The sequence below is a fragment of the Arthrobacter sp. ISL-28 genome (assembly GCF_018613875.1).
GTDB lineage: Bacteria > Actinomycetota > Actinomycetes > Actinomycetales > Micrococcaceae > Arthrobacter.
This window is the reverse complement of record NZ_JAGGPJ010000027.1, coordinates 55,677-286,362: the sequence shown is the minus strand read 5'-3', so window position 1 is coordinate 286,362 and position 230,686 is coordinate 55,677. Positions and strand designations below refer to the sequence as shown.

Annotated in this window: 193 protein-coding genes, 3 tRNA genes, 1 other RNA gene, 4 pseudogenes and 1 riboswitch (2 of these 202 only partly in view); of the genes and pseudogenes, 80 read left to right on the top strand and 121 right to left on the bottom strand. The window is 63.8% G+C overall.

The genetic code is table 11. The features are described from left to right. The 4 genes from J7E80_RS18185 to clpS form a co-directional block, all read right to left on the bottom strand. Positions 1-796, bottom strand: the 5' portion of a protein-coding gene (locus J7E80_RS18185) for an MBL fold metallo-hydrolase (protein ID WP_215053618.1). It extends 2 nt beyond the left edge of the window; the window shows 796 of its 798 coding nt (coding positions 1-796); it begins with the start codon at positions 794-796; its stop codon straddles the left edge of the window (only 1 of its three bases is visible, at position 1). Further along, a complete protein-coding gene (gene murI / locus J7E80_RS18180; RefSeq protein WP_215053665.1) occupies positions 793-1,857 on the bottom strand; it encodes a glutamate racemase in 1,065 nt (354 codons plus the stop codon). Before murI ends, J7E80_RS18185 begins: the two co-directional genes overlap by 4 nt. 101 nt (positions 1,858-1,958) lie before the next feature. Then, positions 1,959-2,525, bottom strand: a complete 567-nt coding sequence (locus J7E80_RS18175) for a DUF2017 domain-containing protein (protein ID WP_215053617.1) — start codon at positions 2,523-2,525, stop codon at positions 1,959-1,961. Next, a complete protein-coding gene (gene clpS / locus J7E80_RS18170) occupies positions 2,518-2,898 on the bottom strand; it encodes an ATP-dependent Clp protease adapter ClpS (protein ID WP_215053616.1) in 381 nt (126 codons plus the stop codon). The genes J7E80_RS18175 and clpS overlap by 8 nt, the downstream gene beginning before the upstream one ends. A 37-nt stretch (positions 2,899-2,935) precedes the next feature. On the opposite strand from clpS, the gene J7E80_RS18165 reads away from it, so the two are divergent. Both J7E80_RS18165 and J7E80_RS18160 read left to right on the top strand, forming a co-directional pair. Then, positions 2,936-4,264 carry a nicotinate phosphoribosyltransferase gene (locus J7E80_RS18165; RefSeq protein WP_215053615.1) on the top strand — a complete coding sequence of 443 codons (1,329 nt, stop codon included), beginning with the start codon at positions 2,936-2,938 and terminating at the stop codon, positions 4,262-4,264. Beyond that, a complete protein-coding gene (locus tag J7E80_RS18160) occupies positions 4,264-4,899 on the top strand; it encodes an isochorismatase family protein (RefSeq protein WP_215053614.1) in 636 nt (211 codons plus the stop codon). Before J7E80_RS18165 ends, J7E80_RS18160 begins: the two co-directional genes overlap by 1 nt. A 9-nt stretch (positions 4,900-4,908) precedes the next feature. On the opposite strand, the gene J7E80_RS18155 is transcribed toward J7E80_RS18160, so the two are convergent. From J7E80_RS18155 to J7E80_RS18120, 8 genes are all read right to left on the bottom strand, one after another. Next, the gene (locus J7E80_RS18155; RefSeq protein ID WP_215053613.1) at positions 4,909-6,774 is read right to left on the bottom strand and encodes a substrate-binding domain-containing protein; all 1,866 of its coding nucleotides are present in this window, start codon (positions 6,772-6,774) and stop codon (positions 4,909-4,911) included. A gap of 240 nt (positions 6,775-7,014) precedes the next feature. Next, complete coding sequence (locus J7E80_RS18150; protein ID WP_215053612.1) at positions 7,015-8,793, bottom strand: DEAD/DEAH box helicase; 1,779 nt, start codon at positions 8,791-8,793, stop codon at positions 7,015-7,017. Further along, positions 8,793-9,134, bottom strand: coding sequence for a DUF3039 domain-containing protein (locus tag J7E80_RS18145; protein ID WP_215053611.1), 342 nt, complete (start codon positions 9,132-9,134; stop codon positions 8,793-8,795). The genes J7E80_RS18150 and J7E80_RS18145 overlap by 1 nt, the downstream gene beginning before the upstream one ends. 77 nt (positions 9,135-9,211) lie before the next feature. Then, positions 9,212-9,991, bottom strand: a complete 780-nt coding sequence (gene nagB / locus J7E80_RS18140) for a glucosamine-6-phosphate deaminase (RefSeq protein WP_215053610.1) — start codon at positions 9,989-9,991, stop codon at positions 9,212-9,214. 67 nt (positions 9,992-10,058) lie between these two features. Continuing rightward, positions 10,059-11,630 carry a transporter gene (locus J7E80_RS18135; protein ID WP_215053609.1) on the bottom strand — a complete coding sequence of 524 codons (1,572 nt, stop codon included), beginning with the start codon at positions 11,628-11,630 and terminating at the stop codon, positions 10,059-10,061. Then, positions 11,612-12,376 (bottom strand): ABC transporter ATP-binding protein, encoded by a 765-nt coding sequence (locus tag J7E80_RS18130; protein ID WP_215053608.1) that lies wholly within the window; start codon positions 12,374-12,376, stop codon positions 11,612-11,614. The genes J7E80_RS18135 and J7E80_RS18130 overlap by 19 nt, the downstream gene beginning before the upstream one ends. 123 nt (positions 12,377-12,499) lie before the next feature. Further along, positions 12,500-13,501, bottom strand: a complete 1,002-nt coding sequence (locus J7E80_RS18125; RefSeq protein WP_215053607.1) for a tetratricopeptide repeat protein — start codon at positions 13,499-13,501, stop codon at positions 12,500-12,502. Between the two features lie 90 nt (positions 13,502-13,591). Continuing rightward, positions 13,592-15,355, bottom strand: a complete 1,764-nt coding sequence (locus J7E80_RS18120) for a hypothetical protein (RefSeq protein WP_215053606.1) — start codon at positions 15,353-15,355, stop codon at positions 13,592-13,594. Positions 15,356-15,546: 191 nt separating this feature from the next. On the opposite strand from J7E80_RS18120, the gene J7E80_RS18115 reads away from it, so the two are divergent. After that, positions 15,547-16,863 carry an AI-2E family transporter gene (locus J7E80_RS18115; RefSeq protein WP_215053605.1) on the top strand — a complete coding sequence of 439 codons (1,317 nt, stop codon included), beginning with the start codon at positions 15,547-15,549 and terminating at the stop codon, positions 16,861-16,863. A gap of 49 nt (positions 16,864-16,912) precedes the next feature. Here J7E80_RS18115 and J7E80_RS18110 read toward each other — a convergent pair whose 3' ends face one another. Both J7E80_RS18110 and J7E80_RS18105 read right to left on the bottom strand, forming a co-directional pair. Beyond that, entirely contained in the window at positions 16,913-17,713 is an 801-nt protein-coding gene (locus tag J7E80_RS18110; protein WP_215053604.1) for an alpha/beta hydrolase, read from the bottom strand. Between the two features lie 94 nt (positions 17,714-17,807). Continuing rightward, complete coding sequence (locus tag J7E80_RS18105; protein WP_215053603.1) at positions 17,808-18,164, bottom strand: ATP/GTP-binding protein; 357 nt, start codon at positions 18,162-18,164, stop codon at positions 17,808-17,810. An 87-nt stretch (positions 18,165-18,251) separates the two neighbouring features. Here J7E80_RS18105 and nucS point away from each other — a divergent pair, with 87 nt between their 5' ends. After that, on the top strand, positions 18,252-18,947 hold the full coding sequence (nucS, locus tag J7E80_RS18100) for an endonuclease NucS (protein ID WP_215053602.1): 696 nt from the start codon (positions 18,252-18,254) through the stop codon (positions 18,945-18,947). A 289-nt stretch (positions 18,948-19,236) separates the two neighbouring features. Then, positions 19,237-19,440, top strand: coding sequence for a cold-shock protein (locus tag J7E80_RS18095; RefSeq protein WP_011692441.1), 204 nt, complete (start codon positions 19,237-19,239; stop codon positions 19,438-19,440). 162 nt (positions 19,441-19,602) lie between these two features. Here J7E80_RS18095 and J7E80_RS18090 read toward each other — a convergent pair whose 3' ends face one another. From J7E80_RS18090 to J7E80_RS18025, 14 genes are all read right to left on the bottom strand, one after another. After that, positions 19,603-22,143 carry a bifunctional lysylphosphatidylglycerol flippase/synthetase MprF gene (locus J7E80_RS18090; RefSeq protein ID WP_396020804.1) on the bottom strand — a complete coding sequence of 847 codons (2,541 nt, stop codon included), beginning with the start codon at positions 22,141-22,143 and terminating at the stop codon, positions 19,603-19,605. Continuing rightward, a complete protein-coding gene (locus J7E80_RS18085) occupies positions 22,140-23,438 on the bottom strand; it encodes an alpha/beta hydrolase family protein (protein ID WP_215053601.1) in 1,299 nt (432 codons plus the stop codon). Before J7E80_RS18085 ends, J7E80_RS18090 begins: the two co-directional genes overlap by 4 nt. Before the next feature lie 5 nt (positions 23,439-23,443). Further along, entirely contained in the window at positions 23,444-23,875 is a 432-nt protein-coding gene (locus J7E80_RS18080; protein ID WP_215053600.1) for a DUF2550 domain-containing protein, read from the bottom strand. 10 nt (positions 23,876-23,885) lie between these two features. After that, a complete protein-coding gene (locus J7E80_RS18075) occupies positions 23,886-24,170 on the bottom strand; it encodes a F0F1 ATP synthase subunit epsilon (RefSeq protein ID WP_215053599.1) in 285 nt (94 codons plus the stop codon). Between the two features lies 1 nt (position 24,171). Further along, a complete protein-coding gene (atpD, locus tag J7E80_RS18070; protein WP_215053598.1) occupies positions 24,172-25,626 on the bottom strand; it encodes a F0F1 ATP synthase subunit beta in 1,455 nt (484 codons plus the stop codon). Positions 25,627-25,707: 81 nt separating this feature from the next. Beyond that, positions 25,708-26,601 carry a F0F1 ATP synthase subunit gamma gene (locus J7E80_RS18065; RefSeq protein ID WP_215053597.1) on the bottom strand — a complete coding sequence of 298 codons (894 nt, stop codon included), beginning with the start codon at positions 26,599-26,601 and terminating at the stop codon, positions 25,708-25,710. 76 nt (positions 26,602-26,677) lie between these two features. Beyond that, positions 26,678-28,315, bottom strand: coding sequence for a F0F1 ATP synthase subunit alpha (gene atpA / locus J7E80_RS18060; protein ID WP_215053663.1), 1,638 nt, complete (start codon positions 28,313-28,315; stop codon positions 26,678-26,680). Between the two features lie 83 nt (positions 28,316-28,398). Beyond that, entirely contained in the window at positions 28,399-29,226 is an 828-nt protein-coding gene (locus J7E80_RS18055) for a F0F1 ATP synthase subunit delta (RefSeq protein WP_215053596.1), read from the bottom strand. Further along, a complete protein-coding gene (locus J7E80_RS18050) occupies positions 29,226-29,783 on the bottom strand; it encodes a F0F1 ATP synthase subunit B (protein WP_215053595.1) in 558 nt (185 codons plus the stop codon). Before J7E80_RS18050 ends, J7E80_RS18055 begins: the two co-directional genes overlap by 1 nt. A gap of 47 nt (positions 29,784-29,830) precedes the next feature. Continuing rightward, positions 29,831-30,034, bottom strand: coding sequence for an ATP synthase F0 subunit C (gene atpE, locus J7E80_RS18045; protein WP_009356484.1), 204 nt, complete (start codon positions 30,032-30,034; stop codon positions 29,831-29,833). A gap of 80 nt (positions 30,035-30,114) precedes the next feature. After that, the gene (gene atpB, locus J7E80_RS18040; RefSeq protein WP_215053594.1) at positions 30,115-30,915 is read right to left on the bottom strand and encodes a F0F1 ATP synthase subunit A; all 801 of its coding nucleotides are present in this window, start codon (positions 30,913-30,915) and stop codon (positions 30,115-30,117) included. An 81-nt stretch (positions 30,916-30,996) separates the two neighbouring features. Further along, positions 30,997-31,335, bottom strand: a complete 339-nt coding sequence (locus tag J7E80_RS18035) for a hypothetical protein (RefSeq protein ID WP_215053593.1) — start codon at positions 31,333-31,335, stop codon at positions 30,997-30,999. After that, on the bottom strand, positions 31,328-31,810 hold the full coding sequence (locus tag J7E80_RS18030) for a hypothetical protein (protein ID WP_215053592.1): 483 nt from the start codon (positions 31,808-31,810) through the stop codon (positions 31,328-31,330). The genes J7E80_RS18035 and J7E80_RS18030 overlap by 8 nt, the downstream gene beginning before the upstream one ends. 97 nt (positions 31,811-31,907) lie before the next feature. Continuing rightward, positions 31,908-33,020, bottom strand: a complete 1,113-nt coding sequence (locus tag J7E80_RS18025; protein ID WP_215053591.1) for an MraY family glycosyltransferase — start codon at positions 33,018-33,020, stop codon at positions 31,908-31,910. A 417-nt stretch (positions 33,021-33,437) separates the two neighbouring features. On the opposite strand from J7E80_RS18025, the gene J7E80_RS18020 reads away from it, so the two are divergent. Then, complete coding sequence (locus J7E80_RS18020; RefSeq protein WP_215053590.1) at positions 33,438-34,334, top strand: glycosyltransferase; 897 nt, start codon at positions 33,438-33,440, stop codon at positions 34,332-34,334. Positions 34,335-34,347: 13 nt separating this feature from the next. Here the strand turns inward: J7E80_RS18020 and J7E80_RS18015 are convergent, their stop codons facing one another. From J7E80_RS18015 to argS, 10 genes are all read right to left on the bottom strand, one after another. Continuing rightward, the gene (locus J7E80_RS18015; RefSeq protein ID WP_215053589.1) at positions 34,348-35,133 is read right to left on the bottom strand and encodes a WecB/TagA/CpsF family glycosyltransferase; all 786 of its coding nucleotides are present in this window, start codon (positions 35,131-35,133) and stop codon (positions 34,348-34,350) included. Continuing rightward, positions 35,130-35,930 carry an L-threonylcarbamoyladenylate synthase gene (locus J7E80_RS18010; protein ID WP_215053588.1) on the bottom strand — a complete coding sequence of 267 codons (801 nt, stop codon included), beginning with the start codon at positions 35,928-35,930 and terminating at the stop codon, positions 35,130-35,132. The genes J7E80_RS18015 and J7E80_RS18010 overlap by 4 nt, the downstream gene beginning before the upstream one ends. A 12-nt stretch (positions 35,931-35,942) precedes the next feature. Continuing rightward, complete coding sequence (gene prmC / locus J7E80_RS18005; RefSeq protein WP_215053587.1) at positions 35,943-36,863, bottom strand: peptide chain release factor N(5)-glutamine methyltransferase; 921 nt, start codon at positions 36,861-36,863, stop codon at positions 35,943-35,945. Positions 36,864-36,877: 14 nt separating this feature from the next. Further along, positions 36,878-37,951, bottom strand: a complete 1,074-nt coding sequence (gene prfA / locus J7E80_RS18000; protein ID WP_215053586.1) for a peptide chain release factor 1 — start codon at positions 37,949-37,951, stop codon at positions 36,878-36,880. 259 nt (positions 37,952-38,210) lie between these two features. Further along, on the bottom strand, positions 38,211-40,382 hold the full coding sequence (gene rho, locus J7E80_RS17995) for a transcription termination factor Rho (RefSeq protein WP_215053585.1): 2,172 nt from the start codon (positions 40,380-40,382) through the stop codon (positions 38,211-38,213). A 401-nt stretch (positions 40,383-40,783) separates the two neighbouring features. Then, a complete protein-coding gene (gene thrB / locus J7E80_RS17990; protein WP_215053584.1) occupies positions 40,784-41,749 on the bottom strand; it encodes a homoserine kinase in 966 nt (321 codons plus the stop codon). A gap of 11 nt (positions 41,750-41,760) precedes the next feature. Next, positions 41,761-42,867: a threonine synthase gene (gene thrC / locus J7E80_RS17985; protein WP_215053583.1), complete on the bottom strand. Its 1,107-nt coding sequence runs from the start codon at positions 42,865-42,867 to the stop codon at positions 41,761-41,763. Continuing rightward, entirely contained in the window at positions 42,868-44,184 is a 1,317-nt protein-coding gene (locus J7E80_RS17980) for a homoserine dehydrogenase (protein WP_215053582.1), read from the bottom strand. After that, on the bottom strand, positions 44,185-45,687 hold the full coding sequence (gene lysA / locus J7E80_RS17975; protein WP_215053581.1) for a diaminopimelate decarboxylase: 1,503 nt from the start codon (positions 45,685-45,687) through the stop codon (positions 44,185-44,187). It lies immediately after the preceding gene. A 5-nt stretch (positions 45,688-45,692) separates the two neighbouring features. Next, the gene (gene argS, locus J7E80_RS17970; protein ID WP_215053580.1) at positions 45,693-47,342 is read right to left on the bottom strand and encodes an arginine--tRNA ligase; all 1,650 of its coding nucleotides are present in this window, start codon (positions 47,340-47,342) and stop codon (positions 45,693-45,695) included. Between the two features lie 164 nt (positions 47,343-47,506). Between argS and J7E80_RS17965 the strand changes: the two genes are divergently transcribed. From J7E80_RS17965 to J7E80_RS17940, 6 genes are all read left to right on the top strand, one after another. Next, complete coding sequence (locus J7E80_RS17965; protein WP_215053579.1) at positions 47,507-47,971, top strand: hypothetical protein; 465 nt, start codon at positions 47,507-47,509, stop codon at positions 47,969-47,971. 48 nt (positions 47,972-48,019) lie between these two features. Beyond that, on the top strand, positions 48,020-48,892 hold the full coding sequence (locus tag J7E80_RS17960) for an FAD:protein FMN transferase (RefSeq protein WP_215053578.1): 873 nt from the start codon (positions 48,020-48,022) through the stop codon (positions 48,890-48,892). Beyond that, complete coding sequence (locus J7E80_RS17955) at positions 48,889-50,448, top strand: FAD-dependent oxidoreductase (protein WP_215053577.1); 1,560 nt, start codon at positions 48,889-48,891, stop codon at positions 50,446-50,448. The genes J7E80_RS17960 and J7E80_RS17955 overlap by 4 nt, the downstream gene beginning before the upstream one ends. A 137-nt stretch (positions 50,449-50,585) precedes the next feature. Further along, positions 50,586-50,658, top strand: a tRNA-Arg gene (locus J7E80_RS17950). A 95-nt stretch (positions 50,659-50,753) separates the two neighbouring features. Next, positions 50,754-51,797, top strand: coding sequence for a M4 family metallopeptidase (locus tag J7E80_RS17945; protein ID WP_215053576.1), 1,044 nt, complete (start codon positions 50,754-50,756; stop codon positions 51,795-51,797). A gap of 62 nt (positions 51,798-51,859) precedes the next feature. Further along, the gene (locus tag J7E80_RS17940) at positions 51,860-52,177 is read left to right on the top strand and encodes a protealysin inhibitor emfourin (RefSeq protein ID WP_215053575.1); all 318 of its coding nucleotides are present in this window, start codon (positions 51,860-51,862) and stop codon (positions 52,175-52,177) included. A gap of 177 nt (positions 52,178-52,354) precedes the next feature. Here the strand turns inward: J7E80_RS17940 and J7E80_RS17935 are convergent, their stop codons facing one another. Continuing rightward, positions 52,355-53,323, bottom strand: coding sequence for a helix-turn-helix domain-containing protein (locus J7E80_RS17935; protein WP_215053574.1), 969 nt, complete (start codon positions 53,321-53,323; stop codon positions 52,355-52,357). 81 nt (positions 53,324-53,404) lie between these two features. Here J7E80_RS17935 and J7E80_RS17930 point away from each other — a divergent pair, with 81 nt between their 5' ends. Next, positions 53,405-53,572, top strand: coding sequence for a hypothetical protein (locus J7E80_RS17930; RefSeq protein ID WP_215053573.1), 168 nt, complete (start codon positions 53,405-53,407; stop codon positions 53,570-53,572). A gap of 82 nt (positions 53,573-53,654) precedes the next feature. Here J7E80_RS17930 and catC read toward each other — a convergent pair whose 3' ends face one another. The 4 genes from catC to J7E80_RS17910 all read right to left on the bottom strand — a co-directional run bounded on the left by catC (position 53,655) and on the right by J7E80_RS17910 (position 56,944). Beyond that, positions 53,655-53,939: a muconolactone Delta-isomerase gene (gene catC, locus J7E80_RS17925; protein ID WP_215053572.1), complete on the bottom strand. Its 285-nt coding sequence runs from the start codon at positions 53,937-53,939 to the stop codon at positions 53,655-53,657. Between the two features lie 59 nt (positions 53,940-53,998). Then, positions 53,999-54,862 carry a catechol 1,2-dioxygenase gene (catA, locus tag J7E80_RS17920; protein WP_215053571.1) on the bottom strand — a complete coding sequence of 288 codons (864 nt, stop codon included), beginning with the start codon at positions 54,860-54,862 and terminating at the stop codon, positions 53,999-54,001. Between the two features lie 61 nt (positions 54,863-54,923). Beyond that, positions 54,924-56,033: an enolase C-terminal domain-like protein gene (locus J7E80_RS17915; protein ID WP_215053570.1), complete on the bottom strand. Its 1,110-nt coding sequence runs from the start codon at positions 56,031-56,033 to the stop codon at positions 54,924-54,926. After that, positions 56,030-56,944 carry a LysR family transcriptional regulator gene (locus tag J7E80_RS17910; RefSeq protein ID WP_215053569.1) on the bottom strand — a complete coding sequence of 305 codons (915 nt, stop codon included), beginning with the start codon at positions 56,942-56,944 and terminating at the stop codon, positions 56,030-56,032. The genes J7E80_RS17915 and J7E80_RS17910 overlap by 4 nt, the downstream gene beginning before the upstream one ends. A 278-nt stretch (positions 56,945-57,222) precedes the next feature. Between J7E80_RS17910 and benA the strand changes: the two genes are divergently transcribed. The 7 genes from benA to hrpA all read left to right on the top strand — a co-directional run bounded on the left by benA (position 57,223) and on the right by hrpA (position 69,605). Beyond that, entirely contained in the window at positions 57,223-58,605 is a 1,383-nt protein-coding gene (benA, locus tag J7E80_RS17905) for a benzoate 1,2-dioxygenase large subunit (protein WP_215053568.1), read from the top strand. Between the two features lie 27 nt (positions 58,606-58,632). Beyond that, positions 58,633-59,184 carry a benzoate 1,2-dioxygenase small subunit gene (gene benB, locus J7E80_RS17900; RefSeq protein ID WP_215053567.1) on the top strand — a complete coding sequence of 184 codons (552 nt, stop codon included), beginning with the start codon at positions 58,633-58,635 and terminating at the stop codon, positions 59,182-59,184. Positions 59,185-59,211: 27 nt separating this feature from the next. Continuing rightward, positions 59,212-60,264, top strand: coding sequence for a benzoate 1,2-dioxygenase electron transfer component BenC (gene benC / locus J7E80_RS17895; protein ID WP_215053566.1), 1,053 nt, complete (start codon positions 59,212-59,214; stop codon positions 60,262-60,264). Then, on the top strand, positions 60,261-61,139 hold the full coding sequence (locus tag J7E80_RS17890; RefSeq protein WP_285291872.1) for a 1,6-dihydroxycyclohexa-2,4-diene-1-carboxylate dehydrogenase: 879 nt from the start codon (positions 60,261-60,263) through the stop codon (positions 61,137-61,139). Before benC ends, J7E80_RS17890 begins: the two co-directional genes overlap by 4 nt. A 93-nt stretch (positions 61,140-61,232) precedes the next feature. After that, positions 61,233-62,627, top strand: coding sequence for an aromatic acid/H+ symport family MFS transporter (locus J7E80_RS17885; protein ID WP_215053565.1), 1,395 nt, complete (start codon positions 61,233-61,235; stop codon positions 62,625-62,627). Positions 62,628-62,665: 38 nt separating this feature from the next. Continuing rightward, positions 62,666-65,563, top strand: coding sequence for a LuxR C-terminal-related transcriptional regulator (locus J7E80_RS17880; protein ID WP_215053564.1), 2,898 nt, complete (start codon positions 62,666-62,668; stop codon positions 65,561-65,563). A 13-nt stretch (positions 65,564-65,576) separates the two neighbouring features. Continuing rightward, positions 65,577-69,605 (top strand): ATP-dependent RNA helicase HrpA, encoded by a 4,029-nt coding sequence (hrpA, locus tag J7E80_RS17875; protein WP_215053563.1) that lies wholly within the window; start codon positions 65,577-65,579, stop codon positions 69,603-69,605. Here hrpA and J7E80_RS17870 read toward each other — a convergent pair. From J7E80_RS17870 to J7E80_RS17860, 3 genes are all read right to left on the bottom strand, one after another. Then, the gene (locus tag J7E80_RS17870; RefSeq protein WP_215053562.1) at positions 69,602-70,030 is read right to left on the bottom strand and encodes an HIT family protein; all 429 of its coding nucleotides are present in this window, start codon (positions 70,028-70,030) and stop codon (positions 69,602-69,604) included. The genes hrpA and J7E80_RS17870 overlap by 4 nt on opposite strands. Then, positions 70,027-71,220 carry an NAD(P)-dependent alcohol dehydrogenase gene (locus J7E80_RS17865; RefSeq protein ID WP_215053561.1) on the bottom strand — a complete coding sequence of 398 codons (1,194 nt, stop codon included), beginning with the start codon at positions 71,218-71,220 and terminating at the stop codon, positions 70,027-70,029. Before J7E80_RS17865 ends, J7E80_RS17870 begins: the two co-directional genes overlap by 4 nt. A gap of 63 nt (positions 71,221-71,283) precedes the next feature. Then, a complete protein-coding gene (locus tag J7E80_RS17860) occupies positions 71,284-72,138 on the bottom strand; it encodes a sulfurtransferase (RefSeq protein ID WP_215053560.1) in 855 nt (284 codons plus the stop codon). Positions 72,139-72,232: 94 nt separating this feature from the next. Here J7E80_RS17860 and J7E80_RS17855 point away from each other — a divergent pair, with 94 nt between their 5' ends. Then, a complete protein-coding gene (locus J7E80_RS17855; protein WP_215053559.1) occupies positions 72,233-73,315 on the top strand; it encodes a PLP-dependent cysteine synthase family protein in 1,083 nt (360 codons plus the stop codon). Positions 73,316-73,338: 23 nt separating this feature from the next. Here the strand turns inward: J7E80_RS17855 and J7E80_RS17850 are convergent, their stop codons facing one another. Continuing rightward, positions 73,339-73,995 carry an MBL fold metallo-hydrolase gene (locus J7E80_RS17850; protein WP_215053558.1) on the bottom strand — a complete coding sequence of 219 codons (657 nt, stop codon included), beginning with the start codon at positions 73,993-73,995 and terminating at the stop codon, positions 73,339-73,341. A gap of 95 nt (positions 73,996-74,090) precedes the next feature. Here J7E80_RS17850 and J7E80_RS17845 point away from each other — a divergent pair, with 95 nt between their 5' ends. Then, positions 74,091-74,564 carry a Fur family transcriptional regulator gene (locus J7E80_RS17845; protein WP_285291871.1) on the top strand — a complete coding sequence of 158 codons (474 nt, stop codon included), beginning with the start codon at positions 74,091-74,093 and terminating at the stop codon, positions 74,562-74,564. A gap of 113 nt (positions 74,565-74,677) precedes the next feature. On the opposite strand, the gene J7E80_RS17840 is transcribed toward J7E80_RS17845, so the two are convergent. Both J7E80_RS17840 and J7E80_RS17835 read right to left on the bottom strand, forming a co-directional pair. Beyond that, a complete protein-coding gene (locus J7E80_RS17840; RefSeq protein WP_215053557.1) occupies positions 74,678-75,748 on the bottom strand; it encodes a hemolysin family protein in 1,071 nt (356 codons plus the stop codon). Further along, positions 75,745-77,214 carry a hemolysin family protein gene (locus J7E80_RS17835; RefSeq protein ID WP_251037020.1) on the bottom strand — a complete coding sequence of 490 codons (1,470 nt, stop codon included), beginning with the start codon at positions 77,212-77,214 and terminating at the stop codon, positions 75,745-75,747. The genes J7E80_RS17840 and J7E80_RS17835 overlap by 4 nt, the downstream gene beginning before the upstream one ends. A gap of 518 nt (positions 77,215-77,732) precedes the next feature. On the opposite strand from J7E80_RS17835, the gene J7E80_RS17830 reads away from it, so the two are divergent. The 5 genes from J7E80_RS17830 to J7E80_RS24700 all read left to right on the top strand — a co-directional run bounded on the left by J7E80_RS17830 (position 77,733) and on the right by J7E80_RS24700 (position 84,035). Beyond that, complete coding sequence (locus J7E80_RS17830) at positions 77,733-81,548, top strand: multifunctional oxoglutarate decarboxylase/oxoglutarate dehydrogenase thiamine pyrophosphate-binding subunit/dihydrolipoyllysine-residue succinyltransferase subunit (RefSeq protein ID WP_215053556.1); 3,816 nt, start codon at positions 77,733-77,735, stop codon at positions 81,546-81,548. Positions 81,549-81,721: 173 nt separating this feature from the next. Continuing rightward, positions 81,722-82,321, top strand: coding sequence for a GDSL-type esterase/lipase family protein (locus J7E80_RS17825; protein ID WP_215053555.1), 600 nt, complete (start codon positions 81,722-81,724; stop codon positions 82,319-82,321). 90 nt (positions 82,322-82,411) lie between these two features. Continuing rightward, positions 82,412-83,239, top strand: coding sequence for a DUF4097 family beta strand repeat-containing protein (locus tag J7E80_RS17820; protein WP_215053554.1), 828 nt, complete (start codon positions 82,412-82,414; stop codon positions 83,237-83,239). Beyond that, entirely contained in the window at positions 83,239-83,853 is a 615-nt protein-coding gene (locus J7E80_RS17815) for a PadR family transcriptional regulator (RefSeq protein WP_215053553.1), read from the top strand. Before J7E80_RS17820 ends, J7E80_RS17815 begins: the two co-directional genes overlap by 1 nt. 107 nt (positions 83,854-83,960) lie before the next feature. Then, a complete protein-coding gene (locus J7E80_RS24700) occupies positions 83,961-84,035 on the top strand; it encodes a 50S ribosomal protein bL37 (protein WP_369299106.1) in 75 nt (24 codons plus the stop codon). Between the two features lie 85 nt (positions 84,036-84,120). Here J7E80_RS24700 and rsrA read toward each other — a convergent pair whose 3' ends face one another. After that, on the bottom strand, positions 84,121-84,381 hold the full coding sequence (gene rsrA / locus J7E80_RS17810) for a mycothiol system anti-sigma-R factor (RefSeq protein WP_215053552.1): 261 nt from the start codon (positions 84,379-84,381) through the stop codon (positions 84,121-84,123). Then, positions 84,378-85,121 carry a sigma-70 family RNA polymerase sigma factor gene (locus tag J7E80_RS17805; RefSeq protein ID WP_215053660.1) on the bottom strand — a complete coding sequence of 248 codons (744 nt, stop codon included), beginning with the start codon at positions 85,119-85,121 and terminating at the stop codon, positions 84,378-84,380. The genes rsrA and J7E80_RS17805 overlap by 4 nt, the downstream gene beginning before the upstream one ends. Before the next feature lie 484 nt (positions 85,122-85,605). Between J7E80_RS17805 and J7E80_RS17800 the strand changes: the two genes are divergently transcribed. The 11 genes from J7E80_RS17800 to J7E80_RS17750 all read left to right on the top strand — a co-directional run bounded on the left by J7E80_RS17800 (position 85,606) and on the right by J7E80_RS17750 (position 94,370). Further along, positions 85,606-86,154 (top strand): DoxX family protein, encoded by a 549-nt coding sequence (locus J7E80_RS17800; protein ID WP_215053551.1) that lies wholly within the window; start codon positions 85,606-85,608, stop codon positions 86,152-86,154. A gap of 6 nt (positions 86,155-86,160) precedes the next feature. Beyond that, positions 86,161-87,537, top strand: a complete 1,377-nt coding sequence (gene aroA / locus J7E80_RS17795) for a 3-phosphoshikimate 1-carboxyvinyltransferase (RefSeq protein WP_215053550.1) — start codon at positions 86,161-86,163, stop codon at positions 87,535-87,537. Next, entirely contained in the window at positions 87,521-88,636 is a 1,116-nt protein-coding gene (locus J7E80_RS17790; protein WP_215053549.1) for a ribosome small subunit-dependent GTPase A, read from the top strand. Before aroA ends, J7E80_RS17790 begins: the two co-directional genes overlap by 17 nt. Before the next feature lie 66 nt (positions 88,637-88,702). Further along, the gene (gene hisN / locus J7E80_RS17785) at positions 88,703-89,515 is read left to right on the top strand and encodes a histidinol-phosphatase (protein ID WP_215053548.1); all 813 of its coding nucleotides are present in this window, start codon (positions 88,703-88,705) and stop codon (positions 89,513-89,515) included. 170 nt (positions 89,516-89,685) lie between these two features. Further along, a riboswitch (SAM riboswitch) is annotated at positions 89,686-89,799 on the top strand. Between the two features lie 34 nt (positions 89,800-89,833). Then, positions 89,834-91,243, top strand: a complete 1,410-nt coding sequence (locus J7E80_RS17780) for an aminotransferase class V-fold PLP-dependent enzyme (RefSeq protein WP_215053547.1) — start codon at positions 89,834-89,836, stop codon at positions 91,241-91,243. Between the two features lie 76 nt (positions 91,244-91,319). Beyond that, positions 91,320-92,078: a class I SAM-dependent methyltransferase gene (locus J7E80_RS17775; protein WP_215053546.1), complete on the top strand. Its 759-nt coding sequence runs from the start codon at positions 91,320-91,322 to the stop codon at positions 92,076-92,078. Between the two features lie 31 nt (positions 92,079-92,109). Then, positions 92,110-92,826, top strand: coding sequence for a metal-dependent transcriptional regulator (locus J7E80_RS17770; RefSeq protein ID WP_215053545.1), 717 nt, complete (start codon positions 92,110-92,112; stop codon positions 92,824-92,826). Between the two features lie 41 nt (positions 92,827-92,867). Further along, on the top strand, positions 92,868-93,320 hold the full coding sequence (locus J7E80_RS17765; protein WP_215053544.1) for a CrcB family protein: 453 nt from the start codon (positions 92,868-92,870) through the stop codon (positions 93,318-93,320). Next, complete coding sequence (locus J7E80_RS17760) at positions 93,317-93,712, top strand: CrcB family protein (protein WP_311380874.1); 396 nt, start codon at positions 93,317-93,319, stop codon at positions 93,710-93,712. The genes J7E80_RS17765 and J7E80_RS17760 overlap by 4 nt, the downstream gene beginning before the upstream one ends. Positions 93,713-93,771: 59 nt before the next feature. Further along, positions 93,772-94,134, top strand: a complete 363-nt coding sequence (locus J7E80_RS17755) for a hypothetical protein (protein ID WP_215053543.1) — start codon at positions 93,772-93,774, stop codon at positions 94,132-94,134. Between the two features lie 98 nt (positions 94,135-94,232). Then, positions 94,233-94,370 carry a hypothetical protein gene (locus J7E80_RS17750; protein WP_215053542.1) on the top strand — a complete coding sequence of 46 codons (138 nt, stop codon included), beginning with the start codon at positions 94,233-94,235 and terminating at the stop codon, positions 94,368-94,370. Between the two features lie 91 nt (positions 94,371-94,461). On the opposite strand, the gene J7E80_RS17745 is transcribed toward J7E80_RS17750, so the two are convergent. After that, complete coding sequence (locus J7E80_RS17745) at positions 94,462-95,445, bottom strand: S1C family serine protease (protein ID WP_215053541.1); 984 nt, start codon at positions 95,443-95,445, stop codon at positions 94,462-94,464. Between the two features lie 310 nt (positions 95,446-95,755). On the opposite strand from J7E80_RS17745, the pseudogene J7E80_RS24455 reads away from it, so the two are divergent. The 3 genes and pseudogenes from J7E80_RS24455 to J7E80_RS23950 form a co-directional block, all read left to right on the top strand. Beyond that, positions 95,756-95,881: pseudogene (locus J7E80_RS24455) on the top strand (helix-turn-helix domain-containing protein); the annotation flags it as partial. Positions 95,882-96,078: 197 nt separating this feature from the next. Beyond that, entirely contained in the window at positions 96,079-96,165 is an 87-nt protein-coding gene (locus J7E80_RS23955) for an integrase core domain-containing protein (RefSeq protein WP_251037060.1), read from the top strand. After that, entirely contained in the window at positions 96,162-96,581 is a 420-nt protein-coding gene (locus J7E80_RS23950; RefSeq protein WP_251037019.1) for a hypothetical protein, read from the top strand. The genes J7E80_RS23955 and J7E80_RS23950 overlap by 4 nt, the downstream gene beginning before the upstream one ends. Before the next feature lie 326 nt (positions 96,582-96,907). Here J7E80_RS23950 and J7E80_RS17735 read toward each other — a convergent pair whose 3' ends face one another. Next, positions 96,908-99,031, bottom strand: coding sequence for an ankyrin repeat domain-containing protein (locus J7E80_RS17735; protein ID WP_215053540.1), 2,124 nt, complete (start codon positions 99,029-99,031; stop codon positions 96,908-96,910). Positions 99,032-99,167: 136 nt separating this feature from the next. Here J7E80_RS17735 and J7E80_RS17730 point away from each other — a divergent pair. The 5 genes and pseudogenes from J7E80_RS17730 to J7E80_RS17715 all read left to right on the top strand — a co-directional run. Beyond that, a pseudogene (locus J7E80_RS17730) lies at positions 99,168-99,347 on the top strand (ISL3 family transposase); the annotation flags it as partial. Then, positions 99,259-100,227: an integrase core domain-containing protein gene (locus J7E80_RS17725; RefSeq protein WP_311380875.1), complete on the top strand. Its 969-nt coding sequence runs from the start codon at positions 99,259-99,261 to the stop codon at positions 100,225-100,227. The pseudogene J7E80_RS17730 and the gene J7E80_RS17725, both read left to right, overlap by 89 nt. Before the next feature lie 362 nt (positions 100,228-100,589). After that, a pseudogene (locus J7E80_RS24695) lies at positions 100,590-100,667 on the top strand (SEC-C metal-binding domain-containing protein); the annotation flags it as partial. Between the two features lie 255 nt (positions 100,668-100,922). Further along, entirely contained in the window at positions 100,923-102,149 is a 1,227-nt protein-coding gene (locus J7E80_RS17720; RefSeq protein WP_251037018.1) for a hypothetical protein, read from the top strand. A 148-nt stretch (positions 102,150-102,297) separates the two neighbouring features. Continuing rightward, on the top strand, positions 102,298-102,858 hold the full coding sequence (locus tag J7E80_RS17715; protein WP_215053538.1) for a hypothetical protein: 561 nt from the start codon (positions 102,298-102,300) through the stop codon (positions 102,856-102,858). A 190-nt stretch (positions 102,859-103,048) separates the two neighbouring features. Here the strand turns inward: J7E80_RS17715 and J7E80_RS17710 are convergent, their stop codons facing one another. The 12 genes from J7E80_RS17710 to J7E80_RS17655 all read right to left on the bottom strand — a co-directional run bounded on the left by J7E80_RS17710 (position 103,049) and on the right by J7E80_RS17655 (position 115,547). Next, positions 103,049-105,004 (bottom strand): hypothetical protein, encoded by a 1,956-nt coding sequence (locus J7E80_RS17710; protein ID WP_215053537.1) that lies wholly within the window; start codon positions 105,002-105,004, stop codon positions 103,049-103,051. Further along, positions 104,991-106,697, bottom strand: a complete 1,707-nt coding sequence (locus J7E80_RS17705) for a hypothetical protein (RefSeq protein WP_215053536.1) — start codon at positions 106,695-106,697, stop codon at positions 104,991-104,993. The genes J7E80_RS17710 and J7E80_RS17705 overlap by 14 nt, the downstream gene beginning before the upstream one ends. Then, positions 106,694-108,187 carry a hypothetical protein gene (locus J7E80_RS17700; RefSeq protein ID WP_215053535.1) on the bottom strand — a complete coding sequence of 498 codons (1,494 nt, stop codon included), beginning with the start codon at positions 108,185-108,187 and terminating at the stop codon, positions 106,694-106,696. The genes J7E80_RS17705 and J7E80_RS17700 overlap by 4 nt, the downstream gene beginning before the upstream one ends. Positions 108,188-108,300: 113 nt before the next feature. Next, positions 108,301-108,669, bottom strand: a transfer-messenger RNA (tmRNA) gene (ssrA, locus tag J7E80_RS17695). Positions 108,670-108,762: 93 nt separating this feature from the next. Further along, positions 108,763-109,233 (bottom strand): SsrA-binding protein SmpB, encoded by a 471-nt coding sequence (gene smpB, locus J7E80_RS17690; protein WP_104136293.1) that lies wholly within the window; start codon positions 109,231-109,233, stop codon positions 108,763-108,765. Between the two features lie 107 nt (positions 109,234-109,340). Beyond that, positions 109,341-110,762, bottom strand: a complete 1,422-nt coding sequence (locus J7E80_RS17685) for a M23 family metallopeptidase (protein ID WP_215053534.1) — start codon at positions 110,760-110,762, stop codon at positions 109,341-109,343. A gap of 27 nt (positions 110,763-110,789) precedes the next feature. Beyond that, complete coding sequence (ftsX, locus tag J7E80_RS17680; protein WP_215053533.1) at positions 110,790-111,704, bottom strand: permease-like cell division protein FtsX; 915 nt, start codon at positions 111,702-111,704, stop codon at positions 110,790-110,792. Beyond that, on the bottom strand, positions 111,701-112,540 hold the full coding sequence (gene ftsE, locus J7E80_RS17675; protein ID WP_251037016.1) for a cell division ATP-binding protein FtsE: 840 nt from the start codon (positions 112,538-112,540) through the stop codon (positions 111,701-111,703). The genes ftsX and ftsE overlap by 4 nt, the downstream gene beginning before the upstream one ends. Positions 112,541-112,742: 202 nt before the next feature. Further along, positions 112,743-113,858 carry a peptide chain release factor 2 gene (gene prfB, locus J7E80_RS17670; RefSeq protein WP_215053532.1) on the bottom strand — a complete coding sequence of 372 codons (1,116 nt, stop codon included), beginning with the start codon at positions 113,856-113,858 and terminating at the stop codon, positions 112,743-112,745. A gap of 131 nt (positions 113,859-113,989) precedes the next feature. Next, positions 113,990-114,424 carry a pilus assembly protein TadG-related protein gene (locus tag J7E80_RS17665; protein ID WP_251037015.1) on the bottom strand — a complete coding sequence of 145 codons (435 nt, stop codon included), beginning with the start codon at positions 114,422-114,424 and terminating at the stop codon, positions 113,990-113,992. A gap of 53 nt (positions 114,425-114,477) precedes the next feature. Then, positions 114,478-114,774, bottom strand: coding sequence for a hypothetical protein (locus tag J7E80_RS17660; protein ID WP_311380873.1), 297 nt, complete (start codon positions 114,772-114,774; stop codon positions 114,478-114,480). 377 nt (positions 114,775-115,151) lie between these two features. Further along, the gene (locus tag J7E80_RS17655) at positions 115,152-115,547 is read right to left on the bottom strand and encodes a pilus assembly protein (protein WP_311380872.1); all 396 of its coding nucleotides are present in this window, start codon (positions 115,545-115,547) and stop codon (positions 115,152-115,154) included. Between the two features lie 143 nt (positions 115,548-115,690). Between J7E80_RS17655 and J7E80_RS17650 the strand changes: the two genes are divergently transcribed. The 4 genes from J7E80_RS17650 (at position 115,691) to J7E80_RS17635 (ending at position 121,068) form a co-directional block, all read left to right on the top strand. Further along, complete coding sequence (locus J7E80_RS17650; RefSeq protein WP_215053531.1) at positions 115,691-117,193, top strand: recombinase family protein; 1,503 nt, start codon at positions 115,691-115,693, stop codon at positions 117,191-117,193. Positions 117,194-117,990: 797 nt separating this feature from the next. Next, complete coding sequence (locus J7E80_RS17645) at positions 117,991-119,499, top strand: AAA family ATPase (RefSeq protein WP_215053530.1); 1,509 nt, start codon at positions 117,991-117,993, stop codon at positions 119,497-119,499. 301 nt (positions 119,500-119,800) lie between these two features. Then, positions 119,801-120,280: a hypothetical protein gene (locus J7E80_RS17640; protein ID WP_215053529.1), complete on the top strand. Its 480-nt coding sequence runs from the start codon at positions 119,801-119,803 to the stop codon at positions 120,278-120,280. 602 nt (positions 120,281-120,882) lie between these two features. Beyond that, positions 120,883-121,068 carry a hypothetical protein gene (locus J7E80_RS17635; protein ID WP_215053528.1) on the top strand — a complete coding sequence of 62 codons (186 nt, stop codon included), beginning with the start codon at positions 120,883-120,885 and terminating at the stop codon, positions 121,066-121,068. A 161-nt stretch (positions 121,069-121,229) separates the two neighbouring features. Here J7E80_RS17635 and J7E80_RS17630 read toward each other — a convergent pair whose 3' ends face one another. Then, positions 121,230-121,781, bottom strand: coding sequence for a recombinase family protein (locus J7E80_RS17630; RefSeq protein WP_215053527.1), 552 nt, complete (start codon positions 121,779-121,781; stop codon positions 121,230-121,232). 1,448 nt (positions 121,782-123,229) lie between these two features. On the opposite strand from J7E80_RS17630, the gene J7E80_RS17625 reads away from it, so the two are divergent. The 6 genes from J7E80_RS17625 to J7E80_RS17600 all read left to right on the top strand — a co-directional run bounded on the left by J7E80_RS17625 (position 123,230) and on the right by J7E80_RS17600 (position 130,528). Next, complete coding sequence (locus J7E80_RS17625) at positions 123,230-125,647, top strand: N-6 DNA methylase (protein ID WP_215053526.1); 2,418 nt, start codon at positions 123,230-123,232, stop codon at positions 125,645-125,647. 101 nt (positions 125,648-125,748) lie between these two features. Next, positions 125,749-127,041 (top strand): hypothetical protein, encoded by a 1,293-nt coding sequence (locus J7E80_RS17620; RefSeq protein WP_215053525.1) that lies wholly within the window; start codon positions 125,749-125,751, stop codon positions 127,039-127,041. A gap of 142 nt (positions 127,042-127,183) precedes the next feature. Further along, positions 127,184-127,780 (top strand): hypothetical protein, encoded by a 597-nt coding sequence (locus J7E80_RS17615; RefSeq protein WP_215053524.1) that lies wholly within the window; start codon positions 127,184-127,186, stop codon positions 127,778-127,780. 130 nt (positions 127,781-127,910) lie between these two features. Then, positions 127,911-128,948: a protein NO VEIN domain-containing protein gene (locus tag J7E80_RS17610; protein ID WP_215053523.1), complete on the top strand. Its 1,038-nt coding sequence runs from the start codon at positions 127,911-127,913 to the stop codon at positions 128,946-128,948. Positions 128,949-129,265: 317 nt separating this feature from the next. Then, positions 129,266-129,910 (top strand): hypothetical protein, encoded by a 645-nt coding sequence (locus J7E80_RS17605; RefSeq protein ID WP_215053522.1) that lies wholly within the window; start codon positions 129,266-129,268, stop codon positions 129,908-129,910. A gap of 162 nt (positions 129,911-130,072) precedes the next feature. Then, positions 130,073-130,528: a hypothetical protein gene (locus tag J7E80_RS17600; protein ID WP_215053521.1), complete on the top strand. Its 456-nt coding sequence runs from the start codon at positions 130,073-130,075 to the stop codon at positions 130,526-130,528. 209 nt (positions 130,529-130,737) lie between these two features. Here the strand turns inward: J7E80_RS17600 and J7E80_RS24450 are convergent, their stop codons facing one another. The 8 genes from J7E80_RS24450 to galE form a co-directional block, all read right to left on the bottom strand. Further along, positions 130,738-131,904, bottom strand: coding sequence for an SIR2 family protein (locus J7E80_RS24450; protein ID WP_215053520.1), 1,167 nt, complete (start codon positions 131,902-131,904; stop codon positions 130,738-130,740). Between the two features lie 171 nt (positions 131,905-132,075). Then, complete coding sequence (locus tag J7E80_RS17590) at positions 132,076-133,296, bottom strand: HNH endonuclease (protein WP_215053519.1); 1,221 nt, start codon at positions 133,294-133,296, stop codon at positions 132,076-132,078. A gap of 126 nt (positions 133,297-133,422) precedes the next feature. Next, positions 133,423-133,566 carry a hypothetical protein gene (locus J7E80_RS17585; protein ID WP_215053518.1) on the bottom strand — a complete coding sequence of 48 codons (144 nt, stop codon included), beginning with the start codon at positions 133,564-133,566 and terminating at the stop codon, positions 133,423-133,425. A gap of 69 nt (positions 133,567-133,635) precedes the next feature. Next, positions 133,636-134,577, bottom strand: coding sequence for a type II secretion system F family protein (locus J7E80_RS17580; protein WP_215053517.1), 942 nt, complete (start codon positions 134,575-134,577; stop codon positions 133,636-133,638). Then, entirely contained in the window at positions 134,574-135,428 is an 855-nt protein-coding gene (locus J7E80_RS17575; protein ID WP_215053516.1) for a type II secretion system F family protein, read from the bottom strand. The genes J7E80_RS17580 and J7E80_RS17575 overlap by 4 nt, the downstream gene beginning before the upstream one ends. After that, positions 135,428-136,651 (bottom strand): CpaF family protein, encoded by a 1,224-nt coding sequence (locus J7E80_RS17570; protein ID WP_215053515.1) that lies wholly within the window; start codon positions 136,649-136,651, stop codon positions 135,428-135,430. The genes J7E80_RS17575 and J7E80_RS17570 overlap by 1 nt, the downstream gene beginning before the upstream one ends. 162 nt (positions 136,652-136,813) lie before the next feature. Beyond that, entirely contained in the window at positions 136,814-137,851 is a 1,038-nt protein-coding gene (locus tag J7E80_RS17565) for an acyltransferase family protein (RefSeq protein WP_215053514.1), read from the bottom strand. A gap of 264 nt (positions 137,852-138,115) precedes the next feature. Further along, positions 138,116-139,141 (bottom strand): UDP-glucose 4-epimerase GalE, encoded by a 1,026-nt coding sequence (galE, locus tag J7E80_RS17560; RefSeq protein ID WP_215053513.1) that lies wholly within the window; start codon positions 139,139-139,141, stop codon positions 138,116-138,118. Between the two features lie 111 nt (positions 139,142-139,252). Here galE and J7E80_RS17555 point away from each other — a divergent pair, with 111 nt between their 5' ends. Both J7E80_RS17555 and J7E80_RS17550 read left to right on the top strand, forming a co-directional pair. After that, on the top strand, positions 139,253-141,370 hold the full coding sequence (locus J7E80_RS17555) for an acyltransferase family protein (protein ID WP_311380871.1): 2,118 nt from the start codon (positions 139,253-139,255) through the stop codon (positions 141,368-141,370). Positions 141,371-141,645: 275 nt separating this feature from the next. Further along, a complete protein-coding gene (locus tag J7E80_RS17550) occupies positions 141,646-144,981 on the top strand; it encodes a GH25 family lysozyme (RefSeq protein ID WP_215053511.1) in 3,336 nt (1,111 codons plus the stop codon). A gap of 70 nt (positions 144,982-145,051) precedes the next feature. Here the strand turns inward: J7E80_RS17550 and J7E80_RS17545 are convergent, their stop codons facing one another. Further along, complete coding sequence (locus J7E80_RS17545; RefSeq protein WP_215053510.1) at positions 145,052-146,044, bottom strand: glycosyltransferase; 993 nt, start codon at positions 146,042-146,044, stop codon at positions 145,052-145,054. 120 nt (positions 146,045-146,164) lie between these two features. Here J7E80_RS17545 and J7E80_RS17540 point away from each other — a divergent pair, with 120 nt between their 5' ends. After that, a complete protein-coding gene (locus J7E80_RS17540; RefSeq protein WP_215053509.1) occupies positions 146,165-147,946 on the top strand; it encodes an ABC transporter ATP-binding protein in 1,782 nt (593 codons plus the stop codon). A 6-nt stretch (positions 147,947-147,952) separates the two neighbouring features. Here J7E80_RS17540 and J7E80_RS17535 read toward each other — a convergent pair whose 3' ends face one another. Continuing rightward, positions 147,953-148,957 (bottom strand): hypothetical protein, encoded by a 1,005-nt coding sequence (locus J7E80_RS17535; RefSeq protein ID WP_215053508.1) that lies wholly within the window; start codon positions 148,955-148,957, stop codon positions 147,953-147,955. A 114-nt stretch (positions 148,958-149,071) separates the two neighbouring features. On the opposite strand from J7E80_RS17535, the gene J7E80_RS17530 reads away from it, so the two are divergent. After that, a complete protein-coding gene (locus J7E80_RS17530) occupies positions 149,072-150,412 on the top strand; it encodes a glycosyltransferase (protein WP_215053507.1) in 1,341 nt (446 codons plus the stop codon). Further along, on the top strand, positions 150,405-150,929 hold the full coding sequence (locus J7E80_RS17525; RefSeq protein WP_215053506.1) for a hypothetical protein: 525 nt from the start codon (positions 150,405-150,407) through the stop codon (positions 150,927-150,929). Before J7E80_RS17530 ends, J7E80_RS17525 begins: the two co-directional genes overlap by 8 nt. A 25-nt stretch (positions 150,930-150,954) precedes the next feature. On the opposite strand, the gene J7E80_RS17520 is transcribed toward J7E80_RS17525, so the two are convergent. Genes J7E80_RS17520 through J7E80_RS17510 form a run of 3 tightly spaced genes read right to left on the bottom strand, consistent with a single transcriptional unit; the run spans position 150,955 to position 153,094 of the window. Then, entirely contained in the window at positions 150,955-151,959 is a 1,005-nt protein-coding gene (locus J7E80_RS17520) for a hypothetical protein (protein ID WP_215053505.1), read from the bottom strand. Further along, a complete protein-coding gene (locus tag J7E80_RS17515; protein WP_215053504.1) occupies positions 151,956-152,423 on the bottom strand; it encodes a DUF2304 domain-containing protein in 468 nt (155 codons plus the stop codon). The genes J7E80_RS17520 and J7E80_RS17515 overlap by 4 nt, the downstream gene beginning before the upstream one ends. A gap of 5 nt (positions 152,424-152,428) precedes the next feature. Continuing rightward, entirely contained in the window at positions 152,429-153,094 is a 666-nt protein-coding gene (locus J7E80_RS17510; protein WP_215053503.1) for a glycosyltransferase family 2 protein, read from the bottom strand. A gap of 111 nt (positions 153,095-153,205) precedes the next feature. Between J7E80_RS17510 and J7E80_RS17505 the strand changes: the two genes are divergently transcribed. Further along, positions 153,206-154,348 (top strand): hypothetical protein, encoded by a 1,143-nt coding sequence (locus tag J7E80_RS17505; RefSeq protein ID WP_215053502.1) that lies wholly within the window; start codon positions 153,206-153,208, stop codon positions 154,346-154,348. Between the two features lie 54 nt (positions 154,349-154,402). Beyond that, entirely contained in the window at positions 154,403-155,470 is a 1,068-nt protein-coding gene (wecB, locus tag J7E80_RS17500; RefSeq protein WP_215053501.1) for a non-hydrolyzing UDP-N-acetylglucosamine 2-epimerase, read from the top strand. 77 nt (positions 155,471-155,547) lie between these two features. On the opposite strand, the gene J7E80_RS17495 is transcribed toward wecB, so the two are convergent. The 10 genes from J7E80_RS17495 to J7E80_RS17450 all read right to left on the bottom strand — a co-directional run bounded on the left by J7E80_RS17495 (position 155,548) and on the right by J7E80_RS17450 (position 167,863). Continuing rightward, positions 155,548-157,545 carry a DUF6541 family protein gene (locus J7E80_RS17495; RefSeq protein ID WP_215053500.1) on the bottom strand — a complete coding sequence of 666 codons (1,998 nt, stop codon included), beginning with the start codon at positions 157,543-157,545 and terminating at the stop codon, positions 155,548-155,550. Positions 157,546-157,663: 118 nt separating this feature from the next. Then, the gene (locus J7E80_RS17490; protein WP_215053499.1) at positions 157,664-158,392 is read right to left on the bottom strand and encodes an ABC transporter ATP-binding protein; all 729 of its coding nucleotides are present in this window, start codon (positions 158,390-158,392) and stop codon (positions 157,664-157,666) included. Between the two features lie 3 nt (positions 158,393-158,395). Next, positions 158,396-159,301, bottom strand: coding sequence for an ABC transporter permease (locus tag J7E80_RS17485; RefSeq protein WP_215053498.1), 906 nt, complete (start codon positions 159,299-159,301; stop codon positions 158,396-158,398). After that, positions 159,298-161,331, bottom strand: coding sequence for a glycosyltransferase (locus tag J7E80_RS17480; RefSeq protein ID WP_215053497.1), 2,034 nt, complete (start codon positions 161,329-161,331; stop codon positions 159,298-159,300). The genes J7E80_RS17485 and J7E80_RS17480 overlap by 4 nt, the downstream gene beginning before the upstream one ends. Then, positions 161,328-162,512, bottom strand: coding sequence for a UDP-galactopyranose mutase (gene glf / locus J7E80_RS17475; protein WP_215053496.1), 1,185 nt, complete (start codon positions 162,510-162,512; stop codon positions 161,328-161,330). The genes J7E80_RS17480 and glf overlap by 4 nt, the downstream gene beginning before the upstream one ends. 131 nt (positions 162,513-162,643) lie before the next feature. Further along, positions 162,644-163,834, bottom strand: coding sequence for a glycosyltransferase family 4 protein (locus tag J7E80_RS17470; RefSeq protein ID WP_215053495.1), 1,191 nt, complete (start codon positions 163,832-163,834; stop codon positions 162,644-162,646). Further along, positions 163,831-164,826: a Gfo/Idh/MocA family protein gene (locus tag J7E80_RS17465; RefSeq protein WP_215053494.1), complete on the bottom strand. Its 996-nt coding sequence runs from the start codon at positions 164,824-164,826 to the stop codon at positions 163,831-163,833. The genes J7E80_RS17470 and J7E80_RS17465 overlap by 4 nt, the downstream gene beginning before the upstream one ends. Then, the gene (locus J7E80_RS17460) at positions 164,826-165,917 is read right to left on the bottom strand and encodes a DegT/DnrJ/EryC1/StrS aminotransferase family protein (RefSeq protein ID WP_215053493.1); all 1,092 of its coding nucleotides are present in this window, start codon (positions 165,915-165,917) and stop codon (positions 164,826-164,828) included. Before J7E80_RS17460 ends, J7E80_RS17465 begins: the two co-directional genes overlap by 1 nt. Then, positions 165,914-166,513, bottom strand: a complete 600-nt coding sequence (locus J7E80_RS17455; RefSeq protein ID WP_215053492.1) for an acyltransferase — start codon at positions 166,511-166,513, stop codon at positions 165,914-165,916. The genes J7E80_RS17460 and J7E80_RS17455 overlap by 4 nt, the downstream gene beginning before the upstream one ends. 60 nt (positions 166,514-166,573) lie before the next feature. Further along, positions 166,574-167,863, bottom strand: coding sequence for a nucleotide sugar dehydrogenase (locus tag J7E80_RS17450; RefSeq protein ID WP_215053491.1), 1,290 nt, complete (start codon positions 167,861-167,863; stop codon positions 166,574-166,576). A gap of 242 nt (positions 167,864-168,105) precedes the next feature. Here J7E80_RS17450 and J7E80_RS17445 point away from each other — a divergent pair, with 242 nt between their 5' ends. After that, the gene (locus tag J7E80_RS17445) at positions 168,106-172,251 is read left to right on the top strand and encodes an FtsK/SpoIIIE domain-containing protein (protein ID WP_215053490.1); all 4,146 of its coding nucleotides are present in this window, start codon (positions 168,106-168,108) and stop codon (positions 172,249-172,251) included. On the opposite strand, the gene J7E80_RS17440 is transcribed toward J7E80_RS17445, so the two are convergent. Next, positions 172,205-172,702, bottom strand: a complete 498-nt coding sequence (locus J7E80_RS17440) for a hypothetical protein (protein ID WP_396020801.1) — start codon at positions 172,700-172,702, stop codon at positions 172,205-172,207. The two genes, J7E80_RS17445 and J7E80_RS17440, sit on opposite strands and share 47 nt — an antisense overlap. Before the next feature lie 236 nt (positions 172,703-172,938). On the opposite strand from J7E80_RS17440, the gene J7E80_RS17435 reads away from it, so the two are divergent. Continuing rightward, on the top strand, positions 172,939-173,187 hold the full coding sequence (locus tag J7E80_RS17435) for a WhiB family transcriptional regulator (protein ID WP_003804966.1): 249 nt from the start codon (positions 172,939-172,941) through the stop codon (positions 173,185-173,187). A gap of 92 nt (positions 173,188-173,279) precedes the next feature. Here J7E80_RS17435 and J7E80_RS17430 read toward each other — a convergent pair whose 3' ends face one another. Genes J7E80_RS17430 through J7E80_RS17415 form a run of 4 tightly spaced genes read right to left on the bottom strand, consistent with a single transcriptional unit; the run spans position 173,280 to position 181,649 of the window. Beyond that, positions 173,280-174,749, bottom strand: coding sequence for a sensor histidine kinase (locus J7E80_RS17430; RefSeq protein ID WP_215053489.1), 1,470 nt, complete (start codon positions 174,747-174,749; stop codon positions 173,280-173,282). 32 nt (positions 174,750-174,781) lie between these two features. Continuing rightward, a complete protein-coding gene (locus J7E80_RS17425; RefSeq protein WP_215053488.1) occupies positions 174,782-179,635 on the bottom strand; it encodes an NAD-glutamate dehydrogenase in 4,854 nt (1,617 codons plus the stop codon). 59 nt (positions 179,636-179,694) lie between these two features. Beyond that, on the bottom strand, positions 179,695-181,008 hold the full coding sequence (locus J7E80_RS17420) for a chromosome partitioning protein (RefSeq protein WP_215053487.1): 1,314 nt from the start codon (positions 181,006-181,008) through the stop codon (positions 179,695-179,697). Next, positions 181,005-181,649, bottom strand: coding sequence for a hypothetical protein (locus tag J7E80_RS17415; protein ID WP_215053486.1), 645 nt, complete (start codon positions 181,647-181,649; stop codon positions 181,005-181,007). The genes J7E80_RS17420 and J7E80_RS17415 overlap by 4 nt, the downstream gene beginning before the upstream one ends. 155 nt (positions 181,650-181,804) lie before the next feature. Between J7E80_RS17415 and J7E80_RS17410 the strand changes: the two genes are divergently transcribed. After that, positions 181,805-182,020, top strand: coding sequence for a helix-turn-helix domain-containing protein (locus J7E80_RS17410; protein WP_215053485.1), 216 nt, complete (start codon positions 181,805-181,807; stop codon positions 182,018-182,020). A 22-nt stretch (positions 182,021-182,042) separates the two neighbouring features. Here J7E80_RS17410 and J7E80_RS17405 read toward each other — a convergent pair whose 3' ends face one another. Further along, positions 182,043-182,615 (bottom strand): hypothetical protein, encoded by a 573-nt coding sequence (locus J7E80_RS17405; protein ID WP_215053484.1) that lies wholly within the window; start codon positions 182,613-182,615, stop codon positions 182,043-182,045. 154 nt (positions 182,616-182,769) lie between these two features. On the opposite strand from J7E80_RS17405, the gene J7E80_RS17400 reads away from it, so the two are divergent. Together J7E80_RS17400 and J7E80_RS17395 are read left to right on the top strand one after the other, a co-directional pair. Continuing rightward, positions 182,770-183,633, top strand: coding sequence for a LysM peptidoglycan-binding domain-containing protein (locus J7E80_RS17400; RefSeq protein WP_215053483.1), 864 nt, complete (start codon positions 182,770-182,772; stop codon positions 183,631-183,633). A gap of 71 nt (positions 183,634-183,704) precedes the next feature. Next, positions 183,705-184,133: an Rv3235 family protein gene (locus J7E80_RS17395; RefSeq protein ID WP_251037012.1), complete on the top strand. Its 429-nt coding sequence runs from the start codon at positions 183,705-183,707 to the stop codon at positions 184,131-184,133. Between the two features lie 73 nt (positions 184,134-184,206). On the opposite strand, the gene secA is transcribed toward J7E80_RS17395, so the two are convergent. The 7 genes from secA to mtrA all read right to left on the bottom strand — a co-directional run bounded on the left by secA (position 184,207) and on the right by mtrA (position 194,652). Beyond that, positions 184,207-186,936, bottom strand: a complete 2,730-nt coding sequence (secA, locus tag J7E80_RS17390; RefSeq protein WP_215053482.1) for a preprotein translocase subunit SecA — start codon at positions 186,934-186,936, stop codon at positions 184,207-184,209. Between the two features lie 83 nt (positions 186,937-187,019). Next, a complete protein-coding gene (locus J7E80_RS17385; RefSeq protein WP_215053481.1) occupies positions 187,020-188,246 on the bottom strand; it encodes a winged helix-turn-helix domain-containing protein in 1,227 nt (408 codons plus the stop codon). A 29-nt stretch (positions 188,247-188,275) separates the two neighbouring features. Further along, entirely contained in the window at positions 188,276-189,001 is a 726-nt protein-coding gene (gene hpf / locus J7E80_RS17380; protein ID WP_215053480.1) for a ribosome hibernation-promoting factor, HPF/YfiA family, read from the bottom strand. 144 nt (positions 189,002-189,145) lie between these two features. Beyond that, on the bottom strand, positions 189,146-190,090 hold the full coding sequence (locus J7E80_RS17375) for a phosphoribosyltransferase family protein (RefSeq protein WP_311380870.1): 945 nt from the start codon (positions 190,088-190,090) through the stop codon (positions 189,146-189,148). An 80-nt stretch (positions 190,091-190,170) separates the two neighbouring features. Next, positions 190,171-191,889 (bottom strand): LpqB family beta-propeller domain-containing protein, encoded by a 1,719-nt coding sequence (locus tag J7E80_RS17370; RefSeq protein ID WP_215053479.1) that lies wholly within the window; start codon positions 191,887-191,889, stop codon positions 190,171-190,173. Continuing rightward, positions 191,886-194,003 carry an MtrAB system histidine kinase MtrB gene (mtrB, locus tag J7E80_RS17365; RefSeq protein ID WP_396020807.1) on the bottom strand — a complete coding sequence of 706 codons (2,118 nt, stop codon included), beginning with the start codon at positions 194,001-194,003 and terminating at the stop codon, positions 191,886-191,888. Before mtrB ends, J7E80_RS17370 begins: the two co-directional genes overlap by 4 nt. After that, the gene (gene mtrA, locus J7E80_RS17360) at positions 193,978-194,652 is read right to left on the bottom strand and encodes an MtrAB system response regulator MtrA (RefSeq protein WP_215053478.1); all 675 of its coding nucleotides are present in this window, start codon (positions 194,650-194,652) and stop codon (positions 193,978-193,980) included. The genes mtrB and mtrA overlap by 26 nt, the downstream gene beginning before the upstream one ends. A gap of 145 nt (positions 194,653-194,797) precedes the next feature. On the opposite strand from mtrA, the gene J7E80_RS17355 reads away from it, so the two are divergent. Further along, positions 194,798-195,526 carry a DUF4166 domain-containing protein gene (locus J7E80_RS17355; protein ID WP_215053477.1) on the top strand — a complete coding sequence of 243 codons (729 nt, stop codon included), beginning with the start codon at positions 194,798-194,800 and terminating at the stop codon, positions 195,524-195,526. A gap of 33 nt (positions 195,527-195,559) precedes the next feature. Here the strand turns inward: J7E80_RS17355 and J7E80_RS17350 are convergent, their stop codons facing one another. Together J7E80_RS17350 and J7E80_RS17345 are read right to left on the bottom strand one after the other, a co-directional pair. Then, positions 195,560-196,603, bottom strand: coding sequence for a hypothetical protein (locus tag J7E80_RS17350; protein ID WP_215053476.1), 1,044 nt, complete (start codon positions 196,601-196,603; stop codon positions 195,560-195,562). A gap of 132 nt (positions 196,604-196,735) precedes the next feature. After that, positions 196,736-197,119 (bottom strand): annotated as a pseudogene (locus tag J7E80_RS17345) (chorismate mutase); the annotation flags it as partial. Positions 197,120-197,232: 113 nt separating this feature from the next. Between J7E80_RS17345 and J7E80_RS17340 the strand changes: the two are divergent. After that, positions 197,233-197,889, top strand: coding sequence for an NADPH-dependent F420 reductase (locus J7E80_RS17340; protein ID WP_215053475.1), 657 nt, complete (start codon positions 197,233-197,235; stop codon positions 197,887-197,889). Between the two features lie 88 nt (positions 197,890-197,977). Here the strand turns inward: J7E80_RS17340 and mnmA are convergent, their stop codons facing one another. After that, positions 197,978-199,120 carry a tRNA 2-thiouridine(34) synthase MnmA gene (gene mnmA / locus J7E80_RS17335; protein ID WP_215053474.1) on the bottom strand — a complete coding sequence of 381 codons (1,143 nt, stop codon included), beginning with the start codon at positions 199,118-199,120 and terminating at the stop codon, positions 197,978-197,980. A 218-nt stretch (positions 199,121-199,338) separates the two neighbouring features. Here mnmA and J7E80_RS17330 point away from each other — a divergent pair, with 218 nt between their 5' ends. Further along, positions 199,339-200,592 (top strand): NAD(P)/FAD-dependent oxidoreductase, encoded by a 1,254-nt coding sequence (locus tag J7E80_RS17330; RefSeq protein WP_215053473.1) that lies wholly within the window; start codon positions 199,339-199,341, stop codon positions 200,590-200,592. Here J7E80_RS17330 and J7E80_RS17325 read toward each other — a convergent pair. Both J7E80_RS17325 and J7E80_RS17320 read right to left on the bottom strand, forming a co-directional pair. After that, entirely contained in the window at positions 200,571-201,800 is a 1,230-nt protein-coding gene (locus J7E80_RS17325) for a cysteine desulfurase family protein (protein ID WP_215053472.1), read from the bottom strand. The two genes, J7E80_RS17330 and J7E80_RS17325, sit on opposite strands and share 22 nt — an antisense overlap. A gap of 22 nt (positions 201,801-201,822) precedes the next feature. Next, positions 201,823-202,497, bottom strand: a complete 675-nt coding sequence (locus J7E80_RS17320; protein ID WP_215053471.1) for a metalloregulator ArsR/SmtB family transcription factor — start codon at positions 202,495-202,497, stop codon at positions 201,823-201,825. Between the two features lie 106 nt (positions 202,498-202,603). On the opposite strand from J7E80_RS17320, the gene J7E80_RS17315 reads away from it, so the two are divergent. After that, positions 202,604-203,017, top strand: coding sequence for a hypothetical protein (locus J7E80_RS17315; RefSeq protein ID WP_215053652.1), 414 nt, complete (start codon positions 202,604-202,606; stop codon positions 203,015-203,017). A gap of 28 nt (positions 203,018-203,045) precedes the next feature. Here the strand turns inward: J7E80_RS17315 and J7E80_RS17310 are convergent, their stop codons facing one another. Further along, entirely contained in the window at positions 203,046-203,741 is a 696-nt protein-coding gene (locus J7E80_RS17310; RefSeq protein ID WP_251037041.1) for a hypothetical protein, read from the bottom strand. 224 nt (positions 203,742-203,965) lie between these two features. Between J7E80_RS17310 and J7E80_RS17305 the strand changes: the two genes are divergently transcribed. The 4 genes from J7E80_RS17305 to J7E80_RS17290 all read left to right on the top strand — a co-directional run bounded on the left by J7E80_RS17305 (position 203,966) and on the right by J7E80_RS17290 (position 207,060). After that, positions 203,966-204,913, top strand: a complete 948-nt coding sequence (locus J7E80_RS17305) for a J domain-containing protein (protein WP_215053470.1) — start codon at positions 203,966-203,968, stop codon at positions 204,911-204,913. Positions 204,914-204,961: 48 nt separating this feature from the next. Further along, positions 204,962-205,429 carry a tRNA (cytidine(34)-2'-O)-methyltransferase gene (locus J7E80_RS17300; RefSeq protein WP_215053469.1) on the top strand — a complete coding sequence of 156 codons (468 nt, stop codon included), beginning with the start codon at positions 204,962-204,964 and terminating at the stop codon, positions 205,427-205,429. A 193-nt stretch (positions 205,430-205,622) separates the two neighbouring features. Continuing rightward, on the top strand, positions 205,623-206,228 hold the full coding sequence (locus J7E80_RS17295; protein WP_215053468.1) for a sigma-70 family RNA polymerase sigma factor: 606 nt from the start codon (positions 205,623-205,625) through the stop codon (positions 206,226-206,228). A gap of 1 nt (position 206,229) precedes the next feature. After that, the gene (locus tag J7E80_RS17290) at positions 206,230-207,060 is read left to right on the top strand and encodes an anti-sigma factor domain-containing protein (protein WP_215053467.1); all 831 of its coding nucleotides are present in this window, start codon (positions 206,230-206,232) and stop codon (positions 207,058-207,060) included. A 37-nt stretch (positions 207,061-207,097) separates the two neighbouring features. Here J7E80_RS17290 and J7E80_RS17285 read toward each other — a convergent pair whose 3' ends face one another. From J7E80_RS17285 to J7E80_RS17270, 4 genes are all read right to left on the bottom strand, one after another. Beyond that, positions 207,098-207,877, bottom strand: a complete 780-nt coding sequence (locus J7E80_RS17285) for a PIG-L deacetylase family protein (RefSeq protein WP_215053466.1) — start codon at positions 207,875-207,877, stop codon at positions 207,098-207,100. Between the two features lie 4 nt (positions 207,878-207,881). Next, entirely contained in the window at positions 207,882-208,835 is a 954-nt protein-coding gene (locus J7E80_RS17280) for an electron transfer flavoprotein subunit alpha/FixB family protein (RefSeq protein WP_215053465.1), read from the bottom strand. Positions 208,836-208,848: 13 nt separating this feature from the next. Further along, positions 208,849-209,649, bottom strand: a complete 801-nt coding sequence (locus J7E80_RS17275; protein ID WP_215053651.1) for an electron transfer flavoprotein subunit beta/FixA family protein — start codon at positions 209,647-209,649, stop codon at positions 208,849-208,851. Positions 209,650-209,954: 305 nt separating this feature from the next. Next, entirely contained in the window at positions 209,955-211,670 is a 1,716-nt protein-coding gene (locus J7E80_RS17270) for a S1C family serine protease (RefSeq protein WP_215053464.1), read from the bottom strand. Positions 211,671-211,990: 320 nt separating this feature from the next. Here J7E80_RS17270 and J7E80_RS17265 point away from each other — a divergent pair, with 320 nt between their 5' ends. Beyond that, positions 211,991-214,042 carry a TPM domain-containing protein gene (locus J7E80_RS17265; RefSeq protein ID WP_215053463.1) on the top strand — a complete coding sequence of 684 codons (2,052 nt, stop codon included), beginning with the start codon at positions 211,991-211,993 and terminating at the stop codon, positions 214,040-214,042. Between the two features lie 110 nt (positions 214,043-214,152). Further along, on the top strand, positions 214,153-214,944 hold the full coding sequence (locus J7E80_RS17260) for a PspA/IM30 family protein (RefSeq protein WP_215053462.1): 792 nt from the start codon (positions 214,153-214,155) through the stop codon (positions 214,942-214,944). Between the two features lie 66 nt (positions 214,945-215,010). On the opposite strand, the gene J7E80_RS17255 is transcribed toward J7E80_RS17260, so the two are convergent. The 5 genes from J7E80_RS17255 to J7E80_RS17235 all read right to left on the bottom strand — a co-directional run bounded on the left by J7E80_RS17255 (position 215,011) and on the right by J7E80_RS17235 (position 220,847). Further along, on the bottom strand, positions 215,011-215,946 hold the full coding sequence (locus tag J7E80_RS17255) for a cytochrome b/b6 domain-containing protein (RefSeq protein WP_215053461.1): 936 nt from the start codon (positions 215,944-215,946) through the stop codon (positions 215,011-215,013). 161 nt (positions 215,947-216,107) lie between these two features. After that, positions 216,108-216,184, bottom strand: a tRNA-Met gene (locus tag J7E80_RS17250). Between the two features lie 125 nt (positions 216,185-216,309). After that, positions 216,310-216,383, bottom strand: a tRNA-Met gene (locus J7E80_RS17245). A gap of 151 nt (positions 216,384-216,534) precedes the next feature. Next, positions 216,535-219,519: a UPF0182 family protein gene (locus tag J7E80_RS17240; protein WP_251037011.1), complete on the bottom strand. Its 2,985-nt coding sequence runs from the start codon at positions 219,517-219,519 to the stop codon at positions 216,535-216,537. A gap of 179 nt (positions 219,520-219,698) precedes the next feature. Continuing rightward, complete coding sequence (locus J7E80_RS17235) at positions 219,699-220,847, bottom strand: S16 family serine protease (RefSeq protein ID WP_311380868.1); 1,149 nt, start codon at positions 220,845-220,847, stop codon at positions 219,699-219,701. A gap of 221 nt (positions 220,848-221,068) precedes the next feature. Here J7E80_RS17235 and J7E80_RS17230 point away from each other — a divergent pair, with 221 nt between their 5' ends. Further along, positions 221,069-222,493 (top strand): zinc-dependent metalloprotease, encoded by a 1,425-nt coding sequence (locus tag J7E80_RS17230; protein WP_215053460.1) that lies wholly within the window; start codon positions 221,069-221,071, stop codon positions 222,491-222,493. On the opposite strand, the gene J7E80_RS17225 is transcribed toward J7E80_RS17230, so the two are convergent. The 3 genes from J7E80_RS17225 to nudC form a co-directional block, all read right to left on the bottom strand. Next, the gene (locus J7E80_RS17225; RefSeq protein ID WP_215053459.1) at positions 222,490-223,122 is read right to left on the bottom strand and encodes a M48 family metallopeptidase; all 633 of its coding nucleotides are present in this window, start codon (positions 223,120-223,122) and stop codon (positions 222,490-222,492) included. The two genes, J7E80_RS17230 and J7E80_RS17225, sit on opposite strands and share 4 nt — an antisense overlap. Further along, positions 223,122-225,254, bottom strand: coding sequence for an ATP-dependent DNA helicase UvrD2 (locus tag J7E80_RS17220; RefSeq protein WP_215053458.1), 2,133 nt, complete (start codon positions 225,252-225,254; stop codon positions 223,122-223,124). Before J7E80_RS17220 ends, J7E80_RS17225 begins: the two co-directional genes overlap by 1 nt. A 97-nt stretch (positions 225,255-225,351) precedes the next feature. Continuing rightward, the gene (gene nudC / locus J7E80_RS17215; RefSeq protein ID WP_215053457.1) at positions 225,352-226,404 is read right to left on the bottom strand and encodes an NAD(+) diphosphatase; all 1,053 of its coding nucleotides are present in this window, start codon (positions 226,402-226,404) and stop codon (positions 225,352-225,354) included. 152 nt (positions 226,405-226,556) lie between these two features. On the opposite strand from nudC, the gene J7E80_RS17210 reads away from it, so the two are divergent. Then, a complete protein-coding gene (locus J7E80_RS17210) occupies positions 226,557-227,957 on the top strand; it encodes a phosphotransferase (RefSeq protein ID WP_215053456.1) in 1,401 nt (466 codons plus the stop codon). 27 nt (positions 227,958-227,984) lie between these two features. Here J7E80_RS17210 and J7E80_RS17205 read toward each other — a convergent pair whose 3' ends face one another. Then, a protein-coding gene (locus J7E80_RS17205; RefSeq protein WP_215053455.1) for an ATP-dependent DNA helicase crosses the window boundary here: on the bottom strand, positions 227,985-230,686 show its 3' portion. It continues 799 nt past the right edge of the window; only the last 2,702 of its 3,501 coding nucleotides appear in the window; its start codon lies off the right edge, out of view; its stop codon occupies positions 227,985-227,987.

Here is a 230,686-nt window from a genome sequence, read left to right as displayed (position 1 = left end):
AGACGGTGTAATGCACGCCGGCGACCGCCACGGCGACATCGCCGCCAAAAACCGGCCGCGCCTCGGCCATGACCTTCGTCTGGGACGTCCAGACCGGGATGTGGGTCAGCAGGAGGCGGCGGGCGCCCGCCACGGCAGCGGCCTCACCGGCCCGCTTCCCTGTCAGGTGGACATCCTTGATGCCGTCGTCACGGCCTTCCTCGAAGGCCGCCTCGCACAGGAACAGGTCGGCGTCCTTCGCCGCCTCTTCCAGGCCGCGGCAGGAATCGGTGTCACCGGAGTAGGTCAGGACGCGCGTCACGGCCGCCCCGGTCTTGTCCGGCTCGGTCACTTCAACCCTGAGGGCGTAGGCTTCCTCTACGGGGTGGTTGACTGCGAACGGCGTCACGGTAAAGGGTCCCACCGTGACGGACTGGCGCTCGACCCAGTTGGTGAAATCGAACTCCTCGTGCATGCCCGGATCCAGCTCAAGGCCGTACGCCGTGGCCATCCGGTCGGCCGTCGCGGCAGGGCCCCACACCGGAATCCTTCCGCGGTCCCAGCCCCCCGGCTTCCAGCGCACCGCCACATGCAGGCCGCACAGGTCCATGCAGTGGTCCGGATGCAGATGGGTCAGAAAGATGGCGTCGATGTCCTCAAGGTCCGTATAGCGCTGGATGGCCCCCAGGGCTCCGCTGCCGAGGTCCATGACGACCTTCCACGTGCGTTCGCCGTCATGTGCTGTCAGCAGGTAGCAGGAGGCGGGCGAACCCGGACCCGGGAAGGATCCCGTGCAGCCGACGATAGTGAGCTTCACAGGGCGGAACCCCCGGCCGACGGGCTGGCCCCGGCTCCCTGGCCGACAAAGTTTGAGATGCGCGGCCGTGACACCGCGCTCTGGGCGGCAGCGATCATCTCGGGCGTGATGCGGGCGAGGCTTCCGGTCGGGTACTGCGCCGCGACGTGGTCGACATGCCGGACGCTGAGCACCTCGGGCCCGAGGAACCTGCGCGCGAGGGCCTCGAACTGGCCGGCATCGCCCGTGGCGATGAAGTTGTGTTCCGGAGGAGCGGCGGCTGTCCGTTCAAGACCCCGGGACGCCAGCGCGCGGTACACATCCTTGGCAGTTTCCTCGGCACTGGAAACGAGGGTGACGTCCTCGCCCATGACATAGGAAATCACACCGGTCAGCAGCGGATAGTGGGTGCAGCCAAGCACTACCGTATCCACCCCGGCAGCCTTCAGCGGCGCCAGGTACTCCCCCGCCACGGCCAGCAGCTCAGGGCCGGTGGTGATGCCCGCCTCCACATAGCTGACGAATTCGGGGCAGGCCACCGAGGTGATGGCGAGGTCCGGCGCCGCGGCAAAGGTGTCCTCGTAGGCCCTCGAGCCTATTGTCGCGGAGGTGCCGATCACTCCGACCCGGCCCGTGCGGGTGGCCGCCACTGCTCGCCTGACGGCCGGCTGGATCACTTCGATCACCGGGATCCCGTAGCGGGCCGTGTAGCGCTCCCGGGCGTCCCGGAGGACGGCGGCCGACGCCGAGTTGCAGGCGATGGTCAGGAGTTTGACGCCGGAATCCACCAGTTCGTCCATGACACCCAGTGCGTTTGCGCGCACCTCGGCGATGGGGAGCGGGCCATAAGGCCCGTGGGCGGTATCTCCCACGTAGAGGATCGATTCGTTGGGCAACTGGTCGATGATGGACCGTGCCACTGTGAGTCCGCCGACGCCCGAATCAAACACCCCGATCGGCAGCGATCCCAGATCGCCGCGGATGGTCGTTGCGGCATCCGCCGCAGCCCGTGCTGCCGGATCCGTGCTCGATGGTGAAGTCATGATTATTCGAGGATAGGTGTTCCCGATGGGTGCGGCCATTACTTGTGGCGTTCGCCTCATGTCGAATTTGTCACATCCGCTTGCACCGGCCGCACCCAGACCGCCCTAACCTCGGCCGGGCGCCGCCGGCCGCGCGGGGCCTAGGGCCGGGCTTCCATGGACTGCAGCATGGCCTGGACGAGCGACTCCTGCAGCCAGGTGGTGAAGTTGTAGACAAGGGCGAGGTAGCTTTCGACGTCCTCGGCCTGCGACCAGTCCTGCATCTGGTGGACGTGGTCGGCGTCGGCCTCGTCGCGGATGTCCAGCCGTTCGGCTAGCACCAGCCGGACGTCGTTCAGTGCCGTGGACCAGTGCCTCGCGTCCGCGGGGGTCAGCACCAGCTCGTCCTTGTCCAGGTCCAGCGCGGCGGCGCGAAGAGCACCGATCTTGCTTTCCCGCAGGGAGCGTTCGGTGAGCTGCCGGAACTCAAGCGAGGCTGCGGCATCGTCCTTTATGACGTTCGGCAGGAGCCGCCGCAGCGCGCGGTCCGAAGGTTCCCGGACGTCCATGTCCAGTCCGATCAAGGCAGCGAGCGGGTCCTGTTTTCCGCGGTCTGACGGCTCGAGCATCGAGATGACGTCGTCGAAGAGGCTGCGCAGCAGCTCCCGCTCGGCAGGTTCGAGGAATCCGGTAATGCCCTTGAGTCCGTATTTGAAAGCCTTAGCCACGTTTCCCCTTGCCCTTGCCCGGGCCGCCGCTCTTGCCGCCCCCGCTGTTTCCCCCGGTGGCTTTCTCCACGGTTGCCCACAGGCCGTAGCCGTGCATGGCGACGGCATGCTGTTCCACCTGTTCCTTGCTGCCGTGCGCAACAATGGACCGGCCCTTCTTGTGGACCTCCATCATGAGCTTGTTGGCTTTGGTTTCCGAGTACCCGAAATAGCTCTGGAAAACATAGCTGACATAGCTCATGAGGTTCACCGGATCATTCCAGATCACGAGGTTCCAAGGGATGTCCGGGGCTGTCAGGGAGTCGGTGGACGCCTCTGTTCCAGTCTGGGTGCTCTCCTGCGTGTCAGGGCCGAGCGCAACGCTTGAGGTCATCTGTCCATTCTATGGGGATGCGCACTAGAGTGATTTTGTGAGTACCTCCGCCGGCTGGCACCAGCCACGCACGTCCCTGTTCACTGATCACTACGAGTTGACCATGCTTCAGGCCTCGCTGCTTTCCGGCGCAGCGCACCGCAAATCAGTCTTTGAGGCCTTCGCGCGGAGGCTCCCCGACGGCCGGCGCTACGGAATCGTCGCCGGAACCGGCCGGCTGCTCGAGGGCATCGCGGCGTTCCGCTTCGGCGATGCCGAACTGGACTTTCTCAGCTCCACTGGCGTGGTCAACCAGGAGGCTCTGGACTATCTCGCCGATTTCCGGTTCACCGGCGACATCTGGGGTTACGCGGAAGGCGAAGCCTACTTCCCGAACTCCCCTATCCTGATCGTCGAATCGACGTTCGCCGAGGCCTGCATCCTCGAAACCTACATCCTGTCCGTCCTGAACCACGACAGCGCCATCGCCTCCGCGGCATCCCGGATGATCACCGCTGCCGGCAGCCGGCCCTGCATCGAGATGGGCTCCCGGCGGACCCACGAGGAATCGGCCTCCGCGGCCGCCCGTGCCGCGGTCATCGCCGGGTTCGCCAGCACCTCGAACCTCGAAGCCGGTCTGCGCTACGGCCTCAAGACGGTGGGCACCGCGGCCCATTCCTTCACCCTGCTCCACGACACTGAGCGCGCGGCATTTGAGGCGCAGGTCGCCTCCCTGGGGCCCGGTACCTCGCTGCTCGTGGACACGTACGACGTCGAAACGGCTGTCCGTATGGCCGTCGACATCGCCGGGCCAACGTTGGGCGCTGTGAGGCTGGACTCGGGCGACCTGGTGGAACAGGCGCAGTGGGTGCGCCAACTGCTGGACGAGCTGGGCAACGAGAACACCCGCATCGTGGTCACTTCCGACCTCGACGAGTTCGCGATCGCCGCGCTCCAATCCGCGCCCGTCGACGCCTACGGCGTGGGCACATCGCTCGTCACCGGTTCCGGGGCGCCCACCGCGAGCATGGTCTACAAGCTCGTCAGCCGTGCGGACAACACGGGCGAGTTCGTGTCCGTCGCCAAGACCGCCAAGGACAAAATCAGCAAGGGCGGGCGCAAGTACGCCCTCCGCAGGCTCGATGACCACGGTATGGCCAGCCAGGAGATCATCGGCGTGGGCCACCGTCCGGTTGACGATGGCAATGACCGCCCCCTTCTGCAGCAGTTCATCAAAAACGGCGAACTGCTGCCGGGCTGGACCGGCCATGAAGGAGTGCTTCGTGCCCGACAGCGCCATGCCGATTCAATGGCCGAACTGCCGGCGGTCGTCCACCGCCTGCACCGCGGCGAACCTGCCATCCCCACGATCTACGAGGAGAACTGATGTCACGTGCACTGATCATTGTCGACGTCCAGAACGACTTCTGCGAGGGCGGCGCTTTGCCCGTTGAGGGCGGTGCCGCGGTGGCGGGGGCGATCAGCGAGTACGTCGAGGCACATCACGGGCAGTTCGACCACATCGTGGCCACCCAGGACTGGCACATTGATCCGGGCGCCCATTTCTCCGAGGCGCCGGACTTCAAGGACAGCTGGCCGCCGCACTGCGTCGCGGGAACACAGGGCGCCGAGCTTCACCCAGACCTCGACTCGGAACACATCCAGGCCTACTTTCACAAGGGCTTGTACACGGCGGCCTACTCCGGCTTTGAAGGGCTGCTCGCTCCGGAGGATGCCGTGCCCACCGGGGACAGGAAGCCCGGCTCCCTGCCCTCGCCCGGGGATGCGGACTATGCTCCGGAAGAGGATTCAATCGGCCTGGACGACTGGCTACAGAGCCACGACGTGGAGGACGTCGTGGTGGTGGGGCTCGCAACCGACCACTGCGTCATGGCCACGTCGCTCGACGCGGTCCAGGCTGGCTATTCAGTCACCGTGATCAAGCGGCTGACGGCGGGAATCGCCGACAACCTGGACGACACGTACGCCGAAATGGAACTGGGCGGCGTGGACCTCGAATAGAAACCGGGCCTAGAAGCTGGTCACGAGATCACCCAGTACGGCTTCCAAACGGTTCGGGTCGGTGGCGTCATAGAAGTGTGCGCCGCTGGCCTTGGCGATGGCCCTCAGGGACTCGGTGTCTGCGTCGGCGCCATAGGCGAGCGTGAACACGAGCACCGGGGTGTTGTGGTGCTGGTGACTCAACTGCTCCGTCAGCGACTTGAGGTCACCGGGGTGAGTTGTGTCGTTCTTGCCATCGCTTAAGAGCACGATCGTGTTGATCTCGGATTCGTTGTATTCGCTTGCCTGTTCGGCGGCGAAGTGGCCGACAGCTTCGAACAGCGGTGTGGCGGCCACAGGCTGCAGGTCGTTGAGTTTCGCCAGCAGGTCGCCCTTGTTCGTCTTGAAGGGGGACACGGGGCTGACCAAACCAGGAACCAGCGGGCCATCCCCCACGTGGGAGAACGCTGCGAGACCCAGTTGGTCGTCGTCGGTGAAGTGGTCCAAGGCACGGGTGACGGCGTTCTTGGCCCCCTGCAAGCGGGTTACGCCCGGGGCAACCTCCTGTCCCATGGATCCGGAGACGTCCAGTAGGAACAGCGCCCGGGCTCTTTTGCGGACCTTCGGAAAGCTCTTCTGGACATTGACCAGGACGTCGGCGCTGGGAAGCGGGATCGCCTGGAGGGACCGCGCGTAGTGGCCTGTGCTGGCGACAGTAGCGTCCACCTGGTCCTGGATGGTGCGGTATCCGGTGGTTTTGACCACTTCCTGGCCCTGCTCCGTCCGGGCATAGGCCACGAAGTCATCGGCAGCGCCGCGCTGCTGGCTGCTGACCCAGTCACCGGCGAGGGTCACGGCGGGATTGTCAGCAACCAGGACGCCGTCGCTGGGGTAAATGGCCAGCAGCGGCTCCCTTGGCGGCGTGCCCGCCTGCTTTGTGACACCGTCGTTGCTCGAAATTCCTCGGTTATAGTCCCAGACTGACTTTTCATCGACGATGACCGCCGAGAGGAATTCTGAAACGTCGCCGGCGTCGTCCGCCTGCCGTGCATGCCAGAGGAAGTGCTCCGGTGTGGCCATGTAATGGCTTGTGCTCAGCTCGCCATCTTTGACCTTGCCTATCACGGACGGCTGGGTCAGCTGAGCGTTTTGGACGTCCTTGAGGTTCCCTCCGGCCACGCCGTAGGACGCGAGGAGGCCCATGAGCCCGGACGTGGAAACCGTGGGACTGGCTTTGCCGAACTTGAATTTGCCCCAGTCCGCATGGCCAAGGCGTTCCCAGGTGCCTGGGTCCTTGGACACCGCGAAGACTTCGGCCCAGCTGGGCGCCTTGGTGTCCCAACCGATTGCCTTGGCCATTGAGGCGGGCATCGCCACAACGATCCCGCTCCTGGCCACGGTGGCGCCATCCTGCCGCAGGGCGCTCCCGGCGTTGTCCTCGGCCACGCGCAGCCACGCCGTGGAATCCGGCAGCCACACGGCGGGGCGTTCGGCGGCTGGAATGGAGGCAAACCCGGCCGCCTTCTTGACGGCCGCTACTCCGGATTTCTCCTGGCTCACGTTCACCGAGACGCACTTGCCGTCCACGCTGCGCGGTTTGGCAGTGTACGCAGCCGCCAGCGACCGCACCATCTCGGCGTTTTCGAGTGATGCCAGGATATTAAGGGGAATGCAAGGTGCCGCGCCTGTGCTGACAGCCGGGCGGTCCTCCGGAAGGCCGGCTTCTGCCTGTGCCTTGGGGACGGTGGACTGTGACGAGTCGATACTCCCCGGATGGAGGAGGGCCGGCAGGACCAGGGACGCGGCGATAAGGCCCACAACTACGGCTGCAGCCACCACTGAGGTCCGGATCCAACCGGGGTAGCTTGGCCTGGTGGGGGCACGACGACGGCCCATATTCGTATCCTTGACATCCAGGGGTATGTCTCAGGTGCAACATACCGGCAGAAACTGGCTCGCGGCGGCGCCGCCAAATGCGCCTAGCCCCCGCCCGGATGTGAATCGCATCCGGATACGCACCTTCGAGGATATACAATGCTGACCCCGGAAGGTGAATCGAGCCACATTCCGGACATCGTCCTGGATGCGGAATCCTGGAAACGGGCGCAGGTCCCGCCCTGTTGGTTACGCCTCCGGCTACTTGCGGCCGACGAACCAGTCCTGCAGCTTCTTCAGCCGGGACTGAAGCTGCTCTTCATTTGCCTGCGCCACAGGCGGCCCGCCGCAGACCGTCCTCAGCTTTGTGTGGACCACGCCGTGCGGCGTTCCCGTCCGTGCAGACCAGGCCGCAACATTCTTGGCGAGCTCGTTCCGCAGGTCCATCAGCATCCGGTGGTCGGGGACCGCCGGTGCCGCGGGTGCGGCGGCGGGGCCTTGCCGCTTTTTCCTGCTCTGCTGCTCGTGCTGGCGCTGGCGCAACAGGGTGCCTACCTGTTCGGCATCCAGCAGTCCGGGGATGCCGAGGAAATCCAGTTCGTCCTCGGAACCGATGTCACCGCCGGTGCCGAACTCGCCGCCGTCGAACAGTACGCGGTCAAAGGACGCCTGTGAATCCAGAGCTTCGAACTTGCCCTTGGTCAGGCTGTCCGAGGCTTTGTCTTCGCGGTTCGCCTCGTCCATCAGCGAGTCTTCCGGATTGAAGAGGCCGTCCCCGTCCTCGTTCTCCGGCCGGTCCAGGGCGTGGTCGCGTTCGGCCTCCATGCTGTTGGCCAGCGCCATCAGCTGCGGTACCGAAGGCAGGAAGACCGAGGCGGTCTCGCCGCGCTTCCGGGCACGCACGAAGCGGCCCACTGCCTGGGCAAAGAACAGCGGCGTGGAGGTCGACGTGGCGTAGACGCCCACGGACAGGCGCGGAACGTCCACGCCTTCGGACACCATGCGGACGGCAACCATCCAGCGCTTGTCGCTCTCCGTGAATTCTTCGATCTTGCTGGATGCCTTCGCATCATCCGAAAGGATCACCGTGGGCGATTCGCCGGTGATCTTCTTGAGCTGGCCCGCGTAAGCTCTTGCGTCCTCGTGGTCGGTCGCGATCACCAGGCCTCCCGCGTCCGGAACGGACCGGCGGACCTCGCTCAGGCGTTTGTCGGCTCCGGCCAGCACGGCGGGAATCCACTCACCGGCCGGGTTCAGGGCGGTACGCCACGCCTGGGACGTGACGTCCTTGGTGACAGCCGCCTCACCCAGGGAAGCGGCCATTTCCTCGCCGCCGCTGGTGCGCCAGCGCATCTGGCCTGAATAGGCCATGAACATGACGGGGCGCACCACGTGGTCACGCAGCGCATTGCCGTACCCGTACGTATAGTCCGCCTTGGACCGCCTGATGCCGTCCCGGTCCTCCGCGTACTCCACGAAAGGGATGGGCGACGTGTCCGAACGGAAGGGGGTTCCGGTCAGCGAAAGACGCCGGACGGCGGGATCGAAGGCCTCGCGGAGGCCGTCGCCCCAGGACAGCGCCTCGCCGCCGTGGTGGATCTCGTCCAGGATCACGAGCGTGCGGGCGGCTTCAGTCTTGGCCCGGTGCAGCAGGGGCTTGCTGGCCACCTGGGCGTAGGTGACGGCGACCCCGATGAAGCCCCGGCCGTGCTGGCCGTCGGCATTCTTGAAGTTCGGATCGATGGCAATTCCCACGCGTGCCGCGGCGTCTGCCCACTGGCGCTTCAGGTGGTCGGTGGGGGCAACGATGGTCACCCGGTTGACGGCTCCGGACTCAATGAGCATTGACGCCACGCGGAGGGCGAAGGTGGTCTTGCCGGCGCCGGGCGTCGCTACAGCGAGGAAGTCACGCGGACCAGTGCTGAAATAGCGGTCCAGGGCTTCCTGCTGCCAGGCACGGAGCTTCGGGGCGGTTCCCCAGGCTGCACGTTCCGGATAAGCCGGAGGCAGGGTGGGTCCGCCGAAGAGTGTCTCCGTCACTACTTGTTGGTGCCTGAGTCCCCGCCGGACCCCTTGCCGCCATCGTTTTCGGGCCGCAGGCCGTCATAGACTTCTTTGCACATCGGGCACACAGGGAACTTCTGGGGGTCACGCCCCGGTGTCCAGACCTTGCCGCACAGGGCGATGACAGGCTCGCCAGTCAGCGCGGATTCCATGATCTTTTCTTTGCGCACGTAGTGCGCAAAGCGCTCACGGTCGCCGGGCTCCACTTCCTGGCGAAGTTCCTCGCGCTCGATGGTGGCCGTGGACGATCCGGCTCCGGAAAGCTCACGCATGGGGTCGTTTTCGAGAGGATCCGTCATGCTAGTCATGCCATCCATCTTAGCGGCTCCGGACAGCCGGCGAAGGACAGCGCCACGGGCAGAAAGGAACCGGCGGCCGTCCGTCTGTCCGTCTCCTACAGAGCCTGCCAGGCCGGTTTGTGCTCGTAGGAATGGCGGTAGTAGTCGGCAAGTTTCAGCGATGACGCCGCCGCCTCATCCACCAGGATGGAGGCGTGGGGGTGCAACTGCAGGACCGAAGCGGGGCAGATCGCCGCCACCGGCCCCTCGACCAGATCATGGACCGCCTGCGCTTTTTGCGCCCCCGTGGCGACGAGCACCGCGTGGCGGGAGTCCAGGATGGTGCCCAGCCCCTGGGTCACTACGTGATGGGGCACCTCGGCCAGGCTGCCGAAGAAGCGGGCATTATCCCGGCGTGTCTGCTCAATGAGAGTTTTGATGCGCGTTCTGGAGGCCAGTGATGAGCCCGGTTCGTTGAAGCCGATGTGGCCGTCGGTTCCGATGCCCAGCAGTTGCAGGTCCACTCCGCCGCGGTCCTGGATGGCATCCTCATACGCCCGGCAGGCTGCCGGAAGGTCCGCTGCGGCGCCGTCCGGGCCGTGGATATTTTCCGGGGCGATATTGACCCGGACGGCGAATTCCCGGCGGATGACCTCGCGGTAGGACTCCGGATGCCCCGACTCAAGCCCAACGTACTCGTCCAGGAGAAAGCCGTGCGCCCGGCTGAAATCCAGCCCGCGCTCATGCCGCAATGCGAGTTCGTCGTAGACGGGAAGGGGCGACGATCCCGTCGCCAGCCCCAGGACCGCATCGGGCTTCTCCCGTAGAAGCGCCTCGATGGTGTCCGCCACCAGGGAGGCGATCTGTCTGCTGCCCGGAAGGATCACGACCTCCACGCCGCACCACCTTTCTCCGTGCTGTTTTGCCTAGTCAACCACGGCAGGCGCCGCCTCGGCAGGCCCGTTACCGGTTGACCGTCAGCTGCGCCAGCAAGTCCGGCCCGCGGGCGTCGAGCCAGCGGCCGCCGAGGCGCACGCCGGCCACAAAAAGCGCTGTTCCGAGCAGCGGTCCCAGGGCGAGGTTGGCCCAGCCAAAGGCCGGGTCACCGGTGACCGCCTGGACGATGATCAGGGCCGCTTCGGGAAGGGTCAGCACCAGCAGGACGCCCATGCCGCCGAATTGGACAGCAAGTGTCTGGGCGACGTTGCCCGGCGGCTTCTTGAACGGGCTGTCACCAGGAAGCGGCACGGCAACTGTGTAGCGGGCGGAAACCACGGAGGCGAGGCCAAGCCCGGTGAGCAGGATTCCGAGCGACAGGCCCAGAATGGCGGGCAGCCATTCCCAGTCCCCCGTCAGGAAGAACGGCCCCGCCGTGAGGACCAGAACGGTGGGCAGGGAGAAGGCGAGGCAGGCCAGTGCGCGCCCCAGCCGGTCATGCACGCCGCGCACTCCCGCTGCGAGATGCAGTGCGAATGCCGTGTTGTCGTAGGACACATCAGAGGAGATGGACCACGCCAACAGGAATGCCGTGAGCGGGCCCGCGACCATGATCACGCCGAAGTTGCCCGTCTGGCTCCCTTGGAACGCGAGCACCACCGGCAGGAGCGGAATGGCCACCAAGGATCCGGAATACCGGGGATCCCGGAACCAGTACGTCAGCGATCGGGCCGCAATGGCGCCCGTGGGCGTGGCAGGAAACAGCGCGAAGAGCCCCATCCGGCCGCCCGTCCTCCGGCTGCTGCCGGCGTAGGGCGGAGTCACGAGGGCGCGCTCCAGCAGGAGCTTCCAGCACCAGGCCAGGGCCGCCAGGGTGGCTGCCGCGATCAGGAACTTCAGCGCAGCATCACCCGCCCGGCCTGTCTCAAGGTCGCCGCCCAGCGACCAGGCTGCGCCCAGAGGCGTCCAGGACAGCGTCCGGGCGAGTCCGGTCAGGAAGGCCCCGGAGCCTGCCGCGCCCTGCGTCAGGCCTGCCGCGATGGGCCCCATCAGGATGAGCGGAACCATGAACGCCAGAGCGCTGGCATCCTTGAACCGGCGCGTTGCGGCCAGGCTTGCTGTGGCAGTGGTGACCACTTTGGAGAGCACAACGCAGCTCAGCAAGCCCAAGGCAGCACCGACGAGGGCTCCGGCAGCCGGGAGGACGCCCCGCGACCATGTGCCCACAGTGGCAAGGGCCACCACTGTTGTGGCGAGTCCGGGAATGCCAATGAGGCCGCCCAGGGCAAGGCCTGCCAGCAACTGGGGCATGGGGATTGCCGACGTCGTGAACCGCGCCGGGTCCAGCGTCAGGTCTGCCGCTGCGGCAACCACAGGCACTATCCCCCAGCCGATCAGTGCCGCCGACCCGCCGAGCACCACGACAGTCTGGGCAATGAGCGGGTCCTGCAGACGCAGGAAAAGCAGCACCGCGACACACATGATCACGATTCCCAGGGCGTACAGACCGCCGATCACCAGGCCGACAATCTGCCAGGGGCTGCGCCGCAGGCCGTTCCGCAGCAGGGCCAGTTTCAGCCTTAGAAGGTGCGCAACCACTCGAGCCCCTCAGTCTGGACCCGTCCGCCCACGAGCTGGACGAAGCGCTCTTCCAGGCTCACCCCGCCCCGGACCTCCTCCACGGTCCCCGCGGCCAAGAGACGCCCGTTGGCAACCACCGCGACGTGGTCGCACATCCGCTGCACAAGATCCATGACATGGCTGGACACAATCACTGTGCCGCCGGTGGCGACGTAACGGTCCAGGATGTCCCGGATATTTGCCGCTGACACCGGATCCACGGATTCGAACGGCTCATCGAGGACGAGAACTTTGGGTGCGTGGATCAGGGCGGAGGCCAGTGCGATCTTCTTGGTCATGCCGGCCGAATAGTCCACCACCAGGGTGCCGGCGTCCCCGCTGAGGTCCAGCGCAGCCAGCAGCTCCCCCACACGGGCAGCGACAACATCCTTGTCCATACCGCGGAGCAGCCCGGCGTAGCTGACGAGCTGTTCACCGCTGAGCCGGTCGAAGAGCCTGACGCCGTCCGGCAGGATGCCCATCAGCTTCTTGGCTTCCAGCGGCTGCGCCCACACATCCACGCCATGGACCACTGCCGTGCCGAAATCGGGGCGGAGGAGGCCGGTGGCCATGGAAAGGGTGGTGGTCTTGCCGGCGCCGTTGGGGCCGACGATGCCGAAGAATGAGCCGGCGGGAACGTCAAGGCTGATGCCGTCAACGGCGATCTTGCTGCCGAAGCGCTTGGCCAGTCCCCTGATCGATAAGGCTGCTGCGGGAACACTCATGAGCCAACCCTATCCGGGGGCCGTCCGCCGCGGGATCCCCCTCAAGGAGGAATGCGCCGTCCGCAATGAACGCCTCGGGAGCTGACCCGTTGAACGCGGAGATGATCCGCAAGGGGCTGAGCGCTAAAAAAGGACGCGGGCAAGCGCCTGGCGCGCTTTTGCCACTCGTTCGTCGGTTGTTCCGACGACGTCGAACAGTTCCAGGAGGCGCACGCGGGCGGTTTCTCGTTCCGGACCGAAGTTCCGGCCAATGAAGCCCACCACGCGGTTCAGGGCATCCTCGACGTGGCCGCCGGCAATGTCCAGGTCGGCGACACCGAGCTGGGCGGCGAGGTTGTCCGGCTCGTCTGCCGCACGCTGCCGGAGGGCTTCGCCGTCCGGGCCGGAAAGTTGCTGGAGTCTGTCCATGAGCTCGACCTGTGCAAGGCCTGCTTTGGCTTCGGCATCGGCGGGCATCTCCGCGAGGGCCTGCCGGTACGCCGCTGCGGCGGCGGCATAGTCCCCTGCCTCGATGGCATCAAAGGCCTTCTGGTGCAGCGGCGGTAACTGAGCGGGCGCCGGCTCCCCCGGGGCTGCACCGCCCACATTGCCGGAAACGCCGTTGGCGGCGGCAACCTTGAGCAGTTCATCCACCAGCGCGCGGATCTGCTGCTCGTCGGCGCTGCCCTGGAACAGCGGGACTGGCTGGCCTTTGAGCACTGCAACTGCGGTGGGTACGGCCTGGACCTGGAAGGCCTGCGCGAGCTGGGGGAAGGCATCGATGTCGGCGGCGGCAAGCACCAGCCGGCCGGCGTAGCTCGCCACGATCCGTTCCAGGGAATTGAGCACACCCTCCGACTCGGGCGAATATGCTGCCCACAGTGCAAACACCACAGGCACCTGCGCCGACAGCTCAACGAGGTCCTGGAAGTTTCCTTCCGTGACGTTGACGCGCAGCGCAGGCGCCTCGGAACCCGCGGCGCCCGTCGCCGGTGCTGCACCTGCCGGTCCGTTCCCGGCGGGGCCGCCTGCCGGAGCGGCTGGCGGTGCCTGGCGCTGCTTGAGGGCGGAAAGGTCGACGGCGCCGCGGAGGTTGAGCTGGCTGGCGGCGGCTGGAGGGACAGGACGGGAAGCTGGCGAACTCATAGCTTCCACTTTAGCCACTCCCGCCGCCGCAGGAAGCACTGTTGCCGCCGACCGCGGCACACTGCCTGCCGCCGCCGGTGACGAAAGTGCTTACTTGAAGCTGGCTCCGACGAGGCCGCGCGTTCCAGCCACAAGCTTCATCGGGTCGTTGGAGCCGGCCGGCGGCACATAGACGGCCACCGACTCGGCGAAGTTCAGCACCATGCCGGTGGTGGTCTCCTTGCCGCCGGCGAGGACTGCCGCGTCATTTCCGATAGACAGCTTGTCACCCTCGGATTTAGGGGTGCCGTCAAAGTTGAACGTGAGGCGGCCGAGAACCAGGGCGCCGCCATCCGAGGTGCGGAACACCACCGTGCCGTCCGGAACAACCTTGTGGGTGAAGGCGAACTCGCCGTTCACGCCGGACTTCACCACGTCAGCCTGGTACGACAGCGTGTCCGCTATGTACGGCGAGGACTGCCCTTCAACGAGCTTGTTCTTGAAGGTGGAGTTTTCCTTGGTGAGGCGGTCAGCCAGGCCGGAAAGTGCTTCCTGCCCGCTGTACAGCAGTCCCGACTTGTCACCGGGAGCGAGAGTCTCGGTGCCGTTCCGGGCAATAGCGGGGAACGTCGTGCCGGGCTGGAGCGGGCTGGTGCCCACAAGCTTGTAGTTTTCGCGCGGGGACTTCTGAACCAGGGTCAGCAGCTGCGGCACCACGTTGCCCTCGCCCTGCGTTACGGCCAGGACCGAGCGCGGCCAGGTGCGCTTGCTGGTGACGACCGTGGTCAGGAGCTTCGTTGCACGCACCGGCATCCGCGCGTCGTAGGACGCCACCCGGGAGCGGATTTTGTAGTTCTGCGTCCGGACTTCGAGTTCGGTTCCGGCAACGCGGGTAGCAAGTTTTTTGGCATCCCTGGCGGCATCGCCGGCGGCGGTGGCACTCGACACCTGCTCCAGGATACGGCGGAACTGGGCGTCCAGGAGAACCGGGCCGTCCCCCGAGGCGCTTCCGGACGCAGAGGCACTGGACGACGCGTCCGGGGTATCGGAGGGCTCAGGCGTGGTGGCCTGGGCAACCGCACCGGTAGAGGCGAGGAGCGCGGCAGTAAAGGCCGCCACCGCCACACTGAGCCGCGCGGAGGAACCGCTTCCGGCCTTGGCGCCGGTCTTGGCCTTGATGCCGGCCTTGGCCTTGGCGCCGGCCGCGGCAAGCTGGCTGAGGAGATTGCCCCCACCGGCCGCGGAGCCGCCCTGGCCAGGGGTCCTGCCCTTGGGCTTGAGGAGCAGCAGCGCACCACCGGCGAGCATGAGAAGCCCGCCGATGACCATGAGCGGAATGGCCCACGGCGTGGACGTGTCGTTGGGGAACGTCATCGAAATCGAGGACGGGGCAGGCTTGGTGCCATCGCTGGCCAGCAGCAGCGACCACTCGCCGTCGGCAGGCGCCGACCACGTGTAGTCCAGCTCACCGTTGGCTTTTTCGGTCGAAACCCACAGGTCAGATCCGGCCGGTGAAGGCGCGGCTGCGTCACCGTCAGTGCGTTCCACCTTCAGCGATTTCTTGTCTTCCGACAGCCCGTTGACCGTGTTGTGCGCTGTCTTACCGACCCAGGCCGTGACGTCGTCGGGCCGTCCTGCGGCGAGGAGGAAGCTGCCCTCGCCCTTGACCTTGATGGTCACCGCGCCCCCGTCGAGGGTGCGGAGCTTCTGGTCTATAACGGTCAGCGGTGCGGCTTCCGCGTCGGTGGCAGCGGTGGCTGTCACAGTCTCGGCGGGGGCCCACACCGTCTTCTGCCCGATGCCGGCCAGCAGTGTCAGGAGGCCGAGCAGCACGAGTGCAACTGCAGTCTTGAAACGCAAAGGAGTACCTATCATCAGCGGGGGTTTGCCTTCAATAGTAACCGTTTTGTTACCAATGGGTGAGTTAGGGCTTCCAAAGCCGCCCCCTGCACCCCTCGCATAACAGCGCTTGACCCGGTGTTCGCAAGCCTGCTGATAGTGTTTGCGATGATCATCACATCCGGCCCGCAGCCGCGGAGCCACGGACGGAAAAGGCATCAAAAGCAGTGACTGAACCCACGGATCCGTCCAGCCACGGCCCGGAAAACCTGCCCGCCGCCGATTTCCCCCGGAACGCCCCCGCCTCACCGGCAGAGCGCCAAAAGCCGCCCCGGGCCAAGGGCCGCCCTGCCGCTCTCGGCTCGGTGCTGAAACGGCTTCGCCAGCCGATTCCCGGCGCGCAGCCGCGGCTCCGCTTCGAAATGCCTCCCGAGCAGCTGGACCACCTTGAGGCGGAAGCGCCCACTGGCCCGGACAGGGCCCGCTTCGGCGCTCCCGGCCCTCGGATCTCAGCACAGCATCCCCTGTACCTTGGCTTCATGGGCACCGTCGGCGTCGGCCTTGCCCTGCTGGTTTACTGGATCGGCTCCAACACCACCCAACTCCTCCTCTGGATTGTCGCGGCCCTGTTCATTGCGCTCGGACTCGATCCGGTGGTGCGCTGGCTGGAGGGCCGCAAGATCCCGAGGCCCGCCGGCATTCTCCTGGCCGTGTCCGTGCTGGTCCTTGCGGTGGTGGGTTTTTTTGCCACCCTCATCCCCACGATCGTCGAGCAGGTCACCGAACTCGTCAAGCAGGCACCGGTCTGGGTCCGGGACTTCGTCGATTCCGAGTTCTTCCGGACGCTCGATACCCAGTTCGGAGTGCGCGACCGCATCAATGAGGAGCTGGACAAATTCGTCAAGAACCCGGAGGCCATGGGCGGCATCTTCGGCGGTGTGGTGGGCTTCGGCTCCACCGTGGCGAACAGCCTCTTCGGGACCCTGATCGTCCTGGTCCTGAGCCTGTATTTCCTCGCCGCGCTGCCAGCCATGAAAAAGTGGGGTTACCGGCTGGCGCCGCGGTCCCGGCGGGCACGGGTGGAAGCACTGTCCGAGGAAATCACCCGTTCCGTGGGCAACTACGTGATCGGACAGGCCGTGGTTGCGCTCCTCAACGCCACGTTCGCCTTCATCGTGATGTCCATCATCGGCGTGCCCTTCGCCGTGCTGCTGACGTTCGTCGTGGCGCTTCTGGCCTTCATCCCGCTGGTGGGCGGACTGATTGCCGGCGTGGTGGTCATCCTGATCACGCTCACTCTGGGCTGGCAGTCCGCGCTGGCCTACGCCATCTGCTACTTCGCCTATCTCCAGTTTGAGGCATACTTCATCTCGCCCCGCATCATGCAGAGGGCCGTCGCCGTGCCGGGCGCGGTCGCCGTGATCTCAGTCATCGCCGGGGGCAGTCTTTTGGGCGTCCTCGGGGCGCTGATCGCCATTCCCACGGCAGCGGCCATCCTGCTCCTCATCAAGGAGATTTACATCGTCCGCCAGGACAAGCATTAGCCTGACCGGGCACCAGCCTGGCCGGGCACCAGCCTGGCCAGACAAACACCTAGGCGGTGGCCGTCGCCACCGGTCCCCTCCACTCCTGGGCGAGACCGCTGGCACCTGAACCGTTCCGCGTGACGTCGTCCACGATTTCGTTAAGCGCCCGCGCGGCGTGCTTCTCCCCCACCCAAAGGTGCTTGGCGCCGTCGACTCCCACCAGCCGTGCCTGCGGCACGAGGCTGAACCGTTCCGCGGCAGCCGCGGGCCGGAGGTAGTCGTCGTGTTCGGGCACCAGCACGGTGAGAGGCTTTCCCGAAGCCGCCCACTGGCGCAGGTGTGAATCAGTGGCTCGGTGCAGCGGCGGCGACAGCAGCACGGCACCTTCCACCTGCGATGCAACGGGCTCCACAGCGCCATACATGAGGGCCAGTTCGGTTCCGAAGGACCAGCCCACGAGCCAGCGGTTGGGCAGGCCCCTGTCGACGGCGAACTGCACTGCCGCCTCGACATCGTAGCGCTCACCGATGCCCTCTTCGAAGGAGCCTTCGCTGGTTCCCCGCGGCGATGAAGTGCCCCGCGTGTTGAAACGCAGCACGGCGATGCCCGCCAGCGCCGGCAGCCGGTAGGAGGCCTTCCGGTAGACGTGGGAATCCATGAAACCGCCATGCGTCGGCAGAGGATGCAGCGTTATCAGGGTGGCGCTGATCTCCCCCGACTCCGGCAGGGCAAGCTCACCCACGAGGGTCCGGCCGTCCTCGGTATGGATCTCGATGTTCTCGCGGCGTGCGGGCAGCACGGTGGACGCGCGGATCGCCGTCGCTTCCGACGGCTGGCTGAAAACGTACGACGACGGGTCAAAAGTCATGCGTATCAGCTTAGCTTCCACCGACGCCCCGCCACGGCTCTTGCCCGGCCACGGCTCCTGCCCACGGCGCCCTCCTCCTGCCGCCGCAGGCCGGTTACCGGTAACGGAAGTTGCGCGACGTCCAGCAGTTCGTGTGCCAGTGACGGCGCTCGGCCAGTCCCGCCTCTTCACCAAACAGGTGGTCATCTGCCCACACCACGAGGTGCGCTATCCCCGGCGGCACGGCTGTGGAACAGCCAGGGCAGATGTAGGCTTTCTCCGCGTTGCGTGCGGTCATCGTACGCACCACCCAGTCGCCGTCAGGGGCGCTTTCCCTCCGGGCAATGCCGGCGCGCGCCCGCTCGAGGTCAAGCTCAGGTACCGGCCCCGCTCCGCGCTTGCCGCCTGCTGCGGGCTTTCCGGACGAGGACCGCCCTGCTGAGGAACGGCGGGGACGGTTCGAACGCGGCATGCTTCCATTCTGCCCCAGCTGCCGCCGCTCCCTTGCCCTCAGCCGTGCCGCGCCGAGTGCAACCTGCAAGACGGTAGTGTGTACGGCGTGCGTCTTGTCATAGCCCGTTGTTCTGTTGATTACGTTGGCCGGCTCAAAGCCCATCTGCCCCTCGCCACGAGGCTCCTCTTGGTGAAGGCCGACGGCTCTGTGCTGGTTCACTCTGACGGCGGCTCCTACAAGCCGCTGAACTGGATGAGCCCTCCCGCCACGCTGCGCGTCTCCTCTCCCGAGGAAACAGACGTCGAGGTGGGAGTCATCGAACAGTGGACTGTTCAGTCCGCCAAGACGGACGACAGGCTGATCATCAACATCCATGAACAGCTTCATGACACGTCACATGAGCTCGGCCAGGATCCGGGCCTGATCAAGGACGGAGTCGAGGCCGATCTGCAGCGCCTGCTGGCCGAGCAGATCGAAACGCTCGGTGAGGGGTTCTCACTCATCCGCCGGGAATACTTCACGGCAATCGGTCCGGTGGACATCCTGGCGCGGGACGCCGACGGCTCCACCGTGGCCATCGAGCTCAAGCGCCGCGGCGACATCGACGGCGTGGAACAGCTGACAAGGTACCTTGAGCTGCTCAACCGCGACCCTCTGCTCGCACCAGTCCGCGGAATTTTCGCCGCACAGCAGATCAAACCGCAGGCCCGCGTACTCGCCAACGACCGCGGGATCCACTGCATCACGCTGGACTACGACGCCATGCGTGGAGTGGACGACATCGAGTCCCGCCTCTTCTGACCGCCCTGGAACAAGGCCGGGCTCCGGTGATCAGGTGTTTACTGCTGATTTACCCAAAATTTAGCGGATTCTGCGCTTTGACCGTTGACCAGACCGAACTGTCATGAAATTCTTAGAGCAGTCTTTGTGTAGGTGTTTTTCATGCTCGCAAGACATGTTGCGAGCGCGAAGCTCCTGCAACGCATTTCCGGCCTGGCCGGGGCTGCAAGCCAGGATTCTTCTCGCGGAGTGACCAAGACCAGTACGAAGTGTGCTGGCCTTAAATTAGTTCCATTATGAGGAGAAATAAATGGCACAGGGAACCGTCAAGTGGTTCAACGCTGAAAAGGGCTTCGGCTTCATCACCCCGGACGACTCCGATGGCGATGTCTTCGTTCACTACTCTGAGATCCAGACGGGCGGCTTCAAGACCCTCGACGAGAACCAGCGCGTTCAGTTCGAGATCGGTCAGGGCGCCAAGGGCCCCCAGGCTACCGGCGTAACACTGGTCTAATAGTGATTGTGCAGACCGCTCCCAGGAGCAGCATCTGCTAATAATGATCCCCGGTATTCAATACCGGGGATCATTTTTATTTCGCTACTCTGCAATTGCAGACCCCCGCCATGCCATGGTCACAAATGGCGGCATACGCATGAGGGATCAGCATTGCATTTTCTAGCGCACGAGCGTCCTCAGTAGGCGCGCGCTTTGCCGAATGGAAAGTCCCGGCAGATAAGCGCGGCTCAGGGCGCGGCCAATGGCGGGCAACTGCAGCGGGTCTTGGTAGTACAAATAGAGGGTTCTGTACTGGGGCTTGAAACGTGACTTGAACGTCGCCAGAGACCTGAACCCATAGATCGGTTCGAGTGCCCGCCCCACAACGTCAAGGATGCCGGACAGCACCTCAGTCTCATGCTCCCGTCCGCCGCCCCCGGGAACAGCGGGGTCCTGGGCCAGCGGCGAACCGGAAAGCGAGATGACCTCGACAGTTTTCCGTAATTCCAGGACGGCGGATGCAATCAGGAACTCCATCACTCCGGGGAAGCCTTCGCCACGCCGCCGCATGAAGTCCAAAGTCCAGCTCACCACGTGCCCGCCCTCATACGCCGGCAGCCAGCTCGTCACTCCGTGCACAAGTCCCTGCTCGTCGACGGCCAGGCAGCACAACACGTCGTCGTCCATCAGCTCGTCCACGCCGCCCAGGGTGAAGCCCATCTCCGGAACGGTCTTCTGTGCTGCCCACTCCTCGGAAACTTCACTTAACTGTGTCCGCAGGGACTGCGGCAGGCTGCTGTACTTGCCCCATCGCGCGTCGACCCCGAGTTTCTTGGCACGATTGAGCGCAGTGCGGACGTTTTGCCATTCCTTGCCCTTGAACTCCAGTTCGCGCACGGACAGCCTCGTCTCTTGGGCGACCGAAACCCGGGAGAAGCCACGGTCGCTCAGCATCGGCCACAATGCGTCAGTGCAGGAATAGAAGCACGGAATCAAGGCACGTTCGGCGCAGAAGCGCAGAAAGCCTTCAGCCGCCTCCTCACGTTGGAGGGGATCACCGAAGGGTCCGGCAAGGGTCAAGGCGACGCTGCCGTGCTGTTGGTACGCGATCCCGGCACCTCCGCCCGCCAGAAACCAGTACTTGTTGGGTTCCCACAGGGCCATCCACGAGAGGGAATCACCACTTCGCCTCACCAGTTCCCGTGCCGACTCCCGGTCGTTCGCCCCCGCGTCGGAATGATCATGGTGCCCCAGCAGGACCATCCAGACGCCTGCCAGTGCAACAATCCAGAAGATGACTCCCGAATAGGCAAACAGGACGGTTTCCAGGGCACTGTGGCTTTCGAAAACCCGCCGGTAGAGCCCGGGCAAGGGTACCGGAAGATATTGCCGCGCCAGTTCGCCGGCCAGGACCAGCAGCCCTCCGTTCCTCCGCGGGCCACCGGCGGCGTACCACGATGCGGTATATAGCGAGGCCAGTGCCAGCCAGGTCCCCCCCACTGTCAACGCGAGGGTGCGCAAGGCCCGGGATGAGGCTTGAATGCGGAAGTGACGGCGGTACGCCAGCAGCAGCACAACCAGCAGTACCGGCACAGCAACCAGCGGCAGAACGTGCACGAACTTTGATTCCAGCGCCGAGATGTCCTGGAGGGATGCCGAACCGGCCACCTGGGCGAAGAGCGCAAGGTATACAGCGGAGAGGGCGGCCACGCTCAGCTGGACGACAATGGCAATCCAGAGCGCCAGTTTCCGGCCGCGGCGCATCCCGTCGGCGCAGATCAGCAGCAGGATCACCGGTACAACGGCAAGAGCCAGGCCCAGCGGCCCCCCGAGGCCCTGCCTGTCCAGTTCCAAGCACCCTGCATCCAGTGTGCCGCCGCAGTTCTCCTGAAGCTGGTTCAGGCTGGGCAGCGGGTTGAGGACAACGTTGCGCAGAAGTGCGAGCGGACCGGCGGGACTCTGCGCCGCGGCGGTGAGCATTGGCCCGATGGCGAAAATGGTGACCGTCAAGGCCAGGAGGTTGCGGGTTTCGCGGCCCGTGGAACGGTGCCGGTGCAGAACTCCCTGGTCGCTCTGGATCCACCATCCTGCGGCCAGCCCCAGCAGTGACCCGAGCAGCCCCACCACGGCTTCGGCGTGTCCCACGTAGAGCACCAGCAGCAGCGCGGTTGACAGCACTACAGCGCGCAGCCGCCGCTGCCACAGCGCCGGGAAAAGTCCGCTGGCTGCGAGGGACGCTGCGAGGACTGGCGCGTATGGCCCCATCAGCAGGGTATTCGCCATGGGACCGAGCCACGGGTCACCGGCCTGCTGGGCCAGCTGGGTAATCAGGAGGAAGAGTGTCACAGAGGCAAATTGACCACCGAAATAGAACCCGGCCGTGCGCACCGGGCCGAGCTTCCGCTCGGCAAACCCAAGCAACAGCAGGATCATAAGCGCGGCGGCAAAGTAGGCCGCGGGGTTGCTGGCGAAGAACATCGACGTGAACAGGGACCACCAGCGCCCGGCTTTGACACCCTCCATGTTTACAGCGGCGAAATCAAGCATTGATTCGGGCGGCCCCGCCAGAAAGCTGCCGGTGACGGCACCGGCCGCGACGAAAGCCGTCAGTACGGCAAGTGTCAGCGGAATGGTCCTAAAGTGTTGCAGGCACGCCTTCGCAGTTTGCCGGAGCGCCTTGGTGAGAGTATCCCCCGCGCCGGCTTGGGACACTGCCGTCAAGGCGCGATGCCCCAGCGCGAGGCGAGGAAATCGAGCGCGTCCTGCATGCCGTTGGACACGGTGTCCCAGGAGTGGCCGGAGTTGGCGATGCGGCGGACTTGAACCTCGAACCCCGCTTCTCGGGCGGCAGCCGAGAGCACGTCCATGTAGCCCATAAACTCGGGGTCGGCGGCTCCGGCGGCGAAATGGACCGCGCTGCCTTCGAAGCTGCGCTGGTTCATCAGATACAGAGGGGTCTGCGCTTCGAAGGCTTTCGTGTCTCCGCCGAAAGAAGCCTCCACGGTCTTCTCCCGTTCCTTGGCCAGCGCTGGCTCCTGTTCACTGGCAAAAGCGAGGATGGAGCTGTAGAGCTCCGGATGCCTGGTGCCCAGTTGCATGGCGCACGTGCCACCGAACGAGAACCCTCCGACGCCCCAATTTCTCCGCTCCGCATCGACGTCGAGCGTCTCACTGATCCAGCGGGGCACATCGACGGACAAGTAGGTGTCCGCCTTCGCGATACGGCTGTCCATGCAGAGCGAGTTCCCGGAAGAAGAACCGTTGGGATCCACCACCACCACTACCGGGGCGACTCCATTGTGCCGGGCGGAGAACCTGTCCATGTGACTCCGCAGGGCACCCCCGGTCAGCCAGTCGGCCGGCCCGCCGGGCTGGCCTGAAAACAGCACCAGCACCGGAAGAGCGGGGCGTTGCGGGCTCAGGTACGCGGGCGGCAGGTAAATATAGGCGTCGCGGGCGTCGAAACCCGAGCTCGTACCCGGAATGTGGGCTTTCCGGAGCACCCCTTCGGAGGGCAGGCCTTCGGGCCTCACCCATTCTGCGGGCTGTACCGGCACCCCCCTTCCGGCTTGGCGGGTCAGCCCGGCCTCGAGCGGTGGGATGCGGGCAACGGCTGTCCCCAGAAGGTCGCCCACTGTGCGGTTCAGCCCGAAGTAGGCATTTGTTTGCACCGAGGACAGCAGGACGAGCCCCAACATGGCTGCCGTGGCGGCCCCCCGGCCTTTCCAGCCGGCAGAACCGAGCCTTGTGGTCCAGAGCAGCACGCCGACTACTGCCGGGACGGACCACCCGAGCACCTCGCGCGGGAGCTCTTCAGGGAACGTGGAGAAGACGTAAATCAGCAGCCAATGAACGGCTGCCACGATGAGTGCTGCCGACACCACGGCAAGAACAGGCACCAAGGGCCAGTGTCTGCCGCGCCGCCAGAGTAGGTGGAGTGCACCGGCGGCTCCCCCAGCCCAAGCGGCCCAAAGAATGGGCCCGTCCACGAGCCGGATATCGGCAAGGGCATCCATGCCGGCTAGCGCCAGGTGCCGATGCCAATGACGGGGCCGGCTTCAAGCCACGAAGAAAGGCCGGTATAGGCGTCAAACTTCATGGCAAACAAGACGTCCTGGCCCTCGTACTTGAGTTCAACGATCACGACGTCCGGCTGTACCTTGACCAGTTCCGCTTCGGTGGGCTGGCGCCGTCCCAGCAGCTCCAGGGAACTGCGCGTAAAGCGGTGCCGGGGCCGGACGCTGAGGGACAGCAGCTTGAACCACTCCAGCTCATTGTCCTGATAACGACAAACCCCCATCTGCCAGCTTTTTCCAGCTGTGCAAATGGAGGCGTCCACCGTGCCCAGGGCGCGCCGCAGGTTGAAGCGGCGCACCCCGAAAAGGCACAGCGTGAAGATCAGCAACGCAAAGGCGGTTGCTATGGCGATGAACGGAAAACCAGTAACGTCCATCAAGGTCGTGCTAGCGGATCCCCGCAGTGGCCGCGTCGCCCATCTGGGCGTTGTCAGCAACAATAACCACCCGGTTGTTGTCGACGGAGAAGAATCCGCCGTCAACAACTACAGCGATGCGGTCCCCGGTAACCGGCTCGATTGCCATTTCACCTTCGGCCAGAATCGCCAGCAGGGGCGAGTGGCCGGGCAGGATTCCGATTTCACCATCGCTGGTGCGGGCCTTGACCATCTTGGCCGCTCCGGACCACACGAAGTGGTCCGCTGCGACAATCTCAACCTCAAGCTCAGCCATATTACTTGGTCTGTTCCTGGATCTTGGCCCACTGGCGCTCAACGTCATCCAGGCCGCCGACGTTGAAGAACGCCTGCTCTGCGATGTGGTCGAGCTCGCCGTCGCAGATGGCGGTGAAGCCTTCGACGGTGTCCTTGATGGACACGGTGGAACCTTCGACGCCGGTGAACTGCTTGGCGGTGTAGGTGTTCTGCGACAGGAACTGCTGGATGCGGCGTGCACGCGACACGACGATCTTGTCCTCTTCAGAAAGTTCGTCAACACCGAGAATGGCGATGATGTCCTGGAGTTCCTTGTTCTTCTGCAGGATCTGCTTCACACGGACAGCCGTGGTGTAGTGATCCTTGCCGATGTACTGGGGATCCAGGATTCGGGAGGTCGACGTCAGCGGGTCCACAGCCGGGTACAGACCACGAGAGGCGATTTCACGGGAAAGCTCCGTGGTCGCGTCGAGGTGTGCGAAGGTGGTGGCCGGTGCCGGGTCGGTGTAGTCATCCGCGGGAACGTAGATGGCCTGCATCGAGGTGATGGAGTGACCCTTGGTGGACGTAATGCGCTCCTGGAGGAGGCCCATTTCGTCGGCCAGGTTCGGCTGGTAACCCACGGCGGAAGGCATACGGCCGAGAAGGGTGGAAACCTCGGAACCTGCCTGCGTGAAGCGGAAGATGTTGTCGATGAAGAGCAGCACGTCCTGCTTCTGAACATCGCGGAAGTACTCCGCCATGGTCAGGGCGGACAGGGCCACGCGAAGACGCGTTCCCGGCGGCTCGTCCATCTGGCCGAAGACAAGGGCGGTGTCCTTCAGAACCCCGGCCTCTTCCATTTCAACCCAGAGGTCGTTACCTTCACGGGTGCGCTCGCCAACACCGGCGAATACCGAGGTACCGCCGAAGTTGCGGGCCACACGGGTGATCATTTCCTGGATCAGAACGGTCTTGCCAACACCGGCACCGCCGAACAGGCCGATCTTTCCACCCTTGATGTACGGGGTAAGGAGGTCGATGACCTTGATGCCCGTTTCGAGCATTTCCGTCTGGCCTTCAAGCGACGCGAAGGACGGCGCCTTGCGGTGAATCGGCCAGCGTTCGCTGATGTCCAGCTCAGATTCCGCAACGTCAAGGGGCTTGCCCAGAACGTTGAAGATGTGTCCCTTGACACCGTCGCCGACGGGAACGGAGATCGGGGCACCGGTGTCCACCACGGTGGTGCCGCGGACGAGTCCATCGGTGGCCTGCAGTGCGATGGCGCGTACGAGGTTGTCACCCAGGTGCTGGGAGGTCTCGAACGTGACAGTCTTGGTCTCACCGTTGAGGGTAATTTCGGTGGTGAGGGCGTTGTAAATCGAGGGGATTGCGTCAGCCGGGAATTCGACGTCGACAACCGGGCCAATAACACGTGCAATACGGCCGGTGGCACCGGACGTTGCGGCTACGTGTTCGGTAGCAGTGGCAGTCATCTCTCTCACTTCACTCAGTAGATGGCGTGGGGTTAAGTTTATCTTTTAATGCAGGTGTAGCTGGTACCGGAACCGGGCTGGCTAGGACGCGCTCAGGGCGTCCGCGCCGGCCACAATTTCGGAAAGCTCCTGCGTAATTTCAGCCTGGCGGGCGGTGTTGCGCAGACGCGTGTACTTCTTAATGAGGTCCGTGGCGTTGTCGCCCGCAGACTTCATGGCCCGCTGACGCGCGGCGAGCTCGGAAGCCGCCGCCTGCAACATGGCTGCGAAGATCCGTGATTCGATGTACCTGGGCAGCAGAGCATCGAGAACCTGCTCTGACTCCGGTTCGAACTCATACAAGGGCAGCAGCTCCGCTTCGGAGACCGGGTGCTCGTCGACGACCTCGAGCGGAAGAAGACGGATGACCGTCGACTCCTGGGTCACCATCGACTTGAAGCGGGTGTACACAACGTGGATCTCGTCCACGCCGCCCTCTTCGAAGTCGGTTGCGAAGTCCTCCAGCAGTGCCGTGCCTATTTCCCGGGCGGTCTCAAACTCCGGCGCATCAGTGCCACCGGTCCAGACCCGCCCATAGGGGCGGCTCCGGAAGTCGAAGTAGGCCTGTGCCTTGCGGCCGACCAGGTAGAACTTGACTTCCTTGCCTTCGGCGCGGAGCAGCTCGTTCAGGCCTTCGGCCTGCTTGAGCACACTTGCCGAATACGAACCTGCCAGTCCGCGGTCAGCGGTGATGACCAGGACTGCGGCCCGGCGGATGTGCGCCGGCTCGGTGGTCAGAGGGTGATCGATTTCGCTCTGGCTTGCAACGGCAGAAACGGCGCGGGTGATCGCGTTCGCGTAAGGCAGTGAAGCTGCTACGCGTGCGCGGGCCTTGCCGATGCGCGAGGTAGCGATCAGTTCCATCGCCTTGAAGATCTTGCGCATCGACGTCGTCGAGGCAATCTTCTGGCGGTAGACCCGAATCTGGGCTCCCATACTTATCCTTTCCTAAGATCCCGATGGCCGGGACTGCCGGACCCCTGAGGGGTGCCGGCAGTCCCTGCCAGCGAAACTAGCGCTTCTGCCTGACGATTTTTTCCTGGTCGACCTGGCCCTCGGAGATGGCTTCGTGCTCCTCGTGCCCGGCGCCTACCAGGTGGTTGTCGCCCTCGCCGAAGAAGCCCTTCTTGAACTCAACAATCGCGTTCTTCAGCGCTACTGCGGTGTCATCATCGAGAACGTTGGTCTGAGCCAGCGTGGTGAGGATGGAGGACTTGTGCTTCAGGTGCTCCAGGAACTCGGACTCGAAGCGGTTGATGTCCTCAACCGGAACGTCGTCCAGATGGCCCTGGGTTCCAGCCCAGATGGACACAACCTGGTTCTCAACCGGGAACGGCGAGTACTGGCCCTGCTTGAGCAGTTCCATCAGGCGGGCGCCACGGGTCAGCTGCTGGCGGGATGCGGCGTCAAGGTCGGACGCAAACATCGCGAAGGCCTGCATGTCGCGGTACTGGGCAAGGTCCAGCTTCAAGGTACCGGAGACCTTCTTCATGGACTTGACCTGCGCAGCACCACCAACGCGGGACACGGAGACACCAACGTCAACAGCAGGACGCTGGTTGGCGTTGAAGAGGTCCGACTGCAGGAAGATCTGGCCATCGGTAATGGAGATCACGTTCGTCGGGATGTAGGCGGAGACGTCGTTTGCCTTGGTCTCGATGAGCGGCAGGCCGGTCATCGAGCCAGCGCCGAGCTCGTCGGAGAGCTTGGCACAACGCTCCAGAAGGCGGGAGTGCAAGTAGAACACGTCGCCGGGGTAAGCTTCGCGTCCCGGCGGACGGCGGAGCAGCAGGGAAACTGCACGGTAGGCCTCAGCCTGCTTGGAGAGGTCATCGAACACGATGAGGACGTGCTTGCCGCCGTACATCCAGTGCTGGCCGATGGCCGAGCCGGCATACGGAGCCAGGTACTTGAAGCCGGCCGGGTCGGATGCCGGGGAGGCGACGATCGTGGTGTATTCCAGTGCGCCGTTATCCTCGAGCGTCTGGCGGATTGCCGCGATGGTGGACGCCTTCTGGCCGATCGCCACGTACACGCAGCGAACCTGCTTGCTCACGTCGCCGGAAGCCCAGTTGGCCTTCTGGTTGATGATGGTGTCGATGGCGATGGCGGACTTGCCGGTCTGGCGGTCGCCAATGATCAGCTGGCGCTGGCCGCGGCCGATCGGAATCATAGCGTCAATGGCCTTCAGGCCGGTCTGCATCGGCTCGTGCACAGACTTACGCTGAGTCACACCCGGTGCCTGGAGTTCCAGGGCGCGAGTCGTCTCGGCCTTGATCTCACCGAGGTCATCGATCGGCACGCCCAGCGGGTCAACAACGCGGCCGAGGAAGGCGTCTCCAACCGGCACAGACAGAACCTGTCCGGTACGGTGGACTTCCTGGCCTTCTTCGATCCCGGTGAAGTCACCGAGGATGATGACACCGATCTCGCGGACGTCGAGGTTCTGGGCGAGGCCCAGGGTGCCGTCTTCGAAGCGAAGCAGCTCGTTCGCCATGACCGAGGGAAGGCCCTCAACACGGGCGATGCCGTCACTTGCGGTGGTCACACGGCCGACCTCTACGCGCTCTGCGTTTCCGGGTTCGTAGGACGCCGCGAACTCGTTCAGCGCATTACGGACGTCGTCGGCGTTGATGGTCAATTCGGCCATCTGCAGTCCCTGCTCTCCTGTTTTCGTGATCATCGTTGCTCACGATGACCGGGGTTTGTATCAGTTAAGTTGTGCTTGTCCGGCTAGCCGGCCAGTTGGCGTTGCAGTTCGCCCAGACGGGTGACCACTGAAGCGTCGAGCACTTCGTCGCCTACCTGGACGCGGATCCCGCCAATCAGCAATGGATCAACCTTGACATTGATCTTGAGCTCACGCCCGTAAAGGGAGTTGAGTCCCGCCTGCAGACGGTTAATCTGCGTCTCCAACAGGGGACGCGTGACAGTGACCGTTGCAATCCAACGCTGCTGGCGTTTGGCTGCAAGCTCGGCGAAACGGGCGACGAGCCTGGTTGCCTTGATGCCGCGCGGTTGCGACACTGCCTGACCGATGAGGACTTTTGCTTCCTCGCTTGCGCCAGGAACAATCCTCTCGGCCAGGGCGATCTTTGCTGCGCCGCTGGCCTGCGGTTCAGACAGAGCACGCTGCACTTCGTGGCTGGAAGCCACAGCCTGGTTGAATGAGAACAGGTCATTCTCAAGTTCTTCCAGGCCGGTAATGCCGGAGGCAGAAACGGCCGACTTGTTTTCTGCAACGGCGATGACCACCGTTGCGGCAAGCGTCTCGAGTGCATCGCCGATGTCTCGCGCCGATGCCCAGCGTGAGCTGGCCAGTCCCGCCGCGATCTCCACAGCCTCCGTGGAGACTTTTCCGCTGAACAGCTGCCTGATCAGCGCCGACTTTTCGTCGCCGCTGCGGGATGGGTCGGTCAGTGCGCGGCGCAAGGCAGCGGAGCTGTCCACCGTTCCCAGGATTCCGAAGAGTTCCCTTGCCAACTGCAGCGATGCAAAGGGAAGCTTGGCCTCCAGTTCGCTCAGCGCCTTGGTCAGCGATTCGCTCGATACACCTGCCATTACTTTGCTACACCTGCGTTCTGGTTCTCCAGCTCAGCCAGGAAGCGGTCAACAACACGTGCCGCGCGCTCGTCGTCGCTAAGGGACTCACCGACGATGCGGCCAGCCAGCGTGGTGGCAAGAGTGCCCACCTCTGAACGCAGGGACACTACTGCCGCCTGACGCTCGGATTCGATCTGTACGTGTGCCTGCGCAGTGATGCGCGCAGACTCGGCTGCAGCCTTCTCCTTCAGCTCCGCAAGGATCTGGGCGCCTTCGGCACGGGCTTCCTCGCGGATGCGGTTGGCCTCTGCACGTGCGTCGGTGAGCTGCTGCTTGTACTCCTCGAGCGCTGCGGAAGCCTCGGCCTGGGCCTTCTCAGCCTTGGCGATGCCGCCTTCGATGGCCTCGGCACGCTCTGCAAACGTCTTCTCGAACATCGGGACAACAAACTTGACCACGATGAAAAAGAGGACAGCAAAGCCGGCGAGGACGACGCCCATTTCCCAGGCGTTGGGAACGAGCGGGTTAGCCGCCGCGGCGCCTTCGGTGGCGGCTGAGATGATCAGCTGATTCATATTTCACCCGTCCTTATCTACTCGGTTCTGAATATCGCTAGGAAGGCCTAGAGAACGAAGGCGAAGACCAGACCCAGGATGGCGAGGGCTTCAGTCAGCGCAAGGCCGAGGAACGCGATCGGCTGCAGCACACGCTGTGCTTCCGGCTGACGTGCGACACCGTTGATGTAAGCGGCGAACACGAGACCAACACCGATACCACCGCCGATTGCGGACAGACCGTAACCTACGAGGTTGAGATTGCCTTCCATTTTATTCCTTTCAAGATGCCATCTTTGTGGCAGGTTGTTTGGTTTGCTTCATCCCCCCAAGGGGAAGTTTTTGTGGGAGCCTAGTGGCTGTCCGCGTGCAGGGCGCCTTCGATGTAGATCGCTGTCAGCAGCGTGAACACGTAGGCCTGAAGCGCCATGATCAGGGCTTCGAGCATGTACATGGCAATCGCGCCGGCAAGGACCAGAACAGAGGTGCCCTTGAGCAGGATGTTTTCCTGCATGATGAGGTATTCGATTCCTGAACCGGCGATCATTACGATCAGGTGGCCCGCCAGCATGGTGGCGAACAGACGGAGGCTGTGCGTGACCGGACGGACCAGGAAGTTGGAGATGATCTCGATCGGGATAACGATCGGAAGGATGTAGAACGGAACTCCGGACGGCACGGTGGCCAGCTTGAAGTACCTCAGTCCGTTCTTCTTGATGCCGATGCCGATCCAGGTGATGTACACGATGGCGGCCAGGACGTATGCTCCGCCGACGTGCGAGAAGCTGGGCAGCTGGAGGACGGGGATGGCGCCGTAGATGTTGTTCACCAGGATGAAGAAGAACAGGCTGAACAGCAGCGGGACGTACTTCATGAAGTCTTTGCCGCCGATGATATCCTTGGCGATGCTGTTGCGGACGAAGCCATAGGCCATCTCGCCGGCGAACTGCAGCTTGCCAGGAACCATCTGCTGCTTCCGTGCAGCTAGCAAAAAGAATGAAGCGATAATGACGACGGACAGGATCACCAGCAGCATCTGCTTGGAGAATCCGTCTGCCGCACCCCACGGCAGGATTGCCGGCAGGTGCATTTCTTCAATTCCGGGAGGCGTGAAGACTCCTGAATTTTGGGCCGGGAGCGCAAGCGCGATCAACGCGTTTCCTCTCTGCAGTGTCCATCGTTGGGCGTTGGTCGGGGTCCGGCGCGCATCATGCTCGCCCTCCCCCTCATAAAGTTATTTGGCATTACTGTTCCCATCCTCAGACGGGCCGCTGGCTGCACTGTTCCCGCCAGTTGTATTTCTCGAACTGGTGAGGCCGTGCATATGGGACAGATAGAACCCTCCCGCAGCTCCAAGCAGAGCGCCTGCGAGCACAATCCAGCGGGTTCCCCACAGATAATCCAGACCCCACCCTATCAAACTCCAGACGATGATTCCGCCAATAATGTAGCTAAAGACGGCGATTCCAGCGTTGTAACCGCCGTCACCATTTTCAGCGGATACACCAGGAGCGCCGGAGCTTTTACGGACGTCGCGGGCAGGGTCATTTTCGGGGTGGTTTCGCTTAGACATCCGTGGTGCCCTCCGAGTGGGGGTCGTTGTAAATCTGCAGCCGGGCCTTGCTGAAACCATAGATTTCAGCGGCCTGCCACGTCACCACGGCGACAACCGCCCCGATAAGGAACCACCGTCCGGAAAGCCACTCTGGCGCGCCAATGGCAAAAAGGACCACGGCAAACCCGACGACCTTTACGAAATACGTCGCCACGAACAGGCCAATGGCACCGGATGGGTTGTTTTTGCCCCCGAAGTGTCCGATCAGGAGGCTGATGGCAAAGAAAGCCATCACCAGCAGACCCCCGAAGGTACTCGAAAGCAATCCGGCCCAGCCATTGAAGATCAGGCTCACAACGCCGGTAAGGACCAGGGCCGCCCCGGCCACTGACGAGCTGATGCCCAGGAGGCGAAGCCACAGGGACCGGGTGGGACCGGAAACGCCAACGAATCCGTTGCCGGACGGAGGTCCGGAGTCGGCGTCGGAGGTCATGCGGGTCCCAATCGTCGGGGCGAGGTTGTGGAGTCAGAGCAGGACAGACCTGCCCCTGAATTCTACACGAGATAGAAATAATCCGGAAAGCGGTCTGCTACGGCTGGGCGTCCGCGTTTCGCCGGTTCAAATACGGCCACGCGGTGACCAGCCCCATGACCAGCGTCGCAAACAGGTCCACAGCGAGAACGATCTGCCACTGGTAGACGGCAAAGGCGAGGCCACCGAACGACAGCACTGCGGTCCACATGTACAACAGCATCACCGCCGTGCGGTGGGAATAGCCGATGTCCATGAGTTTGTGGTGCAGGTGCCCGCGGTCGGCCGACCAGGGCGAGCGGCCGACGGCCGTGCGGCGCACCACGGCAAGGCCAAGGTCCAGCAGCGGGAGGAAGAGCACCGCGAAGGGCAGCAGGATCGGGATGATCGTGGGGATACCGTTCACGCGGTCGTAAAGGCCCGAGGTGATCTGGCCTGTGGACACGACACCCGCCGAGGCCATGAGCAGGCCGATGAGCATGGCGCCGGAATCGCCCATGAAGATTTTCGAGGGAAACCAGTTGTGCGGCAGGAAGCCCAGGCAGCTGCCGACGAGGACCGCCGTCAGGAGCGTGGCGAGATCCGAACGGTCCAGAATGGGCGCGTTCCGGTGCACCCAGTAAGCCGTAAGGAAGAAGGCTGCCCCGCCGATGATGGCCACACCGGCGGCCAGCCCGTCAAGACCGTCAATGAAGTTGAACGCATTCATCGTGGTCACGATCAGGAGTGCGGTGACGATGACGTTAACGGGGTCCGAGTCAAAGGTGATGGGCTCGGGAATGAAGGGAATGATGGTCATGCGCACGCCCCACACCGCAACCACCAGTGCGGCGACGCCCTGCCCGATCAGCTTGATCCACCAGCGCAAATCGATCAGGTCGTCCGCCACGCCGACGAGCACAATAACCGCCGCGCCCGCCAGCACACCCCAGGGGGCATGATTGCCCCGGAAGATGTCCTTGACGAAGAAGGACTGGCTTGCGAGGACGAGGGCGACGAGTACGCCGGCAAAGATCCCCAGCCCTCCGAGCCGCGAAACAGGACTCGAATGCATGTCACGGCTGCGGATCGGTGCGAACAGTTCAAGCCGGTTGCCAATAAGGCGCGCGCCCCAGGTGGCGGCGTACGCGACGACGGCCGCAATCAGCATCATGCTCAGGTACATGATCACGGCGTCTTCCCCGTTTCAGCGAGGCGGCGTGGACTGACGCGGTTTCCCCCGGCGCGATGTTCCCTGGTGCAGGGTTCCGGGGGAAGGTCGTCCCGCCGAAGGTGGTCCCGGCAACAGTGTTCCGGACGACAGTGTTCCCTGCGAGGGCGCGCAGAGGCACGCCGCTGCACTTCATGACGGCGCAGTTCGGCGAATCTGTTCGGGGGACCATGGGGGCTCAAAAGCTGTGGATCTGACGTGCAATAAATGAAACTTCTCCGTCGCCATGCGCACAGACAGGCAGTGCATAGTGCCTGACAGGGCTGTATTACAGTGGACTCTAGTCAAGATACTAACGCCAACGGGTACACGGCTTCGCGTCACACGGCCTATCGCCGGCGGGGAACTTGCCGACGGCAGTGCTGAAAGGAACCCGCAATGTCAGTGTCGGTCGCAGTTGCTGCCGTGACGTTTGACCGCCCCCGCGAGCTCGCCGTCCTCCTGGACGCCATCAACGGCCAGACGGCGTCAGTCGCGTCAATTTGCCTGGTGGACAGCGGCACCGTGCCGGCACGGGACGTCGCGGAACAGCACGGCAACGTGGACTACATCCGCTCGGAAGCCAACCTTGGCGGTGCCGGCGGTTTCTCCCTGGCGGTCCTCAAGGCAGTGGCCAGCGGTGCGGACTGGATCTGGATGATGGACGACGACGCCGAGCCGGCGGACGCGGAATGCCTCGCCACGCTGATCCGGGAGGCGGAGTCCCGGAATCTTGAGGCGGTGGTTCCCCTGGTCGTGGCACCCGGGCACCCTGACCGGCTCTCTTTCTTCTTTCGGCTGGACGGCAAGGTGACCCACGAGCGTGCTGCCTTGGAGAAGGTGGGTTTCCTTCCGCAGAACGGGCATTTCTTCAATGGTGCCCTGATCCGCTCAGACGTTTTCTTCAAGGTGGGCCTGCCTGACATGCGCCTCTTCATCCGGGGCGACGAAGTGGACTTCACCATCCGGCTGCGCAAAGCGGGCATCCGCTTTGGCACGGTCACGACGGCTGCCATTACGCACCCGCACGCGTTCTCCGAAACCCAGCACGTGTTTGGTGCCCGGTGGCACGTGATCGTTCCGGAGTCGGCGTTCAAGCGCTACTACTATTACCGCAACCGTGGTTATCTGATCCGCCGTTACTTCCGCGTCAAGTCCTTGACTGCCGACGTCGGCGGCTACCTGGGCTATTTCCTGCGCCGCGGCGACTTCCGTGGCCTCGCGGACTGGTTCCGGGCATTTTCCATGGGCCTGCGCGGCAAGGGGTTCGGCCCCCTCGAAGACCAGAAGTTCTAGAAGACCAGGGGTTCTAGTTGTCGCGGGACTGCAGCTGCCGGGGACCCCTGTGCTGCAGGCGGCGCCGGATGAGCAGCCCCAGCAGCACCCACGGCTCGCCGAAAACGCGGTAGGCCACCCTTCGGGGGTGAAGCAGCAGCCGCCACGCCCACTCCAGGCCGAGCCGGCCGAGCCAGCGCGGTGCCAGCTTCTGGATCCCCGCAATCTGCTCGATGGCGCCGCCCACGGCACAGTAAACAGCTGGGGGCAGCGATTCGAGGCGGCGCCGCAGCACTTTTTCCTGCAGTGGCATTCCCAGGCCCACGAGTACCAGCTGTGGCCGCTGCTTCGCGAGCCAGGCGGCCGCAGCTTCCTCGATTTCCTCGTTCCAGCCCTCACCGGGCATGCCGGTGACGGTTGCCCCTGGAACGATGCTTTGCAGCTTTTCCACCGCTGCGGCATTGGCCGCCGGCCCTGCCCCAATGACTGCGATCCGGTTGAGCCCGCTCACCTGTCCAAGCGCCGGAATCCAGTCTGTCGATCCCAGCCGGTAGTCCATGACGGGACCGGAGTGCTTCTTGCCCCTCCCCCACAGCCAGAGGACGGGCGCGCCGTCGATGAGGACGACGTCGCTGTTTTCGTAAAAGGACCGGAACTCGGGTTCCGCATGGAACAGCGTCACGCTGTGGAGGTTATGTCCGACGACGGTCCGCGTGGTTCCGTCCGCCACGAACCTGTTGAGCACTCCAGTGAGCCCGGCTACGTCCAGAGGGGTGGCGTCAACACCCAGAACGGGGACGGGCTGCCGCTGCAGCGTCATTCGGCGCCGGGGGCTTTTTCGCCCGCGTCCGGCTTTGCAACGGCCTCAGGCTCTGCGGCGGGCTCAGATTCCGCAGAGGCCTCAGGTTCCGCAGACGCCTCAGCTTCCGCAGCGGCATCCGGCTCCGGGGCGGCGTTGCCATCAATGTCAAGCACCCCGGGAACCACCTCACGAAGCCGTGCAAGGCTTACGGCGCCTTCACGGACCACCTTCAGCGGCAGCGAGGTTGCGTCCACGATGGTGGAGGGCAGGGCCTCGGTTCCTTCAATGGGCCGGAAACCGCCTTCAAGGTAGACCTCCACCGATTCAGCGAGCTGGGAGCGCGCTTCAAAGGCGGTCTGCGCCGGGGCCTGTCCCGTTCTGTTGGCGGACGAAACCGCCAGCGGACCGGTCACGGTCAGCAGCTCCCGGGCTACCTCATCGGCCGGGATGCGGAGGGCGACAGTTCCCTTGGTGTCCCCAAGGTCCCAGTCGAGGGAGGGCTGGGCATGCAGTATGAGCGTCAGTCCCCCGGGCCAGAAGGCCTCCGCCAACTGGCGCGCCTCGGGAAACACGTCCGTGGCCAGGCCATCCAGGGCATTGAGCCGCGGAATCAGGACCGGAGGCGGCATGTTCCTGCCGCGTCCCTTGGAAACCAACAGCATGGTGACGGCCTGCGGTGAAAAGGCGTCCGCAGCAATCCCGTAGACGGTGTCCGTGGGGAATACCACGCACTTCTTCTCGAGGATGGCACGCCGTGCGTGCTCCAGTCCTGCGGAGCGTTCATCGTCGGCCATGCAGTTATAGGTAGTGGTCACTTCCTCATTCTTTCATTGCTGTGCGCGTGCCAAGGCAAGGACGGCACTGGTTGCCCGTTCCTTGCCGTTGAGGTCCAGATGGGTGGTGATGTCAGTCCAGTGCCCGGATCGGGTCAGCATGGCGGAAATCCAGACCGCCTGGACTTCGGCGTGTTCCATCACAAAGTAGCCGCCCGGAACCAGCAGCCGTGCAGCGGAGGCTGCTGCCGCCGTCGGAAGTTCCATGCCGTCTGCTCCCCCGCCGTAAAGTGCTTCAGGCGGGTCATGCAGCGCGACTTCGGGTTCGTTCGGGATAGCCTCGGCGGGGATGTATGGCGGGTTGGACACGACGACGTCGAATGTCCCGTTGAGTTCCTGCAATGCATCCCGCAGGTCCCCGCGGATGAGTCGGACGCCGAGGGGCTGGAGGTTCTTTGCCGCCCAGGCATGCGCGAACTCGCTGTACTCCACCGCATGGACCTCGGCCTCGGGCACCTCGTGGGCCACGGAACCCGCAATGGCCCCCGAACCGGTACCCAAATCCACCACTTTGGGGCGGAGCACCCCAGCACGGACCAGGGCGTGGAGACGGTCGATGACGAGCTGGACCACCGATTCCGTTTCCGGGCGGGGAATGAAGACCCCAGGGCCCACAGCAAGCTGAAGGTAGCGGAAATGCGCGATGCCGGTGATGTGCTGCAGCGGAATGCGCCGGGCACGCTCGGCCACCAGTTCCGCGTAGCCCGCTGGGGCCGGCGCATCGCCGAGCATCATGGCCCGCAGCCTGCCCAGGCCGACGCCGAGCAGGTGGTCCGCCAGCAGTTCGGCGTCGACCCTGGGGCTGGGAACGCCGGCCTCCCCCAGCAGCGCGGCCGCCCAGCGGACGGCGTCGGCCAGGGACTGGACTGTTTCGGCCGAATCGTGCGCCGTGTTGTTGTTGTGCTCGGACGTCATGTGCAGCGGTTCACCTAGTCGCCGATGGCGTCCAGGCGTGCCTGCTCATCCATCTCGATGGCCGACTGGATTACCGGTTCGAGGTCGCCGTTCATGACTTGGTCCAGGTTGTACGCCTTGTAGCCGGTGCGGTGGTCCGCGATCCGGTTTTCCGGGTAGTTGTAGGTCCGGATCCGCTCGGAGCGGTCCATGGTGCGGATCTGCGACTTCCGCTGGGCCGAGTTTTCGGCGTCGATCTGTTCCTGCTGGTGGGCCAGGATACGGGCACGAAGAACGCGCATGCCGGCTTCGCGGTTCTGCAGCTGTGACTTCTCGTTCTGCATGGCCACCACGATTCCGGTCGGCAGGTGGGTAATGCGCACCGCGGAGTCGGTGGTGTTGACGGACTGGCCGCCGGGGCCCGAGGACCGGTAGACGTCGATCTTGAGGTCGTTCGGGCTGATTTCGAGCTCTTCGGGCTCATCCACCTCGGGAAGCACCAGTACGCCGGCGGCGGACGTGTGGATACGGCCCTGCGACTCGGTCACCGGAACGCGCTGCACGCGGTGCACGCCGCCCTCGAACTTCAGCCGCGCGTAGACGCCCTCGGCAGGATCGTTCGAGTTGCCCTTGACCGCCATCTGGACGTCCTTGTAGCCGCCCAGGTCCGATTCAGTGGCGGAAATGAGCTCGGTCTTCCAGCCGCGGGACTCCGCATACCGCGTGTACATGCGCAGGAGGTCGCCGGCAAACAGGGCAGCTTCGTCGCCGCCTTCGCCGCCCTTGACCTCAAGGATCACGTTGCGGGCATCATCCGGATCGCGCGGAATGAGCAGCCGCCGCAGCTTGGCCGCTGCTTCCTCAAGGGCAGCCTCCAGCTCCGGCACTTCGGCAGCAAATTCGGGATCCTCGGATGCCATTTCCTTGGCAGCAGCCAGGTCATCCTGAATCCCGTGCCACTTGTGGTAGGCCTCAACAATGCCGTTCAGCTGCGCAGACCGCCGCCCCAACTTACGCGCAAGCCGCTGGTCAGCATAAACAGCAGGATCCCCCAGCTGCGCCTGGATAGCATCATGCTCATCAAGCAGTCCCTGTACGGAATCAAACATTTTTCAAAACCTCTTTCGACTCTTACAAGTCTAGTTACTGCAACGAGGGGTCACTTAGCGCCCATTCCCGTGGCTGTGATGGGCTGTATCTGACCTCGCGTTGCTCAGGCCAGGAATTCCGGTTAAACCAGCAGCCGCTCAAGATATGCCGGCCAGGGAGTGGCTTCGGGCCTGCCGGAGCCGGGTGGCTAACGATCGCAGATCGTTAGCCACCCGGCGTAGGGGCGGGGCCGGCATATTTTGAGCGGCGTAAACCTAGCTACTTGTCGTTGTCCGACTTTGCACCAAGCGTCGTCTTCTGAACCTGCATGAGGAACTCGACGTTGCTCTGCGTCTCCCGGATCTTGTTGGTCAGCAGCTCCAGGCTCTGCTGCGTCTCAAGTCCGGACAGGACACGGCGCAGCTTCCACATGATCTTGACCTCTTCAGGCGAGAGCAGGTTCTCTTCGCGACGGGTACCGGACGCGTTGACGTCCACGGCCGGGAAGATGCGCTTGTCCGCCAGCTGGCGGGACAGGCGGAGCTCCATGTTGCCGGTGCCCTTGAACTCTTCGAAGATGACCTCGTCCATCTTGGACCCGGTCTCGACGAGTGCAGTGGCCAGGATGGTCAGCGAGCCGCCGTTCTCGATGTTGCGCGCCGCACCAAAGAAGCGCTTCGGCGGGTACAGGGCTGCGGAGTCGACACCACCGGACAAGATGCGGCCGGAAGCCGGTGCTGCCAAGTTGTAGGCGCGGCCCAGGCGGGTCATGGAGTCGAGGAGCACCACGACGTCCATGCCCATTTCCACGAGGCGCTTGGCGCGTTCGATGGACAGTTCGGCCACGGTGGTGTGGTCGTCGGCGGGGCGGTCGAAGGTGGAGGCAATGACCTCGCCCTTAACCGTGCGCTGCATGTCCGTGACTTCTTCGGGACGTTCGTCAACGAGCACCATCATGAGGTGGACCTCAGGATTGTTGGTGGTGATGGCGTTGGCGATGGACTGCAGAATGAGGGTCTTGCCGGCCTTCGGCGGCGAGACGATCAGACCGCGCTGGCCCTTGCCGATCGGAGCGACCAGGTCAATGACGCGGGGGCCGATCTTCTTGGGGTCCGTCTCGAGGCGCAGGCGCTCGGACGGGTACAGCGGAACGAGCTTGGCGAACTCGACGCGGTCCTTGAGGTCGTCCGAGGTTTTGCCGTTGACGGACGTGACGCGCACCAGGGCGTTGAACTTCTGGCGGGCGGACTGCTGGCCCCGGTCCTCCCCGTCGCGGGGGGCACGGATGGCGCCCACGACGGCGTCGCCCTTGCGCAGGTTGTACTTCTTGACCTGTGCGAGGGATACGTAGACGTCGTTCGGGCCCGGCAGGTAGCCGGAGGTACGGATGAAGGCGTAGTTCTCGAGGACATCCAGGATGCCTGCCACGGGCAGCAGGACGTCGTCATCGGTCACCTCGACGTCGTCGACGTCCGGTCCCTGGCTGCGTCCCCGACGGCGGTCGTTGCGGTCGCGGAAACGGTCGTTGCGGGCGTTGCCGTCCCGGCTGTCGCGGCTGTCCGACCGCTCGTTGCGGTCGTTGCGGTCGCGGCGGTTGCGGCGGTTGCGGCGGCTGCCGCCCTCGGCGTCGTCGCTTTCGCGGCTGTCCTCCCGGCGGTTGTCGCGGCCGCCTGCGGTTTCCGCAGAGTCGCGGCCTCCGCGGGTGCGGCCACCTTCACGGCGGTCGGTGCGCTGGCCGGCGTCGCCGGTCTCGGCGCCCTGCTCGCGAGCCTCGGCACCGCGGGTTTCAGCAGCGCGGGTTTCAGCAGCGCGGGCTTCAGCGCCACGGGTTTCGGCGGCACGAGCTTCAGCACCACGGGTTTCGGGCGCAGGGGCTTCGGCGGGAGCTTCAGCCGTTTCGGCCTGCGGAGCCGTAGCGACAGCCTCGCGGCGGCGGTTCCGGGTGCGCGGCGGGCGGCGTTCGCCGGCGCCTTCACCGGCGGACGGCTCGGCAGTCTCTGCGGCTGCCGGAGCGGCCGGGGCTTCGACCGCAGCGGTCTCGGCGGCGGGTTCCGCCACCGGAGTGGAGACCACTCCGTCGCTCACGGCACGGCGGCTGCGGCCACGGCCGCGGGCACGGGTGCCTTCCTGGGCCGGAGCTTCGGTAACTTCCGCCGGAGCGGCCGCAGCCGGGGCGTCTGCAACAGCGGCGCTGCTGTCAGCGGCCTTCCCGGCAGACCGGGCCGGAGCCTTGCTCGCCGAAGTACCCGCACGGTGCGCGGAAATAGCAGAAACCAGGTCTCCCTTGCGCATGCGGGAACCGCCCGAAATTCCCAGCTGGCTGGCAAGAGCCTGCAGCTGGGCGAGCTTAAGGCCAGCGAGGCCACTGCTCTTGGCGGGTGCTTCCGTCAACGATCCGGAAACAGAAGATGATGTGTCCACAGCTGGCGACAGCTCAGTGGTTTCGGTCACGAAGGATCCTTCCCCCTCGACGGCGTCCAGACTGGGAGCTGGACGCGATGATTTGATCTGGGCTGCAGTTCAGATCTGCAGCCGGGATTTCGGCCTTGCCGGATGGAATTCGCGGCAGGGCCGGATACTGATCACCTTCAACGCTCCGAATAAAACGGGGCGTTGGCCTGACGGTTCAGGAAACAGAAAAGTTTCTGTGGATCCTGGTCAGGCCAAGGAGGCGACACCGGAAAATACTGCGCATTACGAGAACGAAGCAGCAGCAGATCTGAGCAGGTCCGGACCAGAATCGGCAACATGGCCAATAATCAGGGTCTTTGACTGCACGGTCTCTTGGCTGCAGGGCCTCCGACTACAGAGTCGCTGTCTGACTGCATAAACTGCGGTGACTGAATGCGGGTTTACCGCCGGTGCACTCCCACTTTAGCACCTTCGACGTCCACTGCCAGCTTCATCACACGCCAGTTGATGTCGGGCGTGTTTGTTCCGGTGTACGTGTCAATGAACTGCAGCACGGCCGCAGCATCCGTCTCACTGTTTGCGAGCACCAGGACGGTGGGCCCGGCACCCGAAACCACGGCTGCGTGCCCGGCTCCCCGCAGTGCCTTGATCAAGGCGGCGCTGGGCCTCATGGCTTCTGCCCGGTAGCTCTGGTGCAGGTAGTCCTCGGTGCCGGCAAGCAGGAACTCCGGCTTGTGCGTCAGCGCGTGGATCAGGAGGGCTGCCCGGCCAGAGTTCATGGCCGCGGCGTGGTGGCCCACCGATGCCGGCAGCAACGCGCGCGCCGCCTCGGTGGAAAGCTCGTAGTCCGGCACAGCCACGATGGGAATAACGGCTTCATCCACCGTTGCGCACGTGCTCCTGTACCGGTCACTGTCCTGCCACGACAGCGCCAGACCGCCGAATATGGCTGGGGCGACGTTGTCCGGGTGGCCCTCCATCTCACTGGTCAGCTGCAGGATCCACTCGCGGTCCTGCTGGCCTCCCGCGGGAAGCAGGGCGTTTGCCGCCGTCACTGCAGCCACCACGGCTGACGCCGAGGAACCCAGGCCGCGGCCGTGCGGGGCCACATTTTCGGCCGTGATCTTCAGGCCGTTGTGCCGGTAGCCGAGGCGCTCGAAGGCGGCGTTCATGGCCCGCACCACCAGGTGGCTGGCATCACGGGGCAGGGATTCAGCGCCTTCACCGCTGAGCTCGAAGAGCAATTCACCGCTGTCCAGGCTCTCCACGGTCAGGGTGTCGTGCAGGGTCAGGGCAAGTCCGAGGCTGTCATAGCCCGGGCCGAGGTTGGCGCTCGTGGCCGGCACCCGGACGGTGACCTGCTGCCCGCCTTGGATGGCGGGCAGCTGGGCTGTTTGCGGCAGCATGGTTTCCAAGGCTATTTGACTTCCAGTCCCAGTTCCGCCGCGACGGTGACCACGTCATTGGACACCTTGACGGGCTGAACGTCACTGCCGTCCAGGGTCCGCAGGGCCCACTGCGGATCTTTGAGTCCGTGACCGGTAACGGTGATGACGATGGTCTTGCCGGTAGGAACCTCGCCGGCAGTGTGCTTCTTGAGCAGGCCCGCCACGCCGGCGGCGGAGCCGGGCTCCACGAAGACGCCCTCCTTGGAGGACAGCCAGCGGTGCGCGGCCAGGATCTCGTCGTCCGTCACGGCATCGATGAAGCCGCCGGACTCATCGCGGGCGGCGATGGCGCCGTCCCATGACGCGGGGTTGCCGATCCGGATTGCCGTGGCAATGGTGTCCGGCTCAGTGATGGGGTGGCCCGCCACGAACGGTGCCGCGCCGGCGGCCTGGAAGCCCCACATCTGGGGTGTCCTGGTGGAGACGGCGGGAAGGGTGCCGGCCGTTGCGGAGTCGAAAGGCGCCGAGTACTCCTTGTAGCCCTTCCAGTACGCCGTGATGTTGCCGGCGTTGCCGACGGGCAGGACGTGGATGTCCGGCGCATCGCCGAGGGCGTCCACGATTTCGAAGGCGCCCGTTTTCTGGCCCTGGATGCGGGCCGGGTTGACGGAGTTCACCAGGAAGACCGGGTAGGACTCGCCGAGCTTGCGGGCGATGTCGAGGCAGTTGTCGAAGTTGCCGTCCACCTGCAGCAGCGTGGCACCGTGGGCGATCGCCTGGCTGAGCTTGCCCATGGAGATCTTGCCTTCCGGCACCAGCACCGCGCACTTCAGGCCCGCGGCGGTGGCGTAGGCGGCAGCCGATGCGGATGTGTTGCCGGTGGAGGCGCACACAACGGCCTTGGCTCCGGACTCCACGGCTGCGGTCATGGCCATGGTCATGCCCCGGTCCTTGAAGGATCCCGTGGGGTTCATGCCTTCGACTTTGAGGTATACCTCGGAGCCGGTGAGCTCGGACAGCTTCTGCGCGTGGACCAGCGGCGTGCCGCCCTCACCGAGGGTGATGACCGTGGTGTTTTCTGTGACAGGCAAACGATCAGCGTATTCGCGGATGACCCCGCGCCATTGGTGAGCCACTTAAGCTCCTTCTACCCGCAGTACGGATGTAACGGAATTAATCACGTCAAGGCCCTTGACGGCTTCGACGGTCGCTGCGAGTGCAGCTTCGCTTGCGCGGTGGGTGACGATCCGCAGTTCAGCGGACTCCACATTGGAGTCGGCATCGCGATGGATGGTCTGGCGCATGATTTCGATGGATACACCGTGCTCGGCGAACAGCTGGGCGATCTTCGCCAGGACGCCGGGCTGGTCCGCGACGTCCAGGCCGATGTAGTAGCTGGTGGTCGCAGCGTCGATCGGAAGCGCGGGGACGTGGCCGGTGGTGGATTCGATGCGGCCCGGTCCGCCCAAAACGATCCGGCGGGCCGCCGAGACGAGGTCACCCAGCACAGCGGACGCCGTGGGGGTTCCACCGGCGCCCTGGCCGTAGAACATCAGTTCCCCGGCGTTCTCGGCCTCAATGAAGACGGCGTTGAAGGCGCCGCGGACAGCGGCCAGGGGGTGTTCCCGCGGAAGGAGCGTGGGGTGGACCCGCACCGAGACTCCTTCGCCGCCGTCGGCGTCGGTCAGCTTCTCGGCGATGGCCAGCAGCTTGATGACGAATCCGGCGTCCTTGGCTGCGGCGATGTCCGCGGCACTGACGCGGGTGATGCCTTCGCAGTACACGTGCGCCAGGTCGAAGCGCGTGTGGAAGGAGAGGGAAGCGAGGATCGCCGCTTTGGCTGCCGCGTCAAGGCCTTCGACATCCGCGGTGGGGTCGGCTTCGGCGTAGCCCAGGCGCTGCGCCTCGGCAAGGGCGTCGGCAAACGTGGCGCCCGTCGTATCCATCTGATCCAGGATGAAGTTGGTGGTGCCGTTGACAATGCCCAGGACCCGCGTGATGCGGTCCCCGGACAGGCTGTCGCGGATGGGGCGAAGGATGGGAATGGCTCCCGCGACGGCTGCTTCATAGGACAGCTCAACGCCGGCCTTGTCTGCCTCTTCGTAAAGGGTGGGGCCATCCGCGGCGAGCAACGCCTTATTGCCCGTCACCACGCTCGCACCGTTCTGGATGGCTGCAAGGATCAGCGAGCGGGCCGGCTCGAGGCCACCCATCAGCTCGATCACGAGGTCGGCGTCCTTGACCAGGGTTTCGGCGTCGGTGGTGAACAGCTCGCGCGGGAGCTCAACGTCGCGTTCCGTTTCCAGGTTGCGCACGGCGATGCCGGCGAGCTGCAGGTGGGCACCGGTCCGGGGAGCCAGGTTCTCAGCGTCGTCAATGAGAATCCGCGCGACCTGGGCCCCAACGTTGCCACAGCCCAGCAGGGCTACTTTCAGGGTTCGCAATTCGGTCATTCAGACTCCCATGTCGCGGTTCAGCAAATCTTCTTCGGTTTCCCCGCGGACAATCAGCCGGACAGATCCATCGCGCACAGCGACAACGCCAGGCCGGGCCAGATAGTTGTAGTTGCTTGACAGGGCCCAGCAGTAGGCGCCGGTACCCGGTACAGCGAGCAGATCACCGGCTGCCACGTCCTCGGGCAGATATACATCTCTAACAACTATGTCGCCGCTCTCGCAATGTTTGCCCACTACGCGGGACAGCTGCGGAGCCGCTTCGGAGGTCCTTGAGGCCAGAATCGCCGAATAATCCGCGTCGTACAGCACCGGACGGGCGTTGTCGCTCATGCCGCCGTCCACCGACACATAGCGGCGCGGATGCGTAACGTTTTCACCCGCTTCACCCGCGGATTCCGCACCACCGTTGGCGGGAGCGTCGACGCGGACGGTTTTCAGGGTGCCCACCTCGTACAGCGTGAAGGTGCTGCTGCCCACGATCGCCCGCCCCGGTTCGATGGAGATCCGCGGCGCGGAAATGTTCAGTTCAGCGCACTTTGACCGGACGACGGCGGCCATCGCCTGCGCGATGTCGGCAGGCGGCCGGGGCGTGTCCACCGGTGTGTAGGCAATTCCGTATCCGCCGCCAAGGTCGAGTTCGGGAAGGCTAATCGAATACTTCTGCTGCATCTCTGCCAGAAAACCCAGCAGCTTCTCAGCGGCGAGCGCGAACCCGTCGGGTTCGAAGATCTGCGAACCGATGTGGCAGTGCAGGCCCAGCAGGTCAATGCCGGCGTAGCCCGTGGCAGCGGCCACGGCTTCCTCTGCTGCCGAGAGACCGGCCTGGTCCGTCGAGTCGCCGGCCATGGACAGGCCGAACTTCTGGTCTTCATGGGCGGTGGCGATGAACTCGTGGGTGTGGGCATGCACGCCGGGGGTGAGCCGCAGCATGACTTTGGCCGTCTCGCCCCGTCCGGAGGCGATTTTGGCCACGCGCTCCAGCTCGTCCAGGCTGTCCACCACGATCCGGCCCAGCTTCATGTCCAGCGCGCGGTTGATCTCGGCGTCGGACTTGTTGTTGCCGTGCAGGCTCAGGTCGGCGCCGTTGATGCCCGCACGGGCGGCGACAGCAAGTTCGCCGCCAGAGCAGGTGTCCAGGCGCAGGCCTTCGTCAGCCGCCCAGCGTGCCACAGCAGTGCAGAGGAAGGACTTGCCTGCATAGTAGACATCCACTCCCCCGCAGATGTCGGCAAAGGCGTCCTCGAAGGCGTCCTTGAAGGAGCGGGCGCGGGCCCGGAAATCGGCCTCGCTCATGACGAACAGCGGCGTGCCGAACTGTTCCTTCAGCTTGCTGACCGGAATACCGTCAACGGCCAGTTCGCCGTCGGGGTTGCGCTCGACGCCGGCAGCCCACAGGGGCTCCTGCAGCGCGTTCAGGTCCGCCGGGACAGCAAGCCAGTCCGGGGCGAGGGGGGAACCAGCGTTCAGCGTATGTGCATTAATCGAGGCGTTTGCAGTCATTCCACTCACATCCGTTCCGGCGCGGAAACGCCCAGCAGATCCAGGCCGTTGGCGAGCACCTGGCTGGTGGCGTCATTGAGCCACAGCCGGGTGCGGTTGAGATCGGTGACGGGTTCATCGCCCAGTGGCGCAATGCGGCAGGCGTCGTACCAGCGGTGGTAGGCCCCGGCGATGACCTCAAGGTGGCGGGCCACGCGGTGGGGTTCGCGCAGTTCCGCGGCCTTGGCCACGATGGACGGGTAACTGCCGAGGTAGGACAGCAGCTCATTTTCGGTCGCGTGGTCCAGCAGGGAAGCATCGAAGGCGCTGCGGTCCACGCCCGCCGCCACTGCATTGCGCGCTGCGCCACGGGACCGGGCATGGGCATACTGCACGTAGAACACCGGATTTTCGTTGCTGTGTTTCTTGAGCAGCTCCGGGTCCAAGGTGAGCGGGGAGTCGGCCGGGAAGCGGGCCAGCGAGTAGCGCACGGCGTCCTTCCCCAGCCACGAGATCAGGTCCTTGAGCTCGATGATGTTGCCGGCGCGCTTGGACAGCTTGGCCCCGTTCACCGAGACCAGCTGGCCGATGAGCACCTCGATGTTGACCTCGGGGTCATCGCCTGCGGCGGCCGCGATCGCCTTGAGCCGGTGAATGTAGCCGTGGTGGTCGGCACCCAGCAGGTAGATCTTTTCGGTGTAGCCGCGGTCCTTCTTGGACAGGTAGTACGCGGCGTCGGCGGCGAAGTACGTGGGTTCACCGTTCGCCCGGATCATCACGCGGTCCTTGTCGTCGCCGAAGTCGGTGGTGCGCAGCCAGACGGCGCCGCCGTCGTCGAACACGTGGCCCTGCTCGCGAAGGCGGGCCACGGCATCTTCGATGGCGCCGGCGTCGTGAAGCTCCTGTTCGGAGAAGAACACGTCGAAGGAGACGCCGAACTCGGCCAGCGTGTCCTTGATGTCCTTCAGCTGCGCCTGGTACGCCGCTGCCCGGATCACGGGAAGGGCCGCCACGTCCGTCAGTTCGCGGATGTCGGGGTGCTGGGTGAGCACTTCATGGCCGAGGTCGCGGATGTACTCCCCCGGGTAGCCTCCCTCGGGAACATCCCTGCCGTGCAGGCGGGCCAGGACGGAGTTGGCAAAAACGTTCATTTGCGAGCCGGCGTCATTGATGTAGTACTCGGCCGTGACGTCCGCCCCGGACGCCCTCAGCACGCGGGCAATGGAATCCCCGAGTGCCGCCCAGCGGGTGTGACCAATGTGCAGCGGTCCGGTGGGGTTGGCCGAGACGAACTCCATGTTGACCGTGTGGCCTGCGAGCGCGGAGTTGGTGCCGTACTCCGGGCCTGCTTCCACGATCGCCTTGGCGAGTGCACCGGCGGCGGCTGCATCAACGGTGATGTTCATGAAGCCGGGCCCGGCGATCTCCACTGCCGCCACTCCGCTGATCTTCTGCAGGCGGGTGCTGAGTACGGTGGCGAAATCCCGTGGCTTGGTGCCTGCCTGCTTGGCCAGCTGCAGGGCAATGTTTGTGGCCCAGTCGCCGTGCTCCCGGTTCTTCGGGCGCTCGACGAGGACGGCGTCCGGAACCGCCGACTCGGAAAGCGCGATCTCGCCGGCGGCGACGGCGTCCTTCAGGCAGGCGGATATGGCGAGGGAGAGTTCTTCGGGAGTCACACTCCTAGACTACCGGGGGGCCCGCCTTGCAGCGGAATTCCGGGTTACGGTGTGAGAGGCGTCATCCACAGCAAATACTATGCAAATTCACAGATTCAGCATTTACCCTGTTTCCAGCATCGTCCGCCCCGGTAAGTGCCCGTACGAAACGAAACGAGACACCCGTGAATCCATCGCTCCGTCATAGTCTTTTCGCTGGCATGGCCGGCCTGTCGCTGGCCGGAACTGTAGCCGGCTGTGCGCCCTCCGCCCAGGAAACCCCGTCCGCCGCCTCGGAGACCGCAGCACCTGGTTCGTCTGCCCTTGCATCGTCCGGTGCGGAGGGTTCCGGCGCAAGCTACAAGGACGGCACCTACACTGCAGACGGAACCTACAAGTCGCCGAACGGCACGGAGACCGTGGGCGTGCAGCTGACACTGGCCAGCGGCAAAGTGTCGGCTGTTGACATCACCCAGCACCCGTCCAACCCGAACACGCGCAAGTTCCAGGGGGAGTTCGCCGGCGGGATCGCCGAGCAGGTGGTCGGCAAGAGCCTCGACGAAATCAAAGTCTCCAAGATTGCGGGCTCCTCACTGACCAGCGGGGGCTTCAACCAGGCCGTCGAAGCGATCAAGACGCAAGCACGGTAAGCGGCGGCGGCATGGACTCAGACAGGAACCGCAGCGGAAGGAGAGCCCATGCCGCATCCTGGCTGGCAGAACTTCGGGTTTGACGGCATAGGAACCAACTGGGAAATTTCCACGCCGGAACCGCTGGACCCAGGACTGCGCAGCCGTGTGCTCGCTGAGGTGGAGCGCTACGACTCCATATGGTCCCGCTTCCGCGGCAATTCGCTGGTCACCCGGATAGCCGCCCAGCCGGGGCAATTTGACCTGCCCGCGGAATCCGCTGGCCTCGCCGCCCTCTACCGCGTTCTCTACACGCTCAGCGATGGTGCCATGACACCGCTCATCGGCGAAAGCCTGGAGCAGCTGGGCTATGATCCCGGCTACTCCCTTCGCCCGAGGGGAGCCGCCGCCCCGCCGCCGGCCTGGGACGATGTCCTGGAATGGTGCGGGACATCTCTCACGGCCCACGCTCCCTTGGTGCTGGATATTGGGGCTGCCGGAAAGGGCCGGCTCGTGGACCTCCTGGCGGACATGCTGAGGGACCACGGCATCACTGACTTCTTCATCGACGCAAGCGGCGACCTCCTGAACAACGGGGAACAACCGGTAACGGTCGGCCTCGAGCATCCCTATGACGCCAGCAAGGCGATCGGTGCGGTTTCCCTCGGTCCAGGGGCGCTTTGTGCCTCGGCATCCAACCGGCGAGCGTGGGGCGACGGGCTCCATCACGTGCTGGACGGCACCACGGGCACACCGGTCAGAACAGTCGTGGCCGCGTGGGCCATGGCCGGAACCGCCATGGAGGCTGACGCCCTTGCCACCGCGCTGTTCCTTGTCCCCGCGCAGGTACTTGAGCGGCAATTCCGTTTTTCCTGGCTTAAGGTTTTTTCCAACGGCAGCGCGGAGTACTCCGCGGAATTCGAAGGGGCGCTGTTCACATGAGTTCGACAACCTCCCGGCAGCGAACCTCGCCCGTCACCGCGCTCGATGCCTTCCTGGGCCGTTTCACCATGTACCGGCTGGTGCTGCTGGTCCTTGCCGTGCTGACCGTCTACAGCCTGGTCCTCGATGTCCTTGGCTGGCTGACGTTCGGTGTTCCCCACATGCTCGCCCATCTTGCTCTGTGCCTCGGGCTGACGTACGGCTCCAACCGTATCCTCGCTGCGCTGTTCCGCGTCCGGCCGCATTCCGAATCGTCGCTGATCACGGGACTTCTGCTGTATTTCCTGTTCTGGCCCACCGAGTTCGGTCCGTCGTTTGCGCCCGCCGACGTGGCAGGCGTGGCTCTCGCCTGCGTCCTCGCCTCGGCCTCGAAATATGCCCTCGCCTGGCGCGGACGCCACATCTTCAATCCGGCGGCCGCGGGTGCCTTCATCACGGGCCTGACCGGGCTGAATATCGCCACGTGGTGGGCAGGCACGCCGGCCATGCTTTGGCTGATCGTTCCCGGGGTCCTTCTGGTGCTTTACCGGATCCGGAAGATGCCCATGGCCGCGGTATTCATCGCGGTGGCCACGACCGTTGTGGCGGCCGGGCTGCTGCAATCCGGCATGGACGCGGGCGCGGCGGTGTGGCAGCCGCTGGCACAGAGCCCGGTGCTTTTCTTCGTCGGGTTCATGCTCACCGAACCGCTGACTTTGCCTCCCCGGCGCTGGCAGCAGCTGGCGCTGGCCGCCGTCGTCGGATTCCTTTTTGCAACTCCCTTCAACTTCGGCCTCGTGGCAAATTCGCCGGAGCTGGCGCTGCTGATCGGGAACCTGCTGGCCTTCCTGGCCGGCCAGCGGGGCAGCGTGCGGCTGCTGTTCAGCCACTCCCGCACGCTCACGCCGACGACGACCGAATTCGTCTTCCGGCCACGCCGTCCCCTCCGCCATGAGCCCGGCCAGTACCTGGAGCTGGATCTTCCTCATGCCGAAGCCGACGGAAAGGGCCGCCGGCGGGTGTTCAGTCTGACCAGCCCGCCCGATGCGCCGGAAGTCAAGATCGGCGTGGGGACCGCCGAACCAGCCTCCGCCGCCAAGAGGAAGCTATTGGCGCTTGAGCCCGGTGAGGAGCTCACGGCCACCACCGTGGCCGGCGATTTTGTCCTGCCGCGCCGCTCCAACGGTCCTGTCCTGCTGATTGCGGCCGGCATCGGCATTACGCCGTACCTGGCACTGCTGTCCAGCGGCTTGACCAGCGACCGGGACACCGTCCTTCTCTACCTGGCCAGGAACGCCACCGAACTCGCCTATGCCGCGGAGTTGGAAAAGTCCGGGGCCCGCATCATAGCCCGGCTTGCCGACGGTTCGGCTCCGCCGGACTTCATCGAAGATGCCGGCACCCATCTGGCCCGGGGTGCCCGGCTGGACGGCCCGTCCCTGAAGCGGCTGGTTCCCGACATTGCCCGACGGAGGGTTTTCATCTCGGGTTCCCCGGCCAGCGTGGGCTCGCTGCGGCGCGCCGCCCGGCAGGCTGGTGCCCGGCGGATCCACGTGGACTCGTTCGCAGGGTACTGAGGGCGGGGCTCAAGTGAAATGCGGTACTCATGTGAAATGAGCGGCTCGGGCTGCTGGCAGGGTGCCGGTTTTCCATTCGGCCCCATCTTCCTGATAAGCTCTAGGACGTCCCGCCGGTAACGGCAGGAACCCTGACTGCCCTCGTAGCTCAGGGGATAGAGCGTCTGCCTCCGGAGCAGAAGGCCGTAGGTTCGAATCCTATCGAGGGCACAGAAGAACCCCGTTACTTCCTATAAGTAGCGGGGTTTTCTGCACCCCCAGTGCGCCTCCGCAAATTGTCGGTGGCCGCTCGTAGGCTCATTTGCATGATCTGTTCCATCATTCCGCCCTACATGCTCCGGCGCCTCGCCGCCCAGGATTCCCCGCGGTTCAACGCGGCGGCGAGAGCGGCTAAAGAGGCGCTGCTGCATGTGAAGACCGTGCAGGCTGCCAGGACGGCTCTCGCGCCAGCGACTCCCCCGGGCGTGAGGCAGGCTCAGCCCGCTGCGCCTAACAGGTCCGTCTTCGACGCCAATTCGAGTGAGTCACTTCCCGGGCAGCTTGTCAGGAAGGAAGGCGAGGCGGCCATCGGTGATCCGGCCGCCGATGAAGCCTATGACGGCCTGGGCCACACCCATACTCTCTACGCCGAGGTCTTCGGCCGGAATTCCATCGATGGCCTGGGAATGCCGCTCAATGCCACGGTTCATTTTGGCAAGCTCTATGACAACGCCTTCTGGGACGGCCAGCAAATGGTGTTTGGGGACGGCGACGGCGAAATCTTTGACCGGTTCACCCGTTCGCTCAGCGTGATCGGGCACGAGCTGGCCCACGGTGTCACGCAGTTGTCGGCGGGACTCGCCTATCGGAACCAGGCCGGTGCCATCAACGAATCGTTCTCCGATGTGTTTGGCGCCCTGGTGGAGCAGTACTTCCGGAAACAGTCTGCTGCGGACGCCAGCTGGCTCATCGGCGAAGGTCTCTTCACCCCGCAGGTTGAGGGATCGGCCCTTCGTTCCCTGAAGGCCCCCGGAACGGCGTATGACGACGACATCCTGGGCAAGGACCCGCAGCCGGACTCGATGGACTCATACGTCCGCACCAGTGCGGACAACGGCGGCGTCCATATTAATTCGGGCATCCCGAACCGGGCGTTCTTCCTCGTGGCGCAAACCCTGGGCGGCAACGCCTGGGAGGCGCCGGGGCAGATCTGGTACGAGACATTGACGGAAGGATCCCTGCCACCGACCGCCACGTTCAGCGTCTTCGCCAGGGCCACGGCTGCGTCGGCGAGGGAACTGTTCGGTGCGGAGTCCGCAGAGCATGACGCCGTGCGCCGGGCGTGGGAAACTGTGAAGGTAAAGCTCTAACCCAACGCCGGGTGTGCGGCGCGTCCGCGCGTCCGGCCGCCTCGGACAACCAGGACTCCGCCATGAAAATCACCGTCGAGCGCAGCGGCGGGATTGCTGCGTTGACCCGCACCTGGACAGTTCAAGCCACAACGTCCAGCGACAAGAGCCGCTGGCAGCCTATCGTCGAGGCCTGCCCGTGGGATGCAGTGCCCGACACCCGGCAAGTAGCCGAGGGACAGCCTGACCGGTTCATGTATTCCATCCGGGCTGGCGAACACCGCGCCACTCTTCCCGAAAGGGCCGTCACCGGGCCGTGGCGGGTTCTCGTGGATACGGCCAGAGCAGCGGCCGAACAGACACCTCACAACCAGACGCACCGCAAAGGCACCCGGTCCTAGGAACCAGGTTTAGGAGGCTCGCAGAGGCCAGCCCCGGGCAGTCGTTTCCATCCATGCCATCGACCGGGCACACCACGAGAAGGAACCCGCCACATAGTCCCCCCGCACGACGGCCACGAGTGCAGCCGGCCCTTGCGGTGCCCACGATGAGCTTGCGGTGCCAACGATGAGACTGTCCTAGCCGGCCGGCGTCAGCTGTCCGCGGAACGCCCTACGGTAGGACTGCGGGCTGGTGTCCAGCACCCTCGCAAAGTGGTGCCGCAGCAGCACGGGGTGGCCGAAGCCTGACAGCCGTGCCACTTCATCGATGTTCAGCTCCGTCGATTCAAGCAGTTCCTGGGCCCGCAGCACCCGCTGGGAATTCAGCCATGCCGCAGGCGTGGCACCCGTCTCCGCCCTGAACCTGCGGGCGAAGGTTCGCGGGGACATGTGCACCCTGGCCGCAAGTTCGTGGACCGGGTGTTCCTCGTCCAGGTTCTCCACCATCCATCGCAGCAGTTCCTCCATCGGCTGCGATCCGCATTCTGGCATGGGGCGGTCAATGAACTGGGCCTGGCCGCCGTCGCGGTGTGGCGGAACCACCATGTCCCGGGCTATGGCTGCCGCCACCGCGGCGCCGAGCTCCACGCGGACCAGATGCAGGCAGGCGTCTATGCCCGCTGCGGTTCCGGCACTGGAAATAATCTGGCCGTCCTGGACATAGAGAACATTTTCGTCCACTTGGACCTTGGGAAACTTTGCGGCCAACTCGCCGGAATAATGCCAGTGCGTGGTGCAGCGCCGTCCATCCAGCAGCCCCGCCCGGGCCAGCGCAAAGGCGCCGGAGCAGATGGACATGACCCAGGCACCCCGCGCATGCGCAGCCCGAAGGGTCTCCAGCACTTCCTCGGGAACGTCTTCGTCCCGCCCGTAGGGCGTCATGATCACAAGGTCCGCGTCCGCCGCGGCTTCGAGACCGAGGCTTACGTGCATGGTCAGACCAGACTTGAGGGGAATGTCCCCCGGCTCGGGCGCGCAGACCCGGAAATCGAATTTCGGGACGCCGGTGCCCCGGTCCGAACGGTCGATGCCGAACACCTCAAAGGCGGTGCTGAACTCGAAGATCGAGAAGTTGGGAACCACGATGACTGCCACTGACTTGAGCATGAAACCAGTATGGCAGAAATTTGTCTTTTATAGTCGTTTCTGCCACTTTTTTCCTCACCTCTCCGGGAGAACCATTGAGCTATGGAAATCTTCGGAATTGCCCTCGTTGTCCTGATCGTCATCTCAGTGCTTGCTTCCCTTACCGCCGTCGCGCGGGACGGGCGCGGGCACACCCCGCCGGAATACTCGATCCGGGACTGGTCCGCACTCGACCTGCCCAGCCGCAACTACACCACTCGCAACTTCTAGGTGCGCCCACTTCCCACCACCCGGCCGCCACAAAACGAAGGACCCGGCTCAGACGAGCCGGGTCCTTGGCTGTTGCAGGGTGTCAGCCGACGGCGACGTCCGACGGGTGCACTGCGAGGGGCGTGATGTCCACCTTCATGTAGGGGAAGAGCGGCAGACCCCAGAGAATCTCGTGCAGCCGGTCATTGCCGGCGACGTCGAAAATGCTGATATTGGCGTATTCGCCCACGCATCGCCAGATGCTCTGCCACTCGCCCTTGCGCTGCAGTTCCTGTGAATAGGCCTTCTCGGCGGCCAGGAGTCCAGCTTTGGCCTCCGCCTCCAGGTCCTGGGGAATGCTGACGTCCATGCGCACTGCAAAAAGCACGGGGTTTGCTCCTTCGTTTCGAGGGTCTGTCGTCGCTGAATGGGGCGGGACGTAACGGGCTAGGCGCGGGCGGCGTCCAGCACGAAGTCATAGGTGACCTCGTTGCCTACACCATCCGGACGCTTTGCGGGGTTCAGGACGAGTTCCGGCTTCACGGCCGAGGCGATGTCGTCGGACAGGTGCTGGTCTCCATCAAAGTAGAGCTGCGCGGTCAGCAACTGGTGGCCGGGGGCGGAGACTTTCAGGTGGAGGTGTGCCGGGCGCCAGGCATGCCAGCCGGCTGCGGCGATCAGCTTGCCGCAGGCTCCGTCGGTCGGGATTTGGTAGGGCGCCGGCTGGACGGTGCTAAGGGCGAAGTTGCCGCCGGCGTCCGCCACAACTGTGCCGCGCAGGTTCCACTCGGGCAGGCCCGGAGCGAATTGGGAGTAGAATCCGTTGTCGTCGGCGTGCCAGATCTCCACGTGGGCGCCGGACAGCGGGGTGCCGTCAACGGCACGGACCTGGCCCTGGAACAGCAGCGGGGTGCCGCCTTCGTCTTCCCGCATCGGCAGCGTGGCCGGTGTTTCAAGCTGCGGCGAATCCGGAATGTAGTACGGGCCTTCAATCGTGCCCTTGTTGCCTTCGCGGTCCTCCGTGGAGACTTCCTCGACGACGTGCTCCACCCAGACGTCAAGGAAGAGCGGCCATTCGCCGTCCTCGCCGACGCTGATCAGCCAGGACTTGAGTGCGTTGAACTCGTCGTAGGTCACCTTGTGCTTGCGGATCGTTTCGTAGACCGCGCCGAGAACCTCGTTGGCCAGCAGAGACACGCGCTCCTGGGGAACCGCGAGCGCGGCCGTCTTGCCGCTTTCGCGGAAACGTTCGGTGGCAGCATTGCCGGACTCCGCGGCCTTGGCGTCAAATTCGGTCAGCTGGGTTGTCATCGTTGACTCACTTTCTGCAGCCGGCGCCTGCCTCGCAGGCACCGTGGGGTGGTTGTGGAACTCAGTTATTAAGGTCGAGCCGGTACTTGGCCAGCTTGTCCGGGTCAATGTCGATCCCGATGCCCGGGACCTGTCGCGCCGCAAGCCGGCCGTCCACAATCTCCAGCGGTTCCGTGAGGAGATCGTCGCTCATGTCCAGGAAATTGGACAGCTCCCCCGCTCGCCGGGTGGTGGACTGGAAGGCGGCTCCGAAGGTGACCGAGCACAGGGTGCCAAGTTGTCCGTCGATCTGATTACCCATCACCACCTCGGCGCCCAGGCCGTCACACTGGAACAGCACGCGCTGCGAGTGCGAGAAGCCTGTACGGGCTGTCTTGATGCTGACGGCATTGGCGGCGCCGCTGAGCAGTTCGCGGGTCACTTCGCCGGGATTCGTGGCGCTCTCGTCGGCGACGAACGGAACAGGACAGTGGTTCACCAGCCATTTGCGCCCCAGGACATCGTCGGCCGGGCACAGCTCTTCGGCGAGGGTAAGGTCAAGGTCCGCCATGGCGTTAAGGGCGCGCAAGGACTCCGACGGCGTCCAACCGCGGTTGCCATCGATATACAGTTCGATGTCCCCGCCAAGATCCTCGCGCAGGGCGCGGCAGACATCGACGTCCAGGCCGAACGGCTTGCGGCCCACTTTCACCTTGAACGTAGTGACCCCGTACGTGTCGCGCATGCGCTCTGCCTCGGCCACCATCTTGGCGGGTTCAGCAAAGCCGAGCATGTGGCTGACCCGCATGCTGTCCGAGAAGCCGCCGAGCAGGGCCGTGACGGGCTGCCCCAGGGTTTTTCCGATGACGTCCCAGACCGCCATGTCCACGGCCGATTTTGCCGTGGGATTGCCGACGGTTCTGTCCATGGCAGCGTGCATCGCCTCGCGGTCCAGGATGGACATCCCCGCAAGCTGCGGTGCGAACAGCGTCTGAACCGCCGCCACGATGGATTCCTGGGTTTCACCATAGGTGAAGGGCCGCGCCGGCGCCTCGGCAACTCCGACAATACCGTCGTCGCTGTGGACGCGGACGAGCACATGCGATGCCGTGTGCACTTCGCCGCTGGCGAAGCGCAGGGGCTTCAGATAGGGGATGGCGAAGGGGATCGCCTCGATGGACGTGATTTTCACGGAAGTCCTCCGGAGTAGCTTGAGTCAAGGAAAATGCCGTTGTCCTCGAGGGTGGCGAGGAAGGAGTCAACCAGGGGCGACCCTCCGGTGCGGCACCATGCCAGCGCCAGCTCGACGTCGTCCGCCCCGGCCACCGCCCGGTACTGAACTCCGGCCAAAGCGATTCCGCGGACGGATTCCGGGAGGACCGCCACGCCGAGTCCTGCCGCGACGAGCGACAGCTGGGTGGAGGTTTTGGCGGATTCGTGGGCCACCCGGGGGTAGAAGTCCGCAGCCCGGCATGCGCGGATCACCGCATCATGGACAACTGACCGGGAGCCCCCTGGATACATGATGAAATCCTCGGCCCGGAGTTCCCCGATGATGACGGTGTCCGCTGCTGCAAGGCGGTGGCCTTCCGGCAGGGCGACCACAAACTTTTCGTGCGCTATGGGCCGCACCGCCAGCGCAGGGTCCCTCACGGGCGGCCGGAGGACACCGACGTCGAGTTCGCCCGACGCCAGGGCCTGTTCAATGGCCGGCGTGAGGAGCTCAGTGTGAATGTCCAGCACCACGTCCGGAAGCTGTTCCTTGACCAGACGCGCCAGGGCAGGAAGCTGGGTGTAGGACGCAGTCCCTGTCAGTCCGATGCGAAGTGTTCCGGCCTTTCCGTCCGCAAACCGGCGGGCCCGGCGGGCGGCTTCCTCAACACTGCTGAGGATGCGCTGCGCATCGGCGAGAAATGCCTCACCCGCCGGGGTCAGGCTCACACTTCTGGTGGTCCGGGCAAAAAGCTCCGTTCCGAGCTCGGCCTCCAGTTGCCGGATCTGCTGGGACAGCGGTGGCTGCGCCATTTTCAGGCGCTCCGCTGCCTGGCCGAAGTGGCAGGTTTCAGCCACAACGATGAAATAGCGCAAATGCCGCAGTTCCATGCTCGCCGCCCTCTTTCCGGTGCTGTGCCACGTCGATGGTTGTTGGTTCAACAGCGTAGGCCCGAATTTAGTATTCAACAAATATCCAATTGCTGGGTTTTCAGACTTTGAAAGTCTCAATATGCACCTAGGCAGGCCTAGGCAAATGCCTAGTGTGACGGACGCCACCCGCTGGCAGAGTTGGCTGCATTCGATTGACCGACCGAACGTTCGGCGGTCCGCACGGGCACCGCTGCCCGGCACCTGGGCAACGCCGCCCGATACCGATAGGAGCCAACATGACAGAGACGCTGGAAGGCATCCGAGCCCACCTGGATCAGGCCCTTGTGGAGGATCACGAGAACGGCCTTTACCGCGCAAAGCGGAGCATCTTCACGGATGAGGACCTGTTCGAACTGGAAATGAAGCACATCTTCGAGGGCAACTGGGTGTACCTGGCGCACGACAGCCAGATCCCCAACGTGGGCGATTACTTCACCACCTACATCGGCCGCCAGCCGATCATCATCTCGCGTGACAAGCAGGGCGGACTGAACGCCCTCATCAACGCCTGCAGCCACCGTGGAGCCATGCTGTGCCGGCGCAAGACGGACAACCGCACCACCTTCACCTGCCCGTTCCACGGCTGGACCTTCAACAACACAGGCAAGCTGCTCAAGGTCAAAGACCCCCGCGACGCCGGCTACCCCGAGCAGTTCAACAAGGAAGGTTCGCACGACCTCACGAAGGTGGCCAGGTTCGAAAGCTACCGCGGGTTCCTGTTCGGCAGCATCAACCCCGATGTGAAGCCGCTGGAAGAACACCTCGGCGAATCCACGAAGATCATCGACATGATCGTGGACCAGTCCCCCGACGGCCTGGAAGTCCTGCGCGGCGCCTCCAGCTACACCTATGACGGCAACTGGAAGCTCCAGGCCGAGAACGGCGCCGACGGCTACCACGTGTCCGCCACGCACTGGAACTATGCCGCCACCACCGCCCGCCGCACCACCGGCGAGTCAGCCAACGAAACCAAGAACATGGATGCCGGCGGCTGGGCCAAGCAGCAGGGCGGCTACTACTCCTTCGACCACGGCCACCTGCTGCTCTGGACGGAATGGCTGGATCCCAGCAACCGCCCGCTGTTCGACCGCCGCGATGAACTCGTGGAGAAATACGGCGAGGCCAAGGCGGACTGGATGATCAACATCTCCCGCAACCTCTGCCTCTACCCGAACGTCTACCTCATGGACCAGTTCGGTTCACAGATCCGGCACTTCCGCCCCATCGCTGTCGATAGGACCGAGGTGACCATCTACTGCATCGCGCCCAAGGGCGAGAGCGCCGAAGCCCGGGCCAACCGCATCCGTCAGTACGAGGACTTCTTCAATGCCTCCGGCATGGCGACCCCGGACGACCTCGAGGAGTTCCGCTCCTGCCAGAAGACATACCTGGCCACTGCAGCTCCGTGGAACGACCTCAGCCGCGGCGTGATGCACCAGATCCAAGGCCCGGACGGCAATGCCGACAAGATCGGACTCAAGCCCATTTCCAGCGGTGCACGGACCGAGGACGAAGGCCTGTACCCCATCCAGCACGGTTACTGGGTGGAGACCATGCGCAAGGCTGCCGCCGCCGAAGCAGCAGCCGCCGAAGAAGCAGCAGCAGCAGCCCAGAACTAGGCCCTCTCGAAGGCCAAGGAGAACCCCATGACACAAACAATTGACGCTGCAGCACAGGACACTGTGACTGCGCCTGCCGTTCCGGTCGGTCCCGCCACCCTGGAGGACATCTGTTCCTTCCTCTACCGCGAGGCGCGGTTTCTGGATGACCGCGAGTTTGACCGCTGGCTGGACTGCTACCACCCGGAAGCCGAGTTCTGGATGCCCGCCTGGGCCGACGACGACCAGCTCACCAGCGATCCCCAGCGCGAAATTTCGCTCATCTACTACCCCAACCGGGGCGGGCTGGAGGACCGGGTCTTCCGCATCAAGACTGACCGGTCCAGCGCCACGAGCCTGCCGGAACCGCGCACCGGCCACAACATCACCAACGTGGAGGTCATCGGGTGGCGGGACGATGTGGTTGACATCCGCTTCAACTGGCACACGCTCTATTACCGCTACCAAACCATCGATCCGTACTTCGGAACGTCGTTCTACACCATCGACTACTCCGGAACGCAGCCCGTCATTACCCAAAAGAAGGTCGTCCTGAAGAACGACTACATCCACCACGTTGTGGACCTCTACCACATCTAACGTCCCAAACGACTGGAATCGAACCCCATGAGCTATCAGATTGCCCTCAGCTTCGAGGACGGCGTCACCCGGTTTGTCACGGCAAACCCCAATGAAACTGTTGCAGACGCCGCCTACAAATCACGCATCAACATTCCCTTCGACTGCCGCGACGGCGCCTGCGGCACCTGCAAGGCGTTCTGCGAATCAGGAAAATACGACGGCGGCGACTACATCGATGAGGCGCTCACCGAGGACGAAGCCGAGAAGGGCTTTTGCCTCCCGTGCCAGATGGTCCCGGAAAGCGACCTCGTGCTGCAGGTCGCCGGCACGTCCGAAATGGCAAAGGTGGGTGCCACCACTTTCGATGCCACCGTCAAGGAACTGACCTGGTTCGCGGACAATACCGCCGCCGTCACCCTTGCAGTGGAGAACCGCGGCGACTTGAAGTTCCTGCCTGGCCAGTACATGAACTTTGCCGTGCCCGGAACGGACGCCGTGAGGTCCTATTCGTTCAGTAGCGGCCCATCAGCGGATGAGCTGCGCTTCCTCATCCGCACGGCCCCGGACGGTGCCATGACCACCTACCTTAAGGAGCGTGCCGCCGCGGGCGATGCGCTCCCCCTGACCGGCCCCATGGGCAGCTTCTTCCTCCGGGACATTAAGCGGCCCGTGCTCATGCTGGCCGGCGGCACCGGAATCGCACCGCTCCTGTCCATGCTGGAAAAGATCGCCACCGGCCTGGAAGAAGTCCCGGCCCATCCGGTGCATCTGGTCTACGGCGTCACCTTCGACAAGGACCTCGTGGAGCTGGACAAGCTCCAGCAGTACGCGGATGCCATCGAAGGCTTCACCTTTGACTACTGTGTGGCTGACCCCGAAAGCACCGCGGACAACAAGGGCTACGTGACCCAGTACATCACCGCCGCCCAGCTGAACGACGGCGACGTGGATGTCTACCTTTGCGGCCCGCCGGCCATGGTGGATGCAGTCCGCAAGTACTGGGACACGCAAGGCATCACCCCCGCCAACTTCTACTACGAGCGCTTCGCCGTCGGCAGCACCGCGGCAGCACCGGCGCTTGCCGGAGCCTCCGCTTGAGCCCCGTCAGCTTGAGCCCCGTCAGCCGCGGGGCCGGCAACCTGCAAACCAGCCCGGCCCGGGCGATCAGCCCGGGCCGCTTTGCCGGGAAGGTCGTGGTTATCACTGGCGCAGCCCAGGGCATCGGCCATGCTGTGGCGTCGCGGGTTGCCGCCGAGGGCGCCGACACCGTTCTGGTGGACCGCTCCGAACTCGTTCGAGAAGCTGCCGCAGACCTCTCCGCCGGCCTCTCCGCAGCCGGAACAGACACAGCCGGTGCCGCCGCCGTCGGCATCATTGCAGACCTGGAAAGCTACGCAGGCGCAAGCACCGCCATCGAGGAAGCCTTGACGCTCCGGGGCCGCATCGACGTCCTGATCAACAACGTGGGCGGCACCATCTGGGCCAAGCCGTTCGAGCACTACGAACCGGACGAGATCAGCAAGGAAATACAGCGGTCCCTCTTCCCGACGCTCTGGACCTGCAGGGCAGTCCTTCCGCATATGGTCAGCCGACAGGGAGGCGTGATCGTCAACGTGGCGTCGGTTGCTACCCGCGGCGTCAACCGGGTCCCCTACGCCGCCGCCAAGGGCGGCGTGAAGGCGATCACCGCAGCCCTGGCCTTGGAGGCCGCTCCGCACGGGATCCGCGTGGTGGCCACCGCCCCCGGCGGCACCGAGGCGCCTCCGCGCAAAGTGGCACGCGGCCCCGAGCCCGAAGGCGACAGGGAGAAGGCCTGGTACCAGCAGATCGTGGACCAGACCATCGAATCGTCCCTTCTGAAACGGTACGGAACCCTCGATGAACAGGCCGGACCGATCGCCTTCCTGGCCTCTGATGAAGCCTCGTACATCACCGGCAGCGTCCTCGCCGTCGCCGGCGGCGACCTCGGCTGATCCGGGAACCCGCGCCAGCCGGCCCTGCCGGCATCAACCACCCGCAGCACCCCATCGGCCGCAATGACGCGGCCCAGGCCAATGGAGCCCACTATGAACGCTCTGCCCCCATCAACTGATGCGGCCCGCACCAGGACAGTCCGCTGGGTGATGGCCATCGCGGCCACGGCCCTGCTCTTCGACGGCTACGACCTCGTGGTGTACGGAACCGTTGTTTCGTCGCTGCTTCGCGACCCCAGCCAGATCGGTGCCTTGGACGCTGCCCAGGCCGGCGCCCTGGGCAGCTACGCCCTCATGGGAGTCATGGTGGGTGCGCTCGCCGCCGGCGCCGTGGGTGACTTCCTGGGCCGCCGGAAGCTCATGCTCATCAATATCGTCTGGTTCTCCGTGGGCATGGCCTTGACGGCCCTGGCCACGACGGTCCCGGCGTTCGGTATCCTGCGATTCCTGACGGGTATCGGGGTCGGCGCCCTGGTGGCGACCGCCGGTGCCGTGGTGGCCGAATTCGCCCCCGCCGGCAAGCGCAACTTCTACAATGCGATCGTCTACTCGGGGGTGCCAGCCGGCGGGCTGCTCGCCTCCCTGCTGGCCATCATGCTGAACGGTATTACCGACTGGCGCGGCCTCTTCCTGATCGGCGCCATGCCCCTGGTGATCCTGTTCCCGCTGGCACTCCTGAAGCTGCCGGAGTCACCCCGCTGGCTGCTCGCCCGCGGCCGAGCCGAGGACGCCTTCCGTCTCTCCGCGACAACAGGGATTCCGCTCGAGGACAGCTCCTCCGACGGCGGTGCGGCCTCCGCTCAGTCCCGCACCTCGGTGCAGCCCCCGCCGGCAGTGCGCAAGGACGGGCGCCCCCTCGCCGGCTTCGCGGCGCTCGCCTCCGGCAACTACCGGCGGCCGACCATCCTCCTCGGATGCATGAGTTTCTGCGGCCTGCTGCTCACTTACGGCCTGAACACCTGGCTGCCGGAGATCATGGGACAGCACGGCTATGGCAAGACCTATTCGCTGACGTTCCTGCTGGCCCTCAATGCCGGCGCAGTGATCGGCGGCCTCGTGGCATCGCGTTCCGCGGACCGGTTTGGTCCCAAGGCGGTCGTGTCCAGCACCTTCGTTATCGCGGCGGTCTCCCTCGTATTGCTGACGCTGAGCTTCCCGCTGCCGGTGCTGCTGATCTCCGTGGCCTTCGCCGGCGTGGGCAGCCTCGGAACCCAGGTCCTGGTCTATGGCTTCGTGTCCAACTACTACCCCACCGCATCCCGCACCGCAGGTGTAGCCTGGTGCGCCGGCTTTGGCCGCCTGGGTGGCATCGTGGGTCCGCTGGTGGGCGGCTTCCTGATCAGCGCCCAGGCGCCCAGCAACGTCGCGTTCCTGGTTTTTGCCGGCGTGGCCCTGTCCGGTGGCCTCGTCACCATGTTTGTCCAACGCCACCGGGCTGACCCCGAGGCCGTCCCCGCACTGGAACTGTCAGGGCAGTGGGGATCCTGACGACGGCGATCTGACCCGGTCCGCTACTGTTGGAAACCATGCCCGACAATGACGCCCGACCATTCCAGGGCGCACGCACCGCACAGGCCCGGCAACTGCTGGGCCTGTTGCGGTCTGCCCGTTCCGGCGAACCGTCCCTGGCCGTGATCAGCGGCAGCCAGGGCATGGGCAAGACCGAGCTGCTGGAGAACTTCCTTTCCGACGATGCCGTGGCGGGCCCGGACACCACGGTCCTCAGGGCTGCTGGCGCGGAGTGGGAACAACACGTTGACTTCGGCCTGATAGAGCAGCTGCTCGCGAGGTGTCCAGCGGGCGGTGGAGAACGGGAGCTCCCCGGCTCAGTGGCACAGGCAGGCTCAGTCCAGCAGTACGGTGACGCCCTTCTTGCCGCCATGAACACCGTGGCAGCAACCGGCCGGACACTGATCCTGTGCCTCAGCGATATCCATCTGGCCGACACACCGTCGCTGCAGGCCCTCCTGCACGCACTCCGAAGGGTGGGGCCGATCCCGCTTCTGACGATCCTTTCCCTCGACCCGGAGCTGAACGGGCCGGATCCCGGCGTCACCGGGCTGCTCCGGTTTCCCGGTGCCGTCACTGTCGCCCTCAATCCATTGACACCGGATGAAGTCCGGGCGATTGGGCGCTGCTTGGGAGCGCCGGAGCTCAAGCTCCCCGCTGCCCGGGCGCTCGCGGAGCACACCGGCGGCCGGCCGCCCCTGATCCGGGCCCTGCTGGAACAGTTTCCTGCCTCCGTCTGGTCGGCCAGCCCCGAGTCGCTGCCGGCGCCCTCTGCGTGTCTTGCGTCCATCGCAGCCACCCTCCGCCGGATGCCCGCCGAAGGAGCGGCCCTGACACAGGCGGCGGCGGTGCTGGGCATCCGGAGCCAGCTGGCAGTCGCCGCAGAACTGGCAGGCATCACAGACACGGTGGCGGCGGTGGACGCGGCCCATGCGGCCGGTCTGTTGCACATCAGCATCACCGGGGCGGAAACCCGACTCGAATTCCCACTGCCCGTTTACCGTGCCGCCGTGTATGAGCATCTCGGGCCGGCCCGCCGTGCCGCCCTGCACACGGCCGCCGCCCGCATCATGACTGCGCCAGTCCAGCGCCTGAAGCACCGGGCCGCCGCAGCCCTGTTGCCTGATGCTGCCCTGGCGGCCGAGCTTGAGGCCTCCGCCGAGGACTTCGCTTCAGCTGGCGCATGGCGCCCCGCCGCCGAAGCCTATGCCCAGGCAGCGCGCCTGAATCCGGAGCCCGAGGACCGCGAATCGCTGCTGGTCAAGGCGGTGGACGCCATGGTGGGCGCGGGCGAGCTGCCCCGGGCCGTGGCTGCGCTCGATGCCCTCGAATCCTTCGCCCCCGGTCCCCGGAGCGACGCTGTCCGCGGCCACCTCGCCATTCTCCGCGGCCGTCCGGCGCAGGCGGACGCGCTGCTCCACAAGGCGTGGACCGCCGTCGACTCCGCAACAGATCCCGGCACAGCGGCCGGAATCTGCCAGCGCCAGGTCCTCCACGCGCTGGCCCGCTTCAACGGCCGGGATCTCGTGACCTGGGCGGAGCGCGCACAGCGAATCGCCCCGGCGGGCAGCCCGGCAGCCGTGGAGGCGCGGGCCATTGAAGGACTGGGCCTGGGCTTCATGGGCCGCTACGACGAGGCGGAGCAAAGTTACCGGGAGGCGGACCGCCTGCCCGAGCACGGGGCCCAACACCAGCGCCGTGAGATGGGCAAGGGCTGGCTGCACCTGGCCATGGACCGGGTGGAGGAGGCCAGGGCCGAACTCGCCGGGGCTGTCCCCACCGAATTCGCCCACGGATCGCAGCGCATCTCGCTCTGGGCCCAGGGCTGGCTGGCCAGGGCCGACTTCGCCCTTGGTGCCTGGGACGATGCACTACGGACCGTGCAGTCGGCGGTGGCCATGCAGGAGGAGTCCGGCATTGAGCTGCTGCGGCCGCTTCTGCACTGGAGCGGTGCCCAGATCCAGGCCCTCCGGGGAAATTGGGACGCCGCCGCCGGCCATTTGGAGCGGGGTGCCGTGGCAAGCGACGGCTACCCGGCCATGCTGTTGCCCTATTGCCTTGCCCAGGCCCAGGTGGCGGAGACAAAGGCGGATTACGACGGTGTCATCCGGGCCCTGATGCCGGTGCTGCGGATGCAGCGCAGCGGGGGCATCGATGAACCCGGGTTCTGGCCCTGGCAGGATCACTACGCCAACGCCCTGGTGATGACCGGCCGCGTGGAGGAGGCGGATGCCTTCCTTGTTCCCCACGAACAGCTGGCGGAGCGGCGGGCCCACCGAACCACCCGGGCGCGCTTGGCCTATGTCCGGGGCCGTATCCACGCCGCCAACGGCGACATCGACGCCGCCCGGACCAGCTTCCTCGGCGGTCTCGCCCAACTCGACGGGCTGCCCCTGCCGTTCGCGCGCGCCCGGGTTAAATTCGCCTACGGCCAGTCGTTCCGCCGCGCCGGCAAGCGGCGGGAAGCAGCGGCGGTACTGACGGAAGCCCGGGATCTCTTCGCCGTGCTCGGCGCCGGGGCTTATGTGGACCGCTGCTCACGTGAAATGCGCGCCGCCGGCGTCGCTTCCGACGAACATCCGGGCAGCGGAGGCGCCGGCCGGGCTGCCCAGGGCCAGGCAGCCGGACCGCCCGATCTCACGGAACAGGAGAAGGCCGTGGCGGCGCTCGTTGCGTCGGGCCTGAGCAACAAGGAAGCCGCGGCTGAGCTGTATGTGTCCGTGAAAACCGTCCAGTACCACCTGACGCGGATCTACTCCAAGCTTGGCGTCACGTCCCGTTCGGGTCTGGCGGCCGTCTACCCGGGCAGCTCGGCCGCTGCCCGGTCTGGCCCCGGCCCCGGCCCCGGCCCCGGCCTTGGTCCCTCTCCCGGCCCGGCCCCGGCCGATCCTAAAGGGCACCGCGGGCGGCAGTAGACTTGTTCCAGCCATGACTTTTCATATCTCCTACCCCGCCGAGCTGCCGGTCTCCGAGCGCCGCGAGGACCTGATGGCCGCCATCGCCGCCAATCAGGTGACCATCATCGCCGGCGAGACCGGTTCGGGAAAAACCACCCAGATCCCCAAGATATGCCTGGAATTGGGCCTCGGCGACAACGGGCTGATCGGACACACCCAGCCGCGGCGGCTGGCTGCCCGTACCGTGGCCGAGCGCATCGCCTCCGAACTGGGTGTGGAGATCGGCCAGGAAGTGGGCTTCCAGGTCCGGTTCACGGGCGAGGTCAGCAGGTCCACGAAGGTCAAGCTCATGACCGACGGCATCCTGCTGGCCGAAATCCAGCGCGACAAGCTCCTCCGCAAATACAACGCAATCATCATCGACGAGGCTCACGAACGCAGCCTCAACATCGACTTCATCCTCGGCTACCTCAAGCGGATCCTGCCGGAGCGACCGGACCTCAAGGTCATCATCACCTCGGCCACCATCGATCCGGAACGCTTCGCGAAGCACTTCGGTTCCGAGGACAGCGCCGCCCCGATCGTGGAAGTCTCCGGCCGCACGTTCCCTGTCGAGATCCGCTACCGGCCGCTGTCCCAGCCGGCTGGCCCAGCCGATGACGAAACCGCCTCCGACGACGAACTTGAGGAAGACCGGGATCCTCTGGACGCGGTGTGCGACGCCGTGGACGAACTCGCGCTGGAGGCGCCGGGCGACATCCTCATTTTCTTCTCCGGCGAGCGCGAAATCCGAGATGCCGCGGAAGCCCTGAACGCCCGGATCCAATCCAACCGGCGCCTCGCCGGTACCGAAGTCCTGCCGCTCTTTGCCCGCCTGAGCCTGCAGGAGCAGCACCGCGTGTTCAACCCCGGCAGCAAACGCCGGATCGTGCTCGCGACGAACGTCGCCGAGACCTCGCTGACCGTCCCGGGCATTAAGTACGTCGTCGACACCGGCACGGCCAGGATCTCGCGCTACTCGCACCGGACGAAGGTCCAGCGGCTGCCGATCGAACGGGTTTCGCAGGCCTCGGCCAACCAGCGGTCCGGCCGTTGCGGCCGGGTCTCGGATGGCATCGCCATCCGGCTCTATTCTGAGGAGGACTTCGAGTCCCGGCCTCTTTACACGGACCCGGAAATCCTGCGCACCAACCTTGCGGCGGTCATCCTGCAGATGACCGCCATGGGCGTTGCCCGCGGACCCAGGGACATCGAAAACTTCCCGTTCGTTGAGCCGCCGGACTCCCGCGCCATCAACGACGGCGTGACCCTGCTCCGGGAGCTTGGCGCCCTGACCACGCCCAAGACAGCCGCGACAGGCAACGGCGCTGCCGATGCCGGCAACGGTTCCGGCCGCAACGGTTCCGGCCGCAACGGTTCCGGCCGCAACGCCGGCGGGCTCACCGCCGTCGGGCAGAAACTGGCCCAGCTTCCCGTCGACCCGCGGCTCGGCCGCATGATCGTCGAAGCCGGAAAACGCGGCTGTGTCCGCGAAGTCATGATCCTGGCGGCCGCCCTCACCATCCAGGACCCGCGCGAGCGCCCAACCGACAAGCAGCAGCTGGCCGCGGAAAAGCATGCCCGCTTCCGCGACGAGAATTCTGACTTCACGGGCTTCCTGAACCTGTGGAACTACATCCAGGAAAAGCAGCAGGAGCTGTCCTCCACCCAGTTCCGCCGCCTGTGCCGCAACGAATTCATCAACTACCTGCGCGTCCGGGAGTGGCAGGATCTGTTCGCCCAGCTCCGCCAGCTCGCCCGGCCCCTGGGCATCAGTTTGGACAACAAACGGCAGGCCGATCCCGTGGCCAACAACGACGGCATCCACATCAGCCTGCTGTCCGGCCTGCTCAGCCACATCGGGCTCCTTGACGAGCGGAAGCGCGAATATGCCGGGGCACGCGGCAGCCGCTTCGCCATCTTCCCCGGCTCGGCCCTATTCAAAAAGTCCCCCACTTTCGTCATGGCCGCGGAACTCGTGGAGACCAGCAGGCTCTGGGCCCGGGTCGCCGCCAAGTTTGACCCGGCCTGGGCCGAACAGGTAGCGCCCGACCTCGTCAAGCGCAGCTACAGCGAACCGCATTGGTCGACGAAAATGGGCTCCGTCATGGCCTATGAAAAGGTCACCCTTTATGGCGTGCCCATCATCGCCCAGCGGCGAATCAACTACGGCAAGGTCGACCCCGTCCTGGCCCGCGAGCTCTTCATCCGCCACGCGCTGGTCGAAGGCGACTGGAAGACCCACCACAAGTTCTTCCACCGCAACCGCGCGCTGCTGCAGGAAGTCGAGGAACTCGAAGCGAGGATGCGCCGGCGCGACCTGCTGGTGGATGACGAAACGCTCTTTGAGTTCTACGACGCCAGGGTGGGCAAGGACGTTGTCTCGGAGCGGCATTTCGATAAATGGTGGAAGGAAGCCCGGCAGCAGGACCCGGCGCTCCTGGACTTTGACCAGTCCCTGCTCCTCAACGAGGAGGCCGAGGCGCTGGACGATGCCGCCTTCCCCAAGACGTGGCTGCACAAGGGATTCGAACTTCCCCTCAGCTACGAGTTCCACCCCGTCGCGCCCGGATCACCGCCCAACCCCTCCGACGGAGTCACCGCCGAGGTTCCAGTCCTGTTCCTGAACCAGCTCGACGACTCCGCTTTCCGCTGGCTGATCCCCGGCCAGCGGGTGGAACTGGTCACCGCGCTGATCAAATCCCTGCCCAAACAGGTCCGCAAGAACTTCGTTCCCGCTCCGGACGTGGCCCGGCAGGCAGTGGCTGCCTTGGAAGCGGAGTTCGATCCGGCCGAGGACGATCTGGAGTCTTCACTCGAACTGGTCCTGCGGCGGATCCGCGGGCACATCATTCCGCCGGGCTCCTGGAACTGGGACGCTGTTCCGCAGCACCTCCGTGTGAGCTTCAAGGTGGTGGACAGCCGGGGCGAGGTGCTGGACGAAGGCAAGGACCTCGAAGCCCTTCAGGAGCGGCTCGCGCCTGCCACCCGCCGGGCAATCGCGGAATCGCTGGGGGCTACACCGGCCACCGCCGGGCGGACCGGTGCCAAGAAGGGTTCCCCCGTTTCAGCCGTGCCGGAAGACGGGCGCCAGGCGCCCGGCGGTCCCGCTGGCCGTGCTTTCACGGACCAGGGCTTCACCAAACAGGGCGTCACCGAGCAGTCCGGCCTGACGGAGTGGACCTTCGGCACCATTCAGCGGGAGGCCAGCGTCACCGTCAAGGGCCATACCGTGACCGGCTATCCCGGGCTGATGGACGAAGGGAAGTCCGTGGCGCTGCGGGTCTTCCAGTCCGCCTCGGAGCAGCAGGAGGCCATGCGCGGCGGGGTCATCCGGCTCCTGGCGCTGCGGGTTCCCGCCCCTGACCGCTACGTCCTGGAGCACCTGAACAACACGGAGAAACTGACCTTCAGCCAGAACCCGCACGGTTCGGTCTCGGCCCTGATTGCGGATTGCGTCCTCGCGGCCATTGACAAGCTGACACCGGCGGAACTGCCTTGGGACCGGGACTCGTTCGATGCACTGTACGAACAGGTCCGCGCCGAACTGATCGACACCGTCTTCAGCGTTACCGCCGTAGTGGAGCGCATCCTGGCCAGCGCCCGGCGGATCGAAAAGCAGCTCAAAGGCACCACCAGCCTGGCGCTCATGAGCGCGCTCAACGACATCAAGAGCCAGCTGGAGCAGCTGGTGTTCCCCGGGTTCGTCGCCCGGACCGGCTACGCCCAGCTGAGCCAGCTGCCGCGCTACCTGGCTGCCATCGAAAAACGCCTCGAAAAACTGCCGGGGAATGTGCAGCGCGACGCACTGCACATGGCCGCCGTGCAGCGGCTGGAGGATGAGTACGACGACGCCGTGTCAGCGCTGCTGCCCGGCCGCCGGGCGGGTGCCGAACTCACGCAGGTGCGCTGGATGATCGAGGAACTGAGGGTGAGCCTGTTCGCCGTAGAACTTGGCACCGCCTATTCCGTCTCGGAGAAACGCATCCGGGCGGTGCTGAACAAAGCCCTCGCGGCTTAGGCGTCGGGAACGAATTCGCCATACCCGGCGTCGCGCAGCCCGCCGCGGAGCTTTTCCGCGTTGGCGTCGAGCCGGGCAGGGTCCGGGTTGTGGTCTGCGGTGGTGAAATCAAACTCGGCCATGCTGTTGGACGGCCAAACGTGGACGTGCATGTGGTTGATCTCGTAGCCAGCCACGATCAGGCCTGCCCGGGCTGCCCCGAACGTCTCAACCTGGACCGCGCCGATGCGGCGGGCCACCTCCATGACCTTGGCCAGGGTCTCCGGGGACGCATCCGTCCAGCGGTCCACTTCCTCCGTGGGGACCACGAGCGTGTGGCCGTCAGCCAGCGGGCCCATGGTCAGGAACGCCGAGACGTCCGGTTCACGCCACACAAACCGGCCGGGGATTTCCCCGTTGAGAATCTTGGTAAACAGCGTGCTCATGCGTCAGCCCTTTCCGCCGGTGCCTGCAGGGTGGTTGTATCCAGAACGAAACGGTACTTGACGCTGCCTGCGACCATCCGGTCGTAGGCGTCGTTCAGCTGGTCTGCCCCGACGATTTCGATGTCGGAAACCACGCCGTGCTCGGCGCAGAAGTCCAGCATTTCCTGGGTTTCCGCGATGCCGCCGATCAGGGAGCCGGCGTAGGCAATGCGGCGCCTGATCAGTGCGCCGGGGTTCACGGGCGGCATGGCCTCGGAGGGAAGCCCGAGCTGGAACAGCGCCCCGTCCCGGCGCAGCGTCCGGAAGAACGGGTTAAGGTCGTGCGGTGCTGCCACGGTGTCGATGATGAGGTCGATGCTGCGATTTGCAGTTGCCATGGCATCCGCGTCGCGGGAAAGGATGACGCTGTCGGCGCCGAGTTCCAGGGCCGCCGTGACCTTTGATTCTGAGGTCGTGAAGACCTTGACCTCTGCGCCCATGGCCTTGGCGAGTTTGACGGCCATGTGGCCCAGGCCGCCGAGGCCCACGACGCCCACCACGTCGCCTTCCTCGACGCCGAAGTGGCGAAGCGGCGAGAACGTGGTGATGCCTGCGCACAGCAGCGGCGCCGCCGCCGCGGGGTCGAGGTTTTCCGGGACGCGCAGGACGTAGCGGCGGTCCACCACCACAGATGATGCATAGCCGCCCTGGGTCATGGAATCGCCGTTCCGGGCATCCTTCGCACCGTAGGTGCCGGTCAGGCCCCGCTCGCAGTACTGCTCCAATCCGTCAAGGCAGCTTTCACATTCGCGGCACGAGTCCACCATGCAGCCCACGCCCACGAGGTCGCCGGGGGCAAAATCGTCGACGTCTGACCCTACACGGCTGACCCTTCCCACGATCTCGTGACCGGGCACCAGCGGATAGTTCTGCGTGCCCCATTCCCCGCGCGTGGCGTGCACGTCGGAATGGCACAGACCGCAGAACTCGATGGCGATTTCGACGTCGTCCGGCTTGGGTGCGCGGCGGGCCACCGTCAGCGGAACCAGTCCGCCGTCGCTGGACACCGCACCCCGTGCGGCGGCCAGTCTGCCCTGACGGGGATCGTCGATGCCGTCTACTGCCGGCCCCGGGCGCAGTTCGCCGGCAACATCTTCGGCAAGCGGGATGTGCAGGGCAAGCGGCGGCGGTACAGGGCGTCCAGGAGTCATAGGTCGACGCTACCCTCCGTTCACGGCCCGACGCCAGCCGGGACGATCAAACCCGGGCTCCTCCTAGCCTGCCGCTGCTCCGCCCGGTTCGGCACCGGTGGCCACGGGGCGCGAGACGTCGTTGGACCACTCCGAGAAGGATCCGGGAAACAGGGCTGCGGGGATTCCGGCGATTTCGAGTGCCGCGATCTCATGGGCGGCGGTAACGCCGGAGCCGCAGTAGACCGCCGTCGGCGTTGCCGCGTCGACCCCCAGCCGGGAGAAACGGAGGCGGAGGCGCTCCGCGGGCAGGAAGCGTCCGGCGTCGTCGAGGTTACCGGCGGTGGGAGCGCTGACAGCGCCGGGGATATGGCCGGCCCGAGGGTCCACGGGTTCTATCTCGCCGCGGTAGCGTTCGCCGGCGCGGGCATCCAGCAGCACGCCGCGGTTTGCCCAGTCCGCCGCCTGGGCAGCGTCGATGACGCCCATGCCGCCGCCGGCGAGTGTCACATTCCCCGGGACTGCCTCCACCGGTCCGGCCTGCAGCGGCAGCCCTGCCTGCCGCCAGGCGGCCAGGCCGCCGTCGAGCAGGCAAACGCTGCGAAAGCCGGCGTTGCGGAGCATCCACCAAAGGCGGGCGGCCGAGGTGTTGCCGGCATCGTCATGGGCGACCACAACGTCATCGGCACTGATCCCCCAGCGCCGCGCGGCCGCCTGGAATTTGTCCCGTGACGGCAGGGGATGGCGCCCCCGGGCGGGCTCCGCAGGCTCGGCCAGCTCCGTGGGAAGGTCCACATACACGGCGCCGGGAATATGTCCCTCAAGATAGTGCGCGCGGCCTTCGGGGTCGCCCAGCGCCCAGCGGACATCAAGCAATACAGTGCGCTGTCCGGAGGCCATCCGGGCGTGCAGCGCGGACACATCCATGAGGGTATCCATTGGGTCTCCTTCGGCTGGGGCGAACTGTGGCTGGCTGAACGGTGCAGCACCAACTCTAGCCGTGCGACACCCCTGCCACCGGTAGGCTGATCCGGTGAGCAGAGCACGAAGCAAGGACCGGGCCTGGGCCGATGAGGCCGTCCGCAAGATCAATGCGGAGAACAACCGGTCGGCGGACACCCACCTGTATTCGGTGCCGCTGCCGGAGCACTGGGGCGTGCAGCTGTACCTCAAGGATGAATCCACCCATCGCTCCGGGAGCCTGAAGCACCGGCTGGCCCGGTCGCTGTTCCTTTTTGGCCTGGTGAACGGCTGGATCAACGAGGGCACCACCATTGTGGAGGCGTCCAGCGGCAGCACTGCGGTCTCTGAGGCGTACTTTGCACAGTTGTTGGGGCTGCCGTTCGTCGCCGTCATGGCCCGAACCACCAGTCCCGAGAAGATCGCCCTCATAGAGCAGTTCGGCGGTGCGTGCCTGCTGGTGGATCACGCTTCGGAGGTGTATGCCGCTGCGGAGGAGGTGGCTGCCACCAGCAACGGCCATTACATGGACCAGTTCACCTACGCCGAGCGTGCCACGGACTGGCGCGGCAACAACAACATCGCCGAGTCCATCTTCCAGCAACTCGCCTTGGAGGAGCACTCGGTCCCCCGGTGGATCGTGGTGGGTGCGGGGACGGGCGGGACCAGTGCCACCATCGGCCGTTACCTGCGCTACCACCGGCATGAGACGGAGCTGACCGTGGTGGATCCGGAGAACTCGGCCTTTTACCCGGGCTGGCGCAGCGGTTCCGCCGATTTCAGCACGGGCCTTCCCTCCCGGATCGAGGGCATCGGCCGGCCCCGGATGGAGCCGAGTTTCATACCGGCCGTGATCGACCGCATGATCCAGGTTCCGGACGCCGCTTCAGTCGCCGCGATGCGGCACCTGCACGCCCTCGCGGGGCTGCACGCCGGGCCCTCCACGGGCACCAACCTGTGGGGCGTGTGGCAGCTCGTGTCGGAGATGGTCGTCGAGGGGCAGCGGGGCAGCATCGTTTCGCTGATGTGCGACGGCGGCGACCGCTATGCGGGCAGCTACTACAACCGTGACTGGCTGGCAGTGCAGGGACTTGATCCCGAGCCGCACGAACGCACGATCACGGAGTTCTTCGATTTCGGAGTCTGGAACCCGTAGCCTCCCTGAGATGGCCAGCAGAATCAGACGTCCACCGACTCACGGGCGGAGAGGTGTGTGTACGCTGTGCCGTATTTGGCCCCCAGCCGCCTGACGTGGCCCTCCACCAGGTTCTGGCCGGTGCCGTTGAGGAGCGCATCATGGATCGGGAAGGCCCGCGGAGCGCGGACGCCGATGACGAAGTCCACCACCTCGCTGACCTTGTTCCAGGGTGCGTGGACGGGCACCAGGAGGGTGCGGACGCTGATGCCGTCCGGGATGATGAACGAGTCGCCGGGGTGGTAGACGTTTTCATCCACGAGGTAGCCGATGTTGGCAACGATCGGGACCTGGGGGTGGATCAGGGCATGCTGGCCGCCGAAGCTCCTGATCCCGAACCCGGCAGCTTCGAAGGACGTTCCGGGATCCACGGCATGGACCCGTGCTGCAGCATCAGGTGCTTCCCTGCGAAGGCTTTCAGCCACGCCAGCCGGTGCGTAGAGCTCCAGCTTCCGGTTCTCCGCGAGGGCGGATTTCACGGCCTCCACATCGATGTGGTCCGGGTGTTCGTGCGTGACGAGGACGGCGTGGGCGCCGTCGAGCGCTTCGGTGGACTCGGAATAGGAGCCGGGATCCAGCACGAGCACACGCCCGTCTTTTTCGAGGCGGACGCAGGCATGGGTGAATTTTGTCAGCTTCATCTGGCCAGCCTAGGGAACCGCCCGATCCGTGTCCACGGACCTCCGGCTGGTAATCTTGGACATTGCCAGTATCCCTTAGTGAAGCGAGTCCCTCCATGCCACACGGCGCCAGCGCTGGCGGCAGGCCGCTAACCCCTTTGGCGGCTTCCGGCGGAAAAGAGCAGCGCGTCACCAAGCAGAGGCTGGCAGTCAGCGCCGCCCTGGACGATCTGGATGACTTCGTGAGCACCCAGGAGCTGTACCGCATTCTGCAGAACCAGGGAGTCTCCGTATCCCTGGCCACCGCCTACCGTATTCTGCAGTCACTTGCTGATGACGGACTGGTTGACGTGCTGCGCAACGGCGAAGGCGAGGCCGTGTACCGCCGCTGCGCCGTCACCGGGCACCACCACCATCTCCTCTGCCGGAGCTGCGGCAAGGCCGTGGAAATCGAAGCGCCGGCCGTCGAAACCTGGGCCTCCCGGACGGCCGAGGATCATGGCTTCACCGAAGTCGCGCACACAGTCGAGATTTACGGGCTGTGCCCCGATTGCGCAGCTCGGAAGGCCGCAGCGACGCCGTCCGCCTGACCCGGCAGCCCGCGATCAGCCGGGCCTGAGGCCGCCGCGCCCGGCTCGGGCGGACCCGGAGCGGGCGCCACACCGGCCGGGCTCGATCTGGGCTTCCGCCGCTTCGGGTCCTGCTATCCGCCGTCCGGCTGGCCTAGCCGGCGGATGCCCTTGGCCTGGGTGGCGTCGCGGATCTCGCCCACGAGCTGCTCGATCACATCTTCGAGGAACAGCACACCTTCCGTCCGCCCGTCGGGTCCGATCACCCGGGCCAGGTGCGAGCCAGTGCGCTGCATGACGGACATCGCCTTCTCGATTTCGTCGTCCCTCGAGAGGTTCGCCAGTGACCTGATGCGGCTTTCCGCAACCGGGTGCTGGTAGCCGGCTTCGGGGATGGACAGCACATCCTTGATGTGGAGGTAGCCGCTGAGCATGCCGTCGTCGTCGAGCATCGGAAACCGGGAGAACCCGGTGCGGCTGACCGCCTTTTCAAATTCAAGCGGCGTGGTGGAGGGCTTCATCATGACCAGCTTGTCCAGCGGGACCATGACATCGGCGGCCGTATGTTCCGAGAACTCGAGCGCGCCCGTGATGAGCCCCGCGTCATCATCCACGAGCCCGTGCCGGGTGGATTCCTGCACGATGGACTGGACTTCCTCCAGGGTGAACGAGGAGTTGACCTCAGCCCTCGGCTCAATCCTCATCAGCTTCAGGACGTGGTTTGCGGACCAGTTCAGCGCCAGGATGACCGGGTTAACGATCCTGGCGATGAACATAAGCGGCGGAGCCAGGAGCAGTGCCGCCTTGTCCGCTACGGACACGGAGATGTTCTTCGGCACCATCTCACCGAACGTCACGTGGAGGAACGTCACCATCATGAGCGCCACGCCGAATGCGGCGACGTCGGCGATTTCCATCGGCACGCCCAGTGCCGCCAGGGGAACAGCCAGCAGGTGGTGGATTGCCGGTTCCGCAACCAGCAGGATCAGCAGGGAGCAGACAGTGATCCCCAGCTGTGCACAGGCCAGCATCAACGAAACGTTCTCCATGGCCTTCAGGGTCGTCTGCGCGCGCAGGGAGCCGGTGTCTGCCAGCGGCTCGATCTGGCTGCGCCGTGCCGACATGACAGCAAATTCGGCCGCCACGAAGAACGCGTTGCCGAACAGCAGCACAACCAGCCACAGAATCCCGGCCCAGTCGCTCATGCCGTGCCTCCGTTTCGGAAGCCTGCTTTGCCGGAGTTCGATCTCCTTGACCCAAAGCTCTCTGACCGCGGGTTTCCGGACTTCCCATTGCCGGACTTCGAGTTTCCGGGCTTCCCGTTTCCGGACTTGGCGTGCTCTCGCTGCGTGTCCGCGGCGGAACCGGCGTGGCCCTCACTGTGGGGCTTGAAGCAGATCCGGTCGATCCGGCGGCCGTCCATACGGGTGACACTCAGCGTTCCGCCGCCGACGTCGACGGTGTCCCCCACCACGGCGATGCGTCCAAGCTCGCTCATGACGAAGCCACCCACCGTTTCATAGGCGGATTCATCCGGAACGCTGAGCCCCGGAATCTGTTCGGACAGTTCGTCCGGCCGCATGAGGCCGGGGAAGTACCAGTCACCCGAGGCGCTTTGCAACAGGCCCGGACGGACTTTGTCGTGCTCGTCGGCCACTTCCCCCACGATTTCCTCAACGAGGTCCTCGAGGGTGGCGATGCCTGCGGTTCCGCCGTACTCGTCCAGCACCACAGCAAGCTGCAGGTTTCCTTCCCGGAGTTCGGCCAGCAGGGCGTCAAGGTGAATGGTTTCCGGGACGCGGAGGACGTCCGTCATGATGGCGCCTGCTTCCAGGTTGGGCCTCCGGTCGGCAGGTACCGCAATGGCTTTCTTGACATGGACCAGTCCGCGGATGTCGTCCGCTGAATCGCCGATCACCGGGAACCGGGAATATCCGGTCCGGCGGGCCGCATCCAGGATGTCCGAGACGGGCTGGTCGGCATCGATGGTTTCCACCCGGATGCGAGGCGTCATCACATCCGCGGCTGTGCGGCCCGAGAAATTCAAGGTCCGGGCGATGAAGTTTGCAGTGCCGGCATCGAGGGTTCCCATGGCGGCTGACCTGCGCACCAGGGAGGCAAGTTCCGCGGGGGTGCGCGCCCCGGAGATCTCCTCTTTCGCTTCAAGGCCGAAGACGTTGAGTACCTTGTTGGAGAAGCCGTTGAGGACAATAATGGCGGGCTTGAAGATTGCCGTGAATACGAGCTGGGGCCGGGCCAGCGCCCGCCCGACGCGGAAGGACAGGGCGATGGCCATGTTCTTGGGGACCAGTTCGCCGAGCAGCATGGAGAGCAGGGTGGCAATCGCCATGGCGATGACAAGGGAGACGGATACAGCAGCCGCTTCGGGAACTCCGACGGCGATGAGCGGGCCTTCAATCAGTGCACCGACCGACGGTTCCATGACATAGCCGGTCAGCAACGTCGTCATCGTGATGCCGAGCTGGCAGCTGGACAGCTGCGTGGACAGCGACTTAAGGCATTTCAACAGCGGGACTGCCGCCGCATCGCCGTCGTCCACCGCGCGCTGCACGGTGGGCTGGTCAAGGGCTATCAGGGAAAATTCGACGGCGACGAAAAAACCGGTGCCCAAAATAAGCAGAAAACCTGCTGCCAGAAAAAGCCACTCCATCTAGCGGCCTGCCTGGGTGGGCAGGACCCGGCAGTTCCGGGATCCTTGGCAGCTGCGATGGCCTGCTGAACGGCCAGGCGGAGGATGGTCGGCCGTAGCCTGTGCTGCGTTCTGGGAAGTCCCGGCGACGTGGAGCGACGGACATTGGTGGAATCGTGAACGGGGTTTGCCGGCTCTGCGGGTGGACTGTGCGGCGGTGCTGATTTTGCTCCGCTGACAACCCCCAGGCCGGCACCTAGATTTACTGTCCATAAGAATTGCAGTCTACAGGAGCGGGAACGGGTCCGGCGGTGGGCGCAGCAGGTCCGGGGAGGCCGGAATCCGCCCTCTTTCAGCCGTACTTCTGCCACAATTCACCGGCTACATGATTTGGGTCACCCTTATTGGCAGTTAAGCCGGGAACGTAACTAGACTGGCAGAGGTCTGGGTTCATAGGCCACAGAAACTGGTTCGATTGTTGTGCCGTTGCACCGTGGCGACCAGAGGGAATTCAAACTCATGGAAGAGGCGTATTTCAAGTGCCAGAGCAGCCTAGCCACCGTCTACCAGAGGAATTTGGCGGAAACGAGTGGCTCGTTGACGAACTGTACGAGCGTTACCAGCAGGACAAGAATACGGTCGATGCTAAATGGTGGCCCCTGTTCGAATCCTTTGACAGCGGTAACGGCCCATCTTCCAATGGCGCCCCGGGCGCGGCGTCCGCGCCGGTCCACCCGGAAACCCGCGAAATGCCCGTTGTAACGCCTCCGGCTCCGACCAAGGCGCCCGCATCCGCAGCTCCTGCCCCGCAGGCGCCCGCTGCCCCGCCGTCATCGTCGCCGGCGCCAGCCGCACCTGCCAAGAAGGCCCCTGCAACGGTGGCCCGTGACGGAGCCAAGAAGGCCGAGGCGGGCACCGGCGCCCAGCCCATTCCGGCCCAGCTCCCCAAGAACGTGAAGGCGCCCACCGCGCCGGAGGAAGACGTTGTCTCCGTCCTTCGCGGTCCCGCCAAGGCTATTGCAACCAACATGGTCACTAGCCTCGAAGTGCCCACGGCCACGTCCGTCCGGGCGATTCCGGCCAAGCTGCTGATCGACAACCGCGTCGTCATCAACTCCAACCTGGCCCGTGCACGCGGCGGCAAGGTCTCTTTCACCCACCTGATCGGTTACGCGGTCATCCGGGCGCTCCGCCAGTTCCCCTCGATGAACGTGTACTACGACGAGGTGGATGGCAAGCCTGTAGCCGTCCAGCCGGCCCACGTGAACTTCGGCATCGCCATCGACATGCCGAAGCCTGACGGCACACGCCTGCTGATGGTCCCGAACATCAAGAAGGCTGAGACCCTCAACTTCTCGGAGTTCTGGCACACCTACGAGGACCTCATCAAGCGTGCCCGCAACGGCAAGCTGACCGCCGAGGACCACCAGGGCACCACGGTCTCGCTGACCAACCCGGGCGGCATCGGCACCGTGCACTCTGTTCCCCGCCTGTCCAAGGGCCAGGCCGCCATCATCGGCGTCGGCGCCCTTGACTACCCTGCCGAATTCCAGGGTGCCAGCGAGAAGATCATTGCGCACAACGCCATCAGCAAGGTCCTCACACTGACGTCCACCTACGACCACCGGGTCATCCAGGGCGCAGGCAGCGGCGAGTTCCTCAAGCTGGTCCACCAGCTTCTCCTGGGTGCGCAGAATTTCTACGACGAGATTTTCGAATCCCTGCGCATCCCCTACGAGCCGGTGCGCTGGAGCCCGGACCTCCAGGTGGACCCGTCGGACCAGATCAACAAGGTCGCCCGGATCCAGCAGCTGATCCACTCCTACCGTGTCCGCGGGCACCTTATGGCGGACACCGATCCGCTCGAGTACGTCCAGCGCAAGCACCCGGACCTCGATGTCCTCACCTACGGCCTCACGCTGTGGGACCTGGACCGCGAATGGCCCACGGGCGGCTTCGGCGGCAAGCCGCAGCTGACATTCCGCGACATCCTCGGAGTGCTCCGCGACGCCTACTGCCGGACCACCGGCATCGAGTACATGCACATCCAGGAGCCCGCCGAGCGCAAGTGGTTCCAGGACCAGCTGGAACATCCGTACTCCAAGCCGAGCCGTGAAGAGCAGCTGCGCATCGTCTCGAAGCTGAACGCGGCAGAGGCATTCGAGACGTTCCTGCAGACCAAGTTCGTCGGCCAGAAACGCTTCTCCCTTGAGGGCGGCGAGTCCCTGATTCCGCTGCTTGACGCCATCATCTCCGATGCGGCCGACGACGGACTGGATGAGGTTGCGATCGGCATGGCCCACCGCGGCCGGCTCAACGTGCTCACCAACATCGCCGGCAAGACCTATGCTCAGGTCTTCCGCGAGTTCGAGGGCACCCAGGATCCCCGCTCCGTGCAGGGTTCCGGCGACGTCAAGTACCACTTGGGCACCGAGGGCACCTTCACGTCGGACAGCGGCAACGAGACCAAGGTCTACCTCGCCGCCAACCCGTCGCACCTCGAGGCCGTGGACTCCGTGCTGGAAGGCATCGTCCGCGCCAAGCAGGACCGTCTGGACCAGGGCGAGGCCTTCCCCGTGCTGCCCATCATGGTCCACGGTGACGCAGCGTTCGCCGGCCAGGGTGTTGTGGCCGAGACCCTCAACCTCTCGCAGCTGCGCGGCTACCGCACGGGCGGAACCATCCACGTCGTGGTGAACAACCAGGTCGGCTTCACCACCGCGCCATCCTCGTCCCGCTCGTCCACGTACTCCACGGACGTCGCCAAGATGATCCAGGCTCCGGTGTTCCACGTGAACGGCGACGACCCCGAGGCAGTGGTCCGCATTGGCCAGCTCGCCTACGAGTTCCGGCAGAAGTTCCACAAGGACGTTGTCATCGACATGGTCTGCTACCGGCGCCGCGGCCACAACGAGGGCGATGACCCCTCGATGACCCAGCCGCTCATGTACAACCTCATCGAGGCCAAGCGTTCGGTCCGCAAGCTCTACACCGAGTCGCTGATCGGCCGTGGAGACATCACCGAGGAAGAGGCAGAGCAGCTGCTCCGCGACTACCAGGAACGCCTGGAGCGCGTCTTCGCCGAAACCCATGCGGCCCAGACCTCGCCGATCCCGATCATCACGGCGGACTCCGCGGCGGTTTCGGACATCGAGCGGCCCCAGGCCCAGCAGTCCGACTTCGGCACAAACGCGCCGGCGTCCACCGCAATCTCGGCCGACACGCTGGCCCGGATCGGCAAGGCGCACCTGGAGATCCCGGAGGGCTTCACCGTCCACGCCAAGCTCAAGCAGCTGCTTGAGAAGCGCGAGCAGATGTCCCGTGAAGGCGGCATCGACTGGGGCTTCGGCGAGATCGCGGCCTTCGGGTCGCTGATCATGGAGGGCGTACCCGTACGCCTCGCGGGCCAGGACTCCCGCCGCGGCACGTTCGTGCAGCGCCACGCTGTCTTCCACGACCGCGCCAACGGCAACGAATGGCTGCCCTTGGGCAACCTCTCGGACGACCAGGCCAAGCTGTGGATCTACGACTCCCTACTGTCCGAATACGCAGCCATGGGCTTCGAATACGGCTACTCTGTGGAGCGTCCGGATGCCCTCGTGCTCTGGGAAGCCCAGTTCGGCGACTTCGTCAACGGTGCGCAGACCATCATCGATGAGTTCATCTCCTCCGCCGAGCAGAAGTGGGGCCAGCGCTCATCGCTCGTGCTGATGCTTCCGCATGGTTATGAGGGCCAGGGGCCGGACCACTCCTCCGCCCGCATCGAGCGCTTCCTGCAGTTGTGCGCCGAGGAAAACATGATCGTGGCCAATCCGACCACGGCGGCTTCGCACTTCCACCTGCTGCGCCGCCAGGCGTACAGCCGTCCGCGCAAGCCGCTCATCATCTTCACCCCGAAGCAGCTGCTGCGCCTCAAGGCTGCCGCTTCGGCCGTGGAGGACTTCACCACGGGCGGCTTCAGGCCCGTCATCGGTGAGCATGAGCAGCTGAAGGTGGACGCCGTCGAACGCGTTCTCCTGGTCTCCGGCCGCCTGTACTACGACCTGCTGTCCACGCGGCAGAAGACGGGCGACACGACGACGGCGATAATCCGCGTCGAGCAGCTCTACCCGCTGCCGAAGGAGGAAATCGAAGCTGAACTGGCCAAATACCCGAACGCCGAAGTGGTCTGGGCCCAGGACGAACCCGCGAACCAGGGCCCGTGGCCGTTCATGGGCCTGAACCTGCCGCAGGCACTCGACCGCAAGATCCGCCTGGTCTCGCGGCCTGCCTCGGCTTCCACGGCGGCCGGTTCCATGAAGCGGCACGCCGCCGAGCAGGATTCGCTGCTCAAGCAGGCTTTCGCTCGCAAGTAGCAGGGCAGCTGCCCGGCCGGACGGTGACATACCGTTCCAGCCGGGCAGTTCTGTTTAATCGGCATGAGTTAATGGACACAGCCAGGTTCGCCGGCGCAGTCTGCGGACCAGGCCGCCGCGCAGGAATGTCCGGAACTCAGGGGCACGCCCTCAATTTAAGTGAAGAGGTAGTAGTGGAAGACAGGAAGCTGCGGATTGCAGCTGTTGGAGATGAACTGCTGGCCGGACTCGGGGATCCTCGGGCGCTGGGCTGGCTTGGCCGTGTCCTGGCCCGCACTCCACAGGACGGCATGACCGTTGAGAGCTATGCCCTTCCCTGCCCCCAGGAAGGCACCGAGGGCCTCGCCGGGCGGTGGCTTGAGGAAGCCGGCCGGAGGTTCAGCGACCAGCACGAGAACCGGCTGGTGATCGGCCTCTCGGGGCGCGACGTTGAATTCGGCCTCACGACCGCACGCAGCAGGCTCAACCTCGCCAACATTCTTGATTCGGCCACGCAGAAGAGGCTTGAGGTGTTCGTCGTCGGACCGCCGCCCGCGCTGGATCCGGTGCACAACCGCCGGCTCGGGGAGCTGAACACTGCATTCGCGGACGTCACCACGCGCCGCAAGCACCTCTACGTGGACACGTTTTCACCGTTGCTGAACCACGAGCAATGGCGCCAGGACCTCGCCGCCAACGGGGGCACTCCCGGCCAGGCAGGCTACGGGCTCATGGCGTGGCTGGTTCTCCACCGCGGTTGGTTCCAGTGGCTGGGCATGGACACTCCCGAATAGGGAAAGACGACTCGCGATATATCTTGATCGTGCTCCCGCGACGGTATATCGTGGCCCCATAGTCACGATATATCGCAAGCGGAGGAAACCATGGCAGAGAATTCGTGGGCCGTCACCGGTCCGCAAACCATTGACGTCGACGGCGTCTCATCATTGAAGCTTGGCATTGTCCGGGGCCGGTTCGACATCGTCACCCATGACGAAGACGTGGTCCGGATCGAGATCTCGGAGGTCCACGGGGACCCGTTGGCAGTTACGGTGAGTGACGGCAGGCTGGAAGTCAGGCACCAGCTGCACGGCCCGCAGGGCTGGTTCAAGAACCTGATGGGCTCCGTCAACAACAGCAGCCCCAACTTAGTGGTGGTCAGCCTTGCATTGCCGTCCGGAGTTGACGTCGAGGCCGGAACCGTCAGTGGCGACGGACTCGTGTCGGGGATCACCGGCCACATCAGGCTCAACACCGTCTCCGGCTCGGTCATATCGGACGGCACATCCGGTGACCTGCATGTCAACACCGTCAGCGGCGAGGTCATTGCCAGGAACCACCGCGGAGTGCTGACCGCAAAGAGCGTCTCAGGCGAAGTAACGGCGTCGGGCCGGTTCAGCCATATCCGGGCCAACACGGTGAGCGGCGGCATGAGCTTTGACCTGCAGGACTTCACCCAGGACTTCGGAGCCAACTCGGTGTCCGGCGACCTGACCATCAGGCTTCCTCACGACGTGGGCGTGGACATCGTCGCCAAAGCGGCCAGCGGCGCCGTGGTGATCGATGATCAGAAGTACAGTCAGCCCGGCGGCAAAGTGCAGACCATTGCCGGGCCGGACGCGAAGCTGATGCTGGTCCGCACCAATTCGGTGTCCGGCAAGACGTCCATCTTCCACAGCCCAGCCCCCGCGGACGCCGAAGCGGGCCTCTGATGCCGCCGGTGTTTGCCCATGGGGCACTGCGCCTCTACCTCCTGGCGCTCCTTGAGTCCGGCCCCAAGCACGGCTATGAACTGATCAAGGCGCTCAGCGAGCGGTTCGGCGGGACCTACTCCCCCAGCGCCGGCACCATCTACCCGCGGCTGGGCAAGCTTCAGGAAGAGGGGCTGGTAGCGACGGAATCCGAAGGGCGGCGCACCAACTACCGGATCACGGCGGCAGGCCTGGCCGAGCTTAACAGCCGCAGGGACGAGCTCGCTGGCGTCGAGAATGACATCTCGACATCCGTTCGCCGGTTGGCAGACGACCTCCGTGCGGATATCCGCAGCAACATGCGCGGGCTCAGGGCCGACTTGGCGGCCACGGCGGAAGCCGCGCGATCCGCCGCCTCATCGTCGGATCAGCGCCCGTCTACCCCGCGGTCATCCGCCGATGCCCAGCGCATGCTCAAGGAAGCGGAGATGCTGCTCCAGACCTTCAGGGACGATCTGCGGGTGGAACTTCGCACACGGGCAGGCATGCAGCCCCTCACTCCGGTGACCTTGGAGACGGTCCGGACCGTCTTGGATCAGGCGCGCATTTCGATCCGGAATTCATTGAAAAGCTGAGCCACTCACGATGTCCGGACTTCCCCGGTCGCCGGTTCGCGGCCCGTCCCCTGATGTGGGAGACTTGAGGGCAGCTCTTTTGAGTACCGATATTAAGGAGGCCAGCTATGAGCAAACGTGCACGTAAACGTCGTGACCGTAAGCGTGGCGGCGCTAACCACGGGAAGCGCCCCAACACCTAAGCCACGGCTTGAACCGAAGCTTAAACGAAGTGTCCCCGCAGCCTCTCGGTTGCGGGGACACTTCGTTTTGGAGTGACGGCCTGGGTCAGGCCTCCACCGGCCGGATGTTGTGGATTCTGTCCAGGATCGCGTGCTTCAGGTTTTCCGGAGCGGCCTCGGTGCAGGACCGCTTGACCATGTTGCGGATGACGCACTCGAGGTCGTACTGCTCCGTGCATTCCGGGCACTCATCCAGATGCTGTTTGATGTCCGCAATGTCACTGCGGGTCAGGGCACCATCCAGATACTCGTAGATACGTTGCATCCGGGCGTCGTCGCAATCGCCCAATCCCTGGCAGTCGCTCATTTCCTGTTCTCCTGTTTGTTGCTTTCCGCTGCTGCGTTGGGGTCGGCAGCAGCTTTGAATCCCCGCTCGGCGGCGTAATCCGCCAGCATGTCCCGCAGCATCTTTCTGCCGCGGTGGAGCCGCGACATCACAGTGCCGATGGGGGTGTTCATGATGTCTGAAATTTCTTTGTAGGCGAAGCCCTCGACGTCGGCGAAGTAGACTGCCAGCCTGAACTCCTCCGGAATCGCCTGCAGGGCGCGCTTGACGTCGGAATCAGGCAGGTGGTCCAGGGCCTCAGCCTCTGCCGAACGGAGACCGCTGGACGTGTGCGACTCAGCCCGGGCGAGTTGCCAGTCCTCGATGGTGTCCGAATTAGACTGCAGCGGCTCGCGCTGCCGCTTCCGGTAAAGGTTGATGTAGGTGTTGGTCAGGATCCGGTACAGCCAGGCCTTCAGATTGGTCCCGGGCTTGTATTGGTGGAAGGCTGAGAACGCCTTGGTGTAGGCCTCCTGGACAAGATCCTCCGCGTCTGAGGGGTTCCGGGCCATGCGCATGGCAGCCGAGTACAGCTGGTCCACGTACTGCATGGCATCGCGCTCAAACCGGACGCGGCGCGCTTCCGCACTTTCGGTGGCGACGTCGATTTCCTCCGCCGGCTCTGCTGGCTGCGGCATGCCGGTGCCCGGCGTGCCGATGTCGTCGGCGCCGTTCCCGGCGCCCTCTTGCGTGGCCTCTAGGGCCGGATCCACGGTGCTCATTGCCTTCAAGTCTACTGTCACGCGTGGAGCAGCCCTGGAGTCCGCCGTGGCGCCGGGCGCGGCCCCATAGGAGTCGGCAGCCGGCTCCGCCAGCGCCACGTCGAACACGCGCGCGTCAAACTCCGACATGTCAATCGGTCCCCGCAGGTCCATAGCGTCTTTCACCAAAGCCAAAGCTCCATCTCCACTCCACTTTTCCGCATGCCGGGCACCCATTGGCCTGGAACGCCATGCATCCCAGACCGGTCAAGTGCCTGTGCCTCCCCGCCCGGCCCCGTGAAAACTTCCACGAAGGCTTCGCCGCAGGGGCCAGCCAAAACACTGCCCAACCATGTTTAATCCCGGTGACGGTCCAGGACTACTGTCCCGGGATGCTCCGGACCTGAACAGCACAACGACACGGCGCGGGCAAATATTCCGCAAAAGTGCAAGACTAGAACCGACTCCGCCGCGGCACGCGGCTCGTCCATCCAGGAGGAAATTCATGTCCTTTGTCCGTTTTCTCGCCCGGCCGATGCTGGCTTCAAGTTTTGTCCTCGCCGGCGTAGAGAAGCTCAAGAATTCGGACGACACTGTGGAACAGCTGTCCCCCCTCCTGCGCCGTGCAGCGGATGCGCTGCCATTCCAGGCCAATGAGAAAGTCCTGGCCCGGGTCATCGGCGGAACCCAGGTGGGCGCCGGGGTCCTGTTCGCCACCGGCAAGTTCGCGCGGTTGTCGGCAACCCTCCTGGCTCTTATCTCAGGGCTGAACGCGTTCGTTGAGTGGCGCAGTGCCGACATCAGCAGCAAGGAAGGCCGGGACGCGCGCCGCACCCAGCTGCTCAAGAACGTCACCCTGACCGGTGGTGTGCTGCTGGCCTCCGTGGACACCGCAGGCAAGCCGAGCCTGGCCTGGCGCGCTGAACACCTTGCCGCAGATGCCCGGAAAACTGCCAGCCATCTGGCTGCGGACGCCCGCAAGACCACTGGCAAGAAGCTGCACAAGGCTGACAAAGCAGTGCGCAAGGTCGTAGACCAAGCGGTAGGGGCATAGGCAGGAATGACAGAATCCACCACGGACGCGTCCCCTGACCGCACCAGCGCTGATGTGAACTGGTCCGCGCCGTTTGCGGAGCGGCCGGTTAACGCCACCGTTCGCGTCCCCGGTTCGAAATCGCTGACCAACAGATATCTTGTGCTCGCTGCGTTGGCAGATGGGCCGTCACGGCTGCGGGCCCCGCTGCACTCGAGGGATTCCGCGCTGATGATTGGTGCGCTGCGCCAGCTCGGTGCAGATGTCCGCGAGGTGCCGGGCGACGGCGCCTTCGGCCCCGACCTCGAGATAACGCCCATCTCCTCGGCTTCCGGCGCGCTGGACACCGCCATTGACTGCGGGCTGGCCGGCACGGTCATGCGCTTCGTTCCGCCTTTGGCCGCACTGCGAAACGGGGTGTCCGTTTTCGACGGAGACCCCCACGCCCGGGAGCGGCCGATGGGCACCATCATCGAGGCACTGACGGCGCTCGGCGTCGCCGTGCGCGGCGACGACGGCGGGACACCCTCATCGCTGCCCTTCCGTGTCGAGGGAACCGGAGAGGTCCGCGGCGGCCATCTGGTCATCGACGCGAGCGCGTCATCCCAGTTTGTCTCGGCACTGCTGCTCGTCGGTGCACGCTTCACCGAAGGTCTGCACCTTGAACATGCTGGCGAGTCCGTGCCGAGCCTGGACCACATCAACATGACCGTGGCCGTGCTGCGCGGCGTCGGCGTGGAGGTGGACGACTCCCTGCCGAACAACTGGATCGTCAGCCCGGGCCCGGTCCGGGCGTTTGACGAGAGGATCGAGCAGGACCTTTCCAACGCCGGGCCCTTCCTGGCCGCGGCCCTCGCCTCCCGTGGCACTGTCCGGATTCCGGACTGGCCAGAGCACACCACCCAGGTGGGCGATATGTGGCGGAGCATCCTGCCGGAGATGGGCGCCACCGTGACGCTGGAGGACGGAACGCTGACGGTCACCGGCGGCAGCGAAATCAGGGGTGCCGACTTCGCGGAAACCAGCGAGCTCGCCCCTACCGTCGCCGCGCTCTGCGCGCTTGCCTCGGGCACGTCGCGGCTCAGCGGCATTGCGCACCTCCGTGGCCACGAGACGGACCGGCTGGCGGCGCTCGTCACGGAAATCAACAGGCTCGGCGGGGACGCCGAAGAGACGGGCGACGGACTGATCATCCGCCCCGCAAAGCTCCATGGCGGCGTGGTGCGCAGCTACGCGGACCACCGGATGGCCACTGCCGGCGCCATCCTGGGGCTGGCTGTTAAGGGCGTCGAAGTCCAGGACATCGGCACGACGGCCAAGACCATGCCGGACTTCCCGCGGCTGTGGGCGGACATGCTCGCGCAGGGGAACGGAACAGGGACCAACGGTGGCGCGCAGCACTGACTCCTGGGACGAGTCCGATGTCCGGATCCGGCCGAACAAGAAGGGGACCCGGCCCCGCACCAAGGACAGGCCCGCCTATGAGGATGCCGTCACCGGACGCATCATCACCGTTGACCGCGGCCGCTACACGGCAGTGGTGGGTGAGGGTTCCGGTGACGAGCGGGTAGTGATCGCGGCCCGCGCCCGCGAACTCCGCCGCTCGCCAGTGGTTGCCGGGGATTTCGTTTCCCTCGTGGGTGACGTATCGGGAGCTCCGCACACGCTGGCCCGCCTCGTGAAGATCCAGGACCGGAAGACGCTGCTGCGCCGCAGCGCGGATGATACAGACCCGATTGAACGTGCAGTGGTCGCCAACGCGGACCAGCTGGTGGTGGTGGTTGCGGCCGCGAATCCTGAGCCCCGCACCGGATTCATCGACCGCGCACTCGTGGCCGCTTACGACGCCGGCATCGAGCCCCTGCTGCTTGTCACCAAAGCCGATGTCAAGGACCCGTCGGAGCTGCTGGACAACTACCGTCACCTCGACTTCCCCGTCATCATCAGCCGTACGGCTGATTCGGCGGCGTCCGGCATCGATGCCCGCTCTGATGACGGCTTGTCCGCACGCCTCGACCGTGACGCCGTGTCCCAGCTGCGCGCCCATCTGGACGGCAAGGTCACCGTCATGCTGGGCCATTCCGGCGTCGGCAAATCCACCATGGTGAACGCGCTGACCGGCGCGGAGCGGGCAACCGGAGGCGTCAACGCGGTCACCGGGCGCGGCCGGCACACGTCGTCGTCGGCCCTTGCTCTCAAGCTGGCGGACGCACCCACCGGGAGCTGGATCATTGACACGCCGGGGATCCGCTCCTTCGGCCTGGCCCACGTGGATCCGGACCGGATCCTGCACTCCTTCCCCGATCTGGAGCCCGGCACTGAGGCCTGTGAACGCGGCTGCAAGCACGACGCCACCGCCGTCAACTGCGGTGTGGACGCCTGGGTTGAGGCCGGCCATGCCGGTCCCTCCGGCCCTGCACGTCTTGCCTCCCTGCGCCGTCTGCTCGGCACTGATCCCCGCCTGGAGGCCCAGGAAACGAAGGAGCTGGGAAGCGTCAGCTAGGCTTCCCAGCGCCCCCGGCGTACGGACATCCCCGCCCCGCCGGTTTTTTGACGGTAGTTTGTAACCATGACCCAACCCGCTTCGAGCTATAACGACGACCTGCGCCTGGCCCATGTACTGGCGGATTCCGTGGACGACCAGACCATGAGCCGGTTCAAGGCGCTTGATCTTCAGATCGAAACCAAGCCCGACCTGACGCCGGTGACCGATGCCGACAAAGCCGCCGAGGAATCCATCCGCGGCCAGCTGTCCCGTTCCCGCCCCCGCGATGCCGTGCTCGGCGAGGAGTTCGGCAGTTCCGGCCACGGCTCCCGGCGCTGGATCATTGACCCCATCGACGGAACCAAGAACTTCGTCCGCGGAGTCCCCGTCTGGGCCACACTGATCGCGCTGGTTGACGAAGGCGAGCCTGTCGTGGGCCTGGTCAGCGCACCGGCGCTCGGAAAGCGCTGGTGGGCAGCCAAGGGCGCCGGCGCCTACATGGGCCGTTCGCTTGCCGCAGCCACCCGGCTGAAGGTCTCGAATGTCTCAAGGCTGTCGGACGCATCACTGTCCTACTCCAGCCTTGGCGGCTGGAAGGAGCGCGGGAACCTGGACGAATTTCTCGCCCTCACCGAAGATGTGTGGCGTACGCGCGCTTTCGGCGACTTCTGGTCCTACTGCATGGTGGCCGAAGGCTGCGTGGACATCGCCTGCGAGCCGGAACTGAACCTGTATGACATGGCCGCCCTGGTGCCCATCGTCACGGAAGCGGGCGGCCGCTTCACCTCGCTTGAAGGAACCGACGGCCCGTTTGGCGGCAACGCCCTGGCCACCAATTCCATCCTTCATTCGGAGGTTCTCAAGCGACTCAACCCGCAGCTGGACGATCTGCTGTAGTTCGGCTCAAGAGCCTCCCAAAGAAATATTCGACGGCGGACGCCCCCTCACGGAGGCGTCCGCCGTCGTATGTTCACCAAACTGCCCATATGAAGCAGTGCTGTAACAAACGGCTTAACAATCACGTCCGTCTTTTTCATGGGCCGCGGTCATGTTCTACGCTCTTTACAGGTCACGAGTGCCAGCGTGAAACCCCGGTTTGCTGGCCGGCAACCCTCCATTCGCGGTGGGGTGCCCCGGGTGACGACCAGGCCGGTCCGGAACGGACACGGCAAGCGCGGATCCCCGTCACAAGGGGTCCTTTCACAGCGAGGTCCCATGACTACTGCAACCTTCTCCTCCAACACCGGCGCCGGCCTGCTCGACGATCGCTTCGCCGCCGCCGGACGGCCGCTGGCAGCAGTTACCGGCGCCGAGATCCAGGCTCCGCTGATCCAGGGCGGCCACGTGCGCTACGCCAACCTCGACTATGGCGCCTCGGCCCCTGCGCTGTCCGTCGTTTCGGCGTACCTGAACGAGATCCTGCCGTTCTACGCCAGTGTGCACCGCGGCGCGGGCTACGCCTCTCAGATCAGCACGTCGGTCTATGAAAATGCCCGGAACATCGTCCGCGAATTTGTCGGAGGCCGCCCGGACGACTCCGTGATCTTCACCCGCAACACCACTGATTCCCTCAACCTGCTGGCGGGCTGCCTTCCCGTTGAGGACCAGCGGCACACGGGCGAAGTCCTGTATCTCGACATCGAACACCACGCCAACCTGCTGCCGTGGCAGGGAGTGCCGCACCGGAGCATCGTGGCATCAGACACCCTTGAGGCAACGGTGGCCAGCCTCCGCGCGGAGCTCGAGAACGGCGACGTCAGCCTCCTCGCCGTGACCGGCGCGTCCAACGTCACCGGCGAAATCCTGCCGATCCGCCGGCTCGCCGCGCTGGCGCACGAATTCGGTGCCCGGATTGTGGTGGATGCGGCACAGCTCGCGCCGCACCGCCGGATCGACATCGCCGCGGACGACGTCGACTACCTCGCCTTTTCCGGTCACAAGCTCTACGCACCGTTCGGCTCCGGCGTCCTGGTAGGACGCCCCGATTGGCTCGACGCCGGCACCCCGCACCTCGCCGGTGGTGGCGCAGTCAGCGAAGCCCGCCTCGACGGCGTCAGCTGGACCACCGGCCCTGCCCGCCATGAAGGCGGCTCACCCAACGTCCTGGGCGCCGCCACCCTCGCCCGTGCAACCCAGGTGATCGCTGCCCTGGACCAGGCGAACTGGCACGCGCATGAGACCGCCATCCGGTCGTTCCTCGTCGAGGGGCTGCAGAGGATCGAGGGTGTCACGGTGCACCAGATCTTCTCGGACACCGACCCGGATACCGACACCATCGGTGTGGTGAACTTCTCGGTGGAAGGCTACGACGCCGGCCTGGTGGCTGCCTACCTGTCCGCTGAGCATGGTGTCGGACTGCGTGACGGCCGCTTCTGCGCCCACCCGCTCCTGAAGCGCCTGGGCCTGCCCTCGGGCTCCCTGCGCGCGAGCTTTGGCCTCGGATCCCGGCTTGAGGACGCCCAGCGCCTCCTCGCCGGCATCGAGGATTTGCGCGGCAGCGGCCTCGGCTGGGACTACGTGGTGGACTCGGGCCGCTGGGTTCCCGCCAACGACACCCGCAGCTACCCGCACTGGGCACCCAACACGCCCGGCACAGCAGGGGCAGCACCCTGCGCCCTGGACTGACGGCCGCCAAACGGCGCAGTCACAAATGCGGTAAATTCGAAGGGTAAATTTCCAGCCTGCCCTAAGGAGACGGCACGTGGCACGGGGTGGTCCCAAACTCGACCATGGGCGGCGGCAGGAACTCGGTCAAAGTTTTCAGGACGGCGGCGAGCACTACCACCGTGTCCGTCCCGGTTATCCTGCCGAATCCGCGGACTGGCTCGTTCCTGCCGGAGCACGGGCTGCCGCTGACATAGGCGCCGGCACCGGCAAGTTCACGGCCTTACTCGTCGACCGTGGCCTGACCGTCAGCGCCGTCGACCCCTCCCCCGACATGCTTGACCAGCTCCGCAGCGCCTACCCGACGGTCACGGCTTTGGAGGGCACGGCAGAGGAAACGGGGCTGCCGGACTCTGCCTTCGACGTCGTGACGGTGGCGCAGGCATGGCACTGGTGCGAGCCCCTGCGGGCCAGTACTGAGATCGCCCGGATCCTGAGGCCCGGCGGCGTGCTTGGTCTGATCTGGAACCAGCTGGACACCTCCGTGCCCTGGGTCCACAGGCTCTCACGCATCATGCATGCAGGGGACGTCCACAAACCGCATTTCCGTCCCCCGGTCGGTCCGGAGTTCACCGGCCTGGAAAGCCATCTCACCCGGTGGGAGGATCCAGTCACTACAGCGGACATCCTGGAACTCACCAAATCGCGCAGCTATTACCTCGCCGCTAACGCGGCCACGAGAGACAAGGTCGCCAACAACCTCGGCTGGTACCTCCATGACCATCTGGGGCACGCAGAGGACGAAGTGCTGCGCCTCCCCTACCTCACCCAGACATGGCGGGCCGTCAGATCATGATGCCGCCTCTACAGCAGGTAGGCTTGGAGGCGTGAAGACCAGCACGCCCTCCTCCTCGATTGAGGACTACGTCAAGGTCATCTACTCCTTCACGGAGTGGCAGGACAAGCCCATTACATCCACGCAGCTGGCGCAGCGCCTCGGCGTCGCCAATTCCTCGGTCTCAGAGATGGTGCGCAAGCTCAAGGATCAGGGCCTCGTTCTCCACAAGCCCTACAGCGCCATCACCCTGACACAGGAGGGGGTGCGCCTTGCCCTTTCCATGGTCCGCCGGCACCGGCTCATTGAGACCTACCTCGTGCAGGATCTCGGATACAGCTGGGATGAAGTGCACGACGAAGCCGAGCAGCTCGAGCATGCCGTCTCCGATACATTTATCGAGCGGATGGCCGCCAGGCTCGGGAACCCGTCAAGGGATCCTCACGGTGACCCCATCCCGTCCGCGGACGGCACAGTGCAGGTACCGCGCGCCCACCGCCTGAGCGAACTCGATGAGGGCCATACAGGCCTGATCACCCGCATCAGCGACGAGAATCCCGAGCTGCTGCGCTACCTTGCCGCCGAGGAGATTGACCTGGACGCCGACGTCGAGGTCATGGGGCGCAAGCCTTTCGGCGGAGCGCTCGTTGTGCGCATCGGATCGGCCGGGAGAAGCCGCGACTTCGATCTCGCCGACGAAGTCGCCTCGGCACTGTGGGTGCACAGCGAAGGGGTGCACCCGGGGTGCCGGATGGCCGTCTCCAGGTGAGCAGGCTCCCGTCGTGGGCTGCCGGTGAATGCTGAAGCCGCATGAAGACTGCGGCCGTTGACAAGGGACCGAAGGTGAAGGCACCCAGCGGCCACGGCTGGCGGGTCTGGGCCGCCGTCGCCGCCGGTGGACTGGTGGGCACCGAACTCCGGTACGGGCTGGGCGTATTGTTTCCCGATTCCACCGGTGCCGTGCCGTGGGCCACGCTGGCCATTAATGTGGCCGGAAGCTTCGTCCTCGGCATGCTCACCACCATCTGGATCGCGCGGCCGCACACTGCCTTCTGGCTTCGCGCCGCCATCGGACCCGGCCTGCTGGGATCCTTCACCACCTTCTCCGCGGTCGTGGGGTCAGTCGACCAGCTGGCAGGCGGTGGGCTCCACACCGTGTGGATTTTCTACCTCGTCCTGTCCGTCCTGCTGGGGCTCGGCGCCGCAGCTGCAGGCTGGAAGGCCGGCAAGGCGTTCGGCGCAGGGAAATCGGGCAGTCCGTGACGGCGGGAGTTCTGGCGCCACTGCTGGTGGGACTGTTCGGCATTGCCGGCGCCCTGATCAGGTTTGCCGTGGACACTTTGCTGGCCGGCCGCCCCACGCCCCGCCGCCACTGGCCATGGGCCACGCTGCTGGTCAATGTCGCAGGGTGCTTCATCATAGGACTCTCCATTGGCCTCAGCAGCGTGCTCGCACCCGAGTGGCACACCGCGCTCGCCACGGGTCTGGCCGGCGGCCTCACGACCTTCAGTTCCTGGACCACCGCCACCGTGAGGCTCGTCAGCGAGGGGCGGTACTTCGCCGCGGTCATCAACGTTGGCGCCAACCTGCTGGCCGGCTTCGCGGCTGCGGCGGCAGGGATTGCAGCGGCAGGGATTGCGCTGGGCGGCGGGTAACCGGCGGGAACGGTTCGCGGAGGCAGCATCGGTCATGTCTTCCCGTATCGTGGACTGTGATGATTAGCAGACGCGATGCGGCAATTGCCCTTGATGTACCACTGGAGATGGCCCAGCGCCACGGCATTCCCAGCCGGATGACCGAAGCCGAACTGGGCGAAATCCTTGACAATCCTCCCCAGTGGCTCCTCCAGTCCCGGGCGAACCGGACCGGAAAGCGCCCGGTCTGGGTCCATCTGCGCTGTGATGTCTGCGGATATGAGGAGGCCGCCAGGCCGAAGAAATGGTGGCCTGAGTTTACCTACGTCAGTTGCAGCCACCATAGTCCGGCCGAGATTCCGGCGCCCGCACCGGGGTTCGTCAGGAGCGAGTTCGACGGCGTGGGCACCCGTTTCGTGGGCATCTCGGACGTTTCGGTCTAAGCCTTCTGGCTCCCGTTCCGGGGCATTACATTCGTGGCGAAACAGGCGTAATTTACGTAGGGAGGGGCACTCCTGCTCCTCGGACGAGGGAGCACGCCATGCCGGACAAGTCACCACACACGCATCAGCAGAAAAAAGCGGGCAAGACCATCAAACAAAAACGCGCGGACAAGAAGGCCAAGGGGCCCGTTGAGGGAGCTCCGGATCCTGTTGCGCACCTGAAGAAACGGTCTTAGCCACATAAAAGCAAACAAGAACGGGGCCGGTTCCGGCTCCGTTCTTGTTTGCTTTTCCTGGGAGCCCCTAGCCAGGCTCTTCGTTCGGGGCTTAGCCAGTGTCCGCCATTTCCGCTGGTACGGCAGCAATCTCGAGCTCGTGGCCGTCACGCAGCACCACAATGCTCATGGGGACGCCGATGGCATCGGCAAAGAGCAGCTTTTGCAGGCTTTCGGCATTGCTCACCGGCCGCGACCCCGCCCGCAGCAGGACGTCGCCCACCTGCACGCCTGCCTTTTCGGCAGGGGACCCGGCGAGAACTTCCACCACGCGCAGGCCATTGCGCTGGCCGGTGCGGACTACCATGCTGGGGCCGAGCCGGATGGGGGTGCTGACTAGGCCCAGATAGGCGCGCCGGACGCGACCGTCAGCCAGGAGCGCGGAGATGATCCGTCGGGTGGTCTTGTTGATCGGCACGGCCAGTCCCAACCCGGCGCCGGCGACGGCAGTATTGATTCCGATGATGCGGCTGCGGGCATCGGCGAGGGCGCCGCCCGAACTGCCCGCATTCAACGCAGCGTCTGTCTGGATGACATCCTCGATGACCCGGCGGTTACGCCCGGCCCAGACGGGGATGGCACGGCCCAAACCGCTTACCACTCCCGCCGTCACTGAGCCGGAGAGGCCGAGAGGATTGCCCACCGCGATGACCAGCTGGCCCACGCGGAGGGATTCCGCATCACCGAATTCCGCCGGGGCTACGCGGGGCGAGCGGCCCCGGACCACTGCGAGATCTGACAGGGGGTCCGCCCCCACCAGCTCAATGTCCGTCGCCGAGCCGTCGGCAAAGACTGCGCGGCCTTTCTGCGTACCCGCCACGACGTGCGAATTAGTCAGGAGGAATCCGTCCTCGGTAAAGAGCACCGCGGAGCCGGCTCCCACCCGGAACCTTCCGTTGCGTCGGTTACCGGTCATTTCGATGGCTGCGACGTGCGGCGTGACGGTCCTGGCCACCCTGATGACCGTCTCGGAGTATGAATCCAGGGCGTCGTCGTCCCTGTCGGGACCTGATGCAGTTGCAGGTGCCGTGGACATGGCCCGCCTCCCTTGGCCGTACCTGTTGCGGATTGAGTGCTATCTGGCACAACCCCTGGAGCCGCCTGCCTAGTCCCTTGCGGGCTACGCCGTGGGTGAACAGGGCCGCATGAACGGGTGTTTAAAACCTATAGCCCGGACGGGAGTCCGGGCTATAGGTGAAACGGTGGAGATGGGGGTGTGTGATTTCAGGACATCGTTTGCACCTGTGGCGGGACATCGTTGACAGGTGATAGTTGACTGCTGTGGCGGGACATCGTTGACAGGTGATAGTTGACTGCTGTGGCGGGACATCGTTGACGGTCTCGGCATGTCGCGGACACAGACGACACTTAGCCTGATGGGCTGGGCCATGTCGAAGAACAAGGTCATCGTCCTGGCTGTACTCGAGGGCAGAATGTCCAAATCAGAGGCTGCCCGCCGGTACGGAGTCAGCCGGCAATGGGTCCACGAACTCCTCCGGCGCCATGCCCAGGCGGGTGAAGCCGGCCTGGGCATCCCGCTCCAGACGTCCGGGCACGAGCCCCGCACCACCCCGGCGCCAGTCAGGGACAGGATCCTGGCACTGCGACTCGAACTCACCCGAAAAGGATTGGACGCCGGCGCTGAGACCATCGCCTCCCACCTTCGGCCCTGGGCATCACGCAGAAGAACGGCCACCCCGGGCACCCGCAAACCCAGGGCAAAATCGAACGCTTCCATCAGAACCTGAAGAAATGACTGCACGGACACCCCGACACACGCTGGAAGATCTCAACGAACAGCTGGACAAGTTCCGGCAGATCTACAACCCACGAACGCCCCCACCGGGCTCTGAACCGGCGCACCCCTGCCGAGGGCTACACGGCAACGCCCAAAGCAGCCCCACCACCGCCCAAGGCGAACACTGGCGCGTGCGCACCGACCGCGTCGACACCGACGGCAAGGTCACGCTCCGCCACGCAGGACGGCTCTGCCATCTGGGTATCGGACGAGCCCACAAACACAAACGCATCATCCTGCTCGCCCATGGAAACGAGATAACCGCCGTCGAGCACGGCACCGGCGAAATCCTCGCCGAATTCACCATCTACCCCGCCCGAGGCTGCCAACCGAAAAAACAAAACACCCCGGTCCGAAGACCGGGGTGTCAATGATGTCCCGACACATCCGTAAAGGATGTCCCGCTACATCACACGGTGGAATCAACTGTCAGAAACGCGGTGTCTTCCAGTACTGTGTCTTCCTCATCTGCAGACCGGTGGGTAGCCCAGTGTCTTCCTTCTACCGGCCGTGTTGAGTAAGGTTCCGCCATGGTTGCCTCTCCAGTCCGGCGAAGTCCGATCGTGGTCGCTTAGCCAGCAATGTCACTGCACGGATCTGCTCTTTGGCTGCTCCGTTTTTGAGTCCGTTTGGAAGTGACCTCGACGGTACCGGATCGGAGGGGGGATACAGGTCCATAGCCCGAAGTTCGACAGAACGTTTACCCAACAAACGACTCACGAACGACTCGAATCGGAAACGTGTCGTCGTACGCCAGGTAGCTATATAGATTCTCCGGTCGGATCACCAGCATGCCACGGTCTGTGTGCCTTGCAGGAGCGATGCCACGTGAATACATGTCCGAGGGATCGGCCCCACGCCTGAGGAGCAGCAGGGCCACCTGCCAGTAGTCGCCGCCGTCGCTGCCGAACGCCACACTCATCCCCGCGGCCTGCGCGAGCGCGGAGTTGCCGCCGGGTCGATGAATATGCGGGTTTGCTCCTGCCCGTAGAAGCAGCTCGACGTTGCGCATCTGACCTTTGCTCGCGGCATAGAAGAGGGCTGAGTCCCCATCAGTGTCAACGGCGTTAACGTCTCCGCTCTGCGCAAGCATGACGGAAACTTCGTCGTCTAGGCCGGCCGCAGCGCACTGCATGAGGGGTGTACGTCCATTTCGGAAGTCGAAGAATGTCTGACGCAGCTCGCTGGAGCCGAGGCTTGCTAGCTCCAGGGTTGCCCAGCGCTGCATGCGCGACTCGGTGAAGTGTGGCAGGGGGATTCGCTGTGGCACGGGACCGTGGATGGTCTCCATGTTCCCGTAATTTTCAAGAACACCTTCACTCGGGAATCCGCCCCAGGCACACACCGTCCCGCTTGATGTAAGTGCATAGGCCTCGGCGCTGTTGGTGACGAGCGCGACGACGTCGGTGAGACCGGTCACCGGGACGGGGTGGTCACGGTCGATTGTCGTTCCGTCTCCGATCTGCCCGAAGTTGTTGCATCCCCAGCCGTAGACGCGTCCGTCGCGGTCGAGAGCATGCCAGGTGCCATCATTGCTAATCGAGTTGCTTCCGTGGACGATGGCGACAATGTCTGTCAGATCAGGGACTTGCTTCACTGCGAGGTCTTCGCCCCACCTCCAGACGTGCCCATCGCCATCGATCGCCGTTTCGCCGTCGCCCAAGGATCGGATTTTCGGGAGATCGATCAACTCAGTCGGAATGCTCCGCGCGACCTTGTCTCCGTCAAACGAGTACCCGTAACCCCAGACCAGGACAGCACCCCCCGTCGTCAGAGCAACGACCTGGTCTCGCTGCTCCGAGCACCGCACCTCTCTGACATCGCTCAAGTGCGGAACCAAAGCGGGCACACTGCGATTTGCCTCCGACCCGTCACCCAAACACCCACCGTATTTAGATCCCCAGGACCAAACCTCTCCCCGCGCGCCAATTGCGAAGTGGGTGCTACCGGTCGAAGCCAGCGAGACGATTCCGTCGAGGCCGTTGATGTGCAGCGGCGACTCTTCGTTTCGCCCATCTTCACCGATCTCATCGAAGTAGTCCTCACCCCAGGCGTAAACATCGCCATGCTCGGTGAGTGCGAGCATCCCGTCCCGCGAGCCAGCGATCTGAACGACTTTGCCTGGAATCACCAGGCAACGCGCAGGGAGGCGCACGGGTTCGTACACGTCGTTCTGCGACTCGCTGACGAGGCCAGTACGCGACTCCCAACTGATAACGCTTCCTTCGACGTCGAGTCCGTAACCCCCTTCGCTCCGAGGGACAGCCTGGGCGAACCTCTTGAGCGCCGTGGAGAATCCGATTACGCGCAGGTGCTTGAAGCCCGGGAGTTGCGGGGTCGCGGTGATCGCGGCTCTCAAGGGCAGTTCGGAATCCTTTTGAGACTGCGCCGACGCAGTCTCAACCCGGCGGACGTGGCTGTTGGCAGTCCCCGCCGGAAGGCTGGCAGGTTGGTCGGGGCGAGAGCGAGGTAAGTCCGACGGGTCGCCCGTAGGAATCGAGTGGTTCCTAGCGTTGGAGTGGACGGACAGCAGCGCCTCTCGGAGTCCGGTGCGCCCTGCCACAAGGAACTCCTCGACAGTCCCATCCGCCAGTGTCAGGGTCCAGCGCGAGCCCGTCACCGCACCTCCCGTGCCGCCAACGAAGGACCTGACTTTCGAGAGCATGAGGCGCAGCTCATATCGACGCTGGAAGATGCCGTGCGCACGGAAAACCAGTTCCGACTGAGGTCCTTCCTGAAGCCAGAGGTGTCCGCCCATCGCGATCCCGTTCTTGAAGTGGTTCGCGCGGGTCCTGTAGCTGAGCGTTTGGTTGATACCGGTCATAAGGCAACGTTATCGGGCTCTTCACAGATGAGGGTGTAGTCGGGGTGTGAGAGCGGTCGGCGCGTCGGTGGCCGGATAACGATCGAGGTCTTCCGATGATGGAAGTTCTCACACTGCCCATCCGGAAGACCTCGACGTGCCTAACGCTACCTTCGTTTGCCCTGACCTGACCACGTTCGCCCGTCTCGACGGGCTGGGCCTCGAAGTCGTTGGACAGCGCCTTGAGCCTGACCGGACAGTGCTGGCCTGCCGGGTCGTGGAGCCGGACCGGTGGTGCCGGCGGTGCGGGTGCGAGGGATCACCGCGAGACACGCTTTCGCCGGATCCTGCACAGCAACGGGCTGATCACCCCGGAACCGAAGAAGCGCCCGAAAGCCTCGCTGCACCGCTTCGAAGCGCACCAGCCCAACGAAACCTGGCAATCCGACTTCACCCACTGGGCCCTGGCCGACGGCACCGACACCGAGATCCTGAACTTCCTCGATGACCACTCCCGCTACCTGCTCGCCTGCACCGCCTACCGGCCCGTCACCGTCACCGCGGTCGTGGCCACGTTCCTGGCCTGCGCCGCCGAGTACGGGCTACCTGCCTCGACACTGACGGACAACGGCATGGTCTACACCACCCGCCTGGCCGGCGGCAGAGGCGGACGGAACGCCTTCGAACACCAGCTCCACGCCCTGGGCATCACCCAGAAGAACGGCGCCCCGAACCACCCCCAGACCCAAGGCAAAATCGAACGGTTCCACCAGACCCTCAAACGCTGGCTGATCGGACAGGCCCGCGCCCATACCATCGAGGACCTCAACGAACAGCTGGACAAGTTCCGGCAGATCTACAACCACGAACGCCCCCACCGCGCCCTGGACCGGCGCACCCCAGCCGGCGCCTACAGCTCAACACCCAAAGCCGCCCCCCGCAGGAGCCAGACAAGGAGACCACTGGCGACAGCGCATCGACCGCGTGGACCGGTTCGGCAAACTCACCCTCCGCCACGCAGGCCGGCTCCGCCACATCGGCATCGGCCGGGCCCACGCCGGCAAACACGTCCTGATGCTCATCCACGACACCGACGTCACTATCAGCGATACCGCCACCGGCGAGATCATCCGGCAACTCACCATCGACCCCACCCGGGACTACCAACCCAGACAAAGAAAAACACCCCGGTCTTAAGACCGGGGTGTTACCGATGACTCGACTCATCCGTGAAGGATGTCTCGACTCACCACAGAGGTGGAATCAACTGTCAGAACGGCCGTGTCTTCCTCGGCAGCGTCTCCCATTACGCGCAACATGCACGGGTCAAGTGTCCTCCCTAATACGGGGATTAACTATCATGCGAGCTGCCTGCCAAACAGGATCCGTCTCATGAAGCATGCATCCTTGAGGAAACACCCCGACCGGGCGGCGGTTGCATTCACGTCAAGCCATGATTTGGCGACCGGAGCAGTGAGGCCAGCCAGGGCAAGGTAGCAGGCACAGCTCTTTGCAGAGAGAATGAAACCCAAGTCGGGGACACATCTCGGGCCGTTTAAAACCTCTTGGAAGGAGCCTGGTGGATCCGCTGACACCACTAAATCGTCAAGACCCATGCTGGTGTGGATCGGGAAAGACCTACCGCCTTTGCCATCGGAGACTGCATAGTCCGCGCTCACAGCCAGGCGACCCGGTACCGGAAGATGAGGGCGATTCCGTCTGGCTGAGCCCGACCACCCGTATGGCCCGCTCCGTATTGCCACGGATGATGCCCGCCGGCGGTATGCCAATTATGGCACCAACTACGGAACCCGGCCCTAGAGCAGTCCGATACAGCGAGCTTGAACGCCTGGCCGCCCACACCCGGCAAGAAGGTTCAGCTAAGAGTCCGGAAGCTCTGGGCAAACTCCGGGTGGAAGTCCTCAAGGAGCTTGCGACCTGCCCGGATAATGAATCTTCCATCTCAGACGCCCACTTGGATAGTGTCCTCAATCTGGCCATACTAACGCTGCAAACCGCCAGTAGCCTCACCGAAAAGCATAAAGACAGAACACTTCTATGGAACGAGGAACTGGAAGCCGATGTTTTCCTCAGCCGCACACTTCTGCTGGCGGACCATGTCCTTATTCCCGACAACCTCCTCAAAGCTGTGTCAACTGGCCCCACCAACCGCTCCCTGAGAGAGGCTGCGCTAAAGCACCTCAAGCACAAGAATCTATTGGCGGCGGGCGTCGTGATTCCGATACCCGACGGCGTCAGCCGTGCGGTCCAGGGACGTAGTGTCCACGAGCGCACAGCGCAGGACCTCCAAAGGGCAGAGATCGTTGAGTTCATTCGCAGCCAACTCGTATTGGAGGGGCCCACAGCTCGGGAAGTCATCTTCGGCTCCGTGAAGGACGACCTGGAAGTGTATCCCCAGATGTGGTTTCACGCCCGTATCGACCGCCAAAGCGTGGATAAAGCGAATGGACAATTCACCTCCAGACTGCTGCAGCGTTACGAAGCCGACTATGACTACACGGCGTGGATAAACAAGGTCCAAAACGATGCCATTTCCTACTATGTGCAGCGCACCAACGAACGTCTGGTGTCCGCCGATGTCTTCGGCGCTCAGTACGTCTCCGCCTCCCCTTTCGAGGCTCGACTGTTGCAACGCCGCGCCGCACCCCTCGCACCCCACCCAGCGCAGGCGGCTATCTGGGCGGACATCCCGATGCTGAGTGATCTCTCCAGCACCGGGCTGGCGTCCCTGCTGCGGCATGAGGAGCCCATCCAGGACCTCCGGAAACGCATCCGAAGAGCGCTCATGACAGCCCAGGACACCAGCCAGGAAGTCGATGCGGTCACGCAAGTCGCACAAGAGATCGAGGACGCCTCCCAGTTGCTGACTAAGCGCATCAAAACAAACCGTCTCTTGTCCGGAATCATCCCCGCGACCGGCTCCGCGATCGGCATGGGCATAGCCAGCACTGGAGGGTTGCCAGGGATTTCCGGCGCAGCCGTGGGAGCACTCGCCACCATGGCTCCATACCTCGCTACCCGCATCGAGTCACGTCGGGAAGCCTCCTACCTCCACGTAGCAGCCAAACGGGTCCGACAGCGGGAATCCAAACGACAACAGCGCAGATCCAAACGATAGGAAGTGGGCCATCCTTAACCGGACGTTCGTAGGCCGGACTCCCAATAGTGCGGCGCATGCCTAGTGCGGGTTTGAGCAGTTTGTCGGCGCACGCTCGAAACGGGGTTCTTCGCGGGCTCCTTCATACGGCTCACGCTATCCTAAGCGAGTGCCAAATTTTGTGCCTCTCGGAGGATTCCCGTCACCGTCGCCTTCGAGCAGTCCGGACCCAATCGGTGACTTCTTCGGGAAGCTCGAGTTCACCGACGGCTTTGGAGGTCTGGGTGTTGTAGTTCCCGTGGTGCTGGCCTTCATCGCCTTTCTAGTGTGGTGTGTTCGCGCAGTCCGTAAGCGCAAAGAAGAGCCCGGACTTCTAACAAGCGACTACCGGCTCGTGGGTGGTATGAGCACTCCTTTCACCTACGAAATTTCAGTACATAACGCGACGTCACATCCACTCCGCATGGTCGAAGTCAAGTACTGGGACGGCACCGAGTGGCAATTGAGGCTCGCCCGGTCCTCGCAGACGGGTGACGTGTCTATTCGTCCCGGTGACACTGGGATCGCATCGGTGCCGGCAATGACGACGGACCTATCGGAGTTCGACAACTTCTACTTCCTCCGATACAGAGACTCGCAAAACCGAATATGGAACCGGCGCATCGGCAGCCCGGATTTCCTGTCTGGTGATGAGGTCCGCAAGCTTGAGCGATTTCACGGAACCGTTTGATCTCGAATGGCAGGTTGGCCCAACGTCCCCGTAAGCCGATCCTCCACCGGGCGCCGGGTAGTTTCGTGGAACCACGACCAGATGTCTCGTCGTTCTGGAATCCTCGGATTGCCGCATGACCTGCCCGTAAAACTTCACTAGACACTACATACCAATGAGTCTCTAATCCCCAGGACACGAGGCGAAGAGTCTAGAGACACATCGCCTGAAAGTGGGGCATGGGCTTCAGCTGTCCTGTAAGGGGATTCTTCATCGAAGACCACCTTAGGAGTGCGTTAAAGCAGTCAAGTCCGATACAGATGTGGTCATTCAGGTGCGGCCCGTCGGTTCCACAGCCGCTGGTGGCGACGTTCCATATGCAATCATTCGTGATACCGGGGTGGTAACGGTCCGCTACAGTGTCGGCGATGTGGTCGGCGCGGGATGGGTCGGCGATGACCTGGGCGCGGAAGGCGGTGATGTGCCGGGCGGCTGGCCCGGCGACAGGGGCTGTGTCCGTGATGAGTGCCGCGACCTGTGTACGGAGAATGCCCTTGCGGGTAGCGTCCAAATGCTTGACTGCCTGCTGTTGGCCGTCGCTGAAGTACCCGCTGGTCATGCGCCAGGCTGAGTGGCCCAATTGGATGCCCAGGCCGAGTTCGGCTCCGGGCTTGGTTGTGGAGTAGACCGCGAAGGAACGGCGCAGCGTGTCCGCGTTGATGCTCTCGGAACCCGTCGTGTTGATCGGACGGACACCTAGGCCCGCACCCCGTCCAGGCCGTGTCTGCGGATCGTCGTTGACGAAGGCGATGAGGCGGGGAAGGTCCCGGTCGCCGTCGTAAGAGCCCGCGTTCGTGGCACTGCGCGCGAACAGATAGGCGGGGTGGGGACTGACTTCGGTGAGCACCTCGCAGGCGCGGATCACAGGCTGCGGTGCCCACCAGGCACGTGCCTCCCCTTCCAGGCTGTCGTTGCCCTTGTGCTCGATGCTTGCCAGTGCCGGCAACCCATCCCGCCTAGTTATGGAGTCGCATTGCAGCTCTTGTATCTCACCGTCCCGCATCCCGGTGAGAGACGCGATGATGACGTAGCACGCAGCGCGAAGCACGCTGGCGAAGTACTCGGTCTCCCCGAGACCGATCTCGGCAACCCACGGGGAGCGGGTGCCGTCCTCGTGAGTGACGAGGACCGAGGGCTCGACTAGTCCCCCAAAGACTGCGCGGTGCTGGTCCATCGCGGCTGAAGCCAGCAGGTCCTCTGCCTCCTGACGGTAGTTGTGGTTGGCCCTGTTCAGGACGGAGTCGTGTATGCCCAGCACTCTGCATAACAGCGTCTTATTTATCTCGCCGCGCTGGCCGGGGCTTCGGCCGAAGCCGGTGTGAAGCGGCAGTTTTCCACTGTTCGCAGACCAAGCTGCAATAACGTTGAAGGCATTCGTGCCGGCGGGTGTGGAAACCTGCTGCGGCAGATTCCGTCGGGCACGTACGGCAGCGATGACGTCGACCGACCATTTGTCCACAATCGCCCACGATGCGGCCACCAGCGGTGCCCACAGGTCCCAGGCAAGCGGTGCGTTCTCGTTCTCAACCCTTTGACGTTCGCCAGCGCCGGAGACGTCACTGGCGCTCCGCGCGCCCCATGGCCGGAAGGACAAACCCTCAGGCAGAACAGACCGGCAGTCATAGAGCAGTTTAAGTACTACCAGGTAGTTACGGATCGTGGCAGGCGATAGGCCGTGTCCATTCTCGCGGTGCCGTCCGGCCTCGAGATCGACCAGGAAATCGTCACAATCCTGTTGTCGCCAAGCCCGGAATGACAGCAGGGACCGGGCTTTTCCCCACCGAGCGAGGGCGCGGAGGTAAAGGTAGGTGTTGTAAATGGTGCAGGTCGGAGCGGGGTTGGCACGGCGGACGATCCCGGCCTCGATGACGGCTGGGTGGTCGGGTTGGGCAAGTACCATCAAAAGGTCTGGCGCATCGGCGCGATAACCTTCCGGGATTTCGACGAAATCTATCCTGCGCTCTCCTTGGGACGTGCGCTTCACTAGGGGGCCGAAGTCCCAGATGGTCTGGCCGTAGCGGGGTCCGTCCATTTCCAGTGCCCAGACTGGTTCGCCGGGGGTGAAGACGCAGGGGTGCGCGGCAACTACGGGGTCAGGTCTCGTCATCGGTACCCCGCATGTCGTTGCGTGTGCCAAAGTCGAGTGGCACTGACGCGACGCGCTGCCGGGCTGCTTCCACGGCTTCTGGAGGGAATGCGGGCAGGATCATCTGGGTGATGATTTCGTAGATTGGCTTCCAGTGGTCGAGCCAGACCTGGGGGTCGGCGGCGCGGGCCGGGTCGGCAACCTCGGCGATGGCCAGCGCCGCCGGCAGGTGGTGCCGGGTGATGATGGCGTTGCCGCAGCCGAAGCAGGTTCCGGTCATCGATTTGGTGCAGATCTCCCCCGGCGCCTCGAAGGGGCTGTCCTTGGGGTCGCGGCATGCAGCGTGGGGGCCGTCGAGGTCGCCGTGAAGCAGGGAGGTTGCGGTGGCCGCGTCGAGGCCGGGTGCTTCCTGGCCCTCGGTAAGCAGCTGTTCGGCTTCCGGAGTCACCACAGTGGGTCCAGCCAACGCCGCCTCGAACATGGCGTTGGCGCTCTCAAGCAGCAGGCGTCCCGCTTCGGCACGGAGGACCTCACTGTTGGTGTAATGCCTGAAGAAGGTCTCGGCCCCGTGCCGACGTTTGCTGGTCAAGTAGCGGCGCGGGTTGGCCAGGGCCTCCCCTGCGACCACGGGCTTGCGGAACCGACCCCAGACCTGGGGTTCGCTGACCGCCAAGTCCGCGTCATCGATCCATCGGCGAAGCCGAAATGCATCAGAGTTCCAGACCGGCTCGGTGATCCGGCCGTCCGACCACTCCTGCTGCCAGATGGAGGGAAGGCCGCTACTCTCCCGCAGTCCTGCGGTCAGCCGGATAAGCGCCGTCAAAGTCCTATGGGCCGCGTGGTCGTGCCGGGTGTAGACGTCCTGGTAGCTCTCCCGCGCCCGGTTCTTCGTCCAAGTGACAGCATACTGGTCTACAAGATTCCGTTGGGCCAGCCACGCGAGCCTGGCCGGGGGCGTCATGTGGTCGACGGCCCGGTCGTGCTCAGCCGAGGCTGTCGCGATGACGTGGTCCACCTTGAGGGCGCGGATTACCTCCGGCGGCTCTCCGGTTGCCAGACTCAGCAGGACGTGGGCGGCGACCAGCACTCGAGGGGACGGGGCAGGTTCCGGTTCCCCGTCCGCCCAGAGGCGAAGGTGGCCGTAGACAAGTCGATGGGCCTGTGAACGTAGCTGGCGGACCTCGCGGGGCGCGAATGCGGGCAAGCCTTCGTTCCGGTGGTGGCTAAGCCGGGTAGCGCTCTCTAAGCGGCGCGTAACTTCCGCGTGCAATATGTCGGGGGCATCGAGGTGGATGCGGTCGAGCAGGGCGAAGAGGTAAACGGCATGGCGGTAGTAGGTGTCGGTCTTGGCTTCCCGATGCTCCGCAAGTAGATCCATCTCCCACGCGTCGAGGTGCCGACGGCGCAGATCGCAAAGCCCGAATGACGACGTCCCTGCGGCTAAGTAGGGTTGCTGCCCCACATGGGTGAGGAATTTGCGTACCGATGCCAGCAATTCCTTCATTACATTCCCATTCTCGTGGGCTACCTCCAACCACTTGTCAGCAAGCTGTGAAGCAAGCACGGGCAGGAGGAAGTCCGAAGGCGTGATCGACGACATGGCGATGTGCCCGTAGTCGTGCCAGACATAGGTGCGGGAGTCACCGAGGGCTAGGGCAGCTGCCGGGGCCAGGCCGGCGGTGCTTTCCGGGGTGCTGTAGGAACCTCGTGTCATACCTCCTCCTGACCTTCACTGTTCTGTACCTCATCGCTGGGGTCCCCGGCGGTGGTGTGTCCGACAAGTCCGGCGGCCAGCGAACGCAGCGCCCGTGGGACCTCCCCCTGCCAGGTCTCGGCCGCGTAGAGGTATTGGTACGTGGTGGACACGCTGGCATGACCCAGCAGCTCCTTGACTGTCAGCACCGGGTTGGCCAGTAGCAAGTAGGGATCGCCGGCCCGTTCGCGTCCCTCCCGCATCAGCGCGGCCAGCATCGTCACGGCGAAGGTATGGCGGAAGGTGTGGGGTGTGACAGTGAGATGTGCTGGAGGCCGGTTGGGGCCGCCGAGCTCGAACACCCGGTCGCGGGCGTCAGCGAACAGCTCGTTCCAGTACGCCGGCACCGGCGGCAACCCCCGAGCGATGAACAACCCGAGCGGTTCTATGCTGCCGTCATCCAGGATCCGGACGGCGCGGGCGCGGTCCTCGTCGGTCAGGCCCAGCGTGGAGCGGGCGTGGCCGCCGTTGACGACGGCAGGCTGGCCGCGGAGCCGGGTAAATCCGTCAAAGATTAAGAGCCGCCCCTCACGGCGGAAGTTGCGTAGGGATTTCTGGTGGCGCCGGACGAGGGCTGCCCGCTCGGTCTGACGGTAGAGGTCGACGGCCCGGGCGACCTCGGCAGTTACGTAGATAGAGCGGATGACACCCATCTTGCCGGTGCGTTCGAAGACGTGCACCCCGTCTGCGGGCATTCCTGATAGCGGCGGGATCTCATTATCGAGTATGAGCGCGCCCTCCTCCCGGCGGAGGCCGGTAGCCGCCAGCAGCAGCCCGTACACGTAATCCCGTTCCGGGGAGGCGGGAAGAGACTCCGCGTCGGATCCATCGCCCCGCAAACCTGCAGCCAAGAAGTGCGCGGTTTGGGCTGTAGTGAGAAAGCGGGCCTGACGGACCTTCCGTTTCCCGGACATGAGCGTATTCCGGTCCCCCCATTGCGGAAACGGATTGAACCGGACCCAGCCCATAGCAGTGGCATAGCGGAAGAAGGAGGCCAGGCAACCCAGCTCTGTGTCGAGGGTAGTGAACTCGACGGCGCTCTGGCGGCTGTCGCGGTAACCCACGAGATCCTTGCGCGTCGCGTGGATCAAGTCGATCTTCGGTTCCCCGTGTTTCTCCAGCCAGTCCTCCACTGGCTGTCCTGCCAGTTCAGCAAGCTCTTGCGCCCGCCGACGCCGAATGTAACGAAGCAACCGCGAGAGATGGTACACGTGGAAACGCCGAATGTTGCCCAAGTCAAAGGCATTCTGCTCCTGGGCATCGAGCAGGTACTGATTCAGGAAGCGGCAGCCGCTGACGCCGCCGTCGTCATCAACGACGAAGGGGAAGCCGTCCGGCAGTCTTCTGTCGTCAAAAATCTCGCGGGCCCCGGAAACGTCGAAGGCCTGTCCCTGTGGGAGGGGCAGGCCTTCGACACCGAGCACATGCCGGTCAATAACTACGGTTCGCAATGCTGGCCCCCCGCCCGATGGCCCCGGTGATTAGCCGGCGCCTCCTCTCGTGTGGAAGACAGTAGCAGACCGCATGCGATTCAAGGAGTAAGAAGATGCTCCCTAAATCTGTCTGGTGGAGATGGGGGGAATTGAACCCCCGTCCGATGTCGTGTTGTCAGGGCTTCTCCGGGCGCAGTTTGCGTCGGATTTTCTCGGCCCCAGCCGTCCTGCAAACAGGCGGCTGATCCGGGCCCAGTCATCTAAGAGTCCCGTTTGCCCCGATGACGAGGGCAAACAGCAGTGGCTATCTAAATGACGCCAGGATCCGGGGCGATAGCAACCTCGGGCTGACGGACTGTCTTACTGCTTAGGCAGCAAGAGCGAAGTCAGTGCGCTTAGATTCGGCACTTATTGGTTTGCAGACAGCGTTTACGAGATAATTCTGCATCCTCGGCCCGCTTCACCTGTCGCGACTAACATCGTCGAAACCGATCATCCCCGTATTTTGTTACCAAACCGGCAGGACATTCAACTTCCTGCCGGGCTACTCATCATAACGCATCCCCACGGTGAATAATTCCTCACGGATAGCCCTAGCGGCGGTTGCGTTCCCTCATTACCCGGAGCGCTTCACGTTTGTCCTGCTGCTCGCGCAGGGTCTGACGCTTGTCGTAATCCTTCTTACCGCGGGCAATCCCGATCTCAACTTTGGCGCGGCCGTCCAGGAAGTACAGCTGCAGCGGCACGATCGTAAACCCGGACTCCCTGATCTTATGGGAGATCTTGATGAGCTCCTCGCGGTGCAGCAGCAGCTTGCGGCGGCGACGGGCGGCGTGGTTGGTCCAGCTCCCCTGGTTGTACTCGGGGATGTGGATTCCCTCCATCCACAGCTCATCGTTATAGAAGGTGCAGAAACCGTCGACCATGGAGGCGTGGCCTTCCCGCAGGGACTTCACCTCGGTTCCCATCAGGGCAATGCCAGCCTCATAGGTGTCCAGGACATGATAGTCATGCCGGGCCTTCCGGTTGGTGGCCACTACCTTCCGGCCACTTTCTTTCGGCACGGTCAACTCCTCGGATCTTGAAAAATTGGCTGCCTCGGCTGTCCCGCAGCAAGGTCATTCCAGTCTACGGCAGTCGTCCCAAGGCTAGGATGCCGGGACCGTTGCCGTTACAGGAGACGCATGGGGTCAACCGCTTCGCCATTCAGCCATGTCTCAAAGTGCGAGTGGCAGCCGGTCGAGTTACCGGTAGTACCCGAGTATGCGATCAATTGTCCCTGACTGACCCGCTGCCCCACCGAGACCACGACGCTTGAGTTGTGGTAGTAGATGGTTGTCAGTGAGTTGCCCTGGACTACGCCGTGGGAGATCTTGACGTTGTTCCCGCCGCCGTCATCCGCCCAGCCGGCTGAGAACACCGTGCCCGCAGCCGGCGCGTAGACCGGTGTCCCGCAGGCAGCACCGAAGTCGATGCCCGTGTGCATGTACCCTCCGGAGCCGTAGAAGTCCACGGTCCCGGGCGGCGTTGCCCGCCACCCGAATCCTGACGTGATCGGGACGCCGTCGGCGAAAGGGTGGCGTAGGCCAAAGGCCGATGGCGAGCCGGGAGCGGGCGGCACGTAGGGCCGCCGGGCCCGGGCGGCGGCTTCTGCATCACCGCGGGCGCGGGCATCGGCCTCGGCCTGGGCACGGGCCGCCTCGGCGATACGCCGCTGCTCCGCGAGCCAGGCCTCACGCAGCTTCCGGTCGCGCTCTACGATTTCGGCAGCAACTGCTTCCTGTCGCGCCTTGACCGCGGCAAGCTTCCGTTGGATGCCCGGCTTGGCAGCTTCCAGTTGCTTATTCAGGCGCGCGGTGTCCGCAATGAGCTTGTCCACCTTGGCCTTCTTGGCCGCTGCCTCATCGCGGGCGGCTTTCTCTTTCGCCAGCGCCGCGTCAGCCTTGGACTTGAGGTCCTTGATTTCAGCCTCAACCGCTTCCAGGCGGGCCTGCGAATTCACATTGGTGGCGTTCTGCTGGCTCAGCTTATCCATCGCGGAGTTCTGGCTGCGCATGGCCTGGTCCGCCAGGTCGATGGTGTCGGTGAGGCTGCCGGTGTTGTTCGAGCCGAAGAATAGCGTCAGGTTGGAAGGCACGCCTCCGGACTTGTAGGCCTGGGTGGCGATCTGGCCAATCAGCTTCTTGGTGCTGGCTATCTTCTGCTTGTCCGACTCGAGCTGCTGGGTGATTTTCGCCTTGTTCTGCTGGGCAAGGTCGACGCGGGCGGCAAGTGCTTCCACTTCCTTCACCGCACTCGCCACCCGGCCCTGGGCCTCGAGCAGCGCTTGCTGGGCACCCGGGAGCTGGCCACGGAAAATCACAAGGTCCGCTGCCGCCTTCGAAATCTTGGCATCCACGAATTCCAGGGACTGCTGGACACGGGCCGCTTCAGCATTAAGCGCGGCCTGCTGGTCTTCCAGGTCGTCCGCGAAAGTGGCCGGGGCAGATGACGCGAGTCCGGCGGCCAGCACCAGCGCGAGGGCGGCACTGATGATTCTGCGTTGGCGTCCCACAGGGGCGTCCGGCAGGTGTCGGCCGGGCTTCACAATCATATGCATTCCTTCGACATTCATTGAGACCTACACCCTCAAGTATCGGCGGAGAGTGAGCAGAGATGAAGTACCAGCCAAGACTACGCCCAGGCCGATGAGTACCGGTGCCAGCAGCAGGGTCTGCGCGGGCGAAATAAATGCCGTGTCCGGGTATTGCTTGGACATGTACTCGCCCAGGAAGAAGTGCGCCACGGCCCAGAGGGTGACTGACGCCAGGGCAGCACCGATCACTGCTGCGATGACGCCTTCCAGGATGAACGGCAGCTGGATCACCGTCTTCGACGCGCCAACGAGTCTCATAATGCCGGTCTCGCGGCGGCGGCTGAATGCCGAAAGCCTGATGGTGGTGGCAATGAGCAGGATTGCGCAGACCGTCATGACGCCGGCGATGATGACTGCCACCAGCGAGGCTGCGTTCATGACGGAAAACAGCCTCTCCAGGACCTGCCGCTGATCGATCACCGTTTCCACACCCGGCTGGGAGGAGAAGGTCTCGCTGATGATCCGGTACTTTTCAGGATCTTTCATGTTGATCCGGAAAGACGCGGGAAGCTGGTCGGGAGTGACGGAGTCCACGATGGGAGAGTTCGAAAACTGCTCCTTGAAGTGCTTGTAGGCGTCTTCCTTGGACTCGAACTGGAAGTCGTTGATGTACTGGGAAACTGCCGGCGATTCAAGAAGCGTCCGCAAATTGTCCTGCTGCTCGGGCGTCGCCGACCCCGAAGCGCAACCAGGCGCCGTCGAACCCTCACCGCACAGGAAGATCGCCACCTGGACTTTGTCGTACCAGTAGCCCTTCATCTGGTTGATCTGCAGCTGGAGCATTCCGGCAGCGCCGACGAAAGTCAGTGATACGAAGGTGACGAGGATGACCGACACCACCATGGACATGTTCCGGCGGAGACCGCTGCCGATTTCCCCGAGGATGAACTGGAGCCTCACTGCCGGCCCTCCCCAGAACGGTTGGTCGTATCCGTACGGTTGGTTGCGTACGTTTCGGAGGACGCGCTTGGCAAGATATCGGGCAGCTCTCTTCCGGCCTCGTCCCGGCCGCTGGCATCCTTGAGCCTGCGGGACTGGCCGACGACGGGGATCATCGACGTGTAAAGGGCCCGGGCTTCGTCGCGGATGACCACGCCGTTCTTTAACTCCACGACGCGCTTGCGCATTTCGTTCACGATGTCGTCGTCGTGCGTGGCCATAACCACTGTAGTGCCGTTCTGGTTGATCTTGTCCAGCACGCCCATGATCCCCATGGAGGTCGTGGGGTCGAGGTTGCCGGTGGGCTCGTCTGCCAGCAGGATGCCGGGCCGGTTGACCACGGCGCGGGCGATGGCGACGCGCTGCTGTTCACCGCCCGAGAGCTCGTGCGGCATCCGCTTCTCCTTCCCTTCCAGGCCCACCGTCTTAAGGACTTCGGGGACGGTGTCCCGGATGACGCTGCGGCTCTTGCCGATGACCTGCATGGCGAACGCGACGTTCGCAAACACGTTCTTCTGCGGGAGCAGCCGGAAGTCCTGGAATACGACGCCGATGCCGCGGCGCAGCCTCGGCACGCGCCAGCTGGAGATGTTGGCGACGTTCTGCCCCGCGACGTACACGGAGCCGGACGTGGCGCGGTCTTCCTTAAGCACGAGGCGCAGGAACGTGGACTTGCCGGATCCGGATGCGCCGACGAGGAAGGCAAATTCACCACGGTCTATTTCAAGGGTGACAGAATCCAGCGCAGGCCGGGTCGTCTGGTCGTAGACCTTGGTGACATTTTCGAAACGGATCATGATCCTATGTACCCTGCAGGACAAGGCCTCGACGGCCCGGTCTGCAACCGGTGCGGGGGCTTTCTCTTGGGGGAAGGAGAGCTCCGGCTTCTCGACTATACCCAGCACGAAAGGTGCTCCCGGGTGAGTCAGAGGGGCGTGTCGCACTATTGGAGCAGGATGCCCGGCCTATGCTTCGGGACCGGACACCGGGGGCCAGGACCTACTTTTCGGCGTTCCGGTTGTCCGTGCGCCAGCGGATGCCGGCTTCGATGAAGTCGTCGATCGCGCCGTCGAACACCGCCGAGGTGTTGCCGACCTCGTGCTCAGTCCGGAGGTCTTTGACCATTTGGTAGGGGTTCAGGACGTAGGACCGCATCTGGTCGCCCCACGAGGCTTTGACATCACCGGCGAAAGCCTTCTTTTCAGCGTCCTCCTGCTCCTTCTTAAGGAGCAGGAGCCGGGACTGGAGCACGCGCATGGCGGCTGCCCGGTTCTGCAGCTGTGACTTTTCGTTCTGCATGGACACGACCGTGCCCGTGGGGATGTGGGTCAGCCGGACCGCGGAGTCCGTGGTGTTGACCGACTGGCCGCCCGGGCCGGAGGACCTGAAGACGTCCACTCGGATCTCGTTGTCCGGGATGTCGATGGAGTCGGTCTGCTCGATCAGCGGAATGACTTCCACCGCAGCGAACGACGTCTGGCGGCGTCCCTGATTGTCAAAGGGACTGATCCTGACAAGCCGGTGCGTGCCGGCCTCGACGCTTAGAGTACCGAAGGCATAAGGCGCATTGACTTCGAAGGTCGCCGACTTGAGCCCGGCTTCCTCGGCATAGGACGTATCCATGACGGTGGTGGGATAACCGTGCCGCTCGGCCCAGCGCAAATACATCCGGAGGAGCATTTCCGCGAAATCAGCGGCGTCCACGCCGCCTGCCCCGGAGCGGATGGTCACCACGGCTTCGCGCTCGTCGTATTCGCCGGAGAGCAGCGTGACGACCTCAAGCTCCTTCAGGGATTTCTGGATCGACTCGAGTTCGGCTGCGGCCTCGCCCATGGAATCGGCGTCGTCCTCATCCTGGCCCAACTCCACGAGCACCTCGAGGTCGTCGATGCGGGAGGCCAGGGTGTTCAGTCGCTCAAGTTCGGACTGCCGGTGCGAGAGGCGTGAGGTTATCACCTGCGCGGCCGCGGGATCGTCCCACAGGTTGGGTTCCCCGGCCCGCTCGCTCAGTTCTGCGATCTCTTCCTTCAGCGCCTCGACATTGGTGACGTTCTCAATGGAGGTGTAAGTGGCGCGCAATGCGCGGATCTCTGCAGAAAAATCTATTTGAGCCATGGTTATTTAAGCCTACGCTATCCGTCTCCTCCCACCGGACGGTGTAGATTGGCGCCGATGAAGACTGGCGCCGGTTCGTGAATGCGGGACGGCCAACCGGTGAATGCGGGACGGCAGCTGTCCGCCCCGGTTCAGCGCGTGAGCCTGGACCGTGCCGTTGACGCCGCCTCGATTCTTATGCCATCCGGTACGAGGAAGTTCACCACCGGAGGATGAACTACCGCAGTCAGAACAACGACGGCGGTGGAGCCGTCAGGCGAGCCCGTCGCCGCAGAGACGGCCAGTCCGTCGAAGCGCCCAAACGCGCCAGTCCGGGTGAGATAGTCGCCGGCGACGTTTCGGATGCGGTCCCCGCTCAACACAGCAGTTGGAACGCCGCCCGCGGTTTCCACCTGGCCCAGCGTGTAGCTGCCCGCGGCGGCCATCGATGCGCCGTCCGCCAGTGACAGGAGTTTCTTGTGCCCAATGTAGAGGCTGGAGGCGGCCATCACCACGGTGCTGACCAAAAGTGCCAACATGACGAAGCCGATGATGAGCATGGTCATCTGCCCGTCCTCGGTCCCCATGGCACTCCTGGTCTCGCCTGTCATGGCGGGTGGACGGCTCCGAACGGCGGACGTCAACGGAACCTGCCCACGATTTGGGTTGCTGTCGCGTGCAGCTGGCTGGCGTTCAGTCGGAACGCTTTGCTGAAAGGGACAAAGGGAAGAGGAACGCTTAGGTGGACGGTCACCGTGACCGCAGACCCCGCCGCCATGCAGTTGCCGCGATCGCAGCTCACTTCCACGCGTGCGTTTTCGACGGAGTGGCCGTAGTCGGCGAGGGCCAGGACGGCGGCCTGCTCTGCTGCGGCCCGTCCGGAAGCTTCGTCGGGCTGGGCCACGAAAACCTTCGCCGCTTGGTCGGCAGCTCCCACGACAGCAAATGAACCCCCCCTGTAGCTGGCCGACGGTGATGATGAAATACACCACCGGCACCATGAGGAGCAGCCCCAGGAAGGTGAACTCGACGACGGCGCTCCCCCGCTGCCTGGCATCATCCCGTTGTGAGCTTTGCCGGCCTGCGACGCCGCTCGATGATTTCCAGGCTTCCTGCTTCAAGCCCTTGGCTGCGCCCGCGTCCTGGCTCGGACGTCCGCGATCAACGCACAGCGCCTCGCACACGCGGTCTGCAATGATCTGTGCCGCACGGCCGGGCCATGCCTGGCTTTCGCCTGGGCAGAAGCCTTCCCTGCCCGGCTCAGTGGCCGAGTGCCGCTGAATTGGCGGTTGCCGCTGAGTCGCCGGTTGCCGGTCACCTGTTGATTGCCGCATGGCCCCTAACCTCCAGCCAGTCGCGCGGGCCAATGAGGCCAATCACTGGCATCGGCGCCCTGACCGTCACCTCGAGTGTGCGCAGCCCCTGAAATGTGACCTCACGTGTCCGGATGTCCTGCGCGAAGCCGTCGTTGAGCGCTGTTCCGATGAGTTCACCAGTGCGTTGCCGCGCATCGCCGGCATTGCGGTCTGCAAGGGTGCCATACCGCGCGCCGGAAGCGGCGGCGTCAATCAGCGTATTGCGGACATGCAGCACCAGCGCGAGCTGGATGATGGCCAGGAAGAACATCGTGAGCAACCCGCCCACCAGGACAAAATCGACGACCGCAGATCCTCGCTCGCGCCCAGGGCCGTCCGCGGCAACCGGGATCACAGCCTATTGTCCGACCGTGTCCATAGCTTGGTTGAACATTGCCTCCAGCGCCGGCCCGGCGAGGGCAAGCAGCGCGGCCACGAGCACCGCCGACATCAGGGTAATCATGACCCACGTCGAGATATTCCGATACTCTTGCCTGCATGGAGCAAACCACCGCAGCGATTTATGCCCGACTCAGCAGCGACAAGCGCAAAGGGACTTCTGAAGAGGGTAAGACCGTAGAGGAACAGGTGAGGGCCTGCACTGCCTACATTCTCTCCAAAAGGTGGCTGGTAGGTGAGATCTATAAGGACAATGACAAGAGCGCAACCGACGGAGGTATCCGGCCCGACTTTGAGCGCATGCTTAAAGACGCTCCTCCTGTTGTTGTCGCCTACCGCGCAAGCCGCCTGTCACGCGACGTGATGGACACCCTTCGCCTCAAGGCCGCTGGCATTACCGGACACATGGAGGATGGCGGAAAGTTGGATTTCTCAAGCGGAGACTCAACCATGCTTACCCTGATTCGCTCCGTCATAGACGCTGCCGAAGGTGAGAAGAAAGCGGAGTTCCAGAAGCTCAAGAACCTTGCCAACGCCAAGGACGGTAAGTGGCACTACTCCCGCCCAGTCTTCGGTAACGACCGAATCACCGGCAAGCTTGTTGCGGGCGAAGCGGAAGCTATCCGGACAGCCGCAGCGGGACTTGCCAAGGGTGAGAAGACTTTCTTCCAAGTCGCGAAGGACTGGAACGCCACTGGATTCCAGACGCCAAAGAGCAAAGGCGCAGGGGGCAAAGACTGGACTCCGGGAACCGTGCGTAACTTCTTCACCGCTCCACGACTGACAGGGAAGCGCGTTTATCAGGGCACTACCTACACCATGGATGGCTGGGAGCCTCTGCTAGATGAAGAAACTTTTAACGACATACAGAGCCTTATCGAATCTCAAAAGACCGGTAAGCGCGGCGTACAGGGAACCCGACACAATCCACACCTTCTGACTGGCATCGCCACATGCGGAACATGTGGTGGAGGCCTGAATGTCAGCTATCGCGGCGGGCCGGGAAGCCCTCGGGCCTACAGGTGTCCCACGCCGGGACACGTAAGCAGGGCCGCAGTGCCCCTTGAAAAATTTGTTGTGGAAAAGTTTCTGTACCTCTTCATGCATCAGGGCGCTGAGAAGGTCATCCACCCTGACGGAGCCGAAACAGCAGCAAAGCTCCGTCTTGAACGGATATCGACGATCAGGGATCACGACGCGTGGATGGACGAGGCGGCGGAGGCAGGACTGTCACCCGTGATGATCGCAAAGAAGGAAGCCGCACACGCCAGGAAGGTGGGCGATATCGATGCACGGCTAGTCGAGATCATTCGTGAGACCTCATTTGCGGGACTGCTTCCTGAGATGGCTTCCCAAGGCGCAGAAGCCCTCTGGGGCCGCTGGAACGATATCTCTGTGGAGAAGCAGCGCACCATAGTTCAGTCCCTGTATAAGGGCATCGTGGTGAAGCGTGGTCCGCAAGGCGCTCGCTTCCGCCCCGAATTCGTGACGCTCTTTCCGTCAGACCTAATGCTGCAGCTTGCAGACCTCAACACAGATGCAGTCGAAATTAATGAGGCCGAGCTGAGCCCTGCATTGAGGGACGCCCTAGGCTTGACGTGAGGGATGTTTCCGCAACCTCAGAGAGCCGCGTCGGCCCCGAGCCGGCGCGGTTCTTTTTTTCCTTGGCAGCGCTGACCCACCCGCAGCTTTGCGGAACTGAGTGACGACGGAGGACCCAGGCCCATTGGAAGTAAGCCTGACCGAGCCTCACGGCTCCTGGGCAACCTACGGCAGACACCGAGGAGCGCGCGACAGATAGTTGCCCGGGAAGGGGAACCGCACCTGCCCTCCGGCTCGGGCACTCCGAGGGCGGCGTGGAACGGCTGCGGTTGCGATTCGCCCAAATTTGGATCCTGAGCCGGAAGCTGATAGGCTAGAGAGTTCGGAACTCTCCGATCTGCTCCGCTTAGGCCCGCGCGGGCGCTAAAGCCAGCCTCGCCGCTCAGCAATTCCCTCCTTGGACTATGGAAAATTCACTGGCCCTACTGGTTGACATGGAAGGCTTGCTGGTATAAGATTTGCCCTCTCCCGCCTCATGTGATACAATGGATACTACAAAACCAAACAAGAGGAAGGTTCCCGAATGGGAAAAGGCAAGTACGAGCGAACACCCCTTACCCGAGCAAGGTTCAAGCTCACCAGAACTCAGCAGAAGATTCAGCGCCTACAGGCCGCTCTCGCTGAGACCGAAGAGACGAAGCGTCAGGTCCAGAGTGCCATCGCCCAACTAGAAAAGGAACAAGCTATGTAGGTCTTAAGCACCACCCTCAGCCGGCCAAAGCGCCAAGGAAAAAATAAATTCAAAACAAACGAAAGGCTCGAATGAGCAGAAAATTTGATAGAAAGCATTACTGGACATGGAAACATCCATCACAACTGAGAATCAGATTCTCGAAAATATCTTCAGCACCGAGGTTCAGAAGCAGCTCATCAGTAGCTGGAGTAGGACAAAGCTAGAAGAAACAGCCAGAAGTCTCCCGACCACCGAGCTTGGAGTAGCAGGTGAACTCGCCCCCTTCCTGACCGGGAAGGCCGTCTACGTCAAGGCCGAAGCGAGTTGGTACGTATGGGATGGGATCGAGTACCGCAAGACCGAAGGCGACTGGTTTATCCACAAAACCATCAAGCAGGTCGCGAACATCTACGGCGGCATCCTCGAAGGCGTAACCAAGCAAATCGGGCTTCTGAAACGCACTGCCACAGGTGACGATGACCAGTCGGGTCTCTTCACTCAGCACTTCTCGATGAACATGAAGCTGCACAGTGCATCGTCGCTGGATGCCCTGAGCAAGATCCTCAAGTCAGAACTTGATGAGATTCCGGTAGGCATCACAAAAGACACACCCTTCCTCACAACGGCTTATCTTGCAGAGCGAGTGGCACTGCCTCACCTTGTTCAGGATCACATCCCTTCAGTAGGCATCGGACAGCTCTACGGGCAGTCATCAGCCGGTAAGACAATTGCGGTGGTTGACCTCGCACTGAGCATCTGTGCTGGACTGGATAAGTGGCAGGGGCTCCCTCTTAACACCAAGGGACCATCCCACGTACTGTATATCGCAGCTGAAGGCGGACAACCGTTTTGGGACATGGTTGAGGCGTGGAAGGCCAAACACCCTGGTGCGGATACCTCGGGTTTCCTGGCCTGGGATGCAGGCGTAGGTCAGACGCTCACTATTGGGACCTCGCTAGACGTGGCTCCTGGCCTCTTCGGGCTGGAAGCTATGAGGTCGAAGGTCAAGGGTGCCGGTATCAACCCTTCTCTTGTGGTCTTCGATCCTCAGGCCAACATCCTGTCAGGTGTGGATGAGAACTCCAACGTAGACATGGTGGCAGCTCTCAAGCCCATTCAGGACTGGGCAACAGAGGGGCAGTTCCTTGCCCTGCTAGTGCACCACGAAGGCAAGAAGGATTCCGGCTCAGGACGTGGCGCTTCCGCCCAGAAGGCAATGATGGACCTTCTAATCAAGCTCACCAAGAACGCGACCGGTACTCGTACCCTGTCATTCGAGAAGGTCAAGGGCTCCAAAGATCCGGACAAGAAGCTCAACTACACCATTGAGACTGTCCTCTTCTCCGGTGGCTCGGGTTCAGGCGGTGTTGCTGTTCCGGATGGTGCTCAGCTAAGCACTAAGGAACGCGCTGAACGTCTGGGAGTACTGGATGTGAGCCGAGTCCGAAGAGCAATTCAGGATGGTGCCACGTCTGCTCAGGGAATCGCCCTGGCTACCGGAATCAACCGCAATACCGTTGGCGATCACCTCAAGACCCTTGAAGCTCAGGGAGTCATTCAGAATCTCGGTAGCGATACCCGTCCCAAGTGGATGATCGTCTCTCCTGACTACTCGTCTCATCAGACTGCCTAACCAATCATCTGCTGCCTGCCTGCACTGCACCCCCTACGGGGGGGTGTGCAGGCGTGCAGGTGAAGGCGCAAATAGCGTGCTGTGCAAGTTGTTGCAGCCATAGAGCAGGTCTGTGCAGGTTTAGGCAGGTCTGTGCAGCCTATTGACCTGCATGCAGACCTGGCGAACAGACCAAAGCCCTAGGAAGGAGTACACAAAGAGGCAAACAGGATGCTGAACAAACTCAGCAATCTCAACATAACGACGAAAAGACGAAGCGACGATTCCATGCAGTATCAGATCTATCCGAAGGAATCGGAACATGTCTCAAGCAACGATTTACAGTTTTATCGATAGGACCAAGCTCTATGTGAACTTTCCGGACGGCGGGAAGTGGACGAGGGAATTCCTGAAAGAAGTCCTGGGAAGTAGAGTCCACCTCGAGTGGACCGTGGACAACGCCGGGAAGGTCTGGTGGATGCTCGCCAAGCGCCACCGGGAAAATCTGGCGGCAGCCCTTCAAACCTTGTACGGCGGAGTGTGGGTTATAAGGGAGTACTCCGTCACGCAAGTGTGCACCCACTCCTGCCAGGGTGCTGTCAGGGATGACTGCACCTGCTCATGCGGAGGAGAATTCCACGGCGGAGGGGGAACTTGGGCCTATGTCATGGATGACCTGTTGATTAATCATGAAGTCCGACGAGTTTCCCGATACTACAGCCGTGAGATGGTCGGCCCTTCAGCCAGCCAGAGCGAGCAATCACCATCGGGACTACTTAGAGAAGACAAACTCACTAGTTAGGAAGTAGCAGCCCTAGTTATAGGGCTGCTACTTCCAAGGGTGTAACTTCCTAGTACTGACTCCTTTGGATTCGACCAGCGGGGAAGGTTCCATGAATAGGAGGTTCTGTGAGTCACTCCCCCAAAGGCTCAGATCCTGGGGCGAGATTCATGGCCCCACAGGTTGACAATTGGTCATATTAAGACTTCAGTCAACAACCCGGCGAAGGAGCCTGTCCTACCCGGCGAAAATGCACCCCGAAAGTTTCCAAAGCTGCCCCCCCGCAGCAGGTCTTCAATTAGGCGCTTGCGCGAGCGTACCCCCGTTCCCTTCATGGGCGTGCACTTGCGGAAATCTTGTAAATCGTAGGAACCATCGAGTACTAGATAACCGCGCCGCGCGCCGCCGGTTCGTCAAATTTTTGTAAGTAGAAGTCTGAAAGCCCTCTCGTCAGGACTAGTTGCTTCGGTCCATTACGTCACGAGCTCTTGACCGAAGTCACCGCCTCCGATCAGCGATCGGGTCATGTAGTTGCGAGCGTTCCGGAACCCGAGGATGGACCAACAGGGTCGGCCAGATATACTTCTCCCGCGAACATACGACACGATTTCGGGAGATGCACGTTGGGGAAGAACACCGGTGAAGGCTACCGGATCGGTCAGCAGAAAGACCGATACCAGCAGTACAACGATCGAACCGATCGCTACGACAAGTACGACGGCGATGCGAACTACCTGGCGTCGAAGTCGACACCGGGCCGTTGGAAGGGCGTCGAGGAGCGGGAACCGAAGAAGCCGGCTCGAAGCTAAACGACCGTTGACTCCTTCGACGCGTTGATCATTACGTCCGGAGCTAGATTGGGGCTCATCGCATTTGAGGAGCGGCCAGCCGTCCTAGGCGATGATTGGAGTTTACTGACTTTGCAAAGGCCCGCGTCCCACAAACATCACACGGGCCCTCACCATCAGCACTAGCTCGCAAGATAGCGGTAAACCGTTGCCCTCGAGACCCCCAGCATCTTCCCGATGTCGTTCGCGCTGAGACCTTTGGCTTTGAGATCTGCGGCTCTCACCGCTGCAGCGCCATCCACTTTTCGTGGACGTCCACCGTGCCTGTTGTTTTTGGCAGCCTCCTTCAGCCCTGCGCGCGTTCGCTCGATGATCGTGTCCCTTTCGAGTTGGGCGAAGGCGGCCATGATGGTGAGCATGGCGGTACCCATTGGTCCAGTAGTGTCCAGGCCCTCCGTGAGGGACCTGAAACTGACACCCCGGTTCCGCAGTTCATCGACAACCGTCAGAACGTGACGTGTATTGCGGCCAAGCCTGTCCAGTTTCCAAACGGTGAGGACATCACCTTCGTCAAGACGATCAAGAAGTTTTGTAAGTTCCGGTCGCTCGACGGCGCTCCCGCTTACACCCTTGTCAGCGTAGATCCGGATTGCGCCCGCGTCTTTCAGAGCTGCGGTTTGCAACTCCAGATTCTGCTCGGCAGTTGAAACCCTTGCGTAACCGATGACTGCCACCGATCTCCCCTATCTCGAAAAGCCGTATCAAATAGTGTTTTGAGACTACTGGTTTTGAGACGGGTTTTCAAGATTAGAAAAAGGCCGGAAACAGGCGGATGTGAGGCAGGCAAGGCGAGCTTGCACAAGTGTCTTAAGAAACGATCGTTTTTGCGACGCCCAAGACTTCGAGTCGACAACTACGGCTGACGTGTCGGTGACTCTATTCCATTGGACCGTGTCCCTAAGCTGTCACGATCCGCGAAGACGAGAACATAGCCCATGGACATGTCATTGATGAACACATGGGCGGCTATCTTTAGCGCACTCGGCACGGTAGGTGCGCTGCTGGTCGCTATGCGGCTTCTTGCACACGAGCGACGGGCGAGACAGGAGGCGGAAGAACGAGCGATACGCATTTCGGCCGACCAAGTGTCAGCGTGGTTTTGTGGCGTTCGACGCTTTGATCCAAACGAGGAAGATGAGGATTTAGGAGCGGAAACTTCTTTCGACCTTACGGTCAAGGTTAAGAATGGCGGGAGCCAACCGGTCTACGACGTCATTGTTGCTATGGCTGCCACCGAAAGAAGCGACCAAAGCCCATTTGATCTCCAGATAGTGAACCCGGGCATGACCGTTGAGGGACGAATCCTTCATCGTCGGCACCCATATGGACCGCCCAGCGAACCTGATGAGGGCTCAGATGCGCTTTTTGGCATTCCCTGCGTAAGTTTCACCGACACTATGGGGCAGCGATGGAAACGCGATGAGCGTGGCCGAGTCCACAAAATAACGGAGCACGTCCCTCCCTATTGGGAAAGAGTTAGGCAAGACAGCGCGGACCAAGACGCCTGGTTTGCTAAGTGGAGCTCAAATCCTTACTCCCGTTGAAGCGCCGAGACTAGTCTGATGCTGATTCCTGTTGGAAGACCTTCGTCTGCGCCTCATCGCCATCCCGATTACCGCATCATTGCTGGCTACGGCTGCGCTTATCTCCTGTTTCTCGAGACCGGCTGCAAGTCCATCGGCATTACAAGAATGCTGGTAACCGCAAAGCGTGGAGCAAGGACTGTCGGGCCCTACGCTTAGGCTTTCGCATGTCCACGAGCTGGAGGTGAAGATAGTGAGGACGGTGGAGCAGCGCGGTTGGCTTGTTGACGAACTGTGGGGCCACAGTCTCGACGGAGATGCCCTCCGGTTCACTGCAAGAGCTGCCTATCCCGCGTGGGCAACCAAACCCTGCCCTGTCTGGTTCGCTATTGTTGGTAGTCGGACTCATGTGCATGACGCATTACGGATAGGTTTGTCGCCGAACTGGCCGGCAACCCCAACGACTGCGCCGCCCACAACCACAAGAATGCTGGTTCCTGGGGCTATCGCTTCCCTGGCAGCCAGCGGGGGGCAGCTGCCAAGCGGCTTCAGCGGCTGGCCTGCGACACACATGAGCTGGAAATTTCACAAGGAGACAAATGCCGAAAAAGAGCGCAGCCGGTTCGACTGCCAAGCCGACGAGCCCCCCAACATCACACTTCGGCGAAGGGGCTGACGTCATCCAGATAGTCAACGGCTTTGTATGGGCGCCGCTCCGAGGTAAATGGCTCCAGGCGAAACCGGAGGAGGTTGTTCGGCAGAGGTTCATCCACAGGCTGCACTCACGCTACGGATATTCACTGAAGCAGATGGCGCAGGAAAAGCGCACCATGCACGGCCACGGGTCACCGAAGGCCGATATCGTAGTTGCCAAGGATGAAGATGCGCTTACTGCAAACCGCGACTACGTGCTCGTCGTTGAAACTAAAGCAGAGCACGTCACGATCGTCCCCGCCGATTATTCCCAGGGTGAAAGCTATGCGAGAGCCGTTGGCTGCGAATTCATGGTCGCACACAACGAGAAGGAAACCCGAGCGTTTCGCCTAGTTCCTGGTGCACCAGGCACGCGAGTCGATATAGAGGACGCGCCCCACGCCGAAGACCTCTCGGACGCCAAACGCCTAGAGGCTATCCGGGCGGCCACGAAAGCTTTTTCGCGAGACGAATTTCGGAAGCTCCTTCACGAGTGCCATGCCATCCTGCGCGATAACCATAAGTTGGATCCAGGCGCAGCGTTTGACGAGATCTCAAAGGTTCTGTTCATCAAGATGTACTTCGAACGAGGTGCAGAGGGCGATCGCTTCACGCGCGACTATATGGACAGGTACGCGAAGGTTCGACGGAGTCGTGCCGACGAAGTCATGACAGATCTCTTCGATGACACCAAGAAGGGGTTGAAGAGCGACCGACTCTTCGAGAAGGGCGATCGTCTGAACATCAGCTACGCCACGTTCCGACGCCTCGTCGAAAAGCTCGAGCGATTCAACCTTTCAGCCACCAGTGACGACATCAAAGGCATTGCCTTCGAGCAATTCCTTGGACAGACATTCCGTGGAGAACTTGGCCAGTTCTTTACCCCCCGTCCAATCGTGGACTTTATGGTCGGGTTAGTCGACCCGCGCGAAGACGAGCTCGTATGCGACCCGGCAAGCGGAACAGGTGGCTTCCTCATAAGGACCTTCGAATACGTCCGGGACCAGATAGAGCGTTCGGTCCAAGATGAGAAAGATGCAGCTATTGCAAAGTTGCAAGCCCAGGCGGCGCACGAAAGCTGGGACGACGCGCGGCTTGCCGACGCTATCGATGAGAATAAGCATGCTCTGAATGCGAGCCTGGATATGGAAGACTCGACTTCCCGTTTGGGACGTCTTTCACGGGAGTGCATTTTCGGATCGGACGCGGAAGCGCGCGCTGCGCGCACAAGCAAAATGAACATGATCATGCATGGCGACGGACACGGCGGCATCTATTTTCACGATGGACTGCTCGATACCGGAGGCCTCCTTGAGAATAGATTCGATGTCGTACTGACAAATCCCCCATTCGGGGCAACGGTTACAGCAGACCAGCTGACCGGGGATACCACCCAGACGCGCATGGTGGAGTCCGAGGACGATGCCGCAATCAATGCAGCAAGGTATGGAGAACATTGGGCAGCAAGTCGCGCTCAACTCGCAATCGCTGAACGTGAGAAGTGGCCCATCCTGCAGCTATTCGATATCGGTCGAAACCCAGTCGGAGGCGAAACTGCAACTTCCCAGGTGAGGAATTCCCGTCCCACAGAATCTCTGTTCGTCGAGCGTGCCATCCGCCTTCTCAAGCCAGGAGGTCGTGTGGCCATTGTCTTGCCGGACGGACTCCTCAATAATCCCAGCCTTGAATGGTTCCGGGATTACATAGAGGGCACTGCACGGCTGCGGGCAGTCATCTCGCTGCCCCAGGAGGTATTCGCGAGCGCCAAAGCGACCGTCAAGACCTCGATTGTCCTGCTCGAGCGATTCACGGCAGAGGATCGAGTGGCTTGGAAACAAGCTCTTATTACAGCTTCTGAAGAACTCGAACAAACAGTCTTTGAACCATTGCGCACGAAGGCAACCGAACAGCTCTGCGAAACGCTAGAGTCGCATGGCATCAACGCCGGAGACGCCCTTAACGCCCAGCAAGCCCTGGCAGACGCGTATCTCGATCGCTCTGACACAGCCCGTCTCAACGCTGCACGACGAACATGGAACAGCCTCCTCAACAAGGATGAGCGTGCGGCAGTGAAGGCAGCTACAAAGACCCGGGACACGATTATTCGGGAGTTGGAGAAAGAAAAGGCGGAGCGCATAACCGCTGCTGCCAAGCAGCTGGACGACTACCCAATCTTCATGGCGGAAGTTGAGCATGCCGGCATCACGTCCACAGGCGTCACCGGCGATTCCGTGCCCAATGAACTACCCAGTGTTCTTGAGGCCTTCCGGGAATGGAGCCGCAATTCCCTGTCCCTTACAGCCTCCTCGGGCGCGGTGGTCTGATGCGAGTTTTGTCAGTATGGCGCGCAGGCCTCGCACGCTGGGACGTCAAGTCCCATGATGTTCCGTCATGGGCGCCCACAGTAGTCCACATGCTTCGCCCCGTGAGTGAACTAGCTACGCGGCGCATAGAGCCTGCGGCCGGCAACATTCCACTGGGTAGCATCGATTTTGGGGGACAGATCTCTCTAAGAAATGCGAAGAGGACGAGCAAGGGCAGCACGTTTCGGGCACGCCCCGGCGATGTCGTCTTCAGCCGGATCGATGTCCGTAACGGCGCGATCGGTGTGCTCGGTGATGACGAGCAGGACCTAGCCTTTTCGTCTGAATACCCCATCTACGACCTTTCTAATCCTGGACTGGTGCGTCCCGCCTACATGCGCCTCCTCTGTAGAACTTCTGTCTTCCGCGCCCAAATCAATGCGCAAGTGATCGGTCACAGTGGGCGAAAGAGACTCCCAGCAGAGGAGTTTGAGAAGCTATTGCTTCCTGTGCCAGGGCTTCCTGAACAGGACGCCTTGCTCAAAGAACTTGCCGCCCGTAATCGAGAAGCCCTTGATCTGAGAAACGAAGCCCTGCCCCTCATAACGAAGGCGGGAGCTGAGATGCTGGAATTTCTCGGCATTCGTGTTCCAGACTTCGAAACCATTCGTGGGCCCTTCGACGTACAAAGAAGCAAGATCTCCCGCTGGTCCGTTCGGAAGGGGATGGCAGCCAAGCAGGGTGCGGTGCAGGAAATTACTTCCGATGGACAATTGCACCCACTCGGGCAAAAGGGGCTGTCCGAAGTGGCTTACGGTGTTACGAAGAGCCCAACCAATCGTCCTGGTGCCAATGCCAGACCATACTTGCGCGTGGCCAATGTTCAGGACGGATTCCTAGACCTAGATGTCATGAAGCAAATTGATGTGCCCCCGCAAAACGCGAAGCAGTACGAACTTGAACCAGGCGACCTCCTCCTATGCGAAGGCAATAGTCGCGAGCTCGTCGGTAGACCTGCAATCTGGAACGGCGAGATAGAAGGTTGTGTTCATCAGAACCACGTCCTGCGCGTTCGAGTAAACCGTAAGCGGTTGCTGCCAGAATTCGTTTTTGCATACATGCATGGTCCTGCCGGACGTTGGTACTTTGATGACTGTGCCAAGCAAACGACGAACCTCGCGACGATCAACAGTTCGGACGTCAAAGCCCTTCCTATCCCCGTTCCCGACCTGCCGGAGCAAGAACGTTTAGCTGCTATCGTTCAAGAGGCCAGATCCCGTGCGGACTCGCTTCGCAACCAGGCGCACCAATTGGAAGTCGCAACATCGGAATGGCTGGCAGTGCGTCTGGGCAGCAAGGCAGCCGTATCGGAGAATAGCGCAGATGAAGCTGAAGACTCGTCCGACGCGGCATAGATCCTCTCGCGGGCAAAGAGAACGTTGTTGAAAGCGACGCTTACAACCCGTTCCCGAGACGAGGCGGCTCTGAAGCACATCTATGTCCCGGCAGGACCAGCCCATTTTCCCTCGAGGTCTCTGCCCTGAGTAAGTTGTAGCCATGCCTCAAGACCTTCAGATCGCCCTGATAGCTGCTGCTGCGGCCTTGTCCGGGAGCCTTCTAGGCGCATTTTTTACACGGACTACAGAACACAAGCAGTGGCTTCGCAACGAGAAGATGAAGGCCTATGAAGATTTTCTCGAAGTCTGCCACAGTTTTAATGCCATCATCAGAGATTCCCGGGCCCCGCTGGAATCAGCGTCCGAGGAAACGGCGCGAATCGAGCGCCTTCTGGTTTTGGATCGGGTTGCGCTTCTAGCGCCGCTAACCGTTCACATGGAAGCAATCCAGATCGAAAGCCTTCAGTATCAACTCTCATTAATGCGTCGGGGATTGCAACCGGGACGTAAATGGCAGTACTTCGGCACGGAGTCCGAAGTAAGACAAGAGATATCACGCCTCACTAAACGACTTCACGAGAAAATTCGCCGAGATCTAAGCGTTTCTGACGGCCCCACCCGATTCGCTGATGTTTGGTCCGCCGTCAAACATATCCGCGCCAAGAGACGGCATCCGCCTCGTGAGTTAGGTTCGAGTCACTTACATCCCCCGGGCCCGTCCATTTCTGAGATGCGAGGGACTGAACAGCGCTACTGAACCCAACTAGATTGACGTAGCGGTGCGGCATATCACATGACCGCTTGCAGTTGTGTGGGACTTGCCGCCGGGCTTCGCCACAAGAGCACCTTCGGCCCACCGGCTAACTGCGCGTTCTATGCTGACAAGCATGGCGATAAACGAATGGTGGAAGGCTGATAGCCGCGAGCGTTATTGGATGGAGATCTCCAATCGGGACCTTATCGGTGAAAATCTGATTGCTCCCCAGGTCAACGATGCAGGGCTGGAGGAATGGTCTTACGAGACGGTGCGCTATGTCAGGCCAGGCGACATCGTTCTGCACTGGCGAAAAAATCACGGTCCAGCATTAACTGGATACTCCCACTGCAGCTCGAGCGCCGTAGCCTCGTCTCTAGAATGGCAAAGCAGAGGTAGTTACGGGCGGCAGCGGCCTGCGCATGGACAGGAGGACGCTTGGGAAGCAATGCTTCAGGGGTATCGCGAGTTGAAGGCACCGATACCCCTTTCCGCTGTGCGGGCCTTAGAACCGACTATTAGAAGTATTCGCAGCGAACTCATCGCCGTTCACGGTAAGAAACCACTGTATTTCCCCTTCGCCATCTCGGATAAGCGCGCCATACGCGCGGCACAGGCTTATCTAGTCAAGTTTCCTGCGGCCCTCGTCGATGCCATGCCGGACCTAAAGGAACTCGGACAGGTAGCCGTTGATGTACCGGCTGACGAGCCAACGCCTAGGACTCGCCCAAGTACCTCCAAAAGTGGTCGATCAGGCTACGGCCGCCAGCCGGATCCGGATCGCCGCAAGGCTGTCGAGCAGTATGCCGTGAAGCAGGTGATTGATCACTTTGAGTCTCTCGGCTTTGCCACCGCGGATGTAGGCGCGACCGAGGCGTGGGATGTAACGGTGATCCGGGGAAATGAAATCACTCACATCGAGGTCAAGGGCAGCACTACAGAGCGCCTGGCAGTAGACATAACTGAGGGCGAAGTGCGACACGCCGAAGACCAGAGAACCATGCTGATAGTGATCGACCAGATCGACTTGGATACAGGCCTCAATTGCTCAGGCGGACGTTGGCGATACTGGTCGAGCTGGGTGCCAAGCCGCTCCACACTGGTTCCGACGGCGTATAGACACCCGCTTACTGAAGGCGGACAGGCTGGACGCCCTGCTGACAGCCGATAGGCATGGCCGTCTTGTTTATCCCCGCGATCTCCTCCTGGACGCGGCGGTGCATAATGCTGAAAATAGCGGCGCTCAGTGCCGCCAAACGGTCGCATCCGGCCGTAAAAGCCCTTTTGAAGGCCTAACGTCACTCACTGGGGATATTTACCCTGTCTGCTAAATCAGGAGCTTAGGAGGGCCATTTAGGCTTTTAAGGGCGGCCCAGCCTTCACTCAGACGGCACCCCCATGGTCAGCTATCGTGATGCAATGAACGAGCCTCGTACAATACCGCCAGCCCCTTTATCGCTTCGGGAGTGGGTAGAAAGCAACTCCCGGATGAATGCGATAGAAAATCATGGGTTCAAGCTGAACCTTGGCTGGTGGAATCAGAGAATTGCGCACCTACCCGGAAGTCCGGTCGTTGGCACCAACGGAGAAACTGATGAGGGCTTGATAGACCGCGGCCGCCTCTTCTCCATGGCCGCCGATGCTCGCGACGACGAAAGTGGAAGGAGCGCCTTTCGCCTACTTTGGCACTCACTAGCTTGGGGCACAGGATCGAATCATCGGAACACAACACGCCGCATTCATTCCGTGGAGAAGAAACCGGACAAGATTGGTTGTCTGCTACAAAAAGCAGCAAAACTGTCGATCACTGACCCAGAACAGGCATTCCTGACATTCCAGCCCCGGGCGAACGCTATCGGATCCCTGGGACCGAACTTCTTCACCAAGTATCTCTATTTCGCTGGCGAGGGACATCTCAGCCATCCGTGCTTGATTGTCGACAACCGTGTCCTGGCCACACTGCATCACTACACTCCGTGGCCTGTTTTTACACCAAACTCGACCAACTACACGTTCAGCACCTACGAAGCGGCCTTGTATGTGATGGGCGCTTGGGCGAAGGAGCTCTCGATGGCCACCAGGACCGTCGGCGCAGATGAAGTGGAGCGGTGGGCGTTCCAATTTCGGAGCTGATTCACGTCGGTAGACCCTTCCCATCCTTTGCCGCTGCCCTCTCCGTAAAGGGCGCTGACGGAACGCCTTCCCGCATTGTTGGCCTCGATCCGCGCTTTTCGAGGAAAATGCGCCAGTTAAGACCTGGCAGGCCCGCACCGCTTCATTGTGTACGTTTGCTCCATGGACGACTTGATCAGGCAAGGGCAATGGTGGTGGCTGCTGGTACCGCTGGGAACGGGCCTTTTCGCACTTATCGGTAGTTGGGTGGGGTCAACGCTTGGGAAGGCAACTGAGCATTGGCAGTGGCTGCGTAACGAGAAGCAAAAAGAGTACGTTGCAGCGGTAGGCAGCCTTTCTGCTGCCGTAGATGCCCTGGCAGCACTGATCCAGGAAAAGCCGGCCAGAGATGTACCGGAGGATTCGAGCTTCATAACGCCCGTCAATGTACTTGGCCCAAACCGCGTCAAGAAGGCGATGCGAACGGTGATGAGCGACATACAAGCATGCCTCTCGATACTGAGCCAACAGCAATCCGAGAAGAGAACGGCAGACGCTCAGGCGGCTCATGACATTCTCGTCAAAAATTACGACAGCTTTGTTGAAGCCGTCCGGCGCGACCTCGGCGTTAAGGACTAACGCCCCAGCTGAGGGACTTGAACGCGTCTGTCCTCCGGTCCGCCCATTGCCGCATCGCCCCGGGCCTCTGCTGCCTCGCAGTCGCCCCGATCCGCAAAGGATTTGGATCACGCCTGAAGGACCGTTTCGGCAGGTCTGGAAGTGCCTTGCTGCTGGCCCTGAGATGAGCACGTCGCCGCCGTCAGCTTCACCGAATGAAGGTCGGACCTCTAAGAAGTGAAAACAGCCCAATCCACAGATTCTTGAAGTCCCCTGGCCCCTTCACGGTTGATGGTCAACCAGTGACTGGAACTCTCGTCTTCTGCACCCCATCCAAATGCCAGTTCCACTTCCTCTGTAGTAGGGAAATCGCCATATGTGGACACGAGCACCTGAGGTTTCACCTTCCGCCGGATGAACTCGTTGCGCAGGATATCGTTCACACACGCATCCCTAAAGGAGTAACCAATAACCATCCAGTGTTGGGACTCGTGAAGCCCCTTCTGAAATGTTTCATATGCCAATCTGAACGGGTAGCGCCCGACGTGATGGGCCTTGTCCCTCTGGTTTGCTAGAACCACGGTCGGCCGAAACTTGGGTTCACTGTCGCGCAGTCCCGCCCACATGGAGTGATTTCGAAGCAAGTCCACCGGCGCCTTGAAATGAAGATCGCTTTCGACGCTGTGCCAATACGTGAGAGATCCATGCAGATGCAGAAGCTTTACTCGGTACCTGGGACCAGCCGGAAAATTTGCCACCGTCCGCAGGCGAGTGACTATATAGGGCACGCCCTCGTCGTCCGGGTCGTCCTCATCCTTGACCTTGATCGAGAACTGAGAGTAGCCGTGGCCCATGTCGGACATCGGTGCATCCACAGCCTTTAATGCCGAAAGTAGGAGGGTGTCGTAGTTGAGGTTGCCGATATGGATGTTGCCACCGAAGCTGTCGATGATGGCTTCGACAAGTTGATGCATCTCGTCATGAAGTGTCCAGTCTCCACGTGAACGTTCCATGATGACTTCCAGCACGTAGCTAATACCCATATCTCGGACCTTCTGGCTGAAAGCCGCTACGTCCTGAATCGACTTACGCAGGTCAGTGTCCTCGCGCGCCACAAGATCCGCTAACTTGCTGAGTTCGTCGAGGGTCAAGACTTGGGAATCAAATGCGCCGACCAGTTTTTCAAAGTCCTCATCTGTAACCTCGCCTTCCGAGACCGCTCGCCGCGCGATCTCATTCATGGCATGGACGACCTTGTCCCCATCTTCGGTCGCACTCTCCATCCGCGCGATCATTTCTTTCGTGATCGCTGCAAGATTCAACTCGGGGTTGAAAGCGATACTCAGGCCATTTCCGACGAGTATGGCGGCGTTGAGCGGTGGAAGTACCTCGGTCACGATGTCCCCAATCAGTTACCGCATTTTATCAAGGGCAACCTGATCGCCATCCACATCGACGTCGACGAAGTCGACCCACCCTGAGTAGCACCAAGCTGGTAATAGTCCGTCGCGCGCGTCATGGAATTTCCTGCCGGCCGACTACAACTTGTTCATTTGGGCATCGGTGCTCTACGTCCCCGTATCGAGAAGATCGGGTTGCCCCTTTTTCCACTCCTGCCAACTGTCAGCGACCGATCCATCGTGCGGTTTACGTTTCAGGTGTGTCAGATCAGGCTTCGAAATTCCGAGCTCACCGAGGTCAGGGCCGCTGTGGCGGCTCGCTAGCTTAAGCGTCCCTGGTTCTATCGCCCAGAGGAGCCGGTCGAACGCGAGGTGGTGGTTCGCGCACAACGGTAGACCATTACGTTCATCGTCACTACCGCTTCGCTTCTTGGCCCGAAGATGGGCGGCCTGCACGAGGCCATAGACGTCGAGCCCGCAGACTGCGCAGGCGGTGCCGTAACGCTGGAAGACCTTCATCGCGAATCGACCTTGGTTGGGCCGATTCTGTCTCAGACTGTAGGTACGCTTGGAAGCCTCGTCCGTCAGGGTGAAAGGATTCTCGTCCTCACGCTCAGGCGGCGGGGGCGGCAGTTCATCCTGAGTGAAAGTAATGAGCAAGGCGCCAAGTTCGTCGTCAAAACGTTCGACATACCCTCTGTACACGATACGTTTGGTCAAAGTACTTCCCGGCCCTACCACGAACACGGGCAAGCCCGACCGGTATGCTGCTTTCGCAGCAGCCACTTCAAACTTGTCGTCGCCTGGGCGATTCGTCTTGGGATAGCGGTACAGGACACCGTCTTCAGTCAGCTCGTCCGAGAAACTTCTCCCCGTATGGAGGAAAGACAACGCTATCCCGTTCGGCGCCACAGTGGATTTAGTCCGGTCCTGATTCACGTAGATGCCTCGGGCTCCCGCGTAGATGCCTAGGTCGCGGATCAGTCCTGCGCTGACGTCACCAGGACCCCCAGCAGCGAGCAGAGCCTCCCACATCGCTTCTCGCCGCATGAATTCGTCACCGTGGTCAGGCCGGTTCCTGCGGCGTACCTCACGTGCTTGCTCCCAGCCGGCAGCCGAGAGCGTCCATTGCCCGTACTCGTCCTCTTCCAGCAATCCTGCGCGAACCATCTCTGCTCGCTCGAAACTAGCCCGGTTCTCCCACTTCGTCTCCCACGGTCGGGTTTCTCGAGGCTTGTTGTCTTCATCTGACCAAGCAAACACCGCGGCGAGCCGTTGCAATGCGTGAGCCCTCCGAAGGCTGCCCGATGGCTCTTCGGACAAGACTGAAAGAATTCTTTCTCGATGCGTTTGCCGCTGCGTTAGCCCTATAGTCTGGTGGTCCCCCATGAATGAAGCTTACCTATTCAAACTGAAAGCGGTTTGGTAGCTCGCCGCAGTCTCGGAGGCTCGGACCGCCGCCTGATTACGAACATTTTCAACGGCTCGAAGACATCGGTATCGGAATATCACCCCTCACCCGGGAACGTCTCCACGTTCGGCATGATCGCCGTGGACGCGATCACCACTTTGGGGCGGCCGGATGGGAGCGTCCGTTCCCTTGATGCGCGCCGTCAGCCCGCGGACAAGTGCGATTCCGTGCTTGGTCATGGATGTCATTTGCTTCCGTTTCTTTGAGGTGCGGATACTTGTTGAAGAGAATGCGCTTTCTTGCCGGATGTTCTTGGGTCACAGACTCAGGCTCAGCGCGGCCAGACCGGGGAACACGGCGAATACGACGGTCAGGGGAAGCACGCCAAAGACAAGCGGCACCATCATCGCGATTTCCTTCTTTCCCGCTGACTCCATCAATTCGCGTTTGGCGGTGTCCCTGACGTCCTGGGCCTGGGCCCTTAATACCTCAGCCAAGGGCGTCCCCCGCTCCACTGCGACGATGATTCCGTCAACGAACCGGATGAGTGGTCCGAGGTCCGTCCGGGCGGAGAACTCCTGCAGTGCCTCCACCAGCGGCTTGCCCGCACGTGTTTCAGCGAGCACTTTTCCGAACTCCTTGGACAGCTCGCCGCGGGCGCTTCTGCAGACCCGGTCCAGAGCACCGGTGGCGCTTTCACCGGCGCCCACGGCGAGCGCCATGAGCTCGGCCAGGCTCGGAAACTCAGCCATCATCCTTGCTTCCCGCTTCCTGACCTGCACTCCCAGCCAATAGTCGCGGAACAGAAATCCGCCGAGCGCGCTTCCCGCCGATAACACGACGGCCAGCATCGGGCTGAATCTCCCGGTCACCGCACCCAGCGCGATCAGGCCCACGGCGGCGACGAAACCGCATACGGCCCACAGCACCTGTTCGGCGCGGAAATGAATCGGGGATTTACTGATTCCGGCCTGCGCAAGCCTGCGGGCGAGCGCGGCGGATCCAAGATTGAGTTTGCCCAGCTTCGCCATCCCGTCCCTGATCAGCGGCCGCAGAATGCGCTCAAGCGGGCCGAAGGGGGTGAGGTTTTGGTCTGCGGCCCTCAGCAGCCTGGACTCCAGGTTCTGCGATTTGAGCTGCGGGGCGATGCGTTCCGCAAAGCTGATGGGCCGCATGAACGGGAGGCGCAGGAGAAGCAGCCACAGTCCGGCGCCGAGAATCAGGCCGCACACGACGGCCGCGGCCGGCACAGTCGTCATCGCAGCACTCTCTCTTCTTCGGGCAACGCGCCGATCCGCAGCATGACGGAGTAGCAGACCAGGGAAACCATAAGGCCACCGATGAGAACCACCGCTCCCATCGGCGTGTTGTAGGCCGCCACCGCTTCCGGACGGGTGGCCAGCAACAGCATGACGATCCAGGGAGCAGCGACGGCGAGGCGGGCTGCGTTGACGGTCCAGGACTGCCGGGCCTCCAGTTCGCTTCGGGTCCTGGCACTTTCACGAAGGAATTCGGCCAGGGTCCCCAGGAGTTTTCCGAGGTCCGAGCCTCCCACCTCCCTCGTGAGTCTCAATGCCTCGATGATGCGGTCGGCGACGGGATCGGCCAGCCGCTCCTTGAGCCTGTTCAGGGAACCATCGAACTGGCCGCCCGCCCGGTAGTCGGAGCCGAAGTCGCGGAACACGTGGCGGAGTTCTTCCGGCCCTTTCTCGCCCAGCTGGATCAGGGCCTCCGGCAAGGACAGGCCCGCCCTGATGGCGGACCTTAGGTGATCCACCACGTCAGGCCAGAGTCGCCGCAAAACTGCTGTTCGCCGTCGGGCCCGCCACCTCACCACCACGACTGGAAGCCAGGCTCCAAACAGCCCGAAGCAGAAGGAAATCGGCCACGAGTTACTTCCGACGAAGAACACCAGCGTCACGAACAAACCGAGCCCCAGGCAACTGCCGACAAGACCCGCGCCGGTGACTTTTTCGACTCCCGCGGCCAGCAACAGGTCCTGCAGGCGGCTGGTCCGGTGGGTACGTTGGGCGGTTTCAGGCCGGTCCCAGGCGGACCACCATATGAGGAATAGTCCCGCCCCGGCCAGCACCCCAAGAAACGGGGCCATCAACGTGCTTCCAGGAGGGCTGCAACGTCATAGCCTGCTCTCCCGAACTTCTCCGCCGCGGGCATCGAGTTGGCGCGTGGCTGGAGCTGGCCCTCGATCATGGAGAAAACCATGGACGACTCGATAATGCCGTTCTCGACCCTTTTACCAAGGGAAAGGATTTCCGTCACCTGCCGTCGGCCGTTTGCCTGCCGGCTGCAGTGGACAACAAGGTCAATGCATGAGGCCACTGTCGGGACAACAAAGGCACTCGAGATGTTGTCGCCCGCCAGCAGCGGAAGGGTGCAGATCTTGGTCACGGCATCGTGGGCCGAGTTTGCATGGACCGTGCACATTCCCGGCAACCCGGAATTCAAGGCGATGAGCATGTCAAGGCTCTCGGCTTCCCGCACCTCTCCGACCACCAGGCGGTCCGGGCGCATCCGGAGGGCCTCTTTGACCAGCCGCCGCAGCGGGATCTCGCCCTCCCCCTCCAGATTCGGCTGCCGACACTGGAGTCCCACGACGTCGCGCAGCGGAAACTGGAGCTCGAAGATTTCCTCCACCGTAATAACCCGCTCACGGCTCCCGATGCTGGCTGCGAGGCAGTTCAGCATCGTGGTCTTGCCTGCCTGGGTGGCCCCCGACACGAGGATGTTGAGTCCGCTCGCAACGGCTGCACCGAGAAACCGCGCCGACTGGGGCGTCAAAGTGCCCAGCTCAACGAGGTGCTCCAGACGGCTCGCCTTGACCACGAACTTGCGGATATTGATCGCCCAATGCCGCCTTGTCACGTCCGGAATGACCACGTGGAGCCGGGACCCGTCAGGCAAGGCGGCGTCCACAAAGGGCGATGACATGTCCAGGCGCCGTCCCGAGCTTTTCAGCATGCGCTCCACCAGGTCGCGGACCTGCTGGTCCGTGAGGCTGAGTGACGTCAGTTCGGATTCCCCGTTCCGGGCCACGTAGATCTCCGTGGGCGCGTTCAGCCAGACTTCCTCGATGGTGGGATCATCCAGCAGAGGCTGTAGGGCACCGAAGCCGGCAACGGCGTCGAAAACGAACCTGCGGGCTGGCTCCAGAGGGCCGAGGGGCGGAAGCGGACCCATGAGGGCCCGCTCGTCATAATCACTCACAGCCGCGTCTACCAGCCGCCGCACCTCGCCGGTCTGGCTCAGCGGATCAAGACCGCGCCTGCGAATCAGCTCCCGGACCTCGTCCTCGACTATCCGCACAGCTTCCATGAGGTCCCCCATACGACCGCCGCCCCCAGCGGAGGCAGTCCAATTGGGTTAAAGCTAGATGATCGGGATCAGAAGGCAAAGTCATGGCAGATCATCTGTGGAAAAGTCGACGCCTCGGAATGAATTTGCCGAATCAACTGGCCTATACCTGCCTTATCGGACTCATTTCATCTCCGAGGAAGCAGGAGCATCAACGCTTGAGTGCGGCTGCGCAGTTCGGGGACCCCTCCGTGGCGAACCAAGAAGGTAAGGCGCCAGCCGTGTCCTGAGGATGAGCAATGCAGGAATCCAGGTTCCAACCAGACAAAAGACCAGAACCAGCCACGGTGGCACGTTAAGCTTGGTCAGTTCCACTAGTACGACGGCATGGGTCAGAACCACCATGAAACCACAGCTGGCCAATGTACTGACCGCCGCGTTCACCCGAGCTCCTAGCGCTGGAATTACTGCTTCTGCAATAAGGACTAAAGCAGAACAGATGGCGATGGCAATTACGACGGTTATCGCCGGGATGCCAAAGAGAGCTTGCTTCATGTCGAGGTAGGTGGACCAGCCTGCGAGGATAACAGCGCTGCAGCCGAGAAGGAGAAGCAGTCCTGTGATGAGCGGCCGCTGAATATTGAAGCGAACTTTCTTGAATTCACGACCGGCGAGAACGAACACAATGCATGCGCACCCAACCCCGGCTGACAATGGGATCTTCGCGACGGTTTCGGAATCTATGGTCGCAGTGGTCAATGCAGCCAGGGAAAGCACCCATTGCACCCAAAGAGGTAATCGCTGCATTGCCCTGACAACAACGACTGCAACAAAAAGCGCCGTGACGAACCAAAAGGCGGCGAACGTTCCACCGATATACGAGCCGCCCAATACCAGTCTGCGAATGTCCCCGCCGTAGACGACCTGCTTCTGCGACAGCCACCACACGCCCGCTACTGCAAGCCACACGGCGTATGGAATCAGCAAGGTTCTCGCACGTTTATTTGCCTCAGCAATCAGGCCCCGGCCCTCGGTCCATAAATATCCCGAAAGGAAAAAGAATAGCGGGACATGCCATGTGTAAATCGATTCGCGAATAAGGGGCCCGGACCAAGCACCTATGTGGCCCACGACGACAGCCATGATTCCGAGAACCCGAAGAAAATCCAGTGCCCCGGACCTGCCTGGGCGCACCAGGACAAGCGAAGTTTGCGGTTTCATGAATGATCGTTCCTTGCCTCATATTGGGGTTCCCGGTCATACACGGCGGGGTAAGGGCACCACGCCTATCTGGTCATCGCCGGCAACGCGTAGGCCCCTCAAAGAGCCGGGGTCAGGATTGAAAGAGCTACGGGCAGAAAAAAGATGATGGAGTGGTTGGGGCGTCCGCTGGCCCTTCCCCCAGCCCCCACCCATCAGGCCATGGAGGGGTCAGGGGCCAAGATCGGCTACACGTTCCCGGGAACTGACAATTCCGAAGGGAGCTCAGCTGGCGGAATCCCCAGCGTAACCGAAGGGGTTGGAGCTTTGCCAACGCCAGTGGTCCTCACACATTTGCGCCAGATCCCGGCGCGCCGACCAGCCGAGCTCGGCAAGGGCTGCCGAGGCGTCAGCGTAGCTGACGGCCGCGTCACCCGGCCGCCGGGGCCCGAATTCGTAGGGAATCGGGTGCCCCGCCGCGGCGCCGAAAGCCCGGATGACTTCCAGCACCGACGAGCCCCGGCCGGTGCCGAGGTTCCAGCGGAAAGCACCCGTCTTCGTTTCCAGATAATGCAGGGCAGCGAGGTGGCCTGCGGCGAGGTCCATGACGTGGATATAGTCCCGGACCCCGGTGCCGTCGGGCGTGGGGTAGTCGTTGCCGAACACCATGACCTTCTCCCGCCGCCCCACAGCTACCTGGGCCACAAACGGCAGGAGGTTGTTGGGGATGCCGCGGGGGTCTTCGCCGATCCGCCCGGACTCGTGCGCACCGACCGGGTTGAAGTAACGGAGTAAAGCAACGCTCCAGCGCGGATCCGCCGCGCTCAGGTCAGAGAGGATGTCCTCAATCTGTTCCTTGGTCCTGCCATACGGATTGGTAGCGTCCAGCGGCGACTTCTCGATCAGGGGAACGTGCTCGGACGCGCCGTAGACGGTGGCGGAGGAGCTGAACACGAGCCGGCGCACGCCGGCCTTCTCCATGCTTTCGAGCAGGTTCAGCGTGCCCACAACGTTGTTCTTGTAGTACCAGAGAGGCTTCTCCACGGACTCCCCCACCGCCTTCAGCCCGGCAAAGTGGATGACGGCGTCGAAGCCGCCTTCAGCGAACACGGCGTCGACGGCATTCGCGTCCAGCAGGTCGCCTTCCCGGAAATCCACTTGCTTGCCCGTGAGTTCCTCAACGCGCCGCACGGCCTCGACACTGGAATTCATCAGGTTGTCCAACACCACCACATTGTGCCCGTCCTCAAGAAGACAAAGCACAGTATGCGATCCGATATAGCCGGCTCCCCCGGTGACCAAAACCTTCATGGCCCCAAGTCTAGGACGTGCCGGGACCCCGTGAACTCCAGGCCTTCACCTCCCTGGAGACAACACCCCCGGTTCGCGGTCCCCTGCAGGGGCGCGATAAACTTGCTCGTTGTGACTTCCACCCGAACCCTAGAAGCGCCCACTCGACGGTCGGAAACCGCCAGCGGGGCCATTCAAAACGGACAATTCCAACCGGAGATCCAAGGGTTGCGGGCTGTTGCCGTCCTTGTCGTCGTTCTGTACCACCTCTGGCCGCAGCGCCTCACTGGCGGCTATATCGGGGTCGACGTCTTCTTCGTGATTTCCGGATACCTGATCACCTCGCACATGTACCGCGACGTGCGCGACGGCTCCCCGATTGGACTCCTCCGGTTCTGGGCACGAAGGATCCGCCGGCTGCTCCCGGCGTCCATCTTTGTACTCTTGGTCTCGCTGCTCGGGGTGGCCTTATGGGTTCCCTCCACGCTGTGGGAGGTATCTGCCCGTCAAATCGGCGCCAGCGTTCTTTACGTGCAGAACTGGATCCTGGCCGGAGATTCAGTGGACTACTCCGCGCTGGACAACGACGCCACCGCGGCACAGCACTACTGGTCACTCTCGGTGGAGGAACAGTTCTATTTCGTGTGGCCCATCCTGATCGCCGCATTGCTCTACCTTTCGCGGCGACGCGCAGCTGCCGGCCGGACCATGTTCACATCATCGCGCAGCGCGATGATCGCCGGCATCGCAGTCATCGGCGCTGTCTCGCTCATCTATTCGGTAACCCTGACTTCGCAGAGCCCCTCCGTGGCTTACTTTGTGACTCCCACCCGCGTCTGGGAATTCGCGGCCGGCGGCCTTGTGGCCCTCATCTTCGGAAGTCGCCAATTCCAGGGGCGACGGGCGACTGCCTTCGCTTGGGCAGGACTGGCGCTGATCGCGTTTGCGTCCTTGGCCTATAGCGGCTCAACTCCCTTTCCCGGCTGGACGGCCGCAGTTCCGGTGGCCGGTACAGCTCTCGTCCTGGTCTGCAGTGGAAGCACGGCGGCACTCAGCCCACGCTGGTGGCTTTCCCGCCGGCCTATGACCTTTCTGGGCGACGTATCCTACGGCCTGTACCTTTGGCACTGGCCTCTGATCGTTTTTGCGCCCTACATTCTGAGCCACGACCTCGCCACGCTGGAGAAGGTACTGCTGCTCCTTGCTTCCGTGCTTTTGGCTTGGATTACCAAACTGACAATCGAGGATCCTCTTCGCCGGGGCCCACTGCTCCGGACTTCCCGGCGGGCCTATGCATTTACCGGTGGCGGCATGGCCGTGACCGTCGCCCTGTGTTTTGGGCTCACTGCTGCTGCCTACGTCTCGCCGGGCGGGGCGCCCGCAGCGGAGCTTGGCCCCTGCTATGGTCCAGGAGCACTTGCGTCCGGCAACGATTGCGGCCCAGTGACAGGAAATGAGCCCCCGAATCCCGGACCGGCGCTCGTAGCGAAACAGAACACCGAGCCCCTTTACAAGGGATGCCAGACCGGCCTCGCGGGCACCGACATTGTCAGCTGCGGCCTTGGTGTTGAGCCTGACAAGGCTAAGGCCACCGTGGCGGTCGTCGGCGACTCGCACGCCACTGCCTGGTTCCCCGCCCTTGACGCGCTGGCAGCAGAGCGGAACTGGCATGTCAAGACCTACACCAAGGCTTCGTGCCCTGCGACGACCGCGGTCCGAGTCCTGCCCGCTGAGAAAAACGACGTCAACCAGCGTTCCTGCGTGGCCTGGAACCAAAAAGTGAATCAGCAACTAGTGGCTGATAAGAGCATTTCCACGGTCTTCACTGCAGCCTATTCCACCGCATACACGTTCGCCTCTCCCCAGGATAAGGCCCTGCAGGATCCTGCCATTGACGGCTTCAAGGACCGCTGGCGGGGCTGGATGGCGGCCGGCAAGAAGGTCGTGGCCTTCGATGATGTGCCCCGCACCAATGGTGAGTATGTGCCCACGTGTCTCGCTAAGAATCCCGACAATGCCTTGGCCTGCGCGATGCCCCGGCCCAAAGCCTATCCGGACAACACCGTGATCGGCCGTGCCGGCGAGGCGATGGGGCGCGAAGGAGTGAAATGGGTTTCCCTTCGCGAGCAATTCTGCGACCCGAAGCTCTGCTATCCGGTGATCGGCTCGATCATTGTCTTCCGGGACCACTCACACATAAGCGCAGAATATGCGCGGGCGCTCGTTCCCTTCATTTCCAGCAGGCTCTGACCGGGTATTTCCAGCAGGCTCTGACCGCGCCGCTGAGCAGGTCTGGGCGCTAAGAAGCAGCGTCTTGCGGCGCCCGCGTCGTCGTCGTGTCCTCTCCCTCGGAAACATCGGCAACATCAGTCACATCAAGACCGTTGACCACTCCAGCACCACGAGTGGTACCGTGGGAGCATCCTTGACGGTTGCCGCTGCTAAGCAGCAGCAACCGCAAACTGAGTCACGATACGCGAACCGGGGGCCGCATATGCCGGGTCCTCTTTGGTTCAGGAGTTTCCATGGACCTTCCCCGACGACCACGCGGAGCGGCAGCCGCCGAGAAGCATCCGCCCAGGCGCTGGAGCTACCTCTGCGCCGCGGTTATCAGCCTCGCATTAGTAGCGGATCCCGCAGCCGCATCAGCTGGCTCCGTCCAGGTTGTACCCGGGGCGCAGGTCGTCCGGGAGTCCCCTGACAGCAGCGGGCCTGGCACGTCGGACGCCATGAAGGCTGCGATGCGCAAGGCTATTCCCGCCGGCGGCGCCGCCATGGGAGAAGCCTACCCCCAGAAGACCGCGGGCGAACGCTCAGCCGCACCATACCGTGCGCAGACCGAAGATGCATCGGCACGGATGACGACGGAAGCATACGATCCGGCCCACTGGCGCCCCTCTTTCGGTGTCGCCGGCCAGGATGTCAGCGCCCACCAGGGAACGGTGGACTGGCAGGGGCAGTGGAACCAAGGTTCGCGCTTCGCCTATGTTAAAGCCAGCGAGGGCAACTATTACCTGAATGAACGGTTCTCGCAGCAGTACGACGGGTCCCGGAATGTCGGCATGATCCGCGGTTCCTACCACTTCGCGATCCCGAACTGGTCCTCCGGGGCGGACCAGGCACGCTATTTCGTCGCCAACGGCGGGGCCTGGACGGCCGACGGCTCCACGCTTCCCCCTGTGCTGGATATCGAATACAACCCCTACGCCGCCCGGACCATTGACGGCTTCTATTTCGGCGACACCTGCTACAACATGGCCGGCGCCAAAATGGTGGCGTGGATCGCCGAATTTGGCAATACTGTACGGTCGCTGACCGGACGGTACCCCGTGATTTACTCCACCACAGACTGGTGGAAACGCTGTACCGGAAGTTCCGCCGGCTTCGGAAAGTATCCGCTCTGGATCGCGTCCTATCCCTCCTCTCCGACTACGTCCCCCGGCGCCTTGCCGCCAGGGTGGAGCAACTATAGTTTCTGGCAGTACAGCAGCACCGGACCCTTCGCGGGCGACTCCAATATCTGGAATGGCGATTTCGCTTCCCTCCGGCGCTTTGCCTCCGTCGCTGACGCCACGGTCCCCACACCGTCAATACCGTCCGAAGCCGACGTCGTCGCAGTTGACGGCACGGGCGTCCTCTGGAGATACCCGGCCACAGGGAACGGAACGCTGGCAAGCCGCCGCCAGATCGGTCAGGGGTGGACCGGACTCCGGTCAGTGGACGCGGTGGACTGGAACTCGGACAACGTCCTCGACGTCGTCGCCCAATGGAAATCGGGGAAGGTGAACGTCTATCTAGGGCTACCCGGAGGCGGTTTCGCCACCGGTCCGGTCCTCGCCTCGGCTGGCTGGGACGGCTACCAGCTGAGCATCGGCCATTGGATCACCGGCAGCCGCTACCCGCAGATCCTGACCCGAGATTCCGCCGGCATCCTGCGCCTCTGGTCCAACAACTCCGGAGCAGGCCTTGGCGGCAACAGTCAGATCGGCCAGGGCTGGGCGAACCTCAATCTGACCATGGTCGATTTCGACGGCGACGGACACCAGGACCTCCTCGCACAGGATGCTGGCGGAGCCCTGAAGCTGTTCCGCTCAAACGGCACCGGCGGCTTCATCAGCGAATCCCGCGAGACCGTAGGCAACGGCTGGAACGCCATGACCAGCATCAGCGTCTCCAACGGCTACACCGGATACCGTTCCGTGGGCCTGATGGCACGCTCCGCCGACGGGAGCTTGCGGCACTACCCCCTCACGGGTACGGGTTCCTGGGGGCAGGCATTCGACGTCGGAAACGGCTGGAACGGATACCTCATCGCCGGCGGCGAAGACATCAACCTCATTCCAGCCCAGCCGACTCCCCCTCCTGCTGAAGCAACCCCGTCCATCCAGTCAGCATCCGATCTCGTCACCGTCGACACAGCTGGAAACCTGAACCGTCAGGCAGCCGCGAACGGCTCGCTTGGCCCACCCACCAGGATCGGAACCGGGTTCACGGATGCGAAGTCCGTCCACGTCACTGACTGGACAGCCGACAAGGTGCACGACCTGCTCGTCCAGTGGAATGACGGTGGCCTCGACGTCTATGCCGGTTTGCCGGACGGCGGTTTCGCGCCTCCCGTCACGCTGGCAGAGTCCGGCTGGGCGGGCAGCGAGATCACGGTCGGCCGGTGGATCCGGTCGTCGGCCTACCCGGGCATCATCGCCAGGCATCCCGATGGCATACTGACCTACCAGGGCGCTCTGGCTTCAGGCGGGCTGGACGCCGCCCGGACCGTCGGTACCGGGTTTGTGCGGATGAAGCCCGTCATGGCGGACTACGACGGCGACGGCAACCAGGACATCGGCGTCATAGACTACGTCGGCCAGTTCTCGGTTTACCGCTCCACGGGGGCCGGCGCGTTCATCGTCGAGGCACGTCCCGTAATCGCGAAGGGGTGGGCCGCGTTTACCAGCGTCAGCGCGCACACCGGGTTCACCTCAGCCGAAGCCACCGGACTGATGGCACGCAACCTTGCCGGGGAGCTCATCCACTACCCCGTCAACCGGATGACATTCGGGGCGGGGCAGAAAATCTCCGCAGGCTGGAAAGGCTTACTCATCGCCGGCAGCGCCACGATCACGCGCACCGCGCCCCTCAGCGGACCAGCCGACGTCGTAACAGCAGATGCGGCGGGGCGCCTCTGGAACTATCCGGCGACCGGCGCGGTCGGTCTGGGTAACCGGTACCAGATCGGAACCGGCTGGACGGGACTCAAGAGTCTCCATGTGGCGGACTGGGACGCCGACGGGATTTCCGACGTCGTGGGGCAATGGACCTCCGGCGCGGTAAAGGTTTACCTCGGCTCCGACACCGGCGGCTTCACCCGGACCGTCACTCCTGCCGGCGCCGGCTGGGCGGGAATCACTTTCATTACAGGGCGCTGGGAACGCGGCTCCCGGCATCCGGGTTTCGTGGGCACGGACACGGCGGGGAATCTCTACTACTGGGCAAACCCCAGCGGCACGGCCTTGGCGGCTGCACGCAGGATCGGCACCGGCTGGAACGGTCTACGGATTGCCATGACCGACTTTGACTCGGACGGCAACCAGGACCTGCTTGCGGCAAACATCGCCGGGTACATGCGGCTCTTCCGCTCCGGTGGCGCCGGAACTTTCCTGTCCGAAGTCAGAAAGGTGGTCGGCTCCGGTTGGGGATCAGTGCCGCACTTCTCCGGCAAGACCGGTTACGCCGGCACCGGAAGCAAGGGAATCTTGGGAGTCCTGAGCTCAGGGCAGGTCCGCTACTATCCGATCACCGGCGGATCCTGGGGCACCGCGGTATCCGGCGGGGAAACTATCGAGGGCCACCCCATCTCGTACTAGCTGATCTACCGTGACAGGTGGATCCGGTCGGCGGGACGCAGCTGGCTGGGACGAAGCCGCGTGCGGCGGATCATTTTTCCATTACCCGCCGATATATGGCGGCCATCGCTTCAACTGCTACGTCTGGACCGTGGTACTGCTCCACCCATTCCCTTCCCTTTACCTGTGCGGAAAGGGCAAGCGGATCCTCCAATGTATGCAATACATGGGCGGCGAGATCTTCGGGGCTGCCGCCTGACAGTACAGGGGGATTTTTATAGTAATCATCGCCAACATTCATTACTACCGGTATCCCCATCGCGAGAGCCTGCAGTTCGCTCATCGCCAAGATTCCAGCAGACTGGCCTACCACGCAGTGAGCGCCTGACAGCCACCGGAGATACGCGGGCTTCGCCATCGTAGGAATCAGGTTGATTCCCAGCGACCGCGCCTCGTCTGCCCGGTTACCCCAGTCCAGGCCCTCAAGAATCACTTGCCCGTTAGTGACGTCCTTGATCGCAGCAGCAATTTTGAGTTGTTCAGCGCCGCCTTTGGCATCCTCCCAACGGGAAGCAAAGAGCACACGGGGCGGGCCCGACGGTTTCCATGCCGGCAGTTCCATCCAGTCCACCGGGTTCGGCAGATAAATGGCGTCAGGGCGAACAGGTTCTGCGTGCTGCCGCAGATCGGGAGTCGAATAGACGACGGCCGCGGCGTGGTCGGCACCCCATTGAATACCGGGGCGGCCCTCGGGCGTCTGATAGGTCGTCCTAATGTCGGTGCCGTGCCAGTGCATGACAAAAGGGATCACCGGTCGGCTATTCGCTACCCCGCCTCGAGTACCGAAGTGCACGTGCATAAGATCGGCACGCAGCGCCTCAATCGTCCGGCGGATCCGCCACGACGTTACCGCAGCAGTGCGCTGTAGGGGTCCTTTCGGGACGACACCCCCCAAGCCGGGCGATAAAGCCGGACGGTGCCACCACCGATAACCCGCCCGTTTCCCGTATGCAACTAACGTCTTCCCGACGTCCGCACAATCGAAGAAATGAACAACAGATGGTTCTTCATTTGTTTTCGCCACGGGGGCTAGCCTAACATTGCCAGCCTGCCGTCGACGCGGCCGCTGCCCCGGGCCCATCAGAGCTGCCCTCGCTTACCCGATACGTGGCGCCGTAGCATTCTCAAGTAATCTGATCCTTGTATGAAAAATCTATTTGCAGTACTGCGGCCCTTGCTATCGACCCTGCCTGCCGGGAGCAGGCGGTTCCTGCTCAGCTATGGCATAGCCAGTGCATGTTTGGCGGTCCTGGACATGGTCGCCCTGGGAATGATCGCCTTGCTGCTGCCGTCGCTCGTAGCCAACAAGCGGGTGACGCTTCCCCTCTTCGGAGATGTCTCCGAGCATGTGCTGCCCATCCTCGTCGGGGTCTGCACCCTCATCGTTCTCAAGGGCGCCCTGGCCGTCCTCCTGCTGCGCGTCGCCACCCGCCGCTTCGCCCAGCACGAAGTCGCCATCGGCAACCGGCTGTTTGCCGCTTACCTTGCCTCCCCTTGGGAAAACCGCCTCAAGAAAAACTCCAGCGAGCTCATCCGCATGGTCGACGTCGGCGTTGGCATCACGGTGTCCGGCGTCCTGATCCCGGCCATGACGCTGTTCGGCGAGTTTGGCACACTGTTGGCCGTCATCGTCGTGCTTTTCGTCGCGGAGCCACTGATCGCCATCGTGACTCTGTCCTATCTGGGTCTTATCGCTTTCCTTCTGGCGCGTGTCATTTCCCCCAAGTCCGTCAACGCCGGCCGGGAGAACCGGAAGTGGTCTGGCCGTACCGTCACGATGCTGACGGAGGCCATGAACGCGCTGAAGGAGCTGACCCTTGCGGGCCGGGCCGGCGATGTGCAGGAGCAGGTCAACGTGACGCGAACGCGCAGTTCCGCTGCCCGCGCCCAATCAATCTTCCTGGCGCAGGTGCCGCGCTACGTTCTTGAAGCTGCCTTGATCGTTGGCTTTGCACTAGTGGGCGGCGTCGGGCTGGCTAACGGCGGACCGGCCGGAGCTGTAAGCGCCATCGGGCTATTTGCCGTTGCAGGCTTCCGCCTGGTCCCGTCGCTGACCAGGCTTCAGGCCGTCCAGTCCCAGGCGAACTCGAGCGCCTCGTTTGCACACCAGGTGATGCGCGACATCAAGAGCGGCGAAGAGTTCCTCGCCACGAAAGCAGCCGAACGGCCGCAGCGTGAGCTTGGCCCCGGCAAAACGGACATCGTGCTTCACGACGTCTCCTTCAGCTACCCGAACGCGGAACAGCCTGCACTCAGCGGCGTGAATATGACGATTCCCGCCGGAACCCATGTAGCGCTGGTCGGTTCCTCCGGTGCGGGCAAATCCACTCTGGTGGACATTCTTCTGGGTCTGCTGGAACCCAGTGACGGGTATATCGAGGTCGCCGGCCAGAACATGGACTTCGTGCTTGACGACTGGCGGAAGCGGATTGGCTACGTTCCCCAGGAAGTTTCCCTCTTTGACGCGACCGTGGGCCAGAACGTGGCGCTGACGTGGAACCCTGCCAACGTCGATCCGGACAAGGTGACGGCCGCTTTGCGCCGGGCCCAGCTTCTTGACACAGTTCTGGGCCGTGAGGGCGGCATCGATGCCATGATTGCAGAACGCGGCCTTGCCCTCTCCGGCGGCCAGCGCCAGCGGCTTGGCATCGCCCGGGCCCTCTACAACGAGCCCAATGTCCTGGTGATGGATGAGGCAACCAGCGCACTGGACACGAGCACGGAAGCAGCCGTAACGAAAGCCATCCGCGAACTGCACGGTGAAGTGACGGTCATTACCGTAGCCCACCGCCTGTCCACCATCCGCGACGCAGACATCGTCTTCTTCATGCGTGACGGCCGGGTGGTCGCCCAAGGCTCATTCGACGAAGTCGTGGAGAGCGTTCCGGACTTCGCTGTCCAGGCCGCACTGGCAGGCCTCAGCTAGTCCCTGCTAGGGCCTTCCTGCTGGGAGCGAGGAATAGACTGCGGCCAACTCCTGAACGATCTTGTCCGGGTCGTGGTGCTCTGCAATCCAGGCTCGAGCCCCCAATGTTGCCGAAACCGCCCGGGCATCCTTCGCAGCGGCCACAATGGAATCAACCTGCTCCTCCAAAGAACCCCTTCCCACCACTGGTACGGCGCCGGGGTAGAGTCCCGGACGCACATTAGATGCCGTCGGGACACCAATAGCCAGCGCCTGAAGTTCGCTCATGCCCAGCAAACCGGTGGACTGCCCGACGACGGTATGGGCCTTCGCCAGCCACTGCAGGTAAGCGGTTTTACTCATCACGGGAACGAGTTCGACGCCGAGCTCCGCAGCCTTTGCGGCGTTCTCGCCCCAGTCCAGCCCCTGCAGCCGGATGCCGGTCCCCTGCACCGCCCGTGCCAGCTGCGAGGCCAGTTCAAGCTGCTCGGTTCCGCCCTTGGCTGCTCCCCAGCGGGAGGCAAAAACAATGCGGGGTTCCGGTGCCGGCTGCCAGCCGGGCAGTTCCGCAACGTCCACCGGATTGGGCAGGTAGCGGGCGTCGGAGCGGGCGGGCAGTGCGTACTCCGCCAGGTCCGGGGTGGCATAGAAAACCGCCTGGGCATTATCGGCGCCCCACTGGATTTTCGCCCGCTGCCGCGGATCCTGGTAGAACTCCCTGATATCGGTGCCGTGGAGGTGGACCACAAAGCTGCGCCGAGGCCAGCGTGTCGCGATGTCCACCCGGGTACCAAAGTGGATGTGGAGCAGGTCGGCCGGCAACGTCAGCGCCCAGCGCCGGGCAGTCCAGCCGGCAACGCCCCGCAGCCTGTTGGCCCGTCCCTGCAGATCGACGCCGTCGTATGCGGTGTCCCTGGCCGGCAAGTAGCTCCACGGCTGCCCTTGGGCCCGGGCGGCCCGGACCAGTGTGGCTCCTACATCTGCACAATCAAAAAGATGAACTACCCGCGGATTCCCGTCGTTTCTCGCCATGGTTCGAACCTAGCAGACACGTGCGGCCCCCACCGGGCCGGCTTTACAGCGTCATTGCAGGGTCACAGAGGCGGGACGGTACAGTAATACGGTCAGAACACCGGAAGGAATTTAGTGAGTTCACCGAAGCGCCCCCACCTGTTGTACGTCGCTTGGGGGTTCCCTCCCTCGAGGGGGGCCGGTGTGTACCGCGCTCTGGCCACAGCCAACGCCTTCGTTGAGGCAGGTTGGAAGGTGACGGTTCTGACTGCCACCCGGGAAGTGTTCGAGTATCAGACCGGCACGGACATTGAGCTGGAGCTCAAGGTGGATCCGCGCCTCGACATTGTTCGGGCGCCGTTCAGCTGGGTGCGTGGCGAGCCCGACCTCGCCAAATGGTCACGGATGAGGATAGCGTCAAACCTCCTTTGGTCGTTCGCCCGTGCAAAGTCAGACCGCCTCGCCTTCCCGGAGCCTGTCTACGGAGGCTGGAAGCACGCTTTGCTCAAGGAAACGGACCGAATCCACAAGAGCGATCCAGTCGACCTGGTGATCGGCACGGCAAACCCGAACGTCGATTTCGTTCCCGGCTGGCACCTGCACAAGACTGCCGGCGTGCCGTACGTCATGGACTACCGCGACACCTGGCACCTCAATGTCTATACCGATACATTCGTCGGCTCCCGGTTCAGCCGGTCAGCGAGGCTGGAGAAGAAGCTGCTCGGCTCGGCTGCCGAAGTCTGGTTCGTGAACGCCCCGATCCGTGACTGGCACGCCGAAAACTATCCGGAGGGATCGGAGCGATTCCGTGTGGTGGCGAACGCTTTTGATGCGGACTTCGCCCAAGCCTTCGCCGGCATCTCCAAACCGACCCGGTCCCCCGCTGATGGTCTCGTGTTTGGCTATCTCGGGACCATTTACGGGCCAATGCCACTGCGGGAGTCCCTTGAGGGCTGGAGGATCGCCCGCAGCCGTTCCGAGCTTGTGCGCAATTCCCGGTTCGAGATCCACGGCAGGCTCGGTCACTACGCCGAGCCCGACCCAGCCATCCTGGCTCTCCTGAAGGAATATGCCGGCGACGGTGTGAGCTATGAGGGCCCCGTCAGCAAAACGGCCGTAGCCGACAAGTACAAGAGCTTCGACGCCCTTATGCTCATTCTGGGCCGGAGCAAGTACGTGACCAGCGGAAAAGTCTTCGAATACGCAGCGAGCGGACTTCCCATCGCCTCCCTGCACCATCCGGAGACGGCCTGCACTTCCATCCTCACCGGCCACCAGGACTGGTTCCCCGTTCCGGATCTCTTGCCCGAAAGCATCTCAGAGACAATCCTCAAGGCGGCTCAGCGCGCGGCCGTCATGACCCCTGGCGACTACGCGAGGAACCAGGCGTGGGCGGACCACCTTTCCAGGGACAAGCAATTGCAGCCCCGCATCGGGCATCTGACAGAACTAGTGGCGGAGGCCAACCGTGGATGAACCCTTGAACGTCGTCATTGTCGTCGGCTCGCGTTCCGTGCCGGAGCAGCTGTTCCGTTCTGCCCTCGGTGAGGCGTCACCGCACAGCGCGCTAAGCCGGGCAAGCGGACGGGATGTCCGTGTCTCGCTGCTCTCGCTGCTTCCCGCCTCCGGAGGACCGGAGATATCGGCGGCACATGCAGTGTCACCGTCCCGCACTCCCCTGCTGGACCGCGTCCTGGCGGCCCTGCCGTTGACACGGATTGAAGCTGTGTTGAGCAAATCGCCGTTGGGCCGGCTCCTGCTGTCCCTCGGCCCCACCGATCCGTCACGGGTGTTCTGGCGGGCAGTACAGGCCGATCCCGCGGCCATGGCAATTCTTGCTTCAGCGGATGTCCTGCTGGCTGCCGACCTGCCGGCCGTTCGGACGGCCTGGCAGACGCTCCGTGCCGGGAAAGTTGCGGAAGCCTACTTCGGCCTGCAGGCAGCGGAAAAGGTCTTCGCAGCGAGATTTCGACACACCCAGCCGGCCGCCTGAAGTGGCTTCGGGCAGGTGAGTCGAACTACCGAAGCGCCTGCCCGTAGATTGCCAACAGCTTGTCCACGGTGGCCGCGGTGGAGTGGTGCTTTTCAATCCAGTCCACACCTACTGATGCCCGCTGCTCCAGATCAGAGCCGTCGAAGAGCTCGGTGGTGATGCACTCGGCCAGCCCGGCGGGGTCCGTAGGCCCGCCCCACCCTACCGGCGGATTATTCGGATAAAGGCCGGGCACCAACGGCATATACAGCGGAACACCCATGCCCAAGGCTTCCAGCTCGCTGGAGCCCAACAGCCCTGAGGACTGGCCGACCGCCAGCGAGCACCCGCCGAGGAATTCCAGGAACCCCTGATGGCTCATCTTCGGGACGAGGGTGACGCCGGATTCCGCTGCTTTGAGGGCGTACGGCCCCCAGTCCAGTCCCAGCACCTCGTACCGGCCCCGGCTGAGCCGGACGAGTTCGCGGGCGGTGTCCAGCTGCTCGGCCGCTCCCTTGGAATCATCCCAGCGGGAAACAAAAAATATCCGCGGGCTGCGGGAAGCATCCACCTGCCTGGCAGGCAGGCTGCCGGTGGTGATGGGCACTGGCAGGTAAATCGCGTCTGCGCGGAGCCCAGCGACATGCTCCCGCAGATCGGGCGTGGTGTACATCACCGCTGCTGCACCCCTGACACCCTGCTGGATGGACTTTTGCCAGCGTGGGTCGTACTGAAGGGTGCGGATGTCCGTCCCGTGCAGCGTCAGGACATATTTCTTCGGAACGAACCGGGTGTGGTGCAGCATGCTGCCCGAGTGGATGTGCAGCAGGTCCACTCGGAGCGAGCGGCTGGCGAGGCCCGCCAGCCATGCAAGGCCCTGCCGGGCATAGTCCAGTTTGCCGGCAAGACCTGCACGGCTGGAATCCGCTACGGCCCTTGGATAGAAGCCCCACGGCAAGCCCCGTTTCCGGGCGTCCTCCAGGACTCGATGGGCATAGAAGGCACAGTCATTGACATGGAGGACGCGTAGATCCTTCCTGTCCTGCCTCACAGTCCCTGTCCGGGGTGGGAGGCCACCGTCTCCTTGGACGTCTGACCTGACACTCCGGCCCCTGGGACTGCGGACCCTGGGACTGCGGGCGCGGAGACGCCGGACCCTGGGACTGCGGGCATGCTCTCCCATGGGCGTTCCGCCTCATCCAGGGCGATCCGCCGGGAGAGCTTGGTCAGCGTGGTCTCAGTCTGCCGGAAGCGCTGATGCGTTGTAGACATGTACACGAGGAAGGAGACGATGAAGGCATACAGCATGAGGTCGGTGCCTCTGCCGACGCCTACGAGGCGGGCCAACTGGCTAAGAAGCGTCGGAAAGAAAATGGACAGGACCGCTGAAATGGCGAAGAGCATCACCATGATGCGGCGCACGGCCATATGCTTCGCGTTTGATCCTCCCCGCACGAGCATGAGCGAGAAGAAAATAACGACAAGAACCAGGACTACTTGAACGATGATGATCATGGGGTCTACCTAAAAAGCAGGTCCGCCAGAATGTTGACGGAATTGAGAAGTGACTGGCCCTTCGACTTCGAATACTGGGTGTAGATGATCTCCACCGGGTGCTCAGTCCATCTCGGCTTCAGAGCAGCAAGGATCTGAATCAGCTCTGAGGCGTGGGCCATCCTGTTCTGTGTGAGGTGGATGTTCGAAACCACGTGACGGTTGAAAGCCCGGAGACCGTTGTGGGCATCCGTGAGCGGCATGCCGGTACTCCAGCGGGACTGCACCGCGGCAGTGCGCAGCACCATTCTCTTGACCGGACCGATGCGTGTGCGCGAGTCGAGGAACCGGGAGCCGAGGACGACGTCGGCTTCTCCGCTTTGGATCCTGGCCACCATGGCTGCGGCGTCGCTCACGCGGTGCTGGCCGTCGGCGTCGAAGGTCACCACGCAGGACATCTCGGGGTCCTGGAGCACGTACTCGAAACCGGTCTGGAGTGCTGCTCCCTGGCCGAGGTTCACCGGATGCTGCACCACCACAGCGCCCGCTGCGCGGGCGGCCTGGGCCGAGGTGTCAGTGCTTCCGTCATCAACGCACACGACATGTGGAAACTCCGGCAAAAGGTCTTTGATGACGGAGCCGATGACAGGGGCCTCGTTGAACAGAGGGATGACAATCCAAGTACGACTCACTACGCAAGTATCGCATAACAGGCATGCAGGATTCGAAGCCGGGCCTGCCGGACGGCGCTGCGACGGCCGCTGAGGCAAAGCCGCATGCCGGCCCACCCGTAGAATTGAACAATGCGCCCAAGAATCCTCTGCATTTCGTTTTCCGATATCAAGGCCGATGCGCGGGTGCTCCGGCAACTCGACGTCCTGGCTGAGTTCGGCGACGTAACCACCCTCGGTTACGGTGACAAACCGGATGCCGCAGCCGAACACCTCCGGATAGACTCCGCGCTCCCGTCCCTGCCCCAGACGCTGGCCGGGGTGGCGCTTCTTGCGGTGCGGTCCTACAAACACCTTGAGCTCAAAGCACCGGCCGTGCGCGCGGCTGCGGACCTTGTCGCCGGTCGTACCTTCGATCTCGTCGTCGCCAACGAAGCCCGTGCGCTTCCCCTGGCCCACCATGTGGCCGGCGGGGCACCTGTCTGGGGCGACATGCACGAGTGGGCACCCGAGGAGCGGGTCCACGTCCTGTCCTGGCGGCTGTTGATCAAGCCGTTCATGACGTATGTCTGCGCCAAGTACCTGCCCCGGACGCAGGCCGTGACCGTGGTCAACGACTCCATTGCCCGCCTTTATGAACAGGAATTCGGGTGCACCACCGCGACGGTCCGGAATGCACGGGCGTTCGAGGAACTCCGTCCCAGCGCTGAATCCCCTGACACGATCCGGCTCGTCCACAGCGGAGCCGCAGTGCCGGGAAGGAACCTGGAAGGAATGATCCAGGCCGTTGGCATGCTCGGCCCCGGATACAGCCTGGACTTCTACCTCGTTCCCGCGCGGGACGGAGGGACATACCTCCGGGTCCTCGAATCCCTCGCCTCCGGCCCGAACAAGGTCACCTTCCATCCGCCCGTCAGCCCTGCGGAACTGCCCAGCGTACTCAACGCGTACGACGTCGGGATCTTCAGCCTTCCGCCGCAAACGCGGAACCACGCGCTGATGCTGCCGAACAAGTTCTTCGACTTCGTCCAGGCCCGTCTGGCAATCGTTTTCAGTCCCTCACCCGAGACCTCCCGGCTGATTGAGCGCTATGACCTGGGCGCGGTCACCGAAGACTTCTCACCGGAATCGCTCGCCAGGACGCTCAAACAGCTCGACAGGAACAGGATCACCACCAGCAAGGCCAACGCCCACGCCTCCGCCTTGGAACTGAGCTCGAAGGTCGATGAAGATACGGAACGGGAAATCCTGCGGCGGTTGCTCCCGCAGGCGTGACCATGAATAGCCCCGATTGTCGGCCCCTCCAAGCGGAACGGTAAAGTCGTTTTCATGCGTATTCTCAGCGTCGTTGGCGCGCGCCCCCAATTCGTCAAACTCGCACCCATCGCTTCCGCGATGAAGGGCCGGGCAGAACACCTGATCGCCCACACGGGGCAGCATTATGACGAGCTCATGAGCGACGTTTTCTTCCGTGACCTCGGCATTCCTGCTCCCGACTTCAATCTCGGCGTCGGCTCCGGGAAGCACGGCGCCCAGACCGGGGCCATGCTGCACGGCCTCGAGGAGATCCTCGAGAAGTCCGCTCCTGACTGTGTCCTCGTCTACGGCGACACGAATTCCACCCTCGCCGCGGCGATTGCGGCCATCAAGATGCACATCCCTGTTGCACATCTGGAGGCAGGGCTTCGGTCGTTCAACCGGCGGATGCCGGAAGAGCACAACCGCGTCCTGACGGACCACAGTGCCGATCTTTTGCTGGCGCCGACGGAGGTGGCGGTCAAGCACTTGGCGACGGAAGGCCTCGCGGAGCGAACCGTATTGGTGGGTGACGTCATGACGGACGTTCTCTTCAAAGTCCGGGACATGCTCGACGCCGGCAACGAGCCTCTGCCCGTTGACGCAGCACCGGGCGAGTACTACGTCTGCACCATCCACCGGCCAGACAATACAGATTCGCCGGAGCGCCTGGCCGCCATCCTCCGGTCCCTGGGCAGCCTGGGGAAGCCGGTATTCCTGCTGGCCCATCCGCGGCTCGTCAACCTGGCAGCGCAGCATGGACTTGATCTTGATCAGGGTGCGCTGCGGGTAGCTTCGCCGTTGGCCTATCCGCAGCTGGTGCAGGCTGTCCGGAACAGCGCCGGCGTCATTACCGACTCCGGCGGACTGCAGAAGGAGGCCTTCCTGCTCCGCACGCCGTGCACCACCATCCGGCCGGAAACCGAATGGGTGGAGACGGTCGAACTGGGCTGGAACGTCCTCGTCAGCAGGGACCTGAGCGTCCTCGCCGATGCTGTCAGGCGTCCTATGCCGGCTGCAACGGAGGCAACCCCCTATGGCGACGGCAAGGCGGCTGAGCGCACGGTTGCGGCGCTGATCGAGGCATTCGGCACGGACTAGGCACGCAAAAAGACCTCCGGAGCGAGCCCGCATTACAGCGGACTGCTCCCGAGGTCTTTTAATGCCCGTGGGGCGGCCTAGGTGCAGGCCGTGACCTTGAAGAGCTTCGCTTCACCTTCCTGGTCAACAAGCTCAACTGCCTTTGAGGTCTCCAGGTCCTGCAGGCCTGGGTACCTCAGGCTGGACGGATGGTTCAGCAAGTACTGGTTTCCGAAGTCCAAGGCGTAGGACACCTTCAGCCTCCGCACGGCATCGCATACCTGGGGACTTCGGTCAGCTTCTGCCAGATCCTGGGCGACGATCCGCATGTCGTTGTTCATGCGCTGGGTCTGATGGAACTCAAGCACCTGGCGGTCCGCGAAGGCATATGCCAGGGATCCCCCGTTCCAGGGGTTCACAGCGATGACGGCGTCCTTCGGGACCTCCGTGGCGAGCCGGTCAAGGAGTTTGTACTCGTCGGACGACAGGATCGAATCCTTGGTGTCGCGCACGTAGAAGATCTTGCTGTCCACGATGTAGTTCCGGACGGTTCCCATCTGGGTCAGCAACACAAGGACTGTACACACCACAAGCCCCCCAGCCAGGTCCTGCAGGCGCAGCCCGCGGGAGACCTGAATGGCGGGGAGCCTGCCCTGCAGGAATGTCCTCAGCCGTCCATCCGACGCAGCAAACCACGTCCTGGCGGCGTCAACTCCGGCGCTGGCCCCAAGGGCGGCCAGGACTGTCGCAAAGATCGGAAGGTAGGCGGCCAGCCTATTCGTGTCCTGGTACCAGGTGCCGGTGAAAAACTCCCTGGCCCAGCCGGAGCCGAAGCCGGCACCCACCACGTACAGGAAGCCTGCCATGAAGTAGCAACCCACGAGCCACAGGTGCTGTGGCCGCCGTACGATGGCGACCAGTCCCATGACGGCAAGCACCGAGATCAGCACCGCCACGTTCGTTCCCATGGGTGCGTTGCCTATGACTTCGCCGACAGCACCGGCCACCGTCTGATGCGGTTTCCAGCGGCCGTAGAATCCGGGCCGCACTGCCTGCCAGATGACTGCGGCCACGGCTGCCGCAGCCAAGGTAGAGAGCACGGGGACGGCGTACTGGGCCATCGGTGCCCGGCGCTGCGCCAGCCCCCTCAGGTGGGCTGCCAGTTTCCACAGCAATATCGGTGCGGTGAACGCGATGAGCGCGTTCACCGAACTCATGTGGGACAACGCCAGGCCAGGCAAGCCGAGCAACAGCGCGAGCCATGAGCGCAGTCGCGGTTCATCAAGGGATGGGGCGCTCCGGCACACCAGGACTACCGTGGCGATGACTGCCGGAAGGACGCTGGCCGACAGCAGGTTCGGGAACAGGGGTCCCCAAACGAGCAGGAGATAAGGGAAGGCCATGAAACCTGCGGAGACCACGCCGGCCGCCAACAGCGCGATGAGTCGGGGGCCAAGGACCACCCGGGTCAGGAAGACAATGGAAATGGGCCAGATGACAGCCCCTGCCACGATGTTCACCACGTTGACCGAGACCGCAACCTCAGCCCCCGTCAGTTGCGTGACCAGGGCGCACAGGGAATGCCAGACGGCCGGATAGATTGAGGAGCGTCCGCCTCCGCCGCCTCCCATCCGGCCGAGGTCCAGCGAGGAGGCGTTTTCGGTGTCCAGGACGTAGCGGACGGCGTTGAGATGGAAGACGTTGTCATAGCGCTGCGAGATGTTGTCGGGCGCACCGACCAGCTGGGTGATGCGCCGGCCAATAATCAGGGCGCCGAGACCGGCGCCGGCGATGGCGGTGGCCGCGACTGTCCAGCGCTCCGGCAATGGCGTTTCGGCGGGCGTCCGCCAGCGCGTCAGGAACCAGGCGCCGGCGGATACGAGCAGGGTAACCACCAGTACCACTCCGGGACCCCAAGGCACCTTGAGCCACCCCGCCGCCACGGCCCCGACACCTGCAAGGGTCAGGGAAAGCAGCGGGGCCAAGCCGAAGAGGCTGGTCCGCCTAAACCCCAGGGCCCAAGCCAAGGCCGCACCCGGCAGGAGCACGACTGCCAACGCGGCAAGCAAAGCTGGCAAGGTCTCGAGCCAGGACACATTTCCTCCAATTAGTCACTTCCAGGTGTATCAGCCGCCGACTGCAGCACAGCTGAGCGTGCCCGGTTCCCGCGGAACAGGGCATAAATATTGAGCAGGCCGGCGGTCCGCCAATGCGCTAGCGGTTGCGCAGCCTGCTGATCACGTCATCCACCGGTCCGTCCATGACCACGCGTCCGTGCTCGAGCAGCACCCCGCGTTCGCACACATGGGATACCAGATCCAGGTCGTGGCTCACGACGATCAGGGTCTTTCCCGCCTCTGCCAGTTCCTTGATTTTCGCAAGGCACTTCTTTTGGAACGGCTCATCCCCGACGGCCAAGATTTCATCGACGAGAAAAACATCCGGGTCCGTGTGGACGGCAACGGAAAATGCCAGCCGCAGATACATTCCTGAAGAATAGAACTTGACCTCGGTATCTATGAACTCACCGATTTCGGCAAATTCAACGATGGAGTCGAATTTCTCCTTGATCTGCTCCTCTGTCATTCCGAGGATTGCTCCATTGAGGAAGACATTGTCCCGCCCTGAAAGGTCGGGATGGAAACCGGCTCCTACTTCAATCAGCCCTGCCACCTTGCCGCCGGTGCGGACAGTGCCGGAATCAGGACGCATGACTCCCGAGATGTGTTTCAGGAGCGTTGACTTCCCGGAGCCGTTAAGCCCCAGCAGTGCGACAGTCTCACCATGTTCGACGTCGATGGACAGGTCGCGGAGGGCATGGAACTTCTTCACCAGGTCACCCTTGCGGCCCCGCAGGAGCCACACGAGGGCTTCTTTGAGCGAGCGGGTGTGCCGCAGGACGAATTGCTTGTTGATGTTGCGAATTTCAATAGCGGTGGTCAAGGCTCACAGCTCCTGTGCGAAGCGGCCCTCAAGCCGCCGGAAAGTCCACTGGCCGAGGATGAGAATGGCAAGCGAGACGATTAGCCCCACGGGAATCCACACCGTGAGCAGGTTGGGCGGGCTTCCCTCTGCCCCGGCAGTTGTGGGGAGCCAGAACGCATGATGGAAGGCTTCCACCGCCACCGCAAGGGGGTTGAGCTGGTAGACCGAAAACCAGAACTCCCCTGCCTTGTCCTGAACCATGCGCCAGGAATAAAGCACCGGCGCTATCCAGGTTGCGATCAGCAGGATGAGGTCGACCAGGTTTTCTGAGTCACGGAAGTAAACGTTGACTGCCCCGAAGAACAGACCCAGCCCGGTGGCGAGCAGCGCGATGATGAGGAAACCGGCGACGGCGGTCACCGCCTCCAGCGGGCCGGGCCGCCAGCCGGTGAACACGCACGCCACGACAAGGACAAACAGCTGCGGAAAGAAATGCACCGCCGAGACCCACACCGAGGACACGGGAAACAGTTCCCGCGGCAGGTAGATCTTGTTGATCAAGCCGCTGTTGTTGACGATCGAGCGCGTCGCCGTGCTCAGGGACTCCGTGAAGAAGTTCACCAGGATTATTCCCGAGAACAGGTACACGGCGTAGTTGGGCAATCCGCCCCGGTTCGTCGGGCTCTGTTCAAGCCCCAGGAAAACGCCCAGTGCAATGTAGAAGGCAACGAACTGCACTCCGGGCTTCACGTAGGTCCAGAGCAGCCCGAGGACTGACCCGCGGTATCGGATCCTAAGTTCCTTGCGCACCAGGAGTTTCAGAAGGAACCGCGACCGGAAGACATCTGCGAGCCCGTTACCGGTTCCGGGAGTCACCAGGACGCGGGCAGCGTCCTGGTGAGTCGGGGAAGTACGTCCGTTCGTCACTGATTGGGCTTCTGCTGTTCAGGTTCGCGTTCCGACATGGACTCGAAGGTCTTGCGCCAAGCGTTTGGAGACGTGAATTGGCTAAGCTCGCCCTTATAGGCAGCTGAGAGCTCATCCCAGCGTGCAAGCACCCGCGCGTGGAGGGTTAGGCTGCGCAGCAACTGCTTGCGGAAGCGGACGTTGTCCCTGCGGTACCACGAAGCGCCGGTCCCATCAGAGGCAGAGACAAGTGCCGAATCCAGGTGGGACAGTCGCCACCAGCGGGCATCTGCCGCCGGCACGACAGCCTCAGGATTGCGCGTCGTCGCAGGTTCCACGGGGCGCAGCTGGCGCACAGCACCGGAGAGCGCGCTGGACAGCGTCTGCACGATGTTCTTGGGACGCGACGGGACCCTGCCGAATTTTGGCAGGTGAACTCTCTTCACCGGGGGAAATTCGGTGATGTCCTTGGTGACCTGGGCGTCAGGGAAGCCCGCCCGGATCTGGCGGATTTCGGGGAGCTTTCCGCCAATGGTCCGGTGCAGATGCGAAGGACCGTCGAGCAGGTCCTTGAGGGCGCGGTTGCGAAGTTCCACCGCTGAATACTGCAGCGAGAGCAGGTGGCGGACGTCCTGGAGGAAGCTTTCGATCGGCAGCCGGCCCCCCTTTTCATACTGTGAGTACAGCAGGGCGGCTACCCACCGGTTCCGCTGGTGATAGTAGGCCTGCCAGTCAATCGTGTCGTCCTTCTCAGTCCACGGCATGTGCCACACTGCCGCCCCGGGAAGGCTCACGGTCGTGTAACCATTGGCTTTGGCGCGGACGCCGTATTCGACGTCGTCCCACTTGATGAAGACCGGCAGGGCAAGCCCGATCTCCTTGATGATCGATGTCGGAATCAGGCACATCCACCAGCCGTTGTAGTCGACATCGATCCGCCGGTGCATCCAGGGGGTGGTGCGAAGGTTGCTGGCGGCGAAGTCGTGGGCGATCTGTCCCTCGCCGATCGGTTCGTACTGGAAGCGGTATTCGTTGATCCTCTCACCGAAGTTGTGGATTACGGACCGCTCGAAGAGGTTGAACATGTGGCCACCCACAATGGTGGCACTGCGGGTGAAGTCGGCGAAGTTGACCGCCCGAAGCACGCCCTCAGTCTCGACCACGACGTCGTCGTCAAGCAGCATGACGTACTTGCTCTGGCCGCCCTGGACGGCTTCATGCATTCCGCGCGCAAAACCGCCCGAACCGCCCAGGTTTCCCTGTTCGATGAGCTTGAATTTGTCACCGAGCACTGCGGCGGCTTCGTCGAAGCCTGCCTCGTCCCTGACCTTCTGGTTCCCCTGGTCTGTAACGATGAGCCGGTCCATCACCGCAAGCAGTTCATCGGACTCGGCAAAGGTGCGCAGGTGCTTGACGCAGTAATCCGGGCGGTTAAACGTGGTGACCGCAATGGAAAGCGAGCCAGGGGTGAAGTCCTTGGGCTCGGGAACCGACCAGTCGGCGCGGTTCAGCGTCACGTCTTTTCCGTGGGCCACGAGGTCGAACCAGTACCAGCCGCCGTCAGCAAAGCTCATCAGCGAGAGGTCACACGTTGCAGTGGTGCCTTCCCTCAGGTGGATGCTTTGGACGCGGTTCGAACTGCCGCGGGGGCTGGACTTATAGACAATGACCGTTGCCTCTGCATCCACTTCAATGCTCAGGCGGACCTGCTGCACGTCCGTGTGGGACCGCCAATAGCTGGCCGGGAAAGCGTTGAAGTAGGTGCCAAAGGAGACCCGTCGGTGTGACGGCAGGGACAGCCGGCGGCGGTCCAGGACGAAGTCCGACCGGAGCTCACTTCGCTGGGAGACCAGCTGCGAGGTTGCCGTGGCGGCGCGTTTGGCGCCCGCGTCTGTTGTGTCCACGACCCGGCGCGCGGCATCAAAGTCAACGTACAGCGGAAGGGTGTCCGTGTCGCCGTCGACCGGAAAAACCACACGGTGAACCGTCTTCCAGACGGTATCCTCAATGGCAGTTTCGGCTCCCTGCCGGAATTCTGTCGCTACGCTCATGCGTCTACTCCTCCACTTTCCAGCTTCGCACCGCCGCTGAAATGCGGCTTGATCTTGTTGTCGAACATGCTCAGGGCTGATCCGATTGCCATGTGCATGTCAAGGTATTTGTACGTCCCGAGCCGCCCGCCGAATAGCACCGAATCCTCGTCGCGGGCCAGATCGCGGTAGGCGATCAGCTTGGCACGGTCGACGGCGGTGTTCACCGGGTAGTACGGCTCGTCGCCTTTCTCAGCAAAGCGGGAGAATTCCCGCATGATTACCGTGGCATCCTTTGTGTAGTCGCGTTCCGGATGGAAGTGCCGGAATTCATGGATCCGCGTGTAAGAGACGTCCTCGTCCGGATAGTTCATCACGGCGCAGCCCTGGAAGTCCTCGATCGGCAGGACCTCTTCCTCCAGGTCGATGGTGCGCCAGGACAGGTCGCCTTCGGCATAGTTGAAGTATCGGTCGACCGGCCCCGTGTAAATGACCGGAACCTGGCCGCGCACCGACGCCCGGCCGAATTCGCCGTCGTCGAAGAAGTCTGTATTGAGGTGGACCTCGATGTTCGGGTGGTCGGCCATTCGCTCAATCCAAGCCGTATAACCGTCCAGCGGAAGGCCTTCGTGCTTGTCATTGAAGTAGCGGTTGTCGTAGTTGTAGCGGACCGGAAGCCTGGAAATGATCTCCGCAGGCAGGTCCTTGGGGTCGGTCTGCCACTGCTTTCCCGTGTAGTACTTGATGAACGCCTCATACAGCGGGCGTCCGATCAGCTGGATGCCTTTGTCGTTCAGGTTCTGGGGATCCGTTCCTGCAAGCTCCCCTGCCTGTTCCTGGATGAGCGCCCGGGCTTCAGCCGGTCCCATGGCAGACCGGAAAAACTGATTGATCGTTCCGAGGTTGATGGGCATCTGGTACACCTCGCCCCTGTGGTTGGTGTAGACCTTGTGCTGGTAGTTCGTGAAGGCGGTGAAGCGGTTCACGTACTCCCAAACGCGCTCGTTGGAGGTGTGGAAGAGGTGGGCACCGTACCGGTGGACTTCGATGCCGGTCTTGACTTCATTTTCGCTGTATGCGTTGCCGCCAATATGGTGGCGGCGGTCCAGGACTGCAACCTTAAGCCCAAGCTCGGTGGCGGCGCGTTCCGCGATTGTCAGGCCAAAAAAACCCGAACCGACTACGACGAGATCAGCGTTCACAACTCTCCTGTGTTTTTTGGTGGCAGGGTTAGACAGCCCTCTGTGCCGGGTCTAGACTACCCGAAGTTAAAAATTGTCCTGCATTCCATAGCCTGTACTGTGCCCGACCCGACGAGCAGGAAGGGCCGCATTCAGGCCGGCAATTTGTTGGTGGGCCGGACAGCTGCAAGCACTTCCTGCGCGGCGAGCTGGCCCGAGGTCGCCAGCGACGCGTTCTGCTGAACCCAGTCAGCGCGGGCCAACCGGCCGCCGTCGTCCTCGCCGGATTCCTGAGCAGCGAGGATGCGGCTCATGGCACCGGCCACACTGTCCACGTCGTAGCGTGATGCTTCGCCCAGCCTGTTATCCGCCACGAGGGCTGCACCCTCCCCTGTTCCCGCGAAGACCACGGGCGTCCCGCATCCGGCGGCCGCATAAATCTTGGTCGGTTTGGCAAAGTCGTAGCCCTGGTCAGGCTTGATGCTGACGAGCGCCGCCGAGGCTCCGCGGATCCAGTGCGCGGCGTCTGCCGGCGGAACAACGCCACCGAAGTGGACGCCACCGGGGACGATTCTTGCCGCAAGTTCCCTAAGATGGGGCTCGTCGGCGCCCTGTCCGAAAAACCGGATACTGGCGGACGGGTGCTTGGCCCGCACAATAGGCAAGGCCCGGATGAAGATATCGGCTCCCTGCCACTCCGACATGGTCCCGGTGTAGACGAAGTAGGGACCCTCTGACACGGCTGTATGGCCCGACGGGCCAAAAACCGACGTGTCGATGCCGTTCCCGACGACAGCGACCCTCTCCGCCGGAACGCCGAACTCACGCACCTTTTCTGCCACCGCTTCCGAAATGGCAATCACCTTCGCGGCCCGCCGCAGCGCAAAGCCCTCAGCGGCCCTCATCACGCGGATCACAGGGCCCGGCACGTTGGTAGCTGACAGTGCTTCGGTCCAGATATCGGCGGCGTAGTACACGAAAGGCCGGCGCCGGAGGGCTGAACTCAGGGCAACCACAACTCCGGTAGTGGGAGGCGGCTCGGATACGACGATGTCAGCCTTGGCGAACAGCAGCCGGAAGAAGGCTGGAATGTCGAAACTCATGTACTGCACATAGCCGCGGACGTTGCCGCCAGCGTCGCGCAGCACCGGCCAGCGGGAAAGCCTGTAAGGCGGATTGAAATGCGGCGATCCCTTGGGCGGCCTGGTGGTAACGATGCTCACTTCTGCACCGTTTGCCGCCAGGCCGTCCACGAGGGCCTGCAGCCGGAAGGACGCTGCGCCTACCTCAGGCGTGAAAAGGCGTGACGCCACGGTGACCCGCAAGGGCCTTTTATCACTCACGAACCGGCGATCTCCACGATCTGCCGGCTGGCTGCTGATTCCAGTACGGCTTCGGCGACCCGGAGCGTGTCGAGGCCTTCCTGCATGGTGACGACGTCGCTGCGGAGGCCGAGAACGGCGTCACGGAATGCCTCGTGTTCGGTGCGCAGCGGTTCGGGTTTGGCGATCGCGAGCCGGGTCACGTTGCCCTCTGACACGCCCCGGAAGGCGGCCATGGATTCCCATTCGGTGGCAACGGTGCCGTTTTCGAAGAACGTCAGGTCCGCGGTGATGGTGTCGGCGACGAAGGCGCCCTTTTCACCGGTCACGATCGTCAGCCGTTCCTTCATGGGAGAGAGCCAGTTGACCAGGTGGTTGGTGATGACGCCGTTTTCGAGGTGTCCGGTGGCCGCGACCATGTCCTCGTGGGGACGGCCGCTGCGCGTGGTGATGTGGGCAAAGATCGACTGGAACCGGCTCTGGGCCAGCCACGCCGTCAGGTCGATATCATGGGTGCCCAGGTCCTTGACCACGCCCACATCGGCGATCCGGGCCGGGAACGGGCCCTGGCGGCGGGTGGCGATCTGGTAAACCTCCCCGAGTTCGCCGGCCTCGATCCGCCGGCGCAGCGACTGCAGCGCCGGGTTGAACCGCTCGATGTGGCCCACGGCCCCGACCAGGCCGTTGGACGAGAACGCATCGACCAGCCGCTGGCCGGCTTCAGTGCTGGAGGCGATGGGCTTTTCCACCAGGGTGTGGACGCCGGCCGCGGCCAGCGCCAGGCCCACCTCCTCATGCAGGCCGGTCGGCACGGCCACGACCGCCATGTCGATCCCGGCCGCGATCAGCTCCTCGACCGAGGACAGCAGGCCCAGCTGGCCCGCGACCCCATGGGGATCGCCGAAGGAATCGGCAACGGCCACCAGGTCAACGCCGTCGAGCTCCCGCAGGACCCGGGCGTGGTGGCGGCCCATCATGCCCAGGCCGATGAGACCGGCGCGCAGGTTCGCCATCAGGCACCTGCCCGAACGAGCTTGTTCACGGCCGTGACGATGCGTTCCAGATCGCCCTGGCTCAGCGACGGGTGGACCGGCAGGGACAGCACTTCCCTGGCCGCGGTTTCGGTGTTCGGCAGGTCCTCGGTGCGGTTGAAGGACGGCAGCCGGTGGTTCGGGACCGGGTAGTACACGCCGGTGCCGATGTTGAACTCTTCCCGCAGCGCCCTGGCCAGCCCGTCACGGTCCTCGGAAACGCGGATCGTGTACTGGTGATAGACGTGCGAGGCGCCTTCGGCGACCGTCGGGGTGCCGACGCCCTCCAGGTTATCGGTCAGGAAAGCCGCGTTGCTCTGACGCTGTGCGGTCCAGCCGAGGACCTTCTTGAGCTGGACGCGCCCGATGGAGGCGTGCAGGTCCGTCATCCGGGCGTTGAAGCCCACAAGTTCGTTTTCGTACTGCTTCTCCATGCCCTGGTTCCGCAGCAGGCGCAGGTTCCGCTCGACCGTGGCGTCCGGGGTCGAGACCATGCCGCCCTCGCCGGAGGTCATGTTCTTCGTCGGGTACAGGCTGAACATCGCGAACTTGCCGAACGTTCCGACCTTCTGGCCGTTAAAGCTGGCCCCGTGGGCCTGGGCGGCGTCCTCGTACAGGTCAATCCCGCGCTCGGCCGCGAGCCGGGTGAAGCCCTGGACATCGAACGGGTGGCCGTACAGGTGGACCGGCATGATGCCCTTGGTCTTGTCCGTGATGAGCGAGGCGACGTGCTCCACATCGAGCGTGTAGTGCTCCAGCTCGATGTCGGCAAACACCGGGGTCGCCCCGGTCAGGGCGACCGAGTTGCCGGTGGCAGCGAAAGTAAAGGAGGGAACGATGACTTCATCGCCCGGGCCCACGCCCGATGCCAGCAGCCCCAGGTGCAGACCCGACGTGCCGGAGTTCACGGCCACGGAGGACCGGCCGTCTAGGAGCACGTCGGAGAATTCCTTCTCGAACTCCGCGACCTGCTTGCCCTGGGCGAGCATGCCGGTGGCCAGAACGGCGTCGACGGCGGCCCGCTCGTCGTCGCCGATGATCGGCTTCGCCGCGGGAATAAAGTCGTAGCTCATGCGTTCTCCTCAGATTCTTTCAGGGAATTTCCGTCTTCAATGTACTTGGCACCGGTAGCCGGGCAGACCCAGAAGTCGCCCTCCTGCCGCAGCGGCTCTCCAGCCTTGCCGACCCAGCCGAGCCGGCGGGCCGGAACGCCCGCCATCAGGGCAAACGCCGGAACATCCTTGGTCACGACGGCACCGGCAGCGACCGTTGCCCAGCGTCCCACGGTCAGCGGGGCCACGCACACTGCCCGGGCACCGATGGAGGCACCGTCCTCGATGGTCACGCCGACGGGCGTCCAGTCGTGGGCGCTCTTGAGCGAGCCGTCGGGACTGACCGAACGCGGATACGTATCGTTGGTCAGCACGACGGCCGGTCCGATGAACACGCCCTTGCCGAGCTTTGCGGGCTCATACACGAGGGCGTAATTCTGGATCTTGGTGTTCGCGCCGATCTGTACACCGGTGCCGACGTAGGCGCCGCGTCCCACGATGCAGTTTTCACCCAGGTTCGCCTGTTCGCGCACCTGGGCCAGGTGCCAGACCTTCGTACCCTCGCCAAGGATCGCCTGATCCGAAACATCGGCGCTCGGGGCAATGGTCGTCGTCATAATTTGGTTCCTCTCAAACGTGCTGAGCCGCAGCAGCCCGGCAGGGCTGAAGATGCAGGGTCAGGCCTTGCCGATAACGCGGTACGTCACGCCGTCCCACCGGTCGGCAGAACTGACGCGGCGGCCATCAATGAACACCTTGACGCCCGGAAGGTCAGCAGGTGACAATTCCCGGTATTCGGCATGGTCGGCCTGGACGATGGCGGCATCGACAGGCTCGCCCAGGTGATGGGCAGCGAAGCCGAGCTTTTCCAGTTCAGCATCGGAGTACAGGGGATCGTGGACCGACACCACGGCACCGCGCTTTTCCAGCGACGCCACGGCGTCGAAGACACCGGAGAACGCAGTTTCCTTCACCCCGCCGCGGTAAGCCGCACCCAGGACCACAACACGGGCACCTGTCAGGTCGCCGTGCGCGCCTTCAAGAAGTCCCACCGTGTAGTCGGGCATGTCGGCGTTGGCAGCCCGTGCAGCGCGGACCACCGTCGCGTCCGGGTCATTCCACAGGTACAGGCGCGGGTACACCGGGATGCAGTGGCCTCCCACGGCAATACCAGGCTGGTGGATGTGGCTGTAAGGCTGGGAATTGGACGCCTCAATGACCTGGTAGATGTCGATGCCGGCCGTCGCGGCGAAACGCGCGAACTGGTTGGCCAGACCGATGTTGACGTCCCGGTACGTGGTCTCGGCCAGCTTCGCCAGCTCGGAAGCCTCGGCTGACCCCAGGTCCCAGACACCGTTCGGGCGGCGGAGATCGGCACGCTCGTCGAAATCCAGCACAGCCTCGTAAAATTCCACAGCCTTCGCCGCGCCAGCCTCGGACAGGCCGCCCACCAGCTTGGGGTACTTGCGCAGGTCCTCGAAGACCCGGCCGGTCAGGACCCGTTCGGGTGAGAAGACGAGGTGGAAGTCCTGGCCCTCGACGAGCCCGGAGCCAGCCTCCAGGGCCGGCTTCCATCGTGAGCGTGTGGTTCCCACCGGCAAGGTGGTCTCATAGGACACCAGCGTGCCGGGAGTCAGGTGCTTGGCCAGCTCCGCCGTTGCCCCGTCCATCCAGCCGAAGTCCGGCTTGGCCTCCGCGTCAACGAACAGCGGCACCACCAGCACCACTGCATCAGCACCCGGAACAGCGTCCGCGTAATCCGTCGTAGCGCGCAGCCTGCCGGCAGGCACGAGCTCAGAAAGCTTCTCCTGCAGATGAGCCTCACCGGGGAATGGCTCCGTACCGGCGTTGATGAGGTCAACAACCTGCTGGTTAACATCGACGCCCACAACGTCATGGCCCTTGGAAGCAAACTGGACAGCCAGCGGCAGCCCGATTTTCCCCAGCGCAATTACAGCAATCTTCACGATTCTGATGCCTTTTCTCTCATGACTGGCAGGGAGGAGCCACGCGCTCACCCTCGGTTTCGCTTAACACTATCCGGTGACCTAAGGGATTGCCGACTCGGCTACGCAGCACCTCACGGAGCCGGCGGATCGTTTGCCCCGGCCGGCCGGGTTGTCCACATAGGCCAATTCTCCGGCGCGAGTTTCAAATCAACCGCATTAGCGTGTTCCTTAAGTTGCACTCAAGAACGGAGAACGGGGACGTGGATCTGCACTGCACTCTGGTTCGCAGCCCCGGGTCCGAACTGGCCGAATCGCCGGTGGAGCTGACGATTTCGGCCGTGGACGGATGTTCGGGAACAGAACTGGACCGGGAACTGTCCTACGGGTTTGGAACCCGAAGGCTGACGGTGAATGGGCTGCCGCTCCCGTCCCTCACGGTGGGGCGGGCGCCCCTTGTCAACGGTGCCGTTATTGTGGACGGCACCGTGGTGCCGCAAAGACCGGGGAAGGGGCCGGCGGCCGATGTTCCGGCTTCCTTGCTGCTGGCCGTGCACAGCGGCCCGGGTGCTGGAACGGTGCTTCCGCTGCGCCGCGGAAGCTACCGTATCGGTCGCGCGACCGTTGAGCTGACCATTCCTGACGCGGACTTGTCCAGGGAACATGCCAGGATCGACGTATCCGAGACTGCCCTGACGATTGAGGATCTCGACAGCGCCAACGGGACAGAGGTGGATGGAAAAATCGTCAGAAATGCGGTCATCTCCACCAGTTCGCTGATCCGCTGCGGGTGTTCCACCATGTCCATCCTGGTTGCCGGCCCGCCAGGCTCCCGGAAGTCCGGGCTAAGCTCCGCAGGGCAGTCCGTGGCCGAACCTTTGACAGTGCCGCGGCGGGCCGGCCAGGAAAAGCGGGCCGCCCTGTTTCTCAGCGCGGCGCTCCCGGTCGCCATCGGTGTTGGACTGGCGCTGCTGACAGGGATGTGGATGTATCTGACGTTCACTGCCGTATCGGCGGTGACTCTGCTGATCCCCGTGGCCACGGGCAGGCGGCAACGCCGCGAACTGCGAGCGGCCGTCGCTGCGGCGTCAGCACAGGACGAGGAACGACGACGGCGATCCGCACCATCGGCGGCCCTGCTGGCTCTGGACGCCGCAGGGTTAGCGAAGCAGCATGGCATCCTGCCTGAAACCTCCGGCGTCTGGCTCCGCCTCGGACTGTCCCGGCAGGAGGCGAATGTCCGTCTGGAGCCAGCCGATCCGGAGTTCCGTCCACCCCCACTGGGGCCTGTTCCCCTGCTGCTGGACCCCGTGGCCGCCGTCGTCGCCGTGCGGGGGCCGGGCGCTGAAGTGTCCGGCCTCATGCGTTCGTTTCTCATGCAGCTCACCGGCTATCCCCTCGCCCGGGGAACGCGGATTGCCGTCTATGCGCCGCTCAAGTTCCTTCCCTTGGCAGCGCGGTTTCTTCCTGCCGTCACGTTGCATGCCGCCAGCGATCATGTCGAGGTGATCCCTACCGGCACTCTCGCTGAGCGCGATGGCCCAGGAGTTCTGATGGTTGCCGGCACCACGGACGTGCAGTGCCTGGACCAGGTGATCGAGAGGGCCCGGTCGCATGGCTGGCGGGTGATCAGGTTTACGGAATCCCGCTCGGGCCGTTCTGATGCCGATATTGAACTGGGCGAACGTCAGGCTTGGTTTCGCTCCGCTGGCTCAGTCCAACCGTTCATTGCCGACCTTGTACCCCAGGACGCCTTCGACCAGTACTGCAGGCAGCTCGGGCAAGCCCATAGCGGGAGGATGGCCACGGCGCTCTCGGTGCCCACCGCTTGCCCGCTCAGTAGCATCCTGGACCTATCAGCCGAGGCAACAGCGTTGCGTTGGGCCCGCGGAAGCCTCGGTTCTGGCCTGGCCGTCCCCATCGGATGTGGCACCGATGGACCGCGCATCCTGGACATTGAGGCGGACGGTCCGCATATTCTCATCGCCGGGACTACCGGCTCCGGCAAGTCGGAGCTGCTGCGAAGCCTGACTGTGGCACTGGCGCTCAGCTACCCGCCGGACCGGGTGAATATCCTCTTTTTCGATTTCAAGGGCGGGTCCGGGCTGGGCCCGCTGACTGAACTCCCGCACTGTGTGGGCATGCTGACGGACCTTACTAGGAGCGAACTCGACCGGGCCATGGCGTCCCTGCGGGCGGAAGTCCGCCGACGCGAAGAGCTCCTTGCCGGAGCCCAGACACCGGACCTCGCAGCCTACCGTCAGGCCAGAACGCACGACCTGCCTCCCCTGCCGCAGCTGATCCTTATCATCGATGAGTTTCGGATGCTCGTGGACGACGCGCCTGATTCTTTGAACGAACTGATGAGAATCGCCACCATCGGCCGTTCGCTGGGCATCCATCTGGTGATGGCTACCCAGCGGCCCCAAGGCGCACTTAACGCGGACATCCGGGCGAACGTCACCACGAGCATCGCCCTCCGGGTCCAATCCGCCCACGAATCGGCCGACATCATTGGGAGCAATGCTGCTGCCGCGATCGCCGTTGAAACTCCAGGCCGGGCATACCTTGCGCGCGGAACGCAGGAGCCCGAAGAGTTCCACGGGGCCGCACTCTCCCTTGCATCCCCGGGCTTGGACAAAAGGGTCGTTGTACGCCGCGCAGGCGACGCGATTGAAATGTCCGGATTCCTGGCCGCAGAGGGCGGCCGCCCATCCCTCCCATCCACACCGGCAGCAGCCGTGAGGCCCCTGGTGGACTCGACGAGAGCCCTGTGGGCAGCAAGGGGAACTACCGCCGTCCACAGTCCGGTCGCCCCGCCCCTGCCGGTTGCACCCACCTACCCCCGAACGGCAGGCCAGCGCAACGCCGCGTCCCCCGCAGATACGTCTTCAGCTTCTTCCGCCGCGCAAAGTCCTCCTGCACCTGAAGATGGGGACGGCCGCCTGGAACTCGGCTGGCTGGATCTCCCCCACGAGCAAAGAGTCATCCCCCTGTCATGGCACCCCGTGAACGACGGCCATCTTGCCGTGCTCGGCGGCCCTTCCGGAGATGTAGCGCAGGCCATGGCTCTCGCTCTGGGGGAGCTGGCGACGCACCCGGCAGAATCCCATATCTATGTCCTGGACGCCGACGGCTCCTTCTCCGGCCTGGAATCCTCCAGCCGGGCCGGTGCAGTTGTTGGCCTCCATGAGGTGCGCCGTGGCGTGCGGGTTCTGGAACGGCTCTGCGGAGAGATGTCCCGCCGGCTCAGCGGTGCGGCAACAACGCGGACCACTCCCCTGGTCGTCGCCATCTCAGGGTGGGGTTCCTGGGTTGCCGCCTGGCGGTCCGGCCCGCTGATGTGGGCGGAAGACCTGGTCCACAACATTGTGCGTGATGGCCGCCGCGCCGGCATCACAGCCATCATCTCAGGAGACCGCGAGCTGGCGACGTCGCGGTTCCTGTCCGCCATCCCCAACCGCGTCTACTTTCCAAGGGGTGCCACCGACGAGAGCCGGTTCACCTGGCCTAAAATGCCTGAGCTTCCGGCTGTCCCAGGCCGCGCCATGGCCTTCGGCGCAATAGCTGGGGGTGACCGCGCTGTCTGCCAGATCCACGCCAGCGATGGCCGCTTCATGATCGAAGGAGAGGCACGGGCCACCCTGCACGCGCCGTTCAAAGTGGAGCCCTTGCCAGCGCACGTTCCACTGGGCAAGCTGCTCGCATTGCTGGACCGCACGGACAGCACCGCTGCCGACGCGACGCTCCATGGGGCGGAACCTGTGACAACGAATGGCAGCCAAACTCGGGATCTCTACATCGGTGTTGGCGGAGATGAGCTGAGTCCCGTCGCAGTGCGCCTGCCCCCTGGAGGGGTCCTCGCCATCCTGGGCGGTGCAGGCATGGGAAAGACGACATTGCTCGCCGCAATTCCCGTCCTCAATCAGTCGGTTGCGGACTGGCTGTGCCCGGGTCCGGAGCGCGACCGCGCAGACTACTGGGCCGGAATTTTCCGGGCGGCGGTTGAAGGACGTTTGGCCAAGGACGCGGTGCTGCTCGTCGACGATGCGGATTTGCTGCCCGCCCCCGTCAACCAACAACTGCTCGAGCTGAACACGCTCGGGTGGGCCGTCATCCTGACGTCAGGCTATGGCCAGGCTCTCGTTCAGCGGATCCCTTTGGCCATGAATGCACGTCATTGCGGTAGCGGGATTCTCATAGCGCCGCGAAGTCCGATGGACGGCGACCTCTTCGGGACAAGGTTCGAACTTGAACCCAATCCGCCTCCCGGACGCGCCGTCCTGCTGGCCAGCGGCAGGGCCGTGCCGGTTCAGCTCGCCGGGCCGAACGGACCCCTGGGTACCACGCCCGGACCAAGGATCAGAGCGCGGGAGGCGAACCGGCAGCCCGGGACGCGTACTGGATGACCCGCTTATTGAACAGCAGCACAATAGACACGGCTGCGGGGACCAGCATGGCCAGACCCGCCAGCGGGTAGCCGCCGGTGAGGGTCGGGAATCCGATGGTGAGCACGAACAGCTGAGCCACCAAGGCACCTGCCCGCGGCCAGCGGAAGCCTCGGAACAGGAAGACAGCCACGGCATACAGCCAGGCAGAGAATGCCAGGAGCAAGCCAAGGGTGAAGACGGCACCCCAGAAAGACAGTACGGGGGCTCCTGTCAGGAGTTGGAGTCCGTACCATGCCGCCGAGCCCAACAGTGCGGTGGCCTCGGCAGCCACGATCCCTGAAAGAACGCCTACCGGGCGTGGTCGTCTGGGGTGCGAAGAGGACGGCTCCGGCACGTCCTGGCGTCGGGATGGCCCGTTCTCCCCGGGCTCCGGAGACGGGCTGGACGGCTGGGCTGGAGGTCTTGACACACTGGCACCCTACCGGACATAGTCGACAGCACGGTGGGGGGCGTTCTTCCGATGTGATGCATCGCTCACGTTTCAGGGGGATTTCGTGGACCACTACCCCTTGTTTACACGGCGTTAACATGAAACGCTTGATCCAGATGACCAAGGGGGCCCTCAGGGCCCCTTTCCTATGTAGGCCCTAGTGAATATTTTCACAAGTGGCAAAAGACTTACCAGGAATGGAGTGACTGATCAGCATGGATTGGCGTAATCGCGCAGCGTGCCTCGACAAGGACCCGGAGCTTTTCTTCCCGGTGGGAAACACCGGCCCGGCCCTTCTTCAGATTGAGGAAGCCAAGAGTGTCTGCCGCAGGTGCCCCGTCGTTGACACATGTTTGCAGTGGGCCTTGGAGTCCGGCCAGGATGCCGGCGTGTGGGGCGGCATGAGTGAAGACGAGCGCCGCGCGCTCAAGCGCAGGGCGGCCCGCGCACGCCGCGCCTCCTAAACAGAACATTCCAACAGCACCGTCCAAAACGGCCGCGGACCCTCGGGTCCGCGGCCGTTGGTTTTGTGCACTCAGCCGTTGGTCTTGTGCACTCAGCGGTTGGCGAGGCTCAGCACGATCTGCACAGCGGTCCCGCCGCCCTCCCGCGGCTTCCACTGGATCGTGCCCCCCAGTTCGCTCGTGACCAGGGTACGGACGATCTGCAGTCCGAGGCCCTCGACGTGGGGAGTATCCGGCAAGCCCACGCCGTCGTCCGCCACCGTCACGGTGAGAAGCTCCTCGCCGTCGTCACCTTCGGAGCGGTCAGCCAGCAGCCAGACTGTCCCCGTTCTTCCCTCCAGCCCATGCTCGACGGCGTTCGTGACCAGCTCGTTGATCACCAGCGCCAAAGGCGTGGCGAAGTCGCTGGGAAGCTCCCCGAATAGCCCTGACCGCTGCGTCCGCACCTGCTGGGACGGCGAGGCCACCTCAGCCGACAGCCGGAACTGGCGTCCGATCAGCTCGTCGAAATCAACGCTCTGGGTCAGGCCCTGGGACAGCGTCTCATGCACCAGGGCAATCGTCGCCACGCGCCGCATGGCCTGCTCCAGACCCTGTTTCGCTTCGTCGCTGACCATCCGGCGGGACTGCATCCTCAGCAGCGCGGCAACGGTCTGAAGGTTGTTCTTGACCCGGTGGTGGATTTCCCTGATCGTGGCGTCCTTGGTGACAAGCTCCATTTCCCTGCGCCGCAGCTCGGACACGTCGCGGCACAAGACGAGCGCCCCGAACCGCTGCTGCTCGTCGCGGAGGGGAATCGCCCGCAGGGACAAGCTTACGCCCCTGGATTCAATCTCACTGCGCCACGGCATGCGTCCGGTAACAACCAGCGGCAGCGTTTCATCGACCATGCGGCGGTCCTTTAGCAGGCCGGCGGTGACTTCAGCAAGGGATCGCCCCTCCAGTGACTCACCGTCGCCCAACCTGCGGAACGCGGAAACGCCGTTCGGGCTCGCATATTGCACGATTCCCTCGGCATCGAGCCGGATGAGCCCGTCGCCCACGCGGGGAGCCCCTCGCCGGGACCCCGTCGGCGAGGCAAAGTCCGGCCAGAGACCCAGGGTGCCCATCCGCAGCAGGTCGTAGGCGCACTGCCGGTACGTCAGCTCCAGCCGGGATGGCATCCGCGAACTGGAGAGATCCATGTGGGACGTGACCACTGCCAGGGTCCGGCCGTTCCTGACCATCGGAACGGCTTCCACCCGCAGCGCCATGTCACTGCTCCAGTTGGTTTCACTGGAACGTTCGATCGTGCGGCTGGCCCACGCCTTGTCCACCAGGGGCTGAAGATCGGACCGGATGCCCTCCCCGACGAAGTCGGCATGGAATACCGTATGCGTCGTGGAGGGCCGCACGTGGGCCAGCGCCACATATCCGTGCTCCGGATGCGGAAACCAGAGGGCGAGGTCGGCAAACGCGAGGTCGGCCACCATCTGCCAGTCGCCCACCAGGAGGTGCAGCCACTCGGCATCCCCCGGCCCGAAATCAGCGTGTTCCCTGATGGGGTCCGTAAAGATTGCCACTGCACCTCCTGTTTTCGACGCCGGGTCAATCCCTAGCGTCGGACGATTGACCTCAAGAGCCTCAATGCTACCGACAGCGAGGCCATATCGTCGGCTTCAAGGGCATTGACCTCGTCGAACATGCTCTTCGCACGCCCCAGTTGCTCCGCGTTGAGACCCTCCCACGCCCGGAGCCGTTCCTCGGCGGGTGCCCCTGCGGCAGTCGACTCAAGCACCGCCGTCGTCATGTCTGAAACGGTGGAGTAGAGGTCGTCCCGCAGCGCGGCACGGGCCAGCGCCTGCCACCGGTCCGCCCGCGGCAGCGAACTGATCCTTTCGAGCAGGGAGTCGGCATGGAAGCGGTTAAACACCGTGTAGTAAACGTGGGCGATGTCTTCCACCGATTCCTTGCGGGAGTGGGCGATCTTCGCAATGTCCAGGAGCACGAAGCTCTCAAAGAGCTCGGCCCAGCGGTGGGCAATATCTTCAGGAAGCCCCCAAGCCCGTGCCTTTTCAAGCCACGCGGCCACCCGGTCACGGTCGTCGCCGCGCACATAGTCCAGGAGCCGGGCACGCATCGGATCCATGAGCGGCTTGAACTCGTCGACGATATCGGCGATGGGGCGGGAGGCGGTTCCCTGGCCCAGAAGCCAGCGCACGGCACGGTCCAGAAGCCTCCGGATATCGAGGTGGACCGTGCTCCAGTGCTCGGTGGGGAACGACGCCGGAAGGTCGTTGAGCTCGGAAACCATAATGTCGAGTTCATAGACCTCGCGGAGCGCCACGAAGGCCTTTGCCACTGCCACTTCAGTCGCGGACGTTTCCTCCATGGTCCGGAAGGCGAAGGTGATGCCGCCCATGTTGACCATGTCGTTGGCGATAACCGTCGCGATGATTTCGCGGCGCAGGGGATGCGTGTCCAGTTCGGCGTCGAACCGTTCCCGCAGCTGCTGCGGGAAGTACTCCCTGAGGGTCTGCCGGAACCAGGGATCGTCCGCCAGATCGCTTTCCCGCAGTGCCGTTGCCAGCTCGATCTTGGCGTAGGCGGCGAGCACGGACAGCTCAGGGGACGTCAGACCCTGCCCCTGTTCGAGCCGTTCATGAAGGACGGCTGTGGACGGCAGCGCCTCAAGGTCACGGTTAAGGTCCGCGGACTTTTCCAGCCAGTCCATCAGCCGTTCGTAACTTGGGCTCCATTCGGCCACCCGCTGACGGTCGTTGAGCAGCAGGATGTTCTGGTCGATGTTGTCTTCCAGAACAAGCCGGCCCACTTCGTCGGTCATCGATGCCAGGAATCCGGCACGCTCGCCCGGATCAAGCTTCCCGGCCGCCACCATCCGGTCAACGAAAATTTTAATGTTGACCTCGTGGTCCGAGCAGTCAACACCTGCCGAGTTGTCGATCGCGTCGGTGTTCAGGATGACGCCCTGCAGGGCAGCCTCGATACGGCCGCGCTGCGTCATCCCCAGGTTTCCGCCCTCGCCCACGACTTTCACGCGAAGGTCACGCCCGTCAACGCGGATGGCATCGTTTGCCTTGTCCCCCACCATTGCGTGCGTCTCGGTGCTCGCTTTCACATAGGTGCCGATGCCGCCGTTGTACAGCAGATCCGCCGGCGCCAGCAGGATGGCCCGCAGCAGTTCGGGCGGGCTCAGCTGCATCGTGTCCTCGGGAAGGCCGAGGGCGGACCGTACCTGCGGGGAAACCGGAACTGATTTGGCCTGGCGCGGGTAAACGCCGCCGCCCTCGCTGATGAGCCCCTTGTCGTAGTCATCCCATGAGGACCGCGGCAGCTCGAACAGCCGCTGCCGTTCAGCGTAGGAGCTGGCTTCGTCCGGGTTGGGATCGAGGAATATGTGCCGGTGGTCGAAAGCGGCCAAAAGACGGATGTGCTTGGACAACAGCATCCCGTTGCCGAACACGTCACCCGACATGTCGCCCACCCCGACCACGGTGAATGGCTCGGACTGCGTGTCGAGGTCCAGCTCGCTGAAGTGGCGCTTGACGGACTCCCAGGCGCCCCGCGCCGTGATGCCCATGGCCTTGTGGTCGTAGCCCACGGACCCGCCGGAGGCGAAGGCGTCGCCCAGCCAGAAGCCGTATTCCGCCGCGAGCCCGTTGGCGATGTCGGAGAAGGTCGCGGTGCCCTTGTCCGCCGCCACCACGAGGTACGAGTCGTCGTCGTCGTGCCTGACAACACTTCCCGGCGGAACGAGCTGTTCGCCGTCCGGGCCGGTCACGAGGTTGTCGGTGAGGTCGAGCAATCCGCGGATGAACGTCTTGTAGCTGTCGATGCCCTCGGCCATCCACGCCGCCCTGTCGGCCGCGGGATCGGGCAGCCTCTTGGCGAAGAAACCACCCTTGGCGCCGGTAGGAACGATCACCGCATTCTTGACGGTCTGGGCCTTGACCAGGCCCAGGATTTCCGTCCGGAAATCCTCCCGCCGGTCGGACCAGCGGAGACCGCCGCGCGCCACTTTGCCGAACCGCAAATGCACGCCTTCAACCCTCGGCGAATAGACCCAGATTTCGAACATGGGCCGCGGGAAGGGCAGCCCCTCGATCCCGGCAGGGTTCAACTTAAAGCTCAGGTACGGCTTGTCCTGGTAGAAGTTGGTGCGCAGCGTCGACTCGATCAGGTTAGTGAAGGTCCGGAGGACACGGTCGGCGTCGAGGGTGGCTACGCCTTCAATAGCGGCGGCCAGCTCGGCACGGACCTTGTCCTGCCGTTCGGCCCGCTCCAGTTCTGTCAAGGCCGGATCGAAGCGGGCCTCAAACAGGGCACTGAGCCCCTTGGTTACCTCGGGATTGGCCAGCAGCGTATCTGCCATGAACTCGAACGAGTTGGTGTTGCCCATCTGCCGCATGTACCTCGCGTAGGCCCGCAGCACAACGATCTGGCGCCACTGCATGCCTTCACGGAGCACCAGGCGGTCAAAGCTGTCGGATTCCGCCGCACCCGAAACCGCAGCCCCGAAAGAATCTGCCAGCAGCTGGCCTGTGGACAGCGGCTCCACGCCGGCGGGGTATTTCAGCCCGAGGTCGTACAGGAAGAAATCACGGTTGTCGGAAGTCTCGATCTCGAAGGGCCGTTCATCCAGCACTTCAAGTCCCAGATTGTGGAAGTAGGGAAGGATCTGGCTGAGGCTCTTCGGCTCCAGCATGTAGAGCTTGACGCGGGCATCCTCCTCGAGCGTTGCTCCCGCCCCGTCAGGAAGATACACGTGGACGCCGGGACGCTCCTGCTTCGCTCCGCCATGACGTTCGGCTGCGGCCCCGTACTTTTCAAACCTCTCGATGTCTTCCAGGGCGTCTTCAACCTCATAATCGACCCGGTAGCTCGCCGGGAAGGCCTCGGCCCAGATGGCGGCGAGCTCCTTGGCGCGGTCGTCAGGAAGCTTGTCCAGCAGGACCTCGCTGATGCCTTCGCCCCAGGAACGCGCGGCCCGGACAAGGCGCTTTTCCAGGTCCTCGGTGTTGACGTCGCTTACGTCGGCGCCCTTTGGCAACCGGATGCGGAAGAAGATGCGGGCCAGCGCCGACTCCGTCATCCGTGTCTCGAAGTCGATGGACTCAGCACGGAAGGTCTCGCGAAGTTCCTGCTCAATCCGAAGCCGGACGTTTGTGGTGTATCGGTCGCGCGGCAAAAACACGACGGCGGACATGAACCGTCCGTAGATGTCCGGCCGCAGGAACAGCCGGGTCCGGCGGCGTTCCTGCAGTCTTTGGATGCCGGTTGCCGTCGCGGCGAGGTCAGGGACCTCGATCTGGAAAAGTTCGTCGCGGGGGTACGTTTCCAGGATTCCAAGGAGGTCCTTGCCCGAGTGCGAATCCGGCGGGAACCCTGCGCTGCGGAGGACCGCCTCCACTTTTTCCCGCACGATCGGGATGTTCCGGACGGAACCGGTGTAGGCGCTGGTGGCAAAGAGGCCGATGAAGCGCTGTTCGCCGTTGACGTTGCCTGCGGCGTCAAAACTCTTTACGCCGATGTAGTCAAGGTAGGCCGGCCGGTGGACCGTGGAGCGCGAGTTGGCCTTCGTAATCACCAGGGCCTTTTTTTCGCGGGCTTTCCGCCTGCCCGCATCAGTAAGGTGCTGGACATGCGGGGTGTCGCCGTGGGCGCGAAGCAGCCCGAGCCCGCTGTCCTCTCGGAGTTCCAGGACATCCTCGCCAGCCTCATTGACGAGGTCGTACTCGCGGTAGCCGAGGAAGGTGAAGTTGCCTTGGTCCAGCCAACGAAGCAGGTCCTGTGCCTGGCGCAACTCTGCAATCTGGGTGGCATGGGCAACCTTGTCGAGGCTGTCGGCTATCTGCCTCGCCTTGTTGCGCATTTTCGGCCAGTCTTCGACCGCGGCCCTGACATCGCCCAGTACCCTTTCCAGCCCCTCTTTCAGCTGCGCCTTTGCCTCCGCGTCGGCCAGGCCGATCTCCACCGCAATCCATGACTCCATGTGCGTGGTGTTGTCGCCCGATGCGATCAGGTGGGACAGGCTGGGCAATGCTGCAGTGTCACCGCTGGAAATGCCGACGCTGGACGGGACCCGGGCCACTTTGACGAGTTCGTTGGTATGACGGTTGCGTGTGACCACAAACATCGGGTGGAGTACCAGATGAATGGCCGAGTTCTGGCGGACCAGTTCTGCATTGACGGAGTCCACGAGGAACGGCATGTCGTCGGTGACGATGTACACCACGCTTTGGTCCGCTTCATCGGCGATGGAGATGTTGGCAGTCCCCGGCTCCCGGATGGCGGCGACGCGGCGGTGTGTTTCCGCCCGTGAATTCAAGACCTCCCGCGGGTACGTACGGGCGTCCTCCTCCGCGAGGTGCTCGTAGTAGTCCGCAAAGAAGCTCTCTCCGGCTTCGATTGGACGGGACTGATCCTCCACGCTGGACCCAGACGACATCGACAAACGCCTCCATCAAACAAGTTTCTGGCCGCACCGTTGCGGCCCTAATCGTGAGCCTAGCCCTTTAGCTTCCGCTTTGCTGTGGAAGAGAACACAGAGGATCTGGATTTTGGCTGGGCAGGTGCACAAACCAAGGCGGCGATGGCGGACCGAAGCCGTGATTCGGGAGCCGTCTCCATCAGCAACGAGCCGGAAAGCAGTGCAGCGTCGCTGGCGACAGGATCCGCCGGAAGGAATGCCTTGATGGCGGCGGCCGGACCGAATCGGTCCCACGCCTCGCGGAGCTGGCGTTCAGGGGAACGGCCCACTGCTGTGGAACGCACCTTGTTCATCACGACCTCCGGTTTGCTGCCGGGCACTGCCATCTCCAGCTCGGCAAGCCCCCGGACAAGCCGTGGGACGCCAATGGAATCGGCAGATCCCACTGCAAAGACCGTGTCGGCCATTTCCAGGCTCCTGAGTGTCGCGGCATTTCGTCGTGGCGCCATGGTGTCGAAACTCAGTTCCTCGTCGGCCTCGAGGCAGAAGCCTGTGTCCACAACGATGACGTCGGCCACTTCCCTCGCCCGCTCCAGTACAAGCGCCAGCGCGGCGGACCGGAGTTCCGTCCAGCGGTCAGCCCGCGTCATGCCGGTGAGGACGCGGAAGGTCCCGGATTTGGTGGCAACAGGCACCGCCGCTCGAAGAAGCGCTTCCCTGTCAAGCAAGCCCTGGTCCGCCAGCCGGCATGCCTGTGCCAGGCCGGCCGCTTCGTCAAGGAGTCCGAGGACAGCGCCAATGCTCGCCGCGTAGCTGTCCGCATCAACGAGAAGGACGGATTTTCCCTCCGCTGCCAGCTCCCCCGCGATGTTGACGGCCACCAGAGTCCGCCCGGGAGAACCGGCCGGGCCCCACACTGCGATGATTTCTCCGTCGCCGGTTGCTGGCAAAGTTTCGTCCGTGTCACCGGCGTCGGGCCGCAAGGCGGCGCCCGTCTCGGCGAAACCGCGTTCACCCCGCTTCGTGCCGGTGATCCCGTGCCCCGAGAACTGGGCAACAGCTTCAGCAATGCGTTCGGCCAGAACTTCGGACTCGACGGCGGAAATAGCGGCAGACACACCGATGCCGCGCAGGCGCGCTGCTTCCTCTGCATTGTCCGTCAAAGCGATGATTGCAACGCCCACCGCGCCGAGCCTGTCGACGAGGGATGCTGTCAGTTCCTCGCTACCCTCGGCCACCACGGCCGCCCGGGCAAGCCCGCTCTGGCATGCGGCGAGCAGTTCCGCCAGCTCAGCGCACCGCCGGACCACAGTAACTGGCCCATGGAGACGTTCCAGGCCGCCAACCAGGTCTTCCCGGGATTCTCCCACTGTCACTACGGGGATACTCATTTGGCAGCACCGGCGGGATTCCAAACCACGGAGATTTTGGCTTCATTGGCCTGCGCGCCGAGAAGCGACGGCATCTGGCTGTCCTCCACCAGGACCATCAAGACAGTGGATTTGGATGATCCGAGAGCTGTCGAGCCCGACGATACGTGGGCTATCTCTGCACCGGGGAGAAGCAGCTTCGGCGGCGCAAAGCCATTCCGCGCGTCGGGCAGTGAAACCCATACGTCCACACGGGTTCCCGCAACCGCCTGCTCGGGCAGCTCTTCCCGGACAGTAACGGAGACGGGCTTCCTGTCCAAGGCGTCCACGCTGCCGAGGCTTTCCCGCGGCAGCAGCTGGTCCTTTCCTATCCGTTGGACCGCCACGGCCCCGTCGGGCATGCCGGACTCCGCCGTGATGTAGTGCGCCTCGACCTCTCCCAGCCGCACCTTGACCCTGCCGACGTTTTCGGGAGTGAGCCTCTCCCCCACGGCAATAGGCTCCCGGGCGGCAAAAACTTCAGTAGTTCGGTCTGCGCTGCCAACGAGGGCAATGACACCGGCAACTGACGCGAGGACCAGCAGCACCCCCACCAGGAGCCGGGGGTCCTTCCACGAAGGCTTCTTCAGTCGGGCTCCCGTAGCCGTGGCGCTGGCACTCATGCGTACTTGCTCCCCCTTGATGCGTCGGGCGCCCCTGATGCCCCGATCAAGATCATTGTTACGGCATACGTGAGCAAACGGAAAGTCACGGAACCAAACATCATCAAACTGTGGATAACGGCATCATTTGACAATGCCGGTGGCAGAATTGAGCTATGCCCCGTTTCCTGACCCTTGCAGATGTAGCCGAGCAGCTTCAGATCAACTCGCCCGCGGCCTACGCGCTTGTCCGCAGCGGCGAACTGAAGGCCATCCAAGTGGGCGGCCGCGGCCAGTGGCGCGTCGAAGAGAAAATGCTCGAGCAGTACATCGAAGAGCGTTATGCCGAAGCCAGCCGGATGATCGAAGAGGCCAAGTCGAAGTCACCCTGATTCCCCCGTAACCCGGAAGAAGTTAGATCTCTCCGGGCCGTGCCGACCGAAGCGCCGCCAGGGACCCGAAGGGAATTGTTGCCACGTCCATTACATTGGACGCCCGGCGTGCTTCGCCCGGCGGCGTGATCGCGAGGTCGAAAAAGTCCCGCCCCACCCTGTCAATGACGCCGGGGATCCGCACTTCCCCTGCCGCGCCGCTGGCCAGCAGGACGGTCAGGGCTGCCCTGTCCCGCGAAAGGCTCCGGAGTGCGCTGGCCAGCCCCAGCTTCCGCCGTACTGCCGATGATTCGCCCACCGCAGTGCGGCCAATCCCGATGTAATGCGACACCGCGGCGTATGGCACCAAAATCTGGTGCGCCGCCTCGTCTATCACCAGGCTTTCCGCGCCGGCGTGGCTGAGCGTCCCCCTGAAGACCGAACCGGAGACCAGATGAACTCCGACGCGGCGGCCAAGTGACCCGCGGACCCGGTCGGCCAGGCTGATGGCCGCCGTGTCCGCCCTGGACCGTTCGGACACCTCGGACTCGCGCCCCAGGACATCGGCCTCGGCCATCTGTGCCTCGAGGTCGTCGAACAGGGCATTCCATCGCATGGCGCCAGCGTAGGCGGAAGGCCGAGAGGGGTCAATTCAAAAGAACTCCGCCTTTCTCTGGACAACTGTCTTCCGAATACTACAAACTGACTCCACTGGCATTAAATGTAGTCAAACTACATCAAAATGCATCAACCAATGAAATGAGTCCGCCATGCATCCGTCCGCACCACCACCGCCGCCCGTCCGGTCCGACGCAGCCATGGCACTGACCATCCTGGGACTCGGCTGTTTTTTGGCATTGACCGGGGTCAGCCTCGTCGAACGCTGGCAGCGCTCCGCATCCCGGCAGCAGCACCTTGCCTTCGAGGATCTCCTTGGCATGCTGTCGATAGCTGCCGGTTTGCTCATTGCGGCCTGGTGGGTGCTGTCACTCATGGCTGCCTTCACGGCAGCCATGTGTGAACGGGCGGGCCTGAAACATGCCGCCGCGTTAAGCGGACGCTGCAGCCCTGCCTTCATGCGCCGGTTAGCCCTGGCTGCTGTCGGAGTGCAGCTCATCGGGGCACCCCTCGCTCATGCGGAAAACATGCCGGCGGCCGGCACGGACACGAGCGGCTGCGCCGCAGTAGCTGGAGCGTGGGCGCCCACCGAAAGCCAGTCGCCCCAAAGCACCACTGCCCAAAGCACTACCGCGCAGGTGGTCCGCCAGATGATGGCCTCCAACGAATCCGCGCCCGAAAATGCCAGCGCTGGGCAGCCGGAGCCCGGCGCTGCGGACGTTCAGCCGCAATGGCAACCGCATCCCCCGGTCATTACTCCCGGACTGGTGACTTCCGCGCCGGTCAGGGCCTCACGTGAACAGCAGGGCGCTACTGCCCGCTCGGAAGTACCCCGCACGGACGTGGTGGTCAGGTCGGGTGATTCGCTCTGGACCATCGCGGCCGAGGCGCTGGGGCCCGGGGCGTCTGACGTCGAAATCGCCTTGGAATGGCCCCGATGGTTTGAGGCAAACAGGGCTGCCATCGGCGCGAATCCCGATGTCCTGCTGCCTGGCCAGATACTCAGGAGTCCCTGAGCCCCTGCTGCTCCCTCCGCCTCCGCGTTGCAACGTGCCTGCAATTCCACTTCAAACTAAAGGACCGAATCATGACTGCAGCAATCACAGTCCGGAGCGCGGGCACCACAGCGCCACAGGCCATCCCTGTGTTGGGGACTGATGCCGCGCAAGAGGTGCGGGAAGTTTGCGCCATCACCAGATCCACCGTCCAGGCCGCCATAGAAGTCCTCGCCGGAACCAGACCGATCAACCAGCTGGCGCGGCGGCTGGACCAGCGGTGCCTTCTGGCCCTGCAGCATCGGGCCTGCCTGACACGGCGGGAAGCTGCGCGCGCACCCCGGACGCTGGCACGCCTTCACCGGAACCCCACGGTCCGGTCCGTGCGGGCGTGCGAGGTTACGCCCGATATCTACGAAGCCAGTGCTGTGGTGACCGACGAACTGAGGACACGCGCCGTCGCTGTCCGGCTGGAGCGCAGCAAGCAAATCTGGCGGGTGACCGCCCTGGAGATCGGATGAACGGACGTAAGCAGCGGGGACCTGGGCATCTGCCCAAGTCCCCCGCTGTTAGTTTTCTCAACCGATCCGGCCGTTAGCGCTTCTTCTTGGCGTCACGGCGGGTCTGCGCTGCGGCCTTGGCCGGATTTCCGGAGCGTCCGGCCGCCCTGCCCTCGACACGGGTCTGGGTTCCGCCGCCTTCCGCCGGCGCGGTGTACTGCAGCTGGGCCGGCTTTTCAGGGGCTTCCAGCCCGGCGGCATGGATCTGCGGCTCGTGGTGTTCCGTGTGTCCGCCGGCGGCATCCGCCACCACGACGTCTTCGGCGGGAGTAACCTCAACCTCAAGGTTGAAGAGGAAGCCGACGCTCTCCTCACGGATGGCTTCCATCATGGCCTGGAACATCGTGAAGCCTTCGCGCTGGTATTCCACCAGCGGATCACGCTGTGCCATGGCGCGCAGGCCGATGCCTTCCTTGAGGTAGTCCATCTCATACAGGTGCTCCTGCCATTTCCGTCCGATGACGGAAAGAACAACGCGCCGCTCAAGCTCACGCATACTTTCGGAGCCGATGGCCTCCTCGCGGGCCTGGTACACCAGTTTGGCGTCGGAGAGGATCTCTTCCTTCAGGAACTCAACAGTGATGCGCGATTTCCCGCCCGCCTCATCGATCACATCGTGCGAGGTGACGGTCACGGGATAGAGCGTCTTGAGGTTGGTCCAGAGCTGGTCGAAATCCCAGTCGTCTCCGTTGCCTTCAGAGGTGGCTTCATCGATGAGGGCGTTGATGGTGTCTTCCAGGAAGAACTGCACCTTTTCATGAAGGTCGTCACCCTCAAGAATCCGACGGCGGTCGCCATAGATGGCTTCACGCTGACGGTTGAGGACGTCGTCGTATTTCAGGACGTTCTTCCGCTGTTCGGCGTTCCTGCCCTCAACCTGGCCCTGGGCCGAGGCGATGGCGCGGGACACGAGCTTGGATTCCAGTGCCACGTCATCGGGGACGGAGCTGTTCATCAGGCGTTCGGCTGCCCCGGAGTTGAACAGACGCATGAGGTCGTCAGTCAGCGAAAGGTAGAAACGGGATTCGCCGGGGTCGCCCTGGCGGCCGGAGCGCCCGCGGAGCTGGTTGTCGATCCGGCGCGACTCGTGCCGCTCGGTCCCCAGCACGTAGAGTCCGCCGAGGTCCAGTACTTCCGCGTGCTCTTCCTTGACCGCCTGCTTGGCGGCCTCCAGGGCATGCGGCCACGCAGCCTCGTACTCCACCGAGTTCTCTTCGGGGTCCAGGCCCTGCCGGGCGAGTTCGGCGATGGCTGTAAACTCGGCGTTGCCGCCCAGCATGATGTCCGTTCCGCGGCCGGCCATGTTCGTGGCAACAGTAACGGCGCCCTTGCGCCCCGCCTGGGCAACGATGGCCGCTTCCCGGGCATGGTTCTTGGCGTTCAGTACCTCATGCCGGATGCCTTGCTTGGCCAGCAGCCTGGAAAGGTACTCGCTCTTTTCGACGCTTGTGGTGCCAACCAGCACAGGCTGGCCCGTTTCATGGCGTTCGGCAATATCCTGGACCACCGCATCGAACTTGACGGTTTCGTTCTTGTAGACCAGGTCCGACCGGTCAATCCGAATCATGTCCCGGTTTGTGGGGATGGCCACCACGCCAAGCTTGTACGTGCTCATGAATTCGGCAGCTTCGGTTTCCGCCGTGCCGGTCATGCCGGACAGTTTGTCGTACATGCGGAAGTAGTTCTGCAGCGTCACAGTGGCCAGGGTCTGGTTCTCGGCCTTGATCTCGACGCCTTCTTTGGCTTCGATTGCCTGGTGCATGCCCTCGTTGTAGCGGCGGCCGGCCAGGATACGGCCGGTGTGCTCGTCAACGATAAGCACTTCCCCGTCGAGGATGACGTAATCCTTGTCCCGCTTGAACAGTTCCTTCGCCTTGATGGCGTTGTTCAGGAAGCCGATCAGCGGGGTGTTCGCGGATTCGTAGAGGTTCTGGATGCCCAGGTAGTCCTCGACCTTTTCAATGCCGCCTTCGAGCACGCCGACGGTGCGCTTCTTTTCGTCGACCTCATAATCCTTCTCCGGCTGCAGCCGCAGGACAACCTTGGCGAACTCGCTGTACCACCGGTTGGTGTCGCCCTGTGCAGGACCGGAGATGATGAGCGGGGTGCGGGCCTCGTCAATGAGGATGGAGTCGACTTCATCGACGATGGCGAAGTGGTGTCCGCGCTGAACGAGCTCCGACTTGTCCCACGCCATGTTGTCGCGGAGGTAGTCGAAGCCGAATTCGTTGTTGGTGCCGTACGTGATGTCCGCGGCGTACTGCAGCCGCCGGACGGCCGGATCCTGGTTGGAGAGGATGCAGCCGCTGGTAAGACCAAGGAAGCGGTAGACACGGCCCATCAGCTCGGACTGGTATTCGGCGAGGTAGTCGTTGACCGTGACGACGTGGACGCCCTTGCCTGCCAGGGCGTTGAGGAAGGCCGGAGCGGTGGCCACGAGCGTCTTGCCTTCACCGGTCTTCATTTCCGCGATGTTGCCAAGGTGGAGGGCTGCACCACCCATGAGCTGGACGTCGAAGTGGCGCATGCCCAGGGTACGCGAGGATGCCTCGCGGACAGCGGCGAAAGCCTCCGGGAGGAGATCGTCGAGCTTTTCGCCGTCCTGGTGACGCTCCCGCAGCCGGTCCGTTTCTTCCCGCAGCTCCGCATCGGTGAAGGTTTTGAAGGAGTCTTCAAGGGCGTTAATGGAATCGGCATAGTTCCGCAGTTGCCTCAGGGTTTTTTTGTCACCCGTGCGGAGAAGTTTTTCGATTAGTGATGCCACGTGAAGTTGCTCCCAGTCTCATGCTGCCGAATTCTGGCGTGTTTAGTCTACGGGAGAGACGCAAAGCACGTACCCCTGTTCCCTCAGAGCGGATACTGCTGTCCTGTCCCCCGGACGGCGGCTCCCACCGCTCCGGCGATGTCCCCGGACGGGGACACCACTACGTCGTCCAGCCCCAGCCAGTCGGCCATGAGCCGCAGTTCGGCCGCAAGTTCGACGGCGGTGTCCGCAGGCGCGTCCGGCTCGCCAAAGCATGCCCTGGCCAGCAGCTTTCCGCCGGCCCGGTCGGCTTTGAGGTCCACTCTGGCCACGAGGCGGTCGCGAAGAAGGAACGGAAGGACGTAGTAACCGAACCGGCGCTTTGGTTCAGGCGTGTAGATCTCGATCCGGTAGTGGAATCCGAACAGCTCTTCGAGCCGGCGGCGCTCGAAGACCAACGAATCGAACGGGCTGAGCAACGCCCGGCCCGTCGCAGCGCGCGGCAGCCCCGCATCGACGTGACGGAACAGTTTCCGGTCCCAGCCGCGCACCGTCGCCGGCTCAAGCAGTCCGCCGTCCACGAGACGCTGGACTGATGGGGCCGCCGCCTTCAGCGGTGTCCTGAAATAGTCGGCAAAACACCTTACAGTCCCAATGCCATGCGCCCGGGCCGCTGCCTCGATGAGCCTGTCCATGGCCGCCTCGGGATCCGGTGCCGCTGCCGGCGCTGTGGCCCGCAGCACGTCGCGGGTCAGCGCATACCTGCGTTCGAACTGGTCCGTTCGCGATGCCGACGACACGGCCCCCTCCTCAAACAGGTGTTCGAGAACGCGCTTGACCGCATTCCAGTTCCAGCCCCAGTTGACGTCTTTACGGTCCTCCACGTGGCCGATGGCCGCTGTCAGTTCGGCGGCCGTCATCGGTTTTCCGTCTGCCAGTGCATCCAGCACCAGCCGGGTGACAGTGGACCGCAGGTCAGGGTCCATGGCTGAGGCTCCCACCCAGGTGCGGTTCTGCCAGGCCACGAGGTCCGGGAAATGCTCAGGCCGGATGAAACTCGCCTCGTGCGCCCAGTACTCCACCATCCGCCGCGGATGCTTGCCCGCCATCCGCTGTAGGATCGTGCGGTCGTAATTGCCAAGCCTTGAGAAAAACGGAAGAAAGTGGCTCCTCGCCAGGACGTTGACCGAGTCGATCTGAACGAGCTGAATCTGGGCAAAGGTCCGGCCCACCGCCCGTGAGGTCACGGGGCCGGCGGGCCGTCCTTTGTGCAGTCCTTGGGCTGCCAGTGCGATCCGTCGGGCCTGTGAAAGGCTCAGCGTTGCACCCATGTCAGCCCTTTCGCAGTTAGGGCACCATCCTAGGCTGTTGCAGCCGCATCGTCGGAGCGGTAAGCGTGGATCTTCTCCTCTAAGGTGTTCTCACCGGGCTCGCAGTAGTGGTCCAGGGTGATGACCCCGTACGTCCAGCCGCGGCGCCGGTAGACCACCGACGGCGCGTTCGTGGCCTTGTCCACGAAGAGATAAAAGTCGTGGCCGATAAGTTCCATGTTGTCCACGGCGTCATCCAGCGTGAGGGACGCGGCCGGGAAGATCTTGCGGCGGATCAAAACCGGAGAATCTCCGGCAGGAATGTCATTGTCGACGTCGTACGGCGACTTCTCGGCCGGCTTCGGCGCAGGCTCGGCACGGTGGCTCGCTTCGACGTAGATAGGCTCGTTGGAACTGGCAGGCTCCAGGGCTGCTGTTGCCTCGCGTACCGCCTTGGGCGTGTGCCGTCCGTGATGGACCTTTTTGCGGTCCTTGGCCCGGCGGAGCCGCTCAAGCAGCTTGTTGTAGGCGAGATCGAACGCGGCGAACTTGTCTGCGGCGCTTGCTTCGGCACGGATAACGGGGCCTCGGCCCAGGACTGTCACTTCAACCGTGAGCTGGTCGCCGGTCTGGCGTGCGTTCGTTTCCTTGGAAACCTTCGCGTCCACCCTCTGGACCTTGTCCCCGAGCGATTCGATCTTCGAGATCTTTTCGCCCGCGTATTCGCGGAAGCGGTCTGAGACCGTCAGATTTCGTCCGCTGATCATGAACTCCATGGTGCCCTCCAAATGACTTCGGTGACACGACGGCGGCGCATCGAGGGGGACGATCTGAATGACAGTCGAGCCCCTTTCCGAGCCGCTATCGAAAGGTACAACTGATCTTGGTACCCATAACCGACGTTAGTTCATAGCAACCAGTTATTCATCCTTTCGCCCTTTATTTTTTTCTATGTCTCCGGGAGCCTGCGGCCCTCCCAACATCGCAGAGATTGGCCCCGCGTCGGGCGGCCGGGTCGCTGCCAGAACCACCGCGCCGCGCACAACTCCGCCTGCCTCATGCAGCGCCCTGGCTGCCTCAGCGAGCGTGGAGCCGGTAGTCAGGACGTCGTCGACGATGATGCAAGGGCGTCCGGCGAGCCCGCCCCTGCCGGGCCCCCGGACAGCACGCATCGAACCCCGGACCCTCCGGGCCCTGTCCCCTCTTCCCAGTCCTTTTTGGCCGCCCAGTCCTTTTTGGTCGCCGGGCATGCCTGCGGCCACCGTGGGGACCTTGGTTTTCCGCAGGACGTCCTGACAGTTCAGGCCCTCGAGGCCGTTGTTGAAGCGAAGATATTTCAGCAGCAGGTGGACCTGGCTGAAGCCTCTTTTCCGGTACGCCCTGCCGCTGCTGGGGACCGGCACGAGCCAGATGTTCCCCGTGCCGCCCGCGGCAGCGAGGATCGCCCGGCCGAGCGCTTTCGCCAGAACACCTGTGAGCGGGCCCTGGCCGTGGCGTTTGAAGGCAAGGACCGACTGCGCCAGCTCCTCACGGTAAATTCCTGCTGCCACCACCGGCAGAATGACTGAGCCGTCGGTATCCACCAGCGCCGGCGCGGTGGACTCGGCCCGGAACGGATCCCGGGTCAGCAGCCGGACCTTCCGCTCGCAGCCGGAACAGATGGCTCTGTCCTCCTTGCCGCAGCAAACGCATTCAACGGGCACCGCCAGCGCCATGACCTCTGCCGCCGCACCGGACAGCAGCTCGGCAGCCCTCAGCCACCACTGCGGATGTTCGCTGCGGTGCTTGGAACGCCCCGGAAGCTGGGGAAGCAGGTCAGGGTCTCTTGGCCGCCCGCGGGCAGGGCCGACGTGTCGCGTCTCCACCCGGCAAGCCTGCCGTGGCTGGCAGCGCGGCGGAAGGAGCCCGGTGCCGGATGTGGAAAACCAAGCCCCCGTGGAAACGGTCAGCCGGGGAAAGAGGGATCCGTGGGCCCCTTCAGCTGTGGTGACCAGCCATTTCCGAGCCGTTGGAAGATGCCGTCCGCGGACTGCGCGAAGATCTCCTCGGGTCCGTTGCCGGCGCTGAGGGCCACCAGACCTGGCCACGGGGCCAGCTTCTGGGGCTGGGTGGAGGTGAGGGAGAGCAGTTCCGGGGTGACGTTCGCATTGGCCGCGCCTTTCATCACTGCAACGGTCGTGTCGTTGACCCAGACGCCCTGGTTGGGGCTGCCGCTTGCCTGCAGGGTGACCGGCGCGGTCAGTTCCTTGGGAGTCCCATCAGCGTTTCGAATGAGGCCGGTCACTTGGACCCGGGTCGAACCGTTTCGCTCGGAGATGACCAGCGCCCGCACTCCCTCCCGGGAGACGCGGAAATCCTTGACCGTGCGACCCGCAAGCCAGGACGGCGTCAGTGTCACCGACGGTACCGTGGCGCGCTGGGATACTCCGGTGGGACGGAATGCTGTGAGTTCGGTGACGCCCTGCGCGCCCGGTCCTGCCGTCCAGACCCAGTCATGCAGGCCAAAGGACGGGTGGGACAACGTGCTTCGCGTAATGAGGGCCCGCGGGGATTGACCTGGAACCATGGAATACAGCGTGCTCCGGCTATCGTCCAGGAACGCCACGGTTTGCGAGACCGGAGATTCAGCAGGCGACCGCGGCTTCAGGCCGGCGACGGACTGCATGTCGGGCAGGGGAGAAATCCTGTTGTTTTCGTAGCGCACCAGTTCGCTCTTGCTGACGGCGATCTGGCGTGCGGGTACGTTTCTGTTCTGGACCGGCGGCAGCACCGAGCCCTTGTCCTCGACGCGCACCAGGTCCTGGTTTGCCCTCAGCTCCACGTTGATGACGTCCGGCTGGGTACGGAACGTCAGGGCCAGCTGGGTCTGCATCCTGAGCCGGTCTTCGGTGGAGGCCTCGGTGAGTTCCTTGGCGGACAGATCCACCTGGGCCGCTCCCGAGACCACCGGTACCGACTCCCGCGCCAGCTTCATGCCGGACGGGAAGGCGCTGACCACCGCTCCCTTGAGATACGGCGCGGGCCCGCCAAGCAGGGCGCTCGTCATCGATTTGACGGTCTTCTTCTTGATGAACCACCGCACGTCAGGAACGGCATAGGTGAAGGTCGGATCATAGAAGTAGATCGGATAGGCGCCGTAAATGACCTTGAACGTCTCTTCGGCAATAGCGGTGCCGTCGGGAACTTTGGAAATCCGCCATTCGCCGTCCACCTGAACCAGTGTGACGGGGATGCTCTCTTTGGTTCCTGGCGGCATCTGGGTGGCGACGCCGTCGGCATCCACTGAGTACGCAACGTCCAGCTCGTAGTTGAAGACCCCCTCGACTCCGGTCTTCACTACCTGCTCCGAGCGGAAGACCAGTGTCCGCTGATCAGGCTTCCAGGCAACCGACGAAGCCTGAGTAAGGTACTGCCGGGCCACGGCGTAGTCGTCCTCATACCCGCTGCCTGCGAGATAGAAATCCTCGATGACCGCCTCCGGGCTTGATCCCGTGCGGGGCGCCACCGGGAAAAATACCGGCGCGTTCGGATTTCCCGCACTCTCGTCGGTGCTCTTTCCCACGGGCCCTGACCTGGGGATCTGGGCACAGGATGCAACGAACAGAAGTACGACGGCGAGCACCGTCGCCAAGGCGCCTCTGGCCCCCTGTCGCCTGCCACTCATGATCTCTCCCCTGTTGCAGCTCTTTCCGGCGCAGTTTCGCCGGCCGGGTCAGTCTCGCCCGCCAAGTCAGTCCCGCCGGGCGCCGCAGCGCCGCTGGGTTCGCCGGGCTCCGCCGAGTCAGCCGCACGCGCGTCCTGGGCGCTGCTGTCCAGCACAACGACGCTCCGGTCAGCTGAACGGGGCAGGCCGACATCCGCGGGCTCAAGCTGCAGTGGCGACCTCGTGATGGTGCCGCCCTGTTTAAGGGGAAGGGTCAGGCGGAAGTTTGAGCCCACGCCCTTGTTTCCCCAGGCCTGGAGCCAGCCGTTATGGAGCTTGGTGTCCTCGGTGGCGATGGACAGCCCCAGGCCGCTGCCTCCAGTGGTCCTGGCCCGGGCAGGATCGGCACGCCAGAAGCGGTCGAAGACCCTGGCCGCCTCGGCCGGGCTCATGCCAATCCCGTGGTCCCGGACGGTAACAGCGACAGCTGACTCGTTGGACGCCACCGAGATGTTGACGGGCTTCCCTTCCCCGTGTTCCAGGGCATTAAGGACAAGGTTGCGCAGGATGCGGTCAATGCGTCGGGCGTCCATCTCCACCACGATGCTTCCCTCGGGGGCATTTAGTGTCATCCCGGAACCGTATTCTTCGGCGACGGGAGCAGCCCCCTCCATAACGTGCGAAATGAGCTGAACGATGTCCGTGGCCTCTGCATCCAGCATCGCAACGCCGGCGTCGAACCGGGAGATCTCGAGCAGATCCGCCAGCAGGGACTGGAACCGTTCAACCTGGTTGTACAGCAGCTCGGCCGACCGCTTGTTTATGGGGTCAAAATCGTGCCGGGCGTCGTACAGCACCTCCGCGGCCATGCGCACGGTGGTCAGCGGCGTCCGGAGCTCATGGGAGACGTCCGAGACGAAGCGCTGCTGCATCTGTGACAGCGTGGCCAGCTGGGTGATCTGCTCCTGAAGGCTGGCCGCCATGTGGTTGAAGGACGCACCTAGACGCGCCACTTCATCCTCGCCCTTGACGACCATCCGCTCCTGCAGCTGTCCGGCCGCGAGTTTCTCGGAGACAACGGCAGCATGGCTGACCGGGCTGACCACATTCCGGGTGACGTACCAGGCGATGCCACCGATCATGAGGATCAGGGCCGCGCCGCCCGCCCACAGGACGTTCTGGATCTCGTCCAGGGTCTGTTGCGCCGTGTTGAGGTCGTAGATCAGGTACAGCTCATAGACGGTGCCATTGAACGTCACTTTATTGCCGACGGCGATGCCAGGACGGTCCTCGGTTCCCACCGGGAACTCCATGGACGCCCAGAACTGTTCCTTGCCGGAATCCTGCACCGCGGCCCGGAGCTCTTTGGGGATGACACTGACGGTCAGCTGGTCCGAGGCCCGGGACTCGACCCAGCGGTTGCGGGGCTTGGTTTGCTCGGGCATTGCCTCAAACACGTAGCGCCGCTGGATCACGGATCCCCTGCCTTCAACCGCATTCAACGTGTCGTAAACGAGGGTGATGACGCTGGACTGGTCGGTGACCTGGGCGCCGTCGAACGTATCCTGCACCTGCTTGACGTTGTAACGGGTTTCGGATTCAGCCTGGGTCAGGCGTTCCTGGAAGAGATTGTTGGCGATCTGGTTGGACAGGTAGGCGCCGACGATCGCAAATGAACTTATCGACAGCAGCAGCGTTGTCAGGACTGTCCTGAATTGCAGCGAACGCCGCCACCTCCGCTGGAGGGAACGCAGCAGGAACTGGATGCCCGGAAAAATCCGGTCCAGCCCCGTATGCACCAACCGCGCGACCCGCAGGCAAACGATCAGCGCCCGGCGTCGCCAGATCCGGAAGCGGAACGGTAACCGGGAGAGGTCGGCGGCAAACGCATCAGTGTGCTCCGGAGCCGGATGAACAGCGGACCCGCGGGTGCCGTCAGGGCCGCTTGGCGCATTGGGGCTGGCGCCAGAGCCCGCCAGCCTGGAATCAGATGCCGAGGAACCCGGCACCGTGGAATCCGGCACCGTGGACCCCGGCACCGTGGAATCCGGTGCCGGAGCACCGGTCGCCATGCCCTGCGGGTCGTCAGAGGGATTCTGGCCCGGGGGTTCAGGAACCTGCTTTATAGCCGACACCACGAACCGTCAATACTACTTCCGGCGCTTCCGGATCACGTTCAATCTTCGACCGCAGTCGCTGGACATGGACATTGACCAGCCGGGTATCCGCCGCATGGCGGTAGCCCCATACCTGTTCGAGGAGCAGCTCGCGCGTGAATACCTGCCAGGGCTTGCGGGCCAGGGCTACCAAAAGGTCGAATTCCAGCGGCGTCAGGGAAATCCGTTCATTGCCCCGTGTCACCGCATGGCCTGCGACGTCGATTGAGATATCCGCGATCCGGAGTGTCTCCGGAGCCTTCTGGTCGCCCGGGCGGAGCCGTGCCCGAACGCGGGCCACCAGTTCGGCGGGTTTGAAGGGTTTAGGCACATAGTCGTCGGCGCCGGATTCGAGGCCACGGACGACGTCCGAAGTGTCCGATTTGGCAGTCAGCATGACAATGGGGACATCCGACTCCGACCGGATCTGCCGGCACACTTCGATGCCGTCAGTGCCTGGGAGCATGAGATCCAGCAGCACGAGATCCGGCTTCGAGGAGCGGAAGACCTCCAGAGCCTGACCACCGTCCGCGCAAAAGACCGGCTCGAAACCGTCATTGCGCAAGACAATGCCGATCATTTCGGCCAAAGCCTCATCATCGTCAACTACCAGAATGCGTGCCTTCATAGTTATATATTCCCTTATTGCCCTTGCTTTGTCTTATTGACGGAATCCTCGGCATGGCGGCAACCGCACACTCTTCGAATCTCCGGCGCGGTCGTGGCCAGCCACTAGGATTCAGCAGGACAGGTCAGCCCAGCAGGAGGTTCCATTGAACACACCGATCTACGAACAGGCGATGGGCGACGGGTTCGCCCGGCTGCAGCCTGAACTGCAGGACTATTTTTCGCTGGCCCCGGGCTCAGGCCGTTACGGTGTGGGCGAGGGTGTCTTTGACGTCGTCGGCTGCCGGCAGCGCTGGCTGCGGCCGCTGCTCCGGCTGACGGCCGGCGAACAGGCGTTTTTTCCCGAGTACGGCGAGCGCGTACCCTTCCGGATCGAAAACCACGCGCATCTGGACCCCTTCGGCCGTTCCAGCCTGACGGCCCGGCGGGAAATCTTCTTTCCAGACTGCACCCGCGTCTTCCAGGACACCACCAGTGTGTCCTCTCCCGCGGCCGCCAGCTCGGGCGGACCGGCCCGGCTCGTGGACTATGTGGGCAGGTACCGCCGTCTCGTCACCGATCTGAACCTGAGCGCGACCACCGAGGGCAGGCTCCGTGGTGTCTCCGAAGCATCGCGGCTGTTCCTCGGGCCCCTGCGCCTGCCGCTGCCGGCCTCCCTGGACGCCAAGGCCTACGCTGAGCAATGGTGGGATCCGGCCGACGGGGACCACGGCCGGCACCGGATCCAGGTGAAGGTCATCCAGCCGCAGATCGGCCTGGTGCTCGTCTATGCGGGCAGCTTCGACTACCGGCTCGAGTCTTATCCGGACGGCAGTTCGACGCCGGGATTCATCCCTCCGTATGCCGCCCCGGACCGCTGGGAGCGGCGAACCTGAGGCCTGAGGAATGTGCCCCGGCCGCCTGCGCGTTCAGCCCAGCGCCAGCTGATTCAGCGCGTCGGCACCTTGGGTCAGGCGGGCCAGCACCGCCGTGGCGCCTGACGGTGTATAGGCGTCAAGCCCTGCGGTAGGAGTGAGCCGGACCGCACCCAATGACGTTCCCGGCAGTCCCAGTTGCCGCCACGGGCGCCATAGTGCATCAGCGACTTCGGCTGCCTTGGGCAATCCCGCTGCAGCGTCGTCCACGGCCACGGCCCCGGCCCAGAGCCGTGTGCCGGCTTCAACCGCCTCGGCCAGCTGTTCCCACTGGCGTGATGTCAGCGCCTTGAGTGGAACAGCGATGCTGTCGGCTCCGGCGGCCAGAATCCGCTCGAACGGCGCCTCAATTTCAGTGACGGCAATAGCGATCTCAGCGGCGCCGGCGGCACGGAGGGCATCTACCACCACACGCCACAGCTCCGTTACTTCCTGTCCGGGGACGGAACGCAGCGTCCGGTAGCCGCTGGAGGTGGGAATTGAGCCGGCCAGGATGGAGGCGATGTCAGGTTCGTCGAGCTGAACCACGAGCCTGGCACCGGGAACAGCGCCGGCCACCCGTGCGAGGTGGTCCCCCACACCGGCGGCAAGGGAGGCGGCAATATCCCGCCGGGCACCATAATCGATGAGGGCACGCTCACCGTTGTGCAGGTGGAGTCCGGCGGCCAGGCTCAAGGGGCCCCGCAGCTGAACCTTGAATTCACGAGCAGGATCTTCCTCTTCCCCGGCGACATCCGCGAGCACGTTGATGTCAGTGGAGAGCGCCGACCTTGCCCGGATGAGGTCGCGCCCGGGGCGGTCGACGATACGCCAGCCGTGGGTCTGGACATCCACAGCCATGTCAACGAGCAGGGATGCCGTGCGGCCTATGGCGTCGGCGCCAACCCCGCGGTCCGGCAGTTCGGCAAGATACGGAAGGTGCGGGCTGCCCAGTTCGCCGCGAATGATGCGGGCGGCTTCAACCGGATCCTGCCCTGGCCATGGTCCCAGGGCGGTGGCCGTGACTTGGCGCTGCTGTGATTCTTCTGCGGCAGGCACGGCTTAGGCGTTGAGTCGTGCGGACGGTCCGGTGGCTGGAGTGGCCGGTTGGCCGCCGCCTTGTTGGTCAGCGGCCTGCCCCTCAGCGGCCTGTGGCTCAACGGCTTGTCCCCCAGCGGCCTGCGGGTCAGCGGCTCGGCCGGCGGCATTATGGTGGTCCTCGGCTATGGCTTCATGGTGGCGGATCACCTCGCCGATGATGAAGTTCAGGAATTTTTCCGCGAAGGCAGGGTCCAGCTGGGCGTCTTCCGCAAGCCGCCGCAGTCGGGCGATCTGGGCGGTTTCCCGGCCGGGGTCGCCGGCGGGAAGCCGGTGTGCGGCCTTGAGGAAGCCCACCTTCTGCGTCGCCTTAAACCGCTCCGCCAGGAGGTACACGAGGGTTGCATCGATGTTGTCGATGCTGGACCGGATCGACAGCAGCTCTGCCATTACCGCAGGGTCTACATTCCCTGCGAGCGAACTCGCGGCGGGATCGTAGGACTCGGTGTCAGGCAGGTCATGGTTTAGCTCGGTCATGGTTCCAGTCTATGGGCACAGCCGGAAACTCTGCCGGTGTTAAGCGGCCGCGCCCGCCGTCCCCCGACGGACAATGTAAGTGTTCCGCACCATACCAATGACGGAGGTTGGACATGAGGATTGCAGTTCTTGGCACCGGCATTGCGGGCAGGACTCTGGCAGGAAAACTCGTGGAGGTGGGGCACAGCGTGACTATGGGCTCCCGGAGCGCCACCAATGAGGCGGCCACAAAGTGGGCCTCCGGCGCTGGCCCGCGGGCCAAGGCCGGGACATTCCATGATGCCGCTGAGGACGGTGAGCTGGTTATCAACGCTACACCGGGCACGGTATCCCTCGACGTGCTGGCTGCAGCCAGCACCAGGAACCTTGGCGGCAAGGTGTTGATTGACGTGGCCAATCCGCTCGACCACTCGGCCGGCTTCCCGCCGTCGCTCTCCATCTCCAATACCGACAGCCTGGCCGAAACCATCCAACGGGCCTTCCCCACCGCCAAGGTGGTCAAAGCCCTCAACACCATGCGTGCTGACGTCATGGTGAACCCGGAGCGGCTGGCCGGCGGTGACCACGACGCGTTCATGGCCGGTGATGACCCGGAAGCCAAGGAACTGGTGGCGGGGCTGCTCGCGGAATTCGGCTGGCGCCCGGAACATATCAGGGATCTGGGTCCCCTCGATGCTGCCCGCGGAATGGAGATGTGGCTGCCGCTGTGGCTCCGGATCTTCATGACACAGGGCAACAGCCCGTTCAACATCAAGGTTGTCTCCGGGTAACGCTGCTCCCGAAAAAAGTGCCCGCCCTCCGCTGTGGAGAGCAGGCTCCGCTGTAGAGAGCAGGCACTCTGTCCGGCGGCGGCGCGCGCTAATCCAGTTCGGCGCGCTGCAGCGAGCGGGCGGCGTCGATGGTGGCCTGGCCGAGGACCCGGCTGCCCTGGTACAGCACAACAGTCTGCCCGGGCGCTACGCCCCGCAGGGGATCCGTCAGTGTCACCACGAGGCTGTCTCGGTGGACACCGCCTTCATCAGCAACGCGTTCCACCCGGGCCTTCGCGGGGACGGGGTCGCCGTGGGCGCGCACCTGTGCATAGCAGTCAAAGTCGGCCCCCGTGGCCACTTCGGTGATGGGCAGTCCGGCCCAGGAAACCTTGATGCCTCGGATTTCATCAATGGCGAGGAGTGCCTCCGGGCCGACCACGACCTTGTTCTCCTTCGGCCGGATTTCCAGCACGAAGCGCGGCTTGCCGTCGGCTGCGGGCCGGCCAAGCTTCAGGCCGCGACGCTGGCCCACGGTGAAGGCATTGGCCCCCGGGTGCTCACCGACCTTGGCTCCAGTTTCGTCGACGATGTCGCCGGTGGCCATCTCGATCTTCTCCGCCAGCCAGCCAGCGGTATCGCCGTCGGGGATGAAGCAGATGTCGTGGCTGTCGGGCTTGTTAGCCACGGACAACCCGCGGCGCTCCGCTTCAGCCCGGACCTCTGCCTTGGATGGAGTGTCCGCGAGCGGGAACATCGAGTGCTTAAGCTGTTCGTGGGTCAGCACCCCGAGGACGTAGCTCTGGTCCTTTGCCCAGTCAGCGGCGCGGTGGAGTTCACGGTTGCCGTCCGCGTCTTCGATGACCTTGGCATAGTGGCCGGTGCATACGGCGTCGAAACCAAGGGCGATTGCCTTCTCCAGGAGGGCAGCAAACTTGATGCGTTCATTGCAGCGCATGCAGGGGTTCGGTGTCCGGCCCGCAGCATATTCATCGATGAAGTCCTGGACCACATCTTCCTTGAACCGCTCGGAGAAGTCCCACACGTAGTACGGGATGCCCAAGACGTCGCACGCGCGCCAGGCGTCGCGGGAGTCCTCGATGGTGCAGCAGCCGCGGCTTCCCGTGCGCAGGGTGCCGGGCATTCGGGACAGCGCCAGGTGGACGCCGACGACGTCGTGCCCCGCCTCGACGGCGCGGGCGGCGGCGACGGCGGAGTCTACTCCGCCGCTCATGGCTGCTAGAACTCGCATTTAAGCTTTCTGTGGGTTATTGACGGGATCCGGTCATCGTCACCGCCGGACTCGGGATGCAGCATGGCGAAACCGAAGTTCAGCTGTTGCCCATCTATTCTATCGCCCGGCGGAATCTGCTCTAAATTGCCTTGACGGCCACCCCCGGTTCTTCTAAAGTCAAAGGAACTGGTTTTAGAATGCGGGCCGCACGGCCTGCCTGAGGAATCGAGCGGACAATGTCCCCTGAAAGCATCGTCATTGCAGGGGCGGGACTGGCCGGGGCAACAGCCGCCCGCACGTTGCGTAGCGAAGGATTCCACGGCCAGATCACCATCGCCGGGGCGGAATCGCACCACCCGTACATCAGGCCGCCCCTTTCCAAGGAATACCTGCTCGGCAAAGCCGCGGAGGACGCGGTGGAGGTCGTGCCCGAGAACTGGTACGCGGAAAACGGCGTCACCCTCCGCCTCGGTGTTCCGGTGACCGCAATCGACGCTGGGGACCACACGGTCCGCTACGCCGACGGCTCGTCCCAGCGCTACGGCGCCCTGCTGCTGGCCACCGGTGCACTCCCGCGGCTGCTTGAACTGCCCGGCAACGGGCTCGACGGCGTCACCACCTTCCGAACCCTGGACGATAGCCGGTACCTGCGTGAGCGGCTCGCGGACGGGGGCCGCAAGGTGGTCCTGATCGGCTCGGGCTGGATAGGCATGGAACTGGCAGCCGCGGCCCGGACCTACGGAAACCAGGTGACGCTCCTGGGCCTGGAGGAGGTTCCGCTCAGCGCAGCGATCGGCCCTGACCTCGGCCGCTTCTTCCGGACCCTGCATGAGGGCAACGGCGTGCAATTCCGGCTGCCTGAGTCGGCGCGGGAAATCACGGGACAGGAAGGCAAGGCCACCGGGGTAGTCACCGCCTCAGGCGAGCATCTGCCGGCGGACACGGTGGTGATCGCCGTGGGCGTCGTCCCGGATACCGCTGTGGCCGGTTCAGCCGGCTTGGATCTAAGGAACGGCATCCTCACCGACGCCTCGCTGCGGACCAGCGCTCCCGACATCTTCGCCGCCGGCGATGTCGCAAACGCCCTGCATCCGTTTACGGGCGAGCACCACCGCAGCGAACACTGGGCCAACGCCCTTAACGGTGGAAAGGTGGCGGGCAAGGCCATGCTCGGCCACGATGCCGTCCTGGATGCCATCCCGTACTTTTACACCGATCAGTTCGATGTCAGCATGGAATATTCCGGTTTTCCGCCCCTCACCGCGGAGGCCGCCCCCGTCTTCCGCGGATCCCTGGAATCGAAAGAATTCGTTGCCTTCTGGCAGCGGGATGGACGCGTGGTGGCAGGGATGAGCGTCAATTGGCCGCGGTCCAGCAAGCCAAGCGCACAGAAGACCATCAAAGCCCTCATCTCAGCCCGCTCTGTGGTGGCAGCCGAAGCACTGGCTGACGCGTCCGTTCCCTTTGATCAGCTGATGCCCGAACCCTGACGGGCAGCGGTGGCCGCCGTCTGGATCGATGACTCATGGCCGGCCATTCCGGCCTGCCGGGCACGCGAGTAGGCTGCCGGCAGGGCAGCCAGGAGAGCGTCCACGTCCGCTTCTGTTGACGGATGGCCAAGGGTAAAGCGCTGTGCCCCACGGGCGGTTTCCTCATCCAGTCCCATCGCCAGCAGGACATGGGACGGGCGGGGAACACCGGCCGTGCAGGCTGAGCCCGTGGACGATTCCACCCCGGCAAGGTCAAGGAGGAAGAGCAGGGAATCGCCCTCACAGCCCGGAAAAGTGAAATGCGCGTTACCTGGCAGCCGGCCCGCCCCCGGCGCTCCTCGCAGCACCGCCGAAGGCACAGCGTCGCGAACCCCCGAGATCAGCCGGTCCCTCAGGGCAGTTATCCGCGCCGATTCCGCCGGGAGGTTCCTGGCTGCCGATTCGGCCGCCGCGGCAAAGGCTGCGATCGAGGCGGTATCCAGCGTGCCGGAGCGGACGTCCCGCTCCTGGCCGCCGCCGTGCTGCACCGGTGTGAGCTTCACGGCCCGCCCCAGTATCAGGGCACCCACCCCCACCGGGCCGCCGATCTTGTGGCCGGAAATGGACATGGCCTCGAGGCCGGAAGCCTTGAAATCCACGGGAATGGAGCCGAAGGCCTGCACGGCGTCCGAGTGGACGGGAACGCCGACGCGGTGCGAGAGCTCCACGACGCGCTGGACCGGCTGGATGGTGCCGACCTCGTTGTTGGCCCACATGACCGTGACAAGGGCGACCGATTCCGGGTCGCGCAGTAGTTCGACCTCGAACGCCTCAAGATCCAGGACACCCTCAGAATTCACCGGCAGCCAGGCGACTTCGGCACCTTCGTGGCGTTCCAGCCACTCCACCGTGTCCAGAACGGCATGGTGTTCGATGGCGGAGCAGAGTATCCGCCGGCGCCTTGGGTCTTCGCTATGCCTGGACCAGTAAAGGCCCTTGACGGCGAGATTGTCGGCTTCGGTCCCGCCCGAGGTGAAGATAACCTCCGAGGGGTGGGCCCCGGCGGAGGCCGCGATGGTTTCGCGGGCATCCTCGACGGAACGCCGCGCACGGCGCCCCGAGCCGTGGAGGGACGACGGGTTTCCGGTCCGGGCCAGCTCGCGGGTCAGCGCGGCCAAAGCCTCGGCGGCGATGGGCGTGGTGGCGGCATGATCCAGGTAAACAGGCACGGCTTAATTCTAGCCGCGGCCCTTATGGCCTGATCCGGGCACAGCAGCGTCCGGAGGCCCGGTCCTCTTCGACCTTCTCTTCCGCCACGCCGCAGCCCGAGGCAACACCGCTGAGGAAAGCACCGTTCATGGCACACACCACCTCAACATGCGCGTCAGCCAGCCGGTGGAACGGGCAGTTCATGAGGACAAATCCCCCCTGCCCGTCGGGTGCCGGCCGGTATCCGATTCCCGTCAGCAACTCCTCCAGTGACGCCTCGCCCTCAGCCGAGGCGCGGCCGCGGGAGTAGGCCGTGGCAACGAGCGCCTCATGGACAGAACCCCGGCCCGACATGGATTCCTCGATGGCGGACGCCATGAGCTCCCCGGCGAGGTCGTAGCTGCGGTCAGGGACGGACACGCCCACCTCATCAAGTGCAGGACGGTACAGCTTGGCCGGGCGGCCCGACCCGGGACCGGCTTTTCCGCCGAGCTTCCTGAATTCGACGGCAAGAAGGCCGTCCCGCACCAGACGGTCCAGGTGAAACGACGCCGTGCTTCTCGGCAGGCCGAGCGCCCCCGCGGCGTCATCGCGTCCTACCGCCGCCGCCGCTGAGGCGACGAACTCAAAAAGCCTCCGCCGGTTGTCATCCCCCAGCGACGCGAGGGCCGCAAGCCGCCGGGGCCAGGAGAGCCTGGATCTCGATTCACGGGTCATGAATCCAGCGTATCTCTAAAAACAAGATTCATTGCTTAAGAGTTTCGCCCGGGTCTAAAATCAAGATACCTACTTTTAGAAGGAGCGTGTCATGAAAACCCCCGTCATGAAAACGTCAGCCAACGGCAGCGCCACCGCCGGATCCTTGGCACCCGAGACAGCCCGGCAGGCATTCCTGCTCCTGCGGACCGTGTTTACGGTGGCGCCCATACTGTTTGGCCTGGACAAATTCCTGAATCTGCTCACCGACTGGACGCTGTACCTGGCCCCGGTCGTAACGTCGGTGGTCCCCGTCTCCGGGCAGAACATCATGTCCGCCGTGGGCGTCATTGAGATTCTTGCGGGCCTGCTCGTCGCCTACCGACCACGGATCGGTTCACTTGTGGTCGCCGGGTGGCTGCTGGGGATCATCATCAATCTGCTCATCCTCGGCAGCTTCTACGACGTCGCCCTGCGCGACTTCGGCCTCCTGGTGGGGGCACTGGCCCTCAACCGGCTCGCTACAGCCGCCGGTAAGTAAAGGCCGAAACGGGCGGCAGGGGCGTGCGCTACTCCGACGGCGGGAGCACGGTCAGCCAGCGTGCAACGTCCGTCCTTGCTGCCGCGAGTGCCGGCGCGGACGGGCATGAGACCGTCACGTAAACCGACGAACCAGCCTGGCCGAAGACCCTGGCCAGAATGGCGGCCTTGCCCTTGGGCAGGGCCGCCCGCTCCAGGGCGAGGACTTCAACGGCAGGCCCAGGCTTTCCCGGTTCACCTCCCCAGCGAAGCGAGGCCGGTTTCAGGTACTTCGGCAGGATCGCGGGATCGAGATAGGTGAAGAGCTTCTCGGTCGATTCCCTGTCACCGCCTGACACCAGCGGCCACTGTCTGGTCCGGACCTTGGCTGCGGCCACGCAACCGTCGTCTTTCCTGTAGTGGGCGACGCCACCGGTGTTGTTCCCGCTCTGTTGCCAATGCGGTGCATCGGCCAGGCCTTCAGACAGGTGCACGGGAACGCCGTGGCCGAGCGTGCCCCCTGCGGAGAACGGCATGTTGCGCGCCGCGACGGCACCGGCGTCATGGCCGGGCGTGACCGTAGGGGTGGCGGGCTGCCTGCTGGCTGGCGCGGTGTCCGGGGCATCGGGATCCGGCACGCCCACGCTGCAGCTGCCAAGCAGCGCCACTGCCGCCAGAGCTGCCGCGGCTTGCAGGACGCGGCCTTTCAGGCCATGCCGCCCTTTTGTGCTCAGCGCGTCGGCCATCTCCACCTTCCAAGTATTTGCTGCAACCAGGCGGGGTGTCCGGCACACCCCCGCCCACTGTCCTTCGAAAAAGTCTAGACGGCCCGGGTGGGCGCAACCCGCCCCGTCCGGGAACCCCGGACACAGGCATGGACGTTGTCTGACTAGTCCCGCATGGCCGGCGATATGCTGGGCAGACCGGAGCAGGCGTGTGTGCGCTGGCAACATCAACCGAAGGACCGTGCTTGACCGAGGGCAGCAGCTCCCACTACGAGGTACTCCGCGTCCCCGTGACCGCTACGGATAAGGAGATCAAGCTGGCCTACCGCAGGGCGGCAAGGGCCTCCCATCCCGACCATGGCGGTGACGCCGCCACCTTCCGGCTGGTGACGACGGCCTACGAAACCCTGATCGACCCGCGACGCCGGGCGGCCTACGACCGCTCGTATGCAGCCGGCCCCCGGTACCGGGCCAGGGAAAGCGCGGATGAAGCGCATTTTGATGCCCCGGCGGCTGGCAGCCACGCCTCAGCAACCATCCACCGGCCGAGCACTCCCCGGAACACGTCAGGGGACGCGCCCGTGTATGTGCCGCCCTTTGATACGCCAGGCACCGTCCCCCTGCTCCCCTTCGAGCTGGCCAGCCGTCAAGTCCACGGGATGCCGAGGAAACGCGGCATTTTCGGCGCCGAGGCCAGGATTCAGCGCGAGATGCGCACGGTGCAGCTCATCAGCAGGCAGGTCCTCCCCGCCATTCCGGCAGCCCGGCTCATCAACGGCCTGCAGTCTCCAGCGGACAACAGTCACATTGACCACGCATTGCTCTCGGGCTATCGGCTGGCCCTGATCGGCTCCATGCTCCTGCCCAAGGGCGCGTATGCCTGGGATGGAGCCGTGCTGAAACATGGCAGCCGGTCGATCGCTCCCCCGCAGCTGACCCAAGTGGTTTGGGCGATGCAGGACATCTTCCCGGAGCTGAACGTGACCGGCTGGACAGTGGTTCACAGCCCGGACGGGAACCTTCATGAGCCGGTCATTGATCACCACCGCCGGTCCCGGGGCTCGTCCGACATTGTTCAAGTGGTCAATGCAGCCGGGCTCGCCAGGGGCCTCAAGCAGTTCCTGGCCGCGGGCCCTGCCCCCAACACAGTCAACGTCCAGGTGCTTGCCCGGCTGCTCAGGGGCATGCACTGATCTCACTGCTGATCCCGGCCGGCGTTGTCCCGGCATTAGGATGGAACAGTGTTCCGCATCCTCTTCCACTCCCCTGAAATCCCCGGGAATACCGGCAACGCCATCCGGCTTGCAGCCATCACCGGCGCCGAACTCCACCTCGTGGAGCCCCTGGGATTCGATTTCTCCGATGCCAAACTGCGCCGGGCCGGCCTGGACTACCACGATCTTGCCGTCGTGACGGTCCATCCTGACCTCGAAGCGGCCTGGAAAGCCCTGCAGCCGGAACGCGTCTTTGCTTTTACCTCCGATGGCGAAAAATCGTACGCGGACATCGCCTATCTGCCGGGCGACGTCCTGCTGTTCGGCCAGGAATCGGTGGGACTGCCGGAGCAGGTGAAAAACGACCCCCACGTCACAGCCAGGGTGCGGCTTCCCATGCTGCCCTCACTGCGGTCATTGAACCTGGCGAACGCCGCGTCCATCGTCGTCTATGAAGCCTGGCGCCAGCAGGGTTTCGCCGGCGCCCAGCTCTGATCGGGCGTCACGCACCCATCCCCTGCAGCCCCTGCAACGAATTACTCCTGAGGACATTCCCCGGATTAAGGAGCGGCAGGTGAAAACAGCTCGTGCGGGCCGGGCCGCATTCCATTTCGCCCCGCACGCTTCTACCGTTTCCGGACCGGGTGGTGCTCAGGAATTGCCGTCCCGCGACCTATGCTTGACAGTGATGGAGACTCCCAACGCGCCGAACTTCGACGCCCCAGCGGCGCCGGGCACCGCCGTCGACCTTAACAGTCAGCTGGCGGCATTGCTGGAGCGCGTTGCCGGCGGTGACCAGGACGCCTTCGCCGAGTTCTACCGGCTGACGTCGCGCCGGGTGTACGGCATGGCCAGGCGCGTCCTCATCGATCCGGAGCTCAGCGAAGACACGACGCAGGAGGTCTATCTGCAGGTCTGGCAGAACGCTGCCAAATTCGATTCCGCGAGTGGAAGCCCCCTGGCCTGGCTCATGACCATCTCGCACCGCCGCGCCGTAGACAAGGTGCGGTCCTCGCAGTCCTCCAGCGACCGGGAGGCCAAGTATGGTGCGAGCAGCCAGGACATCGACCACGATACCGTGTCTGATGAGGTGGGCAGCCGGCTGGAAGCCGAGGCCGTAGTCCGGTGCCTTGGCACCCTGACCGAAACGCAGCAGGAATCGGTGCGGCTGGCCTACTACGGCGGGCTCACCTACCGTGAAGTCGCTGAAAAGCTCAACGCCGCCGTACCTACGATCAAGTCCCGCATCCGCGATGGACTGATCCGATTGAAGACCTGCCTGGGGGTGAGTTGAAATGAACGAAACGAATGACGCGAACGGGCGCCAGCTGCCCCGGGCATTCGCTGCCGACATTTCCACTGACCTGATGGCCGGCCGCGCCGTGGAACTTGCCGAGATCTACGCCCTGGATGCCGTGAGCGATGCAGAACGCGAAGCCATTGAGGCGTATCTCAGGACCGCTCCGGAGGCTGAACGGGAATCCTTCAACGAGCGTGTGCGGCAAGCCAGGGAGACATTGGCGGCGGCGTTGACTGCGGAGGAAGAACCTCCCGCAGACCTGTTCGGCCGCATCACCGCCCAGCTTCCGGCGAAACCTGCCCCGGAGCGTCCGGACGCAGCCGCGGCGCCGGCGGCCACTGAGCTTGCCGCTGCACGCGAACGCCGTGAAGCGCGACGCCGGGCCCCGGGCATGCGGAATTGGCTGATCGGCGTTGCGGCTGCTGCCGTCATCGCCCTCGGCGGTGTGGGTGTTGGCACCTACGTGGCCAGCCAGAACGATCCGCTGACGCAGGTCCTTCAGGCACAGGACGTCCGTCAGGCCACGGTGAATGTCAGCGGCGGCGGAACGGCGACCGTATCCATATCGCCGTCGAAGGACGCCCTGGTGGTGCGGATGAAGGACGTGCCCGCTCCGCCTCCGGGCAAGGTTTACCAGATGTGGCTGATCCCGAAGGACGGGTCCGCTCCCGTTTCCCAGGGACTGATGGACGAGCAAGCCCTGTCCAAGCCCGCCGTCGTCAAGGGCATCGGTTCGGCGGCCTCGCTGGGAATCACCGTGGAACCTGCCGGGGGCTCGAAGGTCCCGACGCTTCCCACTGTGGCCGCTGCGCCGCTCAACACCTGAGCACTTCAGAGCCTGAGCGGTTCAATACCTGAGCAGTTCAGAATCCAGCGATCGTTCCGGGACCGTTAATTGCGACGACGTGAAACGACTCGGCACTGACTCCGTCGTGGAAGCCGGCACGTTGGGCGTTCAGCCGCATTGCGTCCCGGACGACCGTCTCCATCGCCGCCGCATCCGGGTGCTGGCTGACGTGCACGTGGATCGCCGCGAGCTTGCTGTCCACGTGCTCCGTGACGTCGACAAAATGGTTTTCCCGCTCCTCGGGCCCGGCGTAGAGCCACAGCCACGGAACTTTGTAGGCCTGCAGGCCGGATTCGGCGAGCTCAGGATACGCAAAGGGATTTTCGGCTGCCGGGTAGATGGCCCGCGTCACCGCTTCCCCCACCGCGAGGTGGTCCGGGTGGCTTTTCTGGATCCGGTTCCAGTCGCGCTCCGGATGCATGGAAAGCACGACGTCGGGGCGGATTTCGCGGATCAGCCTCACCACTTCATACATCACCAGGTGGTTCGGTTCGAGGAACCCGTCCCGTTCATGGAGATAGTGGATGTCCGTAACGCCGACCAGTGCCGCCGCACGCTCCTGCTCGACGTTCCGCAGGGCGATGATTTCGGCCCGGTGGGCAGGATCAAACCCGCCGGCATCACCGTCGGTCATGATGCAGTAACTGACGGCGACGCCGGCCGCCGTCCAGGCCGCGATCGTGCCTGCGGCACCAAAATCAATGTCGTCCGGGTGGGCCGCGAAACAGAGCACCCGCTCAACCCGATGGAGCTCAGGGTTGAACGGGCTCTGTGCCGGTGGGGCTTGTGGTGACAAGGAATCAGCCTTTGCGCTTCTTGATTTCTTCGGTCGCCTGCGGCAGGACCTTGAAGAGGTCACCGACAATGCCGAAGTCCGCGATTTCAAAGACGGGCGATTCTGCGTCCTTGTTCACGGCGACAATCACCTTCGCCGTCTGCATTCCGGCCTTCTGCTGGATCGCACCGGAGATGCCCGCCGAGATGTAGAGCTGCGGGGAGACCACCTTGCCGGTCTGGCCTACCTGGGCATCGTGGCTGATCCAGCCGGCATCGGTGGCGGCACGGGAGGCCCCCACTGCTGCGCCGAGGGCGTCTGCCAGTTCCTCAACCGGGGTGAAGTCCCCATCCAGGCCGCGTCCGCCGGCCACTACGATCCGGGCATCGGTGAGGTCCGGGCGACCGCTGGCGACCTTCTGCTCGCGTGCGGTGATCCGGGCTGCCGTCGCTGCCGCATCGGCAGGAACGTCCACCGTCACGATTTCCGGTGAAGAGGGCGCTAAAGCCGGCTCGGGGGTGACGCTGTTGGCCTTGACCGTGAACACGCTGACGGGCGTGTTGACCTTCGCCGCAGTGGCGTAGGAGCCCGCGAGCACCGACTTGTGGGCGGTGCCGTCGGCATCCACCGCGACGACGTCGGTGATCACTCCTGCGCTGAGGCGGATGCCCAGCCGCGCCGCGATTTCCTTGCCCTCAGGTGAATTCTCCAGCAGCACAGAGGTGGCGCCGGACTTATCCACCGCCGCCGCCACAAAGGCTGCCTTGGCGGCCACGAGGTAATCATCCAGGTCCTGGGTGGACGGACGGTAGACTGCGGCGGCGCCATAGGCGCCCATGGTGACTGCGACGTCATCATGCAGTTCGCCGTTGAACGCCACGGCCGGTTCCCCGAGGGAACGGGCGGTCGTCAGGAGTTCGAGGCTGGTCTTTTTGAGAACCTGGCCCGGGGTGTCAATGAATACGAGTACGTTTGGCATGTCGTGATCCCTCTTAGAGCAGCTTCTGGGCGGCCAGGAAGTCAACCAGCTTGATGCCGGCGTCGCCTTCGTCGGTAATGATGGTGCCTGCGGTGCGGGGCGGGCGTTCCTCGGCAGACGTCACCGTCGTCCAGGACCCGGCGTGGCCCACTTGCGAGGGATCAATTCCGATGTCAGCCAGTGACAGCGTGGTGATGCTCTTGCGCTTGGCCGCAATAATGCCCTTGAAGTTGGGGTATCGGGGCTCGTTGATCTGGTCCGTCACCGACACGACTGCAGGCAGGGAAGCCTCCACCGTCTCCGAATGGGTGTCGGCATCACGACGTGCGGTGATGCGTCCGCCGTCGACGTCCAGGGAGGAAGCAAACGTGACCTGCGGAAGACCCAGGCGCTCGGCGAGCTGGGCCGGCACGAGGGAGGTTTCGCCGTCAGTGGACGCCATGCCTGTCAGGACCAGGTCCACCGGACCGTCTGCGCCGAGGTGCCGGATCGCGGCGGCGAGCGCCAGCGAGGTGGCAGCCGCGTCCGAACCCGCAAGCGCATCGTCCGTGAGGTGCACACCCTCGGTTGCGCCGATCTGCAGCGATTTCTTGATGGCATTCACCGCACCGGCGGGTCCCATGCTGAGGGCAATGACCTTGTTGCCGGCCTTGCTGCCGCCGCGTGCCTCGATCAGCTGCAGCGCGGCTTCCAGAGGGTATTCATCCAGCTCGGACAGAATGCTCTCATCGCGGTCCGTCGTGTGGCCCTCGCCGCTGAGGTGCCGGTCAAACTGGGCGTCCGGCACATGCTTGACCAGGACGATGATCTTCAATGTCTCTTCCACTGTATTTACAGCAGCCTTCCATGCTTGTGGATAGCCAGCCGGGTGAGGTCATGGCCGCGGAACGCCCGGGGTACGGGTAGATCCTAGCTAACCATATAGCGGCTGATTGATGCCGTCCCGTGTTAACGCCTGTGTCAGACCTTTCGCGTCGGTCAGCCCAGCCGCTCGGATCTGCCTGGTGGAGTCAGCCTAAAGGGGACGACGACGGCGGGCACACCTCCCGGTGCGGCCCGCCGTCGTCGGTTCTGCTTTTAGCTGTTAGTGCTGTCTTTTAGCTGTTAGTGCTGTGTTGCCTACTGCTCTGCGGCGGCGCCGAGCGTCACGTCGAGCTGCTGCTCACGGCCGTTCCGCTGGATTGTGATCTTGACCGAGGCTCCTGCCGGCTGCTCCCGCACGGCCGCCGTGAGCTGGTTCGGGTCCGTGATGGCCAGATCATTGAAGCGGGTGACAACGTCGCCTGCCCTGATGCCTGCCTTGGCCGCCGCGGAATCCGCTTCCACCGTCGCCACGTCTGCCCCGATGGAGAATCCGGACGTTGACTCCGAGGCCGACTTCGGCTTAACGCTGACGCCGAGCTGACCGTGAGTGGCCTTGCCGTTGTCGATGATCTCCTGGGCAACCCGCTTGGCGTGGTTGATCGGGATGCTGAAGCCCACCCCGATGTTGCCCGCGCCAGCGATCGCCGAGGTTCCACCGGCCGACGCGATGGCAACGTTGACGCCGATGATTTCACCCTTGCTGTTCACGAGTGCACCGCCGGAGTTGCCCGGGTTAATGGCCGCGTCCGTCTGGATGACGTTGATGGAGATCGATCCCTTGCTGGCGGAACTCTGACCCTGGCCCTCCCCCGGAGGAGCAAACTCGAAGCCCTGGCCGCCGCCCTGGGAATTGTCGGCCCCCTCCTTGGGCGCTGCCGAGGATGCGACGCTGATGGTGCGGTTGAGAGTGGAGACGATCCCGTCCGTCACAGTGCCGTTCAGGCCCAGCGGCGAGCCGATGGCCACCGCGGTGTCGCCGACATTCAGCTTGCTGGAATCACCCAGCACGGCAGGTGTGAGTCCGGAAGGATCGTTGACCTTGATGACGGCGAGGTCGGACAGGGGATCGGTGCCCACGATCTTCGCGGACAGTACGCGGCCGTCATGCGTGCGGATTTGAATCTCAGGGTTGGCCGTCGTGCCGTCCAGCGTCACTACATGGGTGTTGGTGAGAATATGTCCCTGATCATCGAGGATGACTCCGGAGCCTGTGCCGCCTTCGCCGCCGCTCGTTGCCTTGATGGTCACAACGCTCGGCGATGCTTTGACGGCTGCGGCCGTGATGGCGTTGACGTCATCCTGGTTATTGACGATCACCGTTCCCGGCTGGCTTCCCGAGCTCACCGTCGGCGGGGTCCCGCCATCGAAGAGGTTGCCGGAGCCCACGGTCGCCACTCCCCCGCCCACCAGCCCGGCTGCGAGGATGCTGGCAACCAGGGTGCCGACGCCGAACGTTGCCTTGCGCTTGGGTGCGCTGGTCCGGTTGTCCTGGAATGCCGAGTGCATGCCATGCTGCCCGTACGCGGCCTGATGCTGCGGACCTGGGTGGCCGGCGTGCTGTGGCGCATTCTGCGGTGCGGAGGCGAACTGCTGGGTCGCAGATTCGGACTGGTTCCCGTGGAAGGGAGCATGTGGCGGATAGATGGGGCGCGGTGCGTTGGCGTGCTCCTGTTGCCGTCCGCCCTGGCGCTCGCCCGCATCCCCCGGGCCCCTATCCCCGGGACGGTCCAACCGCAGGGTAGGGTTGTCCTCCCCGCCGCGCCAGGACTGGCCGCCGGCCAACCTTTCAGTGTCGTTGCCCGAATTGCCGGAGTTGGCTTCCTGATGGTTTCCCACCGGCTGGACTCCTTCCGGCTGGCTTTCCCCCCGCTGGATACCCTCCGGGTGCGCGGGCCGAGCCGTGGGGTCAGCGGGCCGCCCTGCAGGATCTCGGTTCTCAGGCGCTGATCCCGGTACTGGGTTCTCAGTCATTGGACTTCCTTTCATCCTCGTCTCTATTAACTATGGACGATGGAGCTGAAACGCGAGCGGATGTTTGCTGGGAGCTTGCTGAACGCGATACGCGCTGGCCTTGTCCACGGCCTCCAGCCAGGGTTCAGCCACCTCAGTCAGCGTCAGAGCCCTTTTCGCTGGCGGCATATTCCCGGTCGTGGACGCTCCCCTTGGTGCACCATAGAATCAAGAAGAATTGCCACAGCGACCTGCGGCTTTACACCCGGCGTGGGGGCGCTGCTGCATTCTGGGACGGCTGTTTCATCCTGAATCAGTCGCAGGCGTGCTGAAGGGTTGCCATGCGGTCAATGTTGAAACGTGTTCTCGCCGTGATCGGTCTGGCTGGAATGCTGGCGCTCCCCGCCACAGCAGCCTGGGCTGAGGATCCGGTAACCATCCCCCCAGGCGTGAACATCGTAGATGATGCGAAAGTCCTCCGCGGGCGCCAGGGCGAGGTCCAAGAGGCCATCCGGAAGCTGCTGAAGGACCACAAGTACAACCTGTACGTCGTCACCGTGAACTCCTTCGACAGCCCTTCCGACCCCAAATTGTGGGGGAAAGCCGTTGCCGACAAAAAGGGAATGGGCAGGGCAGATGTTCTGCTGGCCATCTCCACTGCGGGCCAATACTATTTCGCCCCGAGCTCAGCCAGCGCCATCGCATCTAAGTCATCGAATATTACCCAGAACGCCATCGCTTCGAACCTTGGAGCGGGCAAAAAGGACTTTGCCCAGGCCGCCATCGATACGGCCGCTGCCATCGGTGATGCTGCCGGCGGCGGAAGCGGCAATGTCCCCTCCGGAGACGGTGCCGGAACAGCGGTGCTCGTCGGCGTCGGAGTACTGGCCGCGGGCGGTGCCGGAACGTATCTCTACCTCCGGAACAGGCGCAAGAAGGCTGCTTTGGCATCCAGCGCCAGCTACGGCCCGCAGGGCGCCGAGCGGGATCCCCTGGCCTCGTTGAGCGTCGAGGAACTGCGCCGCAAGAGCGGCTCCCTGCTCATCGAAGCCGACGACGCCATCAAGTCGAGCGAGCAGGAACTTGGCTTCGCCGAGGCACAGTACGGCGAGGCCGCCGTCGGGAATTTCACCAAGGCCCTCCAGGAGGCCAAGGCTCACATGTCGGAGTCGTTCAAGCTGCAGCAGCAGCTGGACGACCACATCCCGGACACGGAAGAGCAGCAGCGGACCTGGCTCGGCGAGATCATCCGCCGCTCGGAGGCCGCCCTGGCATCCCTGCAGGAGCAGAAAGCAGACTTCGATGCGCTCCGCGAACTCGAAAAGAACGCACCGCAGGCCCTGGCCGCCGTTGACTCCGGCGCTACGGACGCCGAAGCGAAGATCGCCAAGGCGGACCAGACACTCGTAGACCTGCGCGGCAAGTATGCCGAAAGCGCGCTGGTCCAGGTGGCAGACAACATTACCCAGGCCAAGGAGCGGCTCGCGTTCGTGCAGAACGCCAGCACCACCGCCCGCGAGAAGCTGGCGGCCGGCGAAGGTAGCCTGGCTGCTGTTGCCGTCCGGGCTGCGGAAGAGAGCCTGCACCAGACCCATGTGCTTGTTGATGCGATTTCCAAAGTTGCCGGCAGCCTGGACGATGCCCGGCGGGGGCTGGAAGCCGCCGTCGTTGATACGTCCCAGGACCTGGCGCAGGCGAAGGCCATGATCCAGTCCGGAGCCCACGCCGAGCTCACCGGTCCTGTGGCAGGCGTGGAAGCGGCACTGGCGCGGGTAAAGGACGAGATCCACGACGGGAAGATCGACCCGATCGCCACCCTCGAACGCGTCGAAACGGCGCACCAGGCCCTTGACAAGGCCCTGAGCGGGATCCGGGACCAGCAGGAACAGGCACGGCGGGCGCAGGCGTCGCTGCAGCAGAGCATCATGTCCGCGCAGGCCCAGATCAGCGCAACATCGGATTACATCACCGCCAGGCGCGGCGGCGTCGGAACCGAGGCCCGCACCCGTCTGGCCGAGGCTCAGCGCAATCTCGACTATGCCCTGTCCATCTCGCGGAACGACCCCGTCACTGCACTGACCTACGCGCAGCAGGCCCACGCACTGGCTGCCCAGGCGGCCCAGCTGGCCCAGTCCGACGTCGACACCTTCGGCGGCTACGCCAACCAGGGCTACGGCCGGGGCGGCATGTTCGGCGGCGGCGGTGGCGGCGGCCTCGGCGGAGCCATCCTTGGCGGCATCCTGATCAACTCCATCCTGAACGGTGGCAGCGGCGGAGGCTGGGGCGGAGGCCACAGCGACGGCGGAGGCTGGGGCGGCGATTCCGGCGGAGACTTTGGTGGCGGAGACTTTGGTGGCGGAGACTTCGGAGGCGGGGACTCCGGCAGTTTCTAGCCGGCAGAGACTGAGCGCGGGCGCGGGGATCTGGCCGGCGGGTAGAAGCGGTACATAACTGTTCACTGAATTCAGTGGGACACACTGAGCAGGACGAAAGGTAACACACCATGAAGCATTCCATTTTCGGCCGCATGGCGCAGCTGGCAAAGGCGAACATCAACTCCCTGCTGGACCAGGCCGAAGACCCGCAGAAGATGCTGGACCAGATGGTCCGCGACTACACCAACAACATCGCAGAGGCGGAAGCTGCGGTTGCCCAGACCATTGGCAACCTGCGTATGCTCCAGGACGACTACAACGAGGACATCAAGAACGCCCAGGACTGGGGAAACAAAGCCCTGGCAGCATCACGGAAGGCGGACGAGTTCCGCAGCGCAGGCAACGCGTCCGATGCCCAGAAGTTCGACAACCTGGCCAGGGTTGCGCTGGAGCGCCAGATGTCCTCGGAGAACGAGGCTAAGGCGGCGGAGCCCAACATTGCCTCCCAGTCCGAGGTGGTGGATCGGCTCAAGACCGGACTGGACCAGATGAAGGGTAAGCTGAACCAGCTCACCAGCAAGCGCAACGAACTGGTGGCCCGCTCGAAGACTGCCGCCGCGCAGTCCCAGGTCCACGACGCCCTGAAGAGCATCGACTTCATGGATCCCACCAGTGAAGTGGGTCGTTTCGAAGAGAAGATCCGCCGCGAAGAAGCAAAGGTGCGCGGCCAGCAGGAGCTTGCGGCCTCCAGCCTTGACGCCCAGTTCAACCAGCTCGAGGACCTCGGAGAGCAGACCGAGATTGAGGCCCGCCTCGCAGCGCTGAAGTCCGCCAGCGCCAAGCCGGCCATCGGCGCGTCCGGCTCGGGTTCGGCCGCGAGCGAATCCATCGTGGACGAGGCAGACTTCGACAAGCTATAAGTCCTTAAGCCGAAGGAGGCCGGGGTCCAGCGGACCCCGGCCTCCTTCGTGTATGTCAGCAGCTGCTCAGCGGCTGGTGACCTTGCCCATGAGGGATGCTATGGGGCGCAGGAAGAGCGGCCGTGCCAGGAACCACGCTGCGACCATCACGGCGACCGAGGCGGCGAAGATGCCGAAGCCCACCCAGCTGACGTCGTCGCTGCCGCCGTACATGTGGTTGAGGTTCCGGAGCGCCCCGGTGGCCAGGACAAGGAACACGTGAACCACGATGAAGGCCACAAAGTAGACCATCACGGGGAAATGGATCGCGCGGGCAACCTCGATCGGGTATGTCTTGTTGAGACCAGTGGCATTCTTGGGCCAGGCAGAGGACGTCCTCAGGCCGGAGATGAAGGCCAAGGGGGCCGCAATGAAGACGGTTGCGAAGTATGCAAGGAGCTGCAGGGCGTTGTAGTTGACCCAGCCGTTCTCCGTGGGCCAGTTCAGCGAAGCGTACTGCAGCGCGGCGGACAGGGCGTTGGGGAAGACGTCCCAGCTGGTGGGCACGATCCGCATCCACTGACCGGTGGCGAACAGCAGGACAGCGAACACCAGTCCGTTGAGGATCCATAGCGCGTCGAGCGTCAGGTGGAACCAGAGCTCCAGGGAGATCTTGGTGGGGGCCGTCTTGGTGCGGATGAAACCCTTGTTGTTGCGGGTCCAGTAGCCGCCGGGACGCGTGGTGGTCCGGACCTGCCAGCCGGTCTTGATAATGAGCAGCAGCAGGAATGCGTTGAGGAAATGCTGCCATGCCAGCCAGGCCGGGAATCCGACGGGCGCTCCGGCCGGAAGCTCAGAGTGGCCCGGGTAGTCCGACATGAATGTTTGGACACCGGACAAGCCCGTGACCCACTTCGCGAGGAGGACCACCAGCACCAGCGCCACAAGGACGGCCGGCACTGTCCAGTAAAGCCTGGACCGCTTGCCTCGCGCGGTGCCGGACTTGTTCTTCGTTGTGGACATCGAACTACATTCCTCTCGAGAATGACTGAGACGGGCAACTGCCCCGGCCAAAACACTCCGGGCCCTGCGAAGAGAATACTAGGAAGTGCCAGGACGTGAACAAAAGCTACCGGCAAAGCGAGAGGCCCCGACCGGCCATTCGCCGGTCAGGGCCTCTTCTATGGTTGCGGGGACAGGATTTGAACCTGTGACCTCTGGGTTATGAGCCCAGCGAGCTACCGAACTGCTCCACCCCGCGTCGCTTGATCAACACTACCCTACTTTTGCCGCCGCAATTTCCATCCAAGTTTGCACCTGGGCACGAGCGGTCGGAGACAGCAAAAGACCCGGACCACCTTGCGGTGATCCGGGTCTTTTCTTCAGTTGCGGGGACAGGATTTGAACCTGTGACCTCTGGGTTATGAGCCCAGCGAGCTACCGAACTGCTCCACCCCGCGTCGCAAGAACAACTCTACCGTTCGGTGAACAGGAGGCCAAATCGAGGGGGCGTGATCTGTGTCTCGGGGCGGTCATCCGCTCCGGACGCAAGCAAAAGGCCGGCCCCGGCTCCTCTCGGAAGCGCGGGACCGGCCTGTTACCGTGAGCGTGCTAGCTGCTCGGCGTCGGAGTCGGCTTGGGCGACGGCGACGTCGGCGTCGACGCGGGAGTTGTCACGACAATCTTTGCCTCGGCATCGATGGCCTTCTGCAGCGCTGCGTTCAGCTTCTTCTGCTGGTCTCCATAGGCCGCGAAGTCACCCTTGGCCAGGGCCTCCTGTCCCGCCTTGATCGCGGCATTGGCTTCCGCCAGTGCAGCCTTCAAATCTGCTCGGGCATCTGTCACACCGGGCGGGGGCGTTCCTCCGCCTGTCGTTGGAGGAGTCTGGCCGTTGTTGCCGGAGTCACCGGCTGCGGCTCCGGAGTCGCCGCCAAACAGCTGGTTCAGCGCCTCATCCAGTGTGGGGGCAAAGCCGATCTTGTCACCGAAGGCAACCAGCACCCGCTGGAGTGTCGGGTACGACGTCTCACCCGTGGAACGGAGGTATACCGGCTGGACGTACAGCAGGCCTCCACCGACGGGCAGCGTCAGGAGGTTGCCGTTGAGGACGTCCGAGGCGCCTTGCCGGAGCAGGTTCAGGGCCTGTGAAACTGTGGGATCAGAGTTGAACTTGTTCTGCGCCTGTCCCGGTCCGGGGACCTGGGCCGCCGGCGGCACCTGCAGAAGCCTGAGCTTTCCGTAGGACTCGGCCTTCACGCCCTTCTTGCCGCCGGCATCCGAATCCGCTGCCAGGAAGCCGTACAGAACGTTTCGGGCGTTTCCATCAACGACCTGAGGAATGAAGGACGATGTCAGCTGGAATGCCGGCTTCTTCTGGTCGGGCATCTGCAGCGACATGTAGAACGGCGGCTGCTTGACCTCTTCTGAAACGGTGGGGTCGTTCGGCACGCTCCAGGCGTCGTCGTTCTTGTAGAAGCTGACCGGGTCCGTCACGTGGTAGCGCCCCAGCAGTTCCCGCTGGACCTTGAAGAGGTCCTCCGGGTAACGGACGTGGCTCATGACATCCGCGGACATCTCAGAGTACGGCTTGAGGGAATTCGGGAAGACCTTCTGCCATGCCTTCAGCAGAGGATCCTGATCGTCCCACGCGTACAGCGTCACAGAGCCGTCGTAAGCATCCACGGTGGCTTTCACCGAATTCCGGATGTAGTTTACGGAGCTGTTGGGCAGCGCCACGGTACGGCCTGCCGTGGTCTGCGAATCCGTCGTGACATCCGAGAGCTGCGCCTGCTGGGAATAAGGGTAGTACTGGCTGGTGGTGTAGCCGTCCACGATCCACTTGACCCGTCCGTCAACGACGGCGGGATAAGCGTTCCCGTCCACCGTCAGGTAGGGCGCCACCTTCTTCACGCGGTCGCGGGGAGAACGCTCATACAGGATCTGGGATGCCTCGTTGACGCCGTCGGACAGCAGCAGGTCAGAGGACTGGAACTTGATCGAATACAGAACCCGGTTGAGGAAACTGCCCACGTTCGGTCCGCCGTTGCCGGTGAACGTGTACTGCGTCTCGCCGCCCTCCCTGCCTGCGGGACGGTCCTGCTCGCGGTGGTCCGCCCCTTCCGGTGCGCCCACAATCGAGTATTCCGGCGAATTCTCGCCGAAGTAGATCCGGGGCTCATACGTTTCATCGGTCCCCAGCACACCAGTGGACGGAATACCCGACTGCAGGAACTCGGGCTTGCCGTCAACAGTGAACTTGTTTCCCTTGGCGGCCACCACTCCATAGCCATGGGTGTAAACAACATGCGTGTTCAACCACGACTGCTGGTCGGGGCTCAATCCCTCCGGGTTCAGTTCACGGACGGCGATGACAGTGTCCTGGACCTTGCCGTCGATTTCGTACCGGTCCACATTCAGTGCTTTGGGGAACTGGTAGTACGGCCTGTACTGCTCCAGCTGCGAAAAGGCGTCCGAAATAAGGTTCGGGTCCAGGAGCCGGATATTGGCAGTGGTCTGTGCGTCCTTCGCCAGAGCTCCCGTCGTGGCGTTGGTGGTTGCGTTGTAGCGCTCAACCTTGACGTGGTCGAGACCGTAGGCCGCGCGGGTCAAGCCGATGTTGCGCTCGATGAATTCCTTTTCCAGGGTCTGCTCCGATGGGCGCACCTGGAACTGCTGGATGACCCAGGGGTAGACGCCACCGGCAAGGATGGACGTGATGACCAGCATTGCCGTTCCGATGAGGGGAAGCCGCCACCTGCCGATGACCGCAGCAACAATGAACAGGATGGCAACGAGGATGGCGGCAACGGCCAGGATCGCCTTCGTGGGAATGACGGCATTGACATCCGTGTACAGCGCACCGGCCCAGCGGCCGCCGCTGTTTTGCACGGCGGCGTAGCGGTCGAGCCAGAAGTTGATGCCGAGCAGGATCAGGAATGATGCGCCGGTGACGGCGAGATGGATCTGGGCTGCCCGGCTGGTGAAGATGCCGCGTTCCATGATCCGGATGCTGCCGTACAGGTAGTGGGTCAGGATGCCTGCGATGCCGGCGACGACTGCCACGCTGATCAGGAAGCCCACAATGAAGCCCAGGAACGGAAGCGTCATGAGGTAAAAGCCGATGTCCAGCCCGAACTCCGGGTCATTCTGGCCAAAGGGTTCCTGGTTGAAGAACAAGATGACCTTCTGCCACTGGCTGGACGCCGCACTGCCGGCAAAGAGTCCAAACAGCACCGGAAGGCCAATCATGACCACCCGCCGCACAGGTTCAAGCTGCGCCTGGTAGCGGTTCAGGTTGTCCCGGATCTCGGAGTCGGGAGCGTACACCGGGCGGGCGTGGTAAGCGATCCGGATGGCGTAGAACACGGCCGCGAACATGATTGCGAAGCCGGTGACAAAGATGCTGATCCTGGCCAGGTTTTCCGTCAGGAACACTTCAAAGAAGCCCAGCTGCTGGTACCACAGGACGTCTGTCCAGACATTGGCAAAGAAGATGAATCCGACGACAACCAGCGCTACGACAATGAGCGTGGGCGTCAAGGCACCGCGCTTCGGCTGGAGTCTTCCGGGCGGGGTGGGGCTGGCGGGACGGGACAAACTCAGTACCTCATAGCTTTGTCAATTGCTGATCTTTTTAAGTTTTTCGTCGGACAACTCGCATTGCGCGCTGCGCCGGGGGCGCACTGCACATGTCAGCTTGCTCGGCCTGCCTCACACTCCGCAGCGGCTGTTATTAGTGCCACGAGCAGCGACGGGCCTTAGTTCCAAGATTTAGTCTAGTTGTTTGCGCACGCTGGAAGGCCCGACGTGTCCCCTCCGCTTGCCGCCAGTTCCACCGCACGTTTCGCCTCGTCCAGGTTCTCGACCTTGACCACTTGCAGGCCGTCGGGGACGTTCCCGGCAACCTCGGCGCAATTTGCGGCCGGGGCGAGGAACATGGTGGCGCCGTCGGCCCGCGCACCGTGCATTTTGACCGCGACCCCGCCAATAGGGCCAACCACTCCGTCCGGGCTGATGGTGCCCGTTCCGGCAATGTGTTTGCCGCCCGTCAGGTCGCCGGGGGTCACGGTGTCGATGATGCCCAGCGCAAACATCAGCCCCGCGCTCGGCCCGCCGACTTTCTCCAGTGAAATCTTCACGTCGAGGGGGAACGTGAAGCGGTACTTGAGCAGGACGCCGAGGATAAACCTGCCGGAATCGCTCCGGGCAGGCGTCACGGTTTCTGTCACCGGCTTGCCGTCACGGTCCACGACGATTGTGGCCGGCCGGCCCTTTCCGGCCGCCAGTTCATCCTGGACGACGGCCAGCGAAGTGATGGGCTTGCCGTTGATGGAGGTGAATACATCACCGGGCTTCAGCTTTCCCGAGGAAGCCGAACCCTCGGAAAGCTGGGCGACCTCCAGTTTTTGCCCGAAGGGTATCTTGAGTTCCTTCAGCGCCGAGGCCACCGCATTCTCCTGCGAGGTGGTCATAGCCACAGCGCTCTCCTGCTGCGACTGCTCCTTTGTCACGCCTGTGGGAAAGATCAGTTCCTGCGGATATACGGCCTTTGAGCCGTCAAGCCACGCGGCGAACGCCTCAAAAACACTGACCGGTCCGTTGGGACCGCCGTCGACATAGACGGTGGTGAGATTGAGGTTTCCTCGCGCCGGATAGGTCTCCCGTCCAGTGATGCTGATAACGGGCTTGCCGTTGTCCGTGCCCAACGTGTTAAACGTGGGTCCGGGTGACTCCACAACATACGGGACCGGCAGGACAGCAGCCGTGACGCCGAGGATAAGGGCCAGAAGCCCCGACAGAGTCATGGCGGAGACGCGGGGATCACGCGCCTCGGAGCCACCGGATCCGCCGGCGTCAGACGATGCGCCGCCGACGGCAGGAGCCGCTGACTCCTCTGAGGGCTGGTTGCCCTTGATTATTGTCACTGAAGGACCTCTCCGCACCGTCGTCCACCACGGCACTGGGGGCTGCACCATGGGCGGGTAGCCGGGTGAAGCCTTCAAACATTCCAACAACTAACATTACGCGTCCGGGCCACGGCCAAGCTCTTTGCCTACAGCGAACGGACACCCTTTCGGCAGACAGCCGCTCGGGCACAGGGGTAGCGTGAAGTTGATCAATAGTCACACCGACGATCGGCGGGATCATGACCTCCAACCCACTCAATCCGTCCAATGGCGACGAAAATCCAAAGGATCCGCTGGCGGAGATGCTGCAGAACCTGATGGGCGGCAAGGGTATGGGCGACATCGACCCGGCCGAGCTGGCCAAGGCCGCGGGGCTTCCCGATGACCCCAACCTCCTGGCGCAGATGTTTTCGCAGGTTCAGGCCATGATGAGCGCCCCCTCCGAGGGTCCCGTCAACTGGAAGCTCGCCCACGATAACGCACGCCGGGTGGCCGCCGGCAGCAGCGATCCGTCGGTAACCGCGTCGCAGTCCCGCGAGGTTGATGAGGCCCTGCGGCTCGCTGAGCTGTGGCTGGACCAGGTTACGGACCTCCCTGCCACCGGCCTGATCGGCAAGGCATGGTCCCGTGCGGAGTGGGTCGAGGAAACGCTGGGGACGTGGAAGCGGCTCACGGAGCCTGTGGCAAACAGCATCGCCAACGCCCTGTCCAGCGCCATGGCGGAGCAGATGCCGGAGGAAATGAAGACCATGATGGGCGGCGCCACCTCCATGCTGCAGAACATGGGCGGCGCCATTTTCGGCATGCAGCTGGGCCAGGCCATCGGCGCACTCTCCGCCGAAGTGGTTAGTTCCACCGACATCGGGGTTCCGCTGGCCGACTTGGAGATGGCGCTGCTCCCTGGCAACGTTGCGAAGTTCGGCGAAGGTCTCAGCCTTCCGGAAAACGACATCCGGCTTTTCCTGGCTGTCCGCGAGGCCGCCCACGCACGGCTGTTCGTCCATGTTCCCTGGCTTCGTGGCCACCTCCTGGGGGCCATCGAGGCGTACGCCCGCGGAATCCATATTGACACCTCGCGGATTGAAGAACTCGCCCGTGATCTGGACCCCAGCAACCCGGAAGGTATCCAGGAGGCCCTGTCCCAAGGCGTGTTCATGCCCCAGCGGACACCCGCGCAGGAGCAGGCGCTGGAGAAACTGGAAACCGCTTTGGCCCTCGTCGAGGGATGGGTTGACGAACTCACAGCGGCGGCAACCGGGAAGGTCCTTCCCTCTGCTGCAGCACTTCGCGAAACGGTCCGGCGGCGACGTGCCACCGGCGGTCCCGCCGAACACGCGTTCGCCTCGCTCGTCGGGCTTGAACTGCGTCCGCGCCGTCTCCGTGAGGCAGCAACGCTGTGGGCTGCTCTCAAGCAGGAACGCGGCATTGACGGACGCGACGCCATCTGGAAGCACCCGGATCTGCTCCCCACCGCCGAAGATCTGGAAGACCCCAAGGGCTTCAGCGAGCGCCGCAAGCTGGCCGAAGCCAGCTCCAGTGAAGTGGATGACGCGCTGATGAAACTCCTGGACGGCGGCTTCGATGCCCCCGAGGCGGGGACCGCGGAAGACGGAGGCATGAAGGACGACGGCCAGGACGGCCCCGGAGCTGAACCCCGGACCTAGGATAAACCCTGGCTGTTGGGGCCGACGGTGGCGGGGAACCCCGCGGCGTCGGCCCACCCCTGCGGGGCTGCTCCGTCAGCAGCCAGGCCGCGTGAGGTAGCATACGACACGCCCTCCAGGAACGCCTTGGCCCGCGCCGTTTCCGGGTAGGCCTCCAGCAGCTTCCAGAAGGCAGCGTTGTGGCCGGCGACCAGCAGGTGGGCCAGCTCGTGGAGCAGCACGTAATCGATGACCCACTGCGGCATCGGCCGCAGCTTGTCCGAAAGGCGGATGGACCCGTCAGCGGGCGTGGCCGAACCCCACCGCGAGTTCTGGTTGCTGACCCAGCGGACCGACGTCGGAACTGCCCTACCGCCGAGGTACCGCGCCGAGAGCTCCGCGGCGTGGCTGGCCAGGGCAGCGTCGGTGGCCGGGCGACGCCCGCCCTTGGACTGCCGGTCCCCCTGGACTTTCAGCTTGTCCAGCATCCGGCGCACCCATTCGGCTTCCTGGGCCCGGCTGAAATGCGCGGGGATGGCGACGACGGCCGTGCCGTTCTCCCAGAATGCGGCCACAGTGCGGCGCCTGCGGGCAGAACGGCGCACGACGACGGGCGCGCCGTCGTGCGTTGTCAGTTGTGTCCCCGCCATCAGAGGGTGTTGCTTTCCACGAGAACGGCCAGTACCGCTTCCCCGTACCGTTCCAGTTTGGAAGGGCCAACTCCGGCCAGCCGCGCCAGCTCCTCAAGTGACGAGGGCCGGGCCTCGGCGATGGCGGTGAGGGTCGCGTCGGTAAACACGACAAATGCCGGCACGTCGGCAGACAGGGCAACTTCCTTGCGCCATTCCCGAAGGGCGTTGAAGGTCTGTTCTTCGTAACTGGGCGGACACTGGTCACAGCGGCCCACCTTCCGCTCGGCGCCGCTGGACAGCATGCTGCCGCAGACCCGGCAGGAAGCCGGAACAGCAGCCTTGCGCCGCGGCGCCGGACCTTTGCCCCGGGCGCCGGAGCTTGCCACGGAATCGGGCCGGAGTCCGTCCAGGAAGCGTGACGGCTTGCGGTTGGCCCGGCCTCCCGGTGTCCGCGCCGTGGACCACGACAACGCCAGGTGCTCCCGCGCGCGGGTGATGCCAACGTAGAGCAGCCGGCGTTCCTCGTCTACCGCCTCCGGTGTGTCTGCGAAGGAGATGGGCATGAGGCCTTCACTGAGCCCTACAAGGAACACGGCGTCCCATTCGAGGCCCTTCGCGGCATGCAGCGAAGCCAGTGTGACGCCCTGCACGGTGGGCGCGTGCTGGGCAAGGGACCGTTCCTGCAGCTCGTTCACGAAGTCAGCGAGGCTGAACTGCGGTCCGCGGCTCACCACCAGCTCATCGGCCAGCGCCACCAGGGCTGCCAGGGACTCCCAGCGCTCCCGCAGCGCGCCGCCGCTGTGCGGGGCGGAGTCGGTGTAACCAAGCGAGGACACGATGTCCCGGACTAGCTGGCCGAGCGGCTGCGGAGAGGATTCCGACACTGCCCGAGTAGCGGCCCGCAGCTGAAGAATGGCGTCGCGGACTTCCTTGCGGGCGAAGAAGCGTTCACCGCCGCGCAGCTGGTAGCCGATTCCGGCCGACGCCAAGGCTTGTTCGTAGGCTTCCGACTGCCCGTTGGTGCGGAACAGAACAGCGATTTCGCTTGCCGCGACGCCGGAGTCCATCAGCGCCCGGATCTTGAACGCCACGGTGGCTGCCTCGGCTTCATCGTCCGAACACTCCGTGAACTGCGGCAGTGGTCCGGCGGCCCGCTGGGCGACCAGCTTCAGCGGCGCGGCCCAAGCGGCATCGGCAAGCGGTCCGCCGCTGCGGCGGGCTGCGAGGAGGTCGTTGGCCAGCTGGACCACCTGAGGCGTGGAGCGGTAATCGCGGATCAGCTTCACGACGTTGGCGTTCGGATACAGGGACTTGAACCCGAGCAGGTGTTTGGGCGATGCGCCCGTGAAGGAATAGATGGTCTGGCTCGCGTCGCCGACGACGCAGAGCTCGTCACGGCCACCGAGCCAGAGCTCCAGGAGCCGTTGCTGCAGGGGCGAGACGTCCTGGTATTCGTCCACGACGAAGTGCCGGTACTGCTCGCGGACTGTGGCAGCCACCTTCGGATCCTCCTGCAGGATACCTACGGTGATCAAGAGGACGTCTTCGAAGTCGATCACGTTTCGGTCGGTTTTGACGTCCTCATAGGACTGAAAGACCCGCGCCACGGCTGTGAGGTCAAAGCCGCCAGGGTTTCCCCTGTCCTGTGCATTTTCAAGATAATTGGCCGGGGTAAGCATGGACACTTTGGCCCATTCGATCTCGGAGGCCAGATCCCGGATGGATGCGCGGTCCGTACTCAGGCGGAGCCGGCGCGCTGCCTCGGCGATCATTTGCGCCTTGTGGTCGAGCAGGTTCGGCAGCGTGCCGCCGACCGCCTGGGGCCAGAAGAACTGCAGCTGGCGCAGCGCCGCCGCGTGGAAGGTCCTTGCCTGGACGTTGCCCACTCCCAGGTCCCGCAGCCTGCTGCGCATTTCCGCTGCGGCCCGGGCGGTAAAGGTCACGGCCAGCAGCCGCTGCGGACTGTACACTCCCGAGTGCACCCCGTACGCAATCCGGTGCGTGATGGCCCGTGTTTTCCCGGTGCCGGCGCCTGCAAGGACGCACAGCGGTCCGGTGAGGGTGCTGGCCACCTCACGCTGTTCGGCATCGAGGCCGCCGAGGATGCGCTCCTCGAGGGAGGCGTTGCCGTCAGGAATTTCTGTAGTCACTTCTGCTGCTCAATCGAAGGGATGGATGATGGGCGCCGAAGCCGGCAGGTGCCGGCGGAGATGGCGGGCGAGGGGCCTGTGAGGGACGCGCACACCGTCATTCGTCCAAGGGTCGGTCCTGGATGACGCCGCCATACCAGTGTTCGATGAGGGACCGGGCGATGGACAGTCTGGTGGAAATGGTGATCTCGCCGCTCAGAACAGCCGCCTGAAGTTCCTCCCGGCTAAACCATCGCGCGCGGGTGACCTCAACGCCGTCGGGCTTGGCCTCCGCATCATCCGTGACTGCTGTGAAGCCGAGCATGAGGGAGGCGGGGAAGGGCCAGGACTGGGAGCCCAGGTACTGGCAGGCTCTCACCCGCACTCCCACTTCCTCGAGGATTTCGCGGACCACTGCCTGTTCCAGGGACTCCCCCGGCTCCACAAACCCTGCCAGCGTGGAGTAGTTCCGGGCGTCAAGGGGGCCGCCGCCACCGAGCAGCAGGCGGCCGTCGGGACCGACGACGGTGACGATGATCGCGGGATCGGTGCGGGGATAGTGTTCGGAGCCGTCAGCCGGGCAGCGCCGGACCCAGCCGCTGGCCTCGACGTTTGTAGGAGTCCCGCAGCGGGGACAATGCGTATGGGTGGCGTGCCAATTGGCAATTGCGCTGGCCTCGACAAAAAGCGCCGTGTGCGTGGGATCCAGCCGGGCGGCGACGTCCCGGAAACCTTCCCAGGAGGAATCCGCGGGAAGCCCCGCTGCACGGGCATCCATGGTTTCGGACAGGATGAACAGAAGGATCTCCGTCCCGGGCGGAAGACTGCTGGATCCCAGTGCAGCTCCGAGGTAGACAACCAGCTGCGGGCCCGCATCCGCGTCGCGGAGCCGGTCCCGCAGCTGCGCGGCATCCGCCAGCACCAAGGCATCCGCATGGATCAGCGCCTGCCGGCCGGAGAGGACCATGGCCCGCGCCCCTCCCCCTGCCAGCAGCTCTTCTACGAGGTTTGGCTTCATGCGCTCCACGGAGCCGCGGTTCAGCAAGGCGGGACGTACTGGAAGTACGGTGTCGAACAGGTGGTTCGCCGGCAGCTCGCCCATCGGCAGGTGACTTTCTGCCTCGTGTTCCGCCGCCTTAATGACCGGCGCAGGGGCCTCCGCATGACTCATGTATCCACCGTACTGACTCGGGGTGACAATTCACATTTCTCCGGCGTCGCCTACGCTCCCCGGCGAGGGCGGAAGGCTGTGATTTCGGCTGGATCTCAAGACTCGCCGTGGCACATCGTTGTCTTGGACGAGAGTCAATCTACCGTGGAAGCGTGAGAAGAGAACCGATCGAATTGGCAGCTGTGGCAACCGCGGCAGTCCCCGGGCTAAGCCCGACTGCAGTGAGCTCCGCCCCGGATGATCCGGCAGACTTCGACTCGGCGCTCCTCCTTGATTCTGAGGGAAAACGCTGGCGGGTCCGCTCGCCGCGCCATGCGGAGGCCAGCACCCGGCTCGAGACGGAGTTCCTGGTTCTCCGTGCCTTCGCCCCGGCCATCCGCGCCGAGCTTCCGTTCCTTATGCCCACGGTGGCAGGAACTGTCCGGCAGAATAACCTGACCACGTTTGTGTATTCCCACCTAACTGGCTCCACGCGCACAGTTGAGGAACTCACCGCCGGCTCCCAGGAACTGGCGAAGGAGATCGGTACCGCCCTGGCCGCCATTCATGATCTTCCCCGCGCACTGGTGAGCAATGCCGATCTGCCCAGTTACACCCCCAATGAGTTCAGGCAGCGCAGGCTGAACGAGCTCGACATGGCAGCCACTACCGGCAAAATCCCGCCACTGCTGCTCCGCCGCTGGGAGCACGCCATGGAGGACGTCTCGCTGTGGCGCTTCAATCCCTGCGTGGTCCACGGCGACCTTCACGAAGACAATCTGCTGGTGGAGGAGGAGCGGGTAACAGCCGTCACCGGCTGGACCGACCTCCGGATTGGCGACCCTGCCGACGATCTGGCGTGGCTGGTCGCCTCCAACGAACAGGAGTTTGTTGATGCGGTGGTGCGCCACTACACCGAACAGCGGCGGGACGTCCCGGACAACCATCTGCTCCGGCGGGCGGCGCTGTCCGCGGAATTCGCCCTGGCCCAGTACCTCGTCAAGGGAATTGCCGCGAACGACCACGACATGATGTCAGAAGCAGAAAGCATGCTAGCGACGCTGGCGGACGACATCGCCGAACACGGCGGGCAGCCGATCAGCGTGGAGCCCCTTCCCCAGCCGGCGGCGCCGCCCGCGCCACCAACCCCGCCCGCGGTCCCGCATGACCCGGCGGCGGGAGCCGGCGAGGTGTCCCCCGGGCTCAATCCTGGCCCGGCGGCCACAGACTCCTCAGCGCAGATGCCCGCCGTGCATGTCACGCCCATTCCCGCCGATGAGAACAGGCCAGCGATCACGGTCACTCCGATCAGGGCGGACGGCCAGGAGAGCCCGGACCACCAGCTCACCGCCGAAGGCCCGGAAGCTCCGGACACCCAGGACGGCCCTGATTCGCAGGACGGCGACCCTGGTCAGGATGGTGAAGCTGGCCGGGAGGGCGACGCCGGCCAGGACAGTGACGCTGCACAGGACGGTGACGCTGCACAGGACGGTCCGGCAGACCCGGGGCCCTCGCGTTCCGCTGACGACACATCCACCACGGCACTCACCATCGTCGACGCCAAGACCCCCTGACCTACGGACCCGGGATCGTCGGCCTGCCTACTGCTCTGGAGCGGCAAGGGCGGCCGCCACGATTGCCTCGAGCTCATCGCCGGAGGCGAGGTCGTGGGGACGGACGACCTGGTTGTCGGCCACGTAGTAGAAGGCAGCCCGTACCTCGTCAACGGGGACGCCCTTGAGCCTGGCCCAGGCAAGCCGGTAGATCGCAAGCTGGACACTCTTCGTTTTCAACTGTCCGGCTGAGGGCCGGCGGCCGGTCTTCCAGTCGACGAGGTCCCAGCCGCCGTCGGCGTCCCGGAAGACGGCGTCGATACGGCCGCGGACCACAACGTCGCCAATCCGGGTCTCGACGGGCACCTCAACATGGGTCGGCGACCGGTGCGCCCATTCGGACTCCCTAAACGTGGCGACCATGTCCTCCAGGCCATAGGCCTCATCAATGTGGGTGTCGGAACCGGGGGCTTCATCGATGTCCAGCATGCCGGGTGTGCCGAAGTATTCCTCCACCCAGGCGTGGAATGCCGTACCTTTGCGGGCGGACATTCCTGGTTCCCGAGGCACTGGCCGCCGGAGCCGCTGCAGCACTGCTTCTGGATCTTCATCAAGGTCAACCAGGGTGGAAGCGGAAATGTGTCCCGGCAGGTGGACGTCCCGGCTGCGTGCCCTGCGGGCCCGGCGCTCGAGGAGCAGGGAAGCCTCCCGTGACCAGTTCGCAGCGCGCGGCTGGAGCGGCTGGCTGTTCCCGCCCCCAGATTCGACGTCGGGCTCCATGCCATGCAGCGCCTGATGACGGATCGCGGCTATCTCCTGCAGCAGCCGGCCCGCTGCATTGTCCATAGCTGTTCGCCTTCCCGGCACAAGCCGGAGCCGCTTCCCGCTGCGCGGATCGATTGGCCCTTCCAGGGGGTCGTACGGCCAGGCGGCCACCTCGAGGTCCTGGGTCAGCGGACTTTCATCCGGCAAGGACTCCTCGTCTACCGATGCCGGGTGGATTTCGGCCACCGTGCCTCCTGCCGGAACCTGACCGGGCTTCTCACCGAGTCCTGCCAGCGGGGCCAACTCCGCCAGGAAGGGCGACATCTCCGCCAGTCCGCCGCGGGCACCGACCCAAGCGGCGCTGGAGACCCACAGCACGTGTTTGGCCCGTGTATATGCGACGTAGGCGAGCCGCCGTTCTTCAGCTTCCCCGTGCGCCTGGACCGCTGCCTTGAAGTCCTTCTCGGCGTCCAGCCACCCTTTCTGGTCCGGCTGGTCCAGGTCCCACTGGGGCAGGTCCGCCCGGTCGCCCCGGAGAGGCCACGGCAGGGCTGCCGAGCCGCTGCTCCACCGGGAATCGCGGCTGCTGGGGAAGGCTCCGGCGTTCAGTCCCGGAACAAAAACCACATCCCATTCGAGTCCCTTTGAGGCGTGCACGGTCAGCAGCTGGACGGCTTCATGGTTGACATCCGACGGCGGCGCGTCAAGGCCGCCCTCCTCGGCCGCGGCGGCTTCGAGCCAGGCGAGGAACGCGAGGACGTCCACCCGGTGGGACGTTTGAAGGAAACCCGCGGCCGCGTCCTGAAAGGCGTCCAGGTTCCGCCTGGCCTGATGAATGCTGAATCCAGGTCTGGCCGCAACCTCGATATCCAGCAGCATGGCACGCTCCACCTCGCCAAGGAGCGTTGTGAGATCGTCCCCGATGAGCGCGCGCAGCTGCCTAAGTTCGGTGGCCAGCTGGTGCAGCCGTTCCAGGGCCGCCGCTGTCAGGGTTCGTCCCTGCGCCGAAGTCCAGCCCTCTTTGGGCAGCCAATCCAGTGCCTCCACCAGACTCGCTGCGTCCGTCAGGTCCCCTTCGATGACCACGCCCGCGGACGGCTCGGGGCCCTCATCGGCAATGGCTGCATCGGCGGCATTCTGTCCACGACGACGTGCGAGGAAGGACGACCAGTCACGGAACGCCATGAGGTCTGCAGGCCCAATGCGCCATCTGGCACCTGCCAGCAGCCGCATCAGGGAGTCCGACCGGCCTGGATCGGCAAGGACCCGGAGCGTTGAGACCAGGTCCACGATTTCCGGAGTGTCCTGCAGTCCGCCGAGTCCCACGATTTCATAGGGGATGCCGTTGGCCTCAAGTTCCCGCCGGATGCACTCCATTTGGGCACGCCGGCGGCACAGCACAGCCATGGCGGGCGGAACCGGTACGGCGGCGGACTGCTTCTCGAAGTCGGTCACCCGAAACCTCAGGAGGTCCCGTGCAATCGCCGCCGCCTCCTCCTCGTCGGTTGCGAACCGTCCCATGATCACCCTGCCCTGGGATGCTGCCGGGCTGGGCTGCAGGGGCGGCACTTCAACGGCTGCCGCCAATGTCCGCTGGCCCGCAGGTCCCGCGGGCGCGCTCAACGGCGCTGAGATGATGTTGGCCGCCGCGAGAATGTTCCGCCCGTTGCGCCAGGCGGTGGTGAGGTAGGAAGTGGGGGCAGGGACAAACCGGACTGAGCCGGATTGGTCATCCTCCACCTTGACGGGGAACTCGCTGACGAAGTGGAACAGCTGCCCTGCTGAAGCGCCGCGGAAACCGTAGATGGACTGGTTGGGGTCGCCCACGGCGGTGACGGCGTGCCCGTCGCCAAAGAGTCTGGAGAAGAGCACCAGCTGCGCATGCGACGTGTCCTGGAATTCGTCCAGCAGCACCACCTTGTACCGCTGGCGTTCCATCTCGGCTGCAAGGGGGATCTCCCGGGATACTCTCGCGGCCAAGGCAA

Excerpts from the sequence above, each read along its gene's own strand:
- murI (WP_215053665.1), bottom strand. The coding sequence starts at position 1,857 with ATGGCCGCACCCATCGGGAACACCTATCCTCGAATAATCATGACTTCA.
- clpS (WP_215053616.1), bottom strand. The coding sequence starts at position 2,898 with ATGACCTCAAGCGTTGCGCTCGGCCCTGACACGCAGGAGAGCACCCAG.
- J7E80_RS18160 (WP_215053614.1), top strand. The coding sequence starts at position 4,264 with ATGTCACGTGCACTGATCATTGTCGACGTCCAGAACGACTTCTGCGAG.
- J7E80_RS18155 (WP_215053613.1), bottom strand. The coding sequence starts at position 6,774 with ATGGGCCGTCGTCGTGCCCCCACCAGGCCAAGCTACCCCGGTTGGATC.
- J7E80_RS18145 (WP_215053611.1), bottom strand. The coding sequence starts at position 9,134 with ATGGATGGCATGACTAGCATGACGGATCCTCTCGAAAACGACCCCATG.
- J7E80_RS18130 (WP_215053608.1), bottom strand. The coding sequence starts at position 12,376 with ATGAGTGTTCCCGCAGCAGCCTTATCGATCAGGGGACTGGCCAAGCGC.
- J7E80_RS18125 (WP_215053607.1), bottom strand. The coding sequence starts at position 13,501 with ATGAGTTCGCCAGCTTCCCGTCCTGTCCCTCCAGCCGCCGCCAGCCAG.
- J7E80_RS18120 (WP_215053606.1), bottom strand. The coding sequence starts at position 15,355 with ATGATAGGTACTCCTTTGCGTTTCAAGACTGCAGTTGCACTCGTGCTG.
- J7E80_RS18110 (WP_215053604.1), bottom strand. The coding sequence starts at position 17,713 with ATGACTTTTGACCCGTCGTCGTACGTTTTCAGCCAGCCGTCGGAAGCG.
- J7E80_RS18105 (WP_215053603.1), bottom strand. The coding sequence starts at position 18,164 with ATGCCGCGTTCGAACCGTCCCCGCCGTTCCTCAGCAGGGCGGTCCTCG.
- J7E80_RS18095 (WP_011692441.1), top strand. The coding sequence starts at position 19,237 with ATGGCACAGGGAACCGTCAAGTGGTTCAACGCTGAAAAGGGCTTCGGC.
- J7E80_RS18085 (WP_215053601.1), bottom strand. The coding sequence starts at position 23,438 with ATGGATGCCCTTGCCGATATCCGGCTCGTGGACGGGCCCATTCTTTGG.
- J7E80_RS18080 (WP_215053600.1), bottom strand. The coding sequence starts at position 23,875 with ATGGACGTTACTGGTTTTCCGTTCATCGCCATAGCAACCGCCTTTGCG.
- J7E80_RS18075 (WP_215053599.1), bottom strand. The coding sequence starts at position 24,170 with ATGGCTGAGCTTGAGGTTGAGATTGTCGCAGCGGACCACTTCGTGTGG.
- atpD (WP_215053598.1), bottom strand. The coding sequence starts at position 25,626 with ATGACTGCCACTGCTACCGAACACGTAGCCGCAACGTCCGGTGCCACC.
- J7E80_RS18065 (WP_215053597.1), bottom strand. The coding sequence starts at position 26,601 with ATGGGAGCCCAGATTCGGGTCTACCGCCAGAAGATTGCCTCGACGACG.
- atpA (WP_215053663.1), bottom strand. The coding sequence starts at position 28,315 with ATGGCCGAATTGACCATCAACGCCGACGACGTCCGTAATGCGCTGAAC.
- J7E80_RS18055 (WP_215053596.1), bottom strand. The coding sequence starts at position 29,226 with ATGGCAGGTGTATCGAGCGAATCGCTGACCAAGGCGCTGAGCGAACTG.
- J7E80_RS18050 (WP_215053595.1), bottom strand. The coding sequence starts at position 29,783 with ATGAATCAGCTGATCATCTCAGCCGCCACCGAAGGCGCCGCGGCGGCT.
- atpE (WP_009356484.1), bottom strand. The coding sequence starts at position 30,034 with ATGGAAGGCAATCTCAACCTCGTAGGTTACGGTCTGTCCGCAATCGGC.
- J7E80_RS18035 (WP_215053593.1), bottom strand. The coding sequence starts at position 31,335 with ATGTCTAAGCGAAACCACCCCGAAAATGACCCTGCCCGCGACGTCCGT.
- J7E80_RS18030 (WP_215053592.1), bottom strand. The coding sequence starts at position 31,810 with ATGACCTCCGACGCCGACTCCGGACCTCCGTCCGGCAACGGATTCGTT.
- J7E80_RS18020 (WP_215053590.1), top strand. The coding sequence starts at position 33,438 with ATGTCAGTGTCGGTCGCAGTTGCTGCCGTGACGTTTGACCGCCCCCGC.
- J7E80_RS18015 (WP_215053589.1), bottom strand. The coding sequence starts at position 35,133 with ATGACGCTGCAGCGGCAGCCCGTCCCCGTTCTGGGTGTTGACGCCACC.
- prmC (WP_215053587.1), bottom strand. The coding sequence starts at position 36,863 with ATGACGTCCGAGCACAACAACAACACGGCGCACGATTCGGCCGAAACA.
- prfA (WP_215053586.1), bottom strand. The coding sequence starts at position 37,951 with ATGTTTGATTCCGTACAGGGACTGCTTGATGAGCATGATGCTATCCAG.
- thrB (WP_215053584.1), bottom strand. The coding sequence starts at position 41,749 with ATGCTGCCGCAAACAGCCCAGCTGCCCGCCATCCAAGGCGGGCAGCAG.
- J7E80_RS17980 (WP_215053582.1), bottom strand. The coding sequence starts at position 44,184 with ATGACCGAATTGCGAACCCTGAAAGTAGCCCTGCTGGGCTGTGGCAAC.
- lysA (WP_215053581.1), bottom strand. The coding sequence starts at position 45,687 with ATGACTGCAAACGCCTCGATTAATGCACATACGCTGAACGCTGGTTCC.
- J7E80_RS17960 (WP_215053578.1), top strand. The coding sequence starts at position 48,020 with ATGCCGCATCCTGGCTGGCAGAACTTCGGGTTTGACGGCATAGGAACC.
- J7E80_RS17955 (WP_215053577.1), top strand. The coding sequence starts at position 48,889 with ATGAGTTCGACAACCTCCCGGCAGCGAACCTCGCCCGTCACCGCGCTC.
- J7E80_RS17945 (WP_215053576.1), top strand. The coding sequence starts at position 50,754 with ATGATCTGTTCCATCATTCCGCCCTACATGCTCCGGCGCCTCGCCGCC.
- J7E80_RS17940 (WP_215053575.1), top strand. The coding sequence starts at position 51,860 with ATGAAAATCACCGTCGAGCGCAGCGGCGGGATTGCTGCGTTGACCCGC.
- J7E80_RS17935 (WP_215053574.1), bottom strand. The coding sequence starts at position 53,323 with ATGCTCAAGTCAGTGGCAGTCATCGTGGTTCCCAACTTCTCGATCTTC.
- J7E80_RS17930 (WP_215053573.1), top strand. The coding sequence starts at position 53,405 with ATGGAAATCTTCGGAATTGCCCTCGTTGTCCTGATCGTCATCTCAGTG.
- catA (WP_215053571.1), bottom strand. The coding sequence starts at position 54,862 with ATGACAACCCAGCTGACCGAATTTGACGCCAAGGCCGCGGAGTCCGGC.
- J7E80_RS17910 (WP_215053569.1), bottom strand. The coding sequence starts at position 56,944 with ATGGAACTGCGGCATTTGCGCTATTTCATCGTTGTGGCTGAAACCTGC.
- benA (WP_215053568.1), top strand. The coding sequence starts at position 57,223 with ATGACAGAGACGCTGGAAGGCATCCGAGCCCACCTGGATCAGGCCCTT.
- benB (WP_215053567.1), top strand. The coding sequence starts at position 58,633 with ATGACACAAACAATTGACGCTGCAGCACAGGACACTGTGACTGCGCCT.
- benC (WP_215053566.1), top strand. The coding sequence starts at position 59,212 with ATGAGCTATCAGATTGCCCTCAGCTTCGAGGACGGCGTCACCCGGTTT.
- J7E80_RS17885 (WP_215053565.1), top strand. The coding sequence starts at position 61,233 with ATGAACGCTCTGCCCCCATCAACTGATGCGGCCCGCACCAGGACAGTC.
- J7E80_RS17880 (WP_215053564.1), top strand. The coding sequence starts at position 62,666 with ATGCCCGACAATGACGCCCGACCATTCCAGGGCGCACGCACCGCACAG.
- hrpA (WP_215053563.1), top strand. The coding sequence starts at position 65,577 with ATGACTTTTCATATCTCCTACCCCGCCGAGCTGCCGGTCTCCGAGCGC.
- J7E80_RS17870 (WP_215053562.1), bottom strand. The coding sequence starts at position 70,030 with ATGAGCACGCTGTTTACCAAGATTCTCAACGGGGAAATCCCCGGCCGG.
- J7E80_RS17865 (WP_215053561.1), bottom strand. The coding sequence starts at position 71,220 with ATGACTCCTGGACGCCCTGTACCGCCGCCGCTTGCCCTGCACATCCCG.
- J7E80_RS17860 (WP_215053560.1), bottom strand. The coding sequence starts at position 72,138 with ATGGATACCCTCATGGATGTGTCCGCGCTGCACGCCCGGATGGCCTCC.
- J7E80_RS17850 (WP_215053558.1), bottom strand. The coding sequence starts at position 73,995 with ATGAAGCTGACAAAATTCACCCATGCCTGCGTCCGCCTCGAAAAAGAC.
- J7E80_RS17845 (WP_285291871.1), top strand. The coding sequence starts at position 74,091 with ATGCCACACGGCGCCAGCGCTGGCGGCAGGCCGCTAACCCCTTTGGCG.
- J7E80_RS17840 (WP_215053557.1), bottom strand. The coding sequence starts at position 75,748 with ATGAGCGACTGGGCCGGGATTCTGTGGCTGGTTGTGCTGCTGTTCGGC.
- J7E80_RS17835 (WP_251037020.1), bottom strand. The coding sequence starts at position 77,214 with ATGGAGTGGCTTTTTCTGGCAGCAGGTTTTCTGCTTATTTTGGGCACC.
- J7E80_RS17820 (WP_215053554.1), top strand. The coding sequence starts at position 82,412 with ATGGCAGAGAATTCGTGGGCCGTCACCGGTCCGCAAACCATTGACGTC.
- J7E80_RS17815 (WP_215053553.1), top strand. The coding sequence starts at position 83,239 with ATGCCGCCGGTGTTTGCCCATGGGGCACTGCGCCTCTACCTCCTGGCG.
- rsrA (WP_215053552.1), bottom strand. The coding sequence starts at position 84,381 with ATGAGCGACTGCCAGGGATTGGGCGATTGCGACGACGCCCGGATGCAA.
- J7E80_RS17805 (WP_215053660.1), bottom strand. The coding sequence starts at position 85,121 with ATGAGCACCGTGGATCCGGCCCTAGAGGCCACGCAAGAGGGCGCCGGG.
- J7E80_RS17800 (WP_215053551.1), top strand. The coding sequence starts at position 85,606 with ATGTCCTTTGTCCGTTTTCTCGCCCGGCCGATGCTGGCTTCAAGTTTT.
- aroA (WP_215053550.1), top strand. The coding sequence starts at position 86,161 with ATGACAGAATCCACCACGGACGCGTCCCCTGACCGCACCAGCGCTGAT.
- hisN (WP_215053548.1), top strand. The coding sequence starts at position 88,703 with ATGACCCAACCCGCTTCGAGCTATAACGACGACCTGCGCCTGGCCCAT.
- J7E80_RS17780 (WP_215053547.1), top strand. The coding sequence starts at position 89,834 with ATGACTACTGCAACCTTCTCCTCCAACACCGGCGCCGGCCTGCTCGAC.
- J7E80_RS17765 (WP_215053544.1), top strand. The coding sequence starts at position 92,868 with ATGAAGACTGCGGCCGTTGACAAGGGACCGAAGGTGAAGGCACCCAGC.
- J7E80_RS17755 (WP_215053543.1), top strand. The coding sequence starts at position 93,772 with ATGATTAGCAGACGCGATGCGGCAATTGCCCTTGATGTACCACTGGAG.
- J7E80_RS17750 (WP_215053542.1), top strand. The coding sequence starts at position 94,233 with ATGCCGGACAAGTCACCACACACGCATCAGCAGAAAAAAGCGGGCAAG.
- J7E80_RS17745 (WP_215053541.1), bottom strand. The coding sequence starts at position 95,445 with ATGTCCACGGCACCTGCAACTGCATCAGGTCCCGACAGGGACGACGAC.
- J7E80_RS23950 (WP_251037019.1), top strand. The coding sequence starts at position 96,162 with ATGACTGCACGGACACCCCGACACACGCTGGAAGATCTCAACGAACAG.
- J7E80_RS17735 (WP_215053540.1), bottom strand. The coding sequence starts at position 99,031 with ATGACCGGTATCAACCAAACGCTCAGCTACAGGACCCGCGCGAACCAC.
- J7E80_RS17710 (WP_215053537.1), bottom strand. The coding sequence starts at position 105,004 with ATGACGAGACCTGACCCCGTAGTTGCCGCGCACCCCTGCGTCTTCACC.
- J7E80_RS17705 (WP_215053536.1), bottom strand. The coding sequence starts at position 106,697 with ATGACACGAGGTTCCTACAGCACCCCGGAAAGCACCGCCGGCCTGGCC.
- J7E80_RS17685 (WP_215053534.1), bottom strand. The coding sequence starts at position 110,762 with ATGATTGTGAAGCCCGGCCGACACCTGCCGGACGCCCCTGTGGGACGC.
- ftsE (WP_251037016.1), bottom strand. The coding sequence starts at position 112,540 with ATGATCCGTTTCGAAAATGTCACCAAGGTCTACGACCAGACGACCCGG.
- prfB (WP_215053532.1), bottom strand. The coding sequence starts at position 113,858 with ATGGCTCAAATAGATTTTTCTGCAGAGATCCGCGCATTGCGCGCCACT.
- J7E80_RS17665 (WP_251037015.1), bottom strand. The coding sequence starts at position 114,424 with ATGGGGACCGAGGACGGGCAGATGACCATGCTCATCATCGGCTTCGTC.
- J7E80_RS17650 (WP_215053531.1), top strand. The coding sequence starts at position 115,691 with ATGGAGCAAACCACCGCAGCGATTTATGCCCGACTCAGCAGCGACAAG.
- J7E80_RS17645 (WP_215053530.1), top strand. The coding sequence starts at position 117,991 with ATGGAAACATCCATCACAACTGAGAATCAGATTCTCGAAAATATCTTC.
- J7E80_RS17640 (WP_215053529.1), top strand. The coding sequence starts at position 119,801 with ATGTCTCAAGCAACGATTTACAGTTTTATCGATAGGACCAAGCTCTAT.
- J7E80_RS17625 (WP_215053526.1), top strand. The coding sequence starts at position 123,230 with ATGCCGAAAAAGAGCGCAGCCGGTTCGACTGCCAAGCCGACGAGCCCC.
- J7E80_RS17615 (WP_215053524.1), top strand. The coding sequence starts at position 127,184 with ATGCCTCAAGACCTTCAGATCGCCCTGATAGCTGCTGCTGCGGCCTTG.
- J7E80_RS17610 (WP_215053523.1), top strand. The coding sequence starts at position 127,911 with ATGGCGATAAACGAATGGTGGAAGGCTGATAGCCGCGAGCGTTATTGG.
- J7E80_RS17605 (WP_215053522.1), top strand. The coding sequence starts at position 129,266 with ATGAATGCGATAGAAAATCATGGGTTCAAGCTGAACCTTGGCTGGTGG.
- J7E80_RS17600 (WP_215053521.1), top strand. The coding sequence starts at position 130,073 with ATGGACGACTTGATCAGGCAAGGGCAATGGTGGTGGCTGCTGGTACCG.
- J7E80_RS17590 (WP_215053519.1), bottom strand. The coding sequence starts at position 133,296 with ATGGGGGACCACCAGACTATAGGGCTAACGCAGCGGCAAACGCATCGA.
- J7E80_RS17585 (WP_215053518.1), bottom strand. The coding sequence starts at position 133,566 with ATGACATCCATGACCAAGCACGGAATCGCACTTGTCCGCGGGCTGACG.
- J7E80_RS17580 (WP_215053517.1), bottom strand. The coding sequence starts at position 134,577 with ATGACGACTGTGCCGGCCGCGGCCGTCGTGTGCGGCCTGATTCTCGGC.
- J7E80_RS17575 (WP_215053516.1), bottom strand. The coding sequence starts at position 135,428 with ATGGCCCCGTTTCTTGGGGTGCTGGCCGGGGCGGGACTATTCCTCATA.
- J7E80_RS17570 (WP_215053515.1), bottom strand. The coding sequence starts at position 136,651 with ATGGAAGCTGTGCGGATAGTCGAGGACGAGGTCCGGGAGCTGATTCGC.
- J7E80_RS17565 (WP_215053514.1), bottom strand. The coding sequence starts at position 137,851 with ATGAAACCGCAAACTTCGCTTGTCCTGGTGCGCCCAGGCAGGTCCGGG.
- galE (WP_215053513.1), bottom strand. The coding sequence starts at position 139,141 with ATGAAGGTTTTGGTCACCGGGGGAGCCGGCTATATCGGATCGCATACT.
- J7E80_RS17550 (WP_215053511.1), top strand. The coding sequence starts at position 141,646 with ATGGACCTTCCCCGACGACCACGCGGAGCGGCAGCCGCCGAGAAGCAT.
- J7E80_RS17540 (WP_215053509.1), top strand. The coding sequence starts at position 146,165 with ATGAAAAATCTATTTGCAGTACTGCGGCCCTTGCTATCGACCCTGCCT.
- J7E80_RS17535 (WP_215053508.1), bottom strand. The coding sequence starts at position 148,957 with ATGGCGAGAAACGACGGGAATCCGCGGGTAGTTCATCTTTTTGATTGT.
- J7E80_RS17515 (WP_215053504.1), bottom strand. The coding sequence starts at position 152,423 with ATGATCATCATCGTTCAAGTAGTCCTGGTTCTTGTCGTTATTTTCTTC.
- J7E80_RS17505 (WP_215053502.1), top strand. The coding sequence starts at position 153,206 with ATGCGCCCAAGAATCCTCTGCATTTCGTTTTCCGATATCAAGGCCGAT.
- wecB (WP_215053501.1), top strand. The coding sequence starts at position 154,403 with ATGCGTATTCTCAGCGTCGTTGGCGCGCGCCCCCAATTCGTCAAACTC.
- J7E80_RS17480 (WP_215053497.1), bottom strand. The coding sequence starts at position 161,331 with ATGAGCGTAGCGACAGAATTCCGGCAGGGAGCCGAAACTGCCATTGAG.
- J7E80_RS17465 (WP_215053494.1), bottom strand. The coding sequence starts at position 164,826 with ATGGCGAACCTGCGCGCCGGTCTCATCGGCCTGGGCATGATGGGCCGC.
- J7E80_RS17460 (WP_215053493.1), bottom strand. The coding sequence starts at position 165,917 with ATGAGCTACGACTTTATTCCCGCGGCGAAGCCGATCATCGGCGACGAC.
- J7E80_RS17455 (WP_215053492.1), bottom strand. The coding sequence starts at position 166,513 with ATGACGACGACCATTGCCCCGAGCGCCGATGTTTCGGATCAGGCGATC.
- J7E80_RS17435 (WP_003804966.1), top strand. The coding sequence starts at position 172,939 with ATGGATTGGCGTAATCGCGCAGCGTGCCTCGACAAGGACCCGGAGCTT.
- J7E80_RS17425 (WP_215053488.1), bottom strand. The coding sequence starts at position 179,635 with ATGTCGTCTGGGTCCAGCGTGGAGGATCAGTCCCGTCCAATCGAAGCC.
- J7E80_RS17420 (WP_215053487.1), bottom strand. The coding sequence starts at position 181,008 with ATGAGTATCCCCGTAGTGACAGTGGGAGAATCCCGGGAAGACCTGGTT.
- J7E80_RS17415 (WP_215053486.1), bottom strand. The coding sequence starts at position 181,649 with ATGAGTGCCAGCGCCACGGCTACGGGAGCCCGACTGAAGAAGCCTTCG.
- J7E80_RS17410 (WP_215053485.1), top strand. The coding sequence starts at position 181,805 with ATGCCCCGTTTCCTGACCCTTGCAGATGTAGCCGAGCAGCTTCAGATC.
- J7E80_RS17405 (WP_215053484.1), bottom strand. The coding sequence starts at position 182,615 with ATGCGATGGAATGCCCTGTTCGACGACCTCGAGGCACAGATGGCCGAG.
- J7E80_RS17400 (WP_215053483.1), top strand. The coding sequence starts at position 182,770 with ATGCATCCGTCCGCACCACCACCGCCGCCCGTCCGGTCCGACGCAGCC.
- J7E80_RS17395 (WP_251037012.1), top strand. The coding sequence starts at position 183,705 with ATGACTGCAGCAATCACAGTCCGGAGCGCGGGCACCACAGCGCCACAG.
- J7E80_RS17385 (WP_215053481.1), bottom strand. The coding sequence starts at position 188,246 with ATGGGTGCAACGCTGAGCCTTTCACAGGCCCGACGGATCGCACTGGCA.
- hpf (WP_215053480.1), bottom strand. The coding sequence starts at position 189,001 with ATGGAGTTCATGATCAGCGGACGAAATCTGACGGTCTCAGACCGCTTC.
- J7E80_RS17370 (WP_215053479.1), bottom strand. The coding sequence starts at position 191,889 with ATGAGTGGCAGGCGACAGGGGGCCAGAGGCGCCTTGGCGACGGTGCTC.
- mtrA (WP_215053478.1), bottom strand. The coding sequence starts at position 194,652 with ATGAAGGCACGCATTCTGGTAGTTGACGATGATGAGGCTTTGGCCGAA.
- J7E80_RS17340 (WP_215053475.1), top strand. The coding sequence starts at position 197,233 with ATGAGGATTGCAGTTCTTGGCACCGGCATTGCGGGCAGGACTCTGGCA.
- mnmA (WP_215053474.1), bottom strand. The coding sequence starts at position 199,120 with ATGCGAGTTCTAGCAGCCATGAGCGGCGGAGTAGACTCCGCCGTCGCC.
- J7E80_RS17330 (WP_215053473.1), top strand. The coding sequence starts at position 199,339 with ATGTCCCCTGAAAGCATCGTCATTGCAGGGGCGGGACTGGCCGGGGCA.
- J7E80_RS17320 (WP_215053471.1), bottom strand. The coding sequence starts at position 202,497 with ATGACCCGTGAATCGAGATCCAGGCTCTCCTGGCCCCGGCGGCTTGCG.
- J7E80_RS17315 (WP_215053652.1), top strand. The coding sequence starts at position 202,604 with ATGAAAACGTCAGCCAACGGCAGCGCCACCGCCGGATCCTTGGCACCC.
- J7E80_RS17310 (WP_251037041.1), bottom strand. The coding sequence starts at position 203,741 with ATGGCCGACGCGCTGAGCACAAAAGGGCGGCATGGCCTGAAAGGCCGC.
- J7E80_RS17295 (WP_215053468.1), top strand. The coding sequence starts at position 205,623 with ATGGAGACTCCCAACGCGCCGAACTTCGACGCCCCAGCGGCGCCGGGC.
- J7E80_RS17290 (WP_215053467.1), top strand. The coding sequence starts at position 206,230 with ATGAACGAAACGAATGACGCGAACGGGCGCCAGCTGCCCCGGGCATTC.
- J7E80_RS17280 (WP_215053465.1), bottom strand. The coding sequence starts at position 208,835 with ATGCCAAACGTACTCGTATTCATTGACACCCCGGGCCAGGTTCTCAAA.
- J7E80_RS17270 (WP_215053464.1), bottom strand. The coding sequence starts at position 211,670 with ATGACTGAGAACCCAGTACCGGGATCAGCGCCTGAGAACCGAGATCCT.
- J7E80_RS17265 (WP_215053463.1), top strand. The coding sequence starts at position 211,991 with ATGCGGTCAATGTTGAAACGTGTTCTCGCCGTGATCGGTCTGGCTGGA.
- J7E80_RS17260 (WP_215053462.1), top strand. The coding sequence starts at position 214,153 with ATGAAGCATTCCATTTTCGGCCGCATGGCGCAGCTGGCAAAGGCGAAC.
- J7E80_RS17255 (WP_215053461.1), bottom strand. The coding sequence starts at position 215,946 with ATGTCCACAACGAAGAACAAGTCCGGCACCGCGCGAGGCAAGCGGTCC.
- J7E80_RS17230 (WP_215053460.1), top strand. The coding sequence starts at position 221,069 with ATGACCTCCAACCCACTCAATCCGTCCAATGGCGACGAAAATCCAAAG.
- J7E80_RS17225 (WP_215053459.1), bottom strand. The coding sequence starts at position 223,122 with ATGGCGGGGACACAACTGACAACGCACGACGGCGCGCCCGTCGTCGTG.
- nudC (WP_215053457.1), bottom strand. The coding sequence starts at position 226,404 with ATGAGTCATGCGGAGGCCCCTGCGCCGGTCATTAAGGCGGCGGAACAC.